Here is a 168,037-nt window from a genome sequence, read left to right as displayed (position 1 = left end):
CGACCGCGTGCTGACCTGGTTCTGCTCCTACAGCCAGTCATCGTACGGACCCGGCGTGGCCATCGGAGTCCGGGTCGGCGGTTCCGGTGACCGGCTGCCCCACCCGGCCCCGGCGAGAAACGCGGTCTATGGGTCGCCCGGTCCGGACATGCGATAGCCGACGCCGCGCACGTTGAAGATGTAGGTTGGGTCGGCCGCGTCGTCCCCCAGCTTGCGGCGAAGCCTCCTGACCACCGCGCGCACCAACGCCGGGTCGCCGTAGCCCCGGTCCCGCCCGCTCCACGCCCGGCGGAGCAGGGAACCGTAGGCCACGACGCGCCCCGCCTTTTCCGAGAGCATGCGGAGCACTTCAAACTCGGTCGCCGTCAACTCCACGACATGCCCGGCCACGGTGACTTGGCGATCGTCGTAGCCGATGGACAACTCCCCGAGCTGGAAGGGTTCGGGAAAGGATCCCCGCCGCAACGCCGCCCGCACCCGCGCCGTCAACTCCGTCGGCGAAAAGGGCTTGACGATGTAGTCTGCGGCTCCCGCATCCAGGGCCTTGGCGATGGTCTCTTCCCTGCCGTAGGCCGATATGAAAATGACCGGCAGGTCCGCCATCTCGGGGACGCGCTCCATCAATTGAATGCCGTCGGTGCCGGGCAGCAGCAGGTCCAAGAGGACCAGTTGGGGCTTGTGCGTCCGCATGAGACCGGGCAATTCCCGCGGGTCGCCTGTAACCAGTGGCGTGTAGCCGGCCGCGGCGAGCACGTCCCGAATGTAGTGCAGCATCTGTGGATCGTCGTCCAACACGAGGATCCCGGCCCCCTCTTGCGCTCTCTGATTCGTGGTTAAACGGCTGTGGGTGACACTCTCTCCGGTTCCTTCGGCCACCGGCAACGTGAAGATGAACTGCGTGCCCCGGCCCACCCCGCCGCTCTCGGCCCAGATGCGGCCTCCGTGCGCCTCCACGAGCCCCTTGCAGATGACCAGGCCGAGCCCGGTAACGGCGCGGCCCCGGCCGCCGGCCGCGAGGCCGGTGTATTTCTGGAACAGGTATGGCAACCGGTCCTCCGGCACTCCCTCGCCCTCGTCGGCGACCGAGACCGCCACGTGGAGACCCTCCCGCACCGCGGCGACCCGGATCGGAAACGCATCGAACGAGTGCCGGGCCGCGTTGGACAAGAGGTTGTTCAGCACCTGCACGATGCGCCGCCGGTCGGCCATCACCGGAGGCAGATCTTCCGGCAGGTCGATGCGAACCGCGTGCCGGCTTCCGATGCTCAGGAACGTGTTCTTGGCCTGGTCTACCAAGCCGGCCAACTCCGCCGGCTCGGGCGAGACCGACAGTGTGCCCGCCTCGATGCGTCCCTGATCCAACAGGTCGCCGATCAGGCCGCGCATGTGATCGGCCTGCTCGTCGATGACCCGGAAGAACTGCAGCATCTCGGCCGGATCCGGAACCGGTGCGGTGCCCAGCACGGTGGCCGTCGAGCCTTTGATCGAGATCAGTGGCGTCCGCAGTTCGTGGCTCACCATGTTCAGAAACTGGGCCCGCATCCGCTCCAGCTCCTCCAGCGGCGCCAGATCCTGCATGGTGACGACCAGCGACTCGACCTTGCCGTCCGCCGACCGGATCGGCGTCGCGTTGAGCAGCGTCCTCACGCTCCGGCCGTCGGGGACCGAAAGCACGATCTCCTCGGCGCGCACCGTCTCCACGTCGTTCCGCCACTGTGCCGCCAACGGGAATTCCGCCAGCGCGACCTCTCGCCCGTCGGCGCGGCGGCACGTCATGATCTCCAGCAGTTGCTCCACGGAACCACCCGGCATCTGCAGGCCCCCGACAATCCGTTTCGCCTCCCGGTTGAACGACACCGGATCACCGGTCTTCGCGTCGAAGACCACCACCCCGACCGGCGAAGTGTCGACCAGGGCCTCCAGATCGGCCCGGGCGCGCTGCTCGTCCCGGTAGCTCCGTGCGTTGGCAATCGCCGTCGCCGCCTGTGCCGCGAACAGAACGAGAACCTCTTCGTCTTCACTCGTGAACTCCTGTTCGCCCCCGGTCTTAGCGAGAAAGAAGCTTCCCACGTGCGCGCCGCGATGGTGCATCGGTGTCGCCTGCATGGTCCGATACGGCAGCAGCTCGGTGGAAAAGCCCAGCGATCGGACGTAGCCGGGCAGGTCCGCGATCCTCACCGGGCCCGGAAGGTCCCGGAGGTGCTCGAAAAGCCGCCGCCCGTCGGTCCACACCTCCAGATTCCGCTTCTCATCCGCCGGTATGCCGGAACTCACGAACTCCTGGGGGTGACCCGCCCTGTCGACGGTGGTGATCACTCCGTGGCAAGCGGAGGTCAGGGAGCGGGCGCTGTCGACGGCCTCCTGCAGGACGGTGGCGAGATCGAGACTCGAGCTGGCGCGAAGCACCGCTGCGTACAACTTGGAAACGCGATCCCGCAACGCCTCGATCTCCGGCTGAATCTGGTCAGAATCCTTCTCCATTGTCTCCCCTGATCGGTGTCCCGGCGCGCCTCGGCTTGCGGTCAACGGGCCGGGCATCGCGCAGTTGGCCAAAATACCACGGTATTATCACAAACAGAACGTGATCTATCCTTATAATACCACGAATGGGTCGGTATCATATGCCTTAATGGCGTTGCTTGATCCTCTCTTGGTCTACAGCCGGAAGTTGCACCGACAACTCGGGGCGGCGAGCCCCCGGATGAGTAGAGCCTTCGATGGGCCGGCAGGTGTTCTCGTCACAAGGTGGTTTCCACTCTCTCTCCACCTACCTTCCCGAGCGGCTGCCGGTCCTCCAGTTGGGCGGTGGCAAGTCAGCCGGTTCAAGCTCCCGAGTGCTAGCTTCCTCTTGTTTGATCCGGCCTCCAATTACTTGCCGCCGCCCCCCGAGATCCGGCGGCGAATCCGTCATGGGTAGAAGGCCGTCATCCTCGGACGGGGACTGGGAAATCTTACGGAACTCCACGGAGGAGGGTTTCCTCGCCGCCGTCGGCGGCGGCAGGGGGCAGGTCCTGGCCGTCCTTTGCTGGTACGAAGGTCCTGATTCACTTGGCACGAATTACGGCGATGGCGACGACCAATCCAGTCACTCTCAACCGGCGAGATCCTGGAATCGAAGGGGGGTGAGATGAATCGCCCATGTGAATCGATCGGGAGCACTCTCTTTTCGAAGGCCTCCGGCTGGGAGGCCTTCACGGCCGGCGTGCTGACCCTGGCCACCCTGACCGTCCCCGGCGCATTCGCTTCGGACACGCCAACGAACGCAATCAACGAGATATCGACCACTGCGCGCAATCAGATCCTCGTGGAACTCCGGACCGGGGACACCACTCCCGCCAACCTGTTCGACCTGAACGGAAAAACGCTGGTCTTTACGCCGGACGGCGGCGGACAGTATTCCCAAGAGATCACAGCCCTCCAGTGGGAGGAAGACATCGGAATGCCGGTGGGCGACGGGGACAGGATTTCGCTGGAGAACTTTGACTTCGATTTTGCCGGTCAGAGGTGGGACGCTTTTTTTGTCAACAGCCATGGCGTGGTGACTTTCGGAGGACCGCTGAGGGAACCCTGGTGGGGTGGCGAGCCGCTCCGCGAAATCGCCAACCGTTTCATCACGGCTCCGACCATCAGTCCACTGTTCTGGCCGGTTGTGCGCTGGAACGTCGTCAATGTGGTCAAGTGGGCGTACAACGCCTCGCTCCTGAATGTCGCACATTGGCCGGACCGGGTGGTTGTGACATGGATCACGACGTACAGCAACTATTGGGTGCATGACGTCCCACCGGAGAGACCCGCCCGAGTCCAAGCCGTTTTGCGGGCCGATGGCAAAATCGTGTTCAGCTATGTCGACGTCAGTTTCGACCATGGCATCGTTGGCGTGTTTCCGGACTCCGGAACCCAGCCTGCAACGATCGATCTGTCGCAATCCGACAGCCGTGTCCTGCGGACGCCCGGTGAGGTATTTCATTACCCAAGCCGGCCTGATCTTGGTGAAATCTCCTGCCGCATCATTGACGCTCTCGGGGACAACTTCGATCTTTTCGTCTTCCACAGCGCGTCCCCCTTCGATGGAGACGGGCAATCGTGGTGTTCCGTCGGAGAACATGCCCAAGGAATCGGGTTGCGGGGTCCTCCTTCGTCCCATCTGCCGTGTGGCGAAAGTCGTGTCAAGGGCCAAATGTGCAATGTCCTGTGGATGCAGTCTCACAATGTCTTCGATGCGAGAAGGAACCGCCCGTTCAGAGGCGCCAAGTACATCTTCACCCACGAAGTTGCGCACACTTGGGGTGCTTTTGTCTCGTACGACAGGGACGGGCAGCGCCAGCAGTTGTCCGAAGGTCCCCACTGGCCGCGTTGGCTTCATACGCCGGCAGCATTCCATCCCCCCGGCAATCCGGCGGATTTCGGCTTTTCGGTTCTGGGCGGTTTTTATTGGCGCGACAACGGGGACGGCACGTACACGTCCGAATTCGGCCGATGGGGCAACCTCGCCTTCTCCTGGCTCGACCTCTATCTCATGGGATTGGCGGCGGCGAGCGAAGTTCCGGATCTGTTCATCCTGCGCAACCCGAAGCCGGTGGACGGCAGGAGACCCACGTACAGGGCAGAAAAAGAGACCATTTCAATCGAGCAGATCATCGCGGCCGAAGGCCCGAGGAAACCAAGCGCGGCACAGTCGCAAAAGGACTTCAACGCCGGGTTCGTCTATTTGCTGGAGGCGGGTCAGGCTCCCTCCGGGAGTCTGCTGGATCTACATGCGAGGCAGCGCGATGAGGTGGTCGACCATTGGGCCCTCATCACAGGCGGAAGATCCCGGCTCACCACCAGTGTCGGACCCCGGATCACCAAGGAATTTTCGCATTTTGCCAACGGCGTATGGAACGACCAGTCGACCACCTCCGATCTGGTGCTGGTGAATGTCGCCCCCTCGACAATCTCCCCGACCGTCTACTTCTACAATCCGATGGGAAAACTCATCGACCCGAGTCAAGTGGTGGACGTGACTGACGATCTCGAGACCACGGTGGACGGAGGCGTCACGGCGGCGATCGTGTCCTCCGGCGAGTTGACGATCCCGACCCACGGACGAGGGCCGTTGATGACCGGCTCGGTGAAGGTGATCTCCGACGGTCTCATCGGCGGAGTCCTGCGCTTCAACGACTCGGTGGCCGGCGTCGCCGGCGTGGGGGCAGGACGTCCCGTCAACGATGCCGTCTTCCCCGCCCGCCGCCAAGTGGGCGGCATCAACACCGGGGCGGCGATTCGGAACCCGGAAACGGAACCGATGACGGTGACCTGCCGGTTGATGCAAGGGGGCGAAGTGTTGGAGACGGCGAAGATCAAGCTCGAGGGCGACGGCCAGAAAGCGCAGTTCATCCACGAGTTGTTTCCGGACACCGATACATCCGACTTCGTGGGCTCGGTGCGATGCGCCGCTCCTCCGGGCAAGAAGTTCACCGGAGTGGCCTTGGAGCTGGACGCCGGCAGCCGCATCTTCACCACGCTGCCTCTGATACCGGTGGGGGATGTTCATCAGGACACCAACCTGCACTTCGCGCACTTCGCCGCCGGAGATGCCATCACCTCCGACCTGGTATTGGTGAACGTGGGTGCGGCCGCCGTCCGTCCGGCTATCTATTTTCACGATCCCCAAGGCCGTCTCGTGGAGGCCGCAACGGTCGTGGAGGTGACCGGCGATCTGAAAATCACGGACGAAGGCGCATTGACCCTCGCGACGGGGAAGATCCCGCCCCTGGGCGAGTGGACGGTTTCCACCGCCGGGACCGGAAAACTGACGGTCGGCTCGGTGAAGGTCGTCTCCGACGGTCCCCTCGGTGGGGTGCTGCGCTTCGACTCTCCGTCCGGCGTGGCCGGCGTGGGGGCCAGTCAGCCGGTTGCAGCCGCCGTGTTTCCGGCCCGCCGCCAAGTGGGCGGCATCAACACCGGGGCGGCGATTCGGAACCTGGAAACGGAGCCGATGACGGTGACCTGCCAATTGATGCAAAAAGGGGTGGTGCTCGAACGGAGGGAGCTCACGTTGAAGGGCAACGGCCAAGCGGCTCGATTCGTCGACGAGATGTTCCCCCGATCAGACACTTCCGGATTCGTGGGCTCGGTGCGTTGCACCGCTCCGGAGGGCGGGAGGTTCGCCGGAGTGGCCCTGGAATTGGATGTCGTCAACCGCATCTTCACCACGCTGCCCCTGGTGCCGGTTCCGAGGTGAGGCCGCTCCGCACCACCGGACAATCGTCCGGGATGCGGGAACGGCCGCATTCCGTGATGACTGTTGCCACGGGCTGTTCGAAATTCTCGGATGCCTGCGCTCCTGCACTCTATTGTTGGGAGAAGTGCGTTACTTCCGTCCCGACCGAATCGCTTCCACCAGCCAGGAGTCCAGAATCAGTTGGCCGACGTGGTAGAGCACACAGGGGATGGGGACAAGGCCGAAACCGGGCAGGAACTCGGTCGAAACGTACAGGGCCGCCGGCAGGGTCTTCTGAGAGCCGCAGAAAAGGAGGGCCGTCCGGTCTCTCCGGTTCCAGCCCAGGGCTCGTCCCAGGATCCAGCAGAGTGCCGCGGCGGCCGCATGGACCGCGACAGTGGCCAGGCTGACGGCAGCCAACTCCCAACCGGACATTTCCCCTCGTCCCGCTTCCACGTCGCTGACCCCGGAGACGACGGCGCCGGACACGGCCAACAGGATCAGGAGGCGGGATGCGTCGGACAGGGTCCCGGCGTGCCGATCCACGGCGCGAACCACGGCTCCGGTCAGTCGCAGTCCCTGACCCAGCGCCAAGGGCGCGAGCACCACCAGCGCGAATCCCGCCATCATCTCTTCCAGGCTCAGCGTCATGAACGTCCCGATGGTGAGGAAGAGAATCAGCGGCGTGAGGAGAAATCCCAGACCATTGCCGGCCACCACCAAGACCAGGGCCAGGGCGGCGTTGCCCCGGGCCATGCGGGTCCAGATGATGCTGGAGGCCAGGGTGGTGGGCATGGCGCTGATCACCAGAATGCCCAGGGCCAAACTCTGGTTGGTCTCCAGCAGCAGCCTCGACGCGCCGAAGCCAAGGACCGCGACAACCCCGTAGCCGATGAAGACTCCGGTGAGGACCCGGCCCGGCCGGCGCAGCGAGTCGAGGATCCGGCGTCCGTCCAAGGTCAGGCCATTGATCAGCATGACCGCGGCGACGTTCAAACCCGGATCGATGTAGGTGTGGAGCGGACGGAGGGCCTCGGGCCAATAGACGGGGACGGCGACGGCCAACGCCAACGCCAGCAGGAACCAGTGTCTGGCCAGGAAGGGCGGAGCGGTCCAGCTACCCACCCAGATAGAGTTCCGTCGGATGGGAATTGAGCCGCCGGGGACCGTTTTCCGTCAGCCAGTAGGTGTTCTCGATCCGGAGGCCGCCCTGCAGTTGAGGGTTGTAGAAACCGGGCTCGATGGAGATGACGTCGCCGAGTCGAAGGACGTGGTGGCTGCCGGGCACCAGGCGCGGATTCTCGTGCCCCCCCATCCCGACTCCGTGGCCCAGATGATGCCAGAAGGTGCCGGCGGAAAGCGGGTCCCGCTCCAGGAACGCGCGAATCGTCTCGTACGCCTCCCGCGCCGGCCGGCCCGGTTCCAGCAGGCTCTCGGCCAGTTCCAGCGCCGCCGTGACGATCTCCCATCCCCGCTGCTGAAGGTCCGAGGGAGGCCCGACGGTGAGGCTCCTGCAGAGGTCGGCGCCATATCCCCAACACTCGGGGAAGAGATCGTAGGGGCTGAGGTCCCCCGCCTCCAACGTCCGGTCGACGGGCGGTCCGCCACTCGTGGTGCTGCGGGGTCCCGTGGCAAAATCGCCGCCGACCCGAATCGGCTCTCCGGCATTTTCGATCATGGCGGAAACGATCTCGATGTAGACCTCCAACTCCGAGCGGCCCGGAGACAATACCTCCCGCGCCCGGACGTAGCCCGCCTCGGCCACGGCGGCGATTCGTTTCAGGACCACGATCTCGTCCGGGTCCCGCCGGCGTCTCAGATCGTCCAGCTCCGGAGAGGCGTCCCGCACCGTCGAAGCCGGGAAGAGGTCCTCCAGCAAACCCAACGCCAACCCGTTCGACGCCTCCTTGTCGGTCCCGATGGATGGCGCCGACCGGCCCTTGAGCCTGGGCGCCAGAGCATCCACGGCTTCCATCCAGGGCCGGTCCAGGACCCGCTTGGCCGAATAGCTCGCGAAGGGCACCACCTCGGCCCGGGCGGGGGCCTCCTGGGAGTCGGTCGCCAGGAGCGGTGTCCCCTGCCGTTCGATCCAGAGCAGGACCGGATGGCCGGGATCGACCACCACGGACTGGAGGTGCCGGACGTTTCTCGAGTCGGTGAGCAGGAGGGCATCCCACTTGCGCTCCTCCATCAACCGCCGGACCCGCCCCAACCGTCCGATGCAACCTTCTGCCGTCAACATGGTTTCAGGCCGGTCATTGTATAGGAGCCAAAAACAAAAGTCGCCGCAGCCATCGACCGGGTCCGGCCCCGCTTCGGACCGCAGAGGGTGGGCGCAAGGGGCACCCCTACCAAATAATTTTTCCCTGCTATAGACTCGGCTGCCGTCATGCCCGAGAAAATGGTCGCGGTCCGCAAGATGCAGCCGGGGAGAGGTTTCGACGTGGTGGAGGTGCCGCTTCCGGAGCTGGAGCGGGACCAGGTCCTGGTAGGCGTCGAGGCGGCCAGCATCTGCGGGACGGATCTCCACATCTGGAATTGGGACGACTGGAGCGCGCAACGAATCCGGCCCCCGTTGACCCTGGGCCACGAATTCTCGGGAACCGTCGTGGACGTGGGCAAAGCGGTGAGCCGGGTGCGGGTGGGAGACTACGTCTCCGCGGAGAGCCACATCACCTGCGGCATGTGTTTCCAATGCCGGACCGGCCAGGCCCACATGTGTCCCTCGACCCGAATTCTCGGCATCGCCATGGACGGGGCCTTTGCGGAATACGTGGCGGTTCCGGAGAAGGTGATCTGGCAAAACGACCGGTCCAAATTGTCTCCGGAGGTGGCCAGCCTGCAGGAGCCGTTCGGCAACGCCGTCTTCGCCACCAACGCCCATGACTTGTCGGGCCAGAGCGTCGCCATTCTCGGGTGCGGCGCCATCGGCCTGTTTTCCGTCGGGATTGCCCGCGCTTCGGGGGCAGCCCGCATACTGGGCGTCGACCTGAACGACTATCGCCTGGGCCTGGCCCGGAAAATGGGAGCCCACCAGGTTCTGAACGCCACCGGGGCCGGAGGCGCGCAGGGGATCGCCGATTGGCTGGTCCGGAACAACGACGGGCTGGGCGTCGACATCGTCCTGGAGATGAGCGGCGCGCCGTCGGCCATCGACGCCGCCTTTCGCGGTGTCCGGAACGGGGGACGGGTCACCTTGTTCGGGATCCCCTCGAATCCGGTGCAGATCGACGTCGCCGAACAGATGATCTTCAAGAACCTGACGGTTCTGGCGCTCCACGGACGCCGTATCTTCGATACCTGGTACCGCACCCGTTGGCTGTTGGAAAGCGGGGTCGTGGACCTCACGCCCCTGATCACGCGGCAGTTGGGACTGGAAGACATCCACCAGGCCATGGAATTGCTGGCCAGCGGCGAAGCCTGCAAGATCATCCTGCGTCCCGGCGCCGATTACTCCCACTACTCCGGAGCGTCGGTCCAGGAGACATCCGAGACCACCGCCGCGAGAGGCGCGATACACCTGTAGCTTCCCCCTCAGACGGAGAACCCATGCCCTATCAAGCGGTGAAATCCTGGCTGGAAGGCGAACTCCAGGAAATCCGGGATTCGGGCCTCTACAAGAACGAGCAGGTCATCCTCACGCCTCAGGAGCCGCGCGTCCGGACCCGGGACGGGGACGTCGTCAACTTCTGCGCCAACAACTACCTGGGCCTGGCCCATCACCCCGAGATCGTGGCCGCGGCCCGGGAGGGTCTGGACAGCCACGGCTTCGGAATGGCTTCAGTCCGTTTCATCTGCGGGACCCAGGACATCCACAAGGAACTGGAGGCGGCCCTTTCCGGATTCCTGGGGACCGAGGACACGATCCTCTACACCTCCTGCTTCGACGCCAATGCCGGCCTGTTCGAAACCTTGCTGGGACCTGAGGACGCCATTCTCAGCGACGCCCTCAATCACGCCAGCATCATCGACGGAATCCGCCTCTGCCGGGCTCGGAAAAAGGTCTTCGGTCACAGCGACATGGAAGACCTGGAACGCAAGCTCAAGGAGACCCGGGACTGCCGCTTTCGCCTCATCGCCACCGACGGCGTCTTCAGCATGCAGGGCGACCTGGGACGCCTGGCGGAGATCTGCGATCTGGCCCGCACCTATCAGGCGCTGGTGATGGTGGACGATTCCCACGCCACCGGATTTTTGGGGGACACGGGGCGCGGCACCCCCGAGGCGTTGGGGGTGATGGATCGGGTCGACATTGTCACGGGCACCCTGGGGAAGGCCCTGGGAGGAGCTTCCGGCGGATTCACCTCGGGCCGCAAGGAGATCATCCGTTACCTGCGGCAGCGCTCCCGGCCCTACCTCTTCTCCAACACGGTGGCGCCCCCCATCGTCGCCGCCGCTCTCAAGGCGCTGGATCTGATTCAACAGGACGACAGCCTGCGCCGGACCCTGCATGAGAACACCCGCTATTTCCGGACGGGTCTGACCCGGCTGGGCTTCGAAGTCATCGAGGGAAGCCATCCCATCGTTCCCATCATGATCCGGGACGAGGTCAGGACGGTTCGGATGGCCCGCGCGGTCAACGCCCGCGGCATTTTCGTCGTTGGATTCAGCTTTCCGGTGGTCCCGCGGGGAGAGGCGCGAATTCGAGTCCAGCTTTCCGCGGCCCATACGCGGCAGGACCTGGACCGGGCCCTGGCCGCGTTCCGCGACGCGGGCGTGGAAACCGGGCTGTTGCAAGACTGATGGCTCTTGAACCGGCAGGAAAGGTCGCGCTGATCACGGGCGCCGCCCAGGGAATGGGCAGGGCCGTGGCGGAAAGAATGGCGGCCGCAGGCGCCCGGCTGGTGCTCAACGACCGGAATCCGCAAACCCTTCAGGCAACGGCCGCAGCCCTGGAGGGGAAAGCCGCCGGGGTGGAGGCCGTGGCCGGCGATGTCTCATGCAGCCGCGACGTGTCGCGCCTCGTGGAGCGGGCGTTGGAACGCTTCGGCGCCATCCACATCCTGGTCAACAACGCGGGGGTCCTGAGGCCGACGGCGGTCATCGAGATGGAAGAGGAGGAATGGGACTGGGTCGTGAACGTCAATCTCAAGGGCACCTACCTCTGCTCGCGAGCCGTGCTTCCCGTCATGCGCCGGGAAGGATGGGGGCGGATCGTCAACTTCTCGTCCACGGCAGGCAAGAGCGTCAGCACCCTCGGCGGCGCCCACTACACGGCCGCCAAAGCCGGCGTGCTGGGGTTCACCCGGCACCTGGCCAAAGAAGAAGCCCCCTACGGGATCACGGTCAACGCAGTCTGTCCCGGACTCATCGACACCGAAATGGTGCGGGACACCATCGATCCGGAGCGCATGCAATCGTACGCCCGGAGCTTCCCCATCTCCCGCCTGGGGAAGCCCGCCGAGGTCGCCGAGCTGGTGGCCTTCCTGGCCTCGGACCGCGCCGCCTACATCACCGGCGCCTCACTGGACATCAACGGGGGAGACCTGATGATCTGACCCTCGGGAGACGCGAAATGAAGATGACCTGGGAACAAAGAGACTACGACCTGGAATTCTTTCACCGGGAGCTGGATTCGTTCGTCCCCGACACGATCTTCGACGCCCACGCCCACCTGTACGAGTTGTGGCACTGGAAGGTCCAGACGGCTTTGGCCGTTGGTCCCCACAAGGCGACCCTGGAGGTGTTTCAGGAACAGATCCAGTGGATCACGCCGGGCCGGGAGACCCACGGACTCTTTTTCGGAGGCGGCCTCTACGAGCCGACCTACCGCGCATCCAATGAGTTCCTGGCCCGGGAAGCCGCCAAGGATCCCAAGTCGCGAGGACAGTTGATCGTCTCCCCGCGGCAGGATCCGGAGGAATTGCGGCAGGAAGTGCGGCGCCTCTCCATGGTGGGGCTCAAGGTCTATCATCTCTTCGTCGAAGACAGGCCCTCGTCCCAGGACGCGGAGATCGAGGAGTTCCTGACCGAGGAGCATGTACGCATTGCCCATGAGGAAGGGCTCAGCGTGACGTTGCACATGGTCAAGCCCCGATCTCTCGCGGATCCGGCAAACCAGGCCAGAATCCGCTACTACTGTGAAAACTATCCCAACATGCGGTTGATCCTGGCCCACGCCGCCCGGAGCTTCAATCCTCACCACACCATCGAGGGGATCCATACGCTGAAGGGAATTCCCAACGTCTGGTTCGACACCTCGGCCGTCACCGAGGCCGGCGCCTTCGAGGCCATCGTGGACACCTTCGGCCACGAACGGCTGCTCTGGGGATCCGACTTTCCCATCAGCCATTTTCGAGGCCGTTGCGTCGGAATCGGAGACCAGTTCCTTTGGCTCTACGAGGACACTTTCGACTGGAAACGGATTTCTCACGTCGAGATCCAGCCCTACCTGGTCGGCATGGAGTCCCTGCGGGCCGTGAAGCTGGCCGCCATGCGGCTCCGCCTCACCGACTCCCAGGTCGAGGATGTTTTCTGCAACAATGGCCGGAAAATGTTTGGCCTGGACTGAGAATCAGGGCCGTGCAGCCGACCTGAAGGAGGGCATGACCGACCGGGAGATACTGGAGAAGCTCGAGGAACTGCTGGCCCGCCTGGAGATCGACCTGGTGCGGGAGCCGGGAGAATTTTCGGGCGGCCTGTGCCGAATCGGAGGGGAGATTCGATTTATTCTGAACCGGACGCTGCCCTTGCCGCAGCAGATCGGAATCCTCTGCCGCGACCTGGCGACGGTGGACCTTTCCCGGGTTTACGTTCTGCCGGTGCTGCGGGAGATGATTCAGGCCGCCGCGCCGCCGGGTCCGTCTCTTGACCGTCCCTCATAGTGCGGGGGCACCGCGCCGAAAGGAGATCATGGTGAAACTTCGACCGAACAGGGTGAAACAGAAGCTGGCCGCCGGCGAGAACGTGTATGTGATCAGTGGGTTGGGCAGCCCCGATGAGATCGATCAGTTTGGAACCGTGGGTTTCGACGGGGTCTGGCTGGAGGCCGAGCACGGCTCCGTGGACTTCGCCGACATACCGGACCTGACCCGCGCCTGCGACATCTGGGGAATGACCTCGATCCTGCGGGTCAACCGGAACGTCCAGTCCATCATCTACCGGGGGTTGGACCGGGGTGTCCAGGGAATCGTCGTTCCCCACGTCAACACCCGGGAAGAAGCCGAGAACGTGGTCCAGGGCGGGAAGTTCGCGCCCATCGGCCAGAGGGGACTCTACGTCAGCCGTCAAGGCTACGGCGTCCCCGACTACTTCGAGGCCGCCAACGATCAAATCCTGCTCATGGTGCTCATCGAGGATATCGTGGCGGTCCGGAACCTGGACGAGATCCTCAAGGTGGACCACATCGACGTCTTCTTCGTGGCTCCCAGCGATCTGGCCGCCTCCATGGGCCTCATCGGGCAGATTGACCATCCCGAGGTGCAGAAGACCATCGACACCACCCTGGCGCGAATCCAAGAGGGTGGGCGGGTCGCGGGCACCCTGACGACGAACGACACCATTGCCCGCTACGCCGCCGCGGGCGTCCGCGTGTTCCTGACCGGGCCCTCACCCTGGATCGCGGCCGGCGCCAAGGAGTTCCTGCGGCTCGGCGCGCCGCCGCCGGCATGACGTGAGGCCCTGCCGGCGCATGGTGCCGCCTCCGATCGACTATCATGGAACGGCCGTGCTAGGCGGGGTGTTAGCGGTACCCTGATTCCCTGTCGTCCAGGGAGGACTCGCAAGCCGCTGCAGCGAGGCTGACGACTCCGCTGAGGGTCGCCCCCGGTGAGCCACTCCGTTTCGTGCGGCGGTGTTGAACGTGGGGTCCTCCACAACGGGCGCCCGTGAACCTGGTCAGATCCGGAAGGAAGCAGCCATAAGCGGGAAAGCGCGTGTGTCGGAGGGTTGCTCGACGGGAGCCGCGCGCGCGTTTCGGACCTCAGCGGAAGACTCGAAGCGGAGTGCACGGCCAGCAGGTTTTGTTCCGACAGGAGGAGTCTCGAGACCCGCCGGCTCAGGGTCGCGGTCGCGAACGAGTCTTTCCATGACCGAAGTGGATTCCGGAAGCCGGTTCAGCGTTCTTCACGGTTCGGCCTCCTTGAGCCCCGGCGAACCGGTGGTGGCCGGTTCCATGGGAACCTGGCGGATCCGCTACCGGGTGGGGAAATACGGCATCGACGACGGAGGAAGAATCCGTGTCGTCAGGCGTTTCGTGAGTGACTGGGGCACACCCCAGACACAACGGCCGGGCCAGGCCGACTTCCTGACCGTCTCCACCTCGGGCAGTGCGCGGGTCACGGCCTCTTGTGATCCGCAGGCCCACGTTCGACCCTGGCAGAAGTCCATGACCGTCTCCGTGAAGGACGGGTATCTCCGGGAGGGAGACACGGTCACGCTGGTCCTGGGCGACACCTCGGCAGGCGGGCCGGGCGCCCGGGCGCAGACCTTCTGCGAGCCCCGGTTCGAGTTCAAGGTCCTGGTGGACTGCTTCGGAACGGGCTCGTACGTGGAGCTGGAGCCGGCCGGCAGCGTCCCAATTGTGGGCGGTCCGGGGGCCGAGCTCCAGTTGATGGTTCCCACAGACGTGGTCCTGGGCATCCCCTTTCGAGTTTCGGTCCGGGTCCTGGACCAATGGGGAAACCCGGCGGACCGCTACCAGGGCGTGCTGGAGACCGGCGGCAGTGCGAAACTCTTCTATGGCCTGCCTTCCCGGTTGACTCTCGACCGCACCGATCAGGGAATTCTCTGCCTGGACGGCATCCTGGCCCGGGAGCCGGGAATCTATCGAATCGAGGCGGAGGACCAAAAAACCGGCCTGAAGGCCGTCAGCAATCCGCTCTTCGTGAAGCCGCACCAGCCCCGGCGGCGCCGGTTCTGGGGAGATCTCCATGGCCAGAGCGAGGAGACGGTGGGGACCCTGACGGTGGGCGAATACTTCACCTTCGCCCGCAACAAGGCGTTGGTGGACTTCGCGGGCCATCAGGGAAACTGTTTCCAGATCACTCCGGGTGTCTGGGACCGGATCCGCGAAACGGTCAGGCGCTTCAACGAGCCGGGGCGGTTCGTCACCTTTCTGGGCTACGAGTGGTCGGGCCTGACGGCCGGCGGCGGCGACCGGAACGTCTATTTTCGAGGCGGCGACGGGCCCCTGCACCGGGCCAGCCGCTGCCTGATCGCGCCGGCAGGCCAGGATGAAGACCCCGAATGCTATCCCGTCGAGGAACTCTACCGGCAACTGGGAGCCCGGAACGACGTCCTTCTGGTTCCCCATGTGGGCGGCCGCTGGGCGGACCTGGACTCCTTCGATCCCGGCTTGGAGCCGCTGGTGGAGATCTACTCCTCCTGGGGTGAATTCGAATGGCTCCTGAACGACGCGTTCGATCGCGGCCTCAGAGTCGGGATCAGTTGCGGCAGCGACGATCACAAGGGCAGGCCCGGCGCCAGCTATCCGGGGGCCGGCACCTTTGGAGTCCAGGGTGGATTGCTCTGCGTCTGGGCTTCCGAGCTGACTCGCGAGAGCCTCTGGGAAGCCCTTCGCGAACGCCGCTGCTACGGCACGACCGGAGCCCGCATCGCACTGGAGTTCGAGACCTCCGGCGGTGTTCCCATGGGAGGCGAGGAGCGGACGCAAGGCCTTCCCCGCTTCCGGGTGCGGGTCGAAGGCACGGGTGAGGTGGAACGCATCGAGCTGCGCCGGGGAACGGAGTGCGTGGACGCTCTTCCTCGAGGTCCCGGGATTCCCTGCTCGTCCGATACCGTCCGGATCGCCTGGTCGGGCGCCAGGAACCGCGGCCGGGACCGGGCCGCTTGCTGGGACGGCTCCGTGGAGGCCGTAAGAACCCGAATCGTCGCGGCCAAGGGCTACGCCTTCGACTCCCCGTCAGAAGGGATCCGGGAGGCCGGGCCGCAGCGCGTCACCTGGGAATCGGTGACCAGCGGCGATGCCGACGGCATCCTGTTGAAGCTGGACCCCGCCGACTCCGGCGTGCTCCGTTTCAAGACCGGGCGGATCCGATTCGACATCGACCTGGAGAAGTTGGCGGACATTCCCGTGACCTGGCCGGCCGGGGGAATGGACCTGAAGGTCCAGGCCCAGCGCGAACCCCTGGGGCTCGGCCGGAGCGTGGAGGCCGACTTGAAGGACCCGGCCGCACCCGCCGGACCGACACCCTACTACGTCGTCGTGCTCCAAAAGGACGGCGCCAAAGCCTGGGCCTCTCCCATCTGGGTTTCGCCGGGTCGGTAGCCTTCTTGCCGGGCGATTGGGAAATCGCCCTTCCCGACTCCATCGGGGAATCGGGAAGCGTCACCGCGGTTGCATAGACTAGCCGCATGATCAACTCGGTTCGCATCCACCGGCGTTGCCGGTCCGGAACCCGCCGTCTGCTTCTCGCCATCAGCGCCGGCTGGGTCGCGCTGCTGTTGGCCTGCTCGCCGGGAAGCCGCCTGGACGCCGCCACCGACATCACTCTGTTCGGGGCCTGGGCTCCCGGTGGAAATCTGGCCACCATCGACGTGCGGGATTTTGCCGGATTCGGCGCAACCTTCGAGAGATACTTCGCCATCATCGGCTTCGAGAACACCTTTGCCTACTACAATCGTCCCGCGGATCTCACCGGGACCGGCGACGCCGGCTTCGCCCTGACCAGCGGCCTGACTCTGAACATCCCCTTCTCCGGAAAATTCGGCTACATCGCCGCCGGAGGCGGGCTCTTCCGCAAACAGAGTTCCTTGTCACTGGACCAGGGGACAAGTTTCCTGAGCAACATCGGCGGCGGCGTCAAACTGCGCAAGCTTGCAGGCGCCCTGGGCCTGCGAATCGATTACAGGCGCTGCCGAATCTCCAACGTCCGGGGGCTGGCCTACGGATTCAACCAGATCTCCGCTGGCCTGATGGTGAGCTTCGACTGATGGCGAATCAGGACCTGCCCGAATTCCTCCAGAGGGTGGTCGAGCGCTACCCTCAGGTATGGGACGATTACGGCTGGCTCAGCCGGACGGTCGGCGAGGTCGAAGGCCTCGACGTCCGCTCTCAACGCCTGGTCAAGTTGGGGATCGCCATCGGCGCCGGACGAAGGGGAGCCGTTCACTCCCATGCCCGCAAGTGCAGGAAGGCAGGCCTGAGCAACGCCGAGATCTACCATGCCGCACTCCTTGCCATCACCACCGTTGGCTGGTCCGGAGGCATTGCCGCGCTCTCATGGATCAACGATGAACTCGGCGAACTCTGAACCTCGCCGGCCAGCGGTCGAGACGGTTTGGGGGAGTAAGACTCCTGGCGGAGACGACTAGTGAATCGTTTCGGCAAGGCGGCCTTCCAATTCGGGCCGCAACTCCACCATGCGCTTTTCGATAGCCTCCCGGATCCTGTAGCTGGCCGCCGCCATGGCTTCGAGAAGGCGATCCAGATTGGTGCTCTGTTCCAACTCCCGGGTGTCCCCCTGATTGAGCGTCACCAGCATCTGTGTCACCACCGCCATCAAACGAGCCAATAGAAGGCCCAGTTGCGGTTCCAGGACATCCGGGTCGACTCCACGCTGGTCCAGCCTGCGGAGCCAGCGCAGATTCCCGTCCAGAATCCAGAGCGCCTGGAAACGGTAGCGGCCGGCGGTCCGGTCCCGGCCCGGATCGTACTCCTTCCTGATCCGATGCCAGAGGGACATCACCAACTGCTCCAACTCCCGCGGGTCCCGCCCCGGCCTGGCCCGGCGGCCCTCCAACACCCGGCGCACCACCGCGTCGGGGCTGGACCCGCCCCGATAGAGCTCGTCCTTGACATAGGCTTCGACCTCAGAACCTCTCAGGGCCAAGCCCATTGACAGAAGGGCCTTATCCAGCACGCCGTACGAATCGGTTGGAGACGAGCCAGCGCTTCGGGTCTCGGGAGTCGGAACATGATCAGTCGCCATACTATTCGCCACTCCGGCCTCGCCTCTCCCGCGCCCGATCATACGCTCGGCCGGTGACGACTCCGGAAAGGCTCCTCTTCCTTCCCCCGTTCTCTTCACGGTAGACTTCACGCCGGATGAGCAAAGAGATCGCAAACGAAGCTCCGGTTCCCGGCAACGACCAGTTGGAGCGGCAGAGAAAAGTGGCCGAAGCGCTTGGCGTGCCGGTCTGCAGGCGCCATATCTTCCTCTGCTGTGACCAGGCCAAGCCCAAATGCGCCGACCGCCAGCGGACCTTGGAGGCTTGGCAATACCTGAAGCGGCGCCTCAAGGAACTGGGGCTCTCGGAGCAGGGAGGGATATGCCGCACGAAAGCGGACTGCCTGCGAATCTGCATGGACGGCCCCATGGCCGTGGTCTATCCGGAGGGAGCCTGGTATCGGCGCTGCGATCCACCGGTTCTGGAACGAATCATCCGGGAACATCTGGTCGGCGGCCGCCTGGTCCGCGAGCACCTCATCATCGAACACGTCCTGGACCCGGACTGAGGCGGAGAGGAACGGAGCCAAGAATCATGCATCGAGAAGCAAGCCTTGAAAGTACGACAACGGCGGCGGTTGCTTTGCTTCTCTGTGGGGGCGTCCTGCTGGCTCAGGAGTCCGTGGCGACGTCTCCCCACGCAGTGGCGCGGGACACGCTGCGCGGACTCGACGGCGTGCACGTCGTGGTGGAGGAACTCCGGCCCGAGGCGGTGGATGACGGCCTTTCCAAGCAAGCCATCGAGGAGGGAGTGGTCCAACGGCTGTGGGATGCCGGCGTCCGGGTCTTGATGGAAGACCAGTGGACCATCGCCGCGGGCGCGCCCTACCTCTACCTGAACGTCCACGCCGTGAAGAGCAAGGATCTCTATGTCTACGCCGTGGACCTGCAGTTGAACCAGAACGTGAGACTGGAGCGGCTTCCAAGCGTCGTGGTGGCCGCCACGACCTGGACGACGGGGTGCCGGGTCGGCGCCGTATCGGCCGACTCGGTCCGCGTGCTGGCCCAGGTGGCCGCCCAGTCGGTGGATCGCTTCATCGAGGACTACCGGACCGCCAATTCGGCGAATTGATCCGCACCCGGCAAATCCTGTCCGCCTGCCTATTTTTCGGCGCCGGCCTGTTTCAGCGCCCGCACGGCTCCGACATGGCCTCGTTGCGCGGCCATCATCATGGCGGTCTGGCCATTCTCGGCCCGGGCGTGCAGCTTGGCGCCGGCCGCCGCCAACGCCTTCACGGTGGCCGGATCGTCCTTGCTGGCGGCGACCATGAGTGCCGTCATCCGATGTTCGGCCCGGGCGTTGACATCGGCGCCCGCATCCAGCAGCAACTGAACCAATTCGGCGTACATTCCGGCCGCCGCCCACATCAGGGGGGTCTGGCCGCTGTGGTCCTTTTCCTTCACTTTGGCGCCACGGGCGATCAGAGCGGCGACCAGGGACGTGCGTCCCGCCACGCAGGACCACATGAGGGGCGTGAGGCCATGCTTGTCCTTGAAATTGACCTCGATGTCCGGATGGGTGAGCAGAGACAAGCCGAGGGGAGAGAAGCCTTTCTCAATAGCCAGGAGCAGAGCCCGTTCGTTTTTCTTGTTCCGGGCGTTGACATCGGCGCCGGCCGCCAGCAGAGCCTGGGCCGCCACGATGAATCCCCTGCGGGAGGCCTCCAGCAGTGGGGTGTTCTTGTTTCGGTCCGGCGTATTGGGGTCGGCGCCGGCCGCCAGCAGGGATTGGACCGACATGACATCCCCCATTTCCACCGCCAGGAGAAGGGGACTCCTTTTCTCCTTGTCCCGCTGCTCAAAATCGGCGCCCGCCTGAATCAGAGCGTGGAGAGCGGCCCCCTCTCCGCCGGCCGCCGCAATCATGACCGGCGTCCGGCCGTCCCGATCCGGAGCGTCGGCGGCGGCGCCCGCCATCAGGAGAGATTGCACCATGGCGGCGTCACCGCGGGAAGCTGCGAAATGCAGCGCCGTCTCATTCCGGCTGTTCCGAACCTTGGCATCGGCGCCGGCCGCCAGCAGGGCGCGAACCGTCGCCGCGTCGCCGGTCTCGGCAGCGCCCAGCAAGGGGGTCGTCCGCTGCGGGCCCCCCATGTTCACGTCGGCGCCCGCGGCCACCAAAGCCTGAACCGTGGATGAGGCTCCGCCTTCCGCAGCCAATTGGAGCGGCCGACGCTTCTGCCGGTCTTCGACGGTCGTGGATGCCCCCTTGATCAGAAGCGCCTGAGTGATTGTGGCGTCTCCCCGTCCCGCCGCCACCAATAGCGGCGTCCTTCCGTCGCGATCCGCCAGATTCGGATCGGCGCCCCGGAGCAGCAAGGCCCAGATGGCGTTCAAGTCGCCTCGGTCCACCGCTACCAGCAACAGGGACCGCCCCCGCTCGTCGATGGCATTGACGTCGGCAACGGCTCCGATTAGTCTCTCGAAGGTCTCGAAATCCCCTCTCTCGATGGCATCGACCAAGCTCCGCTGGTCAGATTCGGGGGCGCTGTAGGCGACGGTAAGAAAGCATCCGAGGAGAGCGATCCGGATGATCCCTGTGAGCGGCTTCCACATCATTTCCGGGGGTCCCGCCGGCCGGTTTCCGGAATGGCAAACCCGGGGCCGTGAAACCAAGAATAGCATAGTGCTTTCCCGGGGCCCCGAGAGGGTATCGAGCGTACGCGGGACGGCGTCCGGATTCGCCGCCTGGTCCGGTGAAGAAACCTTGAACGGCACTCCAGGACAGGAACATTGAGATGAAGAGAAGGGATTTCGTCAAAGCTTCTTTGGGTTTGCCGGCCGCCGGTCTGGCGGCGGTTCCGGCGGCGGTCGGACAGGGCCTGGAGCCGGCGTCGCGGCCCCGGCCCGGGATCCTGGAGTTGGCGGGACAGAAGCAGCTTTTTCTTGACGATTGGATGATCGAGGAGGCGAACCGGATCTCCCGCTTCATGTATCGCCCATGGAAATATCCGGGAAATCCCATCCTGCAGCGGGATCGGCCGTGGGAGATGGGAGATGCCTCCGAATATTTTCGCGGAGTTCAAATCTTTGGCCAGAGCGTCCTCTACGACCAAGAGGACAAGATCTTCAAGATGTGGTACCTGCCGTGGGGTTTCCGGGATGGAAGCCGCCTCTGGTGCCATGCCGTCTCTGAAGACGGTTACAACTGGGAGAAGCCTGAACTGGGCATCTACGACTTCCAGGGATCCAAGCAGAACAACATCATGGCCAATTTCGGGGATCCCAATTACTTCAACGTCATCAAGGATCCACACGACCCCGATCCCCAGCGGCGTTACAAGGCCTTGGGCGAACAGGAGGGCCCGGTTCCCAACCACACCGGCGGCGCTGCGGTGGCCTTTTCTCCCGACGGCCTGCACTGGACGCCTTGGCCCGGGAACCCGGTGATTCGCCACGGGGCCAATCTGGGCGACGGGCCCACTATGATGGGGTGGGACCCGCTTCGAAAGAAACATGTCCTGTATCCCCGGCCCGGCCACCCGTTGGCCATGGAAATCCACGGCAACGGCGTCCACCGGCATATCCGGACCATCGGCTATTCCGAGAGTGACGATTTTGTCCACTGGACACCCACGCGCATCATGCTGGCGCCGGACCGGAACGACCGGGTCGATTACCAATACATGTGCTTCACCGCCGGGGTGACCGCAGGCATCTACGTCGGTTTCCTCTGGATGCACGAGACCCACGAGCAGGTGTGGGACATCTTCCTGATGACCAGCCGCGACGGGTTCAACTGGAGCTGGGTGGATCGGAAAGTCCCATTTCTGGGCCGGGGTGAGATCGGAAGCTACGACGCCGGCTACATGTCCCCCAACGGGCCCATCTTCCATGACGGAAAGATCTGGATCTACTACTGCGCCTTCAGCGGAGCCCACAGCTACCGTCCGAGCAAGCTGGGTTCCAGGAACGACATATCGATCGCCCTGGCGACACTTCCCGAAGATCGGTGGCTGGGCCTGCTGGCCGGTCCTTTCCAAGGGACGATCCTGACCCGGCCCTTCACCTTCACCGGCTCGAAGCTGATGCTGGACATCGACGCTTCGCTGCCCATGGAGCTCCCCAAGAGCTATCGCAACTTCGATGAGTGCGAGGTCCGGGGAGCGATGGTGGACCCGTCGGGAGGGAGCATCGAAGGCTTCTCGCTGGAGCAGTCGATTCCACTGCTGGAGAGCGGGCGTCAGGAGTTGCGCTGGCGTGACGCCCAGGTCTCCCAACTGGAAGGCAAGCCGGTGAGATTGCGGTTGGCCATGCGGGCGGCGGCCCTCTACTCGCTCCAGTTCGTCTCCTGACGACCGGTCGTAGTAGACTTGGGCGCGAGGTCGGACTTGAGGAAATCCAGATTCCTGATTACCGGCGGCGCCGGTTTTATCGGCTCCCACGTGGCGGACGCGCTGATCGCCAGGGGAGACCGTGTCGTCGGCGTGGACAACCTGTCGACGGGACGCCTCTCCAACATCCGGCATCTTCTGGACCATCCACGATTCCAATTCGTTCGCGCCAACATCACCGACGAAATCGTGATGGATCGTCTCGCCTCCACCTCCGACGTCATACTCCATTTCGCGGCGGCCGTGGGTGTCCAGCTCATCGTCCGGGACCCCGTCCACACCATCGAGACCAACATCATGGGGACCGAGGCCATTCTCAAGGCCGCCCTCCGCTACCGATGCCGTGTCCTGTTGGCGAGTACGTCGGAGGTCTACGGCAAGGGGGTGAAGATCCCGTTCAGCGAGGAAGACGACCTGCTGCTGGGGGGAACCCAGAAGAGCCGGTGGGCTTACGGCGCCAGCAAGATGATCGACGAGTTTCTGGGCTTGGCCTACCAGCGGCAATACGACCTCGACGTCGTCGTGTTCAGGCTCTTCAACACCGTCGGACCGCGCCAGCGGGGGCGCTACGGCATGGTGGTGCCTCGATTCATCCGCCAGGCCCTCGCCGGAGAGCCCATCACGGTCTACGGTGACGGTTCCCAGACCCGATGCTTCTGCGACGTCAGAGATGCCGCCGAGGCCCTGATCCGCCTGGCCGCGAGTCCCGGTGCAACGGGGGATGTCTACAATGTCGGCAACGATCAGGAGGTTTCCATCAACCAACTCGCTCGCCGGGTCAGGGTTCTGACCGGATCCTCCTCACCCATCGTCCATATTTCCTACTCCGAAGCGTATGGGAAGGGCTTCGAGGACATGCAGCGCCGCGTTCCCGACCTCTCCCGAATCCGGGCGCTCGTGGGATGGAGATCGACCCGGACTCTGGACGAGATCCTGATTGCAGTAAGAGACCATGAGCAGCCCCTTCCGGACCGCCTCAAAGTTGAATCCGCTCCCTCCTGACAGCCCCGCGCAAGAACCGGTGCCCCTGCTGGATCTGAAGCGGCAGACCCGGCTGCTGGAACCTCGGATCACGGCCGCCATGCGCGAAGTCCTGGATTCCGGCGAGTTCATTCTGGGTCCGGCTGTCGTTCGGCTGGAGGAGAGGATGGCCCGTTACTGCCAGTGCCGCTACGCCGTGGCCGTCGCTTCGGGGACCGACGCGCTGCGCCTGACCCTTTCGGCTCTCGGCGTCGGCCCCGGCGACGAAGTGATCACGACCCCCTTCAGCTTCGTTGCGACGGCGGGCGCCATTCTCCGTTGCGGTGCGACCCCGGTGTTCGCCGACATCGACCCCGGCAGCTACAACCTGGATCCGGACCGGATCGAGTCCGCCATCACCTCACGAACCCGGGCGATCCTCCCGGTTCACCTCTATGGGCAGCCGGCGGACATGGATCCGATTCGGGACCTGGCGGAGGCGCGGGGGTTGAAGGTGATCGAGGACTGTGCGCAGGCGGCGGGAGCCTGCTACAGCGGTGCCGTGGTCGGTTCCCTGGGCGATGCCGGCTGTCTCAGCTTCTTCCCTACCAAGAATCTGGGGGCCTTCGGCGATGCAGGGATGATCGTCACCGACAACGCCGAATTCGGCGAGCGGCTGGTCCTCCTCCGGAATCAGGGGAACCGCCGCAAGCACCGGGCCGACGTCCTTGGCTTCAACAGCCGGATGGACACTCTCCAGGCCGCCATACTCGAGGTCAAGCTGGATTCTCTGGAGGATTGGAACTCCCAACGGCGAGCCATCGCCCGGCGCTACAACCGATGGCTCGGAGAAACTCCCGTCAAGACGCCGACGGAATCTCGCCGCAGCCGCCACGTTTACAACGTCTACACGCTACGGGCGCCTCGCCGTGACCGGCTCGCCAACCGGCTGGCCGGCCGGGGAATTGGAAACGCCGTCTACTATCCGGTTCCTCTACATCTCCAGGGAGCCTTCTCCCGCCTGGGGCACACTCCGGGAAGCCTGCCGGCGGCCGAGACGGCAAGCCGCGAGGTGATCTCGCTACCCATCTTTCCCGAGCTGACGCTGGAACAGCAGAGGCGGGTCTGCGAGGAAATATACGACTTCTACCGGGACTGACGGCCTGTCCCGTGCCCGGTCAGGCCTCAATCGAGGCGGCCAGGAATGCCCGGAGTGGGACTCGAACCCACACGGAGGTGAACCTCCTCAGGATTTTAAGTCCTGTGCGTCTGCCAATTCCGCCATCCGGGCACAAAATTCTTTCCCCTCGGAACCTGGATGCAAAAACCTCCGAAAAAACTCACGCTCGATCAGTCACTTAATGCCAGATTCATCGTGGGATTTGACCGGCGCTGCATCCACGACCTCCGTGTTGCTCCGAACTTCCTTCCCGGACGACTCGGTTCATGAGGATTCTACCATTCCCGGCGCGACTCCTCAGGTCCGTCCCGTAGGGCCGGCGCCATCCTTCGCCTTGCGGTGAATCACGACTGCTATAATCGGACGCCATGAGCCGCGTCCGGGTCCGTTTCGCCCCCAGCCCAACCGGATACCTTCACCTCGGCGGCGCCAGGACCGCCCTCTTCAACTGGCTCCTGGCCAGAAAAGCGCAGGGAACCTTCATTTTGCGAGTTGAAGATACGGACGCCCGGCGTTCCAGCCAGGAAATGGCAGAGGGAATCATGGACGGGCTGCGCTGGCTGGGTCTGGACTGGGACCAGGGACCCTTCTACCAGTCGCAGCGGCGCGAGCTCTATCGGGAAGCGGCCGAAAGAACCTTTGCCGGCGATCATGCCTACGCCTGCTTCTGTCCTCCGGAGGAAATTCAGGCTCGCTCGGCCGAGTCCCGCTCGGCCGGCCGGATCTGGAGAGACCAGGGATGCCGGAATCGAGCCTCGCACCTTGCCAGGTCGCGAGTCGAGGCGGGAGAAGCCCACACCCTCCGCTTCCGGGTTCCGGCGGACCGCAGGATCGTCTTTCAGGACCAAGTCTACGGAAAGGTCTCGCTCTTTACGGACAACGTCGAGGACTTCACCCTTCTCCGGTCCGACGGAAGTCCCACCTACCACCTGAGCGTGGTGACCGACGATTGGGAGATGGGAATCTCCCACGTGATCCGGGGAGCGGACCATCTTTCCAACACTCCGAAGCAGATCCTGCTGCATGAAGCACTTGGCAACCAGGCGCCCGGCTATGCCCACCTTCCCCTGATTCTGGGTCCCGACAAGAAACGGCTGAGCAAGAGGAACGGGGCCGAGTCGGTGCTCGAGTATCGGGAACATGGATTCCTTCCCGGGGCTCTGTGCAATTATCTGGCGCTCCTCGGCTGGTCTCCGGGCGACGACCGCGAACTCTTCTCCGACGGCGAGCTGGTGAAGAGCTTCGATCTGGCCCGGGTCAACAAGGCCAACGCCGTCTTCGATCGGCGGAAGTTGGAGTGGATGAATTCCCGCTATCTGGCCGACTCGAACAGCCATGACCTGACCCGGCACCTGCAACCGTTCCTTGAGCCCTCCGGAGACCGTCAGGACCGGGGGAATGACGGGCGCCTGCTTCCGGTCATCACCCTGCTCAAGAGCCGATTGAACCGGCTCTCGGACTTTCCCGAGATGGCGGTTCCTTTTCTGACCGACGAATTCGACTATGAATCCAAGGCGGTGAGCCGCCACTTTTCCCTGGCGGACCCGGAGGAACGCTCCCGGCTCCGAAGATGGTTGGAGACCCTGGCCGATGAATACGAGCAGCTCGAGGAGTTCAACCTGGAGACGGTGGAGGCGGTGCTCCGGGGAACGGCCAAGGACTCGGGCTTCAAGATCGGGGCCTTCTTCGGCGCCGTGCGGGTGGCGCTGACGGGAAGGACCGCGGCTCCGGGAATCTTCGATGTGATCGTGACATTGGGGCGGCAAAGAGTCGTCGAGCGCCTTAAAAGGTGTCTGAAACTCCTCCAATGAGGCCCGTCGTCCTCTCCGTCATCATCCCCGCATACAACGAGGAGAACCGGCTGGGAGCCAGTCTCGGGAGAATCATCTCCTACCTGGAGGACCGCCGCCGCCCCTTCGAACTTCTGGTCGTAGACGACGGCTCGTCCGATAAAACGGTGCGGACCGCCATTGCGGCAGTGCGGGCCCGTGGGAGCGAAGAATGTCTCCGGATCCTGGAGAACGGGACCAACCGGGGCAAGGGATACAGTGTCCGCCGCGGAATGCTCGCCGCCCGCGGGACGCACGCCCTCCTCACCGACGCGGATCTGAGCACTCCCATCGAGGAGGTCGCCAAGCTGGAACGGGAGATGACCCGCGGCAACAATCAGATCGCATTCGGGTCGAGGGGCCTGACGGATTCTCGGATCCGGAAGCGCCAGAGCATATTCCGGGAAACGGCCGGAAAGATTTTCAACTTGGCCATGAGACTCCTGACGGGATTGCCGTACTGCGACACCCAGTGCGGATTCAAGCTGTTCGAACTGGAATCATGCCGCGTCCTGTTCCGGAAGCAGCGGCTGACGAGCTATGCCTTCGACGTGGAAATCCTTTATCTTGCCCGCAAGGCCGAGCTGGCGGCACGAGAGGTCGGGGTCATCTGGCGACACCACTCCGACAGCAAGATCCGCCTCCTCAGAGACGGCGCCGGACTCCTGCAGGGTCTGATCTCCATCCGTTGGAACGATCTGCTCGGCCGCTACGACCGGGATGAACGAGACCGGAATCGACGAACGACAACCGAGGGGAGCGACTCATGACCAGACTGGGTGTGAATGTGGACCACGTGGCCACGGTTCGGCAGGCTCGCCGGGCCCCCGAACCGGATCCGGTGACGGCGGCGCTGCTGGCCGAGTTGGCGGGCGCCGACGGCATCACCGTACACTTGCGCGGAGACCGGCGCCATATTCGAGAGCGGGACGTGCGGTTGCTGCGGGAGGTCGTCACCACCCGGCTCAACCTGGAAATGGCCATCACCGAAGAGATGATGGAGATCGCGGCCCGGCTCCGTCCCAATACCGCCACCCTGGTGCCCGAAACCGATGAAGAGGTCACCACCGAGGGCGGACTGGATGTGATGGCGCGTCCCCAATCGGTCCGCTCCGCGATCCGAACCCTGGAAGGAGCCGGGATGGAGGTTTCCCTGTTCATCGATCCCGACCTGGATCAGTTGGATGCCGCCTCCCGGATCGGCGCAGGCCTGGTGGAGCTCAACACGGCAGCCTATGCCGAGGCCGTGCCCAAGGGATTGTCGGAGCATGAACCGGGCTACCGGCGGGAATTGGACAAGATGGTCGAAGCCTCGGAATTTGCCGCGGCCCGGGGCATTCGGGTCCTGGCCGGTCACGGCCTGACCTATCGAAACGTCCGGCCCATATCGCGAATCCCACAGGTCGAAGAACTCAACATCGGACACAACATCGTGGCGCGAGCCACTCTGGTGGGCATGGAGCGCGCCGTCAGAGAGATGCTCGGCGCCATGAACGCATGAATTCCGAGAGAGATCTTCTCCCCCCTGAAAACGCCCCGCCTGGAACTCTGCATGTTCTGGCCACGCCATTGGGCCACCTGGGGGATCTGAGCCCGCGGGCGCGCGAAATCCTCGCGTCCGTCGATCTCATCGCCTGCGAAGACACCCGGCATTCGGGAAAGCTGCTCGCCGGTTTCGCCATCCGGACTCCCACCATCAGCTACCACGAACACAACGAAACGTCTCAGGCCCGGACCCTGTTGAACCGCCTCCGCCGGGGCCGGAACATCGCCCTGATCAGCAATGCCGGCACACCCCTGGTTTCGGACCCCGGTTACCGCCTGGTCAAGCTCTGCCGGAAGAACTCGATTCCGGTCTCACCGGTTCCCGGTCCCTCGGCCGCCATCGCCGCCCTTTCGGTTTCCGGACTTCCCACCGATCGATTTCTGTTTGCCGGTTTCCTTCCCAGGCAATCCGGTTCCATGCGGCGCGAGCTGAAGGCGCTGAAGGATTTTAAGGCAACGCTGATTCTCTATGTGGCGCCGCACCGGCTGGCCGCCACGCTGGAGATGGCCCGGGAGGTCCTGGGCGATCGTCACGCCTGCCTGGCCAGGGAGATGACCAAGATCCACGAAAGCTTCACCCTGGGAACCCTGAGCGAGATACCCTCCCGGGCCGGCACCCGGCCGAAAGGGGAGTGCACGCTGGTTATCGAAGGGGCGGCATCCCGGCCGTCAGCGGCTTCCAACCTGGACCTGGAAGCCTACGTGGAAGGACTGATGCAGGTTCGGGATCTGACTCGCAGTCAGGCCGTACGATCCGCCGCGCGCGCCTTGGGGCTCCGCCGCCGCGATGCCTACCGCCGCTGCCTCGAAGCTGGAGAGCGGTCCGGCCGCCGGCAGGAAGCCGATCAAATCTGAGGAAATATGCAGAATAACTGCAATTCGGTCGGAATATTCTCACTCAACTTGACTGAGCACCATTATTTTCTGTATAAATATGAATTCTTGCCCCTGAGCGGGACGGGTGACAGAGCATGAGCGACTTCAAGCACGCCACGAGTCTTGGGACGCCCGGACAGACCAGGGTCGACGCCATCTCCTCGGTGGTTTCCCGCCTCAAGCTTCCCCGGACCCTCCGGCTGGGACAACCGGACCAGGTTGACTACGGCCAAGTCGTGGCGGCCCGCGTCCGGAGCGTGAATCTTTCCTATCCCGTGTTGGAGACCACCGGCAGCCGGAGTGTCCGCCTCCGGGAGGGCATGCGAATCGTCGGCGCGCTGGGCGCCCGCCGGGCACTCCACGGGTTCTCGGGACGTTTGCCGGAGCGGCTCGTCCCGGGAGCGGGCTTCCACCTTCTGAACAAAGGGGGCGTGATGGGCGAATGCACCGCCTTTCATCGCGCCCTGGGATGGCCGGCGGCACTCGAGTATCTGGGGACCGTTCGCCGGAACGGAGGGTACCTGAGTCTTCGGGACGGCGCTCTTCCCTCGCTATCCCATTCCCTTCCCCGAATTCCCGTGATCCTGGTGCTGGGGACCTGCATGAACTCGGGGAAGACCGCCGTCTGCAAGCAGATTCTCCGGCTTTTCTCCCAAAAAGGCTTCAACGTCAACGCGGGCAAAGTGGCCGGAGTGGCAGCGCGCGCCGACCTGGATGCGATGCGCAAGAGCGGGGCCGGGCGGGTCTTGAGCTTTCATGACCTGGGACTTCCCTCCAGCGCCCACTTGTCCGATCTCTCCACCGTCGCCCGGTCTCTGGTGCACCACTTGTCCTCCCCGGCGCCCGACTTCGCCCTCCTGGAAGCCGGCGACGGGATTCTGGGCGGTTATCACGTCGATTCCCTGCTCCGTGACGATCAGTTGCTGGAACGAATCGTTTGCGTCGTTCTGTGCGCCAATGACCTGATGGGCGTCTGGGGATCCCTGGAGTGGTTGCGCCAGCAAGGTCACGACCCCCAGGGATTGTCGCTTCTGGTGTCCGGCCCCGCCACCGACAGCGCCGAGGGAATCCGGTACGTCGAGCGGCATTTCCAGGTCCCTGCGGCCAACGCCTTCGAGAGTTCCGGAAAGCTGTGCACCTTCATCCTGGAACGGTTGATACCATGGTCAAGATCGGCATAGCCGGCGGGTCGGGATACAGCGGCGGGGAACTGATCCGCAATCTGGCCAAACATCCCCAGGCACAGTTGCGCTGGATCTCCTCCCGGCAGTTTACCGGCCAACCCGTGGCCTCCCTCTATCCCAACCTGCGGGGATTCGTGGATTGCCGTTTCGACAGTCTGGATTCTCTTCCGGACACGGATCTGGACGTCCTTTTCCTGGCGTTGCCCCACGGCCATGCCATGAAGATCCTGCCGCGGCTTCCCCGCGACCTGGTCGTCATCGACCTGAGCGGGGATTTTCGCATTTCCGATGCCGCCGTCTTCGAGCAGCACTACGGAATTCCCCAGGAGGCGCCGCAACATCAGTCATCGTTCGTCTATGGACTTCCCGAGATTCTTCGGGACCGGATCCGCCGGAGCTCGCGGGTCGCCAATCCAGGCTGCTTCGCCACCGCAACCATTCTTGCCCTCCACCCCCTATACCGGGAGGGGTGGGTCAAGGGACCCGTTTTCGTCGACACCAAGACCGGATCTTCCGGGGCCGGGCGGGGACCCGGCGCCAAGACCCACCACCCCCGGCGGAGCAACAGCTTCTTTCCCTACAAGCCGTTTCGCCACCAGCACGTGGCCGAAATCTCGCAGCTCCTGGACACCGCCGCCCATCCGCTGGTCTTCCAGACCTACTCCACACCCCTGGTCCGGGGCATTTTTGCCAGCCACTACATGGAACTGGACCGGCGGCTGCGGGATGACGAGGTCCGGGACCTCTACTCCGGCTACTACGGAGATGAGTTCTTCGTTCGATGGGCCGGGAAAGATCCGGATATCAACTTCGTCCGCAACGGGAACTTCGTGGATCTGGGGGCCGCCCACGACGACCGGTTCCTCATTGTCTGGTCGACGCTGGACAATCTTCAAAAAGGGGCCGCCGGCCAAGCCATTCAGAATATGAACCTGATCTGCGGCCTCCCGGAAACCATGGGACTCGATTTCCCTCCGTCGCACCCGTGACGGACCCCACTCGACAGGGAGAGAAAATGGGAGAAACTGCCAACACCGTCATGGAAACGGAGGACCGTTACCAGCTCAAGACCTACGCCAAACTACCGTTGGTGCTGGACCGGGGCCGAGGCTGCCATGTCTATGACCAGGACGGAAACGAATACCTGGACCTGTACGGCGGTCACGCCGTGGTTTCGACCGGCCACTGCCACCCGCGGGTGGTGGAAGCCCTGCGCACTCAGGCCGAGGACATTCTCTTCTATTCCAACGTGGTCTACAGTTCCGTGCGGGCCCGGGCGGCAAAGAAGTTGATGGAATTGGCGGGACCGCCCTACTGGCAGGCGTTCCTGGCCAATTCGGGCAGCGAGGCCAACGAGAACGCCATCAAGTTGGCGCGCGCCCTGACCGGCCGGGCCACGGTGATCTCCCTGTCCGACTCCTTTCACGGACGCACCTACGGGAGTCTTTCCAGCACCGGCGTTTCCAATTATGCCGCGTATCTGAACACACCCGTCCCCGGTCATCGAATTCTGGATCTCCAGGATGTCGCCGATTCGGTCGATTCGGATACGGCGGCCGTCCTGCTGGAGCCGATCCGGAGCATGGGGGGAGTGGAGGAAGTCCCGGAGGAGACTCTCCGTGAGATCCACGACGCCTGCCGGACGCATGGGGCCTTCCTCATTTTCGACGAGGTTCAGACCGGAGTCGGGCGAACCGGCAGCTTCCTTTACGCCGGCACCGGCGGAATCTACCCCGAGATGGTCACCCTGGCCAAGGGGATCGCGTCGGGCGTTCCCGCCAGTGCGCTTCTGGTGACCCGTGAGGTGGCGGATCAGGTGCGGTCCGGAGACATGGGAGCGACCTTCGGCGGAGCTCCCGTCGCCTGCGCCGCCATGGAAGCCACGCTTCAGGTTCTGGAAGAGGAAGACCTCATCCGGAATGCGGCCCGGATCGGCAACTATCTGCGGGAGCAGTTGGAAGGCTTGCCCTGGGTCACGGAGGTCCGGGGGAAAGGGCTCCTGCTCGGCATCAAGATATCCGGGGGCACGGCCAAGGATCTGGGACGTTTCCTGCGGACCCGGAGGATCCTGACCGGAACCTCCAGCGATCCGTCGGTGCTCCGTCTCATGCCGCCGCTCACTCTTGCCCGCGAACAGGCCGACACTTTCCTGGAGGCGATCCGCAGTTATGAACCTGGTCATTAAGCTGAGCGGCAAGGTCCTGGAACAGGAGGACTTCCGCCGGGCTCTCAGCCGCCAGATCACGTCCCTGGTTCGCGCGCCTCACCGGGTCCTTTTGATCCACGGAGGCGGCAAGCAGCTCTCCAGCCTCTGCGAACGGCTGGGGATTCCGGTGGTGCAGCACGAGGGCCGCCGGGTGACCGACGAACCGACGTTGGACGCGGCCAAGATGGTCTTCTCGGCCGCCAACCGGGACCTGGTCGCGTCGTTGAATTCCTGCGGCGCCAGAGCCCTCGGCTTTGCCAGCTTCGATGCCGGACTGGTCCGCTGCCGCCGCCGGGGACCGATTCCCGTGCGGACGGCCGGGAGCAACGGTGCCGAGAAACGGCTTGTGGATTTCGGTCTCGTGGGAGAGATCGAGAGTGTGGACCCTCGCCTGATAAAAGATCTCTGGACAGCGAATCTGCTCCCGGTGGTGAGCTGTCTGTGCGCAACCGGTGACGGCCGGATTCTCAATATCAACGCCGACACCCTGGCGGCGCGACTCGCCACGGCGTTGCGGGCCGACCGCCTCGTGTCGGTGACCGACGTGGAAGGTCTCTATCTGGATGACTTTCGCAAGACCGTGCCCCGGCTGACCGCGGGGGAGGTCCGAATGCACCTGCGGTCCGGCGCCATCAGCGGCGGAATGATCCCCAAGATGCAGACGGCCTTGAAGGCACTGGAGCAACAGATTCCCATGGTGCAGATCGTGGGCGGATTGTCGCCCAACGGGCTGATCCGGGGAATCGAGGGGGCGGCAGGAACCTGCATCGTCCCCTGACGATATTCCGGCTCCGGACAGGTCCAGGTCAGGCGCCCAGAGCCAGAGAGGGCCTCACCAAACCCAACTCCTGCTCCAAAACGTTCGCCACCCTCAGTAGCCGGCCTTCCCTGAAGTGGGGGCCCAGCAACTGCAGTCCGATCGGCACTCCCTCAGCCGTGTAGCCGCAAGTTGTGGCCACTCCGGGAATGCCCGCCAGGTTGGCAGTGACCGTATACACATCCGACAAGTACATCTCCAAGGGATCGGCGGTCTTGTCGCCCTGCGGAAAGGGCAGCGACGGGGCGGTGGGACCCATCAGGACGTCCGCCCGCTCGAATGCTCTGAAGTAGTCCTCCTTGATCAGGGTTCGGACCTTGCTGGCCTTGAGGTAGTACGCATCGTAGTACCCGGCGCTCAAGACATAGGTCCCGATCATGATCCGCCGCTTGACTTCGTCTCCGAATCCTTCGTTGCGGCTGTTCCGGTAGGTTTCCTCCAGGGCCCCGGACCTGCTGCTCCGATGGCCGTATCGCATTCCGTCGTAGCGAGCCAGATTCGAGCTGGCCTCGGCCAGTGCGATGATGTAGTAGGTGGCAATCGCGAACTCCGTATGGGGCAGATCGACCTCCACGACCTCGCAGCCGGCCGCCTCCAGCCCGGCTGCCGCGCGCCGGACCGCGGCTTCGATCCGCGGGTCCAGACCGGAAGCGAACCACTCCACCGGAAGACCGATCCTCAGACCCCGGATGTCCCCGTCCAGGGCCGCTACGTAGTCGTCCGGCGGCCGCCGTGCGGAGGTCGAGTCCAATGGATCGTAGCCGGATACGACCTGCAGAATCATGGCCGCGTCACGTGCGGTGCGGGCCAGCGGTCCAATCTGGTCCAGTGAGGAGGCAAAGGCCACCAGCCCGTAGCGGGAAACCCTTCCGTAGGTCGGTTTCAAACCGACGACGCCACAGAAGGCGGCGGGCTGGCGAATCGAGCCGCCGGTGTCGCTTCCCAGGGCGCCCGGCGCCTCGAGCGCAGCCACCGCCGCGGCCGATCCTCCGCTGGACCCGCCGGGAACCCGGTTGAGGTCCCAGGGATTGCGGGTGGGGAAGAACCCCGAGTTCTCGGTGGTGGAACCCATGGCGAACTCGTCCAGGTTGGTCTTTCCCAGAATCAGCCCTCCGCCGGCCCGGAGACGGGCGACCGATGTGGCTTCGTAGGGGGGAACGTAACGCTCCAGAATCCGGGACCCGCAGGTCGTCCGCATTCCCCGGGTGACGATGTTGTCCTTCACGGCCAAGGGAATCCCGGTCAACAGGCCGACCTCCCGTTTTCCCGAAGCCAGAGCTTGATCCAGCGCCCGCGCCTCTTCCAGCAGAGTCTCCGCAGCCAGGCTGAGGAAGGCCTGGACCTTGGGGTCGCGGGACCGGATCCGCCGCAGGTAGGCCTCGGCGATTTCCAACGACGAGATCTGCCGGTTCTTGATTCCCCGGTGCAGTTGGGCAATGGACAGATCGCAGATTTCGGACGACGGCCGGGGCGACTCGTATTCCATCACTCGATGACCCTGGGCACCCGGAAGTACCCCTTTCGGGCCTTGGGCGCCCCCTCAAGGACGGCCTCCGGCGCCAGCGAGGGCCGGGTCCGGTCGGGGCGAACGGCACCCTCGTCCGGGATCTCCGCCAAGCCGTGGTAGGTCGGCTCCACCCCTTCCGTGTCCACCTGCTGGAGTTGTTCGAAATAGTCCAGAATCCGCTGAAATTGGCCGACGAACCGTTCCAGCTCACCGGGCGAGAATTCGAGATGGGCCAACTCGGCGATTCTTCGGACCTCTTTGGGAGTAATGCTCATAGGACCCTCTTGTCGAGAACCGAATCCGACTTCATTCCGTACTTGCGGGCCAGCCGCACATCCGATCCAAGTTGCCGTTTCAAGGCATCGAGATTGGAGAACCGCCTTTCCGAACGCAGCCTGAACCAGAAATCGAGCGCCATGGACTCTCCATAGAGGTCGCAGTCCGCATCCAGCAAGTAGGTCTCGACCACCGGCTTGGCCGCGGGTTCGCCCAATGTGGGCCGGTAGCCTACGTTGGTGGCGCCGACAAAAACAGCGCCGTTGACCGTCGCTCGAGTCACATAGACCCCGCTTGCCGGTATGAGTTCGCTGGCGGGCTGAAGGTTCGCCGTCGGGAAACCCAGGTCGGCGCCTCTGCCCGATCCCCTCACCACCGTTCCCAGAATCTGATAGGGCCGGTTCAGGAGGCGCCGGCAGAGCGCCACCCTCCCTTGGCCCAAGTGCTTGCGGACGACCGTGCTGCTGACACGCCGCCCCCGGAAACGAACCGAATCGATGGCAAAGACATGGAATCCGACCTTCCGCCCCAGGGATTCCAGGGTCTTGAAATCGCCTGCTCTCCCGTACCCGAAACGAAAATTGCTCCCCACGTGGATCTCCTTGACGCCACGGGAGCCCAGGACGTCCCTGACGAAACGCTCCGGACTGAATCGGGAGACCTGCCGGCTGAAGGGGTACCGAACCAGGATGTCCAAGCCCAACTCTTCGAGGAGCCGATGCTTCTGCACCGGCAACTGGAGGAGGGACGGCGCATCCGCGGGCGAAATGATCTTCTGGGGATGAGGGGAAAAGGTGAGGAGGATCCCGGTCCCGTTTACTTCCCGAGCCCGCTGAACCACCCGTCTGACAATCGCCTGGTGCCCCAGGTGGAGTCCGTCGAAAACTCCTATCGTGGCCACCGGATAGGGCAACCCGGGAGGAAGTTTGTTCAGGTCGTCAATGATCTGCATGTTCCTTCACAGTCCGTGGGAGGCCGCGGCTGCGGCTCGAGTCATACCTCCAGGACAAGACCGTCATGGGCCAGACTGACTGAATCCGGCAGGTAGGCATTCCCCTCGTCATGATCCACCTCGTGGCAGATATGGACCAGGTAGGTTCGCTCGGGCCGAATGCGAGCCGCCGCCTCGACGGCTTCGGACAGACTGAAATGCGTTGGATGACTCTGGTAACGAAGACCGTCCAGCACCAGGCACTCCACCCCCCGGAGGCGCTCGAAGCTGACCTCCGGAATGTAGCTCACATCGGTCAGGTACGCGAAACGTCCGATACGGAAACCCAGCACCGGCATCCGGCCATGCATGAGGTCGATGGGCTCGATCTCCAGGTCGCCCACCCGGAACCGGCCATCAACCGGAATCAACTCGACGCTGGGAACGCCGGGATATCCCTTGCCGTCGAAGAGGTGCCGAAAGGTCACCGCGATCTCTTTGAGCGTGGCCTCACTCCCATAGGCGGGCACCGTCTGCTCCGACCACATGTTGAACGGGTAGACGTCGTCGAGGCCCAGAATATGGTCCACGTGAGAATGGGTATAGAGGAGGGCGTCGAGATGACGAACTCCGTACTTGAGCATTTGGACGCGGAAGTCGACGGAAGTATCGATGACCAGTGTCACCGTTCCCTGGATCAGAAGCGAACTGCGCAGCCGATGGTTTTTCGGATCGTCCGACAGGCAAACCTTGCAATCACATCCGATGACGGGAATCCCGCGAGAGGTCCCGGTTCCAAGAAACGTCACCCGCATCACAGCTTGATCGACTGGGACTGCCTCATGACACCCATCTGCATCTCGTAGATCAGGCTGTCCAACAGCTTCGACTCTTCATTCGACAGATTCCCCCGAGTCTTTTCCCTCAACACGGTCAGGACTGCGATCATCTGCCGGGCGCCAGGGATGTTTTCCTCTCTCTTTCCCGATACCGGGTCGGGAATGGCGCCCAAATGAACCATGCCGGTGGTCGCCAATGAAAGGACGAAGCCGGAAAAATCGATCTCTGCTTCAGCGGATGCCCCTCCCGCCCCGGGAGGACGCGACTCCTCGGCGGCCGTCTCGGCCGGCTTTTCCTCCACATCCTTCGCCGCCGTCTCCGGAGGTTCCGGACGCAATTCTCCATCCTCGGAGAAGATCCTCCGATCATGGACCTTGAAGCCTCCCTCGCCTGAATCTCCCGTCATGGATCCGTCCCTTCTGCTTGCGTTGCTTCGGCAGCCGCTCCGTTATCCCGCGTGCCGGACAGCGGTCAAGGATGGAGAATGACCTTCGTGAGGCCTGGCTCGCGGGCGTACAGCCTGTCGAACATTTCCTGACCGCGCTCCAGCGGCACCGACGCGCTCAGCACCGGCCGAACCCGGATGGCGCCGCGCCGCATCATATCCAGGCAGGCAGGATAATCGTTGGAAGAGGCGCACGAGCCCAGCACGTCGATTTCCCGGGTCACGACGCTCTGCAACCCGAACCCGACGGTCGGCGCGATATTGCCGATCAGGACCACCGTCCCTCCCTTGCGCACGCTTTCGATGGACATGGCCACGGTTTCGGCGATCCCCACCGCCTCCATGACCACGTCTGCCCCGAGCCCGCCGGTCATCTCTCTCAGCACCGCCGGCACGTCCGTCCCGTCGCCCGATTGAATGATCTCGTCCGCGCCGAGTTCCTTCGCCAGCCGCAGGCGGTCGGCCGCCAGATCGGCCGCGAAGATCCGTCCGCAGCCCGCGCTGCGCAATGCCTGGATCGTCAGCAGGCCGATCATCCCCGCCCCCACAACCAGTGCCTTGTCCCCCAGCGCCGGGTTGGCGCGGGCGACGGCATGCACGGCGACGGAAACGGGCTCCACCATGGCCGCCTCGTCGAAGCTGACCTCGTCAGGCACCCGGAACACAACGTGGTCCGGAACGGTCACGTACTCGGCAAACGCGCCGTGCCGCCGGTAGTCGCCGCAGGAGACACCGAGCACGCGCCGGTCCTCGCAGAGGTTCGGCCGGCCTGCTCGGCAAAAGACACAGCGCCGGCAACAGATCATGGAGTCAAAAGTGACCCGGTCGCCAGGATCGAAAGCGCGGGCTGCGGTTCCCACCTCCGCCACGACGCCCGAAGCCTCGTGGCCCATGATCACCGGCGGGATCCGGCGCCCGGAACTGCCGTCGTAGCCGTGCACGTCGCTTCCGCAGATTCCGCACGAACGCACCCGGACCAGCACCTCGTTGGGCGCGGCGTCGGGACTCGGGACATCCAAAAGGTCCAGCTTCCTGTACTGGTTCAGGACAAGCGCTTTCATGGCTTCTTCGCGCCTGGGATCGAGGCTTTGCCGGCAGTCCCCAACCCCCGTTTCTGGGCCTGCCATCGCTGTTCCATTTCCTCCGGCTCCACTTCCGCCAGCGGCCGGCCCTGTCCGGCGAAGTGCTCTTCCATGATTCGGTAGCGGCGGGAAAATTTTCGGTTGGCCCGGCTCAGGGAAGTTTCCGGGTCGACCTGGAGAAAACGAGCCACGTTGATGGCGGCAAAGAGAAAATCGCCGATTTCTTCCCGGATCTCCGCTTCGTTCCGCTCGCGGACGGCGGCCGACAACTCCTGGAACTCCTCCATGACCTTGTCTCCCAAGGCCTCGAGACTCGGCCAATCGAAGCCCACCCGCGCGGCCTTGGCCGACATCTGATAGGTAGCGTATATGGCAGGCAGCCGATCCGGCAAGGAGTCCAATGGAGACTTCCGATCCTCGTCCTGGCCCTGGTCCTCCTTCTCGGCGGCCTTGATCCGTTCCCATTCCCTCAACAACTCGCCGCTCGATTCGAAGCGAGCCTGCCCAAAGACGTGGGGATGCCGGCGGACCATCTTTTGGTGGATGTTCCTGCAGACGTCGTCGATATCGAACTCGCCTCTCTCCTTGGCGATCCGGCTATGAAAGACGATCTGCAGCAACAGGTCTCCCAACTCGTCGCACAGCGCCGCCGGAGACGACCAATCCAACGCCTCCAGGACCTCGTAGCTCTCTTCGATCAACATGGCCTTGAGGGTTTCAGGCGTCTGCTCCTGATCCCACGGGCATCCACCGGGCCCCCTCAGCGTATCCATCAGCTCCACGAGCTTTCGAAAATGGGGATGGCGGACCGGATTCCCGATGTCGTTGTCATCGGACGGTTCTGAACGGACCGCGTTTGCCGGATCGAACGCCGTCAATTTCCAATCACCTCGAACTGTTCGATGGGAAGCAACGGGTCCGTCTTGACCCGAACTTTCTGCCCCGTCAGCTTTTTGATCTCCTTGAGCACCAGGTTTTCTCCCCCCCGCAGCGCCTTCCCGATCTCCGGATGGCAACGAATGGTCATCGACTTGGCGTCCGGAGAAAGGGGAAGCATCTTGTGCACCTGGTGATGAACGGAGTAGCAGACGGTGCGGACGGAACGGGTCAGGCCGGTGCCCTCACAGACCGCGCACCTTTGGGAGAGCGTCCTCTCCAGAGACTGTTTGTCCCGTTTCCGGGTCAGCGCCACCAACCCGAACTCGTTGAAATCGAGCACCTTGAATGGAGCCTTGTCCTTGGACAACTCCCTGCGGAGCGCCTCCAGGACCTGCCGCTGGTTTGCGCTGTCGGACATGTCGATGAAATCGATGATGATGATTCCGCCGATGTTGCGGAGGCGGATCTGGCGGGCCAGCTCCTTGACCACTTCCAGGTTGGTCCTGGTAATGGTGTCTTCCAGAGAGTCGGTCTTGCCGACGTAGCGGCCGGTGTTGACGTCGATAGCGACCAGCGCCTCGGTCTGATTGATCACGATGTGACCGCCGCTCTTCAACCAGACTTTCGGGCGCAACGCCTTTTCGATCTCTGCGTCGATCCCGTAATCCTGGAGAATATCCGAGTCCTTGGGGTAGAGCTTGATTCGCGAGGCCAGGTCGGGACTCAGACGGCGAACCATCTCCAAGGTTCTCTCGTACTCCTCCTCGTCGTCGATATGGACCTGGCGAAAGTCCGCGGAAAGGTAGTCTCGCACCACCCGTTCCGAAAGGCTCGGCTCGGCGTAGACCTGCGCCGGCGCCGCCATCCGCTGACCCTCCCTCCTGACCCGGTCCCAGAGCTGGGTGAGATATTCCATATCACGACGCAACTCCTCCTTCGAATGGTTCTCCGCCACCGTTCGTACGATGAAGCCGCCCTTGGTGAAATCGCGCCGCAATTCACGGATCAGCCTCTTCAGACGCCGGCGTTCCTCATCGGACACGATTCGCCGGGACACACCGACGTGGCTGACAGTTGGCATATAGACCAGATACCGGCCGGGAAATGCCACGTGGGAGGTGATCCGGGCCCCCTTCCGGCCGATCGGCTCCTTGGACACCTGAACCAGAATCTCCTGGTTTTCCTGAAGCATCCTGCCGATGGACTGCTGAGTTGCATTTCCGGCGCCTCGCCGCTCACGGCTCCGATTTCTCCGGCTCGATTTTCCGGACGCACCGTTGGACTTGCCACCGCCGGACCCGCCGGCGCCTCGCGAAGGAGAGTCGAATCCGCTCAACCACTCGGGAAGAATCGTGGGAGACCAGCCCGCAGCAGCCCTGCCCGTGCCAACGGGTTCCGCGCCGATCCCGGAATCGACGGAGATTCGCGACGGGAGAATAGACGTCCGGCCCGATCCCTCCCACGAGATCTCATTCCGACCGTCATCGGACCCAAGCGATTCGGCAACTGCCCCTCGACCTTCGGCCGCCGCCCAGTCGGCGTCCGCTTGCGAGTCGAAACCCGCTTCGATACCGGGATAATTCTCTTCAAGAAAATCCGAGACGAAAAGAAATGCGCCGCGGCCCAGGCCGATGTCCACAAAGGCCGCCTGCATACCGGGCACGATCTTGCTCACGCGGCCCTTGTAGATGTTGCCCAGTATGCCCCGGGTCCTTTCCCTCTCGATGAAGACCTCCACCACCTGACCGTCTTCCAGGAGTGCGATCGTCATCTCGAGCGGAGTCGAGCCGATGATGAGTTCCTTGATCATTGCACCCTCGGGAGACGATCCCGCGGTGGGACCGGTGAACGAAAACGCCGTCATCCGCCGGGCGCCGGCGCAGCCGGCCCCGTCGCCGCATCTTGCGCGTGCCCATTATACCTTCAACCCTGGCGTCTCCGTCCTTTTCGCCGGATGACACGAGTTCCGTTCGATGACTTCAGGTAAAGGAGCGGCGGTTTCCTAACCGCCGAACTCCGGTGTGACAAACTTGGCGACGAAGATTGGGCGATTGGAAATCGCCCCTCCTTGCGCGGCGGCGGGGTGGCAACCGGCCGGCGGATCAGTTCACGTAACTCTGAGACTGGGCACTGAGGGCGACGCCCAGAGCTGAGAAGGTGACGATGGTGAATGAGCCACCGTAGCTGAGAAGAGGAAGGGGGATGCCGATGGGCGGCAACAGTCCAAGCGCCATTCCCACGTTCACCAGAACGTGGGAAGAGATCATGCTGACCACGCCTGTGACCACCAGAATCACGGTCCTGTCGCGCGCCTCGGCAGCGATGCGAATCAGCCTCATCAGAACCAACAGATACAACAGCAAAATGACTCCGGCGCCGACCAGACCGGTCTCTTCGGCCAAAAGCGCGAAAATGAAATCGGAGTGAATTTCCGGGACAAAACCGAAATGGCTCTGGCTACCCTGACCGATTCCTCTGCCGAGAACGCCACCCGAACCGATGGCGATCTGGGATTGCCGAGTCTGGTATCCGATCCCCTGAGGGTCCAGTTCAGGATCGAGCGTGGTCAGGATTCGCTGCTTCTGATAGTCCTTCAGATAGATCCACACGGCGGGAGAGGCGCACAGAACGGCGACCATGGACCAGACCAGGACCCTTTTGCCCAGGCCCGCCACCACAACGATGCCCAGGACGATCGGCAGGTACATGAGAGCAGTTCCCAGATCGCCTTGAAGAGCGACGAGAACCACGGGAACCAACGTCAGAAACCCCACTTTCAGAAGATGCCACATGCCGGGATGCCGCCGGTTCAAGCCGGCCAAGGATTTCGCAAGGGTCAAGAGGACCGCCAGCTTCCCCATCTCGGACGGCTGAATTTGAATCGGACCCAGGACCAGCCAGCTCCGGCTGCCGTTGATTTCGGAACCGTAGAGCAGTACCAGAACCAGGAGCACCAGGCCTCCGCAGTACCAGACCGGAGCGTAGTCCGTATACAAACGGTAATCCAGGCTGACCAGAACCCCACAGACGCCGATCCCCAGGGCAATCCAGATGAGTTGCCGAATAAAGAGCCCGCTGGAGCCAGGTTCCGCAGCGCTGTAGACGCCCACGCCCCCAATCAGCGAGAGCGCCAATACCGGAACCAACAAAACGGGGTCCAGGCCGTTGCGAAAACGACGCCGTATCATGGGATCCTACTGCCTCGCCATTTCCCTGACCCTGTCCGGCCTCCGTTTGTCGTGGAACACCTGCAGTACCTTCGCCGCAATCGGAGCGGCGACGGCTCCGCCCGAGCCGCCGGCTTCAACCAGGACGACCACGGCGACCTCAGGAAACTTCTGGGGAGCAAAACCCACAAACCAGGCATTGGCAGTGAATCGGGAGGCCTGGGCCTCGTCGAGCTTCGAAAGGCCCGCCTGGCCGATGGTCTGCGCCGTCCCCGTCTTCCCGCACACGTCGAAGCCGTTGACCTGAGCGGCGCGGCCCGTGCCATACCGATTCACAACTTCCCACATGGCTTCCCGCAGCAGGTCGAGATTGTCACTGGAAATCTCGACCGCGGACGCGTTTCTTGCCGGCCGGCGCCTGGGAACCTGGTCCCGGGCCAGATGCAGGGGAGCGGCAGATCCGGTGGCCAGGATACCGACCATCCGGGCCAGTTGAAGCGGCGTCAGGTGGACCGGGCCCTGACCGATGGAGACGGAAACGGTTTCCCCTCGATACCACTTCTCCCGAAAGGTCCGCCGTTTCCATTCCTTGGACGGCACCAATCCGGCAACCTCCCCCACCAGGTCGATTCCGGTGGGCCGGTCGAGGCCGATGGCCTGTCCAAAACCGGAGATCAGATCGATGCCCAGGGTCTTCCCGAGCTGGTAAAAGTACACATTGCAAGAGCTGCGGATCGCTTCCCGAAGCGACACCGGGCCATGCCCCTCCTTCTTCCAGCAGCGGAAATGGTGCCCGTACAGAGTCACTCCGCCGCCGCAAACGTGGGGCCGGTTCGGATCCACATCTCCCCATTCCAGACCGGCGAGCGCCACGACCAGCTTGAAGACCGATCCCGGAGCAAACGTACTCTGGAGCGCCCGGTTCTGGAGTGGATGGTGTTCGTCTCCGACGAGGCGGTCCCATTCGCTCCGGCTGATGCGGGCTGCGAACCGGTTCGGGTCGAAAGCCGGCTGGCTCACCATGGCCAGAATCTCGCCGTTTCGGGGATCGAAGGCGACAACCACTCCTCGCCGTCCGCCGAGTTGTTCTTCCGCCGTCATCTGCAGGTCGAGGTCAAGCGTGAGCTCAAGCGCGGCTCCCTCCTCGGGTGGAACCTGGCCCAACTCGTCGATGGTGCGCCCCAGGCTGTCGACGAGAATCTTACGGGTTCCGTTCCGGCCGGCCAGGTGACGATTGTAGACCCGTTCCACAGCGTACTTGCCGACAATGTCCCCGGCCTTGAAATCGGAAAACTCCGTGGTCTCCAACTGGCCCCGCGACGCCTCGCCCACATAACCCAGGACATGCGCGGCCAATTCTCCGTGCGGATACGACCGTCTCAGTTCGGACAGTATGTCCAACTCCGGATGCTCGCCTTTCCGGGAGAGGAGATAGGCCACCTCCGCCATGGTCAGGCTCCTTTTGACCACCAGCGGCTGGTAAGGGGAATAGCCGTCGGCCTCGGCGAAGCGTTGCTCCAGACGCTTTCTGTCAAGACCAAGACCCTGGACCAGATAGTCCACGGTGGCCTCCAAATCCGATGCCTCGCTCCGATAACACACCAAGCTGAACGAGTTCGCGCTGCTCGCCAATACCCGTCCTTCGCGATCGTAGATCACTCCGCGGGGGGCCCGGATGGGGATGTTACGGGCGCGGTTGCGCTCCGCCGCCACGCTATGTTGGGTGAAATCGACGACGGTCAGGTGCCAAAGCTTCAGGAAAAGCCCCAGAAACAAAACGACGAGAAGCCGCTGAATCCATTTGAGGCGAAGCCAGCAGAGCGAATTGTCCTGATAGATGGGCATGACTACCGATGCACCTCCAGCCACCCTTGGCGAAAGCCGTCAACGGTTGCCCGGGGACTGCTGCGCTTGGACTGCCCTGCCCAAAGGGATCTCCTAGAAAGGATCTTCCTCGACCATCGGGTTTCGGGTGAAATCCTTGGGAGGAAACTTGATCCGATCGTAACCGCGAAAAACGAAGACTCCGGCCACCGCCGCAACACAACTGCGAATAGCGACGAACGACACCGAGCTATCCGGCAACGGCTGGCTGAGTAGGTCCAAGATAGCAACCATGAGAACCGTGTCAAGGGCAGCGGCCGCCGCCAACAACAACATGCGCCCGAGAACGCCTTCCGCCGCCGCCCTCACGCGTAGCAGGCCAACCAGATATCCGACCAGGGTCTTGCTCAAGCCATTGAGTCCCAAGAGAGTCCCGACCAGCAAATCGGACAGCAAACCGAAAGATGTGCCCCAGAACGCCCCCTTGGCCGCCGTCGAATGCATGGCCAGGTACAGAACCAGTATCAGCGGAAGATCGAAGTAGCGCCGTAAATCCGGCAGCGTCCGGCTGAGCAGGATTTCGACGCCTCCTGCGAGCAGGAGCAGAATAAGAATCTCGGTTCGGGAAAATCGGGCTTGCAGAGGGGCCCAACTTGACTCGGCGGCTGGTCGCGGACGCTTCAAGGCAAACGTGCGACGAGAACTTCCTCGACCCTGGAAAAATCGACGAAGGGCTCGACCTTGATGTTGCGATGGCCCATTTCCCCTTTCTCTGAGGTCACGACGCGGCCGACCGGAATGCCTTTGGGATAGATCCGGTCGGTCCCGGAAGTGTAGACCAACTCCCCGACATCCACCGACTCGTGATTGGCGATGAATTTCCACTCGAGGAGATCGCTTCCGTCGCCTTGGAGCACGCCTTGCAGCCGGGAGTCGGCCAGCATGGCGCCGGCCGAAGCACCACGGTTGGTCACCAGTTCCACCTCCGAGCTCATGGGTGTGGTCGCCACAACGCGCCCGATGATGCCGGACAGGCCGATAACCGCCAGGTTCCGCTTGACGCCATGGCGGGTCCCGACGTTGATGCCGAGACGACGACTGAAGAAGGGAGCGGTCTTCCAGATTATGGTGGCCATCGTGGTTTCGAAAAGATGCTGCCGGGCGAGGATCTGGAGTTCGGTGCTGCGGCCCAGCATCGACTGAACGCTCCTGAGCTGCGCGTTCTCAAGGCGAAGCCTGACGACCTCCGCCTCCAATTCCTCGTTCCGCTCCTGAACTCCGAAGAGAATCACATAGCGATTCAGCGCTCCCTCGATACTGTCGGCCGCCGCCGATACAGCCAGCGCGAGAGGGGAGATCACGGCCACCCCCAGGGTCCTCAGCAGCGTATGGCCGTCGGGATTCCGCACCTGCGCCGAGATCAGCACCAAATGCAATACGACCGCCAAGATGACCAGAGGCAGTGATTTCCGTTCAGCCAGCCAACTCATTCAGCAGTCCGTGATGAAGGTCCCGCCGACACCGGGACCGTGGCTGCGCCCGCCGGACAAGGCGCTCTTACCAAGTATATCGGGAGAATGTGACCGGGGCGAAACGCGTCGCCCCCGGGACGCCCGCGCGGGAGAATGCCGTGACGACTCGTGCCGGGAGCTGCAGGAGATGCTCAGGAACTGATCCTCCTCAAGAGCTCGATGTCCTCGAGCATCTTTCCGGTCCCGATGGCGACAGAGGAGAGCGGATTCTCGGCCACATAGACGGGTAGGCCCGTCTCCACGCCGATTCGTTGATCCATCTTCTGGAGCAGCGCGCCCCCTCCGGTCAAGATGATTCCCGTGTCCGATATGTCGGCGGACAATTCGGGCGGCGTCCTCTCCAAGGCGACGCGGACCGCATTCACGATGGCCACCATGGAGTCGGCCAACGCCTCGCGAATCTCCTCGTCGGTGACGGTCACGGTCTTGGGAATTCCCTCGATGAGATTCCGTCCCTTCACCTCCGCGGTGATGGGATCCGGCAGTTCGGCCGCCGATCCGAGCTGGATCTTCACTCGCTCGGCCGTCCGTTCACCGATGAGCAGGTTGTGCTTTCGCTTGATGTACTGAATGATGGCCTCGTCCATTTCGTTTCCCGCCACCCTGACGGAACGGCTGTGGACGATCCCCGCAAGGCTGATGACGGCGATGTCGGTGGTCCCGCCGCCGATGTCGACGATCATGTTCCCGTTCGGCTCGGTAATGGGAAGACCGGCTCCGATGGCCGCCGCCATCGCTTCCTCCACCAGGTAGACCTCGCTGGCCTTCGCGCGGAGCGCAGATTCGCGAACCGCCCGCTTTTCCACCTGTGTGATCTCGGAAGGGATGCAAATGATGATCCGGGGACTCAGCAGAAAGCTCCTGTTCTGAGCCTTTCTGATGAAATAACGGAGCATTTCCTCGGTCACGTCGAAGTCGGCGATGACCCCATCCTTCATGGGCTTGATGGCGACGATGTTGCCCGGCGTCCTCCCCAGCATCTCCTTGGCGTCAGTCCCAACGGCTTCCACTTTGTTCGTGAACTTGTTGATGGCGACGATGGAAGGTTCGTCGACAACCACTCCCTTCCCCCGCGCGAAGACGAGAGTATTTGCCGTGCCCAGATCAATGGCCAAATCGTGGGAAAAGGATTTGAACAGGGAACGAAAGATCATAGGCCCCTATTGCTCCTCGAAATTCAGCGGGACCACACCGTCAGCCAAGGCAGTCCCGTTTCGCTGTCGTCCATTATCGGACGCCGCCGGTTTTTACCGCAAGAAAACTCTCTCCGGAGACCGCGTAGCAGTATCCGCCTCATGTTATAATCGGCGACTGACGCAAACCTGTTTCGGGGGCTGACGGAGGACTGGATGCTACCCTTTTTCCGAGAGAAGCGACGAGGTCTGAAATGGATCCTGTGGCTGGTCATCGTCGGGTTGGGCATCGGCATGGTGGGCCTGTTCGTCGATACCCCGGGTACCGGTTCCGGCGTTTCCTCCGCCCACGCGGCCGAGGTGGCCGATTACGTCATTACCTCCGGTGAATTCCGGAGACACTACATCCAACTCTTCGAAGCCTACCGCCGCGTCTACAATCTGGACCGGCAGGACCCTGCCATCATCAAGCAGTTGGGCCTGGGCCAACAGGCGCTCGATCAACTGGTGGCCGAATACGCAACGTTTCACGAAGCACGGCAGATGGGCATCGCCGTGACCTCGGAGGAAATCGTTCGATTCATCACCAGGACTCCCGTATTCCAGGAAAACGGGAATTTCATCGGCGTCGATCGCTATCGCGCCATTTTGCGGGCCAACAACTGGGCGCCCCAGGATTTCGAGGAGAGCATCCGCAGACAGCTTGCCCAGGAGAAGCTGCGCAGAATCCTGACGGATGGGATCTTCCCCACGTCGGGCGAGGTCCGGCGAGAGTTTCTGAAGCGGAATCAGGAGGTGAAGCTCCGGTACGTGGGCTTCGACCCGGAACAGTTGGCTCCGGGGAACGTCGAAGACGACAAACTCAAGGAGTATTTCGACGAACGGCAAGAGAATTACCGGGTCGGCGAGCAACGCAGGATACGTTACGTTTCCGTCGGCGTCGAGCCTGAGAATGTCAGCGTCTCCGAAGAGCAGATCCGCGATCGAATGGAGCGCGTCACCGACACGGACCAGGCGAGAGTCAGCCATATTCTGGTTTCGGTGCGGAGCCCCGAAGACGAACCCCCGGCGAGGGCCAAGGCCCAGGGCCTCCTGCAACAGCTTCGGTCCGGTGGGAATTTCGCGGAATTGGCTCGAGAGCACTCCGAGGACCCGGTTTCGGCAGCGGCCGGCGGGGACCTCGGCTTTTTCGGCCGAGGGAAAATGATGCCGGAGTTCGAGAAGGCCGCTTTTGAGTTGAAGCCCGGCGAGCTGAGCGATCTGGTGGTGACCCCCTTCGGCTACCACATACTCCTCGGCGCCTTCAATCCCGAGCACCACGACGGCGATGCCCGGCGTCCGATCGCCGAATACGAAGCCCGGCGGCAGGAGGCGGAAGACCAGGCCAAGGACCTGGCGGAGAAAATCTCCGGAGAGCTGGCGGAGGACCCGGATCTGGCGAAGGCGGCGAGCGCTCGCGGTCTCGCGGTTGAGGAATCGGAGTACTTCGAACTCGGGGGTTTCATTCCCGGCCTGTCCGTCAAGAACGACTTCAATCAGAAAATCTTCGATCTCCAGGACAACCAGTCGCTGAAACCGTACGAGGCGGCCGGTTCCTTCGTGGTGGCTCAGCTCATCGAAATCCGGCCCGGACACATGCCGCCTTTCGAAGAGATCCGTGAAAAGGTTCTCGCCGACTACCGCTCCACCCAGGGCGACGAAGCCGCTCGGGAGAATGCCTTCGCCATGCACAAGGCGATCCAGGACGGTGGCGAGTTCCAAAAACTGACGGAGGAAGGGGAATTGCAGGTCATGACGACCCCTTTCTTCAAACGGGGCGGCACCATCGACGAGAACCTCCGATTCTCGCCGCAGGTTCACGAACATGCCTTTCGGCTGGAGAAGGGAGAGGTCGCTCCGCCGGTACTCGTCACCGGAAAGTACTTCGTGTTCCAGGTCGCCGAGAAGACGCCGCTGGACCAGGAGCAGTTCGAACGCGAGAAGAGTCAGTTGGAGAAGGAGCTGACGGAGAAGAAGCGCACGGACTACTTCAACGCCTATGTGGAAGGCACGCTGGAGCGCCTGCGCGGGGACGACGCCATTACCATCAACCAGGAGACGGTGGACCGCATAACCGGTTAGCCGGCATCGGCCGGCGCGGCCGGTCCCCGCCATTTGCTCCCCTGCACCGACGCCGGTGTCTCAGGCGACTACTGCACCGTGACCGACTTGGCCAGATTCCGGGGCCGGTCGATGTCGCAGCCTCGCTCTTCGGCCACGTAGTAGGCCAGCAGTTGGAGCGCGATCACGCTCAGGAATGGCGTGAACATCTCCCCGCATTGCGGAATCTCGATGAGGTCGTCGGCCAGCTCCGCCAAGTGGGTGTCTCCTTCCGTCCCCACCGCGATGACCGGCCCGTTGCGACTCTTGATCTCCTGGATGTTCCCGATCATCTTTCGATAGACACTGTCGCGGGGCGCCAGGCAGACGGTCGGGAAACTCTCGTCCACCAGGGCAAGAGGTCCGTGTTTCATTTCTCCCGCGGCATACCCCTCGGCGTGCAGGTAGGAGATCTCCTTCATCTTCAGGGCGCCCTCCATCGCCACCGGGTAGCTGAATCTTCTTCCCAGATAGAGAAGGCTCCGATGTCGGGCGTAACGGCGGGCGATTTCTTCAATGGCGGGCGCCTGCGCAAGCATGGACCGCATCCTGCCGGGCAGTGCCCGGAGCTCATGGACGAATTCCTGGCCTTCGCTCAACGACATCTGCTGGTGACGGCCCAGCAGGAGGCCCACCAGGTAGAGAATGGCGATCTGGGAGACGAAAACCTTGGTGGAGGCGACACTGATTTCCGGGCCGGCGTGATTGTAGATTCCGGCGTCGGTCAGGCGGGCGACCGTGCTGCCCACCACGTTGACGAGGCCCAGGCTGAGAGCTCCGCGCCGCTTGACTTCGCGGACCACGGCCAGGATGTCGGCCGTCTCCCCCGACTGGCTGATGGCCAGAACCGCCGTCCGCGCCTGCAGATTCAGCTTGCGGTACTGGAACTCGGAAGCGAAATCGACGTCGACAGGATAGTTGGTGCAGCTCTCGATGACGTAACGCCCCAACAAGCCGGCATAATAGGAGGTCCCACAGGCCAGGATGATGAGCCGCCGCATGTTCCTCAGGCGCGACCAGACTCGCTCCACGCCGCCCAGCTTGGCCAGTCCTTCCGCCTCGATCAGCCTTCCCCTGATGGCTTCTCCGACCACCTCGGGCTGCTCATGGACCTCCTTGAGCATGAAGTGGGGGTAACCCCTCTTCTCGGCGGAAGACATGTCCCAGTCCAGGGTCTGGACGGAGCGATTCATGGGCATCCCGCTGAGAGTTCGGATCCGGTAGCTCCCGGGCTTCAGCAACGCCACCTCCCCGTCATGGAGGTAGGCCACCTCCCGGGTGTGACTCATCAGGGCCGCCGCGTCCGACGCGGCGAAGATCTCACGGTCCCGGATTCCCAGGATCAAGGGGCTGCCCAGCCGGGCGACCACGATCTGGGAAGGATTGTCGGAGGAGATCACACCGATTCCGTAGGTCCCGTCGACACGTTGAAGGGCCGAATTGACCGCATCTTCCAGGTCGCCTCGATAGTATTCCTCGATCAGGTGGGCCAGGACCTCGGAATCGGTGGAAGAGCGGAACCGGTGTCCCTTGTCCCGAAGCTCCTCCCGCAACTGCCGGTAGTTCTCGATGATGCCGTTGTGCACCACGAAGATGCGGTCCCGGCAGTCGCCATGCGGATGAGCGTTTTCGGGAGAGGGAACCCCATGGGTGGCCCAACGGGTGTGGGCAATGCCGCCCCAACCCGTCCAGGACTTGTCCCCGACAAGCCCCGCCAGATCCGAGATCTTCCCCACCGCTTTCCGGCAGTGAATCTTCTCATTCACGGCCACCGCGACACCGCTGGAGTCGTAGCCGCGGTATTCCAGCCTTCTCAAGCCGTTGAGCAGGATCGGCAGGGAGGGACGATCCCCCAGGTAGCAGATAATTCCACACATCGTTCCCTCAAAATACTACCAGCAGCCCGTCGGGACCCCTCCCGCCCCGCAACGTGAGCCGTGGTGGCCTCTGCCGGAACGTTGGGAGGGAGGGCGCGTCCGGGAGGGCGCCCGAAGACACTTGCAGGTGATTGAGTTCCGGGTGGAACCGAAGCCCGGGAGCCTGCGGCGCAGACTCCTAGAGAAGGCCCAGTTGAAGTTTTGCCGCCTCGGACATGTTCTCCATGGTCCAAGGCGGGTCCCAGACGATTTCTACGGCGACTTCTTCAACACCGGGAAGCGTCCGTACTTTGGACTCGACCTCCAACGGCAACGACTCGGCCACCGGACAGCTGGGCGAAGTCAGGGTCATCTTGATGTCTACAGCGCCAACGGAGTTGACGTCGACTCCGTAGATCAGACCCAATTCGTAGATATCCACCGGAATCTCCGGATCGTAACAACTCCTGAGGACCGAAATCACCTCTTCGTGGATGGGGCCGCCCACCGGAGCAGTCCCACTTTCCGTTTCGGCCTGGAAACCCGGTTCCGGGTTCGGTTCTTCTGCCATGGTTCCCCCTCCGCGGCGCTCCGCGAGAGTCTTATTCAGTCGAGACGACCTCGTTTCTCTTTTCGAGCGCCGCCCGCAATGCATGCCAGGTCAAGGTGGCGCATTTCACCCGAACCGGATAACGGCTGATCCCTTCAAACACCACCAATTTGCCCAGATCCGGTTCGAAATGATCTTCCGAATCGAGCTTCCCGGTCACCAGTTGGTGAAAACGCTTGAACAACGCCTCGACTTCCTCCAGTTTTTTCCCCTTCAGGCTCTCGGTCATTATCGAGGCGGATGCCATGGAGATGGCGCACCCCGAACCCTGAAACGAGACGTCGACGACGACGGAGCCCTTCAACTTGACATATACGGTGACCCGGTCGCCGCAGAGGGGATTGAAGCCTTCCGACTGATGATCCGCGCCCTCCAGAACAGCGAAATTCCGAGGCCGCCGGTTGTGATCCAGGATGACCTCCTGGTAGAGGGCGCTCAGGTCCGGCATCACTCAAACACCTCGATCACCTTCCTGAGGCCTCGGCACATGGCATCGATCTCTTCCCGCGTGTTGTAGAACGCCAGCGACGCCCGCGCCGTGGCCGGGAGCCCATAGTAATCCATCAGAGGCTGGGCACAGTGATGGCCGGTCCGAATCGCCACCCCCTCCAGATCCAGAATGGTGCCCATGTCGTGAGGATGGATTTCGTCCAGAACGAAGGAGAGCACGGCCGCCTTTGACGGCGCGGTGCCGATCAGGCGCAGTCCGGGAACCTGGGAAAGCCGGGAAGTTGCGTACTCCAAAAGCTCGTTCTCGTAGGCCTCAATGCGATCGAGGCCCAGATTCTCCAGATAATCCAGCGCCGCGGCCAGCGCGACGACGCCGGCGATATTGGGCGTCCCCCCCTCGAACTTGTGCGGAGGTTCGTTGTACGTCGTCTTCTCGAAGGAGACGGAACGGATCATCTCCCCTCCTCCCTGATAGGGAGGCATGGATTCCAGATGTTTCCATTTGCCGTAAAGGATGCCGATGCCGGTGGGGCCGTAGACCTTGTGTCCTGAGAAGCAATAGAAATCGCAATCCAGTTCCTGCACGTCCACCTTCAGGTGCGGCGCCGCCTGCGCCCCGTCCAGAAGGACGAGGGCCCCGTGCCCATGCGCCATTTCGACCATTTTCCGCACCGGGTTGATGGTCCCGAGAACGTTGGACACATGGGTCACCGCGACGATCCGGGTGCGAGGGTTCAACAACTTCTCGTACTCGTCCAGAAGCATCTCACCCTGGCCGGAGACGGGAATGACCCGAAGCCGGGCGCCCTTTTCCTGGCAGAGCATCTGCCAGGGAACGATATTGGAATGGTGCTCCATTTGGGAAACGATGACCTCGTCACCCGGGTTCAGAAGGCTCCGTCCGGCGGTCTGAGCCACCAGATTGATGCCCTCGGTCGTGCTCCGGACGAAGACGATCTCTTCCGCCCGCGTGGCGTTGACGAACCGCTGCACTCTCTCACGGGTCGCCTCATAGGCGTCCGTCGCGCGGACGCTCAAAAGATGGACCCCCCGCTGAATGTTGGCGTTGGTGCGGGAATAGTAGCGGCTCACCGCATCGATGACCTGCTGCGGTTTCTGGCTGGTGGCCGCATTGTCCAGGTAGGCCAGCGGCTTGCCGTGAACCTTCCGGGAGAGGATCGGGAAATCCCGGCGGATGCGTCCCGGATTCAGCCCTCCGGACACGCGCCGGCGATGGTTTCGGGCGGTTGTGCTGAAGCTCACGTCAGCGCCTTCCTCAAAAAAACACCTTGCGGCAGCCGGTCGAAGAGCAGGGAGCTGAGTCGATTCCGGAGGCCGGGCAGCCGGACGCGGCGGATCACATCTTCGGCGAAACCGTAGGTCAGAATGCTTCGGACCATGTCTTCATCGATGCCTCGCGACCGCATGTAGAAGATGGCTTCCTGGTCGAGCTGGCCGATGGTGGCGCCATGGGTGCACTTGACTTCGTCGGCGTAGATCTCCAGTTGGGGCTTCGTGTTCACCAAGGCCCGGTCGGACAACAGCAGATTGTTGTTGGTCTGCACCGAGTCGGTCTTTTGGGCTCCCGGATGGACCACGATGCGGCCCCGGAACACTCCCCGGGATCGATCGCCCAGAATGCCCTTGTAAATCTCACGGCTGCCGCAATGGGGAGCGGCGTGCTCGATCCGGGTGTGGTTGTCCACCAACTGCTCGCCGGAAACGACAAAGATTCCGTCAAGCTTTGCGTCCGCCCCCTCGCCCCCGAGAAACACGTTCAGGTCGTTGCGTGTCAGCCGGCCTCCCACGTCTGCCGACATGGTGCGAGCCACACTATTGGATTCCTGCCGGATCTCCAGGGTCGAGACATGGTGTGCGGCGGGACTCTCCTCCTGCAGCCGATAGTGATCCAGGTTGGCGTTCTCGCCCACCGCCACCTCGGTGACGGGATTGCTGAAATAGGACTTGTCTCCAACTCCCAGGTAGTGCTCGACCACCGAGCATTCGCTCCCGGCGCCCACCAGGATCAGATTCCGCGGATGCGTCACGAATGCCGGCCCGCCGTTGCCGGTGGAAAGAAAAACGAGATGGATGGGATCCGGGATCCGGGATCCGGCGGAGACCCGAACCACTGCTCCGTCTTCAATGAACGCCGTGTTGAGAGTGACGAACGGATGGCGGTCAGCCTCCACATACCGGGCCAGATGAGCCTCGACCTCTTCGGGACATTCCCGAAGAATGGACGCCAGGGAGCCGACCCGGACCCGGCTCTCCCTCTCGTCCACGTGGGACAACTCGGCGCAGTATCGTCCATTCAGGAAGACGCAACGGACGCCGCCCTGGCCCCCGGCCGCCAGGGACTCCGTCCGCCAGTGTCCGTCCGGAGAAGGCGCGGGAGCGGTCTCATAAGAGGTGGCCGCCAAACGGGCGACGTTGGTATAACGCCAATCCTCATCGGCAATGGTGGGAAAACCCGTCTCGGCGAAACGCAACATGGCTTCCCGGCGCAGCCGGGACAACCAGGCGGGACTGTCCGACGCCGCATCGTCCAGCCGGTTGAATCGTTCCAGGTAGGAGTCCAGGGACTTTCGTGCGACCTTCATTTCGATTCGTGCCTCGATTGCGGGCTAGCCCGCCACCGCCCGCGGCCGGTTCTGCTCCAGGCCGGCGTACCCTCTTTCTTCCAGTTCCAGAGCCAACTCCTTGCCCCCCGACCGGACGATGCGGCCGCGGGCCAGGACATGGACGAAGTCGGGGACGATGTAATTGAGCAGACGCTGGTAATGGGTCACGACGATGATGGCCCGCTCGGACGACCTCATGGCGTTGACACCGTGGGCGACGACCTTCAGCGCGTCGATATCCAGCCCCGAATCGGTTTCATCCATGATGCAGAGGTCCGGTTCCAGGACCGCCATCTGGAAGACCTCGTTGCGTTTTTTCTCGCCGCCCGAGAAACCCTCGTTCACCGGCCGGGTCAGGAGGCTCTCGTCCATCTTCAGAAGCCGGGTCTTGTCACGGACCAGCTTGAGGAAATCCAGGGCGTCGACCTCCTCCTGGGAGCGGCTGACCCGGATCGAGTTGAGGGCGGCCCTCAAGAAATAGGTGTTGCTCACTCCGGGAATCTCCACCGGGTATTGAAAGGCCAGGAATATCCCCGCCTGGGCCCGCTCTTCCGGTGAGCACTCCAACAGGTCTTCGCCCTTGTAGGCGATCGATCCCCGAGTGACCTCGTAGTCTTCCCGGCCGGCCAACACTTGGGCCAAGGTGCTCTTCCCGGACCCGTTGGGCCCCATGATGGAGTGGATCTCTCCCTTGCGGACCGTAAGATCCACACCCTTCAGGATCTTCGTATCCCCCGATCTCACATGCAGATCACTGATTTCGAGCATTGGATTCCCTTCCTGAGTTCAGGAGCCTCGCGGCTTGATGGATTGGCGGCGCGGCGGTTTACCCGACGCTTCCTTCGAGGCTGATGGACAACAGTTTCTGGGCCTCGACGGCAAATTCCATCGGCAGTTCCTTGATGACCTTCTTGCAGAAGCCATTGACGATCATGGAGACGGCGTCCTCCGCCGAAAGTCCCCGCTGCTGGCAATAGAAGATCTGATCCTCTCCGATCTTTGAGGTCGACGCCTCGTGCTCCATGTGGGCGCTGCTGTTGTTCACCTCGATATAGGGGAAGGTATGGGCTCCACACTCGTCCCCCATCAACATGGAATCGCACTGGGTATAGTTGCGGGCCCTTTCGGCGCCGGAGCCGATCCGGACCAGGCCCCGGTAGGTATTCTGTCCATGGCCGGCCGAAATCCCCTTGGAGACGATGTTGCTCCTGGTGTTCTTGCCGATGTGGATCATCTTCGTCCCGGTATCCGCCTGCTGCCGGTTGTTGGTCAGGGCCACCGAGTAGAACTCCCCCACGGAATTGTCGCCCAGCAGGATGCAGCTCGGATATTTCCAGGTAATTGCCGATCCTGTCTCCACCTGCGTCCATGAGATCTTGGAATTGACGCCCTGGCACTTGCCCCGCTTGGTGACGAAATTGTAGATGCCGCCCTTGCCGTTCTTGTCTCCCGGGTACCAATTCTGAATGGTGGAGTACTTGATCTCGGCATTGTCCAGCGCCACCAGCTCCACCACCGCCGCGTGGAGCTGGTTCTCGTCTCTCATGGGGGCCGTGCAACCCTCGAGATAGCTGACGTAGGACCCCTCGTCGGCGACGATCAGCGTGCGCTCGAACTGGCCGGTCTTGGCGGCATTGATGCGGAAGTAGGTGGAGAGCTCCATGGGACAGCGGACGCCTTTGGGAACGTACACGAAGGAACCGTCGGTGAAGACGGCCGAGTTCAAGGCCGCAAAGAAATTGTCGGTGTGGGGCACCACCGTCCCCAGATAGCGTCGAATCAGTTCCGGATGCTCCTGAATGGCTTCGCTGAACGAACAGAAGATGATTCCCAGTTCCGAGAGCTTCTCCTTGAAGGTCGTGGCCACCGAGACGCTGTCGAAGACGGCATCCACGGCCACCTCCGTGACTCCGGCCAGCATTTCCTGCTCCCGCAGAGGTATGCCCAGTTTTTCGTAGGTGGCGCGGATCTCCGGGTCGATGTCGTCCAGGCTCTTGGGGCCGTCGCCGTTGGACTTGGGAGCCGAATAGTAGACGATGTCCTGGTAGTCGATGGGGGGATAGTGGACATTGGGCCACTCGGGCTCCGCCATCTTCCGCCAGCGGCGATAGGCCCTGAGCCGCCACTGGAGCATCCACTCGGGCTCCTCCTTCTTGGAGGCAATCAACCCGATGGTGTTTTCGTCCAGGCCGGGAGGAACTTCGTCGGTCTCCACATCGGTGTAGAAGCCGTACTTGTATTCCTCCGCCGCCAGATCCTGCAACTGTTCCATCTCAGTAGGCATGGGATTCCTCTCTCGCCGACGATGGTCGTTCCGGCAATCCTTCCCGGTATTCAGCCTCTGGCCTGCGGCGGGTCCAACTCGTTCCCGCGTCCCGCCTCCAGCGGGACCAACGAGTCTGCGAGGGGCGATGTCATGTCCAGCAGACTGATCCTCTCCAGTGCGTCCAGAACCGCCTGATTGATCACTTGCCAGTTGCTCCGGATACAGCAGACCGGCTCCTGCTTGCACTCGCCAGGGGTCCCGATGCACTCGGTCATGGCAATGGGCCCCTCGATGACGTTGATGATGTCCGCCACCGAGATTCGCCCCGGCTTGAGTGCCAGACTATAGCCCCCCTTGGCGCCGCGGCGGGACGACAGGACTCCTTGCCGAGTCAGGACCTTGAGGATCTTGCTGACCATGGGCAGCGGGATCCGGGTTTCGTCGGAAAGTGTTCGAGCACTGTAGGTCAGTCCCTCGCCACCGGCAAAATGCGTCAACAGAACGATTCCGTAGTCGGCCTCCTTGCTCATTCGAATCACGGCTTCGTCACCCTCTGGAGCGCATATAGTACTAATTTGGTCCTGTTTATGTCAACGCGCGCGGCGGTCTATTTTGGAGCGGCTCTCAGGCCCTGCCGCCCACCGGCGTCACGCGGCGGGATCCGGCACGTCGTGAGCCTGTCGACGCCGGGAAGAACGGCTACGGACGGGGCCCCGGCGGCGAACCGGGGGCGTAGTATCCGGGCCGGGTATGGACGACGGCACCGGGAACCGCCGCCCGGATGGTCACGTCGCGCCATGAGCCGTCACGGGCGCGATTCGTCGGACGATAAGAAATATAGTATTGATTCTTAAGCTCTTCCGCGACCCTCACATAGACGTCGGAAAGGCTTCCGAAGGCCTCGCTGTCAAGGACGCGGCCGCCGGTCCGATCCGCCAGCGTACGGAGGAATTTCTTCACCCCGACGATGTACTCGTCCGTCATCTGCCTGGGGATGAGGCGGCCGCGGCTCTGGAGTTGGATTCGCATGTACCTGGCGCTTACCCAGTATGCTTCCACCGTGGACGCGACGTAGGTCATGGCCTCCGAGCGGGTCACCAGGTCCAGGACCTCGTCGGGTGTGACCATGCTGTTGGTGTCGATTCCGTCGGACAGCAGAATGATCGCCTTTCTTCCCGACACGCCGGCCAGGAGATCGTCGCAGGTGACGTAGAGGGCATCGTTTAGAACCGTCTTTCCCTTGGCGTAGATCTTCAGCATCGCGTTTTCGATGCGCTGGCGGTCGTTGGTCCAATCGAGGATGAGCTTGGGGAGGTTGCTGAAAGTGATGACGGCGATCTGGTCTTCCTCGCCGAGGCTGTCCACAAAGCGGAGAGCCGCCCGCCGGATCTCGCTCTGGCTTCCCCGGGTGCTTCCGCTGACATCCACCAGCAGCACCACGCGCACGGGCAGCGCCTCGCTGTAGAAGTTCAGGATCTCCTGCCGGACGCCGTCCTCGTAGACGGAGAACTGGTCGCGGGTCAAACCCCGGAGGAAGCCGCCCTGGGCGGATCGCGCGTTCACCGAAAGGAAGACCTGGTCTACGGCGACACCGATTCGAAAGCCGGTGTCGGTTTCCTCGGCTTCGGGGGGGACGTCGTCCTGGATGGCGGGCCAGAAGAAACCCCAGATCAACAATGCCAGATGGGCCACGCGTCCATTATAACGGAGGATCGGCGTTGGGTCGGGGTCAGGCCAGGGGGGACTTCGTCTTTTCCAGGAGGCGAATCCGGCCGATCTCCAATCCCGGGTCCACGGCCTTGCACATGTCGTAGAGAGTCAGGGCGGCGACAGCCACCGCCGTCAAGGCCTCCATCTCCACGCCGGTCGCCCAGCGGCAACTGACCCGGCTCCGGATCAGGAACCCCGACTCGTCCAACTCCACGTCCACGTCCACAAAATCCAGGTTGATGTTGTGGCAGAGCGGAATCAGGCCGCTGGTCCGCTTGGCCGCCTCGATCCCGGCCAAGCGGGCGACCTCGAACGGGTTGCCCTTGGGAAGACCGGCTTCGAGTATGGCCCGCCGGGTCCTCTCCGCAATGAGGACCCGTCCCTCGGCCGCCGCCGTCCTGCGGACCAGTTTCTTGGCGCCGATATCCACCATGCGCGCTTTCCCGGTGGAGTCCACATGAGTCAGCCGCGACATTTTCGCCTCCTCTCATGCCAGCCGGCCACGGCCCGGGTCGGCGTCCAGGAGCAGGACCGAGGCCCGCTCGCCGGCGGCGATCCCGGAGACGTGGGCGGGAATGATCAACAGGGAATCGGCCCTCGCAAACCCCGTCAGATCGGCGGACCCTCCCGTCTCGACGGGAGAAACCCGAAGGCCGCCGCTCCATTCCGTGCGGGCCGGCTTGAAGAAGGTTCGGCCCGGCTTCTGGGAAACCGCCTGCGTCAACGTGGCCTCGATCCTGCGCAATGAAACCGATACGAATCCCATCCAGCGGCGAACCAACGGCCTTGCAAAAAGCTGAAAGGTAACGAACGCCGAAACCGGATTGCCGGGAAGACCGAAGGCCAGCGTCGATCCCCTGCGGCCCACGCAGATCGGTTTTCCCGGTTTGACGGCGGCCTTGTGGAAAATCAGACTGGCTCCTTCCCGCTCCAGGATCCGGTGAACGAAATCATACTCCCCCATGGACACACCGCCGGAGAGGAGGAGGAGGTCGGATTTCAGGCCGGATCTAATGACCTCCGCGATGCGCTCCGGATCGTCCCCCACCGAGACCTCCGATTCGACCTTCAGCCCGAGGCGGCGACAGAGCGCCGAGATCATGGGGCCGTTGGAATTCCGTATCTGCCCGAATCGGGGCCGGGCTTCGACCGGAACCAACTCATCCCCGGTGGAGACCACGGTCACGGAGAGGGGCCGAAAGACTTCCGGTCGAGCCTGGCCGAACGTGGCCAGGACGCCGATCTCGGCGGGACCGATCAATCTTCCTGCTTCCAGAACCACGCTTCCCCGGGCGACTTCCCTGCCCCGGCTGGCGACGTTGGCTCCCGCCGCCACCGTTTTCAGGATCTCCACGGTGGACCCATCGACCATTCTCGACTCCTCCACCATCTGGACCGCATCGGTGTCGCGCGGGACAGGCGCCCCGGTCATGATCCGCACCGTTTCGCCCGGAGCCACGGACGGCAATGAATCCGCCCCGGCCGCCACCTCTCCAACCACGTCCAGGCGGGCCGGGACCTTCCTGACGTCGGCGCTGCGGACGGCAAAACCATCCATGAACGATTTGTTGAACGGGGGAACGTCAGCGTCCGCACGCACGGGAGCCGCCAGAACTCGATCCAGACACTGCTCCAATGGCAGCTTCACCGTCACCGGGGGCGGACACTGGGCGAGAATTCGCTCCAAGGCCTCCTCGTAGGGAAGCAAATCGACCATTTCGTTCACTCTCCGTCTGCGGTTACGGAACCTGGAGGCTACAGCACCACCCGTTCCCGATACTCTCCAAACACCTCTCCCATGGCCTCGGACATTTCTCCGACCGTCGCGCCCGCTTCGACCCCCTCCACGATGGCGGCCATCAGGTTCTTCCGCCCACGGGCCGTTCGGCTCAGCTTCTCCATGGACCGCCGCCAGCGGTCCCGGTTCCGTGCGGCCCGATGCTGTGACAATTCCATCATCTGCCGCTCTCTCGTCTCGGGGTCCACCCTCAACAACTCAATGTCCACCGGATCTTCATCTTGAAATCGATTGACGCCCACGACCACCCGCTCCCCCGACTCCAGGGTTCTTTGGAGACGATGAGCCGAGTCCTGGATCTCTCTTTGGATGAAACCGCTCTCGATGGCCGGCACCATCCCTCCCATGGACCGAATGCGCTCCAGGTAGCTCTCCGACTCCTCCTCCAGGCGGTTTGTGAGCTTCTCCAGATACCAACTTCCGCCGAGCGGGTCGACCGCCTCCGTCAGGCCCGATTCGTGGGCCAGAATCTGCTGGGTCCGGAGCGCCAGCTCGGCGGCGGCTTCCGTCGGAAGAGACATGGCCTCGTCTTTCCCGTTGGTGTGAAGCGACTGGGTGCCTCCCAGAACCGCGGCCAATGCCTGCACGGCGGTTCGGACCACGTTGTTGTCCGGCTGCTGCGCCGTCAGCGTGCTTCCGCCGGTCTGGGTGTGAAAACGCATCATGCAGGACTTGGGATTCCGGGCGCCCCAGCGTTCCTTGACGCAACGGGCCCAGAGCCGGCGCGCCGCGCGGAACTTGGCCACCTCCTCGAAGAGGTCGTTGTGGGCAGCGAAAAAGAAGGAGAGCCGGGGGGAGAAATCATCGATGTGGAGTCCCGCCTTCAAGACCGATTCGACGTAGGTTTCGGCATTGGCCAGCGTGAAGCCGATCTCCTGAGCGGCCGTAGACCCGGCCTCCCGGATATGGTAGCCGCTGATGGAAATCGGGTTCCATCCGGGCGCCGCCTCATGGCAGAACGCCACCAGGTCGGTCACCAGCCGGAGGGACGCTTCCACCGGATAGAGATAAGTGCCGCGCGCAATGTATTCCTTGAGAATATCGTTCTGGACCGTGCCCCGTACCGCCCCCCAGGACGTTCCTTGCCGGCGGGCCTGAACCAGATAGAGCGCCAGCAGAATCGGCGCGGTGGCGTTGATGGTCATGGAGGTGGAAACCCTGCCCAGGTCGATTTCACGAAACAGGGTTTCCATGTCCCACAGGCCGTCAATGGCAACACCGGCGCGGCCCACCTCTCCCTCCGCCAGGGGATGGTCCGAATCCAAGCCCAACTGAGTCGGCAGGTCGAACGCTACGGACAGGCCCCGGTTTCCCTGAGAGAGGAGGTAGCGGTATCGGCGATTGGATTCCCGAGCGGTGGCGTAACCCGAATACTGGCGGATCGTCCAGTGCCGGTCACGATACATGCCCGGATAAGCGCCCCGAGTGAATGGATAGCCGCCCGGTTCCCCCAGATCCGAAATCTCGTCGAACTCCGGCATGTCGCGAGGCCCGTGGCATGCCTTCCCGGGCTCGCCGGCGCCGTCGCCGGAGCTCAATTTGGTGGCATCCTTCCTCACTTTACAAGCCCCTCGCGTTTGATATCATGGGCTCAATCCAAGGCCAGCAAGCCGCAAGGCCATGGCCTTGCTCGATTTCGGCTGGATGTTAGCAACGGGAAGGGTGGAACTCAAATGCGAGACGGGCAGTTGAAGGACTACAAGAAGAAACTCGAGTCGGCCATCAACGACGCCCTCGTCAACTCCCCCCAGATCAACGCCGCCATTCAAGGCATTCGAGAGCACGGATACGATGTCTTCCTCATCATCGAAGCCACCATCGGCTTCAATGCCCGGGGGAGCGGCGCGGCGCCAGCCAAGAAACTGTCAGCGGTAAGGCTTCAGTTGACGGGTCAGGACGAGAAGTTTCTGCGTTCGCTGAAGATCAGCCCCGAGTAGCACACCCTTTCTGTCCGGGTCCATTTTGGGAGCCTCCGGACGCGAAGGGGCTACCTTCCCCACCATATGCCCGATCTCTCCGTCGACGTCATTGTCATTGGGGGCGGCCACGCGGGTTGTGAGGCGGCGTCAGCCGCGGCCCGAATGGGGGCCAAGACCGCCCTGGTCACCATAAACCGGGAAATGATTGCCCAGATGTCATGCAACCCGTCGGTCGGGGGCATCGGCAAGGGACACCTGGTGCGGGAGATCGATGCCCTGGGAGGCCTCATCGGCCAAGTGGGGGATTCCAACGGAATCCATTTCCGGCTGCTCAATCGGAGTCGCGGCCCTGCCGTCCAAGCCCCTCGCGCCCAGTGCGACAAGAAACTCTACCGGCAGGAGATGCAGCACCGGCTGCGTTGTCAGGACAACCTGACGGTCGTCCAGGCCGAGGCCACCGCCCTGCTGCGGCGTGGGAACCGGATCGCCGGTATCGAAACCGCTGCCGGCGACCGGATCGACGCGGCCTGCGTCGTCTTGACCACCGGCACCTTCCTGAACGGCCTCTGCCATTTGGGGCAAAAGAAGTTCCGCGCCGGCCGTTCGGGCGAAAAGGCTTCCGTGCAGCTCGCCCGGTCGTTGAAATCCATCGGTTTTCGCCTCGGGCGCCTGAAGACCGGAACGCCGCCGCGGCTCGAAAGGAAGAGCATCGACGTCTCGCGTTTCGAAGTCCAGTCGAGCGATCCGGACCCCACCCTGTTCTCGTTCCAAAGCCCTGGGCCGAGACTGCCCCAGGTCGACTGTTGGCTCACGCTCACCAACAATCGCGTCCACCAGGTGATTCGCAACAATCTGCACCGCAGTCCTCTTTACAGCGGAGACATCGTGGGCCTCGGTCCCCGCTACTGCCCCTCCATCGAGGACAAGGTGGTGAAGTTTCCGCACCACGACCGCCATCAACTCTTTCTGGAGCCGGAAGGGCTCGATTCCGAACTCATATACGTCAGCGGCCTCTCCACCAGCCTTCCGGTGGACGTGCAGGCAGAGATCCTGGCCCAGATCGACGGCTTGGAAGACGCGACCATGATCCGGCCGGGCTATGCGGTCGAGTACGACTACGTTCAACCGTCGGAGCTGCGGCCCTCGCTGGAGACCAAGAAGGTCGAGGGGTTGTTTCATGCCGGCCAGATCAATGGAACCACGGGCTACGAGGAAGCCGCCGGCCAGGGAATCCTCGCCGGCATCAATGCGGCCCTCAAGGCCGCGGGAGGCGAGCCCTTCGTGCCCAGCCGCAGCGAGAGCTATCTGGGCATCCTGGTGGACGACCTGGTCACCAAGGATGTCGACGAGCCGTACCGGATGTTCACGTCCCGAGCCGAGTGCCGCCTGCTGCTCAGGATCGACAATGCCGACCGGCGACTCATGCCTCACGGCCACAGGCTGGGACTGGTGTCGTCGAAACTCTTCGACAAATTCCGGGACAAATGGCAGCGGATCGACGACGCCATCGATTTCTTGCGGAAAACCCGCCTGAAGAAAGCGTCCCGCCTGCTGGAGGAGCTGAGGGTTCGCACCGGCGCTCCCCGTGGCGCCTGCCTGGACCGCCTGCTCAAGCGGCCAGAGGTCGACATTCGTGACATGACTCCCATTTTGAGGGCCCACGGGCATCATCTGAGCCGTGAAGAGGGACAGGTGGTCCAGACGCAGATCCGGTACGAAGGCTATATCCGCCTGCAGATGGAGGATGTCCGGCGGCTGAAGAACATGGAGGGCAGAATCATCCCTGCCCAACTCGACTTCGGCCGCGTCAACGGGCTTTCCCTGGAAATGAAGGAGCGTCTGGAGCGGGTTCGCCCCACCAGCCTGGGTCAGGCGTCCCGGATTCCCGGTATCACTCCCGCCGCTCTGTCGATGCTGAGCATTCACCTGGAAGTGAGAAAGAGGGCTTCGGTCCGGCAGCCAGTCACTGCAACGACCTCCCCAGCATGACACGCTTCTCGAAATGCGTCTCTTCGCTTGAAACCCTGTTCGGCCTGACCCTCGACCAAGCGCAACGAAACGGCGTTCGGACCTATCTCCGATTGCTGGCCAAATGGGACTCGCGGGTCAACCTGACCCGCGTCGCCCGAACGGACGACAGGCTGCGATTTCATTTCTTCGAGTCGTTCTGGCTCGCTCAGCAGTTTCTGGATCCGCGCCACACAATAGCGGACGTCGGCAGCGGAGCGGGGTTCCCGGGACTGGCCATGCAACTCTATCGCCCCAGCCTCTCCGTGACCCTGATCGAAAGAAGCTTCAAAAAGACCGTCTTTCTGAAGGAAGTCGCCCGGGCTCTTTCCCTTCGGGCACGGATCGTTCACGGAGAGGCCGAAACCGTCGCCGATTGGAAGGGCATCCAACTGGTCACGATCCGTGGCCTCAAACCGTCACCCGGATTGACCGAAACCCTGGCCGATCGCCGAATCCCGTTGCTGGCGCTCCATGGCGAGAAGCTCAGCGAACCCTTGAAGGGACGCCGCTGGGTCCGGCGCGAACGGGTTCCGGGCTCGCGCCGACGTTATGCGACGCTCTTCGGGTGAGTCGCGCTGAAAATTGCGCGGTTGTTTCACGTGAAACATTGCTGCCCCGGGTTCCACGGGCGTGTCCCCTGAACCGGGACAACCGGGCGGCAAAGCCCCCGGATCTTTCACCGCCTACTGTTACTATTTCCGCATCCGGAACCGAAAAATGACGAGAACCATCGCCATTGCCAACCAGAAGGGTGGTGTCGGCAAGACCACCACCGCAATCAACCTGGCAGCCTCGCTCGCTCTCGGAACGTGGCGGGTCCTCCTGGTTGACCTGGACCCCCAGGGAAACGCCACCTCCGGATTGGGAATCGACAAGAACGAAGACGCCCCCTTCATCTATGACATCCTTGCGGGCGCCGCGGATCCTGTTTCGGCTCTCAGGCAGACCGAGGTGGAGAGCTTGCACCTCCTGCCCGCCAACCGCGCCCTCGTGGGGGCCACGGTGGAACTGCTCGACGCGCCGGATCGGGAATGGCTGCTCGGCCGCGCATTGGCGCCGATTCGCGACCACTACGACTTCATCCTGATTGACTGCCCGCCGTCGCTGGGAATCCTCACGCTGAACGGATTGGTGGCGGCCGACGCGGTCCTCATTCCGATCCAGGCCGAGTACCTGGCCCTGGAGGGACTGACGGATCTGATGGAGACCATCCGGCGAATCCGGGAGGGTTACAACTCCAGCCTGTTGCTGGAAGGCATACTCCTGACCATGTACGACGAACGGCTCATCCTTTCCTCCCAGATTCGCGCCGATGTCTGTTCCCACCTGGGTTCGTGGGTTTTTGACACCTTCATTCCCCGCAACGTGCGGCTGGCAGAATGCGCCAGCTTCGGTCAACCCATCCTTCTCTATGACGCCCGGTGCAAAGGCGCCATCAGCTATCGGAATCTCGCCCGGGAATTGCTCGAACGCTACAAGCTGGGGCTGTCCCCGCTACCGCATGAGGTCAATGGATGATGCGAAAAGTTCTTGGACGCGGACTGGACGCCCTGCTGCCCAAAACAGAAACCAGCTCCTATTTTCTCCAGATCGAGCTGAATCGGATCCGCCCCAATCCCTTCCAGCCCAGAATCCACATGGACCGCGCCAAACTACAGGAGCTCGCCGATTCGATCACCGAAAACGGCGTTCTACAACCCATCGTCGTCCGGTCCCGGCCAGAGGGTTACGAAATCGTCGCCGGAGAACGACGCTGGAAGGCGGCTCAACAGGCCGGTCTTCCTCGGATCCCTGCCGTCGTTCAGGATCTTTCCGACCAAAGAATGGTGGAAGTCGCCGTCGTCGAGAATATTCAGCGGGACGAATTGAGTCCCATCGAGGAAGCGCACGCGTACCACATCCTGATCGAAGATTTTCAGCTCACCCAGGAACAGGTGTCTCAACGCGTCGGCCGCAGCCGCGCGGCCGTAGCCAACACTCTTCGCCTGCTGCGGCTTCCCAAAACAGTCCAGGAGTCCCTTTTGGGCGGCAGGATCAGCATGGGACACGCCCGGGCGCTGATTCCCCTGACTCAGGCACAGCAATTGAAGTTGGCCCGCCAAATCGTGTCGGAGGACCTCTCGGTCCGGCAGGTGGAGCGCCGCGTCCGGGCCCTGCGCCTCCCACCCTCGCGGCCGTCCGCCCTTGACCCCAACGTCAAGGCCGCGCAACAGAGGCTGCAACGACGTTGGAAGACGAGGGTTCAGATCCGTAGCCGGGGCTCAAAGGGCCGGATCGTCTTCTACTTCAATTCCCATGACGAACTGGATCGTCTGTACGAGAACCTCATGAAGGAGGAGTGAGCCCTTCCTCTCGCTATTTCCCAATGCAGAACGTGCTGAAGATCTGTCCCAGCAGGTCCTCCACTGTCGTCTCGCCCGTCACAGCGTCCAGTTCGGACAGGGCGCCCCGCAGATGGTAGAGCGGAAACTCTTCGCTCAGACCGTCCCGGTAGCCTTTCATTCCCTCGCAGAGCCGCAGCCGGGCACGCTGCAGACACTCTTTGTGCCGGAGCTCGGTGATCACGACGCGTTCCCGTTCCCAGTCGCTTTCGGGCGCCACGGCCTTCCGGATCGCCCGCCTGAGGACGTCCAGCCCCTCCCCCGTCAGGGCGGAAACGTCCGACCTGCAGCGTGCGCCCGACTCCAGTTCCGATGGAATTCGAACCACCGCCTCCAGGTCCACCTTGTTCACCACCAACAGATAGGGCGTATCCTTGAGCTCCGTCCAGATTCTGGCGTCCTCCGCCGAGAAGCCTCTGCTGCGATCGACCACGAACAAAGTCAAGTCCGAAGCGCCGACGTAGTCCAATGATTTTCGAACACCGAGCCGCTCCACCGGGCTTCGCGCTGTTCGGATTCCTGCCGTATCCACCAACTGCATCGGGATGCCCTCCAGATCCACCGTTTGGTCGATGGCGTCTCTGGTGGTCCCGGGGAGAGTGCTCACAATCGCTCGGTCATATCTACATAACGCATTGAAAATACTGGACTTACCAGCGTTCGGACGACCGACGATGGTGGCTGTGAATCCATCCCGGAGAACCCGCCCCACCCGAAATGTCTCCTCCAGGCGGCCGATGCGGCCGACGATCCGCCGCAAGTCCCGAAGCAAATCCTCCCGGCTGTCGGGTTCCACGGGATCTTCAACGAATTCCAATCCGGTTTCCATGTGGGAGATGATCCGCACCAGGCGTTCCTTCGCCGACCGGAGCAACCGCGACAACTTGCCATCCAGTTGGTCCCGTGCGACGCGCGCCTGGTGGACCGTCTGGCTTCGGATCAGATCGCGAACCGCCTCCGCCTGGACCAGATCCATCTTCCCGTTGAGAAACGCACGCAACGTAAACTCTCCCGGTTCAGCCAGCCGGGCGCCCGCTTCCAGAAGACCACTCACGATCTGCGCCTCCACGGCCGGACTTCCATGACAGGAAATCTCCACCACATCCTCCCCGGTATACGAGGCCGGAGCCGCGAAAAACGTCACCAGCACCTGGTCGATTCGCTTCCCGTCCCGGTCCAGAAAGTCGGTCAACGATGAATGCCGGGGTCTCCATGGCCGGTTCAGCGAGGGAGGAAGCCGCCGGCCCACCAGGTTGCGGCTGGCCGGACCGCTGACGCGAATCAACTTGATGGCGCCGCGCCCCGGGGGTGTGGCCGCCGCAACTATGGTTTCACTGTACGGTTCGGTGGCGTCAGGAAGTGGCGTAGATGATGACGCGCCGATTGGGTCCCGTGCCTTCACTTTCAGTCCGAACTCCGGGCTCGTCGGCCAAGCTCAAATGGATGATTCTCCGCTCGGCCGCCGGCAGAGACTGGAGGACGAACTCCCGGCCGGTGAGCCGCACCTGCTCGGCGGCATGGCCCGCCAGCAGCCTCAACTCCCCGTCCCGATCCGTGCGATAACCATCGCAATCGACCCAGAAGTTACAGCCTGTCAAAGACTTACGGTAGTAGATCTGGTTCAGCAGGTGGTTCACCGCATAGAGGAAACGGGCGTTGTTGGCAAGAACCAACTCGCTGTCGTGTCCGCTGAGGCGAAAACTGATCAGGTCGTCATCGAGACTCGATTCGAAGGAGAGTTCCAGGTCCATCCTCTTCAACAAGTTGGTCAGAAACATCTCCGAGCTGGCCAGGATCTCGCCGTTGTCTACCTTCGGCTGAGCCTTCCAGGGCCGGTCCGGTCCGCGGCGCCCTCGCGGACGGCGCCAGTGCTCCCGGCGACGCCCGGACTGGCCTCCGGACGGAGGTCTCCAGGACCGGGACTCCATCACTTCTTCCTGGTTTTCTTGGGGGAGGACTTACGCTTCGGGGCCAACTCAGGCTTCCATCTCTGCATCAAAACCTGGAACATCATAGCAAAGAGGTTGCTGAACAGAAAGTAAACCACCAGGCCGCTGGACAGGTTCAAGAAGAAGAATGTGAAGACCACCGGCAGCAACATCATCATGCGCCTCTGCATCGGATCTCCCGCCGCAGGCGTCATCTTCTGTTGCACAACCATGCTCGCCCCCATGACGACAGGGGTGATGTAGTAGGGGTCGTGCCGGGAAAGATCCTGGATCCAGCCCATAAACGGCGCCGCCCGCAATTCGATGGAGGAATCCAGCATCCGGTAGAAGGCGAAGAGAAAGGGCATCTGGATCACGAGCGGCAGGCACCCGCCCAATGGATTCACACCATGCTTCTTGTACAACCCCATCATTTCCGCATTCATCTGCTGGCGCCTGGGGTCGGTGCGCTTCATCCGCTTGTACCGATCCTGGATGGAGCGGACCTTGGGTTGAAGCTCGGCCATCTTCTTCATGGACACGATCTGCTTGTAGCGCAGCGGGAAAAGAGCCAGATTGATGAGGAAGGTTAAAACGATGATGGCAACGCCGTAATTGCCCACATAGGCATAGGTCAGCTTCAGGCAATAGAGCAGGGGCCTCACCAGAAGGTCGAACCAGCCATAGTCGATGATGTCCCCCAATGAGGGGTCGGCGAGGACCAGCTCCTCTTGGTCTTTGGGCCCCAGGAACAACGTGTACCGCGCCGTGCCCCTGAATTCGGCTTCTCCCAATACGAGTGTGGTTTCATCGGCCTCGCTGCCGTCCAACCCAGCCAAAGGGACCGCCGAAAGACGCGCCGCGCGGATTTCTCCCGGCCCGACCACGACGCAGGTGAAGTACTTGCTGTCGACAGCCACCCATCGGGCAGCCGTCTCGATCCGGTGGGCTCCCTCGGCCAGGTCGGAAGCCTCGTACTTTTCCATCGACCCCGCTGCGTGGTAGGCAACGCCAGGCCACCAGAAATCGGTAGAAGCGCCTCCCTCCGGGTCCGCTTCTCCGATGCCCGGCCCCAACAGGACCGAATAAGATGCCGGCCTTCCCCCGAGCTCGACCCGTGTCCGGACATCCAACGTGTGCCCCGATCCGGGGATGCTGATCTCCTCTTCCACCAAAAGGCCCTGGCTCCGGTAGCTGAATGCAATCTGCGCCGGCGCCTGCACCCGGCCGGCCGCCGCTCCCGCGACTTCGAACGGGGAGGTGGCCAGTTCCAGATCCAGTTCTTCATCATCCAGACGCAATTGCATGGGTCTGGGGAAGGTTTCGGAGAGTCCCTGCACCAACAGCTCGACAGGCTCGCCCGACTCATTCGAATACCGTTTGAGGTGCACGCTCTCCAGCCGGGCGCCGGTGCTGCTCCAGGTCAGCACCATGTCGTCATTCTCGACCTGAATCTTGCGATCCTGCCCCTGGGTTGGACTCAAGGGCTCGCTGCTGGGGGGAGTTTCCCGGGAAACGCGCTCCGGAGGCGGTTCGGGCTCGGCCCGCTGCTCTTCAACCTCCTGCTCCTCAGGCGTTTCCACAACGGCCGGAGGCGGAGGCGGTTCAAACCGCTGGTAGAGGAAGGGAATCAGCAGCAGAACGGCCATGGAAAGAAGCATCGCCATAAGGAGGCGCTTCTCCATGTCCATCTGTTCCGGTCCTTGACCACCCTGCATCGTCTAAACCAATCCACGAATTGCGCCGCTCGCGGCCCGGCCTCTACGGAAGAGGGTCGAACCCTCCAGCGTGCCATGGGTGACAACAAGCCACTCGCCTGAGCCCGAGCAGCATCCCCTTGAGCACTCCCTTTTTCTGAATTGCCTGGCGCATGTACTCCGAACAGGTGGGGTGAAATCGACAGGACGGAGGCAAGAACGGAGAGACGAACTTCTGGTACAGACGCAACCATCCGGTCAGGAACCGCCTCACGCCCCCTGCCTCCTTCCGTTCCAGCGTGAAACCATTCGAAGAAACTCTCCTTGAAGTTCCTGGAAGGTCGCCGCCACGGCGCCACGCCGAACATTGACCACGACGTCGGAGCAGGGAAGAATCCCCCGCTTGTTCATGCGGAAGCTCTCCCGCAGGCGACGCCGGATGCGGTTTCTCACCACCGGCGGACCCACCTTGCGGGACGCGGCGATCCCCAGCCGGCTGCGCGTCCGCCCGTTCTCACGAAAGTAGAGGACGAAGTAGGGCGTGAAGACCCTGTACCCGTTCCGGTAAACGGCTAGATATTCTTTCCGGGTGTGCAGGCGCTCTTCCCAGGAGAAACCAAACTGTTTCACCCGCTCACCGAAAGCATCGTCCGCTTTTTGGCTCGTCGCCGCCTCAAAATTGCGCGGCCCGCAGGCGACGCCATGCGCGCCCGGAACCCATGATTCTTCTTGCGACGGCGATTGTTCGGTTGAAAGGTTCGCTTCATCTCGGTCTCCGCCCGCGTCGAAAGGAACCAGATGCTATGGGGATTTTATAGGAAACGGTTCGCACCGAGCCCTACAGTTCCGGGAGCACGCTTGCGGCAACCCGCTACGTTCCGCTCCCCCCGGGAAGATCCCCGCCCGGGCGATTGAAGATTCGTGGGAGCAATCGACACTGTAACGCCAAATCCATCGCCGCTCCCTCGGAACTGCAAAGTGTCAACTATTCGGGGGCATGATACCACGAAGCGGGGGAGGGGCGTTCACCGGGTTCGTCAACCGTTCCTGATACTCCCCAATCGCAACGCAGTCCGAACCTGTGCAGGGACGGTCAAATACCGTGACGACTTTTACGACGGGCTGGCATTCCATTCCTATCCGCTCCGCGGGCGCGGCTACATGCCCTTCTTTTCATGCGTCGCATCCCTAGGATAGCAGCCCAACACCGTCAGGACCTCCGTCAGCTCGCCGAGGTGCCCCAACGCGTTGCGCACCCGCGTCTCGCCGGTGTTCCCGAGAAAGTCGAGGTAGAACAGGTACTCCCAGGGACGGCCATGGATGGGACGGGACTCGATCTTGGTCAGGTCGATGTCCCTCAGGGCGAAGACGCTCAGACACTTGAAGAGCGCCCCGGCGGCATTCTTGAAACTGAAGACGACGGAGGTCTTATCCGCGGTTTCGGATACCGAGGATTTGCTCGAGAGCAGAAAGAAACGGGTGAAGTTCTCCTCTCGGTCCTCGATCCGCTCCATCAGGACTTTCGCGCCGTAGAACCGTGCAGCGTTCCTGCCGGCGATGGCGGCATGGTCCCGGAGGCCTTCCTCGACGATCTCCTTGACGCTTCCGGACGTATCGTAGCCGGTTTCCCGCACCAGATGCGGATGGCGCTCGAAAAAGAGCTCGCACTGATCCAATGCCACCGGATGGGAGCGGACCGTCTTCACGTCCTCGAAGGCGCTCCCGGCCAACGTGATCAGGCTGTGTTGGACGAGCAGATTCGTCTCCTGTCGAATCCTCAATCCGTGACGGACCAGCAGATCGTAGTTCCGGTGAATCGACCCGGCCAGGGAATTCTCTATGGGAATGACGCAACAGCCGCATTCTCCCTGGGCCGTACGCAGGAAGACTTCGTCGAAAGTCCGGCAGCAGAGAAACTCCACGGGCCCCGGGACCATCTGCATGGCCGCCTCCTCGCTGAACGATCCACGTTCTCCCTGAATGGCGACTCGGGTCGCATTTCGCTTGTCGTGCAGATCCGCGTCCAAAAAAACCTCCATTTCCGCTCTCGTCCGACCTCCGGCCCAGCGCCATCCGGCGGAGGCACATGGGAATCGAACCCACCGGCCCCGGCTCCCGCCGCGGCCCGACTGATTTTGAAGACCAGGCCCGTCACCAGACGAGAAGTGCCTCCGTGCCGGTATTTTAGCTCTTTTCCGGCTGGACGGCGGCTGCTACCATCACGCTGGAATGGCCAAGACGCGGGAACGGCGGCTCCCGGAGTCCGTGCAAACGCTTTGCCGCGCCGCCGCGCGCCTGCGCGACCGGGTCAAGGGCCGGACCATCAGCTTTTCGCCCAAAGTCTTCATCCCCCTGACCCGCCTCTGCCGTGACCGTTGCGGCTACTGCGCCTTCCGGAAGGATGCCAATGACGAGTTCCCACCCTACTTGAACCCGGACCAGGTTCTCACCGTCGTTCGCCGGGGGGAGGAACTGGGCTGCCGCGAGGCCCTTTTCGTTTTGGGCGACCGGCCGGAGCGGCGCTACCCGGAAGCGCGCCGCTGGCTTCGCCGGCACGGATACGACAGCACGATCGAGTATCTCTACGACATGTGCTCGCTGGTTTTGGCGGAGAGCCGCCTCTTCCCCCACAGCAATCCCGGCATTCTCACCCGGGGCGAGCTGGCGGCCCTGAAACAGGTCAACGTGTCCATGGGACTGATGCTGGAAAGCACGAGCCGCCGACTCTGCGAACCGGGAGGCCCGCATCATCGGAATCCAACCAAGGACCCCCGGTTGCGACTTCGAGTGCTTCGGGACGCCGGCGAACTGAAGATCCCCTTCACAACCGGACTTCTGGTCGGAATCGGGGAAACCGCCCAGGACCGGGTCGACTCCCTTCACCAGCTCCGGCGCCTTCAGAGCCGGTACGGCCACCTGCAGGAATTCATCATCCAGAACTTCGTCCCCAAGCCGGGAACTCCCATGGCGGCAACGCCGGGTGCAACCGGCCGGGAGATGATGGAAACGCTCTCACGCGCCCGTCTGATTCTGGGCGGCTCAGCCAACCTGCAGGCGCCTCCCAATCTCTCGGCCCGCAGTCTTCGTTATCTGAATTACCTCGACGCCGGAATCAACGATTGGGGCGGCATTTCTCCGCTGACCATCGACTTCGTGAATCCCGAGGCCCCCTGGCCCCGAATCGCCGCCCTGGCCAGTCAAACCGAATCGCGCGGCTTCCGGCTCAAGGCCCGCTTTCCCGTCTATCCCGAATACATTCGGGAGCCTTCTTCATTCCTGCCGTCGGCTCTCCGCTCCCGGCTGCGGGCCGAGGCGGACCCGGACGGGTATTTCCCGGCCGCCTCCCTCCGGGCGCAGACCCCGGTTTCAGCCGTGGAGGCCGCCGGTGCCGGTTGATCCGGAGCGGACGCTGAGCGGCGTTCGAGTCGACGTCGCCCGGATTCTGGGCAAGTCGCTGGAGGGCCGCGACCTGGCGGTTCCCGATTTGGTCCGGCTGTTGGAGTGCCAGGGACCCGAGTTTCTCGCCCTCCTCGAAGCCGCCGACTCTCTGAGGCGCCGTTCCGTCGGCGACCGGGTGACCTACGTGGTCAACCGCAACATCAATTTCACCAATGTCTGCGCCAAGAAATGCAGTTTTTGCGCCTTCAGCCGAACCTACCGCAGCGACGAAGGCTATCTGCTGCCCGTGTCCGAAATTGTCCGGCGGGCCCGCGAGGCGCGCAAATTCGGCGCTACGGAGGTCTGCATCCAGGCCGGGCTGCCTCCCGCCATGCCGGGTGACCTCTACATCCGCATCTGCCAGGCCGTGACCGACGCCCTGCCGGGCCTGCACGTCCACGCATTTTCGCCGGAGGAGATCTCGTACGGGTGCCAGCGCTCCGGGATGCCGGTCCGGGACTACCTGGCGGAACTCCGCGATGCGGGGATCGGCAGCCTCCCCGGCACATCCGCCGAAATCCTGGACGACGACCTGCGCGACCTCATCTCGCCCGGGCGCATCAGCAGTGAAGAATGGACCCGGGTCATTTCGACGGCCCACTCCCTCGGCATCCGAACCTCCTCCACCATGATGTTCGGCCACCTTGAAACCCCGGTCCACATTGCGCGGCACCTGGCGCACCTGAGAACCATCCAACGCCAGACCGGCGGTTTCACCGAGTTCGTACCCTTGGGCTTCGTCCACACGGAGGCGCCCCTCTACCAGAGCAGACGGCTGCCCAATCTCCGGCCCGGTCCCACGGGCTGGGAGGTTCTGAAGGTCCACGCCGTCGCCCGGATGGCGCTGGACAAGGACATTCCCAACCTCCAGGTCTCCTGGGTCAAGGAAGGGATGAAGCTGGCGCAACTCTGCCTGGCGGCCGGCGGCAACGACCTGGGGGGGACGCTGATCAACGAGAGCATATCCACCGCCGCCGGGGCCGGTCATGGCCAACTGGTGACCCCTGAAGAGCTGCATCGCGTGATTCGCGACGCGGGCAGAGTCCCGGCGGAACGGAACACGCTCTACGGGACTCTGCGCACCTTCACCGGCGACGATGAAGACGGGCCTCATCCGCTGGACTCCCTGCGGGACGGCGACCGGAACCGCTTCGGCTCCTATGCCCAGTTGACCCGGTCGCGGAAGTTTCGCTTCAGCCGCGGCGCCGCCCCGGGCGGGCGGACGCGTGGGACTTTCACCGCGGAGAACTAGCGAAACAGGTCCCGTTCCGCGGGACGCACCAGACTCGATCCGTCGCCTGGCCCGTCTTCCAAGCTCACTCCCCGGACCAGCGCCGCCGGCACCCGGCGCCGTTTTCCCATCACCAGCTCCGCGGCGGAGGCGATTTCGTCGGCTCGGGCGATGCAGGTGGCCCGCAACGTTCGGCCGAACCCGTCTTTCCTTCCCCGATAGTCCGACAACGGCATTCCCCCCGCCATGCCGATGGCCACGTTCACCTGTCCCTCGCGCCAGGGCCGGCCGAAAGTGTCTGAAATGATCACCGCCAAGTCAGAACCCGTCGCCTCGATCAGGCAATCCCTGATGGCGGCCGCGGAGCGGTCGGGATCCTCCGGAAGCAGGGTGGCCGTTCCCTGCGGACTGTTGGAGAGATCGACACCGGCATTGGCGCACACGAACCCGTGCCTGGTTTCAGCCAGCAGGACGCCGCGATCCATCTTCACGATCCTCCGGCTCTCGGTGAGGGCCAATTCGACCACCCTGGGATCACGGCCCCATTCACGCGCCCAGGAGTCGGCCAACGGAGACGGGGCGACCGCCGCCAGAGGCACCGTCCGCCCTTCCGCCTTGGAAACGATCTTGTGAGCCAGCACCAGAATATCCCCTGAGCGGACCCGCAATGGGATCCCCCTCAGCGCCTCCAACAGGAGTGGACCCAGAGCGTCCCCCCGTTTCACCTCCGGGAGCCCCGGGATGGCCAGGATGCGCACGCCGCCGTCACCCATGAAGGCTCCACCCCTTCCCGGCCAGGCGGGCGGCGAGACCGCTCTCGGCGAGATAGCCCCTGGTCGCCGCTCCCCCCTTTCCCTGCCAGAACCGCACCAGGTCTTCGGGCCCGTCCAGATCCAGGCCGAACCGCGGGTTCGACAACACGGTGGCGTCAACCCGGGCGCGGCGCGCCTCTGCCAGATGCCGGCGCAGGCTGTCACGGCCGAAGCGGGACGGAAATGCATCCGGAGGCATTCTCAGCAAGGCATTGGTGCCCCGGCCGTCCCGTGAGGGCACCAGGAGCGCCGCCGGAGCGGCCAACGGACGCCCCAGCAAAGTGTCCACGTCACGCCCCTCGATGAGGGGGACGTCAAGCGGCACCCTGAGAACGGAGGTTGCTCCCTGCTGGCGCAGCGCGATTGCGCTCTCATCCACGGAGCGGCTCTCGGAGGTTTGGGACCACTCCCGAATGAACTCCCACCGGCGTCGTTCAGCGTAGGCCGCAAGCTCAGGGTCCCGGCCGGCCACCACCACCTTGTCCGGCAATCTCGCGCTCGCCAGCGCCCGGCCCACATCCTCCAACATGGCCCGGACCAGACCAGCCCTTTCCCGGCGGGACAGCCAGGGCGCCATTCTCCGTTTGGCTTGCGCCAATTCCTTGACCGGCAACAGAACGACGTTCATACCAACCGCAAGAGAGCGCGTGCCAGCGCCCGTTTCGCGCTGGGGGTGTCCATGATCGTATTTCGGACCACGACCCGCATGCCCAGACCTTCGATGGCCAGCGCGCTTCCGGCATCGCGTTCGTCCAACACGAAGACATCCAAGAGACCCCGGTAGATCCGGGCAACCCCTTCGGCCGAGACCGGATGCCCCAGTTCCTCGAGCATTTTCGCCGCCGGTCCCTTGAGGGCCCGCCCGCCGACGATGGGACTGACCGCCGCCACCAAGGCAGGACTCGACGCCACCGCCTGCCTGATTCCGGGGACCGCCAGAATCGGTCCCACGCTGATGAAGGGATTGCTGGGACAGATGACGATGATCCGGGCGTTTCGTATGGCCTTCTCCACTCCCGGGGCGGGGCGTTGTGAATCCAAACCCGTGTACTCGAATCCCCGGACCCGGGGACCGCACTTCTCCCTGACCAGGTATTCCTGGAGATGAAGGCGGCCGGCATCGGTCTCCACGAGAGTCGGCGCGTAGCCTTCGGCCATGGGCAGGACCGAAACCTCCACCCCCAGCGCTTCGCAGATATGTGCGGTCACGGCCGCCAGGCCCCAGCCCTGGTTCAACAGGGAGGTTCGCCAGAGATGGGTTGCCAGGTCCTGGTCTCCCAAGCCGAACCAGGTGTCCGCACCCAAGCGGCCAAGGGCATTCAAGCAGCGGAACGTGTCTCCCTCGATGCCCCAGCCCCAGGTCCGGTTGGACAGCCCCGCCAGGGTGTAGGTGATGGTGTCGAGATCCGGGCAGATCCGCAGCCCGACGGCCTCCAGGTCATCCCCGGTATTGACCACGACGGACAGGCGGCGTCCGAGCCCCTCCAGCGCCAAACCCCAGACCAGCTTTGCGGCACCGACGCCTCCGGCCAACGCCACCACGGGAACGGCGTCCGGCCTCGAAAACTCATCGCCGATCTCGACACGGGGAGGGACGGGCGCCACGGATCTTCAAAGCCCCACGACGCGGAAACGCGACCCGTGAACCCGGTATCGGCGATTGATGCCGATCAGAAGGGCGCTCATTCTCTCCAGCGTCCGAGCCACTTCGAGCGGGCCGGCGTCCACCGTTCGGACTCCGGGCCATGGGCTCAGCAATTCCGCCACTTCGCACTTCCGGCGCACCGAGTTCCCGCAGACGAAGACATCGCAGTCGAGAGGCGCCGCGACCTCGCCCAGGAGGCGGGCCGGAACCGTCTTCAGCGCCGCCACCAAAGCATCCGGATCAGGAAGAGCCGCGGCCACTTGCTCGCTGCCGGAGGGGGCCTCCAGGGAGGCCAATCGAACCCGACCGGAGTCGAACGACACCGGCACCGTGACATCGACCCAGGTGGCTTCAGGGGCAGCGTGCGGTGAGCACCTGGCGACGAGATCGGCGGCCGCCGCGAAAGGAGACGCCACAAAGAGAACTGCGGATCGCGCCGCCACCTCCTGGTTCAGGGCGCCCCGAATCCGGGCTCCATCCCCCAGCAGACGATTCAACTCCGACGCCGCCCCGGCCGCCCGGCTCCGCCTCCGGGATCCGAGCAGGACCTCGCACCCCGCCTTCGCAAGACGCAGCGCAATGCCTCGGCCTTCCTGTCCGGTGCCGGCGAGCACGCCAAGCTTCACAACCCGCCCTCGTTTTTTTGCCTGAGGCGCGGGGTCCCGACCCCGGGGTCCACGCCTGCCGGAAGCCGCATTACAGCAAAGCGCGGCCACCCCCACAAGTCTCGCGTTCAGTGGATTTTGTCCGCCCCTGGCCACCATCGTCACGGACCCGGAAAGCTTGCGGGGGAGAGAGCGTCCGCGTAATCTCTCCCATGCGTTGATGAGTTGACGGAGCCGCTGCAGACAACATTTTCAGGGCGGCGCAACGGTTCGAACCCGGATGTTTTCGGGGTGCTGTCAATGAACTCGGTAGGCGAATATCTCAAGGGCAAAACACTGTTCATCACCGGAGCCACCGGCTTCCTGGGACAGTGCCTGGTCGAGAAAATCCTCTGGTCCGTGCCCGGCGTCAAGCGGGTCTATGTCCTGATCCGCCCGCGAACGAACCTGCGCGGCGCGGTCGTGACCGCCCGGATGAGACTGGAAAGGGAACTCTGCCAAGCCAGTTGCTTCGACCGGCTCCGAAGCAGGCTCGGCGACGATTTTCCGGCCTTTCTGAAAGAGAAACTGGTCCCGGTCTCGGGCGATCTGTCCAGAGACGACCTGAACATCGACGAGGAGACACGGCAGCGCCTTCAGAGCGAAACCGACGTCGTCATCAACAGTGCCGCCGTCGTCTCCTTCGACGCTCCGCTGGATGAGGCCTACCACCTGAATGTGCTGGGCGCTCAACGGGTGGCCCGCTTTGCCCAGTCCTGTGACGACTGTGTCCTGGTGCACGTCTCCACCGCCTATGTGTGCGGCGCCGTCGTCGGGTCGGTTCCGGAAACGATCCCGGAGGCTCCGGCCGGGGGCGGCGAGCCCTTTCCGGCGCGCGCCTTCAGCGACGTGGACCTGGACATCGAACGCATCGAGAAAATCCTCGACTCGGTCCGCGAGCGCGCCTATGCGCCCGAACGGGAGCGGGAATTCGCGGCGGCGCTGCTGCGGAGATTCAAGCGGTCCAAGGGGGGGCGGAACGTCCGGAGGCGGGAGAAGATCGAGAACCTCCGCAAGAAGTGGATCCAGAACGAGCTCTCCCGGGAAGGGATGAGCTGGGCTCGCGAGCGGGGCTGGAACGACACCTACACCTACACCAAGTCCATCGGCGAACGGATCGTCCTGCGCACCCGGAACGGCGCACCCACCATCATCATTCGCCCCGCCGTCATCGAGAGCGGTTTTTCGGAGCCCAGCCCCGGATGGCTCGAAGGCCTGCGCATGGCCGATCCACTCATCGCCGCCATCGGCAAGGGCCGACTCCGGGCCCTGCCCCTGAGCCCCAAGGTCATCATCGACCTGGTGCCCGTGGATATGGTGGTGAACGCGTTGCTGGCGTCCCTTCCCGCCGTCTCGAACGCGACCGGTGTCCAGATCTACCAGGTGGCCACCGGATCCTGCAATCCCATCACTTTGGGCTACCTCTACGATCTCATCTACCGCTATTTCAAAAGAAACCCCATGTTCGACAAGGCGGGGCGGCCCATCAACATTCGCTACCTCCGCTTCCCGAAGCCGGCCATTTTCCGCTTGCAACATCGACTCAAGGCGCTGCCGCTGAACCTGGTGTCGGGCGCCTTGGACAAGCTCTCCGAACTCGACTCGCCGGGCGGCGTCCAGCGCTACAAGCGGCGCCTTTCGGCGCTGAAGGCCGCGCACGAAAAACTCTACTACTACGGAGAGATCTACGAACCGTATCTGAACCTGAATTGCCGCTTCGGAATCGAGAACACGATGGGCCTGCTGGACACCATGTCCCAGGAGGAGCGGGAAGCCTTCAACTTCGACGTGACGCGCCTGAACTGGCGCCACTACATTCAGAACATCCACATCCCGGGAGTCAAGAAATTCATCTTGAAGATGGAGGGAGCCGGCACGCTGGAGCCGAACGTCCAACCGTCCGGCGAAGGCGGATCGGTCTCGACCATCAACGACCTCCTCGCTTACAGCGTATCCCGATACTCCGCGAAGACCGCGCTGCAAATGCAGCGCAACGGCGAGTGGATCCGCTATACCTACTCGGATCTTCAGCGCCGGGCCGCGACCGTCGGCCGGCAACTCCGGACCGAAGGCCTCGCCAAAGGAGATCGAGTGGTGCTCTTCGCGGAGAACCAACCGGACTGGGGTGTCGCGTACCTCGGGGCGGCCTCTCAAGGACTCGTCGTCGTTCCCCTCGATTCGCAGTCGTGGCACCGTGAAGTCTGGTCCGTCGCCCGCTTCACAGGGGCCCGGGCCATCCTGGCTTCGGCACGCTCCATCGAGCGGTTGCCCCCTGAGAGCATGGCACGCAATGAATCCGGCGAGGCCCCGATCCGAATCCTGAACATCAACGAGTTGGCCCAACCGTTCGGCCTCCCGCAATACCCGCGCAGCACCGGCGCCGTGGGACCCGTTTCCCCGCCCGCCGGCGGCCGCCCGGTGGAGGTCGACGCCGGGGACCCGGCTTCCATCATCTTCACCACGACCACGGCAGCCGACCCCAAGGGCGCCGTTCACACGCACTCCAGCTTCCTGAGCAATCTCCACGGCATGAACCGCTACCTGGCGGCGGAGCAGACGGATCAGATCCTGTCGGTACTCCCTCTCTACCATGCTCTGGAGTTCACCTGCGGCTTTCTTTCCCCTTTGTTTGGCGGCGCGACCGTCACCTACCTGCACTCCCTGAAGCCAAGAGTCATCCTGAAGACCATGAGAGAGACGGGCACCACCTGCATGTTGGGCGTCCCCAGTCTCTACGCGCTGATCCGCGACGACATCAACCGGCGCACACTGCGCGCCTCGAAGTCGTCTCTGAAGTCCAACCTGGTGGCCAAGTCGCGCCAACTCAGCAAGTCCATCGACAAGACTTTCGGGAAGAACCTGGGACGGCAGATTTTCGCCCGGGTGCACCAGGAATTCGGGGGCAGGATCCGAGCCTTCGTCAGTGGCGGCTCTTCTCTCGGAGATGAACTCTACGATGACTTCAAGGCCCTGGGGCTGACGATCTACGAGGGCTACGGGCTCACCGAGACCGCGCCGGTCCTCACGGTCAACCCACTGAATCGAAGCCGCCGCGGCTCGGCCGGCAAGCCTTTGCCCGGGACCGAATTGCGGATTTTTCAGGCCGATGACCGGGGAGAAGGGGAGATCATCGTCCGTACGCCCAGCCTCATGCAGGGTTACTACAAGAACCCGGAAGCCACCCGGGCCGTGATGCGGGACGGCTGGTTCCACACCGGGGACCTGGGATGGGTGGACGAGGACGGATACCTCTACATCACGGGGCGCAAGAAAAACGTCATCGTCACGGGGGCCGGCAAGAACGTCTACCCCGTGGACCTGGAGGCCATCTACCGCAACGTTCCGGCCGTTGAAGACATCTGCGTGGTGGGCACTCCCAAGGGACTGACCGAAGATGTCCATGCGGTCATCGTGCCCGGGAAGGAGACGTTGCGGGACGTGGCCGCGGCGGAATGGCCCCGGGCCATGAAGCGGGCGACTCGCGCCCTGGCCCGCCAGCTTCCGGGATATCAGCGGCTGCAGCACATTCATCTTTCGGAAACACCCCTCCCGAGGCGCGGCGACGGCTCGCTCGCCCGCGACGTGATCCTGCAGAACGTGCACCGGAGCGTCGCCCGCTCTCGAGCTCGCGGCGGGCGGGCGGCGCGTCCCCGCGGCAGTGACGTCGCCACGGAGCTGACTCGGGAGTTGAGCCGGATCTCGGGGATTCCCTCAGCGGAAATCACGCCCGACTCCCATCTGTTCACCGACGTGGGCCTGGATTCGCTCGCCGCCATGGAGCTGCTGATTCAACTGGAGCATCGGTTCGGCATCTCTCTCCCGGAAGAGCGCGTCGCCTCCCTGGTGAGCTTTGGCGATCTGGTCGATGCGGTCCGGGAAGGCATGGCTGCAACTGCAGACGGTGCCGGCGGCGCGCCCGCCGTCCGGTCCGCCTTGCCGTGGTCACAGCGCCCGTCCGTCGACCGAGCCTTCCTCGGGCTCTCCTTCTCCGCTCTGCGGCTCCTCTACGCAAGCTATTTCCGGTTGCGGCTGCGTTTTCCGGAACGTCTTCCCCGGGACGAGGCCTACATCATCGCCGCCAACCATTCCAGCCATCTCGACAGCGGCGCCATCATCGCCGCCCTGGCCGGGGCCCTGGGGACCAGGCAAGCCAAAAAGCTCCATCTTCTGGGCGCCCGCGACTACTTCTTCAACAACGCCGTTCGCGCCTGGTTTTTCAGCACCTTTCTCAACGTGGTGCCCATCGAACGGGAGGAAACCTCGCTGGAGGGACTCCGCACCATCCAAACGATCCTGCAGGAAGGGGAACCCGTTCTCATCTTTCCGGAGGGCACTCGATCGCGGACCGGTGAGCTTCGATCCTTCAAGCCGGGTCTCGGCCTCATCGCGCGGGAACTCAGGGTGCCGATCGTCCCCGTCCGTATCGACGGCGCCTATCAGGCGCTGCCTGCGGGCCGCACCCTTCCCCGTCCCGGACGGCTGGAAGTGACTTTCGGCAAGCCCATCAGGACCGAGCGGTATTTCGCGGACGGCGCCGAGGAGTCCCGCGTCCAGGTTTACCGAAAGATCGCCGACGACGTCCGGGAGCATGTCGTGCGCATGGGGGACGGGAACCGGAACGAACCGGTTTGACCCGGCAAGCGCGGCGCCTCTAGAATGGCGTCCTTCTCTGGCCGGAGAGGTGCTGGAGTGGCTGAACAGGGCTGCCTGCTAAGCAGTTACTCGGGGGAACCTGGGTCGGGGGTTCGAATCCCCCCCTCTCCGCCAACCGGACCGGCTCGATTCCTTCCGCGCCGGGCCTTGGGGGTGCGCCCTTTCAATTTTTCCACGGTTTCTCAGAAACGAAACACCAGCAAGAGCTGAGGCAGCACTTCGTCCGCGTCTTCAAACCCGAACTTGTTGACCCAGACATGCATTTCTATCCCGGCGAAGACGCGCCCCGGGCGCCGGGCCACCGCCTTGCCCAGGTCCAGGCGCAACTGGGGTTGAAAGAGGATCCAATGGGGCGCGCGGAACCCGAACTCGGTGTCGCGCGGACTCAGCCATTCCCCGTGCCCTTCGAACGAAAATGAGGCGCCGCCGATCTCGAAGGGGAGACCCCAGTTGAAATCGACCAGGTGGCTGTTGCCTTCTTTTGGCGCTCCGCCAGCCGCCACCCCCTGGTTGCGATCCACCAGATACACGTAGTCGACGTTCGCAAAGGCGAAGCCGGGAAGATCGAGCTGGAACCGGAATCCGGGACCGAGCTTGAGAACCTTGGCCTGGGCTCCCCAATTCAGTCCGGCCAGGGGGCCGATCCCGCGGATCGGTCCCCACGACAACTTCTGTCCGCTGATCGCACCCAGGTTGAAGTAGGGATACCACTCCATGTAGATGTCCCGGTCCGCATTCGAACCCGAGCAGCAGATCATATCCATGAAGAAGAAATTCTCTCCGTAGCTCCAGCCGCTGGCGTGCTGAATGGTGAGAATGCTCTGGAACCCGCTGGGGCTGACCAGGTGCGGCTGCAGTGCGCGGCCTCCCTGGTATTGAGCCTCGGTAACGCTCCAGCCCTGGGCCCGAACGATCCCTTCAATCGCCGCGGGACAAACCGCGATCAGCAAAAGAAGGACGCCGTAACGGTGAATCGTAGTTTTCATGGCGGGCATTGGTTCGACACTGGCCGGGGAAGCCGGGACGCCGGACTGTGGCCTTTCAGTCAGCCGCCGGTTTCCGCTTCCAGGCATATTTACCGATCAAGGGCACGAACACACATCGTTCCGCGCGGTCGGTTCGATATCCATCCCCCTTCCGGGTCACGATGTGCAGCACCTGGGAATAATCCCGTCCCAAGGGGATCACCAGGCGCCCCGACTCGCGCAACTGCTGCAGCAGCGGTTCGGGAATCCTGGGAGACGCGGCGCCGACGATGATGCTCTCAAAAGGCGCGTATTCCTCCCAACCCAGCGTCCCGTCGGCCACTCGCAGCCGGACATCCCGGTAGCCGAGCCCGGCGAGCCGATTCGCCGCCTGGCCGGCCAGTTCCGGGATCCGTTCCACGCTGAAGACCTGGACCTTCATGGCCGCAAGCAACGCCGCCTGATATCCGCTTCCGGTCCCGATGTCCAGCACACGGTTCCCCGGGGACACCCTCGCCGCTCTGATCATGGCGGCAACCATGTAGGGCTGGCTGACGGTCTGATCATGGCCGATGGGAAGGGGGCCGTCATCGTATGCCCGCTCAATCCATTTGTCGGGCACGAAACGATGACGGGGAACTTCCAGGAACGCCTCCAGCACACGATCGTCCCGGATGCCTCGACCTCTCAGTTGCTTCTCCACCATGTCGCGGCGTTGCCGGCCGTAGGAAGCTCCCCGCTTCACGCCATTCTCCGGCAGAACGATCTCCGATGCACGGGTGTCCGCCCGTGTTTCTCGATCGCCAGTCGATGCTGTTGCGTCCCGTAGCCTTTGTGGCGGGCAAATCCATACTCCGGAAACAAGCGGTCCAGCTTCTTCATGAGCCGATCCCGATGAGTTTTCGCCAGGATCGATGCCCCGGCAATCGAGAAATGCCTGCGGTCCCCACCGACGCAGGCCTCCTGCGGGATTTCGAGCTCCGGGATCCGGCGGCCGTCCACCAAAGCGAACTCCGGCGCCGGGCAGAGAGCCGCGACGGCCCGCTTCATGGCCAGCAGACCGGCATGGAAAATATTCAGCCGGTCGATCTCCTCCACCGACGCCTCTCCGATTCCCATGGCGACCGCGTCCCGGGCAATGATCCCGGCCAGCTCGTCGCGCCTCGCGCTCGAGAGTTTCTTGGAGTCGTCCACGCCGCGGATTTCGATGCCCGGTTCGAAAATCACCGCGGCGGCGACGACCGGACCCGCCAAAGGGCCCATGCCGGCTTCGTCGACACCGGCGACACGCACCATCCCGCGGCGCCACAGCGCGCGCTCCTTCTCCAGCATCGACTTCAATCGGCGACTTTCCGCCCGGGTCGCGGCTCGCGCGCGCGCCAGACGCCGCGCCAGACGCCGCACGCCGACCCTCCGATCGCCCGCCAATTCGGACAACACCGCGGAAGTCACCTGGACTTCACGGGACGCAAGAGCTTGCCTGATCTGGGAAAAAGTCAATCGAGAGAACTCCAGTGCCGCCATTCGGTTCGCCACTCCAGCCGATTTCGACATGCGTGAGCCCGGCACCGGCACCGGCAAGCAGGGATTGCGAAGAGGCTGATTCTTTTTCGGGTGTTTGCAAATCCATTATAATGCCCCGCCGTGAGCACCGGCAATATCGGTCTCGTGGGCTTCGGGCGTTTCGGGCGCCTGGTCCACCGCCACCTGCCCGCCGGCAAGGTCGCCGGCGTATACGACCGCGATCCCGAAAAACTGGCCGGGCTGGCGGATGCCGCCACTCTGGAGCAGGTTCTCGAGGGCCAGTACGTCATCCTGGCCACCCCCATCTCCGCCATCGACGCCATTTGCCGGCAGATTTCTCCGGCTCTCCGAACCGGCCAGGTGGTGATTGACACCTGCAGCGTCAAGCAATACCCCGTCGACTGCATGTCGTCCCGCCTGCCGGACGACGTTCAGATCCTGGGCACCCACCCCCTCTTCGGACCCGACAGCGGTAGGGATGGCATCGGAGGAATGAAGATCGCAGTCTGTCCAGTGCGAATCGACTCCGCCAACTACGACTGCATACGCAATTTTTTCCAAGGCCTCGGATTGGAGATCATCGAGACGACGCCGCAGGAGCACGACCGGAGACTCGCTCGCACCCAAGCCATCTTCCACCTGATCTCCCAGGCGCTGAAGGAGTTGGATTGGCGAGGACAGCGGCTCTCCACACCGGGACCGGACGCCTTCTACCGCCTCGCCGAAACCGTTCAGAACGACACCTCCGAGCTATTCAGGGACATGGAACAGCGCAATCGCTACGCCGGCGCGGCCCGGCGGGAGTTCATCAGCAAACTGGTGGAGATCGACGAAATTCTCGCTCGCGGCGACATGCCCGGGACGGCTTGAGCCACCATGAAAGCCGCTGACGCGCCTCTGTCGCAGCGCATTTCCCTGGCTGCAGGAAGTACGGCCGGGTGGGCCCTGATCTGGGGTCTCGGCACACTTCTTCGATACCGGGTCGAAGGCTGGGAACATTTTTCCCGGTTGAATCGGCGAGGCACTCCCTTCATCTTCAGCTTCTGGCACAACCAGATCTTTTGCGCCACCCATTTCTGGCGATTCCGGGAGATCGGCGTGATCACAAGCCAGCACGCCGACGGGGAGTACATGGCCCGCATCATTCGCCGATTCGGATACCATCCGGCCAGGGGATCCAGCCGCAGAGGTTCGACCCGGGCCCTCCTTCAGCTCAAGCGGCACCTGGCCGGCGGCCGGCCCGTGGGGTTTGCCGCCGATGGGCCGGTGGGTCCGGCCTACAGGGTGAAACCGGGGCCGATCTGGCTCTCCATGAAGACAGGGTTTCCCATTCTCCCGTTCCACATCCAGCCTCGCCGATTCTGGGCCGGTTCCGGCTGGGACGGCTTTCGAATCCCCAAACCCTTCTCTCAAACCTTGGTGAAGATCGGACACCCGCTCCTGGTGCCCCGCGGACAATCCGCCTCGGACTGGCTGCCCAGGTATCAGGAAACGATGGATGCCCTCAAGGAATACTGCGAGTCCTACCCCTGGAACCGCGAGAGAAGGCTGGAGAGCTCACACTGACTTCACGCTGGAAGAAGAACATCTTCCAGGTGGGAATTTCCAGCAGGGCCAGCCGCAAATTGTACCGCCCCGGCTGCACGAAGAGCTTGTTGGTATAGATGATCCCCCGGCCGTCCCGAAGCTCCTTTCTTTCCAGGGTGGCCCGGAAGAATTCTCTCATCCTGACCACTTCCCGCCCGTCCGCGTCCACCAACTGGCCGATGATTCCCAATTGGGTCCGGACGTCTCCATCCGGCTCCCTTGAGAGCGTGTAGGGACTGATTTTGATTCGGAACGGCAACCCGACCTTGCCCGAGATCTGGCCCCTGGGCCGGAGGATGTCCACGTCGGCGCCCAGCTCGTACCGTTCCAGACCCTCGTCTTCGGGGGGTCCCAGCTCGACTTCGCTGTAGAAGAGCGCCTCGATGAACTTCTTCTTGGCGCGGAGGCGGCCGGGCGCCCGGGTGAAGGGACGCGACACCAGTAGATCCGGGTTTGAGGTGGTGACGAGAGCCGGCGAGTCGGGGTCGATTCCCGGAGTCGGGTCGCCGGAGACGCCGATGGAATAGAGATTGCCGAAAACGTCGTCGTTGATCTGTGCCAGGGTGGAATCGAAGTCCAGGATGGTTTCGATTCCGCTGAAGTGCATTCCGCCGGTCTGCACGGCCAAACGAGCGAAGGCGGCCGCCTTCTCCTCCTCCTTCGGATCTTCCGCCGCCACGAGTCCCGGAGCCGTCGGCAAAGCGGTCGCCGACGGAACCAGAATCGTATAGATCCTCACATCCTCGCGCCGGGCCCGGGCCGCGGCCCTCTCGGCCCGGTGGTAGGCATCGTCCATCCCATCAGAGACCAGAATCAACACCTTTCCGTCGCCGGGCCTCGCCCGGGTCCCAAGGGGCGCCAGCAGCGCCTCCACCGACTCGTAAATCGCGGTTCGTCCCTGATGCGGCCGGGCCGCCGCGAAGGCTTTTTCCGCAAGTTGCTTGCGGGAAGTGAACTCCTGAAAAACCAGCAACTTGTCGGTAAACCCGAAGACGCCGATCTGGGTGAACAGGTGAATGTTGTCCAGAAAGTTCTGGGCGGCCATGATCTCTTCCGCCCGGGTGGCAAAGGTGCTTCCGCTCACGTCCAGAAGAAAGGCGATCCAGAGCCGGCCCAGGTCAGCCGTCCGTTTTCGCGGGGGCCGAAAGAAGACGATCTCCCTTTCCCTGCCGCCCTGGACCACGCGGAAGTCCTCCTGCGTCAGGGTATTGACCAACTTGTTCCCGGGATCTCTGACGGTGAAACGAAGCAGAACCAGATCGACTCTGACCCGGATCGCTTCGTCCTGGTCCTGGTCCTGCCCGTTCGCCCAGGCCGGGCCCAGACAGATCCAGAGCAACGGGGCCAGGGTCAGCCGCCCGAGCTGTCCCCAACGTCGCCGACTCCGGACCTCACGTCTCATTTCAAGTTTTCCGGGCACCCACCAGGTGCAGAAACTCACTCCGGGACCGCTGATCGTCCCTGAACTTGCCCAGCATGGCGGAAGTCATGACCCGAGTTTGCCGCTTTTCGACCCCTCGCATCAACATGCACAAGTGTTGCGCTTCGACGACGACCGCCACGCCCTTGGGGCGGATCTTGTCGTTGACGGTCTCGGCAATCTGCTGGGTGAGCCGTTCCTGGACTTGAAGGCGCCGCGCGAACACGTCCACGATTCTCGGAATCTTGCTGAGCCCGATGACCCGGTCCGTTGGGAGATATCCGACATGGCACCGTCCGAAGAAGGGCAACAGGTGATGTTCGCAAAGACTATAGACCTCGATGTCCTTGACGATGACCATTTCATCGTATTCCACGTTGAAATACGCTCCGTTGAGCAGCTCGTCCACATCCTGCGCGTATCCCCTGGTCAGGAACCGCAGGGCGCGTTCGACTCTTTCGGGAGTGCCCACAAGCCCCTCCCGATTGGGGTCCTCGCCGATCTCATGAAGCAACTTCCTGACCAGATCCTCCAAGGCCGACCTCCTGCAACTCTCGATTTCCGAACCTGGGACCCGGCAACCGGAATCAACCCGGCGGCCAGCCCATGTGTCGACCCCCCAGAACATGGGCGTGAATGTGAAAAACACTCTGCCCGGCCGCAGCGCCGTTGTTCAGGACGACTCGATAGCCCGAGGCCAAACCTTCATCGCGCGCGACCCTCTTCGCAAGCAGCAACAGCCGGCCGAGAAGGGCAGTGTCCTCCTCCGCCGCTTCGCCCAATGAGCCAACGTGCTTCTTGGGGATCACCAGGACATGGGTGGGCGCCTGAGGGTTGATGTCCCGGAACGCCATGGTCCATTTGTCCTCCGCCACCACTGCCGCGTGAAGCTCTCCGTTCACGATCCGGCAGAACAGGCAATCACTCATCGTACACCTCGCCGTGGTTCCTCCGGACCAACACCAGACATCGTTCGATGCCTGCCAAATCTCTCCGCGTCTCCACGGCGCGCCAGTTCCGGCGCCGCGCCAAGCGGCACACACGCCCCCGGGCGCCTGCATCGATCTCCAATACCAGAGGGCTCGTCGGCGTCATGACCGACGGACATCCCTTCAGCAACGTTTCGTACATCTCCAGACCGTCGGGACCCGCAAAGACGGCGGCTCCGGGCTCATACGCGGCCACGGACCGGTCGACCCGGTCCCGGTCGGCTGTTGAGACATAGGGGGGATTCGATACCACAAGATCCCAGCGGGTGGCCCGCCCCTCCAACGGCGTCAGGTTTCGCCCCTCCAAAAACTCGATCCGGGATTCGCAACCGTAGCGCTCCGCGTTCCGCCTGGCCACCGCCAGGGCGCGGCCTGAAATATCCGTGGCCGTTACCCGGAGCCGCGGCCGTTCGGCGGCCAAGGTCACCGCAATGGCCCCCGAACCCGTTCCCACGTCGAGCACTGTCGGGTTCGGCAGAGCCATGGCGTCGATCCGTTCCAGGCAGACATCCACCAACAGCTCTGTTTCCGGCCGTGGGATCAGCACGCCCGGTCCAACGGCGAAATCCCTTCCGTAAAACTCCTGATTCCCCAACAAATACTGGATCGGATAGTGCCCCGCCCGCTTCCGGAGCCAGCTCGTCCATCTCCCGGCCTGGACCGGGTCCAAGCGCAGTTCGGGGTGCGCCAGCAGGTACGCACGGGAGCGCCCCAGAAGGGAACCCAGCATCAACTCCGCATCCAGGCGGGGATTGCGGATGCGTTTCCGCTTGAGGCACGAGGTTCCCTGCCGAACCGCGTCCCCCACCGTCAACTCCGTCGGAATCCTGTCCAGGTGCGTGTCAAGCAATTTTCTGTGCTTTCAGCGCTTCAGCCTGATCGAAAGCGGTCAGGCGATCGAGGATGTCGTCGAGCGCGCCCCCCAGAACGGCCTCCAGCCGGTGCAGCGTGACGCCGATCCTGTGGTCGGTGATGCGGTTCTGGGGAAAGTTGTAGGTCCGGATCTTCTCGCTGCGGTCTCCGCTGCCGACCAAGGCGCGGCGAGTGGCCGCCATCTCGTCGTGACGGTCCCGGCGAGCCCGCTCGTACAACCGCGACCTCAACACCTTGAGCGCCTTGTTCTTGTTCTTGAGCTGCGACTTCTCGTCCTGGCAGGTCACGACCTCCCCGGTGGGAATGTGCGTGACACGGACTGCCGAGTAGGTCGTATTCACCGACTGGCCACCGGGACCGGAGGAGCAGTAGGTGTCCCACCGAAGGTCCTTGGGCTGGATCTTGACATCGACGTCATCCGCTTCCGGCAAGACCGCGACCGTTACGGCGGAAGTGTGAACCCTTCCCTGGGTCTCGGTTTGGGGCACGCGTTGGACGCGGTGCACGCCGCTTTCAAACTTGAGACGTCCGTAAACCTGCTTGCCTTCGATGGTGGCGCTCACTTCTTTCAGTCCGCCCGCATCGGTGGCATGAGCGGAGATGATGTCCACCCTCCACCCGTGCGACTCGGCATACCTGACGTACATGCGGAAAACTTCCTGGGCGAACAGGCTGGCTTCGACGCCCCCCGTGCCGGCGCGGATCTCCAGGATCGCGTTCTTTTCGTCGTTGGGGTCGCGCGGCAGAAGCAGGATGCGCAACTCCCCTTCCTGCTCGGCAAGGCGGACCTCGAGCAACGTCAACTCAGCCTTCGCCAACTCCGCCAATTCAAAATCCGTCTCGGCCCCGGCCATCTCCTCGAGATCCTTTGCCTCGTGGAGGGCGCGCCGGTACGCCCGGTATTTTTCGACCAGTGGACGCAACTCCGCATAGGTTCTTGCGGCCTCCCGGTAACGATCCCGGGAGGCAACGACCTGGGGATCTCCCAATTGCCGGGAAATCTGCTCGTAGTCTGCCTCCAGGGCGCGCAATTTCTCTAACATGGCGGGGGCTTGGGAAGACTCGTCTCCCCGACTCCGGTTTGGGGTTCCAGGGTCCCGCGGCGAGAGTCGCCACGGCATTCGGGCGCAACACCGGCGCCAGTGCGACGCTGAACCGTCACCGCAGCCTCCTATTTGATGAGGCCGTACTTCCTCTGGAACCGCTCGACGCGGCCTGCGGTGTCTATCAGCTTCTGCTTACCGGTGAAAAAGGGATGGCAACTGGAGCAGATATCGAGGCGCAATTGGCCCTTGTGGGTGGATCGGGTTTCCCACCCCGCGCCGCACGCACAGCGCACCGTGACGACGCCGTATTCGGGATGGATGCCTGCTTTCATCTCTGACCGCTCCCCTTTCTCACTCGCCTCGCATGCAGCCGCCGCGAAGTTTAGCAAATCGGCCCCGCCCAGTCGAGCCGGCCAGCCCGGGGGCTCGTTTCTTCCGCCTCGAGCGTCCGGACCGCGGCGCTTGACAATCCAGGCGGACCGACGCTAAATGAACAGCTTCGCGCGCTGCGCCGGTTGCGGAAGGCGACCGGAATATCCTATTCTGATTGTTCCCTCCTTGAATGAGTATGTCGGCCGGTGAGGACAGGGGGGAGTTTGCAGTCCGCCAGGATAGATCGCGCCGGCCAGCAGGAGGAACTTAGCGGATGGCTCCAACCGGAACCGACAAAGAGCTTGAAAGCCTGATTGCTGCGGGGCTTTCCAACGTCGCACTCCCCACCATCGAGATCGCCGACGACCTTGATCGCGATGCGCTGGTCGAAGCGTACGATACAAGTTTCAAGAACCTCTCCGAGGGCGAGGTGATCCCCGGAACGGTCATCGAGGTCTCCGATTCCCATGTTCTCGTGGATATTGGATTCAAGTCCGAAGGCCTGGTCCCCATCGGCGAGTTCCGTGAGCGGGGCGGCGTGGTCAACGTCAAGGCCGGCGACACGGTCGACGTTCTGATGGAGAATTCGGAGACGTTGGACGGCGGCGTGATTCTCTCTCGCGAGAAGGCCGAGAGAATGAAGATCTGGGACAGCATCGAGCGCGCCTACCAGGAACAGGCGGTGATCCAGGGGCGCGTCATCGAGCGGGTGAAGGGGGGGCTCTCGGTCGATATCGGGGTTCGCGCCTTCCTGCCGGGCTCCCAGGTGGACATGCATCCGGTTCGGAACCTGGACAGCTTGCGCGACCAGGAACTCCAGCTCCGGGTGATCAAGGTAAACAAGCGCCGCGGCAACATTGTGCTGTCGCGAAAGGCCGTCCTGGAGGAAGAATACTTCAAGCGGAAGGAGGAAACCCTCCGCAGCCTCGAGGAGGGGAAGGTCACCCCGGGAGTCGTAAAGAACATCACCGACTACGGCGCCTTTGTCGACTTGGGCGGCATCGACGGCCTGCTTCACATCACCGACATGTCTTGGGGGCGGGTCAACCACCCTTCCGACCTCTTCAAGGTCGGAGACAAGATCGATGTCAAGGTTCTCAAGTTCGACCGAATCGACGAGAAGGTCTCCCTGGGATACAAGCAGCTCACCACCGATCCCTGGTACACCGTGGCCCAACGGTACCCGCGCGGGTCCCGCGTCCCTTCGGTGGTCGTCAGCATCACCGACTACGGCGCCTTCGTCGAATTGGAGGAGGGTGTCGAGGGACTCATTCACATTTCCGAAATGACCTGGAACCGCCGGATCAAGCATCCTTCCAAGATCCTTTCCGTCGGCGACCAGGTCCAGGCTGTCGTCCTCGACGTCGACGCCAAGGCCCGCCGCATCTCCATGGGGATGAAACAGACCGAACCGAATCCCTGGGATTCGGTCGAGGAGCGCTACGCGATCAATTCCGTGGTCAACGGCACCGTCCGGAATCTGACCGATTTCGGCGCCTTCGTCGAGGTGGAGGAGGGAATCGAGGGATTGGTCCATATCTCCGACCTGAGTTGGACGAAAAAAATCAAGCATCCGTCGGAGGTTCTCAAGAAAGGGGACGACGTCACCGCGGTGGTGCTGAGCGTCGACGGCGAAAGCCAACGCCTGTCGCTCGGGATCAAGCAGCTGGGACCCGACAAGTGGGAGGATTTTTTCTCGCGGCATCAAGTTGGGGACCGCGTCCCGGGCAAGGTGGTGCGGCTGACCTCGTTCGGCGCATTCGTGGAGCTGGACGAGGGCGTCGAAGGACTCTGCCACATCTCCGAGTTGTCCGAAGAGCGGGTCGAGGACCCCACATCCCACGTCTCGGTGGGCCAGGAGCTCGATTTCGAGATCATAAAGCTCAATCTCCTCGAGCGGAAAATCGGGCTTTCCCTGAAGGCCCTGGTTGAGCGGGACCACCGGGAAACCTGGTCCTACCGGCCGGAGGTGGGCAAGACCTCCATTGGCGAACTGGCGGGCAGCCAACTGGGTGGCCTCAAGCAGCGGGCCATCGACGCAGCGAGAACAAAAAAATGACTAAAGCCGAACTGGTTGAGCGGGTCGCCGGCGGCTCAAGCCTCACCAGAAAGGAAGCCGAGGTGGTCGTCCAGGCCGTCCTGGACAGCATCGTCCATTCTCTGAAGAGCGGCTCCAAAGTCGAATTGAGAGGCTTTGGAAGCTTTCGGCTCCGCAACCGCGCGGCCCGCATCGGACGCAACCCCAAGACCGGCGCCAAGGTCCACGTTCCCGCCAAGCGGGTTCCCTATTTCAAACCGGGCAAGGACCTGAAAGAGCTGATCAACTCCTGAACGGCGGTGGCGCCCCCAAGTCGCCGCCCCAGCCCCCGAATGCTCCCGGCTCCTCGCCGGGCCGGCGCCGGCGAGGAGTGGAGCCAGCGACCTGAAAAACACCCAAAACGTCAAAAAAACACCCAAGGGCTGCCGCTGGGGCCGCCCAAGCGGGCCCATCATTTACGCAATCTTCACAAAACCCTTGCGAGAATTGGAGAAAGGGCCCTCCCTGTCACACAACCTGACTGAACGGCTCGTTTTTGTTCTTCAAATTCAAGTAAATAAAGGATTTTCCGGGATCCGACCAAGCGTCTCCCGGGACCGCGAAAGAAACTTCTTTCGCCATCGAGACAGACTATGCTACCTTCTTTTCGGACCGAGACCGAAAATGACCACGGGCCGTGCATCGACCGGCCCGTTCTTTCATTACAAAGTCAACCAGGGGCTCGGGAGGAGAGGGCCGGCCTTGGATTTGTGGCAAGACATCGTCGCTTCGCTGGAAGCTGCGGGGCAGATTTCACCCGAGAATATGGCCGTCTATTTCCAGGCCACATCCCAGGTTCGCTACGAACAAGACTCACGGCGACTCGTGGTGCGGGTTCCCAACAACCGCTTCAGCAGGTGGATCTCCCACCAATATGGAGACCTGCTGCAAACCAAGATGGGAGAGATGGGGTTTCCGAATGGGGAAATCGTTTTCCATGCGGATCTGGACGAGCCGCAATCGGACCTGATCTCGTCACCCCGCCTGTCGGGCTCGTACGTCGGCGCCACCGAGTGCGACCTGAATCAACGTTACACTTTCGCCAATTTCGTTGTCGGGTCGAGCAACCAATTCGCGCACGCCACCGCGCTGGCAGTCGCGGAACGCCCATCCAGAAGTTACAACCCCCTGTTTCTCTACGGTGGCGTCGGCTTGGGCAAGACCCACCTCATGCACGCGATCGGACACTCGATCATGATCGAGCATCCCAACGTCAATCTCGCCTACGTTTCCTCGGAACGCTTCACCAACGACCTGGTCACCTCCATCCGCTACGGCCGGACCGCGGATTTTCGAGAGAAATACCGGAACATCGACGTGCTGCTGATGGACGACGTCCAGTTCCTCGCCGGCAAGCCAAAGACCCAAGACGAATTCTTCCACACCTTCAACAGCCTGTACGACGCCCAAAAGCAAATCGTCATCTCCAGCGATTCTCCCCCGCAGGAAATCCCGACTCTCGAGGAGCGTCTCCACAGCCGCTTCCAGTGGGGCCTGATTGCAGACATCCAGGCCCCCGACCTGGAGACCAAAGTGGCCATTCTGCGGAAGAAAGCCGCGCTGCAACGGGTGGAACTCCCGGATGACGTTGCGTTCTTCATCTCCAGCAACACCAAGTCGAACATCCGCCAACTGGAAGGCTCGCTCATTCGCCTCATCGCCTACAGCAGTCTGATCGGCGAGGAGATCAGCCTCGACCTGGCTCAATCCACCCTCAAGGACCTCACGGCGTCCGCGCAACGGGAGATCACCATCGGAGAGATTCAACGAGTTGTCGCCCAACACTACTCCCTGACCGTGTCCCAACTCATCAGCCGCAGCAACTCGCCGCGATTCGTGGTTCCGAGGCAGATCGCCATGTACCTCTGCAAAAAGTTGACCCGGGCCTCACTCCCTCAGACCGGCCGCGCTTTCGGCAAAAGGCATCACACAACCGTGCTTCACGCGATCCGGAAGATCTCCGGACTCATCGAGGAAGATCCGCTGCTGCATTCCACCGTCAACAAGCTGACCGACGAAGTTTCATGACGTTTTCCCGCTTTTCCACTGGTGGTAGAATGTCAGGGCTGTGGAAAAGGTCGAGCGGACCCTCTCCGTGTCGTTTTCAACGTCGTTTCAAGAGTTGAATTCACAATTGACGAGTGGCTCCATCCTCTTGGAAATAAAAGCGTTTTCCTACTCATCCACAGATTCGTCGATTTCTGGGGCGACGATTCCATATAAAATCATTCTTGTCATCCGGAGTCGAAGAACACCATGGACATAACTTTGAAACGGAACCTGTTGTTCCCCGAGGTCCAACACCTCCAGACCATTGTCGAGAGAAAAACGACGGTGCCGATTCTTGGCCATGTTCTTCTTGAAACGATCGGGAACAACATTCTCCTCACGGCCACCGACCTGGATGTTTCTTTACGCTGTCGCTGCGAAGCGCAGGTGCGGGTAGGCGGCGCACTGACCATTTCAGCGAGGAAACTCTTCGAGATCGTCCGCCTCGCCCCTCAAGATTCCGCTATCCACATCAAGTCCATCGGCGAAGGGGACTGGGTCGAGATCGGCTATGGCCGGTCCCGCTTCAAGGTGGCGGCCCTGGGGAGGGGAAACTTCCCCGAGATCGGGGAGGCGGAAGGCCAGGACATTCGCCTGGACGCGGCTATGGTTCGCCATATGATCGGGAGCTGCGTCTTCGCCGTCACCCAGGAGGAAAGCCGGTATACTCTGGGGGGGGCGCTGGCCGTGATCACCCCTTCCAATCTGTCCCTGGTCACCACCGATGGGCACCGTCTCGTCATTGTCCGGCGGACAGTCGATCTGAATCTCGACCAGGAGGAGCTTCGAGTCCTGATTCCCAAGAAAGCACTGGTCGAACTGATGAAGTTGCTCAGTGAAACTGGCGGGGGCATCGAGTTCAGAAGTGGAGAGAGGCGGATCTCGTTTGGCATGGGCCACCGGCTCTTGATCTCCCGCATCCTCAGCGGCGAGTTTCCCAACTACAAGATGGTCATACCGCAAGGAAACGACCTGGATGCGGATTTGGACACCTCCAGTTTCACGGCGGCCTTGAGGCGCGTTGCGGTGGTGGCGGATCGGGAGACGCGGGCTGTCGAGCTGAGCCTCAACGAGGGACAGGTCAAACTTGCGTGCCAGAATGCAAATGGGGAGCGGGCCGCCGAAGCAATGGAGACAAGCTACGAGGGGACACCGGTCGTGATCGGTTTCAACGTGGACTACCTGTTGGACTTCGTCAACGTGGTCGATAGCGAACAGGTGCGCGTCTCGCTCAAGGACTCGGATACCCAGGGTCTGCTCCAGCCCGTCGGTATGCCCGATGCCGACGAATCCGACTCGGCCGACGATTACAAGATCCAATATGTCGTCATGCCGCTGAGCCTCTGATTCGCACCCTTCTCTCGGTCCATTTGCGACACATGTACCGGGTATAATTGGAGATGGTCCAAGCTGAAGGGACCGTCTCTCGTGCGCGGCGCCGGAGCCGCGCGTGAAATCACCAAGGACGAGGATTCGGGATTGACGAATCAACTGCAGCCGGTAGATCGGGCTCAAGAGTCCGCTGCCTACACAGCCAAGAAGATTCGCGTCCTGGAAGGTCTCGAGGCGGTTCGGAAACGGCCTGCCATGTACATCGGCTCAACCGGACCGGATGGGCTCCACCATCTGGTTCAGGAGGTGGTGGACAATTCGGTCGACGAGGCCCTGGCCGGCTTCTGTGACCGGATCAACCTGACGATCCACCTGGATGGTTCCATCACCGTCGAGGACAATGGACGGGGTATCCCCGTAGACATCCATCCCGAAAAGCAGCTGCCGGCCGCTGAGGTCGTTCTGACCACCCTGCATGCCGGCGGCAAATTCGACCACGACAGCTACAAGGTGTCCGGCGGCTTGCATGGCGTCGGCGTTTCGGTCGTCAATGCGCTGTCGCTGCGTCTTGAGTTGGAGGTCTGCCGCGGCGGCTACAGGTATCGGCAGTCGTACATCCGCGGCGTGCCGACGGACGAGTTCAGCAGGACCGGAAAAACCAGCCGCCGGGGGACCAAGGTCAGCTTCAAGCCGGATGACGAGATCTTCGAAACCACGACCTTCAGCTACGAGACGCTGTCACGGCGGATGCGCGAGTTGGCGTTTCTGAACCCGGGCCTGGCCATCGAGATTGAAGACTACCGCTCCGATGCTCTGGAGCCGGTTCCCGAGGCCGGGGCGGCGAAAAAGCAGCGCTTTCGGTACAAGGGGGGGCTGTCCGACTTTGTCCGGTATCTGAACAAGAACAAGGCGACGCTGCACGGCAAGCCGGTCCACGTGCGGGCGCGCCGGGCGGAGAACGACGTCGAGGTCGCGCTCCAGTACAACGACGGTTACAACGAGAGCCTCTTCTCCTTCGTCAACACGATCAATACGCCGGAGGGGGGCACCCACATGGTGGGTTTCAAGGCGGCCCTCACCCGCACCATCAATGCCTACGCCACCAGCAACAAACTGCTTCGCGATCTGAAGAAAAAACTGTCGGGCGAGGACGTCAGAGAGGGGCTCGTTGCCGTCGTCAGCATCAAGATTCCGAACCCCCAGTTCGAAGGTCAAACCAAAGCGAAGCTGGGGAACAGCGAGATCAAGGGGATCACGGAGGCGGTGTGCAACGAGGGCCTTGGCCTGTTCCTGGAGCAGAACCCCACTCTTGCCCGCCGGATCGTGAACAAAGCGACGGACGCGGCGCGGGCGAGGCAGGCCGCCAGGAAGGCCCGGGAGTTGACCCGGCGCAAGAGTGCTCTCGACAACCTCTCGCTGCCCGGCAAGCTGGCCGATTGCCAGGAAAGGGATCCGCGCTTCTCGGAAATCTTCATCGTCGAGGGAGATTCGGCGGGCGGGTCCGCCAAGCAGGGGCGGAACCGCCGGTTTCAGGCAATCCTTCCCATCAAGGGCAAGATTCTGAATGTCGAAAAGGCCCGGTTCGACAAGGTGCTGAGCAACCAGGAGATCGTCACCATGATCTCGGCCATCGGCGCGGGCGTGGGCAGCGCCGATTTCAACCTGGCCAAGCTCCGGTACCACAAGATCATCATCATGACCGACGCGGATGTGGACGGAAGCCATATCCGCACTTTGCTGCTGACGTTTTTCTTCCGGCAGATGTCCGAGCTCATCCGGCACCAACATGTCTACATCGCCCAGCCGCCCCTGTTCCGGATTCAACAGGGGAAGAAGGAAACCTATCTGCAGAACGAGCGGGATCTGACCCGCTATGTTCTCGGCCGGGCGACGAACGGAATCGGGATTGCGCGGCCGAAAACGGGCGGCACTCTCGAAGGAAAGGAGCTGATCGGGCAGCTGGAGTCCCTGATGGAGTTTCAACAGCGTCTCGAAACGCTCAGCCGCCGCTACGATGGAAATGGCGTGGTGGGCGAGTTCCTGGATTTTTTCAGCAGGGTGTCGGGGACGGAGGCTTATGAGGCGGTCGCCCGCAGGGTCTTCCGTAATGGATCCGAATTGGCGGAATTGGCGGCACGTTTCCGGAAATTGGGCTTCCGCGCCGAGACCTCGTTCAATGAGGAGCGTCGTTTCTACGAACTGCACCTGCGCAACGGACATTCCGAAGGCATGGTCCTGAACCACGACTTTGCCGTTTCCGGGGAATGCCGGAGCCTGGCCCGGCTTCGCCGGAAGGCGGATATCCTGGAAGACGCCCCTTTCCGGATACAACCCTTGGCGGAAGAGAAATTGCCGGCCCCGGACAAGGTGACGACACTGGCCACGGCCGCGGAGCTGATCGAGTACTTCATGGCTGCCGGCAAACGAAAGCTGGGCATTCAGCGTTACAAGGGGCTGGGCGAGATGAACCCGCACCAGCTTTGGGAAACGACCATGGACCCCGACACCAGGACATTGTTGCGGGTGGACATCGAGGACATGGTCGAGACGGACGACATCTTCAATGTCCTCATGGGCGGACATGTGGCGCCGCGGCGGCAATTCATCGAGGACAACGCGCTGAACGTCAAGAACCTGGACGTTTAGGCGCTTGCGGTGGGGGCCGGCGCGCTGGCGCCTCAGCGTTTCCGCCGTGACCTGCGCGCCGTGACCTTCACCAATCGGACACTGCCTCGTCCGCGCATCGTAATCTTTCGAGTGTCTGTGATCGGAGGAACGAGTCGATGAGAGAGTACCAGGGCCGGGAGATTCCGGTCACCATCGAAGCGGAGATGAAGACCTCCTACCTGGACTACGCCATGTCGGTCATCGTAGGCCGGGCCCTGCCGGATGTCCGGGACGGCTTGAAGCCGGTCCACCGGCGCATCCTTTACGCCATGAGCGAGCTGAAGAACACCAGGAACCGCCCTCACAAGAAGTCGGCGCGGGTTGTTGGCGAGGTCATCGGAAAGTTCCATCCCCATGGCGATGCGGCCGTTTACGACGCCCTGGTCCGGATGGCGCAGGACTTCTCCATGCGGGAGATGCTGATCGACGGGCAGGGGAATTTCGGGTCCATCGACGGGGACTCTCCGGCAGCCATGCGGTACACCGAGGTCCGGATGGCGCAGATCGCCGGGGAGATCCTGGCGGACATCGAGAAGGAGACGGTCGATTTCCAGGCCAACTACGACGAGTCGTTGGAGGAGCCTGAGGTGCTGCCGGCCCGTTATCCCAACCTCCTGGTCAACGGCGCGTCCGGGATTGCCGTGGGAATGGCAACCAATGTTCCTCCTCACAACCTTGCCGAGCTCATCGATGGACTGTTGCTGCTGCTCGACCGCCCGGAAGCGAGCCTCGCGGAGCTCATGGAGTTGATCCCCGGCCCGGACTTTCCGACCGCGGGAATCATCTCCGGCCGCAATGCCATCCTGAGGGCGTATGCCACGGGCCGCGGCATAATCCAGTTGCGGGCCAAGGCCGCCATCGAAAAGGTGGGAAAAGACAAGGAGGCCATCATCGTCGATGAGCTTCCCTATCAGGTCAACAAGGCGAAGCTCATCGAGACGATTGCCGCGTTGGTGCGAAGCAAGAAGGTCGAGGGGATCAGTGATCTGAGAGACGAGTCTGATCGAGACGGGATGCGGGTCGTCATCGAGCTCAAGCGGGGGGAGCAACCGCAGATCGTCCTGAACCAGCTATACAAATTGACGCCGATGCAGAGTTCGTTCGGCATCATCCTGCTGGCTTTGGCGGGAGGGCGCCCCCAAGTGTTCACCCTCAAGGAAACTTTGAACCACTTCCTGTCCCATCGCAGGATCGTCGTGCGGCGGCGGACGCAGTTCGACCTGAGAAAAGCCGAAAAACGGGCGCACATCCTGGAGGGCCTCGCCAAGGCCCTGGACCACCTGGATCTGGTGATCGCGCTGATCCGGGGCTCAAGGACTCCGGCTGAGGCCAGGACGCAATTGATGGAGCGCTTCGAATTCACCGAAATTCAGGCCCAGGCCATTCTTGACATGCGGCTGCAGCGGCTCACGGGCCTGGAGCGGGACAAGATCCTGGAGGAGCTGGAACAGATCCGGGGCCGCATCGCGCAACTGAAGAAGATCCTCACCCACGAGGCCGAACTCCGGCGGGTGATCCGAGGCGAACTGATGGAAATTCAGGACGCGTACCACTCGCCGCGCCGCACCGTGATTCTGGACGAGGCGATCGACCTGACGGTCGAAGACCTCATCGCCGAGGAGCAGGTCGTCATCACGGCAACGCATGGCGGCTACATCAAGCGGACGGCGCTGCACATCTATCGCAGCCAGCATCGCGGCGGCAAAGGCCGCATCGGCATGTCGGTGCGGACGGCCGACGATGTGGTCGACTATCTTTTCGTCGCCTCCACACACAGTTACATCCTCATCTTCACGAACCAGGGGCGGGTCTACTGGTTGAAGGTGTATGAGATTCCCGACGTGGGCGCCGCCGGCAAGGGGAAGCCGATCGTCAACCTGGTCAAGTTGGAGCGGGGCGAGAAGGTGGCGGACATGATCGCCGTACAGGACTTCAAGACTCCGGGATTCATCGTCATGGCGTCGCGGCGGGGACGAGTGAAGAAGACGGCGCTGGCGGCGTACTCCCACCCGCGGGCGAAAGGAATCATCGCCTGTTCGCTGGAGCGGGGGGACGAACTGATCGTGGTGAGCCGGACCAGCGGCCAGGACGACATTCTTCTTTGCACGGAACAGGGGAAGGCCGCGCGGTTCTCGGAACACCAGGTTCGGGAGATGGGGCGTGTCGCGCAAGGCGTGTGGGGCATACGCCTCAAGCCGGGGGACTCAGTGGTGAGCATGGGCGTTATTCGGGAAGGCCACGAGAGTATCCTGGCGGTCACTGAACATGGTTTTGGAAAACGCACGCCCGTCGTCGAATATGCAACGAAGGGGCGCGCGGGGCAGGGTGTGATCAACATCAAGACCACCGCTCGCAACGGCAAGGTCGTGGGAACCTTTCCCGTCGGGCCGGGGGCCGAGTTGATCATTATCACTGGAAAAGGGAAGATCATTCGCTTGGGGGCCGATACTATTCGGATGACGGGTCGCAACGCTCTGGGCGTGACGCTGATGGAGTTGGGGGATGGGGACACGGTGGCCGGCGTGAGCCTGGTGGCCGCCGGGACCGACAGCTTGGAACCAGGGGCCGCCGAATGAGATCCGCCGCCCCCTGGCTGGTTCTCGTCGCGGTGGCTGCAATTCTGTTCCACTACGGCCAAGATCGGGCGGGAGCGGAATTCGAGAGGGCGCGGGAAATGTGGCTCGCCGGCGAGTACCGGCCGGCGACCCGGGCCTACGAAAAAATCCGCCGCCAATACCCCAACAGCCGGCATGCTGCGGAAGCCCTCTGGGAGATCGCCTCCATCTACTATTCCCATCACTACGACCTGACGGAGGCCCGCGAGCGCCTTGAGGAGTTGCTCTCCCTCTATCCCGCCAGCCCCCGTGTCAACGAGGCCCTTCTTCGCTTGGCGGAAATCCACGAAGCCGGCGAAGCCGACCTGGCCGCGGCCGTGAACTACTGGTCCCTGGCCCTGGACAGGCAACTGCCCTCCGAGGACCGAAGGGAGATCCTGTACAAGCGGGGCCGTACGCTGTTGAAGCTGGAACAACTCGACGAGTCGGAGCGCGACTTGCGCGCGGCGGCGGGTGACGAGGCGGACCACCTGTCCCAGCAGGCGCATGTCTGTCTCGGCACCATCGCCCAGATCAGGGGAGACCACCAGGAGGCGGTCCGCATCTTTGAGAAGACGCGGGAGCTGGGTCGCTGCGGCGAATGCCTGCTCCAGTGCCGGCTCAGCATGATCGAGAGTTTCGAATACACGGGCGAACTGGACAAGGCCATCGAGATCGCCGGAGTCCTGGACAAGACGGGTTACTCGAAGGCCGTCGAGTTGATGGTCCGGCTTCGGCAGAAACGGGATTTCTACGCCGATAAGAAGTAGGCTTTCGCCGGACTCGCCCGCATTGCATGGCGCCCGTCTCCGTTGACACGAGGGCCGAACCGGGACTATATTGGCGCCTCCGGGAAAGGTGGAACGAAGTGGCATACGTTTTCATTCATGATGGTGAGCCCTTGGAAAGCGCGCTGAGGCGCTTCAAGCGAAAGGTGCAGCAGGAAGACATCATCAAGGATGTCAAACGCCATTCCTACTATTTGAAGCCGGGCGAGAAGAGGCGCCTCAAGCAGGCCTTGGCCCGGAAGAGAGCCCGGAAGAAGTTCATGAAGCAGCAGCGCACCAGATAGTACGCGCGCCTCGTCTCCGGACCCCCTCACCTGCCCGTTACACGCACCTGACCGGCTCTCACCGGCGGGCGTCCAGCTATTTTCTCAGGGATTGACGCAGCGGATCGCCTTCCAATGGCCCAGGAAGTCGATGGGCATTTCCGATTCGATTTCCAGCCCGCACTCGCGCATCAACTTTTTTCGATCCAGATCGGTCCGGAAGCCGATCCGGTAGCAGAGAGGGGAAATCAGCGCCTCAAGGGAGCCGAGGACAGGATTCTCGTTGCGGAAGTGGTTCAGAAAGACCAGGTATCCACCCTTCTTGCAGACTCTCTTCATTTCTTCGATCACCATCACGGGGTCCGGGACTACGGAGATGAAATAGGCGGCGAGGATTCGATCGAAGCTCCCGGCCGGAAAATCGAGCCTGGTCGCGTCCATCTTGAGCAGCTCGACGTTCTCCAGCCCCAATTCCTTCGTCCGGCGATGTGCCTGCTCCAACATCTTCTCCGACAGGTCGACACCGGTGATCTGGATGTTTCGTGGGAGCATCGGGAGGGAGAGGCCGGTTCCCACGCCGACTTCCAGGAGACGAGAGCCCGGCGCCGGGTCCAGCAGGAGGGGAGCTATTTCGCGGCCACTGCGGAAGATGGGCCCGAACAGGAGATCGTAGAAACGGGAGTACCAGTTGTAAACCTTCTCGATGTGTTCGACATCGGCATTCACAAAGCGGCCCCCCTTTTCCGCGCCATTGTAGCACTATCCCCGCCGGAGGGCGGTACCGGGCTGTGCTATGATCAATCCGTGTCCCCAAGCCGGACAAACTCATTGGACGTTCTTATTCAAGAGGGTGAGATCCGGCAGCGTGTCGCCGAAATGGCTCGCCGCATAGAGGCCGATTACCGGGACAGGGAACCGCATTTTGTGGGGGTCCTCAAGGGAGCGGCGATATTTCACGCCGACCTGGTCCGGGAATTGACCCTTCCCCTGACCATCGATTTCCTGTCGGTTTCCAGCTACGGCGCCGCCACGGAATCCGTGGGCCCGTTGAAGCTGGACAAGGACCTGGAGGATGACATCAAGGGCAAGGACGTCGTCCTGGTTGAGGATATCGTCGACACGGGCCGGACCGCCTCCTTTTTGTTCCACTGGCTGCCGAAGCGAAAACCGGCTTCCTTGAGGCTTTGCGCACTCTTGTCCAAGCCGAGCCGCCGGGAGTTTCCCGCCCGCCCCGACTACGTCGGCTTCGATGTTCCCGACCGGTTCGTTGTCGGCTATGGCCTGGACTACAATCAGATGTATCGCAACCTGCCGTATATCGCGGCCCTCCGGAGTCCGAAAGAGGAGCCGTCCATCGCGCATTCGGAGCACACCGCCACAAGCGAACCGTGAGATCTTCCAGGCCTGGAGCAGGGCCTGCGAGTGAGGAGAACCTGAGATGAGCGAGAAAGAAGGAACCATATCTGCATTGATGACGGAGGATCGGAGGTTCTCCCCAGCCGCGGAGTTCACCGCTCACGCCAACTGGAGCGACCCGGAAGTCTATCAGCGGGCGCTGGAGGATCCGGAAGGTTTCTGGAGCGAGATGGCCCGGGCCATCGACTGGTTTGAACCGTGGGACACGGTTCTGGAATGGGACCCGCCGACCACGAAGTGGTTTCTGGGAGCCCGGGTCAACGTCTCCTACAACTGCGTCGACCGGCACCTTAAGACGTGGAGAAAGAACAAGGCGGCCATCATCTGGGAAGGCGAGCCCGGCGACACGCGGGTTCTGACTTTCCAGGACCTGTACCGCGAGGTGAATCGTTGCGCCGCCGCCATGAGGCGGTTGGGCGTCCAAAAGGGAGACCGGGTTGCGCTCTATCTGGGAATGGTTCCCGAGCTCCCGATCGCCATGTTGGCCTGCGCGCGGCTTGGCGCTCCCCACACCGTCGTGTTCGGCGGCTTCAGCCCCGAGTCGCTCCGCGACCGCATTGTGGACTGCCAGGCCAAGCTCCTGGTCACGGCCGACGGGGCTTGGCGCCGCGGAAAGGTGGTGGACCTGAAGGGGAACGCCGATCGAGCGGTGGAGGGTTGTCCCAGCATCGAGAACGTGCTCGTCGTGAACCGGGTCGCGCCCCCGGAGCAGGCTTCCATGGTGGAAGGGCGGGATCGTTGGTGGCACGACGAAATGGAAGCCAGCGGGACGGATACCGTCGAGGCCGAATCGCTGGACAGTGAGCACCCGCTGTACATTTTGTACACCTCCGGCACTACGGGGAAGCCGAAGGGCCTGCTTCATACCACCGGGGGCTATCTGGTCGGCGTCCACACGACTGCCAAGTACGTGTTCGACCTGAAGGAGGATGACACCTATTGGTGCGCCGCCGACGTGGGCTGGGTCACGGGGCACAGCTACATCGTCTATGGCCCCTTGTCCAACGGCGCTGCCTCAATCATGTACGAAGGGGCCCCTGATTTTCCCGGGAAGAACCGTTTCTGGCAGATCATCGAGAAATACCGGGCCAACATTCTGTACACGGCCCCCACCGCGATCCGCGCGTTCATGAAGTGGGGAACGGAGCATCCTGCGGGCCACGACCTGAGTTCGCTCCGTCTCCTGGGTACGGTGGGAGAACCCATCAACCCGGAGGCCTGGGTGTGGTACCGGGACAACATCGGTTCCGGTCGAACGCCGGTCGTCGACACCTGGTGGCAGACGGAGACGGGCATGACCCTCATCACTCCGTTGCCGGGGATGACGGTATTGAAACCTGGCTCGGCGACCTTCCCCTTCCCCGGCGTGGAGGCCGACATCGTGGACGAGGCGGGAGAATCGGTGCCTTTGGGCGGGGGCGGCTATCTCATACTGAAACGCCCCTGGCCCGCCATGGCCCGGACCATCTGGGGCGATGCGGAGCGATGGTACGACCAGTACTGGTCGCAATTCCCCGGAATCTACTTCACGGGAGACGGAGCCAAGCGGGATGAGGACGGGTATTTTTGGCTGCTGGGCCGCGTCGACGACGTCCTGAACGTCGCCGGTCACCGAATCGGGACCATGGAGGTGGAAAGCGCGCTCGTGAGCCATCCCAGTGTGGCCGAAGCGGCCGTCATCGGGATCAATCACGAAATCAAGGGCCAGGCGATCGGCGCGTTCGTGACGCTCCGGGGAGATCAGGCGGCGTCGCCGGAATTGATCACCGAACTGAAGCTCCACGTCGGCGAAAAGATCGGGCCCATCGCCCGGCCCGACACGCTGATCCCCACCGGGGAGCTGCCCAAGACCCGCAGCGGAAAGATCATGCGGCGCCTGCTCCGGGACATCGCCGAGGGCCGGGTCGTCGGCGACACGACCACATTGCAGGACCCTGGAGTCCTGGACGCCATCAAGGACAAATACGAAGAAACCGAATAGCGTGGGAGAGCTATTCAGGAAGCCGCGGTTTCTGCCTTGGCGCAATGCCGGCCGAAGGCTTCCCGCAGGTCCCGGGAGATTTCGTAGGCTTCCCGGCTCTCGATCAGGTGGCGCTCCATCATGTAGACCAGCTTGCCGCCGCTCAGCAGCGCGATGCTGGGAGAAGATGGCGGATACGGGAAAAAGTATTCCCTGGCCCGGGCCGTCGCCTCGAGGTCCTGGCCGGCGAATACGGTGGTCAGGCGATCCGGTTTGGGATCGGAGCTGAGCGCATCCGCGATGGCCGGACGGGCTCGCGCCGCGGCGCAGCCGCAGATGGAGTTGACGACCACCAGAACGGTGCCCTTCTCTCCGGTAATCGCCTGGTCCACGTCTTCCGCAGTGCGCAGTTCATCGACGCCGATGCGGGTCAGTTCCTGCCTCATCGGGGTCACCCACTGTTCAGGATATGGCATGAATTCCTCCTCCTTCGATTTTGCCGATTTTGCGCGTCGAGCGCGCCCACCATTCTAATTCGGAAGCGGGACCCAATTCCAGGTGAACAGCCCGTGGCAACAGTCGTCACGGCATTCGACCGTCCCTGCACAGGCGCGGACGTCGTTGCGATTCGGGCGCATACACTCCCGGTAGGCGCGCCGAATCGCGCCTTGTCCGGCGGGCGCAGGAACGGTCTCGGCGCTCGCGGGACTTTCACCACGGACTGTTAATCGAACGCCGGGATTCCGGTGATGGACTGGCCCAGGATCAGGGTGTGAATGTCGTGCGTTCCCTCGTAGGTCGAAACCGTTTCCAGGTTCGACATGTGGCGAAAGACCGGATACTCGGACAAGATGCCGTTGGCGCCCAACAGATCCCGGGCCAGACGCGCGATCCGGAGGGCGACGGCGACGTTGTTGCGCTTCGCCAGCGAAATCTGGTCGTGCCGGCACTTGCCCTGATCCATGAGTTGTCCCAGCCGGTAGGTGAGAAGCTGGCCCTTGGTGATCTCGGTCAACATGTAGACCAGTTTCCGCTGGACCAGCTGGTGGCTCGCAATGGGGCGGCCGCCGAACTGGCATCTTTCCAGAGTCCAACGCCGGGCGGTCTCGTAGCAGGCCATGGCCGCCCCCAGAGCCCCCCAGGCGATGCCGTACCGGGCCTTGTTCAAGCACATGAGGGCGCTCTTCAGGCCGGTCGTCCCGGCCAGGAGACGGTCTTCGGGGATCCGGCAGTCGTCCAGGACCAGCTCGGAGGTGACCGAGGCCCGCAGCGAATGCTTGTGGCGGTAGTCCCTGGTGGTGAATCCGCCGTCGGAGCGTTCCACCAGAAAGCCGCGGATACCCTCTCCTTCCAGGCGCGCCCAGACGATGGCGACGTCGGCGATGCTGCCGTTGGTGATCCACGCCTTGTTTCCGTTCAGCACGAACCCGCCGCCGGTCCGCCTCGCCCGCGTCCGCATCCCGGCCGGATTCGATCCGAAGTCCGGTTCGGTGAGGCCGAAGCAGCCGATGGACCTCCCGGCCTGGAGCCGGGGCAGCCAGTCGGCGCGTTGCTCCTCGCTGCCGAAACGGTGGATGGGATACATGACCAGGGCGTTCTGGACCGAGACGAAGCTGCGCAGCCCGCTGTCGCCCCGCTCCAGCTCCTGCATGATGAGGCCGTAGCCCACCGGTTTCAGGCCGGCGCAGTTGTAACCGGTCAAGCTGGCCCCGAGGTAGCCGAGGCGCGCCATGGGATCCACCAGTTGCAGGGGGAACGTGCCGGCCTGGAAATGGTCTTCGATGACGGGCAGGACCCGTTCTTCGACGAACGAACGGACGCTGTCTCGAATCAGCCTTTCCTCCTGCGTCAGCAGGTCGTCAAGACGCATGAAATCCAGGTTTTCCGCCACGGCGACGAATATAGCAGCCCGTGGCGAAAGTCATCACGGCATTCGACCGTCCCTGCATCCCGACGGACTGCTCGCAGCCCCCGGCCGCTGTCGCCCCGCAAGCCCGGCCGCCGCCGGGGTGGGTGCGCCTCCTGCGCAAGAGGCAGGCTGGAGACTTCCGGAGCACGCCCGATTTCCCTCTCCCCCGTGTGCTATAAGAGTTTCGTGATCATTGGGCTCACGGGTCGCAACGGCTCCGGTAAGGGCGTCGTGGCCGACTACCTGCAGAGCAAGGGCTTCGGATTCTGGTCCCTCTCGGACGTCATCCGCGACGAAGTCGTCCGGCGAGGGGAAGAAGTGACGCGGCCGCGTCTCATCCATGTCGGGAGGGATCTTCGGGCCAAGTACGGCAGCGACCACCTGGCGCAGGAGATCCTGGCGAAGTTGGAAGCGGACCGGAACTATGTCGTGGACTCCTTCCGTCACCCGGCGGAGGTCCGGGCGTTTTCACGGCAGCCCGATTTCTACCTCGTGGCGATCGAGGCGGAGGCTGAAGTTCGTCATCAGCGCGTCTGCGCCCGGGGCCGCGAGAGCGATCCCGTCTCGTTCGGGCGGTTTCTCGAGTTGGAACGGCAGGAGCTGTCCAGTCCGGACACGCAGGGCCAACAGCTCCTGGCCACTGGCCGGTTGGCCAACGTCAGCTTCGCCAACAACGGCACCAAGCAGGACCTCTGGAGCAAGGTCGCCGAGTGGTTGAAGCGAACGGCTCCCAAGATGACCCGGCCCGGCTGGGACCCCTATTTCATGAAACTGGCTCAAGTGGTCGCGCTCAGGAGCAACTGCATCAAGCGCAAGGTGGGCGCCATCATCGTGCGCGACCTCCGGGTCATATCGACGGGCTACAACGGCACTCCCCGCGGCACTCGAAACTGTTTCGAGGGGGGATGCCCCCGGTGTGCAGGGCCGGCGGACAGCGGCACCCAATTGGATGACTGCCTCTGTTCCCATGCCGAGGAGAATGCCATCACCCAGGCGGCTTACCATGGGGTCAGCGTGAACGGGGGCGTTCTGTATACGACGTATTCGCCCTGCCTGACCTGCAGCAAGATGATCATCAACTCGGGGGTCGTCGAGGTGGTCTACAACCTGGAGTATCCCCTTTCCGGGAGATCGTTTCGCCTCCTCCGGGAGGCGTCGGTCGTGTGTCGCCGGTTGACCGTGGGAGAATCTGCGGCGCTACCGGCGGTCTCCGAGATGCGACCTTCGAAGTGAGCGCTCGGCCTCCCTCAACCGTGGGCTGTGCCGGACCGGATACGCCTCGCCCTCCGGCCGCCACAGGCGTTCCGGCAAGCCATCCAACTGGGTCCGCGCGTCGTCCCTCACCTGGCGGACGGTGGGAAGATCGACATTGGTTTCGCCGCCCTCCACGTATTTGACAAGCAACGACGAATATCCGTCTGGTGCGGCTTCTCCTTCCGCCGCCAGGAGGTCCCCAACGAATTCCCTGCCCTCGCGGTGGCGATAGAGTTCCTTTCGGAGAGGGAACGACCCCTTTTCCCCGCTGATCTTCATTCGGGGCAGGGCCCGGCCCTCGTGGAGCCTCTCCACCAGTTTGTAGACCAGATCGCAGGTCGGGGCTTCCGGGCAGACCACCAGGTCGGTTCCCACGCCGTAGCCGTCGATGGGCGCCTCCGCCTCCGTCAGCGCCTTCACCCTCTCCGGATTCAGATCCCCGCTGACCAGGACCCGTGTCTCATGGTGTCCGCTCTGGTCCAGGAGCTTGCGGGCCGCCCTCGCCGTTCGGTCCAAATCGCCGCTGTCCACCCGCACCCCCTGCGCCGGCGAGGCGAGCCTGAGCGCGTTCCTGACGCCGCGGAGCGTGTCATAAGTGTCCACGAGCAGAATCGAGTGCCGGGGAAAAGACCGCTGGAAGGTCTCGAAGGCGCGTTTCTCGTCGTCGAAGAATTGAATGAAGGAGTGGGCCATGGTGCCGTAGAGGGGAATGCCGAGTCGATACCCGGCCAGAACGTTGCTGGTGCCGTCGCAGCCGCCGATGAACGATGCGCGGGCCGCAAGGAGGCCGGCCTGGGGCCCCTGTGCGCGGCGGCTGCCGAAGTCGATCACCGGCCGGCCCCGGGCGGCGCGGCAGAGCAGGCTCGCCTTGGTGGCCACCGTCGTCTGGTAGCTGATCGACGCGATCAGGTAGGTCTCCAGAAGTTGCGCCTCCATGACGGGGGCCCTGACCTGGAGAACCGGTTCGTGGGGAAAGAAGGGAGTCCCCTCGGGCAAGGCCCAGAGATCCCCGCTGAACCGGAAATCACTGAGGTAGTCGAAGAACCCCGGGGAGACCCCGCGGAAGACCTCCAGGGTCCGCAGCCAGGCCAGGACGTCTTCCGGAAAGCGCAGGTTCAGAACCTGGTGCAGCGCCTGCTCCAATCCGGCGGCAACCAGAAAACTCCTCCGTGCCGGCAGTCGCCGGGCAAAGAGTTCGAAGGTGGCGCGCTCCTCGGCGAACCCGGCCTCGAAGTAGGCGGCGAGCATGGTCAATTCGTAAAGGTCGGTGTGGATGCCCAGGGTTTCCTGGGAGGGAAACAGGGGACGCAATTTCATGCTTCGGGAAACACGCGGGCGAAGACCGTGTCGACGTGCTCAAGTGTCTTCCGAAGATCGAAGGCGGATTCGATCTGGGCCGGAGAGAGTTGGGATCGAATGTCGGAATCGGCGAGGATCAGCGTCTTGAAGTCGGCCTTTTCGTTCCAGACCCGGAGGGCGTTGCGCTGGACCCATTCGTAGGCCTGGCTGCGGAGGACGCCCGCCATGACCAGTTTCAGCAACAGGGTGCCCGAGTACATCAGGCCTCCGGTCAACTCCAGGTTGGCCAGCATCCTCTCCCGGTTCACCACCAGGTTGTCCACCACCCGGCCCAGGCGCAACGTGAGGTAGTGGGCCAGCGTCGTGCTGTCGGGCAGGATGACCCGTTCCACCGACGAGTGAGAGATGTCCCGCTCGTGCCAGAGGGGGATGTTCTCCAGCGCCGCCAGCGCGTTGGCGCGAAGCACCCGGGAAAGTCCGCTCACGTTCTCGGAGCTGATGGGGTTCTTCTTGTGGGGCATGGCGGAGCTGCCGGTCTGGCCGGTTCGAAAGGCCTCGCTGGCTTCGCCCACTTCGGTGCGCTGCAGATGGCGAATTTCGGTGGCGATCTTGTCGTAGGTCGAACCCAGGATGGCCAGGGTGCACAGGTATTCGGCGTGGCGGTCCCGTTGCAGGGTCTGCGTGGAGGCGGCCGCATAGCCGATACCGAGTGCGTGGCAGACCTTCTCCTCGACCTCGGGGGGCAGGTGGGAAAAGGTGCCCACCGGGCCGCTGATCTTGCCGACTTCCAAGGTCTTGCGGGCCTTCCGGAAGCGTTCCAGGTTGCGCTCCATTTCCGAATACCAGACGGTCACTTTGAGGCCGAACGTGGTGGGCTCGGCATGGATCCCGTGGGTCCGCCCCATCATCGGCGTGTCCTTGTGGCGGCGGGCCTTGCGGCGCAGCACCTCCAGAAAGTTCACGAGGGCGGATTCGATCAGCTCGGAGGCTTCCTTGACCTGGAGCGCCTGCGCCGTGTCCACCACGTCGGTGGAGGTCAAACCCATGTGAATGAACCGGGAGGAGGGTCCGACCACTTCCGACACGGCACGGATGAAGGCCACGACATCGTGACGCGTGACGGCCTCGATCTCGTGGATCCGCTCGACGGAAAACCCTGCCTTTTCACGGATTTCCGACATGGCCGCCGGGGGGATGCGCCCGGCATCGCTCAGCACCTGGCAGACCGCCACCTCCACCTCGAGCCACTTCCGGAACTTGTTTTCTTCAGACCAGATCCGGGCCATTTCGGGCCGGCTGTACCGGGGAATCATAGGCTCAAGACTATGGAGGGTCGGTTCTGGTGAGTCAAGTGAACCCGGGGGCCCGATTCGCCGCTTCCGGAGGCGCCGGAAAGAGCCGCCGAGATCTGTTCCAGGGCCAGTTGGGGATGGTTGTTGGTGCGGCTCATATGGGCCAGGAATATGTGTCTGGTCCTGTCGCCCAGGTGCGTCTGGAGGCACCGGCCCAGCGCATGGTTGGAAAGATGGCCCTTCGGCCCCATCAGCCGTTGCTTGAGGAGCCAGGGGTAGGGGCCGGCCAGCACCATCTCCTCATCGTGGTTGGATTCCAGGATCAACCAGTCGCAGTCGGCCAGAGGTTCCGTGATTTCCGGGGTGGGTTCACCCAGATCGGTGGCAAGAAGGCCTTGAATCCCATCGGCGGCAAACCGGAAGCCGACCGGTTGGGCCGCGTCGTGGGACACCGGGAGGGCTTCGACCTCCAGGTCGCCGATCTGAAACGGAACTCCCACCGGGACGATCATCGTCCGGTCCACTTCCTGGAGTGCGGGGCTTTCCCTCAAGGTCCCCCCGGTCATGAATGCAGGGACTTCCAGATCCCGGACCAGGGCCGGGACGCCGCTGACGTGATCGGTGTGTTCGTGCGTCAGAAGGAGAGCGTCCAGCCCATCCAGCGACAGTCCCACCTGCTGGAGGCGCCGGCCAAGGCTCCGCCGGCCGAAGCCGAGATCGACCAGAATCCGGGCCTTCGCCGTCGCGATGTACGTGCAGTTTCCAGCGCTGCCACTTCCCAGAACGCAGATTTTCATGCTGGAGTCCCGACGCTTCGCAGCCATGGCCGTGCGAAACGCCGATCGAGTGCCGTGATGGCGTTTTGTGCCGCCTGTTAGAATCTACCAGCCTGGTGTGAAAGGGACGGCTGGCCACCGGGTCAGGAGACAAGGCGAAATCAGATGACTCCCAGTTTCCACATTTTCAGCTTCGGCTGCCGCACCAACCAGTCCGACAGCGCCGCCATCCGGCAGGACTTCCTGGGCCGCGGCTACCGCGAGGCATGGGACTGGCGGAAGGCGGGCATCATAGTCGTCAACTCCTGTACCGTCACGCATCGAGCCGATCAGCAGGTGCGGCAGTTGGTTCGCCGGTTTCACCGCGAAAACGGGGCCGCCCGGATCGTCGTGACCGGTTGCTACGCTCAGCGAGAGCCGGAGAGCCTGTCCCGAATACCGGGCGTCGAAGCCGTCGTCGGAAACACTCACAAGAGTGACCTTGTGGGAATCGTGGACAAGCCTGCGGAATCCGCTCTGACCTCGGACGAGCTGGCGGACGTGTACCGGCAGGAATTCGTCAAGGTCCGCACCATGGAGGGCGCCGCCGCCGGCTCCCCGGGGCTGCGAGTCCGGCCCTTCGTCAAGGTCCAGGACGGCTGTGACGCCAAGTGCACGTACTGCATCATCCCGCTGGTTCGCGGACCCGGTCGGAGCCTGCCGCCGGAGCAGGTTCTGGCCCAGGTGCGCGAGTTGGCGCGAAAGGGGTTCCAGGAGGTGGTTCTGACCGGGATCCACATTGGAACCTACGGGATGCATTTGAAACCGCGCTATCCGCTGGACCGCCTCCTGGCGGACGTGGCCGGGACTCCCGGGCTGGTCCGGGTGCGGCTGAGCTCCATCGAGCCCATGGAGCTGTCGCGGCGGGTCATCGAGTTGGCGGCCGGGAACGACAAGATCTGTCCTCATTTCCACATCTGCCTCCAGAGCGGAAGCAACCGGATCCTGAGGAGGATGTGGCGCCCGTACGACACGTCCAGGTTTGGTGAGATCGTGCAGGAGATCCGGACCCGGTTGCCCCAGGCATCCATCGGAACGGACCTGGTGGTTGGATTTCCGGGGGAGAACGCGCGGGACCACCTGGAAACCGTCCGATTCGTCCAGGCCATGCCTTTCACCTATTTCCACGTGTTCCCCTACAGCGACCGGCCCGGGACCCGCGCTTCGGCCATGCGGTCCAAGGTCGACCCGCGGCTCCAGCGCCGGCGGTGTTGGGAGTTGAGGCAGATTTCGGCGGCGAAGAACCGCGCCTTCCGGCGGCGGTTCATCGGCAGGAAGCTTTCGGTCCTGACCCTGGGAGAGTCTGCCGCCGGGAGGTGGGAGGGGATCTCCGCGAACTACATCAAGGTTCGTTTTCCGGGCCCCGTGGCGCCCAACAGAGTGGTCCGGGTTGAGGCCGCCGGGGAGACTGAAGATGGGCTGGCGGCGAATCCCGGCTCAGCGCCTCAACCGTCGATGACGACGCAGGCCACTGCGTAGTCGGTGGCGTGGGTGATGGTGAGGAGGCTCTTTCGAGCCTTCGATTCCTTGAAGATGGCGGCCGCTTTTCCGTAAAGGGTCAACTGGGGTTCGCCCATGGGTCCGGCCGTGGTCTCGACGTCGCGCCACCGGATCCCGGCCTGCCAACCGGTCCCCAGCGCCTTCAGGGCCGCCTCCTTGGCCGCGAACCGTCCGGCGAAATGCTGGTACTTGTTCTTGCGCTGGGAGCAGTACCGTATTTCCTCAGGGGTGAAGACCCGCTCGGTGATGGATTTGCTGCCGCGCAAGGCCTTGGCGATGCGGTCGACCTCCACGATGTCCAGTCCGATTCCGACGACCATGGGGAGCCCTCTGTGAACGGCGCACAGTTTACTGTGAGGAGGGTTGTCAGTTCCAGGCCATGGTACCCTGGCAGCCCGTGATGGTGGAGAGGACGGCCGGACACTTCCCCTTCCTTGCCTTCGGGGGCCTGACGGCGATCCCGGGCTTCGTACACGCCGTCACGACCCGCGCAACCGACGGATCCGGCGCGGCTCCTTCGGCCACCCGCCCAGCGGCGCCGGATGAGGCGTTTCTGACTGCCCTCGGGATACCGGCCAGAAAGCTGATCCTGTTGGAACAGGAGCATGCGGACGCGGTCCTGGCCGTGGAAACAGAAAAGCCGGCTTGCGGCTCCGGTCATCCCCGGGCGGATGCCGTGATTCTGACGTCCCCCGGCTGGTACGGGGCGATCCGGACGGCGGATTGCCTCTCCGTGGTGATGGTGGACCCGCGGCGCCGGGTCCTGGGATTGGCGCACGCCGGCTGGCGGGGAACCTGCAGGGGCGTGACCGCCAAGGCGGCGGCCCGCCTTCTCCGGCTGACGGGCGCGGATCCGGGAGACCTCTGCGCCGCATTCGGCCCCTGCATCAGGAGTTGTTGCTACGAGGTCGGCGAGGAGGTCCGGGTTGCCTTCCGGGAGCGGGGGCAGGAAACGGAGAGGATCTTCCAGGGGAGTCATCTCGACCTGATCGGGGCCAACCGGCTCCAACTGGAGCGATTGGGCGTCAGGCGAATTCTGGACTCAGGCCTCTGCACCTCCTGCCGCAACGACCGGTTCTATTCCTACCGGCGGGAGAAGACGGAGCGGAGGATGTGGACCGTGGCCGGATTCCGCCCCGATTCGACGGAAGACCTCAAAACCCGGGCGTAGGACTCCGCCATCCTCCTTCGGCCGAACAGGAAGGCGGGGCGGGACTCGGCGTCAGAGTTGAATGCTCTCGATTTTCTTCTGTTGCGCCGCCTTGTAGGCGCGCAGCTTTTCCTGAAGTCCCGTATCGCTGCGGCTCAGGATCTGGACCGCCACCAGGCCCGCGTTGCGGGCGCCGGCCTTGCCGATGGCCATGCTGGACACGGGCACGCCGCCCGGCATCTGCACCGTGGCGAGCAGGGCGTCCAATCCTTTCAGCGGCGATGAGTCGATGGGGACGCCGATCACCGGCAAAATCGTGTGAGCCGCCAGGACGCCGGCCAGATGGGCCGCGGCGCCGGCTCCTGCGATCAGGACCTGGATCCCACGTCCCTCCGCATCGCGGGCAAAGTCCGTGGTCAGGGAAGGCGACCGGTGCGCCGAGAGAACACGGATGTCGTAGGGAACTTCGAAGTCATCCAGGATCTTGCTCGCTTCCTGCATCACCCCGAGATCGGAAACGCTTCCCATGAGGATGCCGACTTTCGGTGCGCTCATTTACGAATTCCTTTCTGTTTGGGAAAGCCGTCTGTATGCAATGTCTCGCCGATAGTAGATGCCGTCGAAGTGGATCTCCTTCAACCCCGAATAGGCGCGCCGCACCGCCTCGTCGAGAGAGGGAGCCAACGCCGTGACGCCCAGCACCCTTCCGCCGCTGGTCACGAACCGGCCGCCGGACTGGGAAGTTCCGGCATGGAACACCACCAGGTTCTCCATCCGGTCCGTCTTCGCCAGTCCCGAGATCTCCAGTCCCTTGGGATAGGACCCCGGGTACCCCTTGGCCGCGGCGACCACACAGACCGCGGCTTGTGAAGTCCACTCGGCTTGGGTGGAGGCCAGGTCCCCGCGGGCGGCTTGGAGCAGAAGTGTGGCGAGATCGCTCCGGAGCCGGGGAAGGATCACCTGCGCCTCCGGGTCTCCGAAACGCACGTTGTATTCCAGGACCCGGGGGCCGTCCTCAGTGAGCATCAATCCGGCGTAGAGGATTCCGGCGAAAGGCCGGCCCTCCCGTTTCATGCCGTCCACGGTGGGGAGAATGACCTGGTCGAGGATCCGCCGCCGCAGATCGGGAGACAGGAGGCCGTCCATGGAATAGGCGCCCATTCCACCCGTGTTGGGCCCGCGGCCTCCTTCGAAGATCTGCTTGTGATCCTGGGAGGGGACCATGGGGACCACGTTGCCGGCGCCGTCGGCCAGGACCATGAACGAAGCTTCCTCTCCCTGGAGAAACTCCTCGATCACCAGCCGGTCGCCGGCGGTTCCGAATTGCCTTGCGATCATGATCCGGTCGAGGGCCGCGACGGCCTCCTGCAGGTCGGCGCAGATCAGGACTCCCTTGCCGGCCGCCAGGCCGTCGGCCTTGAGCACCACGGGAAACTCGAAGAAGCCGCTCCGAAGCGCTCGCTCCGCGGCGGAAGGATCGTCGAAAACCCGATAGGCTGCCGTCGGGATCTGGTGGCGGCTCATGAAATCCTTGGCGAAGGCCTTGCTCCCCTCCAGCCGGGCCGCCTCCGCCGAAGGACCCACGAGCGGCACGCCGGACCGGCGAAAAAGGTCTCCGATGCCGTCCACCAGGCTGGCTTCCGGTCCGACCACGGCCAGATTCACGTCTTGATCGACGGCGAGATCCAACAGTTGACGGAGAGAGAGCTTGGGGAGAATTCGGGTCTTGGCGGCGGCCGCGATTCCGGCGTTTCCCGGGGAGCAGTAAATCTCCCGGACCTCGTCGCTCAAGCCCAGCTTCCAGACCAGCGCGTGTTCTCTTCCGCCAGAGCCGACGACGAGTATCTTCACTGTTGTTTCGCGACGGCCAGGCTCGAATCCTGCCTGGGTCAGCTTTCCTTCTTGGATTCAGTTTTGGGAGCCGCACTGTCGGCGGCGGCTTTGGACGGTTCCTTCTTGGCGGTTTCCGTTTTGGTCTCCGATCCGGTGTCCTTGCGGGCGTAGTCGGTGACGTACCAGCCTGACCCCTTGAACTGGATACTCGGCGCCGAGATCAGCTTCTCCAGCGTTCCGCCGCAAGTATTGCACGTCTCCAGGGGCGGGTCCGAGAACCGCTGAAGCACTTCGATGGTCTCTCCGCAACTGTCGCAAGCGTATTCGTAAAGCGGCATCGCGGCACCCGCAAGCAACCCCTCCAAAAACCGTAGAATATAGCAACCCTTTCCCCCTTTTGCCACGATCCGCGGCCGGACCGCCTCAGCCGGCCTCCCCGTTCACCCGTCCCGCCTCATTCCTCTTTCCGCTCCTCTTTGAGATACTGGCCGGCGATGTTGGATCGGGCTTTCATCAGGGGCAATCTGGAACAGGTCGAGACCGGATTGAAGGAGCGGGGCTTTTCCTTGGACGCCGGGGAGTTCCTGGCTCTGGACGCTCGCGAGCGGGCGGCCCGGATCGAGTCGGAGGAGCTGAGGGCCGTCCGCAACCGCACCAGCACCGAGATCGCGAGGCGCCGCAAGCGGGGCGGCGATGCCAGTGCCCAGATCCGGGAGATGAAGCGGGTCTCTGCCCGGATCAAGGAGCTGGAGGAGAACCTGACCGGCCTCCGGACCCGGATGGACTCGTTCCTTTCCTGGATCCCGAATCTGGCGGCCGAGGGGGTGCCCTCGGGAAAGGACAGCGCCGCCAACGAAGTCGTCCGCATCGTGGGAAGACCTCCCGAATTCTCCTTTCCCGTCCGGGACCATGTCGAGTTGGGGGCCCGCCTGGGCATCCTGGACCTGGAACGGGCCAGCAAGATCGCCGGCGCCCGTTTCAGCCTCTATTCCGGCGCCGGCGCCCTGCTGGAGCGGGCGCTCATCAACATGATGCTGGATCTCCACACCCGCCGCCACGGATACCGGGAAGTGATCCCTCCCTTCCTGGCCAATCGCCGCAGTTTTTTCGGCACCGGAAACCTCCCCAAGTTCGAGGAAGACCTCTTCCGGGTGGCCGGTTCCGACTACTTCCTCGTCCCCACCGCCGAGGTCCCGCTGACCAATGTCTTCGCCGGCGAGATCCTGGAAGAGGAAGATCTTCCCATCAACCTCACCGCATACACGCCCTGCTTCCGGAGCGAGGCCGGGTCTTACGGCAAGGACACCCGGGGGCTGATCCGCCTCCACCAGTTCAACAAGGTCGAGCTGGTCAAGTTCACACGGCCGGAAGACTCCGCCCGTCAATTGGAGCAGTTGACCGGCCACGCCGAAGCGGTGCTCAAGGCGCTGGAAATCCCCTATCGGGTCGTGGTTCTCTCCACCGGCGACATGGGATTCAGCGCCGCCAAGACGTACGATCTGGAGGTGTGGGTGCCCAGCCAGAATACTTATCGGGAGATTTCCTCATGCAGCAACTTCACCGACTTTCAGGCTCGGCGCTGCAGGATTCGATACCGTCCGGCGCAGGGCTCCGGAAATCGGCTGGTCCACACTTTGAACGGGTCCGGATTGGCGATCGGACGGACCTGGGTGGCGCTGGTGGAGAATTTCCAGCAGGAGGACGGCAGCGTCCGGATTCCGGAGGCGCTCCGCTCCTACATGCATGGCCTGGAGCGTTTGACGCCCGGGGAGTGTTCCTGAACAGATGATCGGATTCAATCTGGACAAGTCGGTTCGGCTCAGCTTCTACGAGCAGATCAAGGGGCAGCTCCTCTCGGCCATCTATTGCGGCAAGATTCGGGCCGGGGACCGCCTGCCGTCCATCCGTGAGGTGTCCGATCACCTGGGGATCAACTACAAGACGACGCGCAAGATTTATCTGAGGTTGGCCGAGGAGAACTACCTGGAGATCGTGAAGGGCAGCGGGGCCTTCCTGAAGGAAAGGAGCGGCAAGGGCTCCTATGGGCAGATGCGGCGGCATGCAGTCTTCAAGCTGCTGGGCGAGGTGTCCGCCAAGGCCAGGAGCCTGGGCCTCTCGCCGGACAAGTTCAGGGGCCTGTTGGACGCCTACTGGAACGGGACCGATCTGAGGCAGTTGCGTCTGGCTGTCGTCGACCACGAGGAGGAAGCCTATGTGTTCTCCCGGGAGCTGGAGCTTCGCATGCCGGGGGTGCAGGCCCGGAGCGTGTCCCTGGGCGACGTCGAGAGCGATACCGCCCGGGCGCTTCTCAGCGGCAGCGAGTTCCTTCTGACCACCAGCTATCACCTGGAGGAGGTCAGGGAACTGTCACGCCGTTTCGGCAAGAAGCTGGTGGAGATCAAGCCCAGTCACGAGATCTATCGTGAGGTGTTGAGTGCGGCCCGCGACGAGAACGTGGCCATCGTGGTCCGGGATGAAGACACCCTGCACGCTTCCTGGGACGTCTTCATGAACATCTACCACCCGTCGACCGAGATGAAGTTCTGGATCGCCCCCATTTCCAGGCAGGACCTCATCGAGAAGATCGTCCGTGATGCGGACCTGATTTTCGTTTCTCCCATGTGCTGGGACGAGATGCGAAAGCGGACGCCGCCCACGAAGACGTTGAAGACGTACGACAAGTTCATTTCCCAGGAGACCATCGACCAGCTCCGTGCGCTCCAGCTCTTGGGGTAGGAGTCTGCGCCGTAGAAATGATCGTAGCGAGAAAGTGGGGAATCGAGGACAGATTTTCACGATTTCGAGGTGCATAGTTGTTCTATTCGTCGAGAAATCGGGGAAATATGGACCGATTCACCGCTTTCGCAGTAGATTGATTTCTGCGGCGCAGGCTCCTAGGAGCCGGGAACGCTCGGCGGCTCCCGCAGCAGGTGAGGAATGATCGGCCGGGAAGGCCGCGAAACGCGGCGAAACGCTTCCAGGACAGCCGTCTCCGAGTCATATGTTCGGAGTCTCCCCAAGGCCGAATTGCATCTTCATCTCGAGGGGAGCGTGGGGCCCGAGCGGCTCCTTGCCCTCGCCCGAAAATACGGCACGGAATATGCGTCCCTCAGCGCCGCCGCGTTGACGGAGAACCTCTACCGGTACGGGAGCCTCCACGAATTCCTGGGCGCCTTCAAGGTGGTCTGCCAACACGTGCGCGGCAAGGAGGACTACGGCGACATCCTGGAGGACTTGGCCGAGAGCCTTCTCCGGCAGGGCGTCTTCTATGCGGAGATCATCTATTCACCGTCCATTCCCTGGATCTGGGGCAGGGACGGCCGGGCAATACTGCGGCATCTGTTGAAAACAGGAGCCCGGTTCGAGGAGAAGGGCCTGATCATCCGCTGGGTGCTGGACTGCGTGCGCCAGTTCGGCGTGGAAGCGGCGTGGAGGACGGCCCGGTTGGCGGCGGAGCACCGGAGCCGGGGCGTCGTGGCGTTGGGTATGGGAGGTGACGAGTTGTCCCTCCCCCTGACCGAGTATCGTGATGTCTTTCTCTGGGCCAAGGCCCATGAGATCTACATTCATGTCCACGCCGGTGAGATCGGCGAGCCGGACCAGGTCTGGAGCGCCCTCAAAGACCTGGGCGCCAACCGGATCGGCCACGGCGTCCAGGCGGCGCGGGACCCGCGCCTGATCGAGTATCTGCGGGAGCATGCCGTCGGGCTGGACGTCTGCCTGACCAGCAACCTCAGGACCCGGGCGTGGGCTCCGCTGTCTCAGCACCCCTTTCCCCTCCTCTACCGCCGCGGCGTTCCGGTGACCTTGAACACGGACGATCCCGGCCTGTTCCAGACCAGCTTGACCCAGGAGTATCTGAAGGCCTCGCGCATCTTCGGGCTGACGGCCCAGGACCTTCAGCGAATCGCGTTGCAGGCGGTTCGGTGCTCCTTCCTGCCCCACGAGGCCAAGATGGCCCACATGCAGCGGATCCAGGACCAGGTGGAGCTTGGCTGAATTCCGCGCGCCCGGCTCCGGCTGTGAGAGAATGGAGGGCGCGTTCCAGCCGGAGGAGTGGCCGAGTGGTTTAAGGCGGCGGTCTTGAAAACCGCTGTGTCCGAAAGGGCACCGTGGGTTCGAATCCTACCTCCTCCGCCAGCTCCTCCAGAGGCCTCCCGGAAAGTCCAACCTCCCCCGTGGTGCGGCCGGGTTTTGAGATGGCGATCGCTTCGATTCCGGCCTGCATTCCGAATCGGACGGGCCTGCATTCCGAATTGGACGATAGCTGATGCCGGATCGGACGATAAACCTCGGGGAATTTGTGTGGACTGAAGAGGCTCGTCAAGGCGCCGAAACTGCACTTTCTGGATTCCGGCCTGCTGGCGGCGCTTCAGCGGGTATCGGCGGCGACAGTGGCCAGGGACCGGCAGAAGCTGGGGCCTCATCTGGAAAGCTTCGTTTACGCCGAGATCGCCAAGACGGCCAATCTTTCCGGCGACGAACTGGCCATTAGTCATTATCGCGACAAGGACCAGGTCGAAGTCGATTTCGTGCTGGAGCGATCCCCCGGCGCAGTCGTCGGGATCGAAGTCAAAGCCGGCGCAACGGTCCGCCCCAGGGACTTCAAGGGCTTGAAACGCCTGCGAGAGGCCGTCGGCGATCGTTTCGCGTGCGGCATCATCCTCCATGACGGCGACCGCGTTCAAAAGGCCGGTTCCAGGCTCTTCGCGATGCCGGTTAAGATGCTCTGGACGAACTGCCGGCAGTAAGGATGGCCGATTATCGGTCGACCCGGCCTACGAGACCCCCATCCTCTCGTCCCCTTCCCGGATGCCCAGGTTGCCGTAGCGATGGTAATCGATGCTGATGCTCTGTTCGCGGAGGTACCAGAGCAACTCTACCCGGCCCTGGGCCAGCACCGGGGTCCGCGCCAGGTAGACTCCGGACGCGGCCGCCGCCCGGAACACAATTCCCGGTACCCGCTCCGGCATCGCAAAGCGGACCCGGTCCGCCAGTTCATGGTCGGTCTCGCGGATAAATTCGATGGATTCCTCCCACGACCCGGTCAGCTCCCTCAGCCAATCGACGGCCGGAGACGACCATCCCCTGGGCAGGCTCATGGCCGCGCGGCAGCCGGCGGCCTTGGCCGCGCAGGCGCGGGCGAAGATCTCGAACAGGGAATCGGAGGGGTCCACGCGGATGCAGAGCCGGCGGACGGGGAGATAACGCCGCAGGTTGTCCTGGCCCACGAGGCGGAAATGGTCATGGGTGCGTCCGAATTCGTCCCGCCTGCTGGCCCAGTAGCTTTCCAGAGCCGCCACGACGCGGGGCAGTTCGTCCCCATTCGCCGTGACGGCGGCAGGAAGCGGTTGTTTCAGGCGCGACCGGAGGGCGGCGAGATGGGGGTCGGCGACCGGGGTGGGACCATTTGGAGGCTCGGTGTCGCTGAAGTTCATGAGTTGGGACACGTAGTTGGGGCCTCCCGCCTTGATGCCGGGACCAAAGGCGGACTTGGCCATGCCCCCGAAGGGTTGACGAAGCACGACAGCGCCGGTGGTTCCCCGGTTGACGTAGAGGTTTCCCGCGTCGACGCGGTCGCACCAGTACGCCTGCTCGCGATCGTCGAGGCTCTCCAACCCAGCGGTCAATCCGTAGCCGGTCTGACGGATGAGGCCCAGCGCCTCGTCCAGGTTCTTCACCCGCATCACCCCCAGCACGGGACCGAAGAGCTCGGTCAGGTGGGTGAAGCTTCCCGGTCGGACGTCCCATTTGACCCCCGGCGAGTAGAGGCAGGGATTGTCCTCCATCCGCCTGGGCATGACCGCCCATGACTCGCCGGGTTCCAGTTCCTTGAGGCCCCTTTCCAGGGCGCCGGACGGGGGGCGAATCAGGGGCCCCATGCGATTCCTCCGATCCCAGGCCGACCCGACCTCCAGGCTCCGCACCGCGTCGCAGAGTGTCTCCTTGAACTTGGGGTCCCGGCAGGTCTCCTCCTCGACGAGGAGCAGGGACGTGGCGGAGCATTTCTGTCCGCTGTGGCTGAACGCGGAGTGAATCACGTGACTGATGGCCAGTTCCCGATCTCCCAGGGCAGTCAGGGTGGCCGCGTTCTTGCCCCCGGTTTCCGCCAGGAGATTCATGTCCGGCTTGAGGCGGAGCATCCGCAGGGCGGTTTCCGTGCCGCCGGTCAGAATGACGGCGTCCACCGCCGGGTGAGAGACCAATCGGGACCCGCCTGTCGCGACGGCGCACGGCGCCATCTGCAGAGTCCGCCGCGAAACCCCGGCCCTCCAGAAACACCGGCACAGCTCATGGGCCACCAGCACGGTGTCGGGAGAGGGTTTGAGGATGACGGTGTTCCCCGCGGCCAGTGCGGCGGCGATACCGCCTCCGGGAATGGCGATGGGGAAGTTCCAGGGGGAGACGACCACCACGACGCCCTTCGGTTCGGCCCTCGAACCGGGGAGGTCCTGGAAGTAGCGGGCGGCCAGGTCGTAGAAAACGACGAAGTCCACGACCTCGGAAACCTCCGGGTCCGACTCGGACAAGGTTTTCCCGCCGTCCGCCAGGGCGGCGCCCATGAGGTCTCCCCGGCTGCGACGCAGCTCCCGGGCCACAGCCGCCAGGACCTGGGAACGCTCTTTCACCGGCTTCCGGCGCCAGCCGTCCGGATCGTTTCGAGCGCAGGCCACGGCCCGCTCCACGTCCTCCTCGTTGGCCTGCCGGTAGCGGCCCACGATCAGGCCCGGCCGGGATGGATCGAGACAGTCTTGCAACTCCCGATCCCGGAAGATCTCCCTCCCGTCCACCACCAGGGGAACCTCCACCCTGTGTTCGCCGTGCCGGGGTTTCCAGCGCTCGATGATGCCTTGGGCCCACTCGCGGTTGGCCGGCAATGAGAAGTCGGTGTCTGGCTCGTTGACGAATCGGCTCCACGAACCCGGGCGTGGCGACACGCCGGTTTCGGCAAGGCGGTTCTGGACACGCCGGGGTTTTTCCGAAACGGACTCGCGGCGGCGGGAGGATTCGAGGAACCCCTCTTCCAGCCGTTTCCACTCCGGGCTGTCCGGGACCAGCCGGAAGGCGTGCCGGAGGAAATTGTCGGGTCCCGTGTTCTCGTCCAACCGGCGAAACAGGTATCCGATGGCGTTGATGAAGTCCTCCTTCCGGGTCGCCGGCGCATAGAGGAGGACGTTTTGCGTCAGCTCGAACAGGGCGCGGCGCTGGGCGTTGGCCATCCCTTCCAGCATCTCGAACTGCACCCGGTCCAGGGCGCCGGCTTCCGCTGCCAACAGCAGAGCGTACGAGACGTCGAAGAGATTGTGCGAGGCCACCCCCAGGCGCACGGCGGCGATGTTCTCCGGCGTCAGGGCTTCGTGCAGCATGCGCTTGAAGTTGGCGTCGGTCTCCAGCTTCGACCTGAAAGGAGCCTGCTTCCAACCCCGTAGCGAAGCCTCCACACGTTCCATCTCCAGGTTGGCGCCCTTCACCAGCCGGATGGTCACAGGCGCTCCTCCCCGATTCACGCGTTCTCTGGCCCAGGCGTTGATTCTCTTTTGGGCCAGGTAGGAGTCGGGGAGGTAGGCCTGAAGAGCGATCCCAGCGCCGGCGTGCTCGAGACCCTTGCGAGCGAGAGTGCGGAGAAAGACCTCGGTGGTGACCGCCAGGTCACGGTACTCCTCCATGTCGAGGTAGACGAACTTGGGCGCTTCGGTGCCGTCCCGGCGGCGAAAGCGCTCCCTGGCCGCCGCGCGATACAGTAGTTCCATTCGATCGCAGAGCACGGAGACGGTCTGCTCGAAGGCCAGCGACGAGATTTGCGAGTAGATTGTGGAGATCTTGACCGAAATGACCTCCAGCTCCGGGAGCTGAAGAGCGCGGAGATACGACTCCAGGCGCCTCTGCGCCTCGGATTCTCCCAGGAGGGCCTCGCCCAGGAAATTGACGTTCATCCGCACGCCGCCCTGACGACGCGCCTCCAGGTGCCGGCCCAGCAGAGCCTCTTCGGCGGGGAGAACGACATTGGCGGTCTCTTCCCGCATCCTTTCCTTCACCAGGGGAGCCGCCACCCCGGGGAGGTAGGAGCCGAAGGAGCGAAAGCCCCTGAGCAGGGTCCGGTCCAGCCCGCTGAAGAAACGAGGGATTCCCTGCACGTCCAGGATGTGCAGGATCTGGTCGACGGCGCGATGCGGACTGTTGGAGCGGAAGGCCTGGTCGGTGAGTTGGGTGAGCGTCGCCTTGTCGTGGGGACTCTGCACCATCCGCTCCAGTTCGGCCTGCTGCCTCGCTTCCACGGGGGTTTGAAGCGCCGCCGCCGTTTCCTGAAGCTGCCGGGCCAGGAAGACGGCTTTCCGCGCCCGCTCCGTGGAGGGTGACCCGGAGTCCGGGGCAAGCGATGCGAGTAGTGCGTCCAAGGCCTTCTTCAATGTGATCCGCCGGAATGAAACCCAAGGACCCCGGCCCGGCCCGGCTCCGGATAGGCCCGCGGGCCGGAGGAGGACGGGAAACGGGCATTGCCCCGCGGAGGCCCTGGCCGGTTAAGCGACTTTTTCCCGGGCTTCCAAGACCTTCGCAACCACGACTTCGACGTCCGATTCATCGACAAACGGCGACTGGATATACGATTTCAGGGCAAAGATGGGTTCCTGGTAGCGGGTGCGGCGATAGCACTCGGTCGAAGAAACGACGACGCCGCGGCCCGCCATGGCCTCGGAGTGCACGTATCGGAAGATGTTTCGGTTGTATTCGTTGTGGGCCAACAGGGTTTCCCGGTAGGCCGGGTCGTCGAATTCCTGCCGTTTGATGGCAAAGGTGTCGACGCCCGGCGGATAGGCGCGGAACAGGGTCACGGTGCCGAAGTTGTCCCGGTTGAGGACGGTCGTGCCTTCATGCCCTTCCAGGTGCTCCCTCAGCAGTTGAGCCATCTCGACGATATGCCCGATGACGACCTGAAGACCCTGCTCGCCGAACAGGCGAAAATTGGCGAGGGCCGCGAGAGGACCCGTTCCCGCCCTGGAGGTTTCGAGGGTGTACATGCCGGGCCGATGATCGCCGAAGTGATAGAGATAGGGCATCTGTTCGGCCGAGCGCGTCACCAGCCGCAAGTCCTCCGAGTTTTTGACCAGCACGAGGCTGGAGATGTAAGGCGCGAAACCGGTCTTGTGAAAGTCCACGCCGACGGAGTCGGCTTCCGGCAAATGGCGGATTCGGCGGCACGCACCTGCCAGGGCGCGAATTGTGCGTCGCCGGAACCCCAGGGGGTTGCTCTTGAAATCGTACTGGTTGAACACCGACCAGGCCCAGCCGATGACGGCGTCGGCGTGAACGTGCGGCCGATAGGCGAGTTGATATTCCTCGGCCAAGGCGTCCCGCAGTTTCACGATCCCCCGCAGGTCGTCCAACCCGAAGGCATCGGTGGTCCCCAAAGTCGCGATGATGGCGGCGATCTTTTTTCCGCTCGACAATGCCGCCCGCGCGGCTCGTTCGAGCTGGGCAAGATCGATTTCGTTTTCGTCGGTAGCCGGAATCGCGATCAAATTGTCGGTCCCGATTCCGAGCCACCCCGCAATGTTCATGGCGCAGTAGTGGCCGGCCTCGGAGACGAAGACGACGGCGTCTTCCGGCACGCCTTTGCGCATGGTCTGAGGGCAGGCTTTTTCCAGACCGAGCTTCACCCCGTAGAGGGTTGTTCCGGTGCCGCCGAAGGTGAACACGCCGCCGGCCAGTGCCGGGTCGTAGCCGACCAAGCGGGCAGTGATGGCCGTGGCCTCGACTTCGGCCAACGCCACCAGGCGGCTGTATTCGTCCCAGGAGACGTTCGGGTTGTGCAGCGCGGAGAGCAGGACGCCGATCAGGCTCGGTATCGTCGGTGGCGGAACCACGTTTTGTTGGGTGCGGGGATGGCCGAAGATGGTCATGCCTCGCAGATAGCCGACGAGATCGGATGTGACCGCCTCGACCGAGGCCGTTCGGGCGCGCAATTCGGCCTTCCGCGCCGCCTCGAAATCGCCGGGGACAACGGATCCGAGAATCGGCAACCGCGTTTTCAGCGCGTCGACCTGGTCCAGGGCGCGCATGATGGAGTGTACGAAGTACGAGTCGTGGATCGGATCGGATACGGGTTGGGGAAATGCGAGCCGGACTTCTTTAAGAATGTGGCGATAAGGGCTGCTCATGGCCGTTTCAGCTCCCGATCGGTCCTCGGTTGCCCCCTTTCGCCGCCGCCCGGCGCGGCGGGCGCGCACCCTCCGCCGGAATCCGGACCCGGGCTATCTGCGGCGCTTCAGTTCGAACACCTTCGGGGATTCCTCGGTGATCTGCCCGTCCTTCATGCTGTACCAGCGCGTCGTGAGGCGGTCCTTCCCGCTCACGATGTACTCGGCGTGGTGCATGTAATGGTCCGTGGGCGAAGAAAGATTGGTAATGCTGTCGAATCGCAACTCCAGGCGGTTTTCGTCGTCTGTGGCCCTCACTTCCAACCGCGGCTGGTTTCCCGCCGCACAGTAGTGGGTCATCAGGACGCGTTCTCCGTCCGCGTGGTACATGTTGACCATTTCATGTCCGTCGGGACTGTCGGGAAACATCCGCTCCATCACTGCCGACCCGGCGGAAGTGAGCCGGAAGCTGGCGCCGACGACGCCGGTCTCCCCTCCGTTGTCATCCAGCAGGATCCACTCGCCTTCCAGCGCAGTCAGCTTCGACATCACGTCATCGCCGGCCAACGCGGACCCGGGCAGGAAAAGCGCCAACAGTGCCGCGCAGGCAATCAATCTTCTTCGTGCCATGAAAGGTCCTCCTTGGGGCCGGTTCAGAGCTCCGGATTCGTCAATCCAGATCCCAGAGGCGCTTCGGATCCTCCAGCTCGTCCTTGGACCGCAGGGCTTCCTGGAATTTGTCCTCCAGACTGGCGTGGCGGCGCTTCTCGTCGTCCATTGCCTGGCTGAAGATCTGGTCCGCCTTTGACTTTCGTTCTTCGATCTTTTCCAAGGCCGACTCGAATGAGTAGTCCGGTTTCCTGCTCTCACTTCGAATCACGAGGCCCGTCTTGGAGTCGACGAGGAGCCGGCACCCGCAATCGGGGCATTCCACCTTGAATCGGGGCATGATCCCTTCATTCTAATATGAATCCCGCAGGACTGTTCCCACGGGCGCCGGAGGTCAGCAGGATGGGTTGGAGAGGGCGTCGATCCGGCGCTGGACGCCGGGGTCGGCCAGGAGTTCGGAGGCGCGGAACAGCGAAAAATAGTGGTAGGAAGCCAGATTCCCGGCGGCGCCCTCCTCCCGGTCGACGATGGAGATGACGGCGGCCACGCGGTAGCCTTCGGCCTCGGCCTGGACGATGGCCTTTTGGGCCGACCCTCCCGTCGTGCAGACGTCGTCGACCACCACCACCGGAGACCCTTCCGGCCCCTGGTAGCCTTCCAGGTAGTGCCGGGTCCCGTGGCTCTTGGGTCGCTTGCGGACGATGAACGCGTCAATCGGGTCGAACCTGGAACGGTGGACGAAACTCACCGTCGCCACGGCGGCGACGATGGGATCGGCGCCCAGGCTCAGACCGCCGATGGCGGCCGCCGAGACCTGCCGCCGCTGAAGCTCCTCCAGGATCAGCAGCGCGGAGAGGTAGGCTCCCTCAGCCTCCAGGGTGGCCTGCTTCAGGTCCAGGTAGTAGTGGCTCCGGCGTCCCGATGCGAGCCGGAAACGGCCCACCTTCAGGCAACGCCTCAACAGGATCTGCTTCAGGCGCTCTCGGCTGTCCATGGGGAGGCGAGTATACATCTGGTACTATGACGCGCTCATGGTCAAACCGGGCAAGTGGCTGTCGCGGATCGGCCCGGGCGCCATCGTGGCGTCCGCCACCGTGGGAGCCGGCGAGACGGTTCTGGCCGTCCGGGCCGGCGCCTGGGGCGGTTACGACCTCCTCTGGCTGATCCTTCTGGCCATCCTGGCCAAGTCGTTCCTGACTCTGTATCTCCTGGGCCACTATACGGTCGCCACCGGTCGCACCGTAGCGGAAAAGCTGGTGGAGCTGCCCGGTCCCCGGGGGTGGTTTCTCTGGACCGTCCTGGTGCTGGAGTCCCTGGTGGCTCCCTTCGTCTTCGTGGTGATCGCGGTCCCGTGCGGGCGCTTGATGAGCCAGGTTCTGGCCGGTGGAGGAGTGAACGTCTCCTACAAGTGGTTGGCTCTGGCCTTTCTGAGCCTGGCCGTCCTGGTGGGCTTGGTCCAACGGTACGACACTCTGGAGAAATCGCAGGGTGTGGTCTGCCTGGTGCTTCTGGCGGGAACCGTGACCGCCACCGTCCTGGCCCGCCCCGACTTCGCTGGGATTTTCAAGGGAATGTTCAGCTTGGGTACGGTCCCTCCCTATCCGGACTGGATCCCCGCTGAAATCAAGGGAAGAAGCCGGCTCCTGGAGGTGGCCGCGGTCTTCGGTTACGCCGGCAGCATCGCCATGAACTACGTGGTCTACTCCAACTGGATCCTGATGAAAGGCTGGAGGCTGAAGGAAGCCTCGGGACGTGCCGCAAGAAAGCGCGCGCTGGGGCCCCTGAAGTTCGATGTGGGGGCCAACGCGGTCGTCGTGTTTCTGGTGACGGTGGCTTTCATGGTGGCCGGCGCAGCCATTCTGAATCCCATGCAAAGGATCCCGCAGGGATACGATCTGCTGACGGAGCAGGCCCATATCTTCGCCGAAATCTCATCCTTCATGATTCCGCTCTATTACGTCACGATTCTCGCCGCGCTCTGGGGGACGTTGAACGCGCTGCCCGATATCTACGGCAGGGGCGCTCACAGTTTTCTTCGTCAGCTCGTGCCCGCGGGCCGGAATTGGTCGCTCGCCAGGGTGAGAAACATTTACGGGATCTCCATCCTGTTCCTTTCCGGATTCTTTATCTGGAGCGGGACGACCCCCATCATCATGGTGGACATGGTGGCGCTCTTCAGCACCAACGTGGGCGTGGGCCTCGTTTGCATCGCCGCCATCTGGTTGAATCGGCAACTTCCTGCCGCCAAACGGGTCTCTCCCTGGCTCTCGGGAGCCGCCGTGGCCGGAGCGGCCGTCACCAACGTCATGGCGCTGATTTCCGCACGGGAAGTGTTGTTGCGGTACTTTTGACGCGAATACCCGGTTCGGCTGCTTGGTTCAAGAAAGGCCGAACCTGCATGTGGGAGGGAGTCCATGCCAGCCGACAAGCGATTCAATCCTGACGAACTGAAGCAGTTGCTCCAGAACAAATACGGGACCGGAGTGCGGGTCGAAGTGTTCCCCAAGGCGGAACGGGAGGGGACGGGAGAAGAGCCGGCCCGGGAGCCGGCGGATCATCGCGATCTCACGTTCGACTACCGTCCGAGCCAGATCAAGGAGTACCTGGACCGTTTCGTCATTCAGCAGGACCAAGCCAAGAAGGTTCTGTCAACCGCGATCTGCGACCACTATCACCACATCCAGAACTGCAGCGACTCGGACGAGTGCCGGGAGTACAAGAAGCAGAACATCATCATCATCGGTCCCACGGGGGTGGGAAAGACCTATCTGATCCAGAACATTGCCCGGTTGATCGGCGTTCCGTTCTGCAAGGCCGACGCCACGAGGTACAGCGAAACCGGGTACGTGGGTGGCGACGTGGAGGATCTGGTCCGGGAACTGGTCCAGCAGGCGAACGACGACGTTGGCCTGGCGGAGTATGGAATCGTCTACCTTGACGAGATCGACAAAATCGCCGGACCCACGGGCGTCATCGGGCGGGACGTGAGCGGCCACGGCGTGCAAAGAGGCCTTTTGAAGCTCATGGAAGAGACGGAGGTCCCGTTGCGGTCCCCCACGGACATCGCCAGCCAGATGCAGTCCCTGATGGAGATTCAATCCGGCCGCAAGCCGGAAAAGAAGACGATCAACACCAAGCACATCCTCTTCATCGTCAGCGGCGCCTTCAACGGACTGACCGAGATCGTCGGGAAGCGTCTGGGCTCAAGAAAGATCGGCTTCATGGGCGGAGAGCAGGAGGCCGACCGGAAAGAGGAGCTGTTGCTGCAGCAGGTCCGTTCCACGGACTTCGTGGAATATGGTTTCGAATCGGAGTTCATCGGGCGCCTTCCGGTCGTGACCCACTGCCGCCGCCTCAGCGTCGACGACCTCTTTCAGATCCTGAAGAGGTCGGAGGGGTCTCTCCTCAAGCAGTACAAGAAGGACTTTCTGGCTTACGGCATCGACGCCTATTTCAAGGATGGGGCGATGCGCGCGCTGGCCGCGCTGGCGGAGCGGGAGGAGACGGGCGCGCGCGGACTGATGACCGTGTGCGAGAGGGTCTTCCGCGACTTCAAGTACCAACTTCCGGATCATGAAGTGACGGAATTGGTAGCGGACCGCAAGCTGGTCGAGGATCCGAAAGCGGCGCTCAAGGAGCTCCTGGCCACGCCGGACCTGCATCACGAGGCCATCCTGCAGTTTCAACTCAAACGATTCGAGGCGGAGTTCTACAAGCGATACGGAGTGGAGATCAGCTTTACGCCGGAAGCCGTTGCACTCATCTCCGAGCGGGTGAGAGGCCCGAATGCCGACGTTCTGCAGTACTGCAGGGACCTGTTTCGGGAGTACGAGCACGGAATGAAACTGCTGGCGCGCGGACAGGCCTCCAAGCCGTTGTCCGTGGGTCCTCAGGTCATCGAGGATCCTGCGGGTTCGCTGGAGAAGTGGATCCGCGAGACTTACAAGTGAAGAGTCGGCGCCAGCTCAATTGGAGCGGCGGCGATAGACGGCGGCGAACACGGTCCGCAAGGGAGAGACGCAGTAGTTCTCGATGATCTGCTTGCCGACCTGGGGCCGAAAGCAGTGCTCCAGGTAGGGAGTGCCCACTCTGAAGGAGAGCCGCATGATGTCGGCGCCTTCGCCTCTCTTCTCCACGGCGAAAGCAGCCTGCACACTGGGTTCCAGGAGGAAGATCTGGTTGTAGCGGAGTTTCTTTTCCTTCAGCTCAAATGGCGCGGGCACGATTTCGGCGCCCAGGTGCCGGTAGTGGGTCACGAGCCGACGCAGAAAATCGTCGTAGTCGAATGATTCCACCTTGTTGTTGACGCTCACTTCGAGAATGAACGCGTCGTCGAGCCAGGCAGAACGCAATCCGTACGTGAAGTCCAGATCGCCCTTGTTGAACTTGATCCGGTGGCCCTTGTCGTCGTGGAAGCGCTTGAGCTCCTCGGTGCCCTGCTGGCCGGGAAGGTTCGCCACCTGCTCGCTGGTGATGTAGAAGCTGGCGACGTTGTCGTACCAACTGTCGATGATGTTGCCGAGGATCTTGTCGGCAGCGAGCTCAATCGTCTTGGCGTTAGCGGTGGTCAACATGCGGCCCGAAGATTGTAAACCAACCCTCGAAATCGTGTAAATAGCCTCGCCGCAGTTTTGTGGGTGGCGCTCGTCCGCATTTCATTCATGCGCCAACCGTGGCGTTGCCTTCAGGCCGCCTCGTCCCAGTCCCGGCGGAAGCTTCAAGGCCAGAACGAACCCCGGCACGGTGAGGAGAACGATGACCGTCATGGACAATTGAAGGCCGACCGTCTGACTGGCCCATCCAAACAAAGGCAGCAGCAATCCACCCACGCCCCAGGCGAACCCCATGAGCAGCGCGGAAATCGTGGAAGTGGCCTCCGGAACGATCTGTTGGGCCATCACCACGTTGACGGGAGAAGTGGAGAGCAGGACGGCGCCTCCCAAAATGCACAGTACGACGGAAATCGGTCCCTGAGACCAGAGAAACGCCAAGAGCAACGGCAGGCCGCCGAACATGGAGAGAGCCAGGACGCTCTTCCCGCCGAAGCGGTCGCTCAGGAGGCCCCCCAGGAAACCCGCACTGCCGCCGGCCAGCAGAAACAGACTCAGAACCAGGGCAGCCCGCGACTCGTCGTATCCGTTCAGAGTCAGATAAAAGGGAAGAAACGCGACGAAGATGATCTGGATGGTTCCTCGGATGACCACCAGCAGATAGAGGATCAGAAGCGGCTTTCGCTGCTCCAGAAGCCGCGAAAGAAGAGTCCTGTGGTGGAGTGCGGCCGTCTGGGACGGGGATGGACCGTAAAGGATGAGATACAGGCTCATGGCGACCCCCGGCACGCCGGCCCAGAGGCTGGATCCCAGGCCCACGAGGGCAATCACGGTGGTGATATAGACCGGGCCCAGGGCGTAGCCGAGCATGCCGGTGGTGACGAAGACCGACATGTGGAGGCCCTTTCTGCGGCCGGAGGACTCCGAGACCATGGACGCCGCCTGGGGGTGAAACGCCGAGATCCCGGCGCCGCCCAGGATGACCATCACCAACAGCGCCCAGAAATTGGGAGCCAGGCCCAGGCCGGAGATGAAGATCCCCGCCAGTCCGGGTCCCAGCGCGGTGAAGACGCGGTTCCGCAGCCGGTCCGCCAGGTAGCCGTAGACGGGCTGCATGAATGCGCTGGAAAAACTCAGGACGCCTCCCAGTATCCCGGCTTCGGCCAGCGACAGGTCCAGTTGCTGGTGGAGGAAGGGCAGGAACGCCCCGAACATGCTGGCGTAGCAGTCGATGAAGAAGTGACCGCCGGACATTGAAACCACCGGCCTCGGGACTCTGAACGACATGGACGCGCTATTCTCGCACAATCCGCCGCGGCGCAGGGCCGCTCCTCCTGGAGCCCTTTTCGGCGCGGCGCGCTGGATTAAAATGAAACGCGATTTGAAGCTGGACGAATTCGACTACGAACTGCCGCCGCGCCTCATCGCCCAACGTCCCCAGTCTCCCCGAGACGGTTCGAGGTTGATGGTGCTCCGCCGGAAGACCGCCACCCGGGAACACGCCCGGTTCTCCGATCTCCCCGGTCTCGTGTCGGAGCGGGACCTCCTGGTGTTGAACGACTCCCGAGTGCTGCCCGCCCGGCTGGCGGCCGTCAAGGAGACGGGGGGGCGAGTCGAGGTGTTGTTGCTGGATGCACTCCAGGGTCATGTCTGGCGGTCCCTGCTCAAGCCGGGCCGTCGGGCCCGCGCCGGCGACCTGCTCATCGTACATCCCGAATTGCTGTCGATTCGTGTGTTGGACGATCCCGGTCCCGCCGTCCGCCAGGTCCGCCTCAAACCCGCCGGGGATCTGCAGGAGGTCCTGGAGCAAGTGGGGCGCCCGCCCCTCCCGCCCTACATTCGGCGGGAAGTCGATTCCCGGGACCGCGAAGCCTATCAGACGGTGTACGCCGCCCGGCCGGGTTCGGCGGCGGCCCCGACGGCGGGACTCCACTTCACCGAGGCGCTCCTCTCCCGCCTGAACCACTGCAAGATCACGTTGCACGTGGGTTACGGCACGTTCCAACCCGTCGTGGCGGCTCGGGTCGAGGACCACCGTATGCACTCGGAGTACTACGAGGTGTCGGCGGAATCGGCGCGGAGGATTCGGCGCCACCGCAAGGCAGGGGGACGCGTCATCGCGGTGGGGACCACGTCGACACGGGTCTTGGAGCAGGTCTGGCTGCGCCACGGCGACGTGGTGGAGGACCGGGGATGGACCGACCTCTTCGTCAAGCCGGGTTTCGAATTCCAAGGCATCGACGGTCTCATCACCAACTTCCACCTCCCCCGGACATCACTGCTGCTCCTGGTATCGGCGTTTGCCGGAAACCGCCTGCTGAAAGAAAGCTACCGGGAGGCCGTCCACCGCGGCTACCGCTTCTACAGCTACGGTGACGCCATGCTCATTGTCTGAGGGGGGGCGAGAAGACAGGAGGGCGCCCATGCAAAGGGGGCGCACCGGCTAGGAAATGAGGGCGAACTCCACGTCGGTGACGTTCTTCAGGGCCTCTTGCATGTAGGCCTTGATCTTCTTGGTCAACGTGATCTGGTTGAGGCGGATCGCTTCCCGGCTCACACCGAAGCGCGTCGCCAACTGTTGCAGCGTCTTGGGCTCCTCGGCGATGAGGCGCTCGTTCAGGATGGCCCGTTCCCTTTCGGTCAGGGTTTCGGCGAACTCTCGAAACTTGTGGGCGAACAGCCGTTTCAACTCGCCCCGGGCCAGCGTCTCCTCCACCAGTTCTCCGGTGGCCTCAAGCGTGTCCGCATGCCGGATGGTCCGGTTGGGATCGATATAGTTGTCCAGGCTCAGATCGGAGGACTCGATGGCGTGCTGCACCGCCCGGACCTCCTTGACCGGCACGTCGAGTTTCTTGGCGATCAGCGACGACGTCGGCTCGATTCCCTGAAGCCGTAACTTCTCCTTCTCTTTGCGGAGGTTGAAGAGAAGCTTGCGCCGCTGGTTGGTGGTTCCGATCCGGACGATCCGGAAATTGTCCATGATGAACTTGATGATGTAGGCCTTGATCCACCAGGAGGCGTAGGTGGGCAGCCGGGTCCCCCTGTCGGGATCGAATCGGCCCAGAGCCTGGATCAGGCCGATGTTTCCTTCCTGGATCAGGTCCATGACGTTGTTGTAGACACGACGGTAGATGAAGGCGATCTTGACCACCAGGTTCAGGTTGGAGGTGACCAGGCGATAGGCCGCCTCCTGATCGCCTTCCTGCTGGTAGCGGCGGATCAGCACCTGTTCTTCTTCCGCCGTCAGCGGTTCGAACTGGCTGATCTCCAGAAGGTAGCGCCGGAGCGGGTCCAGGCTGGCCAGCTTGGCTTCTTCCCGGGAGGGCAGCCGGCTGGTCTTCTCCCCCAGGAAGGCCTCGAGGCGTTCGGACTCGGGAGCGGAGCCGGACGGCCCCGGAGGCTGGGAAACCATGGGCGAATCTTAGCAGACCAGCAGATCTAGAGACCCAGGAGCCGGGCGATCTGCTCCTTGTCGGGGGGCACCTGGACCGGGGCGTTGGCATAGGTGGATCGGATCTTCCCGTGTTTGTCGACGATCCGGTTCTTGTAGGCAGCGTGCTCGTAGAGGCTGTCCAAGTGGTAGTTGACCGTGTAGTCGGGGTCCTTGAGCTGATGCCCCGTCAGGATGGCCACGACGTTCTCGCCAGGGTCGATGGTCACCTCGGGACGCTCCTCGCTGCCGGCATCCAGCAAGCGCTTGAGGCCCGCCACCGTGGTGGCCGAAGCGGGTTCGCACCCGATCCCGTCCCGCCCCAGAATCGCCTTGGCGTCTGCGATCTCCTGCTCCGTCACCTCGTCGCACCAGCCGTCGGAGAACTGGAGGGCCCGGACCGCCTTCTTCCAACTGATGGGCTGACCGATCTTGATGGCGCTGGCCAGGGTCCAGGCATCGTTGACCGGGACCAGTTCCTGCGAACTGGTCACCAGAGTCCGATAGAGAGGGTCGGCTCCCTCGGCCTGGATGATGGTGATTCTGGGAATTCTGTCGATCATTCCCAACTCTTTCAGCTCCATCAGGACCTTGCCGTAGGAGGAGCTGTTTCCCAGATTGCCGCCGGGCACCACGATCCGGTCCGGACTCTGCCATTCCAGTTGATCCAGCAGTTCCAGGATCACCGTCTTCTGGCCTTCCAGGCGGAAGGGGTTGATGGAGTTCATCAGGTAGAGGTCGGTTTCGGCGGCCAGTTCCTGAACCAGCTTCATGGCGATGTCGAAGTTGCCTTGGATCTGCAGCGTCAAGGCGCCGTAGTCCAGGGCCTGGGCCAGCTTGCCGAATGCGATCTGGCCCTCGGGAAGGAAGACGACGGACCGCAGACCCGCCCGGGCGCAATAGGCGGCCATGGAGGCCGACGTGTTGCCGGTTGAAGCGCAGCCGACGACCTCGGCGCCCAGCCGGATCGCCTGGGAGACGGCCGCGGTCATGCCGTAGTCCTTGAACGATCCGCTGGGATTCCAGCCCAGGTTTTTCACCCGCAGCCGATCCAGGCCCACGTATTCGGCACACCGGGGGGCGTCCAGGACGGGGTTGTTTCCCTCCCCCATGGTCACCACCCGGTCCAGGTCGCCGGCTTCGAAGGGGAGCAGTTCTCGATATCGCCACACTCCGCTCACGTCGAGGGGGCGATTCGAGAGGCGCCTCCGCAAGAAGCGCTCCCTGAGGGAATTCACCTCGAAGCGGCTGAAGTCATAGACGATGTCCAACAGGTCCCGGCAACGGGGGCACTGGTAGAGCTTTTCCCGGATGGAAAACTCCCGGACGCAGGAGTCGTTGATGCAGCGGAAGTGAAACCACTCGCTCATTCGGCCAAAAGGTGACGGATTCGGCTCACGACTTCAGGAGAGTTCCAGACGTACATTCCCACATGGTGCAACGCCAGCCTTCCACGAGCGTCGACGATCAGTGTCGTGGGCAGCCCGATGACCTGAAAACGTCCCTGCAGGATCCGGTCAGGATCCGCCAGCAGCAGGAAGGGATAGTCGGCGCCCGTTTCTTCGAGAAACGTTCGGACAGCTTCGGGGTCCTCCCAACTGACGGCGGCAATCGCCAGGCCTTCCCTGGAAAGCCGCCGGTGCAGGTCGGCCAGGTAGGGCATCTCGAGACGGCAGGGTCCGCACCACGTGGCCCAGGCGTTGATCAACAGGGCTTTGCCCTTCAGTTGTTGCAAGGGGACCCGCTCTCCGTCGAGAGTCGCCAGCGATCCGGAAAGATCCAGGGACGGCCGCTCGCCGGCAGGAATCCATGACCGGTCGAGAAAGCCTTGCGAACCGGCGGCCTCCAAGCCACAGACCGGAAGCATTGCCGGAACCGCCGCCGCCATCAGGAGGACGGCGCCCCCGTAAATCCCGATTCTTCTACCCGTCCGCCTGCCCATTCCCACTAACACTATAGCAGCCCGGCAGGGGAGGAGGCGCCCGTAGTAGACTGTGCGAACCGCGGGAACCGGGTCATGAAATCGGTCCAGTCCCGGACGACTGCGCGGGCGTCGCCATGAAAGTTTCGCTGTTCGTGACTTGCCTGGTGGATCAGGTCTTTCCCCAGGTGGGACTCAGCACCATCAGGATCCTGAATCGGCTGGGGGTCAAAGTCGATTTCGACGAGCGTCAGGCGTGTTGCGGCCAACCGGCGTTCAACAGTGGTCATTCCGACGAGGCCCGCACCGTGGCCCGCGGATTCCTGGAAGCTTACGCCGGCAGCGGCCCCGTCGTGGTGCCGTCCGGATCGTGCGCCACCATGCTCAAGGTGTTCGTGCCGACTCTTTTCCCTCCCGACTCGAAGGACGGCCGGCTGGCCAGGGAGATCGCCGGGAGAACCTACGAACTGTCCGACTTCCTGGTCTCGGTGCTGGGGGTGACCCGGACCGGCGCCCGCTTCCCGGAGGCCGTCACCTACCACGACTCCTGTCACCAGCTTCGGGAATTGGGGATCGGCCGGCAGCCGCGGCTCCTGATCCAGGGCGTCGAAGGAGTCCGCTTCCTGGAAATGCCCAACGCCGCCCGGTGTTGCGGGTTCGGCGGGACCTTCTCGGTCAAGTTCGCCGACGTTTCCGCGGCCATCGGAGAGGACAAGGTGGAGACGATTCACCAGTCGGGGGCCCGCTACGTGGTGGCCAACGACGTCAGTTGCCTGATGCACATCGGCGGACTGCTCCAGCGCCGGGGGTCCCAGGTCCGGACCCTGCACCTGGCCGAGCTGTTGGCCAAGTTCGAGGAATAGTTGGATGCAGCTCAGGATCCGGCCCAACACCTCGGCGGTGTTGTCCGACGCCACCCTCCAGGCCAACCTGAAACCGGCACTGGAAAAGTCGCTCCTGTCCCGGGACCGCGCCGTCGCGGAGGTCTCCAACTGGGAGGAGCTCCGTCAGCATGCCCACGACGTCAAGGCTCATACCCTCTCCCGCCTCGACCACTATCTGCAGGAGCTGGAGCGGAAGGTCATGGCTCAGGGCGGCAAGGTGGTCTGGGCCGACACCGGAGCCGAGGCGCTGGAGTTCATCGTGGGTCTGCTCCAGGAGCGCGAGATCAAGAAGGTGGCCAAGAGCAAGACCATGCTGGGAGAGGAGATCCATCTCAACGAAGAGTTGGAGAAGGCCCAGTTCGACCCGGTGGAGACGGACCTGGGCGAGTACATCATCCAGCTCTCCCGGGAGACGCCCTTTCACATCGTGACTCCGGCCCTGCACAAGTCGAAGGAGGAAGTGGTCGAGCTCTTCGGCCGCGAGTTGGAAATGCCTCCCACCGACGACGTGGAGGCGATCACAGCCACGGCGAGAGCCGTCCTGAGACGCCATTTCCTGACGGCCGGCGCAGGGATCACCGGCGTGAATTTCGGCGTCGCCGAAACCGGAACGCTGGTGGTGGTGGAAAACGAAGGGAACGTTCGCCTCTGCGCCTCCCTGCCGGAGGTGCACATCGCCATCATGGGGATCGAGAAGGTGATTCCCCGGGCCCGCGACCTGGCGGTGTTCCTGAAGCTCCTCTCCCGGAGCGCCACCGGGCAAAAGAGCACCAGCTACGTCAATTTCATCAACGGCCCCCGCCGGGAGGGAGAGTGGGACGGCCCGCGGGAATTCTACCTGGTGCTGGTGGACAACGGCCGGAGCCGGATTCTGGCCGACCCGGAATTGAGGCAGACGCTGGCCTGCATCCGTTGCGGCGCCTGCCTTAACGTCTGCCCCGTGTACCAGCGGATCGGCGGACACGCTTACGGGTCCACGTATCAGGGGCCGATCGGCGCCATTTTGACTCCCCAACTGACCTCGGCGGAGGAGGCGCCCGAACATCCCTTCGCATCCTCGCTCTGCGGCGCCTGCTACGAGACCTGTCCGGTCAAGATCGAGATTCCGCACATCCTGCTGAAGCTGCGGGAACGGGTCCAGCGGAGCCGGCAGCGCCTGGCCCGGCATCTGCCGCTGGAGGCCTGGGCCATGCAGTTCTGGGCCTGGGCCATGAGCTCTCCCGGCCGGTATGGATTCCTGGGCAAGCTGGTGCGCCGGGTGCAGCCCTACTTCGTGCGCGAGGGGCGAATGCGGGTGCCGATGCCCCCTTTCAGCGGGTGGGACCGGTACCGGGATCTGCCGCCGCTTCCTGAAAAGAGTTTCCGGGAGCAGTTCCATGCGCTCGACAAGGAGGAGAAGTGAGCCGCCCGCGGATCCTGCAGAAGGTTCGTTCGGCCTGCGGCGCCGGCGCGCCGGTTCCGTTGCCGGCCGGATATCCCGAGGCCCCCAGGTTCCAGGATCCGGTGGAGGTCTTCCGCCGGGAATTGGAGGCGGTCGGAGGCGTGTTTCTGGATGCCCGGAACCGGAGCCCGGCGGAGGTGCTCTCCCAGGTCCTGGAGCAGACGGGGCATACCGAGGTCTTCTGGGAAGAAGAGAAGATCTTCATCAAGCACGGCTTGCCCTACAGGCTGCGCCTGCCTGAGTCATTCTCCACCCCCAACCTGGTCTTCAGCTACCACTACCAGGGACGGGTCCGGCTCCCCATCACGCTGGCGGCCCACTCCATCGAGCTGGACCGGTTGGCCGCGATTCCCGTCTCCGCCTCCAGTGCCGCATTCGGCATCGCCGAGACCGGAACCGTCGTGCAGACGGTCGGGCCTGGCCGCGGACGGCTGCTCAACGTTCTTCCAGAGACCCACATCGTGTTTCTGGCGCATGGGGACCTTCTCTCCAACATGGATCAGCTCTTCGAAAGGATTCGGCCCGGAGAGAAGGGAAGCGCGCTCACCCTGGTCACGGGGCCGAGCCGGACCGCGGACATCGGAAAAGTGCTGGTCAAGGGGATGCACGGTCCCCGAAGGTGGTTCGTGATCCTGACGGAGGGTGGCGGATGAGCCGGAGTGGCGAGAAGATGGCTGCGGGCCGGCACACCATCGTCAAGCGGCTGCACTTTTGCTACGGACACCGGCTGTTGGATTACGACGGCAAGTGCGCCCACGCCCATGGACACAATGGAGTCCTGGAAATCGAGCTCTCCAGCCGCGAGTTGGACCATCGGGGCATGGTCTACGACTTCGGAGACGTGAAGAAAGAAGTCGCGCGCTTCATCGACGGGCAGTTGGATCATCGGATGCTTCTGCGGGAGGACGATCCCCTCATCGAAGCGTTGCGCAAGGTGGGGGAGAGCCCCTTCGTGATGAAGGCGAATCCCACCGCCGAGAACATCGCCAAGCTCATTTTCCACGAAGCCCGGGCGAGCCGCCTGCCGGTGAAGGCGGTTCGGCTCTGGGAAACGCATGACGCCTACGCCGAGTATCGCGGGGATGACTGATCGAACCGCTGTCCTGGTGAGCGGCGGACTGGACAGTTGCGTGATGCTGGTCATGCTGACCCGGCCGGCTCAATGGGTCAGTCCCGTCTACGTCAAATGCGGCCTGGTCTGGGAAAGCGAGGAGCTGGCGCGTCTGGACGCTTTCCTGCAAGCCGTGGCTCATCCTCGAATCGACCCGGTTCAGGTTCTGGATCTGCCCATGAGCGACGTCTACGGCGGGTTGTGGCACAGCTCCGGCGCCGGGATTCCCGGCTACCATGAGCCGGACGAGCGGTGGGAGATTCCGGGGAGGAACCTGGTTCTCCTGGTCAAGGCGGCGGTGTGGTGCCGCCTCAACTCCGTGGGCAGGATTGCTCTGGGTATTCTGGGCACCAATCCCTTCTCCGACGCCACACCCGAGTTCTTCGAGGGCCTGGAACGCACGCTGAGCCGCGGCCTGGATTTTCCGCTGCGTCTCCTGCGGCCCCTCGCGGGCATGTCCAAAGCCGAAGTGATCCGGTTGGGCCGGGATCTGCCGCTGGAGTTGACTCTCAGTTGCGCCGAGTCGCGGGGCGGAGTGCACTGCGGCGTCTGCGGGAAGTGCAAGGAACGCATCGACGCCTTTGCCGAATCAGGGGTGCCCGATCCTACGGCCTACGCCGCTCCCCCGCCGGCTTGAAACCGGCGGATTCAGCCGCCCGTAACGACCCGCGCTTCTCCCGCTAGAATCTTCCGCTTCGCCGTTCCCTGGAGGGCATGATTTCCAGGCAGGTGGTCCACCATCCCGTCCGGGCGGTCTCCACGAATTCCTCCGGCAGCCCTTCGTCGCGCATCTCCCGGGCCAGCCGCCGGTGATCGTATCGGAGCGGCCGGAATTCGTGCCGAAAACCGTGGCCGTCGAATTCCAGGACGGTGTACCAGACGTTGGTGCGTCCGTCGTTCTCGGGGCGGCCGATGACCCCGACGTTGAAGAAATGCTTGCGGCCGGGCAACTCCCGGTGCCACTTCAATCCCGTATGGGTGCAGCAGAGGACATCCGCTCCGGCGCTGTCCAGAAAACCGGAGAGCAGATGGTCGGGCGACGTGCTGTCCCACAGGAACTCGTTGATCTGGCGGGGCGATCCGTGGCAGAGGCGGACCTTCAGCGGGCCCAGTCCGAAGGAGAGGCTGGACGGGAGCGTTCCCAGCCACTTCTTGTTCTCCCGGGAGGTGTTCCGGAAAGTGTAGTCGTAGCTGATGCGGGCGAAATGGTTGTCGGAGGGGTCGGTGTAGCCGCAGCCGCAGTCCTCATTGCCCTGCGCCAGCGACACGTCGTAGTTTCCCGCGATGCTCTGGATCCCGCCGGACCGCAGAAGCGGAAAGGACCGGTCCGGATGGGGTCCGAAGGCCCCCATGTCGCCCAGGCAGAAGATGGCGTCGACGCGGGACGCGCGGCATTCCCGCATCAGTTCGCCGAGCGCCAGGTAGTTGTTGTAGACGCCTCCGAAGAGGGCGACCCTACGATAGTTCTTGTTCATAAGGAGCGATTTCCAATCGCCCATTCTTCCGCCGCCGCTTTGCGCCGCGGGAGTTCGGCGGTTAGAAACCGCCTCATCAGAAGTTCTTGCAGGTCATGCCGGTGACGTAGCACGTTTGGCAGGAAGAATGATAAAGGGAACAGTCCCGGAGGCCTCCCTCCAGGTCATCCGCCAATCGGGCCTCCGGCTCGCCCACCAGGATGGGGCAGGCATAGACTCCGTCGTGAGCCACGATTCGCGAAGAGGAGCATTGCAGTGTGTCCGGGTCCAGTTCGCGAAGCATCTCCGGCGTCACGGGGCGTTGCTCGGCGGGCGCCGGCAGCATTCCCATTTCGAAGATGGGGATGACCTTGATCCGGGGCCGGTCGACGCCGACGGACCGGAGCAGCTTCACGTAGCGGCCGTGAAGGTCTCGCTCTTCCCCCTGCGGGCTCAGGTAGTCCCTCATCTCGGTGACCGTGAGGATGGGGAGGAATTGGCGGTCATAAAGCAGCTTGTACGCTTCCAGAGCCTTGCGAAACGTCCCCTTGCCGCGAATGGCGTCGTTTCGCGTCTCTTCGTAGTCGTCGATGCTGATGCGGATCTCGAGGGAGAAACGGGAGCCGTCGGCGATCCGGCGCAGGCGGTCCGCTTTCGCCTCGTCAATAAGGACGCCGTTGGTCAGCACGGAGACCGGGAAATCCTGGAGTGCCGATTCGAGTATGGCCAGGAAGGACCGGTGAATGAAGGGCTCGCCGCCGGTGAAGTAGACCTCCTTCACCCCCATTCTCCGCGCGTCGTCCAGGTAGCGGAAGATGCGGGGAGCTTCCATCAACTCCAGCGTGTGGTTGTCCGGGGAACAACTGATGAAGCAGTGGCTGCAGCGCAGGTTGCAGAGCGTCCCCGCGACCTGGAACCAGAGCGTGTCCAGGTGCCGCAGCGGCAGTGAGGGGGGCGCCTCCTCCATGTTTCTCATGTTAACAGCTTTTGTTAACAGCCCGTGAAGGGAGTCGTCGCGGAAGGCGGCCGGGCTTGAGGCTTCCGGCAGGCGTTCCAGCGGGACCGTTACGCCGGCTTCCGGGTCGGGATCAACTGCTCCACGGAACGGAAGATGCGTTGGGTCGCCTCCTGGTAGTCCGCCGGCTCCGGCAGGAAGGGCTTGCCGAACGTGATCTCCACCGGGTGGAGGCGGATCCGGTTCGAGCCGCGGCGCCAGGCTTCGTAAGTCCCCGCGATTCCCACCGGGACGACGGGCACCTTGAGTTCCGTGGAAAGGATGGCGGGTCCTTTCCGGAACGGCTTCAGCCGGCCGTCGATGGAGCGGGTGCCCTCGGGGAAGACACACAGGACCTTCCCCTTCTTGAGCCCCTCGGCTCCCAGGCGCAGGGCCTGGCGGAGATAGCGGTCCGAGTCCACCGGAACCACCTTGAGGAACCGGCCCACCAACGACGTGAACCGGCCGACGAAATAGTCGCTGTACCCCAGAAAGAAGAGGCGCCGGGTCAGACGGTAGGGAAGGACTGCCGCCACCAGAAACGCGTCCAGGTAGCTGAGGTGGTTGGGACAGAGCATGAACGGATACTCGCGGGGCAGGTTCTCGGTGCCGCGGGTCTTGACGCGGAAGAGGACCCGCGCCAGCGTATGGACCGTCTTGGCCGTGGCGTAGAAGGCCAGGTCCGACAGACGCCCTTGGCCCAGCGTCTTGCGCATGAGGACCGCATCCTGTCCTTCCAGGGGGTTCGCCAGGATCTCTCCCCAGGAGAGCCAGGAACTCCCTTCCGATTCGGTGGCGGGCGATTCGGCTCCTTCCACGGCCCGGACCAGATCGTCGACGGTGAGAATTTCGGCCGCCGCCTCGTCGGAGATTCGGACCCCGAAAGTGTCCTGCAGGCTCGAAACGAACTCCACCCGTTCCAGCGAATCGAAACGGAGGTCCAGCTCCAGGTTCATCTCCCGGTGGATGATCGGCGCCTTGCGGGTCCGGCGAAGCAGCTCGAAGATTCGTTCTTCGGTAGGACTCGCGGGCGCGCTGGCAGCTTCGAAACGGGCGGGAGGCTCGTCCGCAGCGCTGGCCTCCACCTCCTGTTGAAGAACGAAGCGCTTGATCTTGCGGGTCGTGGTGCGGGGAAGCGGCTCGGTCCGAATGGCGAAACTGTGGACCCGCTTGTAGGCGGGCAACTCCTGGGAGATGCCCTCCAGCAGGTAGTGGATCATCTCCTGCGAATTGACCACCTGGTTGCTGCGCAGCACGTCGAAATCGGGAACGATGACGGCGTGGAGCCGTTCCTGAACCTCTCCGTCGGGCGTCTGGACGCCCAGCACGCACATCTCCTTGATGTAGGGACAGTGGCTCTGATAGTGATGCTCCACCTCTTCGGGGAAGACGTTCTTTCCCGATGGCAAAACGATCATCTCCTTGTCCCGCCCGGTGATATAGAGGCTCCCGGATTCGGACACGTAGCCCAGGTCGCCGCTGTCGAGCCAGCCGTCCCGAAAGGTCTTCTCCGTCTCTTCGGGGTTTTTCCAGTACCCCTGCATGATGTTCTCGCCCCGCATCAGGACGCGTCCGATCCCGTCCGAGTCGGGGTCCTGAATACGGATCCGGACATGAGGCAGAGGCATTCCCACCGAGCCCAGCTCCCGCGTCGAAGGCGGGTTCAGCGTGGCGAGGGCCGCCGTCTCGGTCATCCCGTAGGCCTGGATGATGGTGAATCCCAGATCCCGCAACGACAGGGCCACCTTCTCGTCGAACCGGGCCCCCCCGACGCCGAAATAGCGGAACTGGAGGCCGAACTTGCTGTGCAGTGGCCGAAACAGGGTGCGTCCCGGATTGAACCCGAGCTGTCGATTGCAGAGTCGGGAAAAGGCCAGGAGGCAACGGAAAACGAGTCTGCGCACCAGCGGTTGTTTCTCGATCTCCTGGAGGATGCGCCGGTGGAGCAGGTAGTAGAACTGGGGAACGCAGACGAAGATGGTGACCAACTCCTCGCGAAATGCACGCAGCACCCGCTGGGCTTCCAGGGTGTCCAGATAGGTCACTCTCGCCCCCGCGTAGAGAGGAATGATGAAATTGGCCATGAGCGCCAGCACGTGGTAGAGCGGGAGAACCGAAAGGATATGATCCTGAGAGGAGACCTGGATCATCTTCAGGAGCTCGCCCATGTTCCGGTACACGTTCCGGCGGCTCAGGACCACCCCCTTGGGATTGCCGGTGGTGCCGCTCGTGTAGAGGATCAGGAAAGGCTCGTCCGTCCCCCGTTCGACCAGAGGCATGGAAGCGTTCCCGTCGAATTCTTCCAACACCTGGTCCCACTGATTCTCCGCCTCGGGGACGTCGCCTACCGCCAGGACGGGAAGCGTGCACCCCAGGTGTTTCCAGATCGACTCGAGCCGCGGATGGAAGCGTTCCGAGCAGATCACGAACTGGCAACCGGCGTGCTCCAGGAGATAGGCCAGGGTCTCGTCCGTGTGCAGGACGTCGAAGGGCGCCATCACTGCGCCGGTGCTCTGTGCCGCCAGGAAAGCGATTCCCCACCGGGGATGGTTCTCCATGAGGATGGCCACCGTGTCCCCCTCCCGGACGCCGTGGTCTTGCAGGAAAAGGGCGATGGAGGAAACTTCCCGCCCGATCCGGCGGTAGGTGAAGACTTCCCGCCCGTCGTCATTGATGCCCTGCAGGGCCATCTGGTCGGGGATGGCTTCCAGGTGGCGCTCTAGCTGGCGAAAGAAGTGGAGATCCATGAGCTTGCGGACGGGTTATCGTAGCATGGACCGGTTTGGAGGGCGACTATCGATCATCCATGCCTCCACTTCCCATGCGACATGGGAGTTTGGCGGCTGAAAAGCCGTGCCCGCTTGCCGCCGTTTCTCAATCTTGCACTTCCCGTTTCCAGAGGAATTCGTCGGATGCCAACATCTGGGGATGTTCTTCGTGCCTCAACCCACCTTGCGATTCGTCGACCCTTGGTCCCAACGGCTTCTGGCGGCGTTTGGGGTGAGGATCGGAATGGGGAACACTGACGCTAAGGCCAGCAGGTCTCCGTCACCGGTGACCAAGGCGTCGGCATGTCCCTGCAGCGCCAGATCGAGGAAAGGGCGGTCAAACGGGTCGCGGCATTTCGGCACGGCGGATGAGTGCGAAACGATCACCGATTCGCACCAGGGAAGGTAATCGGCCAGCAGGTCTGCTTTCTCGTCGGCGTTCAGTTGGAACTTCGGATAGGAAAGCACGCGGATCAGTTCCATAGTCGTCTCTCGACTGGCGAGCGGGAGGATGCCTCCCGAATGCCACGCGCGACGCATCCAGGAGACCGATCCGGCGGGAAACAACAGAACGGAGACCAGGACGTTGGTGTCGAGCACCAGCCGCGGAACAATCATTTGCCGCGCCGAGCCCACGCCACCGCGTCGGCGACATCTGCCTTTGAGATGTTGAGTTCAGCCAGTTTGGCGCGCACGGCGCCGGCGCGAGTCAGACGGACGGGCGTGAGCACGATGCGGCCGTTTTCATTGGTCACATCGAAATACTCGGAGCCTTGGAAGTCGGCGATCACCGCCTTGGGCAACGTAAGTTGGTTCTTGGATGTCAGTTTGGCCAGCATCGGGCGACCTCCTGTGGCGAAGGTAAGGGATCAAGGAATCATTTTATCCTATTTTTTCATCTGAAAGGGCAGTTTCATGCCGTCGGGCGTCATCCTCTCTTCCAGCCGTACACGCGGGCTTGTTGACGATCCTTCGCCGGGTCGGCCGCCGGAAACGAATGTCAGGGGTGACCAGTTACAATCCGTTCCCGAGAAGGGCGTCCCTTGTCCCACCGAGATTCATCAGCCTCTCTCCAATCAACTCGGCAGCGCCCTTCTCAGCTCCTGCCGGGATAAAGCACCACGGTGAAATCGAAGCGGTCCAGAACTCCATGGACCTTTTCCAACGTCCGGAGCGGGTCCGCCGGAGCCGGCGCTTGATCTACGGCTCTTCGCACCAGACCGGAGTTGGTGGTGAGCCGCCGTGCGGCCAAGTCGACTTCCACCCAGTGGGTTGCCCGGCGCCGGGGCGGGCCGGCGCCGATCTGTAACGTATAGCCCAGCAACTTCAAGACCGCCGTGGCCGGATCGGAAGCTTCCAGGACGTCGTCCAGGTAGCGGAGCAGATCCACTGCCAGCCAGCCGTTCCGGGGAAATGTCAGCGTGTACCAGGTCTCTTCCAGCCTGAAGCCGAGGGAACCGGTGTCTCTTGGGTCCACCCCGCCAGTGTAGTGACCCGTCCAGCTTCCGGGAAGGCATTGAGAGCTTCTCCGGCTCCCGGATTCCCTTTCCACGATTCACGTCTTGAATCTGCTTAGGCAGTTGGTACAATGGCGACGATTTTTGGAGGCGTGACGCATGATATTGGCGGTGACAATCTGGCTCATCACGATAGTTTCCACGGTGCTGATGGTCGGCAAGTACTGGTGGTTCCCCGAAGTGGCGTCGGCGCATGGCGGCGACCTGGACCGGCAGTTCATGGTGACTCTGGTGGTGACCGGAGTCGTCTTCATCCTGGCCCAAGTGGGGCTCGGCTACGCCATTGCGCGCTATCGGGACGGGGCGGGAAGGGTCGCCAACTACACCCACGGGAACGAAAAGCTCGAGGTGATCTGGGTCGTGGCCACCACCGTGGTCTTTTTCGCCATGGTGATTCCGGGCCAGAGCATCTGGGCCGACCTCTATCTCTCCGAAGCCCCCGAGGACGCCGTCCGCATCGAGGTGACCGGGCAACAGTTTGCCTGGAACATACGATATCCCGGCCCCGACGGTGAGTTCGGGAGGGTGGCTCCGGACCTCATCGATGACGAAGGGGGCAATCCGCTGGGATTGGACCTGTCCGATACGGCCGCCCAGGACGACCTGGTGGTTCCCATCATGGCGGTCCCGCTGGGCAAGCCGATCGAGCTGCTCCTGCGCTCCAAGGACGTGACTCACGCCTTTTCGGTGCGGGAGTTGCGGGTCAAGCAGGACCTGGTCCCGGGACTGCTCATCCCCGTCCAGTTCACGGCCACCCGGACCGGCCGATGGGAGATCGCCTGCGCCGAGCTGTGCGGGCTGCAGCATTACAACATGCGGAGTTTTCTGGAGGTGCTTCCGGAGGAGGACTTCGCCCAGTGGCTGAAGGATCAGGCTGAAGAATAGGGTTTTCGGAAACGCAGGGAGTGTGACCGATATGGCAGAAGAGGTTCAGACGCACGCCGCTCATCACGAAGCGCCGTCAGGCTGGGTTCGAAAGTATGTCTTCAGCATCGACCACAAGGTGATCGGGATCCAGTACTACCTGCTGGCTCTGTTCTCGGTTCTGGTGGGAGTGGGCCTGTCGGTGCTGATTCGCTTGAATCTGGCGTGGCCGGGCACCGAGATTTCCATTCTGGGCACCCTCTTTCCGGAGGGGGCGCCGGGCGGAATCATGACGCCGGAGTTCTACTTGGCCATGCTCACCATGCATGGGACCATCATGGTCTTCTTCGTTCTGACCACGGCGCCTCAGGGGGGATTCGGGAACTATTTCCTGCCCATCCAGATCGGTGCCGACGACATGGCCTTTCCCGTATTGAACATGCTCTCGTTCTGGGTCACTTTCCTGGCCCTGGCCGTTCTCATGGCTGCTTTCTTTGTGGAGGGAGGGGCCCCCATCTCGGGATGGACGGCCTATCCTCCGCTGAGCGCGCTGGGGGAGATTGCCGGACCGGGGCTGGGAACGGGACAGAGCCTGTGGGTGGTGAGCATCGCCCTGTTCTGCGTGGCCTCGCTGCTGGGCGCACTGAACTTCATCACCACCACCATCGACATGCGGGCCAAGGGCATGACCATGATGCGTCTGCCGTTGACGGTCTGGGGCTGGTTCGTCACCGCCATCCTGGGTTTGCTGGCCTTTGGCGTCCTGCTGGCCGCAGGGGTTCTCCTGCTCCTGGACCGTTGGGCCGGGACCAGTTTCTTCATTCCCGGCGGACTGGTGGTAAGTGACCAGGCCATCGATCACACGGGCGGGTCGCCGCTGCTCTGGCAGCATCTGTTCTGGTTCTTCGGACATCCGGAAGTCTACATCGCCATCCTTCCGGGAATGGGCGCCGTCTCGCACATCCTGGCCACTTTCGCCCGCAAACCGGTGTTCGGCTACAAGGCCATGGCCTTCGCCATCATCGGCATCGGCGCGGTCAGCTTCATCGTCTGGGGCCACCACATGTTCCTGAGCGGGATGAGCCCCTACACCGCCATCGTCTTCTCGCTGACCACCACGGCTGTGGCCGTGCCCTCGGCCATCAAGACGTTCAATTGGCTGGGCACCCTCTGGGGAGGGCGGATCCAATTGACGACCGCCATGCTCTATGCCCTGGGTTTCGTTTCCCTGTTCGTGAGCGGAGGCGTGACCGGTCTCTTCCTGAACCAGCCCGCGGTGGACGTCTATCTCCACGACACCTACTTCGTGGTGGGTCATTTCCACATGATCATGGGAGTGGCCGCCATCTTCGGCATCTTCGCCGCCACCTACTACTGGTTCTCCAAGATGTTCGGGCGCCACCTCAACGAGTTCTGGGGCAAGGTCCACTTCTGGATCACCTTCGTCGGGGTCTACTGCATCTTCATGCCCATGCACAACCTGGGGATCGGGGGGCAACCACGCAGATACGCCGAACTGACCGCCTTCGACTTTCTACAGCCACTGGTTTCGTTGCAGCAGTTCATCTCGGTGGCCGCCTTCATCACGGCTGCCGCCCAGATCATCTTCGTGGCCAATTTCCTCTACAGCCTTTTCAAGGGCCGGGTAGCGGAAATGAACCCCTGGCGGGCAACCACCATCGAGTGGGAAGTTCCGTCTCCTCCGCCCCATGACAACTTCGCCGGCAAGTTTCCGGTAGTGCATCGCGGCCCCTACGAGTACAGCGTCCCGGGCGCCGAGGAAGACTTCGTCCCACAAACCGCACCCGACGCGCGCGGGTCCACCGGCTAAAAGATGGCAATCGTCGCACCACCTCCCACTTCCAAGACCGGCGGCCGCGAGTTGGGCTCCGAGGGTCCGGTTCTGCCCGGAGCGCCGGCCTTGCCCACGGGACCCGGCGGCTGGGGCGATTCCTGGGGAGAACGTCCGGGAGTCCCCGAGCGTCGCTACTACACCGGGATGCTGGTGCTCATGGCGGGCGTGACCATGCTGTTCGCCGCCTTCACCAGCGCCTACATCGTGCGCAAGGGAATCTCGGACGATTGGCTTCCAACCGCCATTCCCGCCCTGGTCTGGGTGAACACGGCTCTGCTGCTGGCCAGCAGCCTCACGCTGGAAAGGGCCCGGCGAGTCTACGGCGACACGGCCGCCGTGGCCCGATGGTGGCTGGCGACCACAAGCCTCGGCGTTGTCTTTTTGCTGGGGCAGCTCGTGGTCTGGCAGCAACTGGCGGGTGCCGGCATCTATCTGCGAACCAATCCCAGCAGCGCCTTCTTCTACATCTTGACCGGCGCCCACGGCGTCCATCTTCTGGGCGGTGTGGCGGCGTTGGTCCATTGGTCCCGGAGACTATTGCAGGATCGCCCGCCGACCCGCACGGTTCTCAACGTCACGGCCATCTACTGGCATTTTCTGGATGGGCTCTGGGTCTATCTTCTGTTGTTCATTTTGTTCTGGAGGTAATGGATGGCTCAGCAGGCACACGACGCGAGCATTTCCGATTGGGCGGGAGGAAAATCTCCCTTCGCCATCGGCTCCAAGAAGCTGGGGATGTGGCTTTTCATCCTCTCCGACACCTTGACCTTCACGGCGTTGCTGGTGGCCTACACTTACGTCCGAGTCGCGAACGAAGGCTGGCCCCGGCCCTTCGATACATCCAGCATCGCGCTGGCTTCGGTCATGACCTTCTGCCTGCTCTCCAGTTCGCTGACCATGGTCCTGGCCGTCGCCGCCGCTCATCGGGGCGACCGGTCGACTGCGGCGAAATGGATCTGGGCCACCATTGCGGGAGGGCTGGCCTTTATCGTGCTCCATGGCTACGAATGGATGCAGTTGATCGAACATGGCGTCACTCCGTTCAACAACCCATGGGGTGTTCCGCTGTTCGGCGCCACCTTCTTCACGTTGACCGGGCTCCACATGACACACGTGACCGCCGGCGTCATCTATCTGGGGATCGTGGCATGGGGTTTCAAGGGTGGCCGTTTCGACTCCGAGGACGTGGAGGTGAGCGGGCTCTACTGGCATTTCGTGGACTTGGTGTGGATGTTCATATTCCCCTTGGTCTACCTGTTGTCCAACGTAATCTGAGATCCGGAGAAAGGTGAGTCCATGAGTGACGAACATTCCCACAATCGGCTCTATCTGACGGTCTGGGTGGTGCTCCTGGTGGTGACCGTCGTGGAGGTGGTGCTGGCGTACGTCAACCTCTCGGTCATGCTCATGTTGTCTACGCTGGTGATCCTTTCCTTCTTCAAGGCGGGTCTCATCGTGGCCTACTTCATGCACCTGCGTTTCGAGCGGTTCAGCCTCTTCGTGACCTTGATCCCCATGTTGCTGATCTGCGTCATTCTGATGTTCGGGTTTCCGCTTCCGGACGCCCCCCGGGTACTGGAGTTGAAGCCGTAGTGAACGGACGCCGGGAGGGAACAGTCCGGTTCTTGGGCCGAGCGGCGGTGAGCTTGGTGGGCCTCCAACTGTTTGGCGGGACGGGGACGGGGCTGATGGCCCAAGGTTGCGCCATGTGCAAGAGTTCGGCCCAGGTGCTGGGTCAGTTCTCGACGTTGAATGCCGGGATCCTGGTGCTCGGAGTGCCGCCCGTGATGATCCTGGCCCTGTTTCTTTACCTGGCCTTTCGTCAACGGCCCTGACGCCCGCCAAACGCTCCCGCCGACAGGCATGGGCGCTTGGCTGAGACCGCGCCGCGGCGCCCTTGACAAGGTCCGGCGGAAGGTGTTTTAACAGTTCGGGAACTGTTCAGGAGAGTGGCCCCGAACAGGGTCGAATCATTGTTCTGAAAACTGCGGGTTTTATTGAGAATGCCTGTACGAAAAGTGAGTCGGGCGAATACGGATGAAAAGAGCGAGAGGCGCCTGATCCGGCGGCGCAAGTTCGCCTTTGCCAGCATATTCGCCTTTTTGACCGCCAACTTCTTCATGACTTTGCGCTTCTTCTTTCCGCGCACCCTGTTTGAGCCGAAGACCTCCTTCAAGGTGGGCTATCCCACCGATTTCGGCTTCGGCGTGGACACGCGGTTTCAGCAGAAATACCGCATCTGGGTGGTGCGCAACGCCGAGGGCATCTTCGTCATTTCCGCTATCTGCACTCATCTGGGCTGTACTCCGGACTGGGTCGAGAGCGAGCAGAAATTCAAATGCCCCTGTCACGGCAGTGGTTATGACAGCGAAGGCAGGAACTTCGAAGGTCCGGCCCCGCGCCCCATGGACCGGGCACACGTGGAATTGGCCCCGGATGGACAGATCCTGGTGGACGTGAGCCGGATCTACAAGTGTCCGCCGGGAGCGCCGTGCGAGTTCCGGGAAGACGGGTCGTATCTGCCGGTCTGATCCCGGTTTCAGAGTCAGTCGAGCCGTTGGAGATCTGAGCGAGGAAGACCATGGTCCAGAAAAAGCGGGGAGATGTGGAGCCGCCCCCCCCTCCGGGAAAGCTCAAGTCGCTCCTCAACAAAGTCCAGACCGTCCTGGATCCCTACATTGGAACTTTCGTCGACAAAGGGAAGGATGATGTCAAGGCAATCCGGCAGTACAAGGGGAGTCAGCTCTGGAAGTCGGTCTTTCGTCACAAGCTGGACGACACCCCCCGCAACCGTTCGCTGGCGGTTCTGACCAACGTTTTTCTGCACCTGCATCCTGCCAAGATCAACCGGGACGCCGTCCGCTTCCGGTTCACCTGGGGCATGGGCGGACTCTCTTTCTACCTCTTCCTGGTCCTGACCATCACCGGCATCTTCCTCATGTTCTACTACCATCCCACCAAGGGCCAGGCATACGCGGACATCATGTTCCTGCACAACGACGTCCCCTTCGGCGGCTTGCTGCGGAACATGCATCGCTGGGCCGCCCACTTGATGATCCTGACGGTGTGGCTCCACATGTTTCGGGTATTTTTGACCGGCTCGTACAAGTCGCCGCGGGAGTTCAACTGGACCGTCGGCGTGATCTGCCTGGTATTGACCCTGCTCCTCTCCTTCACCGGCTACCTGTTGCCGGACGACCAGTTGGGTTTCTGGGCGGTCACGGTGGGGACCAACATGGCCCGCGCCACGCCACTGCTGGGGCACGAAGGCCCCTTCGGCCCCGAGTTGGGGATTACCGCCTACAACGACGTGAGGTTTGCCTTGCTGGGTGGGTCCATCGTGGACGCCAACGCCCTCTTGCGGGCCTATATCTGGCATTGCATCGCCATCCCCTTCTTGCTGGTGGCATTTTTGGCCGTCCATTTCTGGCGGGTGCGAAAGGACGGAAGCATCTCCGGCCCGGCCCCGGTCATGCTGGAATCGGAGATCAAGCGCGTCAGGAGGAGGTGAGCTCTCCTGCGGGCAGACCCTGTTGCGGGCTGCCGGCCGGGTGATGCGAGGACATTGACATGGATTGGTACCAACTCTGGGAGATCGTCTCCCTGCCCGACAACATTCCCATCGTGGCCATGATCGTGCTGGTCCCCTTCTTCACCTGGTACGCGTTCCGGCAAGCGTTTGCGACCGACCGGTTGATCGTGCAGTTGGAGGCCGACCCCAAGGCGGCCCGCGGCCACTACCGCAAGATCGAGCCGTTTCGGAAAGGTTGGCAGCAGAAGCTCCATGTCTGGCCCTACCTGCTGCGGGTGGAATTGTTGGCCACCGTGATCGTCACCGTGATCCTGATGGTCTGGTCCATCACCCTCAACGCCCCGTTGGAGGCGCCGGCCAATCCCAACCTCACCATGAACCCGTCCAAGGCGCCGTGGTATTTCCTGGGCCTGCAGGAGATGTTGGTCTATTTCGACCCATGGATCGCCGGGGTCCTGATGCCGACCCTCATCATCATCGGGCTGATGGCCATCCCCTACATCGACAAGAATCCTCTGGGGAATGGCTACTACACGTTCCGGCAGAGGAAATTCGCCATCCTGGCCTTCTGTTTCGGTTTTCTGGTTCTGTGGAGCGTCATGATCGTCATCGGGACCTTCATCCGGGGGCCGGGGTGGATGTGGTTCTGGCCCGGGGCCACCTGGGACCACCACCGCCTGGTCTTCGAGACCAACCGGGATCTGCATGAGTTGCTGGGCATCACCCAGCAGCCATACGTTGCCGTCGTGGGCGCCGTCGCCATCGGCGTCTACCTGGTGGTCTTCGGTTTCCTCCTCCACAAGTTGATCCTGTCCACCGAGTTCAATCGGAAGATCTACGCCAGGATGACCCTGATCCAGTACGTCCTTCTCCAGTCCCTGCTCCTGATCATGGTGGCGTTGCCGGTCAAGATCATTCTGCGGCTGGTATTCCGCATAAAAAATATCTGGGTGACCCCATGGTTCAACGTTTGATCGCGCTGCTCCGGCGGCCGTTTTCCCGGCGAGGGTCGCGTAAGCCCTTCTGGGAACGGCCGGTGCCGGAAGAAGATCCCATCGTCAATTCCTCGCTGGCCGTTCCCATGGCGGTGAGTTCCCTGCTGCTGATGGTGACGCTCATCTGGGCGTTCTACGATGAAGGCTGGGGCCTCAGGCCGTGGAGGGCGCACCAGGCCGAGTTCGTTGAGCGCTACTCCACGTTTCTGAGAGGCCTGAAGCCGCAGCAGGGGAGCCAGGAGGAGGAGATCAGGGCTTCCGACGGATATCTGGCGTTGCAGCAGCAGCAACAGGAAGCGGAAGCCGACGTCACTCCCCGGCTGGCGGAGATCACGGCCGAGGAAGGATCCGTCGAAGCCAAGCTCGGCGCCATCGAAAAGACCTTCGCCACGGCCCGGAGCGAGATCCAGGCCACCATCTACCTGATTGAGACCACGTCCGGCTCAGCCAGAAAGGATTACGAAGAAGACCGCGAGGAGTTGGAGCAGAGACGCTACGAGATTCTGCTTCCCGGGGAAGACGCCCCTCAGGAGTTGAGCTACGTCGAGTTGGAGGTCATGTTCAATTCCCTGAAAGACCAGCAGGGACGGGTTCGGGCCCGGAAGGCGGCGGTGCTGCAACGGCCGAGCCAGATCCGGCGAGAGATGCAGACCTACGTGGCGAATCGCATGGAAGGGCTCACGGCCAGCCAGATTCAGGGCCTGATCAATGGACTGGACGACTTTGAGTACGGGATCCACCAGATCCACAATGGAGACATGGGCCTGGTGGACCGGTGCGAGACGTGTCACCTGGGGATCACCGAGCCGGTAACGATCCGCGCCGCCGATATGGGCGGAATGGAACTCTTCGCCAGCCATCCCAGGTCGGAGTTGTTGGATGTTCACGACCCGGAGGTGTACGGTTGCTCCCCCTGCCACAACGGGAACGGAATCGGCACCGTAAGTACTGATACCGGCCACGGACGATACAAGCATTGGCTCTGGCCCCTCTATCCGCCTGAGAACATGGAAGCCGGCTGCCTGCGGTGCCACGGCGACGCCGCCCGGCTGGACATGGCCCCGGTGTTGAGCGCGGGCCGCGAGCAGTTCCGGTGGCGCGGCTGTTGGGGCTGCCATCCCCGGCAGGGCTTCGACCAGGAACGGCTTGCGTTGCTGGTCAACCAAAAAGACGTGACGACCCTGGAAGGCGAAAAAGAGGCCGTCCGGCTCCTGATCGAGCGGACGGTGGGCCAGGCCGACGAAGCCGAAACCAACGAGGAGGCGAATCGCCTCTACGCTGAGGCGGATCGTCTCACACTGCGGGTCGCCGACCTCGACACCCGGGTCGACCGGGAGCGGGACCGGGGCCGGCAGCTTCTCCAAGAGGTCAAGACACCCGGGCCGAATCTCAAGGAGGTCCGGGTCAAGCTGCGCCGCGACTGGTTGCCTGGCTGGATCGAGAATCCCCACAATTTCCGGCCCACCACCAAGATGCCGCGTTTTCGCCTGGAAGAGGATCAGGCCCGGGCGATTGCGGCATTCGTCTGGCAGTCCGGCGTCAATGGAGAGCTGGAGAATCATGCCCAAGGCGATGCGGAACAGGGCAAGGTGCTGTTCGAGACTCGAGGGTGCATGGCCTGTCACGCCATTGGCGAAGGGGACGAGGCGGTCGGAGGGACCTTTGCGGCCAATCTGAGCCGTGTGGGCGACAAGGTGAACTATGACTACCTGGTGCGCTGGATTCGCAATCCGCGAAAACGGACGCTCCCCTACTGTCCGACGCTCAAGCGGGACCTCACTCCCGAGGACTATGCGGCCGCCGGGAAACCGTTCCGTTTCGACCTTCAAAACAATGAATGTCCGCTCTGCGGCGGAACTCTCCAGGTGCAGAATCCCACGGTCATGCCGAACCTGCGTCTGACCGTGCAAGAGAGCCGCGACATTGCAACCTACCTGAAGAGCCAGGCGCCCGGCGCCGAATACGCTGCCGCGGCGTGGCTTGAGGATTCGGAACTGGCGCCCAAGGGACGGGCCATGGTTCGCCACTTCGGCTGTGCCGGCTGCCACGAGATCGCGACCCTGGAGGATGAAGGAAAGATCGGGACCGATCTCACGGAGGAGGGCAGCAAACCGCTGGAGCGCCTCGATTTTGCGTTGCTCACCCAGACCGCCAAGCGGGAGGGTTGGTACAACCACAAGGGATTCTTCGAGCGGAAGCTGGAGAATCCGGCCGTCTACGATCAGGGCAAGCTCAAGGAGCCGCTGGAGCGCCTCCGGATGCCCAATTTCCATCTGGAACCGGAGGAGATCACCCAGCTCACCACCTACCTGTTGGGGAGCGTGACGCCTGAGGACCGGGTTCCGGAGCGTTATCACTACCAGCCGCGGGACCAGAGGAGTCACATCCAAGAGGGCTGGGAAATTATCCTCAAGTACAACTGCATGGGGTGCCACCAGGTGGCGCCGGGTCAGCAGCCCATCGTCAAGAGTCTGCCGCTGTACCAGCAGGATGACTGGCGCGAGCAAGTGCCTCCGCCGTTGGTCGGCGAGGGAGCAAGAGTCGATCCCAACTGGTTGACCCGTTTCCTGAAGAATCCGGCTCTGGACGAGGAGCGGACCAACCGTAACGGAGTTCGGCCCTACCTCCAGATCCGGATGCCCACCTTCACTCTTTCTGACGGAGAAGTGGAGAAGCTGGTCCGTTTCTTCGGGGCGCTGGCGCAGCAGCCGTTGCCCTATCTGCCCAAGGCTCTGGAGCCGCTATCGCAGCGGGAGCTGACCATGGCCCGCCAGCTCTTCACGCACCCGGCGGCGCCCTGCCTGCGCTGTCATGCCACCGGCGACCCGCAGCACGACCGCAATGCGACGGCGCCCAGCTTCGAGCTGGTGAGTGAACGCCTGCAGCCGGACTGGACCCGGCGCTGGATGGTCCATCCGGAGATCATACAGCCGGGGACCTCCATGCCGTCGGGACTGTTCGAGCGTGAAGAGAACCGCTGGATCTTCGCCTTGGCGGATCTCCCCATCATGAAGGACTACGAGAAGGACCACGCCGACCTTGTGCTACGATACATGTTCCAGTTCACGCGACAGGAACAGCGTCGGCTCAGAGGTCGATGATCTACGACGGGCCCGTGACATGAGGCGTCACGGGCCGCAATGCACAGACCGCCCGTTCGGGATAGACAATCTTCCGGGAGAGAAGAACATGGAGAGAGCACAGTTTATTTTCGTTTTGGTGATGGCTGGACTGCTGGCGGCGTCATGCGGCGGCGGCGGCGGCGGCGCGGAGCCCGCAGCCGACGAGGCGCCGGCGCCGGCGGCAGACGCGAAGCCGGCCCCCGACCTGTCCCAGGCCGGTTCGGTGTCTGGCATGGTCAGCTTCGGTGGCGACACGCCGAAAAACGCCCGCCTTCGCATGGATGCCGATCCGGTCTGCGTCAAGGAGCATTCGGGCATTGTCCGCAGTCAGGATGTCCTGATCGGCGATGGCGGCGCTCTGATCAACACCTTCGTCTGGGTCAAGAGCGGACTCGAGCAGTACGGCTTCGACACCCCCTCCGACCCGGTCACGCTGGACCAGAAGGGGTGTATCTACACCCCCCATGTCCTGGGAATCCAGACCCGGCAGAAGCTCCACGTTCTCAACAGCGACGGGACCACCCACAACGTTCATCCCCTTCCCAGGAACAACCGGGAGTGGAACCAGTCGCAGCGGGCCAAGGGCAAGCCGCTGGTCCGGTCGTTTCCCCGGGCCGAGGTCATGATTCCGGTCAAGTGCAACGTGCATCCCTGGATGAAGGCCTACATCGGCGTCGTGCCTCATCCCTACTATGCCGTCACCGGAACCGACGGAGCCTTCTCGATCGAGAACCTTCCGCCCGGCGACTACGTCATCGAGGCCTGGCACGAGAAGTTCGGGGTCCAGGAGCAGCAGGTGACGGTCCAGGCCAGCGAGGCCAAGGAAGTCAGCTTCGAGTTCTCCGGCTGATCCGCATTCAGCGAGGAGCGGCGGCATTGTTGCCGCCGCACGCCCAAGTCACGGTCACGTGACGCGGGACCGGGAGAAAAAGAGTGGGGGGAGACAAGAATGTTCTCCCCCTCCCGACAGGCCGAATCTCACAAGGCAGTTCCAGCGTGGGGCCCCAGAGTCTTCATACAGTCCACAGGTTCGCGGTGGTGACCGCCGCGGCCACCTTCCTCCTTCTGGTGGCGGGGGCCCTGGTCACCAGCAACGACGCCGGCCTTTCGGTCCCGGATTGGCCCCTCTCCCACGGCAGTCTCATGCCCGAGATGGTGGGAGGGGTGTTCTATGAGCATTCCCACCGCCTGATCGCTGCGACGGTGGCGATTCTGACCTTGATTCTGGCCATTTGGTTGGGCCGGGTGGAGAAGCGTCCCCGAGTCCGGCGTCTGGCCTGGATCGCGGTGGCGATGGTCCTGGCCCAGGCCCTGCTGGGCGGCCTCACCGTATTGTTTTTCCTGCCCGTCGCCATTTCGGTCCTCCATGCCTGTCTCGCGCAGTTGTTCTTCTGCGCCGTGGTGGTGATCGCACTGGTCACGTCCTCGAATTGGCGGGGGCGCAGCCTTTCCGCCTTCTGTCCCGGGGAGAACCGGCGCAACGCCATTTTCTGCGCGGTGGCCACGGGCTCCGTCTATCTCCAGTTGATTCTGGGTGCTCTGGTGCGGCACACGGGGACCAGCGAGGGCAGCAAGGGGGTCACTCTGGTGACCCACGCGCTCCTCACCCACATGGCCGGCGCCGTGCTGGCCGGCGGCCTTCTCATCATGGCCGCCGTCAAGGTGTTCAAGAACCCGAGGCTCGGAGCATTCACGGGTGGAGCCTACGCCCTCGTCATTCTGGTGTTGCTTCAGTTGGTATTGGGTGTTGGTGCACTATGGGCCCGCGTCGTGAGAATGGGGGCAACACAACCGTTCCCGTTGGGGGTCTTCCTGACCACCTCGCACCTGGCGCTGGGGGCAATTCTCCTGGTGACGGCCCTGGTGCTCACCTTGCAGCTCTCTTTTTCGAGTGCCGGCGAGCCGGCTGCGAGTGGTCGCTCCGTAGCGGCCGGTTGAAAGGGGCCGCCACTCTTCACGGTGACGGTGTTCGTCCCCGGAGTTGGATCGCATGTTGGCTTATCTGGAGTTGACGAAGCCCCGGGTCACGTTGATGGTGGCCCTGACGGCGTTGGTCAGCTTCTACCTGGCTTCCACCGACATCGATTTCGTTCTTCTGGTCCACACCATCTTGGGGACGACCCTGCTGGCCGCCGGTTGCGCGGTCTCGAACCAGTACCTGGAGCGAGAGGTGGATGCGCGGATGCAGCGGACCCGAAGCCGGCCGCTCCCTTCGGGCCGGATCACGCCGGCAAAGGCGCTGGTATTCGGAGTGGTGCTCACCTTGGGCGGTGGGCTCTATCTGGGAGCGGCGGCGAATTGGCTCACTGGAGGTCTGGGGCTGGCGTCGGCCGCCCTCTACCTTTTCGGCTATACCCCGTTCAAGAAAAAGTCGCCCCTCTGCACCACCATCGGCGCCTTCCCGGGCGCCACTCCCGTGCTCCTGGGCTGGGCGGGCGCCAGAGGGACGTTGGATCCGGGGGCGTGGGTCCTCTTCGCCGTGCTCTTCCTCTGGCAGTACCCTCACTTTCTGGCGATTGCGTGGGTCTATAGAGACGACTATCGGCGAGGGGGATTCCGGATGTTGCCCCAGATGGACCCCGGGGGAAGAAAGACGGCGCGCCAGATCCTGATCTTCATCCTGCTGTTGGTGCCCGTCAGCCTGCTTCCGACCCAGGTGGGGATCAGCAGTACTCTCTATGCGGCGGGCGCCGTCATCCTGGGCGGCGGTCTCCTCTGGTCGGGCCTCCGTGTGAACCGGACCCGTTCCCGCGCCGCGGCTCACACGCTGCTGAAGACCTCCGTGGTCTACCTCCCCCTTCTCATGGTCCTGATGGCGCTGGATCGACTCTGAGGAAGGTACGCCAGTGCGAACGCCAGCCTCCCGGTCCACAGGGTCCGAATCAAACCTCGACGCCGCGTCGGCCTCCTTCGTCGACGTCCGGGATCTCGCCTTCCGTTACGGTGACCGCAAGGCCCTGGACGGGATCAGCTTCTCCCTGGACCGCCGCCGGATCCTGGGGCTGTTGGGTCCCAACGGTTCCGGCAAGACCACCCTGTTCCGGATTCTCTGCACCTTGTTTCAGCCCCACGGCGGAAAGGTCCGGTTGGCGGGTCTGGATCCGGCAACGGACCCGGCCGGGGTCCGCCGGCTGATGGGGATCGTCTTCCAGACCAACAGCCTGGACCAGGAATTGACGGTGGCCGAGAATCTGGTCTGCCAGGGCCGTCTCCATGGGTTGCGCGGGGCTCGTCTCAAGACCAGGATCGAAGAATTGTTGGAGCGTTTCGATCTCGGCGGGAGGCGCAACTCCAGGGTCCGGACTCTCTCCGGCGGGATGCGGCGCCGGACCGAACTGGCCAAGGGCCTGCTGCATCGTCCGCAGATCCTGCTGTTGGATGAACCCACGGCGGGCTTGGATCCTCACATCCGCCAGGAATTCTGGGAACATCTGACCGACCTTCGCGATTCGGCCGGGATCACCATCCTCTTCACGACCCATCTGATGGAAGAGGCGGAAGTCTGCGATCGCCTCGTCATCCTGGACCAGGGCCGGGTCGTGACCGAGGGGAGCCCGGTCGAACTCAAGGACCGGATCGGCGGCGACGTGATCGTCGTGCATGCCCGCAACCCCAAAGGTCTGAAGGCGCGAATTCAGGCGCGATTTCCGGGGCCCGCGTCGGTGGTGAATGGGGCGGTCCGCATGGAGCAACGCCGTGGCCACGAGTTGATCCGGGACCTGATGGAAGAGTTCTCGGGTGAGATCCAGTCGGTCTCCTTGGGCAAGCCGACCCTGGAAGACGTCTTCATCCGGGAGACGGGCCGGGAGTTTCAGGCGTCTGCCGAGGAAATGTCCCGGTAGCGGCCCCGAAAGAAGAGGAGGGGATCGGTCTCGGCGTCACCAAGCCGGGCGGCCTTGACCTCCCCCACCAGGATGACGTGATCTCCTCCGGCGTACTCGTGGACAGTCTCGCACTCGAACCAGGCCATGGAGCCGGTCACCACGGGAACGCCGGTTTCACCCGGGGCATAGGGCCCCTGAGACCGGTCGGTTCCCCGGCTGGCGAAATGGTTCGATACATCCTGCTGGTCTTTGGTCAGGATGTTCACGGCGAAGCGGCGGCTCTCCAAAAAGATGTCCAATCCGGTGAGACCGTAGTCCAGACAGACCAGAACCAGAGGGGGATCCAGGGAAACCGACGTGAACGAATTGACGGTGAGGCCGTAGGGAATACCCTCCCGGTCCTGGGTCGTGACCACCGTCACGCCGGTGGCGAAACAGCCGGCAACTTTGCGAAAAAGATCCGGGGAGATTCCCATGGGCTCTCTCGGGAGCCGAGACTATACCAGTTGGGGCCTTCTCCGGCCAGAGATCGGTCCGGATGGAGTCGAGGTAGAATGAAGGTAGCAAATAAAGTTGGAGAGTGGCAACATAACCGCGTTCGAGGTTGATGCTCAAGGGAAGGATGGGTCATCTGCGGATAGTTCCAGAGATTAGTGGAGTCAGTGCGCTACAAGAGTGGGAGGGATTCGTCCTTGAGATCGGAGAAACAGATTTCGTAGCTCGATTGGTTGACTCGACAGCGGGCCTAGAACAAGAAGAGGAAGAGGCGGTTATTCCTCTGGCCGAACTCTCAGGCGAAGATTTCGCCAAGATGCGCCCAGGGAGCCTTTTTCGCTGGGTGATCGGTTATGAGCGCACCGTGGCGGGGACCAAGAGGCGTGTGTCCCAAATCGTGTTTCGCGACCTTCCTGCAATCACCAAGATGGATTTGAGGGACGGCGAGAAATGGGCACATGAAATCATCCGTTCCCTAAGTCTGTGACGCAAACGGGAAAGTCTCCGGGAAACAACGAATTCTCTCACATACACCGAACGCATACTCGACCGCGAGGATCGGTTCATCAACACGAGTTCCTGTGAACAGAGCCGGTATGGTCAGACGGACCATCAGGGAATCCGGTATCCAGCTTCGGCGGATAATCATGTCACCCGGCTTCGTTCGGCTACGCTGTCCACTCGGTTCGGGCGCTCGATGGAAGATTGAGATGTTCGGATCGACTTGCCACCTTGTAGAATTCGCGGGCCAGTAGTCCATTTGCAACAACTGAGCCGGTGCCTAACACTCGCTGTCCGAGCCCCATATCGTGACACGGTTCGATCATCCGTGGCCGGAATGCGAACTGGGAATGGGGAGAATCTCTGGAGACTCAGCGGAAACTAATGTCGATAGGCGGGTCATTTTTGGGTGATTGTGCCGACTCACGTTTTCATTGACGCAACTACTGGGAATTGCATTAGGCTTGGAAGGTTGTCGGCGCCATTTGTCGGAGGAATGGCACTGTTCCCCCCATTTCTTTTCTTTTCTGACGGACGGGACTGGAGAAAAATGATGGACGACAGCACGAATATCGAGCCACCGAAGATTCTCCCGGAGATCGAAGAGGACACCCGCCGGCTGGAGTTCAACATGGGTTCCGATTACCAGACCGGGGTCCTGCTCCGGACTCTGGCGGCCACCAAACCGGGTGGCCGGCTCCTGGAGTTGGGGACCGGGACGGGACTGGCGACGGCCTGGATCCTCGACGGGATGGATCGGGACTCACGGTTGATCACGGTCGACCTTGACCCGGCCTGCCTGGAGGTGGCGAAACGCTATCTGGGAACGGACGCCCGTGTAGTTTTCCGCCAAGGAGATAGTGCAGACGTCATGGATTCCCTGCGGGGGTCGCGGTTCGACCTGATCTTCGCCGACGCCTGGGCTGGAAAATTCTGGGACTTCCAGAAGGCTGTGGATCTTTTGAACGACGGAGGAATCTACGTCATCGACGACCTGCTGCCGGCTCCAGCGTGGCCTCCCGATCACCCCCCGAAAGTGGACGCGCTACTGGAACGAATACAGAATCACCCGGCGTTGACGTCGTTACGCCTGTCCTGGTCTACGGGGCTGGTGATTGCTGTCAAGAGGTAGGATCGGAGACGATAGCCGGACGCTTGCCGGCAAGCATCCTTCTCAACCGCTCGTTCATTTCGTCCGCCCCGACAAACTCGCCGGCCCGGCGGCGGGACAGGATTTCGCAGAGCGCCATACGATCCAAGTCAGCGACTGCCAAACGCTGTCTCAGGTCTTCAATGCCCTGTTGAATGACCGCACTGACACTGGCGTACCGTCCGGTATCCACCAACGTCTTGGCAAAGGCGTGCTGCTCGTCAGTGAGAGTAATCGAGTGCTTGACCATCAAAGGGTGTCCTCTTGGCGCCACGGTAACCTTGGGTAGCACTGACGTCAATCCGTGACCGTTGAGGACTCCGGGCTGGAATCTTGCCGACTATGCCATGGGCAACACCAGTAAGGCCCTGCAGCCCGGCGTCTGCCTTCGATTGGTCAGGCTGAGGAAGCCGCCGTGGGCTTCGGCGATTTGCCTCGCCAGCACCAAGCCGATGCCGCTTCCCTGGGGCTTGGTGGTGAAGAAGGGAACGAACAGGTTGGCGGTGTCGGCCAGTCCCTTTCCCTCGTCCTCCACCGAGACTTCCAACTGGTCGCCGACCCGCCTCCAGCCGATGCTGGCGCCCCCTCCGGTCTCCGCCGTGGCGTCGACTGCGTTCCGGACCAAATTGATCAGCAACTGCTCCAATTGATCCGGGTCGGCCCGAAACCGAACCGGCTGGCCGTCTCGAATCGTCACCGGCATCCGGGTCTCCAGGCTCACCACCTTGTGAACCGAGTCTTCGATGGAGATCGGGCGTTTTTTCGGGGCCGGCAGCCGGGCGAGCCGGGAATAGGCGCCCATGAACCGGCTCAGCGCTTGGGCCCGCGAGGAGATGACGCTGAGACCTTCCCGCAGGTCCTGCTCGCGATCCGTATTCGAAAGATCTTGCTCCAAGAGGGATTCCAGACTCCCGGCGATGGACTTGATGGGGGTCAGGGAGTTGTTCAATTCATGTCCCAACACGCGGATCAGCCGCCGCCAAGCCTGCCGCTCCTCCTCTCTCAGGGTCTGGTTCAGGTCCGCCAGGACCACCAGATGATGGGGCCGTCCCTCCTCGCGAAACACGGTCCGGCGCATTCCCCAGCGGCCGCTTCCCCCGGGCAACCGGATTCGGAGCGTCCGGACCGGCTCTCCCTCCAGGCATTCCTTCAGGTCCAAGTCCGCGGCTGTCTTCTCCAACGCTTCTTCCCCCGGAATCCCCAGGAGCCTCTGCCCGGCTTGGTTGATGAGGCGCAAGCGCCATCCGTCGTCGAAAGCGAAGACTGCTACATCGATCTCCTTGATCACCTTCTGCAGCAGGGCGGCCGCCTCGACCGCTCCCAGGCGTTGCCGGCGCAGGACCTCGCCCAGAACGTTCAGCTCCGCCGCGAACTCGCCCAGTCCCTTGTCGGGTCCACCTCGGGCCCGGATGGAGAAATCCCCTTCACGAATCGCCGAGACCACGTTGGCGAGGGTCCGAAACTGAAACGTCAACTTCCGGTAAAGCAGGATCAGGCCGCCCGACAGGGTTCCCACAGCCAGCAGCGAGAGGCCGTAGCGCACCCGGGGCTCATGATCGCCGGTCCAGAGCAGGACCAGCAGCGCGGCGCAGGCGGGGAGACCGGCGGCAAGGGAGATCAGGACGATCCGCGCCTGGAATCCGAACCGGTTCATAGCCCGAGTTTTTCCATGCGCCGGTAGAGGGCGGTCCGGCTCAGCCCCAGGCTTCGAGCCGCGTGGCTCACGTTGCCGCCGGCGCGGGCCAGGGCCTTGCCGATCAGGACGCCTTCGGCTTCCTCCAGGGTCATCATCTCCAGCGGATTGGAGAATGGGGAGTCCGCCGGGAGACTCAGGTCCTGGACCGAAATGGAGGAATCCTGGGCGAGCAGGGTGGCGCGTTCCACCACGTGTTTGAGTTCCCGGACGTTTCCCGGCCAGGAGTAGTAAGCCAGGGAGGCCAGTGCCGGTTCGGTGAATCCGTCCAGCCGTTTCCGGTATTTCTGGTTGTATCGGCCCAGAAAGTGGTTGGCCAACAGAAGGATGTCATCGTCCCGGTCCCGGAGCGGCGGCAGATGAATCTCCACCGTGTTGAGACGAAACAGGAGATCCTCCCGGAAACGGCCGCGCTCCACCTCCCGCTTCAGGTCGGCGTTGGTGGCCGACAGCACCCGCACGTCGACGTGCCTTGTTCGGGAGGATCCGACACGTTGCATCTCTCCACTCTCCAGGACGCGGAGCAGGTTGGCCTGTTGGCTCACCGGAATGCTGGTGATCTCGTCTAGCAGCAGCGTCCCCCCGTCGGCCAGTTCGAAGCGGCCGATCCGGTCCGTGCGGGCGTCGGTGAAGGCGCCCTTGACGTGACCGAACATCTCGCTGACGAAGACGCCTTCGGAGAGTCCTCCGAGGTTGACGGCCACCAATGGTTTGGAGGAGCGTGCGGAGACCGAGTGCAACGTCCTCGCCACCACTTCCTTTCCGGTGCCGTGCTCGCCGGTGATCAGGACGTGGGCGTCGGACGGGCCCACCCGGGCGATCAGGTCCAGAATCGGTTGCATGACCGGCGACTGGGTGATCAAGCGGGTGTGTTGCCGGGAGCGGAGGACCCGGTTCTCCTCCTCCAACCGGCGGCCCTGGCGTAACGCCCGCCGGAGTTCGATCTGGCTCTTCAAGACGGTGAGGAGGCGCTCGTTCTCCCAGGGTTTTTGTATGAAGTCCCGGGCGCCGCGCCGCATGGCCTCCACGGCCAGGTCGATGGAGCCCCAGGCGGTCATGACCACGACCCGCAGCGAGCCGTCCAGGACCTGCAGTTGGGTGAGCAGATCCAGTCCCTCCCGGCCCGAGGTGGTGTCCCGGGCATAGTTCATGTCCATCAGGACGACGTCCAGGTCGAGCCGCCGAGCGAACTCCAGGACGCGGGCGGGAGTGTCGGCCGTCGTAACCTCGTAATCCTCGCTCTTCAGCAGTAGCCGAAGAGAATGGAGCACGTCTTCCTGATCATCGGCGATCAGGACACGGGGCTTTTGAGAACGGGTACCAAACATCGACTTCGTTGTCAGATCTGCGGGGAACTATTCATGGCGCAACGCGTCCATGGGTTCCAGCCTGGTGATTCGGTAGGCGGGTACCGCGCAGGCGAACAGAGAGGCCACAACAATCACGAAGGCGGGAATCAGGAAAATCATGGGATCGGCCGGTCCCAATTCTGCGACGAAATTCCGCAACGTACGAATCCCCGCCAACGCAGTGGCGATACCAATTGCGAGACCGATGGTGACCAGAACGAGGGCCTGGCTGAGGATCAGCCATACCGTGTGGTCGCGTTCAGCCCCCATTGCCAAGCGAACCGCTATTTCGCGGGTTCGTCGGGCGACCGAGTGGGAGAGGACACCATACAATCCAACAGAGGCTAATCTGAACTTCCAGCCTGCCTGACCGATATTTTCGCTTCAAATCATTGATTT

General features: G+C 63.1%; 156 protein-coding genes, 4 tRNA genes and 1 other RNA gene. 78 read left to right on the top strand and 83 right to left on the bottom strand.

The window, feature by feature from the left end; all coding sequences use genetic code 11:
* Positions 1 to 126: 126 nt before the first annotated feature.
* Entirely contained in the window at positions 127 to 2,481 is a 2,355-nt protein-coding gene (locus OXT71_13300) for a response regulator (protein ID MDE2927366.1), read from the bottom strand.
* Positions 2,482 to 3,127: 646 nt separating this feature from the next.
* Here OXT71_13300 and OXT71_13295 point away from each other — a divergent pair.
* A complete protein-coding gene (locus tag OXT71_13295) occupies positions 3,128 to 6,223 on the top strand; it encodes a hypothetical protein (protein ID MDE2927365.1) in 3,096 nt (1,031 codons plus the stop codon).
* Positions 6,224 to 6,352: 129 nt separating this feature from the next.
* Here OXT71_13295 and OXT71_13290 read toward each other — a convergent pair whose 3' ends face one another.
* Positions 6,353 to 7,327 (bottom strand): bile acid:sodium symporter, encoded by a 975-nt coding sequence (locus OXT71_13290; GenBank protein ID MDE2927364.1) that lies wholly within the window; start codon positions 7,325 to 7,327, stop codon positions 6,353 to 6,355.
* Positions 7,320 to 8,444 (bottom strand): Xaa-Pro peptidase family protein, encoded by a 1,125-nt coding sequence (locus tag OXT71_13285; protein ID MDE2927363.1) that lies wholly within the window; start codon positions 8,442 to 8,444, stop codon positions 7,320 to 7,322. The genes OXT71_13290 and OXT71_13285 overlap by 8 nt, the downstream gene beginning before the upstream one ends.
* A 147-nt stretch (positions 8,445 to 8,591) precedes the next feature.
* On the opposite strand from OXT71_13285, the gene tdh reads away from it, so the two are divergent.
* From tdh to OXT71_13235, 10 genes are all read left to right on the top strand, one after another.
* Entirely contained in the window at positions 8,592 to 9,728 is a 1,137-nt protein-coding gene (gene tdh, locus OXT71_13280) for an L-threonine 3-dehydrogenase (GenBank protein ID MDE2927362.1), read from the top strand.
* A 23-nt stretch (positions 9,729 to 9,751) separates the two neighbouring features.
* Positions 9,752 to 10,945 carry a glycine C-acetyltransferase gene (locus OXT71_13275; GenBank protein ID MDE2927361.1) on the top strand — a complete coding sequence of 398 codons (1,194 nt, stop codon included), beginning with the start codon at positions 9,752 to 9,754 and terminating at the stop codon, positions 10,943 to 10,945.
* A complete protein-coding gene (locus OXT71_13270) occupies positions 10,945 to 11,700 on the top strand; it encodes an SDR family NAD(P)-dependent oxidoreductase (GenBank protein MDE2927360.1) in 756 nt (251 codons plus the stop codon). The genes OXT71_13275 and OXT71_13270 overlap by 1 nt, the downstream gene beginning before the upstream one ends.
* A 17-nt stretch (positions 11,701 to 11,717) precedes the next feature.
* Positions 11,718 to 12,713 (top strand): amidohydrolase family protein, encoded by a 996-nt coding sequence (locus OXT71_13265; GenBank protein ID MDE2927359.1) that lies wholly within the window; start codon positions 11,718 to 11,720, stop codon positions 12,711 to 12,713.
* The gene (locus tag OXT71_13260; GenBank protein MDE2927358.1) at positions 12,700 to 13,026 is read left to right on the top strand and encodes a hypothetical protein; all 327 of its coding nucleotides are present in this window, start codon (positions 12,700 to 12,702) and stop codon (positions 13,024 to 13,026) included. The genes OXT71_13265 and OXT71_13260 overlap by 14 nt, the downstream gene beginning before the upstream one ends.
* Positions 13,027 to 13,054: 28 nt before the next feature.
* On the top strand, positions 13,055 to 13,813 hold the full coding sequence (locus OXT71_13255) for an aldolase/citrate lyase family protein (protein ID MDE2927357.1): 759 nt from the start codon (positions 13,055 to 13,057) through the stop codon (positions 13,811 to 13,813).
* Positions 13,814 to 13,866: 53 nt separating this feature from the next.
* Positions 13,867 to 14,153: signal recognition particle sRNA large type (gene ffs, locus OXT71_13250), an RNA gene on the top strand.
* 75 nt (positions 14,154 to 14,228) lie between these two features.
* The gene (locus OXT71_13245) at positions 14,229 to 16,430 is read left to right on the top strand and encodes a DUF3604 domain-containing protein (GenBank protein ID MDE2927356.1); all 2,202 of its coding nucleotides are present in this window, start codon (positions 14,229 to 14,231) and stop codon (positions 16,428 to 16,430) included.
* 86 nt (positions 16,431 to 16,516) lie between these two features.
* Positions 16,517 to 17,095, top strand: a complete 579-nt coding sequence (locus tag OXT71_13240) for a hypothetical protein (GenBank protein ID MDE2927355.1) — start codon at positions 16,517 to 16,519, stop codon at positions 17,093 to 17,095.
* Complete coding sequence (locus tag OXT71_13235; protein MDE2927354.1) at positions 17,095 to 17,415, top strand: carboxymuconolactone decarboxylase family protein; 321 nt, start codon at positions 17,095 to 17,097, stop codon at positions 17,413 to 17,415. The genes OXT71_13240 and OXT71_13235 overlap by 1 nt, the downstream gene beginning before the upstream one ends.
* 57 nt (positions 17,416 to 17,472) lie before the next feature.
* On the opposite strand, the gene OXT71_13230 is transcribed toward OXT71_13235, so the two are convergent.
* Positions 17,473 to 18,093, bottom strand: coding sequence for a hypothetical protein (locus OXT71_13230; GenBank protein ID MDE2927353.1), 621 nt, complete (start codon positions 18,091 to 18,093; stop codon positions 17,473 to 17,475).
* A gap of 116 nt (positions 18,094 to 18,209) precedes the next feature.
* On the opposite strand from OXT71_13230, the gene OXT71_13225 reads away from it, so the two are divergent.
* Positions 18,210 to 18,620 (top strand): hypothetical protein, encoded by a 411-nt coding sequence (locus OXT71_13225; GenBank protein ID MDE2927352.1) that lies wholly within the window; start codon positions 18,210 to 18,212, stop codon positions 18,618 to 18,620.
* Between the two features lie 26 nt (positions 18,621 to 18,646).
* Positions 18,647 to 19,183 carry a hypothetical protein gene (locus OXT71_13220; GenBank protein ID MDE2927351.1) on the top strand — a complete coding sequence of 179 codons (537 nt, stop codon included), beginning with the start codon at positions 18,647 to 18,649 and terminating at the stop codon, positions 19,181 to 19,183.
* Between the two features lie 29 nt (positions 19,184 to 19,212).
* Here the strand turns inward: OXT71_13220 and OXT71_13215 are convergent, their stop codons facing one another.
* The gene (locus OXT71_13215; GenBank protein MDE2927350.1) at positions 19,213 to 20,670 is read right to left on the bottom strand and encodes an ankyrin repeat domain-containing protein; all 1,458 of its coding nucleotides are present in this window, start codon (positions 20,668 to 20,670) and stop codon (positions 19,213 to 19,215) included.
* A 179-nt stretch (positions 20,671 to 20,849) separates the two neighbouring features.
* Between OXT71_13215 and OXT71_13210 the strand changes: the two genes are divergently transcribed.
* The 3 genes from OXT71_13210 to OXT71_13200 are packed head-to-tail and all read left to right on the top strand — an operon-like array spanning position 20,850 to position 24,564.
* Positions 20,850 to 22,406: a hypothetical protein gene (locus OXT71_13210; protein ID MDE2927349.1), complete on the top strand. Its 1,557-nt coding sequence runs from the start codon at positions 20,850 to 20,852 to the stop codon at positions 22,404 to 22,406.
* A 36-nt stretch (positions 22,407 to 22,442) separates the two neighbouring features.
* On the top strand, positions 22,443 to 23,447 hold the full coding sequence (locus OXT71_13205) for a GDP-mannose 4,6-dehydratase (protein MDE2927348.1): 1,005 nt from the start codon (positions 22,443 to 22,445) through the stop codon (positions 23,445 to 23,447).
* Positions 23,398 to 24,564: a DegT/DnrJ/EryC1/StrS family aminotransferase gene (locus OXT71_13200; protein MDE2927347.1), complete on the top strand. Its 1,167-nt coding sequence runs from the start codon at positions 23,398 to 23,400 to the stop codon at positions 24,562 to 24,564. The genes OXT71_13205 and OXT71_13200 overlap by 50 nt, the downstream gene beginning before the upstream one ends.
* 46 nt (positions 24,565 to 24,610) lie before the next feature.
* Here the strand turns inward: OXT71_13200 and OXT71_13195 are convergent.
* Positions 24,611 to 24,696 (bottom strand) — tRNA-Leu (locus OXT71_13195).
* A 257-nt stretch (positions 24,697 to 24,953) separates the two neighbouring features.
* On the opposite strand from OXT71_13195, the gene gltX reads away from it, so the two are divergent.
* The 8 genes from gltX (at position 24,954) to argB (ending at position 33,003) form a co-directional block, all read left to right on the top strand.
* Entirely contained in the window at positions 24,954 to 26,396 is a 1,443-nt protein-coding gene (gltX, locus tag OXT71_13190; GenBank protein MDE2927346.1) for a glutamate--tRNA ligase, read from the top strand.
* Entirely contained in the window at positions 26,393 to 27,184 is a 792-nt protein-coding gene (locus tag OXT71_13185; GenBank protein MDE2927345.1) for a glycosyltransferase family 2 protein, read from the top strand. Before gltX ends, OXT71_13185 begins: the two co-directional genes overlap by 4 nt.
* Complete coding sequence (locus OXT71_13180; protein MDE2927344.1) at positions 27,181 to 27,915, top strand: pyridoxine 5'-phosphate synthase; 735 nt, start codon at positions 27,181 to 27,183, stop codon at positions 27,913 to 27,915. The genes OXT71_13185 and OXT71_13180 overlap by 4 nt, the downstream gene beginning before the upstream one ends.
* Positions 27,912 to 28,814, top strand: a complete 903-nt coding sequence (gene rsmI / locus OXT71_13175) for a 16S rRNA (cytidine(1402)-2'-O)-methyltransferase (protein ID MDE2927343.1) — start codon at positions 27,912 to 27,914, stop codon at positions 28,812 to 28,814. The genes OXT71_13180 and rsmI overlap by 4 nt, the downstream gene beginning before the upstream one ends.
* A 116-nt stretch (positions 28,815 to 28,930) precedes the next feature.
* The gene (locus tag OXT71_13170; GenBank protein ID MDE2927342.1) at positions 28,931 to 30,016 is read left to right on the top strand and encodes a hypothetical protein; all 1,086 of its coding nucleotides are present in this window, start codon (positions 28,931 to 28,933) and stop codon (positions 30,014 to 30,016) included.
* Positions 29,998 to 31,008, top strand: a complete 1,011-nt coding sequence (gene argC, locus OXT71_13165) for an N-acetyl-gamma-glutamyl-phosphate reductase (protein MDE2927341.1) — start codon at positions 29,998 to 30,000, stop codon at positions 31,006 to 31,008. Before OXT71_13170 ends, argC begins: the two co-directional genes overlap by 19 nt.
* Before the next feature lie 26 nt (positions 31,009 to 31,034).
* The gene (locus OXT71_13160) at positions 31,035 to 32,204 is read left to right on the top strand and encodes an aminotransferase class III-fold pyridoxal phosphate-dependent enzyme (GenBank protein MDE2927340.1); all 1,170 of its coding nucleotides are present in this window, start codon (positions 31,035 to 31,037) and stop codon (positions 32,202 to 32,204) included.
* Entirely contained in the window at positions 32,188 to 33,003 is an 816-nt protein-coding gene (gene argB / locus OXT71_13155) for an acetylglutamate kinase (GenBank protein ID MDE2927339.1), read from the top strand. Before OXT71_13160 ends, argB begins: the two co-directional genes overlap by 17 nt.
* A gap of 28 nt (positions 33,004 to 33,031) precedes the next feature.
* Here argB and gatA read toward each other — a convergent pair whose 3' ends face one another.
* The 13 genes from gatA to OXT71_13090 form a co-directional block, all read right to left on the bottom strand.
* Entirely contained in the window at positions 33,032 to 34,528 is a 1,497-nt protein-coding gene (gene gatA / locus OXT71_13150) for an Asp-tRNA(Asn)/Glu-tRNA(Gln) amidotransferase subunit GatA (protein ID MDE2927338.1), read from the bottom strand.
* On the bottom strand, positions 34,528 to 34,824 hold the full coding sequence (gatC, locus tag OXT71_13145) for an Asp-tRNA(Asn)/Glu-tRNA(Gln) amidotransferase subunit GatC (protein MDE2927337.1): 297 nt from the start codon (positions 34,822 to 34,824) through the stop codon (positions 34,528 to 34,530). Before gatC ends, gatA begins: the two co-directional genes overlap by 1 nt.
* Positions 34,821 to 35,777, bottom strand: coding sequence for a riboflavin biosynthesis protein RibF (gene ribF, locus OXT71_13140; protein MDE2927336.1), 957 nt, complete (start codon positions 35,775 to 35,777; stop codon positions 34,821 to 34,823). The genes gatC and ribF overlap by 4 nt, the downstream gene beginning before the upstream one ends.
* Positions 35,778 to 35,818: 41 nt before the next feature.
* Entirely contained in the window at positions 35,819 to 36,571 is a 753-nt protein-coding gene (locus tag OXT71_13135; protein ID MDE2927335.1) for an MBL fold metallo-hydrolase, read from the bottom strand.
* Positions 36,571 to 37,002 carry a DUF1844 domain-containing protein gene (locus tag OXT71_13130; protein ID MDE2927334.1) on the bottom strand — a complete coding sequence of 144 codons (432 nt, stop codon included), beginning with the start codon at positions 37,000 to 37,002 and terminating at the stop codon, positions 36,571 to 36,573. The genes OXT71_13135 and OXT71_13130 overlap by 1 nt, the downstream gene beginning before the upstream one ends.
* Positions 37,003 to 37,067: 65 nt before the next feature.
* Complete coding sequence (locus OXT71_13125; GenBank protein ID MDE2927333.1) at positions 37,068 to 38,102, bottom strand: galactitol-1-phosphate 5-dehydrogenase; 1,035 nt, start codon at positions 38,100 to 38,102, stop codon at positions 37,068 to 37,070.
* Positions 38,099 to 39,001: a nucleoside triphosphate pyrophosphohydrolase gene (gene mazG, locus OXT71_13120; protein ID MDE2927332.1), complete on the bottom strand. Its 903-nt coding sequence runs from the start codon at positions 38,999 to 39,001 to the stop codon at positions 38,099 to 38,101. The genes OXT71_13125 and mazG overlap by 4 nt, the downstream gene beginning before the upstream one ends.
* Positions 38,998 to 40,812 carry an Rne/Rng family ribonuclease gene (locus OXT71_13115; protein ID MDE2927331.1) on the bottom strand — a complete coding sequence of 605 codons (1,815 nt, stop codon included), beginning with the start codon at positions 40,810 to 40,812 and terminating at the stop codon, positions 38,998 to 39,000. Before OXT71_13115 ends, mazG begins: the two co-directional genes overlap by 4 nt.
* 292 nt (positions 40,813 to 41,104) lie before the next feature.
* The gene (gene rodA, locus OXT71_13110) at positions 41,105 to 42,190 is read right to left on the bottom strand and encodes a rod shape-determining protein RodA (protein MDE2927330.1); all 1,086 of its coding nucleotides are present in this window, start codon (positions 42,188 to 42,190) and stop codon (positions 41,105 to 41,107) included.
* Positions 42,191 to 42,196: 6 nt separating this feature from the next.
* A complete protein-coding gene (gene mrdA, locus OXT71_13105) occupies positions 42,197 to 44,014 on the bottom strand; it encodes a penicillin-binding protein 2 (GenBank protein ID MDE2927329.1) in 1,818 nt (605 codons plus the stop codon).
* A gap of 93 nt (positions 44,015 to 44,107) precedes the next feature.
* Entirely contained in the window at positions 44,108 to 44,677 is a 570-nt protein-coding gene (gene mreD, locus OXT71_13100; GenBank protein MDE2927328.1) for a rod shape-determining protein MreD, read from the bottom strand.
* Positions 44,674 to 45,483, bottom strand: a complete 810-nt coding sequence (locus tag OXT71_13095; GenBank protein ID MDE2927327.1) for a rod shape-determining protein MreC — start codon at positions 45,481 to 45,483, stop codon at positions 44,674 to 44,676. Before OXT71_13095 ends, mreD begins: the two co-directional genes overlap by 4 nt.
* A gap of 173 nt (positions 45,484 to 45,656) precedes the next feature.
* Positions 45,657 to 46,679 carry a rod shape-determining protein gene (locus OXT71_13090; protein ID MDE2927326.1) on the bottom strand — a complete coding sequence of 341 codons (1,023 nt, stop codon included), beginning with the start codon at positions 46,677 to 46,679 and terminating at the stop codon, positions 45,657 to 45,659.
* 195 nt (positions 46,680 to 46,874) lie between these two features.
* Here OXT71_13090 and OXT71_13085 point away from each other — a divergent pair, with 195 nt between their 5' ends.
* Positions 46,875 to 48,779: a peptidylprolyl isomerase gene (locus OXT71_13085; GenBank protein MDE2927325.1), complete on the top strand. Its 1,905-nt coding sequence runs from the start codon at positions 46,875 to 46,877 to the stop codon at positions 48,777 to 48,779.
* Between the two features lie 68 nt (positions 48,780 to 48,847).
* Here OXT71_13085 and glmS read toward each other — a convergent pair whose 3' ends face one another.
* The 12 genes from glmS to OXT71_13025 all read right to left on the bottom strand — a co-directional run bounded on the left by glmS (position 48,848) and on the right by OXT71_13025 (position 61,649).
* The gene (glmS, locus tag OXT71_13080) at positions 48,848 to 50,674 is read right to left on the bottom strand and encodes a glutamine--fructose-6-phosphate transaminase (isomerizing) (protein MDE2927324.1); all 1,827 of its coding nucleotides are present in this window, start codon (positions 50,672 to 50,674) and stop codon (positions 48,848 to 48,850) included.
* A 178-nt stretch (positions 50,675 to 50,852) separates the two neighbouring features.
* The gene (locus OXT71_13075; GenBank protein MDE2927323.1) at positions 50,853 to 51,224 is read right to left on the bottom strand and encodes an SUF system Fe-S cluster assembly protein; all 372 of its coding nucleotides are present in this window, start codon (positions 51,222 to 51,224) and stop codon (positions 50,853 to 50,855) included.
* Positions 51,225 to 51,255: 31 nt separating this feature from the next.
* Positions 51,256 to 51,711, bottom strand: coding sequence for an SUF system NifU family Fe-S cluster assembly protein (locus tag OXT71_13070; protein MDE2927322.1), 456 nt, complete (start codon positions 51,709 to 51,711; stop codon positions 51,256 to 51,258).
* Entirely contained in the window at positions 51,711 to 52,925 is a 1,215-nt protein-coding gene (locus OXT71_13065) for a cysteine desulfurase (protein MDE2927321.1), read from the bottom strand. The genes OXT71_13070 and OXT71_13065 overlap by 1 nt, the downstream gene beginning before the upstream one ends.
* A gap of 47 nt (positions 52,926 to 52,972) precedes the next feature.
* On the bottom strand, positions 52,973 to 54,316 hold the full coding sequence (sufD, locus tag OXT71_13060; protein MDE2927320.1) for a Fe-S cluster assembly protein SufD: 1,344 nt from the start codon (positions 54,314 to 54,316) through the stop codon (positions 52,973 to 52,975).
* A gap of 24 nt (positions 54,317 to 54,340) precedes the next feature.
* On the bottom strand, positions 54,341 to 55,105 hold the full coding sequence (sufC, locus tag OXT71_13055) for a Fe-S cluster assembly ATPase SufC (protein ID MDE2927319.1): 765 nt from the start codon (positions 55,103 to 55,105) through the stop codon (positions 54,341 to 54,343).
* Between the two features lie 58 nt (positions 55,106 to 55,163).
* A complete protein-coding gene (gene sufB / locus OXT71_13050; protein MDE2927318.1) occupies positions 55,164 to 56,621 on the bottom strand; it encodes a Fe-S cluster assembly protein SufB in 1,458 nt (485 codons plus the stop codon).
* Positions 56,622 to 56,671: 50 nt separating this feature from the next.
* Entirely contained in the window at positions 56,672 to 57,133 is a 462-nt protein-coding gene (locus OXT71_13045) for an SUF system Fe-S cluster assembly regulator (protein ID MDE2927317.1), read from the bottom strand.
* 169 nt (positions 57,134 to 57,302) lie between these two features.
* Positions 57,303 to 58,295, bottom strand: coding sequence for a VWA domain-containing protein (locus OXT71_13040; protein ID MDE2927316.1), 993 nt, complete (start codon positions 58,293 to 58,295; stop codon positions 57,303 to 57,305).
* 37 nt (positions 58,296 to 58,332) lie between these two features.
* Complete coding sequence (moaC, locus tag OXT71_13035; GenBank protein ID MDE2927315.1) at positions 58,333 to 58,788, bottom strand: cyclic pyranopterin monophosphate synthase MoaC; 456 nt, start codon at positions 58,786 to 58,788, stop codon at positions 58,333 to 58,335.
* Positions 58,789 to 58,800: 12 nt separating this feature from the next.
* On the bottom strand, positions 58,801 to 60,030 hold the full coding sequence (locus OXT71_13030) for a molybdopterin molybdotransferase MoeA (protein ID MDE2927314.1): 1,230 nt from the start codon (positions 60,028 to 60,030) through the stop codon (positions 58,801 to 58,803).
* A 38-nt stretch (positions 60,031 to 60,068) separates the two neighbouring features.
* Complete coding sequence (locus OXT71_13025; protein MDE2927313.1) at positions 60,069 to 61,649, bottom strand: methylmalonyl-CoA mutase family protein; 1,581 nt, start codon at positions 61,647 to 61,649, stop codon at positions 60,069 to 60,071.
* 135 nt (positions 61,650 to 61,784) lie between these two features.
* On the opposite strand from OXT71_13025, the gene OXT71_13020 reads away from it, so the two are divergent.
* The 5 genes from OXT71_13020 (at position 61,785) to OXT71_13000 (ending at position 66,382) form a co-directional block, all read left to right on the top strand.
* Entirely contained in the window at positions 61,785 to 62,048 is a 264-nt protein-coding gene (locus tag OXT71_13020) for a hypothetical protein (protein ID MDE2927312.1), read from the top strand.
* Positions 62,049 to 62,114: 66 nt separating this feature from the next.
* Complete coding sequence (mnmG, locus tag OXT71_13015; protein ID MDE2927311.1) at positions 62,115 to 64,019, top strand: tRNA uridine-5-carboxymethylaminomethyl(34) synthesis enzyme MnmG; 1,905 nt, start codon at positions 62,115 to 62,117, stop codon at positions 64,017 to 64,019.
* The gene (rsmG, locus tag OXT71_13010) at positions 64,016 to 64,609 is read left to right on the top strand and encodes a 16S rRNA (guanine(527)-N(7))-methyltransferase RsmG (GenBank protein ID MDE2927310.1); all 594 of its coding nucleotides are present in this window, start codon (positions 64,016 to 64,018) and stop codon (positions 64,607 to 64,609) included. The genes mnmG and rsmG overlap by 4 nt, the downstream gene beginning before the upstream one ends.
* A gap of 148 nt (positions 64,610 to 64,757) precedes the next feature.
* On the top strand, positions 64,758 to 65,558 hold the full coding sequence (locus OXT71_13005) for a ParA family protein (protein ID MDE2927309.1): 801 nt from the start codon (positions 64,758 to 64,760) through the stop codon (positions 65,556 to 65,558).
* Positions 65,555 to 66,382 carry a ParB/RepB/Spo0J family partition protein gene (locus OXT71_13000; GenBank protein ID MDE2927308.1) on the top strand — a complete coding sequence of 276 codons (828 nt, stop codon included), beginning with the start codon at positions 65,555 to 65,557 and terminating at the stop codon, positions 66,380 to 66,382. The genes OXT71_13005 and OXT71_13000 overlap by 4 nt, the downstream gene beginning before the upstream one ends.
* A 13-nt stretch (positions 66,383 to 66,395) precedes the next feature.
* Here OXT71_13000 and mnmE read toward each other — a convergent pair whose 3' ends face one another.
* From mnmE to OXT71_12960, 8 genes are all read right to left on the bottom strand, one after another.
* The gene (gene mnmE / locus OXT71_12995) at positions 66,396 to 67,823 is read right to left on the bottom strand and encodes a tRNA uridine-5-carboxymethylaminomethyl(34) synthesis GTPase MnmE (protein ID MDE2927307.1); all 1,428 of its coding nucleotides are present in this window, start codon (positions 67,821 to 67,823) and stop codon (positions 66,396 to 66,398) included.
* On the bottom strand, positions 67,774 to 68,349 hold the full coding sequence (locus OXT71_12990; GenBank protein ID MDE2927306.1) for a hypothetical protein: 576 nt from the start codon (positions 68,347 to 68,349) through the stop codon (positions 67,774 to 67,776). The genes mnmE and OXT71_12990 overlap by 50 nt, the downstream gene beginning before the upstream one ends.
* Positions 68,349 to 70,016 (bottom strand): membrane protein insertase YidC, encoded by a 1,668-nt coding sequence (yidC, locus tag OXT71_12985; GenBank protein ID MDE2927305.1) that lies wholly within the window; start codon positions 70,014 to 70,016, stop codon positions 68,349 to 68,351. Before yidC ends, OXT71_12990 begins: the two co-directional genes overlap by 1 nt.
* A gap of 94 nt (positions 70,017 to 70,110) precedes the next feature.
* Positions 70,111 to 70,320: a membrane protein insertion efficiency factor YidD gene (yidD, locus tag OXT71_12980; GenBank protein MDE2927304.1), complete on the bottom strand. Its 210-nt coding sequence runs from the start codon at positions 70,318 to 70,320 to the stop codon at positions 70,111 to 70,113.
* Complete coding sequence (gene rnpA, locus OXT71_12975) at positions 70,317 to 70,676, bottom strand: ribonuclease P protein component (protein ID MDE2927303.1); 360 nt, start codon at positions 70,674 to 70,676, stop codon at positions 70,317 to 70,319. The genes yidD and rnpA overlap by 4 nt, the downstream gene beginning before the upstream one ends.
* The gene (gene rpmH, locus OXT71_12970; GenBank protein ID MDE2927302.1) at positions 70,673 to 70,813 is read right to left on the bottom strand and encodes a 50S ribosomal protein L34; all 141 of its coding nucleotides are present in this window, start codon (positions 70,811 to 70,813) and stop codon (positions 70,673 to 70,675) included. The genes rnpA and rpmH overlap by 4 nt, the downstream gene beginning before the upstream one ends.
* 390 nt (positions 70,814 to 71,203) lie before the next feature.
* A complete protein-coding gene (gene pheA / locus OXT71_12965; protein MDE2927301.1) occupies positions 71,204 to 72,085 on the bottom strand; it encodes a prephenate dehydratase in 882 nt (293 codons plus the stop codon).
* 38 nt (positions 72,086 to 72,123) lie between these two features.
* Positions 72,124 to 72,219: transfer RNA gene (locus OXT71_12960), tRNA-Sec, on the bottom strand.
* A gap of 92 nt (positions 72,220 to 72,311) precedes the next feature.
* On the opposite strand from OXT71_12960, the gene cofG reads away from it, so the two are divergent.
* Together cofG and cofH are read left to right on the top strand one after the other, a co-directional pair.
* Positions 72,312 to 73,442, top strand: coding sequence for a 7,8-didemethyl-8-hydroxy-5-deazariboflavin synthase CofG (gene cofG, locus OXT71_12955; protein MDE2927300.1), 1,131 nt, complete (start codon positions 72,312 to 72,314; stop codon positions 73,440 to 73,442).
* Complete coding sequence (gene cofH, locus OXT71_12950; GenBank protein MDE2927299.1) at positions 73,432 to 74,736, top strand: 5-amino-6-(D-ribitylamino)uracil--L-tyrosine 4-hydroxyphenyl transferase CofH; 1,305 nt, start codon at positions 73,432 to 73,434, stop codon at positions 74,734 to 74,736. The genes cofG and cofH overlap by 11 nt, the downstream gene beginning before the upstream one ends.
* On the opposite strand, the gene cofE is transcribed toward cofH, so the two are convergent.
* From cofE to npdG, 4 genes are read right to left on the bottom strand one after another with little or no spacing between them, the layout of a single operon-like run.
* The gene (gene cofE, locus OXT71_12945; protein MDE2927298.1) at positions 74,733 to 75,488 is read right to left on the bottom strand and encodes a coenzyme F420-0:L-glutamate ligase; all 756 of its coding nucleotides are present in this window, start codon (positions 75,486 to 75,488) and stop codon (positions 74,733 to 74,735) included. The two genes, cofH and cofE, sit on opposite strands and share 4 nt — an antisense overlap.
* Positions 75,481 to 76,155: a 2-phospho-L-lactate guanylyltransferase gene (gene cofC / locus OXT71_12940; protein ID MDE2927297.1), complete on the bottom strand. Its 675-nt coding sequence runs from the start codon at positions 76,153 to 76,155 to the stop codon at positions 75,481 to 75,483. The genes cofE and cofC overlap by 8 nt, the downstream gene beginning before the upstream one ends.
* Positions 76,152 to 77,132 carry a 2-phospho-L-lactate transferase gene (gene cofD / locus OXT71_12935; protein ID MDE2927296.1) on the bottom strand — a complete coding sequence of 327 codons (981 nt, stop codon included), beginning with the start codon at positions 77,130 to 77,132 and terminating at the stop codon, positions 76,152 to 76,154. The genes cofC and cofD overlap by 4 nt, the downstream gene beginning before the upstream one ends.
* Positions 77,133 to 77,138: 6 nt before the next feature.
* Complete coding sequence (gene npdG / locus OXT71_12930) at positions 77,139 to 77,798, bottom strand: NADPH-dependent F420 reductase (protein MDE2927295.1); 660 nt, start codon at positions 77,796 to 77,798, stop codon at positions 77,139 to 77,141.
* A gap of 279 nt (positions 77,799 to 78,077) precedes the next feature.
* On the opposite strand from npdG, the gene OXT71_12925 reads away from it, so the two are divergent.
* Both OXT71_12925 and OXT71_12920 read left to right on the top strand, forming a co-directional pair.
* A complete protein-coding gene (locus tag OXT71_12925) occupies positions 78,078 to 82,448 on the top strand; it encodes an AMP-binding protein (protein MDE2927294.1) in 4,371 nt (1,456 codons plus the stop codon).
* Positions 82,449 to 82,491: 43 nt separating this feature from the next.
* Positions 82,492 to 82,583, top strand: a tRNA-Ser gene (locus tag OXT71_12920).
* A 68-nt stretch (positions 82,584 to 82,651) separates the two neighbouring features.
* On the opposite strand, the gene OXT71_12915 is transcribed toward OXT71_12920, so the two are convergent.
* Genes OXT71_12915 through OXT71_12905 form a run of 3 tightly spaced genes read right to left on the bottom strand, consistent with a single transcriptional unit; the run spans position 82,652 to position 84,958 of the window.
* Positions 82,652 to 83,455, bottom strand: a complete 804-nt coding sequence (locus OXT71_12915) for a nucleoside-binding protein (GenBank protein ID MDE2927293.1) — start codon at positions 83,453 to 83,455, stop codon at positions 82,652 to 82,654.
* Positions 83,456 to 83,510: 55 nt separating this feature from the next.
* Positions 83,511 to 84,179: a protein-L-isoaspartate(D-aspartate) O-methyltransferase gene (locus tag OXT71_12910; GenBank protein MDE2927292.1), complete on the bottom strand. Its 669-nt coding sequence runs from the start codon at positions 84,177 to 84,179 to the stop codon at positions 83,511 to 83,513.
* Positions 84,176 to 84,958, bottom strand: coding sequence for a ribonuclease HII (locus OXT71_12905; protein MDE2927291.1), 783 nt, complete (start codon positions 84,956 to 84,958; stop codon positions 84,176 to 84,178). The genes OXT71_12910 and OXT71_12905 overlap by 4 nt, the downstream gene beginning before the upstream one ends.
* 120 nt (positions 84,959 to 85,078) lie before the next feature.
* On the opposite strand from OXT71_12905, the gene OXT71_12900 reads away from it, so the two are divergent.
* Complete coding sequence (locus OXT71_12900; protein MDE2927290.1) at positions 85,079 to 85,828, top strand: prephenate dehydrogenase; 750 nt, start codon at positions 85,079 to 85,081, stop codon at positions 85,826 to 85,828.
* 6 nt (positions 85,829 to 85,834) lie between these two features.
* On the top strand, positions 85,835 to 86,524 hold the full coding sequence (locus tag OXT71_12895; protein MDE2927289.1) for a lysophospholipid acyltransferase family protein: 690 nt from the start codon (positions 85,835 to 85,837) through the stop codon (positions 86,522 to 86,524).
* On the opposite strand, the gene OXT71_12890 is transcribed toward OXT71_12895, so the two are convergent.
* The 6 genes from OXT71_12890 to rpmE all read right to left on the bottom strand — a co-directional run bounded on the left by OXT71_12890 (position 86,463) and on the right by rpmE (position 91,205).
* A complete protein-coding gene (locus OXT71_12890) occupies positions 86,463 to 87,947 on the bottom strand; it encodes a VWA domain-containing protein (protein ID MDE2927288.1) in 1,485 nt (494 codons plus the stop codon). The genes OXT71_12895 and OXT71_12890 overlap by 62 nt on opposite strands.
* 1 nt (position 87,948) lies before the next feature.
* Positions 87,949 to 88,500 (bottom strand): GTP cyclohydrolase I FolE, encoded by a 552-nt coding sequence (gene folE / locus OXT71_12885; GenBank protein MDE2927287.1) that lies wholly within the window; start codon positions 88,498 to 88,500, stop codon positions 87,949 to 87,951.
* 52 nt (positions 88,501 to 88,552) lie between these two features.
* Positions 88,553 to 88,894: a histidine triad nucleotide-binding protein gene (locus tag OXT71_12880; GenBank protein MDE2927286.1), complete on the bottom strand. Its 342-nt coding sequence runs from the start codon at positions 88,892 to 88,894 to the stop codon at positions 88,553 to 88,555.
* Positions 88,887 to 89,804 (bottom strand): peptide chain release factor N(5)-glutamine methyltransferase, encoded by a 918-nt coding sequence (prmC, locus tag OXT71_12875; protein MDE2927285.1) that lies wholly within the window; start codon positions 89,802 to 89,804, stop codon positions 88,887 to 88,889. Before prmC ends, OXT71_12880 begins: the two co-directional genes overlap by 8 nt.
* A complete protein-coding gene (prfA, locus tag OXT71_12870) occupies positions 89,797 to 90,870 on the bottom strand; it encodes a peptide chain release factor 1 (protein ID MDE2927284.1) in 1,074 nt (357 codons plus the stop codon). Before prfA ends, prmC begins: the two co-directional genes overlap by 8 nt.
* A 128-nt stretch (positions 90,871 to 90,998) precedes the next feature.
* Positions 90,999 to 91,205: a 50S ribosomal protein L31 gene (gene rpmE, locus OXT71_12865; protein ID MDE2927283.1), complete on the bottom strand. Its 207-nt coding sequence runs from the start codon at positions 91,203 to 91,205 to the stop codon at positions 90,999 to 91,001.
* A 314-nt stretch (positions 91,206 to 91,519) separates the two neighbouring features.
* On the opposite strand from rpmE, the gene rpsA reads away from it, so the two are divergent.
* The 8 genes from rpsA to rpsU all read left to right on the top strand — a co-directional run bounded on the left by rpsA (position 91,520) and on the right by rpsU (position 103,036).
* Positions 91,520 to 93,304 carry a 30S ribosomal protein S1 gene (rpsA, locus tag OXT71_12860; protein MDE2927282.1) on the top strand — a complete coding sequence of 595 codons (1,785 nt, stop codon included), beginning with the start codon at positions 91,520 to 91,522 and terminating at the stop codon, positions 93,302 to 93,304.
* Complete coding sequence (locus OXT71_12855) at positions 93,301 to 93,576, top strand: integration host factor subunit beta (GenBank protein ID MDE2927281.1); 276 nt, start codon at positions 93,301 to 93,303, stop codon at positions 93,574 to 93,576. The genes rpsA and OXT71_12855 overlap by 4 nt, the downstream gene beginning before the upstream one ends.
* A gap of 448 nt (positions 93,577 to 94,024) precedes the next feature.
* Complete coding sequence (dnaA, locus tag OXT71_12850) at positions 94,025 to 95,350, top strand: chromosomal replication initiator protein DnaA (GenBank protein ID MDE2927280.1); 1,326 nt, start codon at positions 94,025 to 94,027, stop codon at positions 95,348 to 95,350.
* A 228-nt stretch (positions 95,351 to 95,578) separates the two neighbouring features.
* The gene (dnaN, locus tag OXT71_12845) at positions 95,579 to 96,718 is read left to right on the top strand and encodes a DNA polymerase III subunit beta (protein ID MDE2927279.1); all 1,140 of its coding nucleotides are present in this window, start codon (positions 95,579 to 95,581) and stop codon (positions 96,716 to 96,718) included.
* 132 nt (positions 96,719 to 96,850) lie between these two features.
* A complete protein-coding gene (gene gyrB, locus OXT71_12840) occupies positions 96,851 to 99,349 on the top strand; it encodes a DNA topoisomerase (ATP-hydrolyzing) subunit B (GenBank protein ID MDE2927278.1) in 2,499 nt (832 codons plus the stop codon).
* A 137-nt stretch (positions 99,350 to 99,486) separates the two neighbouring features.
* Positions 99,487 to 101,946 carry a DNA gyrase subunit A gene (gyrA, locus tag OXT71_12835; protein ID MDE2927277.1) on the top strand — a complete coding sequence of 820 codons (2,460 nt, stop codon included), beginning with the start codon at positions 99,487 to 99,489 and terminating at the stop codon, positions 101,944 to 101,946.
* Positions 101,943 to 102,734 carry a tetratricopeptide repeat protein gene (locus tag OXT71_12830; GenBank protein ID MDE2927276.1) on the top strand — a complete coding sequence of 264 codons (792 nt, stop codon included), beginning with the start codon at positions 101,943 to 101,945 and terminating at the stop codon, positions 102,732 to 102,734. Before gyrA ends, OXT71_12830 begins: the two co-directional genes overlap by 4 nt.
* 98 nt (positions 102,735 to 102,832) lie before the next feature.
* Positions 102,833 to 103,036 carry a 30S ribosomal protein S21 gene (rpsU, locus tag OXT71_12825; GenBank protein MDE2927275.1) on the top strand — a complete coding sequence of 68 codons (204 nt, stop codon included), beginning with the start codon at positions 102,833 to 102,835 and terminating at the stop codon, positions 103,034 to 103,036.
* 84 nt (positions 103,037 to 103,120) lie between these two features.
* Here rpsU and OXT71_12820 read toward each other — a convergent pair whose 3' ends face one another.
* Positions 103,121 to 103,741, bottom strand: coding sequence for a methyltransferase domain-containing protein (locus OXT71_12820; protein ID MDE2927274.1), 621 nt, complete (start codon positions 103,739 to 103,741; stop codon positions 103,121 to 103,123).
* 102 nt (positions 103,742 to 103,843) lie between these two features.
* Between OXT71_12820 and hpt the strand changes: the two genes are divergently transcribed.
* Together hpt and acs are read left to right on the top strand one after the other, a co-directional pair.
* Positions 103,844 to 104,407 carry a hypoxanthine phosphoribosyltransferase gene (gene hpt, locus OXT71_12815; GenBank protein ID MDE2927273.1) on the top strand — a complete coding sequence of 188 codons (564 nt, stop codon included), beginning with the start codon at positions 103,844 to 103,846 and terminating at the stop codon, positions 104,405 to 104,407.
* A 46-nt stretch (positions 104,408 to 104,453) separates the two neighbouring features.
* Positions 104,454 to 106,412, top strand: coding sequence for an acetate--CoA ligase (gene acs / locus OXT71_12810; GenBank protein ID MDE2927272.1), 1,959 nt, complete (start codon positions 104,454 to 104,456; stop codon positions 106,410 to 106,412).
* 14 nt (positions 106,413 to 106,426) lie between these two features.
* Here the strand turns inward: acs and OXT71_12805 are convergent, their stop codons facing one another.
* Positions 106,427 to 106,867: a BrxA/BrxB family bacilliredoxin gene (locus tag OXT71_12805; protein ID MDE2927271.1), complete on the bottom strand. Its 441-nt coding sequence runs from the start codon at positions 106,865 to 106,867 to the stop codon at positions 106,427 to 106,429.
* Positions 106,868 to 107,115: 248 nt separating this feature from the next.
* Positions 107,116 to 108,261: an acyl-CoA dehydrogenase family protein gene (locus tag OXT71_12800; protein ID MDE2927270.1), complete on the bottom strand. Its 1,146-nt coding sequence runs from the start codon at positions 108,259 to 108,261 to the stop codon at positions 107,116 to 107,118.
* Positions 108,262 to 108,486: 225 nt separating this feature from the next.
* On the opposite strand from OXT71_12800, the gene OXT71_12795 reads away from it, so the two are divergent.
* Entirely contained in the window at positions 108,487 to 109,533 is a 1,047-nt protein-coding gene (locus OXT71_12795; GenBank protein MDE2927269.1) for a deaminase, read from the top strand.
* On the opposite strand, the gene OXT71_12790 is transcribed toward OXT71_12795, so the two are convergent.
* The 3 genes from OXT71_12790 to OXT71_12780 are packed head-to-tail and all read right to left on the bottom strand — an operon-like array spanning position 109,498 to position 112,969.
* The gene (locus OXT71_12790; protein ID MDE2927268.1) at positions 109,498 to 110,871 is read right to left on the bottom strand and encodes a nicotinate phosphoribosyltransferase; all 1,374 of its coding nucleotides are present in this window, start codon (positions 110,869 to 110,871) and stop codon (positions 109,498 to 109,500) included. The two genes, OXT71_12795 and OXT71_12790, sit on opposite strands and share 36 nt — an antisense overlap.
* Positions 110,868 to 112,166, bottom strand: coding sequence for an adenylosuccinate lyase (purB, locus tag OXT71_12785; protein MDE2927267.1), 1,299 nt, complete (start codon positions 112,164 to 112,166; stop codon positions 110,868 to 110,870). The genes OXT71_12790 and purB overlap by 4 nt, the downstream gene beginning before the upstream one ends.
* Complete coding sequence (locus OXT71_12780) at positions 112,163 to 112,969, bottom strand: MBL fold metallo-hydrolase (GenBank protein ID MDE2927266.1); 807 nt, start codon at positions 112,967 to 112,969, stop codon at positions 112,163 to 112,165. Before OXT71_12780 ends, purB begins: the two co-directional genes overlap by 4 nt.
* 117 nt (positions 112,970 to 113,086) lie before the next feature.
* Between OXT71_12780 and mtaB the strand changes: the two genes are divergently transcribed.
* Entirely contained in the window at positions 113,087 to 114,439 is a 1,353-nt protein-coding gene (gene mtaB / locus OXT71_12775) for a tRNA (N(6)-L-threonylcarbamoyladenosine(37)-C(2))-methylthiotransferase MtaB (protein MDE2927265.1), read from the top strand.
* Here mtaB and acpS read toward each other — a convergent pair.
* A complete protein-coding gene (gene acpS, locus OXT71_12770) occupies positions 114,406 to 114,780 on the bottom strand; it encodes a holo-ACP synthase (protein MDE2927264.1) in 375 nt (124 codons plus the stop codon). The two genes, mtaB and acpS, sit on opposite strands and share 34 nt — an antisense overlap.
* A gap of 59 nt (positions 114,781 to 114,839) precedes the next feature.
* Between acpS and pgeF the strand changes: the two genes are divergently transcribed.
* The gene (gene pgeF, locus OXT71_12765) at positions 114,840 to 115,631 is read left to right on the top strand and encodes a peptidoglycan editing factor PgeF (GenBank protein MDE2927263.1); all 792 of its coding nucleotides are present in this window, start codon (positions 114,840 to 114,842) and stop codon (positions 115,629 to 115,631) included.
* 51 nt (positions 115,632 to 115,682) lie between these two features.
* Here the strand turns inward: pgeF and purE are convergent, their stop codons facing one another.
* The 3 genes from purE to OXT71_12750 are packed head-to-tail and all read right to left on the bottom strand — an operon-like array spanning position 115,683 to position 117,781.
* Complete coding sequence (purE, locus tag OXT71_12760; protein ID MDE2927262.1) at positions 115,683 to 116,165, bottom strand: 5-(carboxyamino)imidazole ribonucleotide mutase; 483 nt, start codon at positions 116,163 to 116,165, stop codon at positions 115,683 to 115,685.
* The gene (purD, locus tag OXT71_12755) at positions 116,166 to 117,461 is read right to left on the bottom strand and encodes a phosphoribosylamine--glycine ligase (GenBank protein ID MDE2927261.1); all 1,296 of its coding nucleotides are present in this window, start codon (positions 117,459 to 117,461) and stop codon (positions 116,166 to 116,168) included.
* A 38-nt stretch (positions 117,462 to 117,499) separates the two neighbouring features.
* Entirely contained in the window at positions 117,500 to 117,781 is a 282-nt protein-coding gene (locus OXT71_12750; GenBank protein MDE2927260.1) for a zinc ribbon domain-containing protein, read from the bottom strand.
* Between the two features lie 156 nt (positions 117,782 to 117,937).
* On the opposite strand from OXT71_12750, the gene serS reads away from it, so the two are divergent.
* From serS to OXT71_12725, 5 genes are all read left to right on the top strand, one after another.
* Positions 117,938 to 119,224 (top strand): serine--tRNA ligase, encoded by a 1,287-nt coding sequence (serS, locus tag OXT71_12745; protein MDE2927259.1) that lies wholly within the window; start codon positions 117,938 to 117,940, stop codon positions 119,222 to 119,224.
* Positions 119,225 to 119,228: 4 nt separating this feature from the next.
* Positions 119,229 to 120,179 (top strand): GntR family transcriptional regulator, encoded by a 951-nt coding sequence (locus OXT71_12740; protein MDE2927258.1) that lies wholly within the window; start codon positions 119,229 to 119,231, stop codon positions 120,177 to 120,179.
* 201 nt (positions 120,180 to 120,380) lie between these two features.
* Positions 120,381 to 121,442: an adenosine deaminase gene (gene add / locus OXT71_12735; GenBank protein MDE2927257.1), complete on the top strand. Its 1,062-nt coding sequence runs from the start codon at positions 120,381 to 120,383 to the stop codon at positions 121,440 to 121,442.
* A 51-nt stretch (positions 121,443 to 121,493) separates the two neighbouring features.
* Positions 121,494 to 121,583 (top strand) — tRNA-Ser (locus OXT71_12730).
* A 161-nt stretch (positions 121,584 to 121,744) separates the two neighbouring features.
* On the top strand, positions 121,745 to 122,194 hold the full coding sequence (locus tag OXT71_12725) for a DUF4143 domain-containing protein (GenBank protein ID MDE2927256.1): 450 nt from the start codon (positions 121,745 to 121,747) through the stop codon (positions 122,192 to 122,194).
* 27 nt (positions 122,195 to 122,221) lie between these two features.
* On the opposite strand, the gene OXT71_12720 is transcribed toward OXT71_12725, so the two are convergent.
* The 5 genes from OXT71_12720 to pyrE all read right to left on the bottom strand — a co-directional run bounded on the left by OXT71_12720 (position 122,222) and on the right by pyrE (position 129,182).
* Complete coding sequence (locus OXT71_12720) at positions 122,222 to 125,839, bottom strand: bifunctional proline dehydrogenase/L-glutamate gamma-semialdehyde dehydrogenase (GenBank protein ID MDE2927255.1); 3,618 nt, start codon at positions 125,837 to 125,839, stop codon at positions 122,222 to 122,224.
* 123 nt (positions 125,840 to 125,962) lie between these two features.
* Positions 125,963 to 127,600, bottom strand: coding sequence for a pyridoxal-dependent decarboxylase (locus OXT71_12715; GenBank protein ID MDE2927254.1), 1,638 nt, complete (start codon positions 127,598 to 127,600; stop codon positions 125,963 to 125,965).
* Between the two features lie 93 nt (positions 127,601 to 127,693).
* Positions 127,694 to 128,209, bottom strand: a complete 516-nt coding sequence (locus OXT71_12710) for a hypothetical protein (GenBank protein MDE2927253.1) — start codon at positions 128,207 to 128,209, stop codon at positions 127,694 to 127,696.
* 40 nt (positions 128,210 to 128,249) lie between these two features.
* Complete coding sequence (locus tag OXT71_12705; protein MDE2927252.1) at positions 128,250 to 128,528, bottom strand: hypothetical protein; 279 nt, start codon at positions 128,526 to 128,528, stop codon at positions 128,250 to 128,252.
* 54 nt (positions 128,529 to 128,582) lie between these two features.
* Positions 128,583 to 129,182, bottom strand: coding sequence for an orotate phosphoribosyltransferase (gene pyrE, locus OXT71_12700; protein MDE2927251.1), 600 nt, complete (start codon positions 129,180 to 129,182; stop codon positions 128,583 to 128,585).
* Between pyrE and OXT71_12695 the strand changes: the two genes are divergently transcribed.
* Both OXT71_12695 and OXT71_12690 read left to right on the top strand, forming a co-directional pair.
* Positions 129,181 to 130,539: an Nramp family divalent metal transporter gene (locus OXT71_12695; protein ID MDE2927250.1), complete on the top strand. Its 1,359-nt coding sequence runs from the start codon at positions 129,181 to 129,183 to the stop codon at positions 130,537 to 130,539. The genes pyrE and OXT71_12695 overlap by 2 nt on opposite strands.
* Positions 130,540 to 130,602: 63 nt before the next feature.
* Positions 130,603 to 132,138 (top strand): AAA family ATPase, encoded by a 1,536-nt coding sequence (locus OXT71_12690; protein MDE2927249.1) that lies wholly within the window; start codon positions 130,603 to 130,605, stop codon positions 132,136 to 132,138.
* 15 nt (positions 132,139 to 132,153) lie between these two features.
* On the opposite strand, the gene OXT71_12685 is transcribed toward OXT71_12690, so the two are convergent.
* Together OXT71_12685 and OXT71_12680 are read right to left on the bottom strand one after the other, a co-directional pair.
* The gene (locus OXT71_12685; protein MDE2927248.1) at positions 132,154 to 132,762 is read right to left on the bottom strand and encodes a hypothetical protein; all 609 of its coding nucleotides are present in this window, start codon (positions 132,760 to 132,762) and stop codon (positions 132,154 to 132,156) included.
* A gap of 81 nt (positions 132,763 to 132,843) precedes the next feature.
* Entirely contained in the window at positions 132,844 to 134,025 is a 1,182-nt protein-coding gene (locus OXT71_12680; GenBank protein MDE2927247.1) for an MFS transporter, read from the bottom strand.
* Between the two features lie 82 nt (positions 134,026 to 134,107).
* Between OXT71_12680 and queA the strand changes: the two genes are divergently transcribed.
* Positions 134,108 to 135,133: a tRNA preQ1(34) S-adenosylmethionine ribosyltransferase-isomerase QueA gene (queA, locus tag OXT71_12675; GenBank protein ID MDE2927246.1), complete on the top strand. Its 1,026-nt coding sequence runs from the start codon at positions 134,108 to 134,110 to the stop codon at positions 135,131 to 135,133.
* A gap of 48 nt (positions 135,134 to 135,181) precedes the next feature.
* Here the strand turns inward: queA and OXT71_12670 are convergent, their stop codons facing one another.
* Genes OXT71_12670 through OXT71_12660 form a run of 3 tightly spaced genes read right to left on the bottom strand, consistent with a single transcriptional unit; the run spans position 135,182 to position 138,035 of the window.
* Entirely contained in the window at positions 135,182 to 136,150 is a 969-nt protein-coding gene (locus OXT71_12670; protein ID MDE2927245.1) for a sigma-70 family RNA polymerase sigma factor, read from the bottom strand.
* A gap of 26 nt (positions 136,151 to 136,176) precedes the next feature.
* On the bottom strand, positions 136,177 to 137,538 hold the full coding sequence (thrC, locus tag OXT71_12665) for a threonine synthase (GenBank protein ID MDE2927244.1): 1,362 nt from the start codon (positions 137,536 to 137,538) through the stop codon (positions 136,177 to 136,179).
* Complete coding sequence (locus OXT71_12660) at positions 137,535 to 138,035, bottom strand: TlpA disulfide reductase family protein (protein ID MDE2927243.1); 501 nt, start codon at positions 138,033 to 138,035, stop codon at positions 137,535 to 137,537. Before OXT71_12660 ends, thrC begins: the two co-directional genes overlap by 4 nt.
* 191 nt (positions 138,036 to 138,226) lie before the next feature.
* Here OXT71_12660 and OXT71_12655 point away from each other — a divergent pair, with 191 nt between their 5' ends.
* Genes OXT71_12655 through OXT71_12635 form a run of 5 tightly spaced genes read left to right on the top strand, consistent with a single transcriptional unit; the run spans position 138,227 to position 142,162 of the window.
* Positions 138,227 to 138,952, top strand: coding sequence for a (Fe-S)-binding protein (locus OXT71_12655; protein MDE2927242.1), 726 nt, complete (start codon positions 138,227 to 138,229; stop codon positions 138,950 to 138,952).
* A 4-nt stretch (positions 138,953 to 138,956) separates the two neighbouring features.
* The gene (locus OXT71_12650; GenBank protein MDE2927241.1) at positions 138,957 to 140,375 is read left to right on the top strand and encodes a LutB/LldF family L-lactate oxidation iron-sulfur protein; all 1,419 of its coding nucleotides are present in this window, start codon (positions 138,957 to 138,959) and stop codon (positions 140,373 to 140,375) included.
* Positions 140,372 to 141,067 carry an LUD domain-containing protein gene (locus OXT71_12645; GenBank protein MDE2927240.1) on the top strand — a complete coding sequence of 232 codons (696 nt, stop codon included), beginning with the start codon at positions 140,372 to 140,374 and terminating at the stop codon, positions 141,065 to 141,067. Before OXT71_12650 ends, OXT71_12645 begins: the two co-directional genes overlap by 4 nt.
* Positions 141,064 to 141,504 carry a 6-carboxytetrahydropterin synthase gene (locus tag OXT71_12640; protein ID MDE2927239.1) on the top strand — a complete coding sequence of 147 codons (441 nt, stop codon included), beginning with the start codon at positions 141,064 to 141,066 and terminating at the stop codon, positions 141,502 to 141,504. Before OXT71_12645 ends, OXT71_12640 begins: the two co-directional genes overlap by 4 nt.
* Positions 141,497 to 142,162, top strand: coding sequence for a 7-cyano-7-deazaguanine synthase (locus OXT71_12635; protein MDE2927238.1), 666 nt, complete (start codon positions 141,497 to 141,499; stop codon positions 142,160 to 142,162). Before OXT71_12640 ends, OXT71_12635 begins: the two co-directional genes overlap by 8 nt.
* A 43-nt stretch (positions 142,163 to 142,205) precedes the next feature.
* Here the strand turns inward: OXT71_12635 and OXT71_12630 are convergent, their stop codons facing one another.
* The 6 genes from OXT71_12630 to OXT71_12605 all read right to left on the bottom strand — a co-directional run bounded on the left by OXT71_12630 (position 142,206) and on the right by OXT71_12605 (position 148,218).
* Positions 142,206 to 143,000 (bottom strand): metallophosphoesterase family protein, encoded by a 795-nt coding sequence (locus OXT71_12630; protein ID MDE2927237.1) that lies wholly within the window; start codon positions 142,998 to 143,000, stop codon positions 142,206 to 142,208.
* A gap of 76 nt (positions 143,001 to 143,076) precedes the next feature.
* Positions 143,077 to 143,955: a radical SAM protein gene (locus OXT71_12625; protein ID MDE2927236.1), complete on the bottom strand. Its 879-nt coding sequence runs from the start codon at positions 143,953 to 143,955 to the stop codon at positions 143,077 to 143,079.
* A gap of 89 nt (positions 143,956 to 144,044) precedes the next feature.
* Positions 144,045 to 146,720, bottom strand: coding sequence for an AMP-binding protein (locus tag OXT71_12620; GenBank protein ID MDE2927235.1), 2,676 nt, complete (start codon positions 146,718 to 146,720; stop codon positions 144,045 to 144,047).
* 195 nt (positions 146,721 to 146,915) lie between these two features.
* The gene (locus tag OXT71_12615; GenBank protein MDE2927234.1) at positions 146,916 to 147,359 is read right to left on the bottom strand and encodes a putative toxin-antitoxin system toxin component, PIN family; all 444 of its coding nucleotides are present in this window, start codon (positions 147,357 to 147,359) and stop codon (positions 146,916 to 146,918) included.
* Positions 147,356 to 147,580 (bottom strand): AbrB/MazE/SpoVT family DNA-binding domain-containing protein, encoded by a 225-nt coding sequence (locus OXT71_12610; protein ID MDE2927233.1) that lies wholly within the window; start codon positions 147,578 to 147,580, stop codon positions 147,356 to 147,358. The genes OXT71_12615 and OXT71_12610 overlap by 4 nt, the downstream gene beginning before the upstream one ends.
* A gap of 257 nt (positions 147,581 to 147,837) precedes the next feature.
* Complete coding sequence (locus OXT71_12605) at positions 147,838 to 148,218, bottom strand: hypothetical protein (GenBank protein MDE2927232.1); 381 nt, start codon at positions 148,216 to 148,218, stop codon at positions 147,838 to 147,840.
* Positions 148,219 to 148,357: 139 nt separating this feature from the next.
* On the opposite strand from OXT71_12605, the gene OXT71_12600 reads away from it, so the two are divergent.
* From OXT71_12600 to OXT71_12535, 14 genes are all read left to right on the top strand, one after another.
* On the top strand, positions 148,358 to 149,143 hold the full coding sequence (locus tag OXT71_12600; protein MDE2927231.1) for a cytochrome c oxidase subunit II: 786 nt from the start codon (positions 148,358 to 148,360) through the stop codon (positions 149,141 to 149,143).
* Between the two features lie 31 nt (positions 149,144 to 149,174).
* Positions 149,175 to 150,953: a cbb3-type cytochrome c oxidase subunit I gene (locus OXT71_12595; protein ID MDE2927230.1), complete on the top strand. Its 1,779-nt coding sequence runs from the start codon at positions 149,175 to 149,177 to the stop codon at positions 150,951 to 150,953.
* 3 nt (positions 150,954 to 150,956) lie between these two features.
* Positions 150,957 to 151,625 (top strand): cytochrome c oxidase subunit 3, encoded by a 669-nt coding sequence (locus tag OXT71_12590; GenBank protein ID MDE2927229.1) that lies wholly within the window; start codon positions 150,957 to 150,959, stop codon positions 151,623 to 151,625.
* Between the two features lie 3 nt (positions 151,626 to 151,628).
* Complete coding sequence (locus tag OXT71_12585; GenBank protein MDE2927228.1) at positions 151,629 to 152,252, top strand: cytochrome c oxidase subunit 3; 624 nt, start codon at positions 151,629 to 151,631, stop codon at positions 152,250 to 152,252.
* A gap of 21 nt (positions 152,253 to 152,273) precedes the next feature.
* Entirely contained in the window at positions 152,274 to 152,570 is a 297-nt protein-coding gene (locus OXT71_12580) for a cytochrome C oxidase subunit IV family protein (GenBank protein ID MDE2927227.1), read from the top strand.
* Complete coding sequence (locus OXT71_12575) at positions 152,570 to 152,812, top strand: hypothetical protein (GenBank protein ID MDE2927226.1); 243 nt, start codon at positions 152,570 to 152,572, stop codon at positions 152,810 to 152,812. Before OXT71_12580 ends, OXT71_12575 begins: the two co-directional genes overlap by 1 nt.
* Positions 152,813 to 152,995: 183 nt before the next feature.
* Positions 152,996 to 153,508, top strand: a complete 513-nt coding sequence (locus OXT71_12570; GenBank protein MDE2927225.1) for a ubiquinol-cytochrome c reductase iron-sulfur subunit — start codon at positions 152,996 to 152,998, stop codon at positions 153,506 to 153,508.
* Between the two features lie 50 nt (positions 153,509 to 153,558).
* Positions 153,559 to 154,488, top strand: coding sequence for a cytochrome b N-terminal domain-containing protein (locus tag OXT71_12565; protein MDE2927224.1), 930 nt, complete (start codon positions 153,559 to 153,561; stop codon positions 154,486 to 154,488).
* A gap of 59 nt (positions 154,489 to 154,547) precedes the next feature.
* Entirely contained in the window at positions 154,548 to 155,483 is a 936-nt protein-coding gene (locus OXT71_12560) for a cytochrome C (protein MDE2927223.1), read from the top strand.
* The gene (locus tag OXT71_12555; protein ID MDE2927222.1) at positions 155,468 to 158,605 is read left to right on the top strand and encodes a c-type cytochrome; all 3,138 of its coding nucleotides are present in this window, start codon (positions 155,468 to 155,470) and stop codon (positions 158,603 to 158,605) included. The genes OXT71_12560 and OXT71_12555 overlap by 16 nt, the downstream gene beginning before the upstream one ends.
* 88 nt (positions 158,606 to 158,693) lie before the next feature.
* Positions 158,694 to 159,476, top strand: a complete 783-nt coding sequence (locus OXT71_12550; protein MDE2927221.1) for a carboxypeptidase regulatory-like domain-containing protein — start codon at positions 158,694 to 158,696, stop codon at positions 159,474 to 159,476.
* A 146-nt stretch (positions 159,477 to 159,622) separates the two neighbouring features.
* Positions 159,623 to 160,564: a COX15/CtaA family protein gene (locus OXT71_12545; GenBank protein MDE2927220.1), complete on the top strand. Its 942-nt coding sequence runs from the start codon at positions 159,623 to 159,625 to the stop codon at positions 160,562 to 160,564.
* A 52-nt stretch (positions 160,565 to 160,616) separates the two neighbouring features.
* Positions 160,617 to 161,459 carry a heme o synthase gene (cyoE, locus tag OXT71_12540; protein MDE2927219.1) on the top strand — a complete coding sequence of 281 codons (843 nt, stop codon included), beginning with the start codon at positions 160,617 to 160,619 and terminating at the stop codon, positions 161,457 to 161,459.
* A 13-nt stretch (positions 161,460 to 161,472) separates the two neighbouring features.
* Positions 161,473 to 162,468: an ABC transporter ATP-binding protein gene (locus OXT71_12535; GenBank protein MDE2927218.1), complete on the top strand. Its 996-nt coding sequence runs from the start codon at positions 161,473 to 161,475 to the stop codon at positions 162,466 to 162,468.
* On the opposite strand, the gene OXT71_12530 is transcribed toward OXT71_12535, so the two are convergent.
* A complete protein-coding gene (locus tag OXT71_12530) occupies positions 162,438 to 162,926 on the bottom strand; it encodes a flavin reductase family protein (protein ID MDE2927217.1) in 489 nt (162 codons plus the stop codon). The two genes, OXT71_12535 and OXT71_12530, sit on opposite strands and share 31 nt — an antisense overlap.
* Positions 162,927 to 163,072: 146 nt before the next feature.
* On the opposite strand from OXT71_12530, the gene OXT71_12525 reads away from it, so the two are divergent.
* Together OXT71_12525 and OXT71_12520 are read left to right on the top strand one after the other, a co-directional pair.
* Positions 163,073 to 163,432 (top strand): hypothetical protein, encoded by a 360-nt coding sequence (locus OXT71_12525; GenBank protein MDE2927216.1) that lies wholly within the window; start codon positions 163,073 to 163,075, stop codon positions 163,430 to 163,432.
* Positions 163,433 to 163,996: 564 nt separating this feature from the next.
* Positions 163,997 to 164,578, top strand: coding sequence for a class I SAM-dependent methyltransferase (locus OXT71_12520; GenBank protein ID MDE2927215.1), 582 nt, complete (start codon positions 163,997 to 163,999; stop codon positions 164,576 to 164,578).
* Here OXT71_12520 and OXT71_12515 read toward each other — a convergent pair.
* From OXT71_12515 to OXT71_12500, 4 genes are all read right to left on the bottom strand, one after another.
* Positions 164,568 to 164,846, bottom strand: coding sequence for a type II toxin-antitoxin system ParD family antitoxin (locus OXT71_12515; protein MDE2927214.1), 279 nt, complete (start codon positions 164,844 to 164,846; stop codon positions 164,568 to 164,570). The genes OXT71_12520 and OXT71_12515 overlap by 11 nt on opposite strands.
* A gap of 90 nt (positions 164,847 to 164,936) precedes the next feature.
* Positions 164,937 to 166,250, bottom strand: coding sequence for an ATP-binding protein (locus tag OXT71_12510; GenBank protein ID MDE2927213.1), 1,314 nt, complete (start codon positions 166,248 to 166,250; stop codon positions 164,937 to 164,939).
* Positions 166,247 to 167,617, bottom strand: coding sequence for a sigma-54 dependent transcriptional regulator (locus tag OXT71_12505; protein ID MDE2927212.1), 1,371 nt, complete (start codon positions 167,615 to 167,617; stop codon positions 166,247 to 166,249). The genes OXT71_12510 and OXT71_12505 overlap by 4 nt, the downstream gene beginning before the upstream one ends.
* 27 nt (positions 167,618 to 167,644) lie before the next feature.
* Positions 167,645 to 167,971: an FtsX-like permease family protein gene (locus OXT71_12500; GenBank protein ID MDE2927211.1), complete on the bottom strand. Its 327-nt coding sequence runs from the start codon at positions 167,969 to 167,971 to the stop codon at positions 167,645 to 167,647.
* Positions 167,972 to 168,037 lie beyond the last annotated feature (66 nt).

Source organism: Acidobacteriota bacterium (assembly GCA_028874215.1).
Taxonomy (GTDB): Bacteria; Acidobacteriota; UBA6911; order RPQK01; family JAJDTT01; genus JAJDTT01.
This window is presented reverse-complemented; position numbering and strand designations above follow the sequence as displayed.

Bases quoted from the DNA above. Each gene is read 5' to 3' on its own strand.
- OXT71_12590 (MDE2927229.1), top strand. From the start codon at position 150,957: ATGGCAATCGTCGCACCACCTCCCACTTCCAAGACCGGCGGCCGCGAG.
- OXT71_13265 (MDE2927359.1), top strand. From the start codon at position 11,718: ATGAAGATGACCTGGGAACAAAGAGACTACGACCTGGAATTCTTTCAC.
- OXT71_12650 (MDE2927241.1), top strand. From the start codon at position 138,957: ATGCAGCTCAGGATCCGGCCCAACACCTCGGCGGTGTTGTCCGACGCC.
- OXT71_12710 (MDE2927253.1), bottom strand. From the start codon at position 128,209: ATGGCACGAAGAAGATTGATTGCCTGCGCGGCACTGTTGGCGCTTTTC.
- gyrA (MDE2927277.1), top strand. From the start codon at position 99,487: ATGAGAGAGTACCAGGGCCGGGAGATTCCGGTCACCATCGAAGCGGAG.
- OXT71_13130 (MDE2927334.1), bottom strand. From the start codon at position 37,002: ATGACGGGAGATTCAGGCGAGGGAGGCTTCAAGGTCCATGATCGGAGG.
- rsmG (MDE2927310.1), top strand. From the start codon at position 64,016: ATGACACGCTTCTCGAAATGCGTCTCTTCGCTTGAAACCCTGTTCGGC.
- rpmE (MDE2927283.1), bottom strand. From the start codon at position 91,205: ATGAAAGCAGGCATCCATCCCGAATACGGCGTCGTCACGGTGCGCTGT.
- ribF (MDE2927336.1), bottom strand. From the start codon at position 35,777: ATGCAGATCATTGACGACCTGAACAAACTTCCTCCCGGGTTGCCCTAT.
- OXT71_12595 (MDE2927230.1), top strand. From the start codon at position 149,175: ATGGCAGAAGAGGTTCAGACGCACGCCGCTCATCACGAAGCGCCGTCA.
- pgeF (MDE2927263.1), top strand. From the start codon at position 114,840: ATGGTACCCTGGCAGCCCGTGATGGTGGAGAGGACGGCCGGACACTTC.
- OXT71_12625 (MDE2927236.1), bottom strand. From the start codon at position 143,955: ATGAGAAACATGGAGGAGGCGCCCCCCTCACTGCCGCTGCGGCACCTG.
- OXT71_13225 (MDE2927352.1), top strand. From the start codon at position 18,210: ATGAGCAAAGAGATCGCAAACGAAGCTCCGGTTCCCGGCAACGACCAG.
- OXT71_12520 (MDE2927215.1), top strand. From the start codon at position 163,997: ATGATGGACGACAGCACGAATATCGAGCCACCGAAGATTCTCCCGGAG.
- OXT71_13220 (MDE2927351.1), top strand. From the start codon at position 18,647: ATGCATCGAGAAGCAAGCCTTGAAAGTACGACAACGGCGGCGGTTGCT.
- OXT71_12680 (MDE2927247.1), bottom strand. From the start codon at position 134,025: ATGTCGTTCAGAGTCCCGAGGCCGGTGGTTTCAATGTCCGGCGGTCAC.
- OXT71_12620 (MDE2927235.1), bottom strand. From the start codon at position 146,720: ATGGATCTCCACTTCTTTCGCCAGCTAGAGCGCCACCTGGAAGCCATC.
- OXT71_12695 (MDE2927250.1), top strand. From the start codon at position 129,181: ATGGGGAGGCGAGTATACATCTGGTACTATGACGCGCTCATGGTCAAA.
- serS (MDE2927259.1), top strand. From the start codon at position 117,938: ATGTTGGATCGGGCTTTCATCAGGGGCAATCTGGAACAGGTCGAGACC.
- OXT71_13005 (MDE2927309.1), top strand. From the start codon at position 64,758: ATGACGAGAACCATCGCCATTGCCAACCAGAAGGGTGGTGTCGGCAAG.
- mtaB (MDE2927265.1), top strand. From the start codon at position 113,087: ATGACTCCCAGTTTCCACATTTTCAGCTTCGGCTGCCGCACCAACCAG.
- OXT71_12915 (MDE2927293.1), bottom strand. From the start codon at position 83,455: ATGAAAACTACGATTCACCGTTACGGCGTCCTTCTTTTGCTGATCGCG.
- OXT71_12510 (MDE2927213.1), bottom strand. From the start codon at position 166,250: ATGAACCGGTTCGGATTCCAGGCGCGGATCGTCCTGATCTCCCTTGCC.
- OXT71_13240 (MDE2927355.1), top strand. From the start codon at position 16,517: ATGATCAACTCGGTTCGCATCCACCGGCGTTGCCGGTCCGGAACCCGC.
- pheA (MDE2927301.1), bottom strand. From the start codon at position 72,085: ATGGAGGTTTTTTTGGACGCGGATCTGCACGACAAGCGAAATGCGACC.
- OXT71_13095 (MDE2927327.1), bottom strand. From the start codon at position 45,483: ATGAGTTGGCTGGCTGAACGGAAATCACTGCCTCTGGTCATCTTGGCG.
- OXT71_12600 (MDE2927231.1), top strand. From the start codon at position 148,358: ATGATATTGGCGGTGACAATCTGGCTCATCACGATAGTTTCCACGGTG.
- OXT71_12790 (MDE2927268.1), bottom strand. From the start codon at position 110,871: ATGAAATTGCGTCCCCTGTTTCCCTCCCAGGAAACCCTGGGCATCCAC.
- thrC (MDE2927244.1), bottom strand. From the start codon at position 137,538: ATGAGCGAGTGGTTTCACTTCCGCTGCATCAACGACTCCTGCGTCCGG.
- OXT71_13070 (MDE2927322.1), bottom strand. From the start codon at position 51,711: ATGCCGGACCTGAGCGCCCTCTACCAGGAGGTCATCCTGGATCACAAC.
- prfA (MDE2927284.1), bottom strand. From the start codon at position 90,870: ATGTTAGAGAAATTGCGCGCCCTGGAGGCAGACTACGAGCAGATTTCC.
- OXT71_12880 (MDE2927286.1), bottom strand. From the start codon at position 88,894: ATGAGTGATTGCCTGTTCTGCCGGATCGTGAACGGAGAGCTTCACGCG.
- OXT71_13075 (MDE2927323.1), bottom strand. From the start codon at position 51,224: ATGGCAGAAGAACCGAACCCGGAACCGGGTTTCCAGGCCGAAACGGAA.
- OXT71_12555 (MDE2927222.1), top strand. From the start codon at position 155,468: ATGGTTCAACGTTTGATCGCGCTGCTCCGGCGGCCGTTTTCCCGGCGA.
- OXT71_12990 (MDE2927306.1), bottom strand. From the start codon at position 68,349: ATGGAGTCCCGGTCCTGGAGACCTCCGTCCGGAGGCCAGTCCGGGCGT.
- argB (MDE2927339.1), top strand. From the start codon at position 32,188: ATGAACCTGGTCATTAAGCTGAGCGGCAAGGTCCTGGAACAGGAGGAC.
- OXT71_13235 (MDE2927354.1), top strand. From the start codon at position 17,095: ATGGCGAATCAGGACCTGCCCGAATTCCTCCAGAGGGTGGTCGAGCGC.
- OXT71_12640 (MDE2927239.1), top strand. From the start codon at position 141,064: ATGAGCCGGAGTGGCGAGAAGATGGCTGCGGGCCGGCACACCATCGTC.
- rodA (MDE2927330.1), bottom strand. From the start codon at position 42,190: ATGATACGGCGTCGTTTTCGCAACGGCCTGGACCCCGTTTTGTTGGTT.
- OXT71_13295 (MDE2927365.1), top strand. From the start codon at position 3,128: ATGAATCGCCCATGTGAATCGATCGGGAGCACTCTCTTTTCGAAGGCC.
- OXT71_13300 (MDE2927366.1), bottom strand. From the start codon at position 2,481: ATGGAGAAGGATTCTGACCAGATTCAGCCGGAGATCGAGGCGTTGCGG.
- OXT71_13245 (MDE2927356.1), top strand. From the start codon at position 14,229: ATGACCGAAGTGGATTCCGGAAGCCGGTTCAGCGTTCTTCACGGTTCG.
- OXT71_13020 (MDE2927312.1), top strand. From the start codon at position 61,785: ATGCGAGACGGGCAGTTGAAGGACTACAAGAAGAAACTCGAGTCGGCC.
- OXT71_13115 (MDE2927331.1), bottom strand. From the start codon at position 40,812: ATGATCAAGGAACTCATCATCGGCTCGACTCCGCTCGAGATGACGATC.
- purE (MDE2927262.1), bottom strand. From the start codon at position 116,165: ATGAGCGCACCGAAAGTCGGCATCCTCATGGGAAGCGTTTCCGATCTC.
- OXT71_13085 (MDE2927325.1), top strand. From the start codon at position 46,875: ATGCTACCCTTTTTCCGAGAGAAGCGACGAGGTCTGAAATGGATCCTG.
- sufD (MDE2927320.1), bottom strand. From the start codon at position 54,316: ATGAAGGTCGCACGAAAGTCCCTGGACTCCTACCTGGAACGATTCAAC.
- OXT71_12660 (MDE2927243.1), bottom strand. From the start codon at position 138,035: ATGCTTCCGGTCTGTGGCTTGGAGGCCGCCGGTTCGCAAGGCTTTCTC.
- OXT71_13230 (MDE2927353.1), bottom strand. From the start codon at position 18,093: ATGGCGACTGATCATGTTCCGACTCCCGAGACCCGAAGCGCTGGCTCG.
- purB (MDE2927267.1), bottom strand. From the start codon at position 112,166: ATGATTCCCCGGTACAGCCGGCCCGAAATGGCCCGGATCTGGTCTGAA.
- mnmG (MDE2927311.1), top strand. From the start codon at position 62,115: ATGCCCGATCTCTCCGTCGACGTCATTGTCATTGGGGGCGGCCACGCG.
- OXT71_13125 (MDE2927333.1), bottom strand. From the start codon at position 38,102: ATGAAAGCGCTTGTCCTGAACCAGTACAGGAAGCTGGACCTTTTGGAT.
- OXT71_13160 (MDE2927340.1), top strand. From the start codon at position 31,035: ATGGGAGAAACTGCCAACACCGTCATGGAAACGGAGGACCGTTACCAG.
- add (MDE2927257.1), top strand. From the start codon at position 120,381: ATGATCGGCCGGGAAGGCCGCGAAACGCGGCGAAACGCTTCCAGGACA.
- OXT71_12615 (MDE2927234.1), bottom strand. From the start codon at position 147,359: ATGATTGTTCCGCGGCTGGTGCTCGACACCAACGTCCTGGTCTCCGTT.
- gatA (MDE2927338.1), bottom strand. From the start codon at position 34,528: ATGGAATACGAGTCGCCCCGGCCGTCGTCCGAAATCTGCGATCTGTCC.
- OXT71_12905 (MDE2927291.1), bottom strand. From the start codon at position 84,958: ATGGCGGCACTGGAGTTCTCTCGATTGACTTTTTCCCAGATCAGGCAA.
- OXT71_13045 (MDE2927317.1), bottom strand. From the start codon at position 57,133: ATGAGCAAGGAGGCCGACTACGGAATCGTTCTGTTGACGCATTTTGCC.
- OXT71_13285 (MDE2927363.1), bottom strand. From the start codon at position 8,444: ATGTTGACGGCAGAAGGTTGCATCGGACGGTTGGGGCGGGTCCGGCGG.
- OXT71_12635 (MDE2927238.1), top strand. From the start codon at position 141,497: ATGACTGATCGAACCGCTGTCCTGGTGAGCGGCGGACTGGACAGTTGC.
- OXT71_12740 (MDE2927258.1), top strand. From the start codon at position 119,229: ATGATCGGATTCAATCTGGACAAGTCGGTTCGGCTCAGCTTCTACGAG.
- glmS (MDE2927324.1), bottom strand. From the start codon at position 50,674: ATGTGTGGAATTATCTGCTACCTGGGGGATCGTCCCTCCCTGCCGATC.
- OXT71_12705 (MDE2927252.1), bottom strand. From the start codon at position 128,528: ATGCCCCGATTCAAGGTGGAATGCCCCGATTGCGGGTGCCGGCTCCTC.
- moaC (MDE2927315.1), bottom strand. From the start codon at position 58,788: ATGTCGCGGCTGACTCATGTGGACTCCACCGGGAAAGCGCGCATGGTG.
- OXT71_12890 (MDE2927288.1), bottom strand. From the start codon at position 87,947: ATGAGACGTGAGGTCCGGAGTCGGCGACGTTGGGGACAGCTCGGGCGG.
- gltX (MDE2927346.1), top strand. From the start codon at position 24,954: ATGAGCCGCGTCCGGGTCCGTTTCGCCCCCAGCCCAACCGGATACCTT.
- yidC (MDE2927305.1), bottom strand. From the start codon at position 70,016: ATGGCGATGCTTCTTTCCATGGCCGTTCTGCTGCTGATTCCCTTCCTC.
- OXT71_12855 (MDE2927281.1), top strand. From the start codon at position 93,301: ATGACTAAAGCCGAACTGGTTGAGCGGGTCGCCGGCGGCTCAAGCCTC.
- OXT71_12800 (MDE2927270.1), bottom strand. From the start codon at position 108,261: ATGCGTCTTGACGACCTGCTGACGCAGGAGGAAAGGCTGATTCGAGAC.
- OXT71_12560 (MDE2927223.1), top strand. From the start codon at position 154,548: ATGGATTGGTACCAACTCTGGGAGATCGTCTCCCTGCCCGACAACATT.
- OXT71_12670 (MDE2927245.1), bottom strand. From the start codon at position 136,150: ATGGTTTCCCAGCCTCCGGGGCCGTCCGGCTCCGCTCCCGAGTCCGAA.
- rpsA (MDE2927282.1), top strand. From the start codon at position 91,520: ATGGCTCCAACCGGAACCGACAAAGAGCTTGAAAGCCTGATTGCTGCG.
- OXT71_12580 (MDE2927227.1), top strand. From the start codon at position 152,274: ATGAGTGACGAACATTCCCACAATCGGCTCTATCTGACGGTCTGGGTG.
- argC (MDE2927341.1), top strand. From the start codon at position 29,998: ATGGTCAAGATCGGCATAGCCGGCGGGTCGGGATACAGCGGCGGGGAA.
- dnaN (MDE2927279.1), top strand. From the start codon at position 95,579: ATGGACATAACTTTGAAACGGAACCTGTTGTTCCCCGAGGTCCAACAC.
- pyrE (MDE2927251.1), bottom strand. From the start codon at position 129,182: ATGGACAGCCGAGAGCGCCTGAAGCAGATCCTGTTGAGGCGTTGCCTG.
- OXT71_13200 (MDE2927347.1), top strand. From the start codon at position 23,398: ATGAGCAGCCCCTTCCGGACCGCCTCAAAGTTGAATCCGCTCCCTCCT.
- cyoE (MDE2927219.1), top strand. From the start codon at position 160,617: ATGTTGGCTTATCTGGAGTTGACGAAGCCCCGGGTCACGTTGATGGTG.
- sufB (MDE2927318.1), bottom strand. From the start codon at position 56,621: ATGCCTACTGAGATGGAACAGTTGCAGGATCTGGCGGCGGAGGAATAC.
- acpS (MDE2927264.1), bottom strand. From the start codon at position 114,780: ATGGTCGTCGGAATCGGACTGGACATCGTGGAGGTCGACCGCATCGCC.
- OXT71_13135 (MDE2927335.1), bottom strand. From the start codon at position 36,571: ATGCGGGTGACGTTTCTTGGAACCGGGACCTCTCGCGGGATTCCCGTC.
- OXT71_13170 (MDE2927342.1), top strand. From the start codon at position 28,931: ATGAGCGACTTCAAGCACGCCACGAGTCTTGGGACGCCCGGACAGACC.
- OXT71_13030 (MDE2927314.1), bottom strand. From the start codon at position 60,030: ATGGTCGATTTGCTTCCCTACGAGGAGGCCTTGGAGCGAATTCTCGCC.
- OXT71_12630 (MDE2927237.1), bottom strand. From the start codon at position 143,000: ATGAACAAGAACTATCGTAGGGTCGCCCTCTTCGGAGGCGTCTACAAC.
- tdh (MDE2927362.1), top strand. From the start codon at position 8,592: ATGCCCGAGAAAATGGTCGCGGTCCGCAAGATGCAGCCGGGGAGAGGT.
- OXT71_13000 (MDE2927308.1), top strand. From the start codon at position 65,555: ATGATGCGAAAAGTTCTTGGACGCGGACTGGACGCCCTGCTGCCCAAA.
- OXT71_12565 (MDE2927224.1), top strand. From the start codon at position 153,559: ATGGTCCAGAAAAAGCGGGGAGATGTGGAGCCGCCCCCCCCTCCGGGA.
- queA (MDE2927246.1), top strand. From the start codon at position 134,108: ATGAAACGCGATTTGAAGCTGGACGAATTCGACTACGAACTGCCGCCG.
- OXT71_12530 (MDE2927217.1), bottom strand. From the start codon at position 162,926: ATGGGAATCTCCCCGGATCTTTTTCGCAAAGTTGCCGGCTGTTTCGCC.
- OXT71_12585 (MDE2927228.1), top strand. From the start codon at position 151,629: ATGGCTCAGCAGGCACACGACGCGAGCATTTCCGATTGGGCGGGAGGA.
- OXT71_12690 (MDE2927249.1), top strand. From the start codon at position 130,603: ATGCCAGCCGACAAGCGATTCAATCCTGACGAACTGAAGCAGTTGCTC.
- OXT71_12550 (MDE2927221.1), top strand. From the start codon at position 158,694: ATGGAGAGAGCACAGTTTATTTTCGTTTTGGTGATGGCTGGACTGCTG.
- mrdA (MDE2927329.1), bottom strand. From the start codon at position 44,014: ATGCCCATCTATCAGGACAATTCGCTCTGCTGGCTTCGCCTCAAATGG.
- OXT71_13180 (MDE2927344.1), top strand. From the start codon at position 27,181: ATGACCAGACTGGGTGTGAATGTGGACCACGTGGCCACGGTTCGGCAG.
- OXT71_12515 (MDE2927214.1), bottom strand. From the start codon at position 164,846: ATGGTCAAGCACTCGATTACTCTCACTGACGAGCAGCACGCCTTTGCC.
- OXT71_12505 (MDE2927212.1), bottom strand. From the start codon at position 167,617: ATGTTTGGTACCCGTTCTCAAAAGCCCCGTGTCCTGATCGCCGATGAT.
- OXT71_12685 (MDE2927248.1), bottom strand. From the start codon at position 132,762: ATGTTGACCACCGCTAACGCCAAGACGATTGAGCTCGCTGCCGACAAG.
- OXT71_13275 (MDE2927361.1), top strand. From the start codon at position 9,752: ATGCCCTATCAAGCGGTGAAATCCTGGCTGGAAGGCGAACTCCAGGAA.
- OXT71_12715 (MDE2927254.1), bottom strand. From the start codon at position 127,600: ATGAGCAGCCCTTATCGCCACATTCTTAAAGAAGTCCGGCTCGCATTT.
- OXT71_12780 (MDE2927266.1), bottom strand. From the start codon at position 112,969: ATGGCTGCGAAGCGTCGGGACTCCAGCATGAAAATCTGCGTTCTGGGA.
- OXT71_13270 (MDE2927360.1), top strand. From the start codon at position 10,945: ATGGCTCTTGAACCGGCAGGAAAGGTCGCGCTGATCACGGGCGCCGCC.
- OXT71_13215 (MDE2927350.1), bottom strand. From the start codon at position 20,670: ATGATGTGGAAGCCGCTCACAGGGATCATCCGGATCGCTCTCCTCGGA.
- rpmH (MDE2927302.1), bottom strand. From the start codon at position 70,813: ATGAAGCGAACCTTTCAACCGAACAATCGCCGTCGCAAGAAGAATCAT.
- OXT71_13090 (MDE2927326.1), bottom strand. From the start codon at position 46,679: ATGATCTTTCGTTCCCTGTTCAAATCCTTTTCCCACGATTTGGCCATT.
- rsmI (MDE2927343.1), top strand. From the start codon at position 27,912: ATGAATTCCGAGAGAGATCTTCTCCCCCCTGAAAACGCCCCGCCTGGA.
- OXT71_12830 (MDE2927276.1), top strand. From the start codon at position 101,943: ATGAGATCCGCCGCCCCCTGGCTGGTTCTCGTCGCGGTGGCTGCAATT.
- OXT71_13255 (MDE2927357.1), top strand. From the start codon at position 13,055: ATGGTGAAACTTCGACCGAACAGGGTGAAACAGAAGCTGGCCGCCGGC.
- OXT71_12925 (MDE2927294.1), top strand. From the start codon at position 78,078: ATGAACTCGGTAGGCGAATATCTCAAGGGCAAAACACTGTTCATCACC.
- OXT71_13210 (MDE2927349.1), top strand. From the start codon at position 20,850: ATGAAGAGAAGGGATTTCGTCAAAGCTTCTTTGGGTTTGCCGGCCGCC.
- OXT71_12610 (MDE2927233.1), bottom strand. From the start codon at position 147,580: ATGCTGGCCAAACTGACATCCAAGAACCAACTTACGTTGCCCAAGGCG.
- gatC (MDE2927337.1), bottom strand. From the start codon at position 34,824: ATGAGCATTACTCCCAAAGAGGTCCGAAGAATCGCCGAGTTGGCCCAT.
- OXT71_12895 (MDE2927289.1), top strand. From the start codon at position 85,835: ATGAAAGCCGCTGACGCGCCTCTGTCGCAGCGCATTTCCCTGGCTGCA.
- OXT71_12750 (MDE2927260.1), bottom strand. From the start codon at position 117,781: ATGCCGCTTTACGAATACGCTTGCGACAGTTGCGGAGAGACCATCGAA.
- cofE (MDE2927298.1), bottom strand. From the start codon at position 75,488: ATGGGTGACGGCGGCGTGCGCATCCTGGCCATCCCGGGGCTCCCGGAG.
- cofC (MDE2927297.1), bottom strand. From the start codon at position 76,155: ATGAACGTCGTTCTGTTGCCGGTCAAGGAATTGGCGCAAGCCAAACGG.
- acs (MDE2927272.1), top strand. From the start codon at position 104,454: ATGAGCGAGAAAGAAGGAACCATATCTGCATTGATGACGGAGGATCGG.
- OXT71_12525 (MDE2927216.1), top strand. From the start codon at position 163,073: ATGGGTCATCTGCGGATAGTTCCAGAGATTAGTGGAGTCAGTGCGCTA.
- OXT71_12805 (MDE2927271.1), bottom strand. From the start codon at position 106,867: ATGCCATATCCTGAACAGTGGGTGACCCCGATGAGGCAGGAACTGACC.
- sufC (MDE2927319.1), bottom strand. From the start codon at position 55,105: ATGCTCGAAATCAGTGATCTGCATGTGAGATCGGGGGATACGAAGATC.
- OXT71_13185 (MDE2927345.1), top strand. From the start codon at position 26,393: ATGAGGCCCGTCGTCCTCTCCGTCATCATCCCCGCATACAACGAGGAG.
- OXT71_12655 (MDE2927242.1), top strand. From the start codon at position 138,227: ATGAAAGTTTCGCTGTTCGTGACTTGCCTGGTGGATCAGGTCTTTCCC.